Source organism: Aquidulcibacter paucihalophilus (genome assembly GCA_030285985.1).
In the GTDB taxonomy this organism is placed as follows: Bacteria; Pseudomonadota; Alphaproteobacteria; order Caulobacterales; family Caulobacteraceae; genus Brevundimonas.
The window spans coordinates 2,844,117-3,065,851 of the sequence record CP127384.1; the positions used below are offsets into that span (position 1 = coordinate 2,844,117).

The window sequence follows — 221,735 nt, forward strand, 5'->3', positions numbered from 1 at the left end:
TCTTGCGCGCCACGGCGGGCCTCCGGAATTCTGGAAGAGACTGTCGTGGCGTCAGGTTATCGACGGACGCCGGACCGGATTCGCGCCGCTTGGGCAGGCGCGCCAGCCTGACCGGGAAACCCGGCCTGATGTCTGAGGCCTACAATACGCGAGGGGACAGCGGGTTCAACCGCGATCGGCGGTTGCGCCGACGGACCGGAGACCGCATCTGCGCCGGATGCCCGTCTCCCCCGCCCATGCCCCCGATCCCCGCTTCTTCGCTCTGGGAGACGACTATGGCGACGCGGTCCGGGCGGCGGACTTCCCTCAAACCCTCCTGCGGTTCCGCAACGACCGGGCCGCCGGGACCGTGGGTCTGGAGACGCTGACCGACGCGGAATGGATCGCCCATTTCGGCCGGTTCGAGCCCCTGCCCGGCCAGCCCGGCCCGATCGCCATGCGCTATCACGGGCATCAGTTCCGCAACTACAACCCCGACCTCGGCGACGGCCGCGGCTTCCTCGCGGCGCAGATCAGAGAGATCCCCGTCGGCGCTCAAGCAGCGAGCGGCCGCGCCGCGAGCGATAGCGCCACCCCAGGTCGACTTCTCGACCTGGGCACCAAGGGATCCGGCCAGACACCGTGGTCCCGGTCCGGGGACGGACGGCTGACGCTGAAGGGCGGGGTGCGCGAGGTGCTGGCGGCGGAGATGCTGGAGGCGCAGGGCGTGCCGACCAGCCGGGCCTTCTCGCTGATCGAGACCGGCGAGGACCTGGAGCGCGGCGATGAGCCGTCGCCGACGCGGTCGGCGGTCCTGGTGCGGCTGTCGCACAGCCATATCCGGTTCGGCACCTTCCAGCGGGCGGCGTATCTGGGCCGGACCGACATGGTCGAGGCCCTGGTCGAGCATGCGCGGTCGCTCTACCACCCGACGGTCGCAGCGGGCGATACGCCCGGCTTGCTGCGGGCCGTAGTCGAGGCCTCGGCCCGGCTGACGGCGCGATGGATCGCGGCGGGCTTCGTCCACGGCGTGCTGAACACCGACAATCTGAACGTCACCGGCGAGAGCTTCGACTACGGCCCCTGGCGGTTCCTGCCGCACTACGAACCCGGCTTCACCGCCGCCTATTTCGACCAGACCGGCCTCTACGCCTTCGCGCGCCAGCCGGAGGCGGTGTTCTGGGCCCTGACCCAGCTGGGCGGCGCGTTGAAGCTGGTCGCGGACGCCGAGCCCCTGACCGAGGCGTTGAACGGCTTCGGCCCGGCCTATATCCGCGAACTGCGTGCAGCCTTCCTCGCGCGACTGGGCGTCCAGAGCCTCGGCGAGGCCGCGGATCAGCGGCTGCTGGACACGACCCTGGCGCTGCTGCGCGAGGGCGGCGAGGCGCTTCGCTGGGAGCCGCTGTTCTTCGACTGGTTCGGCGGCTTCGCCTCTTCGGCGCGTGCGCTGCAGGGGCCCCGCGGGAAGCTGTACCAGGGCGAGGCCTTCGACGCCTTCCGCTTCGCCCTGTTCGAGCATGCGCCGGACCGGCCCGAGCGGCTGGAAGCGCCGGTCTTCGCTGCCGCGGAACCGGAGGAGATGCTGATCGACGAGGTCGAGACGATCTGGGCGGCCATCGAGGCCGACGACGACTGGGAGCTGTTCGAGGCCAAGGTCGCCCGCGTGCGGGCGGCCGGCGCGGCGTGCGGTCTGGTCGACTGCTGACAACAGGGCGGCAGCAGAACGGCGGTAGATGAAACCAACGGTCCGTGCGGCCCGTAGCTCATCCCGACCCAGGAGCCGCCGTGACCCACGCCCCGATCCCCTCCCGCGCCGCCCGTTCCCGCGAACCGCTTAAGGTCATCGAAACCGAAGCCGCATTACAGAGAGTTATGCATACGGCCACGCTTCGGCCCCGTAGCTCTCGCAGAAGGCGGTCACGGATGGTTACGCTCACGCTTCGCGCTCTTGCGGAACGGGTCATGCGATCCGACATCGCGACTGTTGCAAATAAAGAGAGCGCCCTCCCCGGCGTGCCGAAAATGTCCACCCAGACCCTCACGCCCGCCCGGGCCCGCCTGAACCGGAGCTATCGGAACCTGACCCTCTGGACGCTCCAGGGGTGGATCGCGATGTTCTTCATCGCGGCCGGCTACGCCAAGCTCAGCGAGCCGATGGACAATCTCGTCGACCTGATGCGCTGGCCCGCCCTTGTCGCGCCGAACATGGTCCGCGGCCTGGGCGTCGCCGAGATCATCCTCGCCCTTCTGATGCTGGCCCCGCTGGTCTCCTGGAAACATGGCCGGCCGCTACTGGTCATGGCCGCGAGCGGCCTGCTGGCGCTGGAAGTCGTGATGCTGGGTATCCACGCCACGGGCATGGACCTCGGCCCGGCCCTGACCAACCTGGTCCTGATCGCCATGACCGTCACGGTCCTGTGGAAGCGGGCCCGCGAGGTTCGCTAGGCCCCTGCCGCCCGGCAACGGTCGGAACAGACCTTCACCTGATCCCAGTCGCGCGCCCATTTGCGGCGCCATGAGAACGGCCGGCCGCAGACGACGCAGGTCTTCTGCGGCAGGTCGCGTTTGTCCGGGGCGCTGCCGAGGTTGACGTGTTTGCGGGCCATGAAGACCTAAAGGCTTCCCTTTACGTGCACGTCAAGTTATGACGTGACCATGGCGACCGCCGACGATCACCGTACCTATTCCATCCGTCAGCTCTGCCGGGAGTTCGGGGCGACGGCGCGCGCCCTGAGATTCTATGAGGACAAGGGGCTGCTGACCCCGGCCCGCAAGGGGCAGACGCGCGTCTATGACGCCCGCGACCGGGCCCGGCTGAAGCTGATCCTGCGCGGCCGGCGCATCGGCTTCTCCCTGCTCGAGATCCAGGAGATGCTGGATCTGTACGACCACAACAATCACAACGCCCACCAGATGGCCGTCGCCCTGCGCCGCCATCGCGCCCAGATCGCCGCGCTGAAACAGCAACGCGAAGACCTCGACGCCGCCATCGAGACGGCCGAGGAAGCCTGCGCCGTCATGGAGCGGAAACTGGGCGAGTTCCGCCCTGACCTGCTGCCTGGCGCCGAGGAATACGCCGACCTGTTGAAGGCCCGGCTCAACCCTGACCACACCCTCCAGCCCTTCAAAGCGAGAGCGTAATCCCATGGCCTACAAGGCGCCTGTCCGCGACCTGACGTTTGTCCTGAACGAGGTTCTGGAGATCGATCGCTATTCGAACCAGCCCGGTTTCGCCGACGTCTCGTCGGAGCTTGTGGCCCAGATTCTTGAAGAGGGCGCGAAATTCTCTGAGGAGGTCATCGCCCCCCTGAACCGCATCGGCGATCAGGAAGGCTGCAAGTGGGACAACGGCAAGGTCACCGGCCCGACCGGCTGGAAGGAGGCCTACAAGGCCATGGTCGAGGCCGGCTGGCCCGCCCTGTCGGCCCTGCCCGAGCACGGTGGCCAGGGCATGCCTTCGGTCGTGGCCATGGCGTTCGGCCAGTTCACGGCCGCCGCCAGCGCAGCCTTCTCGATGTATCCGGGCCTGACGGCCGGGGCCTACTGGGGCCTGAACGCCAATGGCTCGGATGAGCAGAAGGCGATGTATCTCCCCAAGATGGCCATCGGCGAATGGGGCGGGACCATGAACCTGACCGAGCCGCAGTGCGGCACGGACCTGGGCCTGATCCGCACCAAGGCCGTTCCAAATGGCGACGGCAGCTACAACATCACCGGCCAGAAGATCTGGATCAGCTCGGGCGAGCACGATTTCACCGACAACATCATCCATCTGGTGCTGGCCCGGATCGAGGGCGCGCCGGAGGGGATCAAGGGCATCAGCCTGTTCGTGGTGCCCAAGGTCTTCGTCAATGAGGACGGATCGCTGGGCGAGCGCAACGTCGGCGCGGCCTGCGCCGGCCTCGAGCACAAGATGGGCATCCACGGCAACGCCACCTGCGTCATGGCCTATGAGAACGCCAGGGGCTGGCTTGTCGGACCCGAGAACAAGGGCATGGCCGGCATGTTCGTGATGATGAACGAGGCCCGCCTCGGCACCGGCCTGCAGGGCCTGTCGATCGGCACGGCCGCCTATCAGGCCGCCGTCGAATTCGCCCATGACCGCCTGCAGGGTCGTTCGCTGACCGGGCCGAAGACCCCGGAACTGCCGGCCGACTCCATCATGGTCCACCCGGACGTGCGCCGCATGCTGCTGGAGGCCAAGGCCTTCATCGAGGGCGGCCAGGCCTTCACCCTGTGGACCGCACTTCAGGCCGACCTGCAGCACTCGAGCGATGCCGCCGAGGCGCAGAAGGCCCATGACTATATGGGTCTGATCACCCCGGTGCTGAAAGCCTATCTGACCGACAAGGGCTTCCACGTCGCCTCGCTGGCCATGCAGGTGCACGGCGGCAGCGGCTACACCGAGCATTTCATGGCGTCGCAGTATCTGCGCGATGCGCGCATCACCATGATCTACGAAGGTGCCAACGGCATCCAGGCGCTGGATCTGGTCGGGCGCAAACTGCCGGCCAATGGCGGCCGGGCGATCATGAGCTGGTTCGCCGACATCGACGCCTTCGTGGCCGAGAATGGCGCCGAGGGTCCGATCAAGCCCTTCGTCGACGGCCTGGCCGACGCCAAGAAGAAGCTGCAGGAAGGCACGATGTGGCTGATGCAGAACGGCATGCAGAACCCGGACAATGCCGGTGCCGCGAGCACCGACTATCTGCACGTCTTCGGCCTGACGGCGCTCGCCTATATGTGGGCGCAGATGGCCAAGGCGGCGCAGGCCCAGGTCGACGCCGGGACCAGCGATCCGTTCTACGCCAACAAGCTGATGACCGGCCGCTATTTCGTGGAGCGGATCCTGCCGGACACGGCGGCGCACCTGGCCAAGCTGAAGACCGGCGCGGACGTGCTCATGGCGATGCCGGCCGAGGCGTTCTAGGGCCGCACTGACTATCTCCCTCCCCCGCCCGGGGGAGGGTCGTCGGCCAGGCCGACGGGGTGGGGAGGGCCAGGCAATCCAGCCGCAGCGCCCTCGTCGCCCAGCCCCTCCCACCCGGCCGCTTCGCGGCCACCCTCCCTCGGAGAGGGAGGGAGAAGCTGAGCGTATGCCATGAACGTCCTCAACGTCCCCGAGCCCGATTTCATGCAGGAAGAGGAGATCGTCCTCTTCTCCGACAGCGTCGGCAAATGGATCGACGAGCATGCCTCGCCCGAGGCGGTGCAGTCGTGGCTGGCGAACTCCAGTGTGCCGCGGGAGCTGTGGAACGCGTCCGGCGACGCTGGCCTGCTGGGCCTGTCGATGCCCGAGGAAGACGGCGGCATGGGCGGGGACTACCGGCATGAGGTGGTGCTGATGCGCCAGCTGGGCTGGAAGGGCGCGGATCACTTCGGCATCTCGCTGCACAATGCGATCGTCATGCCCTACATCTGGCACTACGGGACGGCCGAGCAGAAGGCGCGCTGGCTGCCACGGCTGCAGTCGGGCGAACTGGTCGGCGCCATCGCCATGACCGAGCCGGGTGCCGGCTCCGACCTGCAGGGGGTCAAGACCACCGCCATCAAGACCGGAAACCAGTATGTGGTGAACGGCTCCAAGACCTTCATCACCAACGGACAGCTGGCCAATTTCATCATCGTCGTGGCCAAGACCGATCCGGCCGAAGGGGCCAAGGGCACGTCGCTGATCGTGGTCGAAACCGACGGGGCCGAAGGCTTCGAGCGCGGCCGGAACCTGCACAAGATCGGCATGGAGGGGAATGACACCTCCGAACTGTTCTTCAACGATGTGAAGGTCCCCGGCGAGAACATCATCGGCGGCGGCGAGGGCCAGGGCTTCATCCAGCTGATGCAGCAGCTGCCGCAGGAGCGGCTGAACATCGCCATCCAGGGCGTGGCCGCGGCCGAGCGCGGGCTCCAGGAAACCCTCGCCTACGTCAAGGAGCGCAAGGCCTTCGGCAAGCGGGTGATCGACTTCCAGAACACCCAGTTCAAACTGGCCGAGGTGAAGACCAAGCTGACGGTGGCCAAGGTCTTCGTCGACCACTGCATGGGGCTGCACCTCAAGGGTCAGCTCGACGCCGTCACCGCCTCCATGGCCAAATACTGGGTCACCGACATCCAGGGCGAGGTCATCGACGAGATGCTGCAGCTGCACGGCGGCTACGGCTATATGAACGAATACCCGATCGCCCAGCTGTACAAGGACGCGCGGGTGCAGCGGATCTACGGCGGCACCAACGAAATCATGAAGCTCTTGATCGCGCGTACGCTCTGAGAGTTCAGGTCCGGCCCCTTGTCATCCCCGACGAGCGAAGCGAGATCGGGGACGCTGGCCGCACAACCTTGACCTCACCCGGACAACTCGCAAGAGTTGATCCGGGAGGCAGCCATGGCCAAGCGCTTCTATGTCTATATCCTCGCCAGCGGTCCGTGCGGCTGGCTGTACGTCGGCATGACCAACGACCTGATCCGTCGCGTTGGCGAGCACAAGCAGAGTCTGATCCCAGGCCATACCCGTGAGCGGGCGATTGATCGGCTCGTCTGGTATGAAACCCATCAGTACGTGGATCAGGCCATTCTGCGGGAGAAGCGCATCAAGCGATGGCTACGCGCGTGGAAATTCGCCCTGGTCGAGGACCTGAATCCGCGCTGGGCGGACCTGTACGGCGACCTGCTGGCCAATCAGGCCTAGGCCCGGTTCGGCAAGCCGACCGGGCCGGAGATGGTGTTCACCTTACCGTCCCCGATCTCGCTTCGCTCGTCGGGGATGACAAGCTAAACCTGCCCCATGATCCGCCTCCACGTCTCCACACCCCTGTCCGCCGACGCCGCGGTCCTGCCGACGCTCGACCAGTCGCGTTACCTAACCCAGGTGATGCGGTTGAAGCTCGGGGACAGCCTGCTGGCGTTCAACGGGCGTGACGGGGAGTGGCGCTGCGTCATCGCCGAAATCCTCAAGAAGGGCGTGGTGCTGCGGGCGGAGGAACTGGTGCGTCCGCAGGCCATGGGGCCGGACGTGCAGCTGCTGATCGCGGTGGTGAAGAAGTCCGCGCTGGAGTTCGCCGTCGAGAAGGCCACCGAACTGGGGGCGCGACGGGTCGGGCTGGTCGCCACCCACCGGACGCAGGTCCAGCATGTGCGCATGGACCGGCTGGACGCCATCGCCATCGAGGCCGCCGAACAGACCGGGCGGCTGGACGTGCCGATGATCGACGAGCCGGTGAAGCTGGGCGACCTGCTGGACGGCTGGGAGGCCGGGCGGCGGCTGATGTTCTGCGACGAGACGGGCGGCGCGCCGGCGGGGCCGGCGCTGGCGGAGGCCGGCGGGGGTCCCTGGACCGTGCTGATCGGCCCCGAAGGCGGATTCTCGCCGGAAGAGCGGGAGCGTCTGAGGGCCCTGCCCTTCACCACCGCCGTATCGCTGGGGCCGCGAATTCTGCGGGCCGACACCGCGGCGATCGCTGCCCTGACCCTCTGGCAGGCGACCGTCGGCGACTGGGCCCGCTAGCGGGTCGCCCGGCTTCAGGGCAGGATGGGCCATGTTCAACGAACTCGCCCTGTCGACGCTTCTCGCCCTGCTCACCGTCAGCCTGCACGGCTTCGGCCTGCTCGGCCTCGGCCGGGGGCTGGAATTGTATGAACACCGGGCGGGCCGGTCCTATGTCGAGGGGCCGTTGTGGCAGCATGCTCTGCTGACCATCGCGGTGGTGCTGGGGTTGTTCGTCCTGCACGGGGTTGAGATCTGGATGTATGCCCTCGTGTTCAAGCTGATCGGCGCGGTGCCCGATCTGCGCGAGGCCGTCTATTTCTCCAGCATCAGCTACGGCTCGGTCGGCTACGATGACTCGCTGATGGCCCCCGAGTGGCGGCTGCTGGGGGCGTTCGAGGGGGTCGCGGGGGCGATCCTGCTGGGCTGGTCGATCGCCTTCTTCGTCAGCGTCATGACTCCGTTCAACGCCCGCAAGAAACGCAGCCGGGTTCATCACGACATCCCTTGAGGAATGTTCGGTTTCGCCCCATCTAGCCGCCACAACAGGGCTGAATGCATGACCGACGCTGCGCCGCTTTCCCGGGAAGACCTGATCGGCGCCATGTCGAAGGGCGCCAAGCCGAAGGCGCAGTGGCGCATCGGTGCCGAGCACGAGAAATTCGGCTTCGACCGCACCACCCTGCGGCGCCCGGCCTATGAGGGCGAAGGCGGCATCCTGGCGATGCTGACCGGCCTGCAGCGCTTCGGCTGGAGCCCCGTCGAGGAGGCCGGCTACGTCATCGCCCTGGAGCGCAAGAACGACGAGGGGATGACCGCCTCGATCTCGCTGGAGCCGGGCGGGCAGTTCGAACTGTCCGGCGCGCCGCTGAAGGATGTCCACGACATCTGCAACGAGACCGGCCAGCATCTGATGGAGGTCAAACAGGTCGCCGACCAGATCAACCTCGGCTTCATCGGCGCGGGTTTCGACCCGATGTGGCGGCGCGAGGACGTGCCGGTCATGCCCAAGGGCCGCTACAAGATCATGCGCGCCTATATGCCGAAGAAGGGGTCGCTGGGCCTCGACATGATGCTGCGCACCTGCACCATCCAGTCGAACCTGGACTTTGCGGACGAGGCCGACATGGTCGCGAAATTCCGCACTTCGCTGGCGCTGCAGCCGATCGCCACCGCCCTGTTCGCCTGTTCGCCCTTCATCGAGGGCAAGCCCAGCGGCTTCCTGTCGTCGCGCGCCAATGTCTGGACCGACACCGACCCGGACCGGACGGGGATGCTCGACTTCGTCTTCCGGGACGGCTTCGGCTACGAGCGATACGCCGACTATGCGCTGGATGTGCCGATGTATTTCGCCAAGCGGGGCGAGACCTATGTCGACCTGTCCGGCCAGTCGTTCCGCAGCTTCATGACCGACGGCCTGCCCGCCCTGCCGGGCGAGCGGGCAACGCTCAAGGACTGGAACGACCACCTGACCACCCTCTTCCCCGAGGTGCGGCTGAAATCCTACCTCGAGATGCGCGGCGCCGACGGCGGGCCGTGGAGCCGGATCTGCGCGCTGCAGGCCCTGTGGGCCGGGATCCTGTACGACGGTGCGGCGCTGGCCGCGGCCTGGGACCTGGTCAAGGACTGGGACATCGCCGACCACGAGCGTCTGCGCCGCGATGTGACCCGGCTGGGGCTGAAGGCCGAGGTCGCCGGGCGGTCGGTCCGCGATATCGCCGTCGATCTGGTGGCCATCGCCAAACAGGGACTGAAGAACCGCGCCCGCTTCAGCGGCGGCATGGTCGACGAGCGCGGCTATCTGTCGGAGCTGGAAGACATCGCCGACAGCGGCATCACCCCCGCCGACCGGCTGCTGGCCCTGTACCACGGCGAATGGCAGGGCGACCTGACCCGGATGTACCGGGACTTCGCCTATTGAGGCGATCACGTTAAAGTTATTTTTTGCCACTCCAGATTGTGAAACAGTCTCCCATCCCCACTCGACCTGGAGAAGTGACGATGACTGACCAGCCACCGAGCGAACTTCCGGGCATCACTGTTACTGGTACTCGACTTGTCTTTACCGCCGGTCCCGGAGGCGGAACTCCGGGCGGCCCCAGCCATAATCCGGAAGAGCAGAACGAGGTGGGCGAAGGCAACGAGGGACCTTCCGGCCCGACGCAGGAAGAGGTCGATGCTGAGAATGAGCGGCAGAAACAATGCGCGGCCCAGAAATTCGCGACTGAATTGGGCCAGAAGTCTGAGCGAAACTCAAAGGAGTTTTTCTCATTCACATGGACGGAAAACGGTCAGACTCTCACACATGAAATTAGAGGCGGCGCGGGCGCTACCATCTCCGCCGCAGACAGAAATGCGGCACGCAACGAGTTCGGCATAGCGTTCGCGGACGTGTTGGGCTTCAATCACAATCATCCGAACAACGTCTACTGCGGAAGTGGTGGCCTCCAGGGACAAGAGGAGTTGTATGAGAACCAATTCCCGTCTGACCCCGATTGGAACTGGGCCACCACGGCAGTTGATCAGTTTCACGTTCCTGCCTCGACGTTCACATTGTTTATTACGGACTGCGAAGGAGTGACGCGCGCTTTTCCTTATTCGGAGAAGGATGCATTCAAGGACGCCGTCGAAAGAAAACTTCCGCCTCCGCCGCCCATCAATCCGGACTGCCCGGAAGCCTAGACGGGATGACCGATATGTTGCCGATAGGAATCAGCCTCGCGGTGCTTGGTTTCTCCCTCCCTCAGTCGCCCCAAGAGGTCGGCTCCACTTCGTTTCATCTGGATCGGCCAGACGCAGGCCTCTCTCGGGTGGAGGATGCGGAAGCCTATGTCGCCGCAGGTGCCTCTGCCTCCCTAGCCGGAGCCTCTCCGTTCGCGTCAGTCCTGATAAGTCGGAACAATCGATCGCCTAGCGTCATGAGTTTTCACCGCGTGCAGGTCAAAAGGGCCAGCGAACGCTTCGATTACGTTTGGATGGCGCGGATGCGCACGGCGGATTTTCTGGCGGTGACCACCCGGTATGCTGATGGACGCAGTTGTCCAGCAGTAGACCAGGCTCTCGTATCGATGGAACAGATTGAACGACCGGTACTCGATTTCCCCGGCATCCCAGCTGCAGTGGAGGCCCCGGTCCCAGTCGATAGCATCACACTGGACGACTACACCTTTAGCCTGAACGCCAGAGGTACTTTTCCGCTCAGCCGGACCTATGCAGAACTGACCATGTCTGGCGACAGCGCCTCGCCGATCGGGGCGTGGGCACGAATGGCTGAGGCTGCGTTGATGCCTTGCTGGACCTCCGACCGGCCGGCTTGAGGTCGAAGGCAGACGGAAACCGGGCGACAGGCATCACCCCCGCCGACCGACTGCTGGCGCTGTATCACGGCGAGTGGCAGGGCGATCTGACACGGCTGTACCGGGACTTCGCCTATTGAGGCCTTGATCGCCGGCCCCAAGGGGCAGAGGCTCGGCCGCAACGGGCGGGAGACGGGTCATGAGGGCTTTGGGCATTGTCGCGGTTCTGGCCGCAATGGGGATTGCCGGATGCCGGGAGGCCGCTGCGGTGGGCGAGCCTGAGCCGGCTGCGGCCACCCCGGCCGGCCCGCAGGCCTCCACGGCCCTCGGCGTCGCCTTTGACCATGCCGCCGGCCTCCAGACCCGACCCTGTGACGGGGCCACTCCGCGCTGTGTCGTGCTGTTCGATCCGTCCGCAGAAGAGTTCATGCGCGACCTCCTCACGGTGCAGGTCTTCGCCGGGCCGCTGGAGGCAGTCGCCGCGGCGGAGGGCGGTTTTGAGCGCAACGCCGAAGGCCGGTTGATGACCACCTACGGCCGGTTCGAGCCCGTGGCGGTCGAGGCGTTCGAGGTGAACGGCCAGTCCGGCCTGCGCGCCGTGGTCACCTGCGGGATCAGCGACCCCGAGACCGGCTTCCATGCCGCCGCCGGCGAATGCCTGTGGGCGGTCGTCAGCGACGGCACCCAGTCCGTGGTGATCTCGTCCAGCGGCTTCGGCAACGGGCTGGACGCCGCCGAGGCGGCCGTGCGCTCGATCCGCTTCACGACGGACTGACGCACCGCCCTGCGGTTCGAGGCGACGGCCGAAGTCCGCCGGACCCGCGTTCCAACGGCGACGCCCCCGCGCTAGAACCGCGCCATGCCGACCGAGAACGAGCGCAAATACGTCCTGTCCGATCCGGCAGCGGTGCTGGCCCTCTGGGAGCGGTCGGAGTGGAGCGAGATCCGACAGGGCTACCTTCCGGGTGACGGCCGTATCCGCCGGCAGACGCGGGGCGGGGCGGCGCACGACAGTTTCACATACAAGATCACGGCGGGCGGCCGGCTGATCGAGATCGAGACGGCGCTGGCCGAGCCGCGCGACTTCGATGACCTGTGGCCGCTGACGACGCGGCGCATCCACAAGCTCAGACGCAGCATCAGCGACCGGCACGGCCTGCACTGGGACATCGACCTGCTGCTGGACGCGGACGGCGCCTGCTATTTCGCCATGGCCGAATGCGAAATGCCCGAGGCGATGGACGCGCCGCCGGAGACGCTGCCCGCACTGGCGGCCTTCATCGCCTATGCCGTGCCGCGAGAGCGGCAGGGCGAGTTCCTCAATTCCCGGCTGGCCGACCCCGGCTATGCTGCATCCCTGACCTTCTGACCCGAGCGGAGCTTGTCATGACCGGAACCATTCGCGTCGGCATCGGCGGCTGGACCTATGAGCCGTGGCGCGGCGTCTTCTATCCGGACAGGCTGAGCCAGAAGAAGGAGCTGGAGTACGCCAGCTCGAAGCTGACCTCGATCGAGATCAACGGCACCTACTATTCGACCTTCAAGCCGGACAGCTGGATGAAGTGGCGGGACGAGACGCCCGACGGTTTCGTCTTCGCGGTGAAGGCCAGTCGCTACTGCACCAACCGCAAGATCCTGTCGGAAATGGGCGAGTCGATGGAGCGGTTCCTCGGCCAGGGGCTGAGCGCGCTGGGCGACAAGCTGGGGCCGATCAACTGGCAGTTCATGGGGACCAAGAAATTCGACCCGGTCGATTTCGAGGGCTTCCTGAAGTTGCTGCCGAAGGAGCAGGACGGGGTCCGGCTGCGGCATGCGCTGGAGGTGCGGAACCCGAGCTTCGACACCCAGCAGTTCTATGATCTCGCGGCCAAATACGGGGCTGCTATCGTCTATGCCGTCGACGACGAGGCGCCCGAGTGGCCGCGGATCGACCAGCCCACGGCGGATTTCAGATATGCGCGCCTGATGTCGAGCCGCGAGGACGAGCCGACCGGGATGACCTCCGCCGAACTGGACGGCGTCGTGAAACAGACGCGCGACTGGGCGAAGACCGGCGACGTCTTCGCCTATTTCATCGCCGGGGCGAAGGTGCGCAATCCGGCGGCAGCGCAGGCGCTGATCACCAAACTCGGCTGAGGCGGTTGCGCCGGCGTCCCGGTGCCCTCACTTGAAGCCAGCCATTCAGGAGCCCCCCGATGCCCATCGCCACCCGCGCCTTCGCCGCCACCTCCAGCACGGCACCGCTGTCGCCCTACAGCTTCGACCGGCGCGATCCCGGTCCGGACGATGTGGCCATCGAGATCAAATTCGCGGGGGTCTGCCACTCCGACCTGCACATCGTGAAGAACGACCTGGGCAATACGACCTATCCGATCGTGCCGGGTCACGAGATCGCGGGCGTGGTGACGGCGGTGGGGTCGGGTGTCAGCCGCTTCAAGGTCGGTGACCGGGTCGGCGTCGGCTGCATGGTCGACAGCTGCCGCCAGTGCAAACCCTGCCGCGACGGCGAGGAGCAGTACTGCGTCCCCGGCATGGTCCAGACCTATGGCTCGCCGGATGCCCACGCGGCCGAAACCGGCCAGAAGATCACCCAGGGCGGCTATTCCACCGCCATCGTGGTCGACCAGAACTATGTCGTGACCATCCCCGACAGCATCCCGCTGGACGCAGCCGCCCCCCTGCTCTGCGCCGGGATCACCACCTATTCGCCGCTGAAGCACTGGAAGGTCGGTCCGGGATCGAAGGTCGCGGTGATCGGCCTCGGTGGCCTGGGCCATATGGCGGTCAAACAGGCGGCGGCCATGGGGGCCGAGGTCACCGTCCTGTCGACATCGGACCGCAAGAAGGCCGACGCCGAGCGGATGGGCGCCAGACATTTCCTGATCAACTCCGACAAGGCGGCGATGAAGGCGGCGGGCGAGAGCTTCGACCTGATCATCAACACCGTCTCGGCCACGCACGAGATCGCCAGCCATGTGAACCTGCTGGCCAAGGACGGGACCATGGTCATGCTGGGCCTGACCACCGAGGGCCTGCCGGTCTATGCCATGGGCCTGCTGTGGCGGCGCCGGTCGGTGGCCGGTTCGCTGATCGGCGGCATCCGCGAGACCCAGGAGATGCTCGACTTCTGCGCCGAGCACGGCCTGGCCTGCGACATCGAACTGATCGCGCCCGACCAGATCAACGAAGCCTATGCGCGGCTTGAGAAGTCCGACGTGCGGTACCGGTTCGTGCTGGATATGGCGAAGATCTGAGGGCTTAGGGCTTGGGGGCCCAGGTGCGGCGCGAAGGGTGTCGGCGTCGTAACCGGCCATACTCCCCAAGCCCTAAGGCCTAGCCCCCATCCATTCCTGCCGTTAAACATTTCCCTGAAGGCCCTCCGTCAGAGCGGGCCAACAGGGACAAGGAAACGCACATGGCTCGAGTGGCTCTGGTCACGGGTGGAACCCGCGGCATCGGCAAGGCGATCGTTCAGCGCCTGAAGGAAGACGGCATGCTCGTCGCCGCCGGCTATTCCGGCAATGTCGAGGCCGCCGAGGCCACGGCGAAGGAACTGGGCGTCTCGATCGTCAAGGGCAACGTCGGTTCGTTCGACGACTGCGCCCGCGCCGTGAAGGAGATCGAAGACCAGCTCGGCCCCATCGACATTCTGGTCAACAACGCCGGCATCACCCGCGACGGCTTCTTCCACAAGATGAACTCGGACCAGTGGTCCGACGTGATCCGCGTGAACATGGACAGCGTGTTCAACATGACGCGTCAGGTCATCAACGGCATGCGTGACCGCGGCTTCGGCCGGATCGTCAACATCAGCTCGATCAACGGCCAGAAGGGCCAGATCGGCCAGACCAACTATTCCGCCGCCAAGGCCGGGATGATCGGCTTCACCAAGGCGCTGGCGCTGGAGAACGCGCGCAAGGGCGTGACCGTGAACTGCATCGCGCCCGGCTATATCGACACCGAAATGGTCGGGGCGATGGACGAAAAGGTGCTGGCCGGCATCATTTCCCAGATCCCGGTGGGCAGGCTCGGAAAGGGCGAGGAGATCGCCGACATGGTGTCCTGGCTGGCCGGCGAACGTGCCGGATATGTCACAGGCTGCACCCTGTCGCTGAACGGCGGTCAGTATCTGGTCGGCTGAGCCGGTCCTGCCCAAAATCCGCCGCGTGACGATTCCACCACTGCTGTCATGGAGTTGACGGCAAGGGTCAGATCGGCGCGAACGCCGCTTCCGGCCGCGATGGCGATCGCCCTCGCGGCGGCGGCGCTGTCGCTGGTGTCGATGCCCGCCGAGGCCCAGGCCCAGAACCAGGGCAACGCCCAGGCGGAGCAGGCGCAAGCGCTGCGCAACCGCAACGCCGCCGCCGCGCGGGCCGCGCCGCCGACCGGCCGTTATGTCGCGGAATCGGGCGAGGCCTTCATTCTCGACCGGTCGGGCCAGCGGCCCCTGCTGCGCTTCGACCGACGGGACGAGACCTGGGTGCTGCGGCCGACGGCGGCCCCGCGCGGCGATGTGATCTATCGCAATGACGCCGGTGACCAGCTGCTGCGGGTGACCCCCGGCGGCGGCATGACGGTCTATACGCCCCGGGCCCCGGGCGGCTCTCCGGCCTCCTTCGCCGGCCCCGGCCAGAGCCTGACGCCGCCGACCCTGGGACCCGTTCTTTTGTGGAGCCTGATGGCGCGACGCAGCGAACTGATCAGCCAGGCCCTTGGCCGACTGGTCTTTGTCGATCTAACCGGCGACCGCTCGGAGGCACTTTGCGTCGAGGCCCTGATCGTCACCACCGACGCCGTTCTCCGCATCGCCCGCTCGCCCACAGCGCGGCAGACGCTCAATCAGCTCCGCAGCATCACCATCCTTGAGGGCGACCGTGCGTCGGTCACCTACGCGCGCGGACGGCTGGTAGTGACAGTCGACCCTGACGAAGGGATGGCGGGCCGGCCCTCCTCGGCCCGCGTCATTCAGGTTCTGCTGGCGGAATCGTCGCCGCCGCGGCGCTGACGTCCGCCACGGGAGAGGGCTGACCTAGCCTGCAAACACGTCCTTGGCGGCCCGTACCGCCGCAAAGGCCCCTGCGTCGCCCGCCCGCAGGAAGGGATTGAACGCCTTCTCCGCGCCGACGGTGGTCGGAACGGTCGCCTCGCCCCGCTCGCGCATCGCGAAAATCTCCGCCGCCCGCGCCGCCATTTCCGGCCGGTTATCGACGCTGAGCGCGAAGCGGGCATTGGCCGCCGTGTACTCATGGGCGCACCAGACGACCGTCTCATCGGGCCATGCCGCAAGGGTCTGCAGGCTGTTCCACATCTGCGCCGGCGTGCCCTCGAACAGACGGCCGCAGCCGAGGGTGAACAGCACATCGCCGACGAACGCCTGGGCGTCCGAAGGCGAGCGATAGACGATGTGGCCCAGCGTGTGGCCGGGCGCGTCCGTCACTTCCAGCGCCGTGGCGCCCAGCATGACTGTTTCGCCGCCGGCCACGATCCGGTCGATCGGCGCGGCCTTGCGGACCTCTTCGGGGCCGACGATCTCGCAGCCGGTTTCGGCCTTCAGCCGGGCGTTCCCCTGGGTGTGGTCCGGGTGCCAGTGGGTGTTGAGGATCAGGTCCAGCCGGCCCCAGCCGCTGGCCTCCAGATCGGCCAGGATGGCGTCAGCGTCGGGGGTGTCGACGGTCGCGACCACGCCCGTCTCCCGATCCCGAACCAGAAGGCCATAGTTGTCGTTCAGGCAGGGAAACAGGCGCACATCGAGGGTCATGCGCGCATTCTAGCAGCCGCCCCCGGCGCGGCCTATGGTGGCGGCATGCGGCGCAGTATCGAGGAACTCAGGACCTTCTACGGCGAGCCCACCGGCGCGCTCGCCCGGCGGCTGCTGGCGCGACGGCTGGAGGACGCCTGGGGCGAGGCCGACAACAGTGATGTTCTGGGTATCGGCTATGCCACGCCCTGGCTGGATGCCTTCGTAGGTGCCCGGCGCGTGATCGCGGCCATGCCGGGCGGCCAGGGGGTCGAGGCCTGGCCGTCGGTCGGCAAGAACCGCAGCCTGCTGGTCGACGACCGCCGCCTGCCCTTCGCCGCCGGGTCCTTCGACCGCATCCTGCTGATCCACGCCCTCGAGGAAGCCGAGGACGCCCAGGGGCTGATGAACGAGGCCGTGCGCGCCCTGTCGCCGGCAGGGCGGATCATTCTCGTGGCCGCGGCGCGCGGCGGGATGTGGGCGCGCTCCGAGGCGACCCCCTTCGGCCACGGACGCCCCTTCACGCGCCGCCAGCTGGAGCGGCTGGTGCGCGGCGCAGGCCTTGAGCCGACGGCGTGGTCGCAGACGCTGTATGTCCCGCCCTGGGCACCGCTGCTGCCGCTGGCCGAGGGCTTCGAACAGGTCGGCAAGCGGATCGTGCCGGGCGCCGCCGGCGTCATCCTGCTGGAAGCGACGCGGCAGGCCTATGCCCGTATCCGGCCCGGTGGCGCGGTCGCCACGGCCCCGGTGATGACCCCCGCGATGCAGCCGCAACCGGCCTCGCGATCGTCGCGCAATCTGGCCGGTGATGATCTGGCGGGAAGCGGCGAACGCCCTTAAAGCCCTGCCCATGCAACGACTGATCCTGATGCGTCATGCCGAGGCGGAACGGGCGGCCGGCTCCGGTCGGGACCGCGACCGCATACTCTCGACGAGAGGCCGCAGGGACGCCGCCGCCATGGGCCGGGCGCTGGCCGCGCGCGGCATGCGGCCCGATCTGGCGCTGGTCTCGCCCGCCGCCCGCACCCACCAGACCTGGGACCTGCTGCATGACGCCTTCGGCGATGTGCAGGTGCGCGAGGACGAGGCCCTGTACAACGGCGGCTCCGACATCCTGCGCCGGTTCGTCGAGGCGGCGGAGGACGAGGCCGGTTGCCTGATGGTCGTGGCCCACAATCCGGGAATCCACCTGCTGGCGGTCGAATATCTGGTTGAGGGCGCGGCTTCGCCCGCCGTTCTGGACCGGATGGGCGGCGGCTTTCCGCCGGGGTCGGCGGCCATCTTCACCGTCGACGTCGCCGGGCGCTGCACCTTCGAGGGCTACATCCAGCCCCGCGACCTGGGGGGCGAATGAGCGCGGTCGCCTACAAGCTGGTCGACCGGGCCGAATGGACGGACGCGCTGGCCGCCGGTGCCTATGCGGGTTCGGCGGTCGATCTGGCGGACGGCTATATCCATATGTCGACGGCGGCCCAGCTGGCCGAGACGGCGCGGCGGCACTACGCCGGGAAGACCGACCTCGTGCTCGTTGAAGTCGCCCTGGTGCCGCTGGGCGAGGCGCTGAAATGGGAGGCGTCGCGCGGCGGCGATCTGTTCCCGCACCTGTTCGCGCCCCTGCCCGCCTCGGTCGATGCCCCGCAACGCGGCCTGTCGGTCGATGCGGACGGCGTGATTCGGTTTGACGATGGAGCCGTCGGATGGCCATGACCGATATCGGCGCGGCCCTGCTGCGCACGCTTGATCCCGAGACCGCCCACGGTCTGGCCATCCGGGCCCTGCAGCTGGCACCCCTGCCCCCCGCGCGGGCCGACGACCCCATACTGGCGACCACGGTGGCCGGGCTGGCCCTGCCCAATCCGGTCGGGCTGGCCGCCGGCCTGGACAAGAACGGCGAGGCGCTGCACGGCCTGTCGCGCCTTGGGTTCGGCTTCGTGGAATGCGGCTCGGTCACCCCGCTGGCCCAGCCGGGCAATCCGAAGCCGCGCCTGTTCCGCCTGAGCGAGGACCGGGCGATCATCAACCGGATGGGTTTCAACAACGCCGGTCTGGAGGCCTTCGCCGCCCGACTGGCGGACCGGCCCCGCAACGCCGTCGTCGGCGCCAATCTGGGGGCCAACAAGGATACGGAAGACAAGGCGGCGGACTATGTCGCCGGGCTGATCCGCCTCAAGGGTCTGGCCGACTATGTGACGGTCAACGTCTCCTCGCCCAATACGCCGGGCCTGCGCGCCCTGCAGGGCCGGGCGGCGCTGGATGATCTGCTGGGCCGGCTGGCCGAGGCGCGGGGCGATGATCCGACGCCGGTCTTCCTCAAGATTGCGCCGGACCTGACGCCGGCCGAGATCGCCCTGATCGTCGAGGCCAGTCTGGATCACGGGATCAATGCCCTGATCGTCTCAAACACCACGCTGGACCGGCCCGACAGCCTGCGCGCGCGCGACCGGGCCGAGGCCGGGGGTCTTTCGGGCGCACCGCTGAAGGCGCGGGCCGGTGCCGCCCTGCGCGCCGCAGCCGAAGCCGGAGGCGGCCGCCTGCCCCTGATCGCGGCGGGCGGCATCGACAGCGGGGCCGAGGCCTACGCCCGCATCCGCGCCGGAGCGTCAGCCGTCCAGCTCTATTCCGCCCTCATCTATGAAGGGCCCGGGCTGATCGGACGGATCAAGCGCGACCTCGCCGCCTGCCTGCGTTCCGACGGGTTTTCCAGTGTCGCCGGGGCTGTTTCGACCGCCCGTTGACGGCACGTTAGGGCAAGTCGGTGATGATCCCCGGAAGGGCAGGAACGCTCAATCCGGGGAGCCGCATGGCAAGTGCCAAAGCCGACAGACCTGCTGGTGCCTCCGTGGCCGATCCAGGCGACCGGGCTGGGGACTGGGCGCGCGCGATTCGTCAGCGCCGCAAATCCCTTCTGCAGCGGCTCGGCCTCGCCACAGCGCTTGCCCTGATCTTCAATCCGATCATTGGCTGGTCGCTGAGTCTCAGCTGGATCGTCGGCTATTTCGTCATCCAGCTTGTGGACCTGTGGGTCTTTGCCCCGATTACCGCCGGCAAGGCCGAACAGCTTCTGGGGGCCCGACGTGTCGCCGGCTGGATCTCCCTGGTCGTGAACGCCGCCTATTTCTGCGGCCTGTCCGTGCCCCTCTGGCTCGTCGGCGGACCCTTCGGTGGAATCTGCGCGATCCTGCTGCTTTCGGGCGCCGCCATGTACGCCGTGGTCAATGCCTCAAGTTCCACGCCGGCCATGGCGATGACCGTTTCATCGCCCTTGCTGTATCTGGCGTTGACCCCCGTGTTCATGGCACCGCACGGGGCGGCGTCCGGCCTCCTCACCGTCGCAACCTTCTCCGTCGGCGTCTTTGTTGCCTTCTCCCTCTCGACCTGGAAGCGCATGAACGAGGCGCACCGGTCGGAGCGTGAGGCCCGCATCGAGGCCCAGATCAAAAGGGTGGAGGCCGAGCGTATCATGGCCGGCCGCAGTGCTTTCCTGGCCGCGATCGGCCACGATCTGCGCACCCCGATCAGCGCCATCCTGACCGGCGCTGCAGAGCTGGAACGCGGCGCGACGGACGCTGCCGCCCGGTCGCAGGCGCACCTGATCACCGACGCCGGCGTCATGATGAAGGCCATGCTCGACGACCTGCTGGATCACGCCAAGCTGGACGACGGCCATATGACGGTCGACCAGATCGACTTCAACCTGCGTGACCTGCTCAGCCAGACCACCCTGCTGTGGCGCGGCCCGGCGCGTGCCAAGGGCCTGAAATTGCGGGTCGAGGGTGCCGCGTCGATCCCGGCCGCCGTGCAGGGTGATCCGATGAGGATCCGTCAGGTCCTCAACAACCTGATTTCCAATGCAATGAAATTCACCGAGACGGGGTCGATCACCCTGCGTCTCAATGCCTGGAATGAGGAGCCCGGCGGCCACGCCGTGTTGATCGCCGTCGAGGACACCGGACCGGGCATGACGATCGAACAGGTCGCCCGGCTGTTCACGCCTTTCGACCAGACCCTGCCGGGTGTGAGCGCCGCTCACGGCGGCACCGGCCTCGGCCTGGCCATCAGCCGGCAGATGGCAGAGCTCATGGGGGGACGGGTCACGGTTCGCACCCGTCCGGGCGAGGGCTCCAGCTTTACCCTGTCACTGACGCTGCAGCCGGGACAGGCCCTCGAGGCCGCCTCCCCGGTGCCGGACCAGCAGAGCCGCGACGCCGTCGCCCAGGCCCTGTCCGGCCGCATGACCCATTCCTCCACCCCGGCTCCGGCCGCGCAGTCGCTCAACCCGACCTCACGACAGGTCGCGGTCGGGCCTGTTGCGACCCCGGTTATTGCCGCGCCGGCCGCTGGAGATATGTCCGCCGAAGCCATCGCCGCCCGGATCCTGGGCGCGGCGGCCGCACCGATGGAGGCCGCCGCCGCTTCCCACGTCCAGCCCGAAACCGTCCTGCAGGACAGCGACGCGGGCGAGGACCGGCCGATGCGGGTGCTGGTGGTCGACGACCACGACATCAACCGCCGCGCCATCCAGCTGATCCTGCAGCCGCTGGGCTGCGACATCTCCACGGCCGCAGACGGCATGGCGGCGCTGAAGATCTGCGAGAACACCGGCTTCGACCTGATCTTCATGGATGTGCGGATGCCGGAGCTGGACGGCCGCGAGACCACCCGCCGCATCCGGGCCGGGACCGGTCCGAACGCCGGCGTACCGATCATCGCGGTCACGGCGGACACCTCGCCGGACGACATCGCCGCCTGCACCGAGGCCGGCATGACCTATTTCGTGCCCAAGCCGATCACCCCGCCGATGCTGCTGGGGGCCATCACCCATGTGATGACCATGGGTCAGCCGGACGAAGACGCCGGGGCGGAAACCGTCGCGGCCTGAGGGACGGCCGGTTCGTCACAACGGACACGACGAACCTGACCGCCGCCGTTCCTCAAGCGAGGGCGCGGCGGCGGAGGCCGTAGCGCCCTAGAGTTGCGCGAGCAGGTGCTCGGCCGAGGAGACGCGGAATTCGCCGGGCTGTTCGACGTTCAGCTGGCTGACCACGCCGTCCTTGACGATCATGGAGTAGCGCTGCGAGCGCTCGCCCATGCCGAAGCCCTTGGCGTCCATGGACAGGCCAAGCTGGCGGGTCAGGTCGCCGTTGCCGTCGCCCAGCATGACGATCTCGTCCTTGCCGATGCCCTGGCTGTCAGCCCAGGCGCCCATGACGAAGGCGTCGTTGACCGAGATGCAGGCGATGGTGTCGACGCCCTTGGCGGCCATCTCCTCGCGGTGGTCCTTGAAGCCCGGCAGGTGGCGGGCCGAGCAGGTCGGGGTGAAGGCACCGGGCACGGCGAACAGGGCGACGGTCTTGCCCGCGAAGATGTCGTCGGTGGTGACGGGCTTGGGGCCGTCGTCGGTGGCGCGGGTCAGGTTGGCCGAGGGGATGCGGTCGCCGATCTGGACGGTCATGGGGCAGGCTCCGGTGGGGGTGAGAGGGTAACGCTGCCGACCAGATAGGGGTTGCGGCGCGGGGTGCCAACCGGGTCGTGTCGATCCGCCGCCTTGCGTCCGCGGGCCGGCGTCCCGATGATAGGCGTATGGACCATTTCCAATCCCTGGTCGGACGGCTGCTGGTAGCCATGCCGGGCATCAGCGACAGCCGGTTCGAACACGCCGTCATCCTGATCTGCGCCCACCGGCCGGACCACGCCATGGGCCTGCGGCTGGACCGGCCCGCGCCGGGGGTGAACCTCAAGAAGGTGCTGGCCAAGCTGGCCACCGAGGCCCCCGAGGCCGCGGCGGAGCGGCGGGTGCTGATCGGCGGGCCGGTGGAGCGGGAGCGCGGATTCGTGCTGCACACCGACGACTGGCTGATCGACGACGCCTCGGTGGCCTTCGCCGAGGGTCTGGCCATGACGGGCACGCGCGAGGCCCTGCTGGCCATGGTCGACCCGGCGGCCGGGCCGAACCGGTCGGTGCTGCTGCTCGGCTATGCCGGCTGGGGCGAGGGCCAGCTGGAGGACGAGCTGGGCGAGAACGTCTGGCTCACCGCCGACGCCGATCCGGAACTGATCTTCGACGCCGACTACGACGGCAAATGGGCCAAGGCGCTGGCGGGACTGGGGGTCGATCCGGCGCAGCTGTCAGGGCAGAGCGGGCGGGCCTAGGCTGACCGCGCCTTGATCGGCGCCGTGCCGTCGGCCAGCGATTCGTTCAGATAGACCTCGGCCTCCTGGGCCGGCAGGGCGGGGGCGTAGCCGAAGCCCTGGCCGTAGTGGCACTGGGCGTCGAGCAGGAGTTTGGCGAGGCCGGCGTTCTCGACGCCCTCGGCGACGACTTCCAGCGACAGGTCGCGGCCCAGGTTGACCACCGATTTGACGATCTTGGCCGAGCCCTCGTCCTTGTCCATGGTCAGAACGAAATAGCGGTCGATCTTCAGCGTATCGAACGGCAGTTTGGCCAGCCAGGTCAGGGACGAGAAGCCGGTGCCGAAATCGTCCAGCGCCAGCGAGGCGCCGGCCTCGCGCAGCCGGGTCAGGGTATCGGCGGCGCGCGAGGTGTCGCGCATGATGTCGCCCTCGGTGACCTCCAGTTTCAGCGCGCCCTTGGGCAGGCCGGCCTCGGCGATGATGCGGGTCACGTCCTCGACCAGATTGGCCCGTTCGATCTCGCCGACCGACAGGTTGACGCTGCAGAACAGCTTGCCCGCCGAGGGATGCCGCTTCAGCCATTCGGCCAGCTGGCGCGACGCCGAGGTCATCATCAGCAGGCCGAGGTCGTTCATCAGGCCCATTTCGTCTGCCAGGCCCAGGAATTCGTCGGGCGGCACCAGGCCACGCTTGGGGTGACGCCAGCGCGCCAGGGCCTCGAACCCGGCGACGGCACCGGTCAGCAGGTTGACGATGGGCTGGTAGAAGGGCTCGATCTCGCCCCGCAGGAAGGCGTTGCGCAGGTCGGCCTCCAGCGCCAGCCGGGACAGGCTGTCGCTCTCCAGCGCCCGGCCATAGGCGGCGACGCCACCGCGGCCCGCGGTCTTGGCCTGTTCGACCGCCAGTTCGACCCGGCGCAGCATCTCCGCCGGATCGGGTGCATCGGGGCCGCCCTCGGCCTGGGCCGAACCGATCGAGACCGTCGGATAGATGTCGAAGCCGGCGACGCGCAGCGGCTGTTCCAGCGCCTCGCGCACGCGCTCGGCCACCGTACCGGTCCCGCGCGGGGCCAGGACGGCGAACTCGTCCTCGCCGATGCGGGCGGCGTTGGCGTCATGGGCGAAGGCGGCGTTGAGGCGCGAGCCGAGGGCGGCAAGCACCAGATCGGTGCGCTCATGCCCCAGCGCCTCATTGAGACGGCGCAGGCGATCCACGTCGGCCACCACCAGCTCATAGTCGCCGGGTTGGGTCAGTTGCTCGCCGGCGCGGGCCAGGAAGGTGCGCCGGTCCAGAAGTCCCGTCAGCCGGTCAACGTGGGAGGCGGCGAATTTGGTCTCGAGGGCCACAACGCCGGCCGCCCGCAGTCCGTCCTCCAGCCAGACGCCGCGCCAGATGCAGGTCTCGGAATCGCGCATGCGCAGGCGCACGGCGACCTCGGTCCCCTCGGCCTGCGGTTTGAGAATTTTCTCGGCCAGGGCCCGGTCCTGAGGAATGGCCACGGCGGTGAAGGCGGCACCCGAACACTCCGGCGCCAGCGGGCCGAGGCCCAGCGCCCGGGTCGCACCGGTGAAGCGCATCTGGTCGTCGGACGGCGTCCAGATCCACAGGGCGGTGTCCGCGGCGGCCAGCGCCTCAATGGCGGTCGTCGCGTCCCAGGCCAGACTTCTGGAGCGAGTGTTCAAACGCCTGAAAGGTCCCACTGGACGGCCGGAATCAGCCGCCGCGCCCGGCTCCGTCGTTAACGACGCCGAACAGAAGATGATCTGCCCAAGCGCCGTTAATTTTGAGATAAGCCCGCGCCTGTCCTTCAAGCATAAAGCCGGTCTTTTCGAGCACGCGCCGCGATGCGACGTTCGTCGGCACGCAGGCTGCCTCGATCCGGTGCAGGTTCAGGTCGCTGAAGGCCCAGGCGACCATGGCCCGCACGCCCGCCGTGCCATAGCCCCGGTCCGCGAAATTCCGCCCGATCCAGTAGCCGAGCGTCCCCGTCTCGGCGACACCCCGGCGGACGTTCGACAGGGTGATGGCGCCGACCAGCGACTGGTCGGAGTCGGCGAAAATGAAGAAGGGCCAGGCGTTTCCGGCCTCCATTTCGCGGCTGTAGATCGACAGGCGGCGTTTGAAGGCGGCGCGGGTCAGGTCGTCCTCGGGCCAGAGCGGCTCCCACGGCTGCAGATAGGCGTGGGACGCCAGCCGTTCGGCCGCCCAGGCCTCATGATCGGACAGGCGCGGCGGACGCAGGGTCACGCCCTGGCCCTTCACCACCGGCCCGGTCGCTTCGTTGATCCAGTCCAGCAGGGCCATGGGCGAACGATAGCGGGCCGGAGATCAGCCGAAAAGGGCCTCGCGGAAGGCCGCGCCCGCCGGAGCAGCCGACTTCGGCCCCAACACCGCCGTGGCACAGCGGCCGGCGGCCAGCGCGGCGGCGGCGGCGCTCCGCACCGTATCGACCGTCTGGGCGAGAGTCCGTTCCGACATGGTCTGCGACGGGATCAGGTCCCCGAAGATCAGCACCTGCGCGGCCGTACGCCCGGCGCGGGCGGCGGGGCTTTCGTCCGACATCCACAGGCCGGCGTTGAGCACGGCCTTGGCGCGGGACAGTTCGGCGGCGGTCGGACCCGCGTCGGCCAGGGCCTTCAGCTCGGCCGCACACACCTGCGCCAGTTCGACGGCGCGGTCGGCGGCGGCCCCGGCGTAGATGCCCAGCAGGCCCGCGTCCTCATAGGGCTCGTGATAGGCGTCGATGGCATAGGCCAGGCCGCGCTCCTCGCGGGCGCTCTGGAACAGGCGCGAGGCCATGCCGCCGCCGAGGATCTCGGTCATCAGCCGGGTCGCGGCATAGGCCGGGTCCATGGCCGACGGCGCGGGCAACTGCAAGACGATGTTGGCCTGTTCGATCCGGCGGGTGAGAGCCGCGTCACCGCCGGTGAACCGGGGCGCGGCGGGGGCCTCGGCGGGGGTCGAGGCCTCGCCGCCGAACCAGCGCTCGGCCAGGGCCAGAAGCTCGGTCTCGTCCACCGCGCCGGATACGGCCACGACCATCCGGTCCGGCGAATACAGCCGCGCGCGCCAGTCGCCGATGGAGGCGCGGGTGATGGGCTTCAGGCTCTTCACGGAGCCCAGGATGGGCCGCCCGAGTGGCTGGCCCTCGAAGGCGCGGGTCTGGGCCATTTCGAAGACGTGGTCGTCGGGCGTGTCGAAGGCCTCGGCGATCTCCTGGGCCACAACGTCCTTCTCACGCTCGATCTCTGCGGGGTCGAGCGTGGGCCGGAAGACGAGGTCGGATACCACCTGCATGGCCAGCGGCAGGGAGCCGTGCAGGGCGCGGACCTCGAAACTGGTGCGCTCATAGCCGGTAGCGGCGTTCAGCGAGCCCCCCTCGGCCTCGATCCGCTCAACGATCTCGCGCGCGCCCATCTCCCCCGCGCCCTTGAACACCAGATGTTCGAGGCAGTGGGACCAGCCCGAGGTGTCCTCGGTCTCCCATTTCGCCCCGCCGCGCACGGCGACGGTCAGGGCCAGGGTGCGCAGGCCGGGCATGGGATCGCAGACGACACGGACGCCGTTGGACAGGGTGTGCAGGGTGGCGGTCAGGAGGTGAGCTTCCTACGGAGCAGCACGATGTAGAAACCGACCAGCGCCAGCGCCAGCCCGAACCACGTCAGGGCATAGCCGAGATGATTGTTCGAGAAGGCGGCCGGAGGTGCCGACGGCTGGAGCGTCTCCAACTCCGGATTGGACGAGGTCAGGGCGAACAGGGTGTTCGGATCGGGGTTGGCCACACCGAGGGCCTCGGCCATGCCGGCCATGTCGCGCGCGAAGAAGCGGCCCTTGTCGACGGGCAGGGCCATCGGGCCCGGCGGCGGCGTCTCGCGGACCTCGGCCACCACGGGGAAGGAGGCCGTCGAGGCCGCGACGGGCGGGCGGGCCGAAACGGTTTCGGCGACGAAGCCGCGGTCGATCAGGAAGACCGTGGGGAAGCCGGCGGGGCGGCAGGCCGAGATCAGCCGGACGCCCGGCTCGCCGTCGTGGATGGTCTGCAGTTCGACATAGCGGGCTGTGGCCAGCCCCGGACAGTCGATGGCCACCTTGCGGAAGGCGGGATCGTCGAGGGCCATCACTGAAGCGATCGGCGCGGGCGGGAGGTCGGCGGCAGCCTCCGCCTGGTCGATCAGGCCGTTCTTCCACTGCATCCGCTGCACCTGCCAGACGCCGAGGCCGCACAGCAGGGCGAGAGCCAGAACGGCGACGAGGGTCAGGCCGAACGGAAAGCGGGCGCGTGTCGCCTCAACGGTCATGGCGTGACGGCCCCGACCTGTTGCGCATCTGCAGGGCGATCATGACCCCCTTGCCGGGTCGCATCAGGCCCAATGACAGGCCGGCGACGAGCGGGAGCGACACCAGCAGCATCGCCCAGATGGGCGGATTGTACGCGACCTGAACGAACAGGGCCCCGAAGACCACGATGCCGCCGGCGATCTGCATGATGAAGATAGCGGCTCCGTCGCCGGTGTTCAGGCGAGTGAAGTCGAAGCCGCAGACGGCGCAGCGGTCCACCACCTTGAGAAAGCCCGTGAACAGCGGAGCCTTGCCGCAGTTGGGACAGCGACAAAGAAGACCGGCGCGGATCGGGTCGATCCGCGCCGGCTCAAGATCAAGCCCTGTGGGGCCGTCCGTCACCCGAAGGTGACGTAGACGAAGGCGAAGAGGAACAGCCAGACCACGTCCACGAAATGCCAGTACCAGGCGGCCGCCTCGAAGCCGAAATGCTTCTGCGGGGTCATCTGGCCGGCCATCAGGCGCAGCAGGCAGACCAGCAGGAAGATGGTGCCGAGCAGGACGTGGAAACCGTGGAAGCCGGTCGCCATGAAGAAGATCGAACCATACAGCCCGGAGTTCGCCGCTTCCTCATTGAAGAAGAGGTTCTCGTGGAGAATGTGCTGGTACTCATAGACCTGCACCGCGGTGAACAGGACGCCCAGCAGGACGGTGATGATCAGGCCGGTCCGGGTCGCCTTGCGGTCGCCGACCTGCAGCGCGTGGTGGGCCCAGGTCACCGTCGTGCCGCTGAGCAGCAGGATGACGGTGTTCAGCAGGGGCAGTTGCCAGGCGTCCAGGGTCTCGATGCCCTTGGGCGGCCAGGTCGACCAGGCGGCGGCCGTATCGGCCCAGTTGCTGATCTCGGGGATGTGGGCGCGGGCCTCGTTGAAGACCGCCATTTCGAAGAAGATCCAGAAGAAGGCGGCGAAGAACATCACCTCGGAGGCGATGAACATGATCATGCCGTAGCGCAGGCCGATCGAGACGACCGGGGTGTGGTCTCCGGCCTTGCTTTCCTTGATCACGTCCGCCCACCAGGCGAAGGCGGCGAACAGCACGCCAGCCAGGCCCGCGAAGAACACGGCGGCCTTGCCGTCGGACAGCAGGGCGGTTGCGATCGGGCCGGCGTCAGGGCCGACAATGCCCTTCATCCACACCACGGCCCCGACCATCATGATCGTGGTCGCGATCGAGGCGATCAGCGGCCAAGGGCTGGGATTCACCAGGTGATAGTCGTGATGCGGAGCGGCGTGTGCGTCGGCCATCTGGGTCTCTTGCAACAGTCGAGAGTCGTGTGAGGCAGGCTATAGCGTCGGCTATCCGGCCGCGCCAGTGGGGGAACCCGCGATTGCGGCCTGATCGAACCCCTGGGTGGGGTAGAAGGTGTAGCTGAGCGTGATCTCCTCGACCCCGCGGGCCTCGCGATCGGTCGCCATCTCGGGGGCCACGAAATACTGGACGGGGAATTTCATCGTCTGGCCGGGCTGGATGGTCTGCCCCTCGAAGCAGAAGCACTGCAGCTTCTGGAAATACGGCCCCGCCCGTTCCGGAACCACATTGTAGGCGGCGGTAGCGCGGATGGGCGCGTCCGAGGTGTTGGTCACGTCGAAGAAGGCCATGCCGGTCTCGCCGATTCGCACCCGCTGGGTGACCTGTTCGGCGCGGAAGGTCATGGGCAGGCCGCGCACATTGGTGTCGAAGCGGATCAGCACGGTCTGGTCCAGCTGGACGTCGGGCGCCTTGTCGGCCTTGCGGACGGTGCCGTCGAAGCCGGTGACCTGGCAGAACATGCGATAGAGCGGCACGGCGGCGAAGGCCGCGCCGGTCATGAACATCACCCCGGCCGCGCAGGCGATGGCCGCCATGGCGTTGGCGGTCGGCTTCTTCATCGGGCGTACTCGACCGGCTGGCCGGCCGCGAGGGCCTCCTTGCGGGCGTCGATGTTGCGCTTGAGGTTCAGCACGGTGACCGAGAACACGAGCACGATGAAGACCACCAGCGCCCCCGCAATGGCGAGATTTCGCCGGCTGCGGGCGGAGAGTTCTTCGGGAGTCAGTCGGCGCATGGTCATGACAGTCCAGGCAGGGCGGTGATGCTCTCGACCAGAAGGGCCGCGAACAACGCCATCAGATACAGGATCGAGAAGGCGAACAGGTTGCGCGCCGGTTTGGCCTCGACGCGTACATCATACAATGCGGCCTCTCGTCCCACAGCCTCGGCCTTGTCGGGCTGATCGCCCGCGCGGCTGCGCCAGAGGCGGAAGGCGAGGAACAGGAAGCCGAGGCCGCCGATCGCCGACACCGCAAGATACAGATAGCCCCCGAGGCCCACCAGGCCGGGCGCGACGGCCACAGGAACGAACACAAGGCTGTAGATCAGGATCTGCAGACGGGTGCTCTTCGCCCCACGCGCCACCGGCATCATGGGAATGCCCGCGCGGGCGTAGTCGCCGGCCGAATACAGGGCCAGGGCCCAGCTGTGCGGGGGGGTCCACAGGAAGATGATCAGGAACAGCAGCCAGGCCTGCCAGGGTGCCTGGCCGGTCGCCGCCGCCCAGCCGATCACGGGCGGAAAGGCCCCGGCGGCACCGCCGATGACGATGTTCTGGGGCGTCCGGCGCTTCAGCAGCAGGGTGTAGAAGACGGCGTAGTAGAGAATGGTCATCAACAGCAGGCCGCCGGCCAGCCAGTTGGTGGTCATACCCAGCAGCATGACCGAGAACACCGACAGGATGACGCCGAAGGTCATGGCGTCGTTCTTGTTGACCCGCCCGGCCGCCACGGGCCGCCCGCGGGTGCGGCGCATCAGGGCATCGGTCTCGGCCTCCAGGGCCATGTTCAGCGCGCCCGCCGCGCCGGCGCCGACGGCGATGCACAGGATGGCGATGGCCGACGACAGCCAGTCGAGGTCGCCGCCCGCCACGACCAGACCGGTCACGGCGGTGAAGATGACCAGCGACATCACGCGTGGCTTCAGCAGCTGGAAGAAGTCATCCGGCTGGGCCATCGAGATCGCGGGTTGGGGGGCGGTTTCGGTCATTGAGCTTTCCCGCGCTCAGGTAGCGCGAAGCGCGGTAGCGCGCAAAATGCCAGAGGCCGCCCTTTCGAACTGAAAGAGCGGCCCCCGATTGGTCTGGTCCGGACGGACCGGTCTAGTGCTCGTCGTCCTTGACCACCGGCAGCTCGTTGAACTGGTGGTGGGGCGGGGGCGAGGACAGGGTCCACTCCAGGGTCGTGGCGCCTTCGCCCCACGGGTTGGCGACGCCCGGACGACGCCGGATGGCGGCCTCGGCCAGCATGATCAGGAAGACCCCGACGCCGACCAGGGTGATGACGTAGCCCCACGAGGACACGAGGTTCCAGTAGGCGTAGCCGTCCGAGTAGTCGACGTAGCGGCGCGGCATGCCCTGCAGGCCCAGGAAGTGCTGCGGGAAGAACACCAGGTTCACCCCGACGAACATGATCCAGAAGTGCAGGCAGCCGAGGAACTCGTTGTACTTCACGCCGAACATCTTCTCGAACCAGTAGTAGAAGCCCGCGAAGATGGCGAAGACGGCACCCAAGGACAGCACATAGTGGAAGTGGGCCACGACGTAATAGGTGTCGTGGAGGCTGTAATCGATGCCCGCATTGGACAGGACCACGCCGGTCACGCCGCCGATGGTGAAAAGGAAGATGAAGCCGATCGCCCACAGCATGGGCGTCTTGAAGCTGATCGAACCGCCCCACATGGTCGCGATCCAGCTGAAGATCTTCACGCCCGTGGGCACGGCGATGATCATGGTCGCGGCGATGAAATAGGCGCGCAGGTTCACGCCCATGCCCACCGTGTACATGTGGTGCGCCCAGACGATGAAGCCGACGAAGCCGATGGCGACCATGGCGTAGGCCATGGCGAGGTAGCCGAAGATGGGCTTCTTCGAGAAGGTCGAGACGATGTGGCTGATGATGCCGAAGCCCGGCAGGATCAGGATGTAGACCTCGGGGTGGCCGAAGAACCAGAACAGGTGCTGGAACATGACGGGGTCGCCGCCGCCGGCCGGGTCGAAGAAGCTGGTGCCGAAGTTGCGGTCCGCCAGCAGCATGGTGATGGCGCCGGCCAGGACGGGCAGCGACAGCAGCAGCAGGAAGGCGGTGATCAGCACCGACCAGGCGAAGAGCGGCATGCGGTGGATGGTCATCCCCGGGGCGCGCATGTTGAAGATGGTCGTGATGAAGTTGATCGCGCCGAGGATCGAGCTGGCACCCGCGACGTGCAGCGAGAAGATGGCCAGGTCCATGGCCGGTCCCGGATGGCCCATGGTCGAGAGCGGCGGATAGATCGTCCAGCCGCCGCCGAAGCCGAGGCCGCCGCCGGGCTCGCCCGGGACGAACAGGGAGATGATCAGCAGCACCCAGGCCGCGACCAGCAGCCAGAAGGAGATGTTGTTCATGCGCGGGAAGGCCATGTCGGGCGCGCCGATCATGATCGGCACGAACCAGTTGCCGAAGCCGCCGATCATGGCGGGCATGACCATGAAGAAGATCATGATCAGGGCGTGGCCGGTGACGACGACATTATAGCCGTGCTTCGACTGCTGGACGAGGCCCATCAGGTCGACGACCGAACCGTCGGTGAAGATCTGGATACCCGGCTCGGCCAGTTCCCAGCGGATCAGGCCGGACAGGGCACCGCCGACCAGGCCCGCCATGATGGCGAACAGCAGGTAAAGGGTGCCGATGTCCTTGTGGTTGGTCGACAGGAACCAGCGGGTGAAGAAACCCGGCTTGTGGTCATGATGCCCGTCGTGATCGTGGGCGAGGTTGTCGGCTGCGGTGGCCATAGCTGTGGGGCTCTCGCGGTTCGTTACTGAGCGGCCGGGGCGACGGCGGGAGCCGTGGCGGGCGCTGCGGGTTGAGCGGGGGCGGCAACGGGAACGGCCGCTTCGGAAGCGGTCGGCGCGCCGGTGGCGCCGGCGGCGACCTGGGCGACGGTGCCGCCCGGAGCCTGTTCGGCGGTGCGGGGCGTCATCGAGCCGCCCTTGGAAGCGACCCAGGCGGCGAATTCGGCCTCGGTCACGACGTTGATCTGGATCGGCATGAAGGCGTGGTCGACGCCGCAGAGTTCCGAACACTGGCCGTAGAAGACGCCGGTGCGATCGGCGCGGAACCAGGTTTCATTAACGCGGCCGGGAACGGCGTCAGTCTTCAGACCGAAGGCCGGCAGGGCGAAAGCGTGGATCACGTCCGTGGCGGTGACCAGAACCCGCACCGTCTTGCCGACGGGCACGACGATCGGCTCGTCCGCCGCGAGGCGGTACAGGCTGTGCGGCATGCCGCGGGACGCGATCTCGTCCTCGGGCAGCATGTTGGAGACGTATTCGGCGATGCCCTGGTCCGGATACTCATAGGACCAGTTCCACTGGTTACCCGTGGCCTTCACCGTCAGGTCCGGCGTCGGCATGTCGTGATAGGCGAACAGCAGGCGGAACGAGAACAGGGAGATGCCCACCAGGATCAGGACCGGCAGGACCGTCCAGACGATCTCGATCAGGGTGTTGTGGCTCCACTTGGCCGGAACCGGGTTGGCCTTCTTGTTGTAGCGGATGCAGATCCAGATCAGCAGACCCAGCACCAGCAGGCTGATGAAGGTGATGATCGGCATCAGGATGGCGTCATGGAAGAAATGCGCCTCGACCTTCAGCGGCGAGGCCGCCGGCTGCAGGCCGATGTTGCCGTCAGTCGGTTGTCCGACCAACTCCTGCGCCCACGTCGGCGTAGCGGAGAAAACGGCCAGGCTCAGAGCGGTGATGCCACCGCCGATGAACGCCCGGGCCCGCGTGCCCATCCCCATGCGAGATATCCTCATTAAACCGTTTCGCCGCAAAAGCTTGCGAGTTAATCGCAAACTGTCGCCGGGACCCGGCGGCCCACAGCGGTACTTCGGGCGGTCCATATCGCCCCCTCTGGCGCTTGCCAAGCGATTGCCGGTGGATTGAACGACGCAGGGGCGTCCAGCCGCAGATTAATTCCGCGTCATGTTATGACAGCTACCTTGCGTTGCCAGATACCTTGCGATACGTCTTCGTCATCACAAGGAGGGCCCACAGTGCCTGAAACCATCGAGATACAGCTGAAGAAGGGGGTCCTGACGCTTTGCGTCCTGGCCTTGCTGAACCGGCACGACAGCTACGCCTATGAGATCGCCTCGACGCTTTCGGACGCGATCGACATGGGCGAGGGCACCATCTACCCGCTGATGCGGCGGATGCAGTCCGACGGGCAGGTTGAGACCTATCTGGTCGAATCGCCGTCCGGCCCGTCGCGCAAATACTATCGACTGACCGACGCCGGTCGCCGGGCACTTGAGGCCCAGACGACCGAATGGCGCGCCTTCGCCCGGGCGGTCGAATCTGTCCTGGACGGCGCGGCGCAACCCGCTGCGCCGATCCCGACCACTGACGATGTCACAGCCGAAAGGGGAGCTGAACAATGACCCGCGCCGAATTCATGGGCCGGTTGAGGCGAGGACTGGTCGGCATGCCGACCGCGGCCGCCGCCGACATCGCCTCCGACTACGAGATCCATTTCGAGGACGGCCTCGCCGCCGGCCGTACCGAGGCCGAGGTGGCCGCGGCGCTCGGCGATCCTGACCGACTCGCCCGCGAGCTGCGGGCCGAAGCCGGCGCCCAGCGCTGGCATCAGGAGAAGAACCCCTCGGCCGCGGCCGGCGCCATCTTCGCGGTGCTGGGGCTCGGGGCGATCGACATCCTGATCCTGCTGCCCATCCTGATGAGCGTGGCCATGACCCTGTTCGGCATGTTCATGGCGGCCATCGGCATCTTCATCGGCGGGGGCGCCATCATGGTCGCCGGACCGTTCGCCGGCTTCCCCGGCGGAGCCGCCGCGGCGATCCTGGCCGGGCTCGGCCTCATGGCCGGCGCGACGGCCCTGGCGGCCGTCACGGCGATCTTCACCATCTGGCTGGTCAACGGCGTCGTCTGGTTCGCCCGGCTTCACTACCGGCTGCTCAAGCCGGCCCTCGACCCCCAACCGCAGTATCAGGCGTAGGAGAGACAAGGATGATCAAGACCCTCTTCATCATCGCGGGCGCAGGCCTCGTCCTGTCCGCCGGCTCCCTCGCCGGAGCCGCCGCCCTGGGCGGTGCCGACCTCAGGCACAACGACTGGACCTGGTCCCTCGACGAGAACGACGTGGGCGGCGACAATTTCCGCATGCAGCGCGGGCCGGGCGAGCCTGACGTCACCCGTACCCTGACCTGGGAAGGCGGCGACCGTCTGCAGATCGAGGTTCCCGGCGACGTCGTCTATGTCCAGGGTGCCAACCCTGGCGTGGTAGTCACGGGGCCGAAGGATCTCGCCGACCGCATCCGCATCGCCGGCGACCGCCTGACCCTCGATGACGACGACCGCAGCGAGCACGGCTACATCCGCTGGAGCGGCGACGGCTTCCAGGTCTGGAGCGCCGGCGACCGCCTGAAGATCACGGTCACGGCCCCGTCCGTCACCAGCTTCGATGTGGTCAGCTCCTCGGACCTGACGATCCGCGACTACAACCAGCCCCGGCTGAACCTGATCCTGTCGGGGTCTGGCGACGTCACGGCCGGCGGAACGGCCCGCACGGTACAGATCGATGTCTCCGGCTCGGGCGACGTCGATCTGGCGGCCCTGACCACCGTCGACGCCGATGTGCAGGTTTCGGGCTCCGGCGACGTCCGGGTCGGCCCGACCGGCAAGGCCAGCGTGGACATCTCGGGCTCCGGCGACGTCGATCTGACGCGACGGGCGGCCGAGGTCAGCCGCAAACTCTCCGGCTCCGGCGACATCGAAGAGCGCTGACCCGGTGACGCGGGGACGGTCAGCCCCTACTTAGGCACCATGACCGTCCCCGTATCCCTCCCCGCGATTCTCGATTCCGCCGATGTCGGCTCCGACGAGGCCCTGTCCGTCCTCCAGGAGGCCCTGACCGGTGCCGACGACGGCGAACTGTTCCTCGAACGGTCAGAGCTCGAATCACTGGTCTTCGACGACGGCCGGCTGAAGTCCGCCGCCTATGACGCCTCGGAAGGATTCGGCCTGCGGGTCGTGGCGGGCGAGACCGCCGGCTATGCCCACGCCAATGAGATCAGCGGCCCCGCGATCCGCCGCGCCGCCGACAGCGCCGGCCTCGCCCGCTCCGGTCATGCCGGCATCATCGCCGAGGCACCCCGCGCCACCAACCAGCAACTGTATTCGCCGGTCGATCCCCTCGCCTCCCCCGCCTTCTCTGACAAGATCGCCCTGCTGGCCGAGATCGACGCCTGGGCCCGGGCCCGTGATCCGCGTGTGGTCCAGGTCTCCGCCAGCATGGTCGGGGAGCGCCGCCATATCGAAATCCTGCGTGGCGACGGCCGGCGCGTCACCGACATCCGCCCGCTGGTCCGGCTGAACGTCTCGGTCACGGTCGAAAAGGACGGCCGGCGCGAGAGCGCCTCCTCCGGCGCCGGAGGCCGGGCCGGGTTCGAGACCTGGATCGCGCCGGATCGCTGGCAGTGGCAGGTCGACGAGGCCCTGCGTCAGGCCCTGGTCAATCTCGAGGCGGTCGACTGCCCCGCCGGCGAGATGGACGTGGTCCTCGGCGCCGGCTGGCCCGGTGTGCTGCTGCACGAGGCCATCGGCCACGGCTTCGAGGGCGATTTCCACCGCAAGGGCTCGTCGGTCTTCACCGGCATGATGGGCAAGCGGGTCGCCGCGCCGGGCGTCACCGTCGTCGACGACGGCTCCATCGCGGGCCGTCGCGGCTCCCTGTCGGTCGATGACGAAGGCACCCCGACCTCGCGTACGGTCCTGATCGAGGATGGCATCATGGTCGGGCTGATGCACGACCGGCTGTCGGCGCGTCAGCTGGGCGCGCTGGCCACCGGCAACGGCCGGCGCCAGTCCTTCGCCCACATGCCGATGCCGCGCATGACCAACACCTTCATGGAAGGCGGCAAGGACTCGCAGGCCGACATGATCGCCTCGACGAAGCGCGGCCTCTACGCCGCCAATTTCGGCGGCGGCCAAGTCGACATCACCAACGGCAAATTCGTCTTCCAGTGCACCGAGGCCTACCTCATCGAAGACGGGAAGATCACCGCGCCCGTGCGCGGCGCGACCCTGATCGGCGACGGGGCCACGGCCCTGCAGCACGTCCAGATGATCGGCGACGACTTCGCCTTCGATCCGGGCGTCGGCGTCTGCGGCAAGGGTGGTCAGGGCGTGCCGGTCGGCATCGGCCAGCCGTCGCTCAAGATCGCGGGGCTGACGGTGGGGGGAACGGCGGTCTGAGTGGTTAGGGCTTGGGGGAAGGATACGCGGGCGGCGCGCGCTGGCGCGGGCGGCTTCCGGCTCAATAAGCCCTAAGCCCCAGGCCCTACTTCCACTCCGGCCCCACCACGTCGAACCCGCGCGCCACCAGTCCGTCCAGCACGCCGCCTTCTTCGGCCAGCAGACGGATCGGGGCGACGCCCATGGTCACGCCGGGCGAGATCATCGCGGTCTCGATGGCGGCCGCCCATTGCTGCCTCAGCTGCGGCGCGATCTCGGGGTCGCCCCACGGCCAGCACTGGTTCAGGGCCCGGTCGATCGGCGAGGCGACGACGTCGGCGACGCGCAGGGCGCGCCAGTCCTCGGCCCGGATGCGCGCGGCGTCCGGTCCCTGCTCCGCAGCTACGATGGCCGCCTCGACACAGGGTACATGGGCCGTCTGGGGGGCGGTGATGAGGCTTTCGACCAGTTCATCGCCGCGGACCGTGCCGACCGGCCGGACCGGAACGCGCGCACGGCGGGCAGCCCGGCGGATGACGTCCATCGCGTCATCCCCGGATCGGCCGGCCCGGTAGCCGGCCTTGTCCTGCATCAGCTGGAAGCCGACGAGCAGCAGGCTTTCGGTCCGCCAGTCCTGATTGCGCTCATCGGCCATGATCGACTCCAGCCGCGCCTGGTATCCCGGCGTCAGATAGTCGGCCGTGGTCTGGCCCTGGGGCATCTGGCCGATGGTACGGGCCCGCCAGATTATCCGGAATATGTCACTGACAGAGACCCGCCCTTCCGGCGGGGACAGGATCTGGTTCGAGCGCGCCGCAGCCTCCTCCAGGTCGTCGGGCCGCCAGGCCAGGTCGCGCGGAATGCCGGTGATGGCGCCGACGAGGATCAGGGTGCTGTCGCCCCGGGTCACGGTCCACATGGGTGCGCCCGACCGGCGGGCCTGGATCACGATGTCATCCAGCTGGGCCACCGCCACAGGCTCGGGCGTCTGGGCTGCGGACAGCTCCGGAAGGCCTGCGCCGACGAGCAGAACAAGGGCCGAGACTGCGGCGGCGATTTTTCTCACGTCTATACCTGCTTCACTTCAATAGAGCCGAGTAATGCCACGCCCGTTTCAGGACACAAGCGTGACAACTCCGTAAGATGACTGCGATTTAATCCACCTGTCCGTCTTGTAACTGGAGAGCGGCGCGACAGGACGCCACACCTTCGTCACACGACGAGGGGAATCCTGCAATGACGAAGACCATCCTGCTGGCGACGACGGCCATCCTGTTCGGCGCCGGCGCGGCCTCGGCCCAGACGCCCCCGCCGCCCGCACCCGCACCGCAGGCCGACTCGGCCCAGCAGGGCGTCCTGGTCTTCACCCCCGACTTCTTCGCCGACCAGCGCCCGAACACGGCGCTCGACATGGTCAGCCGGGTTCCGGGCTTCTCGGCCCAGGACGGCGACGGCTCGCGGGGCTTCGAAGGCGCAGTGGGCAACATCCTGATCAACGGCTCCCGACCCGCATCCAAGAACGACACCGGCTCCTCCGTTCTGTCGCGGACCCTCGTCGCCCAGGTCGAGCGCATCGAACTGATCCGGGGCGGGGCACCGGGCATCGACATGCAGGGCTATTCCGTCGTCGTGAACGTCATCACGCGGACCGAGGCCAGCACCGAACAGATCCTGACGGCCAATATGGCCTTCTTCGAAGGCGGCACCGATCGCGGCTTCGGCACCTACCAGTTCACGCGGCGCGACGGCGACCGGGTCTGGGGCTTCACCCTGTCCGACGGCGTGGGCATCGATGACTCCCACGGCGTCGGCCGGGTCGTCCGCCGCGATGCCAACGGCGTCGTCCTGCGCGACGAGGGCTATTACAGCGACCAGACCGGCGGCGGGCAGGCCGTGCGGGTCAATTTCGCCGACGCCTTCATGGGCGGCAAGATCGACCTCACCGCCCGCCTGGGCGTCAACGACTACAGTCAGTACAGCCTGCAGGACGGGCCGACGATCCTGCGCGACAACCGCTTCGCCGAAGAGGGCTCGAGCGGCGAGGTCGGCGCCGTCTTCACCCGCCCGATGGCGGAAGGCCTGACGTCGGAAACCCGGCTCATCCGCGAGTGGAACGACTTCGAGAACGCCTCAACCTCCCTGACGACGACGAATGGCATCGCGGGCCCGGAGCAGCGTTTCTTCTCCGAAGGCAATGCGTCGGAAACGATCCTGCGGTCGCTGCTCCGCTGGGAGCGGTCGCCGGCCCTGACCCTGGAGGCGGGCGGCGAGGTCGCCTACAATATGCTGGAGATCGACCAGGCGCTCACCGACGGCGGGGTCGTCATTCCCCTGCCGTCCGACCAGATCATGGTCGAGGAGACGCGGGGCGAGCTGTTCGGCAAGGCGACCTGGCGCGTGCGGCCGGACCTGAACGTCGAGGGCGGGCTGCGGCTCGAGGCCTCGACCATCACCCAGTCCGGCGACGCCGATCAGGAGAAGAGTTTCTACTATGCCAAGCCGCGCGTGCAGCTGACCTGGACGCCACGCCCGCAGAACCAGGTCCGCTTCCGCTTCGAGCGCGACATCGGCCAGCTGGACTTCGGCGACTTCGCCGCCGGCGCGGACCTCGAGGACGAGCAGGTGTTCGGCGGCAATGTGAACCTCGAGCCCGAGGAACGCTGGATCTCCGAACTCACCTATGAGCGCCGGTTCCTGGGCGATGGCATCCTCTCGGTCGGCTACCGCCACGACGAGATCATCGGCGTCATCGACCGCCTGCCCCTGCCGATGGGCCTGTCGGCCGTCGGCAACATCGGCGACGGGACGCTGGATCAGCTGGCCGTCAACTTCGTCCTGCCGCTGGACTGGACCGGGTTCTCGGGCGGGCAGTTCCTGTTCCGGAACACCTGGAACGACACCGCGGTCACCGACCCCACATCGGGCCAGGAGCGGCCGATCTCGGGTGTGCGGCCGTCCCAGCCGATCTTCGCCATCTCCCAGGACATCACCAGCTGGAAGATCAACTGGGCGGTGACCTACATCGAGAGCCTGCGCCAGTTCAACTATGCCCCGGACCAGGTCTCGGGCTTCAGCGGCAGCGACTATTTCGAGGCCAATATCGAATACAAGCCGACGCCGACCCTCGCCATCCGCGCCCAGGTGAACGTCTGGAACGACTTCCAGGTCGAACGGACGGTCTTCGCCGACCGGACGCTGGCGCGCCCCATCGCCTTCACCGAACTGCGCCCGTCGGACCCGCGCACCTTCTGGCAGATCCGGGTGCGCAAGACGTTCTGAGCAAGCGCCTCCGGATCGCCCGAAGTCTGACGGCGATTTAATCCACCTGTCCCGCTTGTAACTGTATGCGCCGCCGCTCGCCGGGCACCGTTCACCCGACAGGGAGAGGGACGTATGACCAAGGCGATCTGGCTGGCCGGCGCGGCCGCATGTGCGTTGTTGGGCAGCCCGGCCTTCGCCCAGACCGCGGCCGGTGCCGGCACGCCGGTCGCCGACGCCGCAAGGCAGGGCGTGCTGGTCTTCGAGCCCGCCTTCTTCGCCGATGCCCGGCCCGACACGGCGCTGGACATGATCGCCCGCCTGCCGGGCTTCGCCTTCGAGTCCGGCGACAGCGGCACGCGCGGACTGGCCGGCACGGCGGGCAACGTCCTGATCGACGGCCGCCGTCCGTCGACCAAGAGCGACAACCTCGACCAGATCCTGCGCCGCATCTCGGCCGCGGGCGTGGCCCGCGTCGAACTGATCCGCGGCGGCGCGTCCGGCATCGACATGCAGGGCCGGTCCGTGGTCGCGAACGTCGTCCTGATCCGCACCGTCACGACCGAGCGGGTGGTCGAGACGAACACCTATGTCTATCCCGACGGCCACCTCGGCCCGGTGCTGTCGGCGCGATATTCGCGGCGCGAGGGCGACGACCAGATCGAGGGGTCGCTCAGCGGCTTCTCGGACCGCACCGACGGCACCGGCGACGGCTTCCGCCGCCGGTACGATCCAGCCGGAAACCTGATCCAGGACGCCGATCTGGTGCTGTGGGACCGCATCCGGAACCTGCGCGCCACCGGGGCTGTCCAGCGCCGGGCGGGCGGCGGGCTGCTGCGCGTCAACGGTCTGCTGGGCTGGTTCGGCAATGAGAACGCCCAGGACCTGCTGATCCGTTCGGGTGCCGGCGTCGACAGCTTCAACGACGAGGAATCGAACGACGTCAACAGCGAGCTGGGCGTCAACTGGACCCGCGACCTCGGCCCCCGGACGGGCCTCGAACTGACCGGTCTGCAGCGCTACTCGAGCGAGGACTACACCGGCGTCTCGGAAAGCAGCGGCGACAGCTCGACCTTCACCGCCGATTCAACCTCGGGCGAATCCATCGGCCGCGCCATCCTGCGCTTCCGCCCCAATGATCGCTGGTCGTTCGAGACCGGCGGCGAGGTCGCCTACAATTTCCTCGACAGCGCCACCGCCTATTCCGAAAACGGCGTGCCGATCCCGCTGCCGTCGTCCGCGGTCAAGGTCGAGGAACTGCGCGGCGAGGTCTTCGGCCAGGCGACCTGGCGGCCCGCGCCGACCCTGACCATCGAGGGCGGGCTGCGCGTCGAGGTGTCGGAGATCAGCCAGTCGGGTGACAGCGACCTGACCAAGTCCTTCGTCTATCCCAAGCCCCGCATCCAGGCGACCTGGACGCCCTGGACCGGCCACCAGTTCCGTTTCCGCGCCGAGCGCGAGGTGGGCCAGCTCGACTTCGGCGACTTCATCGCCTCGGCCGATATCGACATCGGCCAGGTCGAGGGCGGCAACCCCGATCTGGAGCCCGAGAAGTCGACCGTGATCGAGGCCATCTACGAGCGCCGCTTCTGGGGCGAGGGTGTGTTCGACGTCACCGTAAGCCATGCCGAGATCGAGGATGTGGTCGACGTCATCCCGCTCACGGGCGGTTTCGACGGCGTGGGCAATATCGGCGACGGCACAGCGGACTTCTTCCAGCTGCGCCTGACCCTGCCGACCGACCGGCTGGGCATCCCCAACGGGCGGTTCCAGACGCGCGGCAGCTGGTCCTCGACCTCGGTGCTCGATCCGGTCACGGGCGAGGAGCGGCGGTTCCAGGGCAATCAGGCCTTCGGCTGCGGCGTGTCCTTCAACCAGGATCTGGCGGGCGGACGCTGGTCCTGGGGCTTCGACCACGGCTGCAATGTCGACAAGGGCCGCGGCTTCCGGGTGCGCGAGGTGCGGGCCTTCTACGAAGAGCCGGGCGTCGGCGCCTTCGTGCAGTGGAAGCCGCAGGGCGACCTGACCGTCCGCGTCGACCTCGGCAACGCTACGGACCGGGCCCAGGGCTATGACCGCGAGATCTACTCGGGTCCCCGCGACACCGCCCCCCTGGCCTTCCGCGAGGTGCGCCGCACGCGGATGAGCCCCTGGCTGTTCGTCCAGATAAGAAAGACCTTCTGAAGAAGGCGTCCCCAACCCCCCGAAACTGACGGCGCGCCGACCCTCACGCGCCAAAAAGGGCGGAACCTTCCGGTTCCGCCCTTCCTGTATTCAACCCTTGGCCGGATCAGGCCGCGGGGTGGTTGCTGGCGTCATTGGCCCCGTGGGACCAGCCCTTGATCAGGAAGCTGATCAGGATGAAGAACACGCCGATGGCGATGCCGCCGAGGCCCAGCTTCTCGAAGACGTCGAGCGACGTCCGCAAGGCCAGACCGGGGTCCAGCACCTGACCACCCACGGTCTCCGTGCCGGCCAGGCCGGCGATCCAGCCGCCCACGAACTGGGCGATGGAGCTGGCCAGGAACCAGACGGCCATCATGAAGCTGACGACTGCCGGCATGGACAGTTTGGTGATCTCCGACAGGCCCACCGGCGACAGGAACAGCTCGCCCGTCGTGTGCAGCATGTAGAGCAGGCCCAGCAGGACGATCGGCATCTGGAAGGCCGAGTTGGCCATGCCGGCGCCCCACACCACCACCATGAAGCCGAGGCCGACCTGGAGCAGGCCGAGGCCGAACTTCATGACCGGGTTCGGGTCCATGTTGCGCTTGGCCAGGTACGCCCAGATGGCGGCCATGATCGGCGCGAAGATCAGGATGAAGCCGGCGTTGAACGACTGTGTCTGGGCGGCCGTGATGGTCGCGTCGATCCAGAAGCCGGTGGGCGTGGCGATGCCCGCGGCCTCGAGTTGGGCCGGCGTGCCCACGGTGATTCCGAACAGCTGGAAGGCCGTCGGCGTCAGGCTGAGGTCGACGTTGCGGTCGGCGAACAGGTTCAGCGAGGTGCCGGCCTGTTCGAACAGGGTGAAGAAGACCACCGAGCCGAAGATCAGCACGACGGCCAGCATCATCCGCTCGCGTTGGGCCCGCGTCTGGCAGACCTTGACGATGACGTAGAGGATGAACAGCAGCGACGCGATCGTGGCGGCCGTCAGGACGGTGCCGACCATGGCGTTGCGCTGGACCAGGAACCAGATCAGGCCGACGCCCAGGGTGCCGAGCAGATAGATCGACCATTCGCGGTTCAGCGGGCCGATCATCGGACGCTTGAGCGCCTCGGGGTTCGGCGGCTCGCCCTTGCCCTCGAGCAGGGGCTTGCCGAGCATGAAGACCACCCAGCCCAGCGCCATGCCGACGCCGGCCAGGCCGAAGCCTGCCCACCAGCCGACGGTCTGTCCCAGGTAGCCGCACAGCACCGCGGCCCAGAAGGCACCGAGGTTGATGCCGTAGTAGTAGAGGGTGAAGCCGGAATCCCGCCGCGGGTCACCCTGCGGATAGAGCTGTCCGACGATCGTCGAGATGTTCGGCTTCAGGAAGCCGACGCCCATGATGATCAGCGACACGGCCAGATAGAAGACGTTGACGCCCATCATGTCGCGGGTCTGGGCCATTTCGTAGGACCCTTCCGCCAGGGTGGCGGGCAGGGGCGAATCGGCCGGCATGCCGGCGACGGCGATGCCACCACCCTCGGCCGGGCCGAAGGCGTATTTCTCGCCATTGATGACGATGTTCACGTCGCGCGAGGCACCGCGGCCCTCGGCCGAAATCTCATAGGTCTGACCGCCGTAGGTCAGGGTCTCGGTCGCCGGGCGGCCCTCGAAGGCCATCATCCCGTGACCGGCCACCAGCAGCAGGGCACCGAAGGCGATGGCCTTGCGGGTGCCGATGTAGCGGTCGGCGAGAATGCCGCCGACCAGCGGCAGCAGATAGACCAGCGATGTGTAGGAACCGTAGGTCGACCCCGCCGTGGCGTCGTCGAACAGGAAATGCTGGGTCAGGAAGAAGATCAGGATGCCGCGCATGCCGTAGTAGGAGAAGCGCTCCCACATTTCGGCGAAGAACAGGATGATCAGTCCGCGCGGGTGGTTCTTCAGAATCTGCATCAGCACGGGGATGCCCGTGAGCAGCGTAATGATCAGGCCGGCTATGATGACGATGTTCATACCTGGTCTCCCCGGATGCGTCGGGATTTGAACCCGCCGGGCGTCGAAAGCGCCCCCCCAATGTCCGTTCTACTCAACGGCTCACTCCCATATTGCTGCGCCCCACCTGACGCGCGAGGCCGCATAAGCAGCACGGGGCGCATGACCGGACAAGGGTTAAGGGTAAATTGGCTGTGAGGTGGCGCGCCGACGGGCCAGGCGGCAGGATGGCTGCGAATCAACTCAGGCGCACCAGTATGTTGACGACGCGGCGGTCAGCGCTGATCGGAGCGGGCTCGGCGATGACGCTCGCGGCCTGCAGCCCGACGTCGCCGCGCGCGGCCGGGAATGTGATCGCGGCGGGCCAGCCGGCGGCCCTGCTGATCTGGGCCGTGGCCCGCGACCGGCTGGCGGGGTGGCCGCGCCGGCCGTCGACGGGCGCCTTGGCGGCGCTTCCCGATCTCGCGGCGACCCTGCCCGAACTGGGTGCCCTGGGCGGCGGGGGACAGCCCGCGAATCTCGAGGCCATGGCGGCGCTGCGGGCCCGGCTGGTGATCGACTATGGCGACACCGACGCCGAAGACCACGCGCTCGCCGACCGGATGAAGACCCGGCTGGGCGTCGACTGGCGTCTGATCGACGGCGCCCTGACAAAAATCCCCGAGGCCATCCGCGAAGCGGGCGAACTGCTGGACGTGGGCCGGAGCGCCGCCGGTCTCGCCGACGAGGCCGGCGCGGTGCTCGACCGCTGGCGCCGCGCGCCCGCCGGGTCGACCTTCTATTACGCCCGCGGGGTCGACGGACTGGAGACCGGCTTTCAGGGGTCCCTGGCCACCGAGGCGTTCGAAGGGGCCGGCTGGACCAATGTCGCCGGAGAGTCGCGGGACATCGGTCGGGTGACGCGGGAACAGGTCGCCGCCTGGGACCCCGAGGTCCTCGTCACGATGAGCCCGGCCTTCACGCAGTCGGTCCGCCATGACCCGGTCTGGCGGACCCGCCGCGGCGGTCAGCGTCGACGGCTGTTGCTTCTGCCCGACCATCCCTTCGGCTGGATCGACCGGCCGCCCTCGATCAACCGGCTGCTGGCCTGCGCCTGGCTGGCCGACCCGGAGGGTGCCCCGTTGACGATCGCCGGCCTGACCCGTCGGCTGTACGGCATGGTGCCGGCCGAGGTTCCCATGCCGCAGTGGATCCGGTGAGCCGGCTCCGGGGCTCGCTGCTTCCGGCCCTGCTGGTCCTGCTGACCCTGGCGGGCGCATTTCTGGTGCTCGCGACGGGGCCGCTGGGCGTGGCCCCGGATGCCCTGCTGACCGCCGTGGCCGGACAGGGAGCGCCGGAGGCGGAGCTGGCCCTGGCCCTGCGCGGCCCCCGTCTTCTGGCCGCGCTGACCTGCGGCGCCGCCCTGGCCGGGGCCGGGGCCGGGTTCCAGATCCTGTTCCGCAATCCGCTGGCGGCACCCGACCTGCTGGGTGTGTCGTCGGGGGCCGGGCTGGGTGCAGCCCTGGCCCTGCTGCTCGGCGCGGGCGCGGCGCTGGTGCAGGGCGCGGCCTTTGCGGGCGGCCTCGCCGCCGGTGCCCTCGCGCTCGCCTGCGCCGCCCTGACCCGCAGCGGCGACGCCCGCCTTGCCCTGATCCTGTGCGGCGTCGTCGCCGGCGCCCTCGCCTCGGCCGGGCTCGGTCTCGTCGTGGTCGTGGCGGAGCCCTATTCGCAACTGCCCTCGATCACCTACTGGCTGCTGGGATCATTCACCCGGGCGACCCTGCCGGAGGCGGGCGGTGCCGTCGTACCGGTGGCCCTCGGTGCGGCCGTGCTGATCTGGCTGGGCTTCCGGCTCGACATCCTGTCGCTCGGCGACGAGCAGGCGCGGTCACTGGGCCTGCCCGCGCGGCCCCTGCGCCTGCTGGCCCTCGCCGGCGCCGCCCTGATGACCTCCTCGGCCGTGGCCGTGGCCGGCGTGGTCGGCTGGATCGGCCTGCTGGCACCCCACGCCGCCCGGCTGATCGTCGGCGAGCGGGCCGGGCGGCTGATCCCCGCCGCCATGGCCCTCGGTGCCCTGTTCGCCCTGGTCATAGACCGGCTGTCCACCGCCTTCGGCCCGGCGGAGATCCCGGTCGGCCTGCTGTCCGCCGCCATCGGGGCACCGGCTTTCCTGATCCTGTTCGTCGCCACATCGAGGCGGTCATGAGCGGCCTGCGGCTGGAAGGTGTGGTGGCCGGACGTTTGTCCCGGTCAGGGGGCGGCTTCCGCCTGCCGCCGCTGGACCTGACGATCGAGGCCGGCGAGGTCCTCGCCCTGATCGGCCCCAACGGCGCGGGCAAGACCACCCTGCTGAAGACTCTCGCCGGCCTGCTGCCGCCGCTGGCCGGGGCGATCGTCGACACCGGCGCCCCGGCATATCTGCCGCCGCCGGGTGCCGTGTTCGCCGGCTTCTCCGCCCTGCATCTGACGGCGCTGGGTCGCGCCCGGCTGCGCCGCTGGTCGCCCGGCCTGACCCCGGAGGACCTCGACGCCGCCCGCGGCGCCCTCGACCGGCTGGAGGTGGGCTATCTCGCCGACCGCCCGTTCGACCGCCTGTCCAGCGGCCAGCAGCAGCTGGTCCTGATCGCGCGGCTGTTCGTGCAGGACGCGCCGGTCTGTCTGCTCGACGAGCCGCTGGCCCTGCTCGACCCGGCGCATGCGCAGGCGGTCGAGGCGGCGATCCGCGCCCTGGCCGCGGAGGGCCGGGTGGTCATCGCCTCGACCCACCACCTGCCCTTCGCCGCCCGCGCCGACCGGGTGCTGGCCATCGGACCGGAAGGGATCGACATCGCCGCCCCCGCCGAGGCCCTCGCCCCCGACCGCATCCGCGCCCTGTTCGGGGTGGTGGTCGCCGGCTGCCCCTGCTGCGGTCAGGCCTTGAGTTGAGCCCCCGCTTGCCCGACGCTGGCGCATCGATTTCCGGAAGGCCGACCATGTTCCGTTCCCGCCTCACCCTCGCCGCCGTCGCCCTGGCCCTGTTCGCCCCCCCCGCCGCCGCACAGGAGGCGCCGCGCTGGTCCTTCGCCATCCATGGCGGTGCCGGGGTCATCGAGCGCGCCAGCCTGACGCCCGAACAGGACGCCGCCTACCGCGCCGCCCTGCACCGGGCCCTCGAGGCCGGGTCGGCGGTTCTGGCCGCTGGCGGGTCCTCGCTGGACGCGGTGCAGGCGGCGATCGAGCTGATGGAGGACGACCCGCTGTTCAACGCCGGACGCGGGGCGGTCTTCACCGCCGCCGGGCGCAACGAGCTGGACGCCGCGGTGATGAACGGCTCGGACCTGACCGCCGGGGCCGTCGCCGGCCTGACCACCACCCGCCACCCGATCGCCGCCGCCCGCGCAGTGATGGAGCAGTCGCCGCACGTCATGCTGATCGGCGAGGGCGCGGATACCTTCGCCGCCTCGGTCGGGCTGGAGCAGGTCGACCCGGCCTTCTTCTTCACCGAGCGCCGCTGGCGGGGGCTGGAGGCGGCCCTGCGGGCGCAGAACCTGCCGATCCCGGAACGGCCGGCCGGCGCGCCGGGGCCGATGGCGGAGAGCACCCTGCCCGCCCCGCCGCTCAACGAGCGGAAGTTCGGCACGGTCGGCGCGGTGGCGCTGGACAGCCAGGGCCGGCTCGCGGCGGGCACCTCGACTGGCGGCATGACCGCCAAACGCTGGGGCCGGGTCGGCGACGTGCCGGTGCTGGGTGCCGGGACCTATGCGTCGAACCGCGACGGCTGCGCCGTGTCCGCGACCGGCGACGGGGAGTTCTACATCCGGGCCAGCGTCGCCCGCGACATCTGCGCCCGCATCGCAGGCGGATCGACAACCCAGGCCGCGGCCCAGGCCGAGGTGGACGACGCCCTCTCTTTGGGTGGGTCAGGCGGCGTCATCGTCATGGACAGTCAGGGCCGGCCGAGCTTCGCCATGACCACCTCGGGCATGTACCGGGGCTCGATCTCCAGCGACGTGCAGGCGGGGGTCGCCATCTACGGCGACGAGGCCCTGCGCCCGTGACCCAGGGCGCGACGATCGACCTCGCCGACAAGTTCGCCGCCTTCTCCGACCACTGGCGGCCGCGTGTCGCGGCGCAGCTGAACGGACAGGACGTGCGGCTGGTCAAGGTGCAGGGCGTCTTCCCCTGGCACAGCCATGCCGACGCCGAAGAGATGTTCCTGGTCTGGAAGGGCCGGTTCCGGGTCGAGTTTCGCGACCGCATCGAGACGCTCGAACCCGGCCAGTTCATCGTCGTGCCGCGCGGCGTCGAACACCGTACGGCCGCGGACGCGGAGGCCGAGGTGCTGATCTTCGAGCCATCGGAGGTGATCAACACCGGCGACGCCGCCGTCTCCGACTTCACCGCCCCGCAGGGACAGACGATCTGATGAGCAAGACCGACACGCCCGGCGTCATCGCCCCGCCGCCGCTGATCTATCTCGGCTTCCTGTTCGTCGGCTGGGGTCTGGCGGAACTCGGGGCCCGGCCGGAGGCGGTCGAGGCCGGATACCGCTGGCTGGCGGCTGGTTTCGGGCTGGAGATGGAGGTCCGCCGCGGCCTCGCCCTGGGACTGATCATCGGCGGCCTGTTGCTGGACGGTATGGCGGCGGGCCTGTTCCGTCGCCGAGGCACGGCGGTCGAGCCGTGGAAGCCGTCGACGGTCCTGATCAACGAGGGCCCCTACCGTTTCAGCCGCAACCCGATCTACGTCGGCTTCGCCATCACCTACGCCGGCCTGGCCATCGCCATGGACAGCGCCCTCGCCCTGTTTCTGCTGCTGCCGTGTCTGGCGGTGGTCGACCAGTTCGTGATCCAGCGCGAGGAGCGCTATCTGTCGGCCAAATTCGGGGCGGACTACGACGCCTATCGCCAGAAGGTGCGCCGGTGGCTGTGACGGACGACGAACTCTCGGCCATGGCCATCGAGGAGCTGGACCAGGCCTGCAGCCTGATCTGGCCCGAACTGGTCAAGATCACGCCCTGGGGTGACACCTTCGTGGGCGTCGCCCCGTCCGGCCGCGAGGTCGAGGTCGAGCGCCGCTATCTCTGGGCCCATGAGCCCGAGGGTGCCGTGGCCGTCGAGATCGAGGTCCGCGACATCGGGGCCCGCACCGGGGCCGAGGCCAGGGCGCTGATCACCCCGCCCCGCTGAGCGCCTCAAAAATCACCCCTGACGGGAATCGGTTGCGCCGTTAACCTTTCTCGTTGCCAAGCGGAGCCGTCGGGGCAAGATGCGCCCCGAACGGTTCTGGGTCTTCGAGAGGGAGCAGCATGTCCTACGGCGCAGACTTCGCCAACGCCGACCCGGCCAACGCGCCTCTGGACGGACCGCTGTTCATCGGCGCCGATCCCTTCGTCTGGGGTGCCATCCTGCTGGGACTGGCCGCGGCCCTGCTGCTGGGCTGGTATCTCGGTGCCCGGTCAAACCACAGCCGCGCCGACGCCGCCCAATCGATCTGGAAGGCCATCCATGACGCGACCCGCTCCGCCATGGGGGCCGATGACAACGCCCTGAAGGGGAAGGCCGAAAACCTGTTGAAGGTCGTCGACAGCCGACTCGGCAAGACCCTGGGGCTGGTCGGTGGCATGTCCAAGCAGATCGGCAATCTCAAAAAGGCCGTCAAGGGTGAGGCCCAGGCGGACGCCCACGGCCATGGCGGGGGCCACGGCGGCGGCCATGGCGCGGGACATGGCGGCGGTCACGGCGGCGGCCATGCCCCGGCTCATGACGCCCATGCGTCCCATGAGGTCCATGCCAGCCCTGCGGTCACCATCGTCAACGTCAACGCCGGAGCGACCGCCCTTGCGGCGGCCCAGGCACCGGCCGACCCTCACGCACCGGCCCATGGCGACAAGCCGGAGAAGCGCGACCTGAGCCATCGCGAGCAGACCGACGCCCTGCGTCTGGCCGTCGCCGCCTTCAACCAGCATTGGCGGGAAGAGGCCCTCCGGGTTGGTGAACTCCGCGCCGCCCATGCCGAACTTTCCAATCCCGGCCCGGCGCACAAATCGTCCGGCCACGGCAAGGTCTCTCACGGCGGACACTGAAAACCCGGTTTCGCACATCCGAGAAACCGCCTAAGCCTGAGCCATGAAACTCGCCTCGCTCAAGCACGGCCGTGACGGTCGCCTCGTAATCGTCTCCAGCGACCTCGCCTGGTTCACCGACGCCTTCCTGATCGCCCCGACCCTGCAGGCGGCGCTGGATGACTGGGACCGGCTCGAGCCCGACCTGCGCGCCCTGGCCGAGAGCCTTGAGCACGGCGGCGTGCCGCGCGGCCGCTTCCACGAACGCGAGGCCGCCGCGCCCCTGCCCCGCGCCTATCAGTGGGCCGACGGCTCGGCCTATGTGAACCACGTCGCCCTCGTGCGTCAGGCGCGCGGCGCCGAAATGCCCGACAGCTTCTGGACCGACCCCCTGATGTACCAGGGCGGCTCCGACGGCTTCCTGTCGCCGCGCGATCCGATCCCGCTGGCCGACGAAAGCTGGGGCTGCGACCTCGAGGCCGAGGTGGTGGTCGTCACCGGCGACGTGCCCCAGGGCGTGACCCGCGAAGAGGCCCTGGCCTGCATCCGCCTCGTCGGACTGGTCAATGACGTCTCCCTGCGCAACCTGATCCCGGCCGAGCTCGCCAAGGGCTTCGGCTTCGTCCAGTCCAAGCCCGCCTCGGCCCTGTCGCCGGTCTTCGTCACGCCGCGCGCGCTCGGCGACCGGTGGGTCGACGGCAAGCTGAAGGGCGCATTGAACGTCCAGCTGAACGGCGCCGATTTCGGCAAGGCCGACGCCGGGACCGACATGACCTTCGACTTCGGCACCCTGATCGCCCACCTGGCGAAGACCCGCAGCCTGTGCGCCGGCACCATCATCGGCTCGGGCACGGTCTCGAACCGCGACGCCGACGGCGGCCCGGGCAAGCCGGTCAGCGAGGGCGGCCTCGGCTACTCCTGCATCGCCGAGGTCCGCACCGTCGAGACCATCCTGCGCGGCAAGGCCGAGACGCCCTTCCTCAAGGCCGGCGACACCGTCCGCATCGAGATGCTGGACGACCAGCACCACTCGATCTTCGGGGCCATCGAACAGACGGTCGCAGGGGCATAGGCCTCCCGCGCCAGCACGGCGGCCGGTCCCTGACAGGACAGGACCAGGCCGCTCAGGGCGATCGTCAGCCAACGTCTCATCGCGCGCATCCTCCGGTTTCCCGGACCAGAGGCCGCGCCGCCGCTTTACGGATGCGCGGGACGGATTAAGCTTCGGCCACGTCTGCGGCCCGAGGGGGGCAAGCAGGGCGGTGTCGGGACGTTCAATGCTGGATATGTCGCCTCAGGTTCTCGGACCTCTGATCGGGCTGGCCATCGCCCTGCCCCTGATCTTCCTGCGCAACCGCAAGCCCCGGACCCTGACGCCGCAACGGATGTGGATCATGCCGGCGATCATCGTCCCCATGATGGGCCTCGCCCTCTGGGGAACCAGCATGGACCCGACGATGCCCCACGTGGCCTTCGACGGCCTGGCCTGGGCCATACTGGCGGCCGGTCTGCTCCTCGGCGGCACCTTCGGCTGGTGGCGGGGCAAGATGACCACTATCGAGAAACACGCCGACGGCACGCTGAAGGCGCAGGCCTCGCCCATCGGCCTCATCCTGATCATCGCCGTCATGCTGGGCCGTCGCGCCCTGGGCAGCTTCCTTGAGCCGCACGCCGCGGAATGGGGGCTGAATGCGCTGGCCATCACCGACGCCTTCCTCCTCTTCGTCGTCGGCATGATCGTCATGCAGCGCGTCGAGATGTTCATCCGCGCCCGCCGCATCCAGTCCGGTGCGGGCGACAGCCATGTGGAGATGGTGGCGTGAGGCCCCGTCGCCCGAGCCAACGGCGGGCCGTCCTGAACACCGATCCGCATTGACCTGATCGGACCACGCGAGCTACCAAGCGCGCCTGCCGAAACGAGCAACCGGCCTGTGCGGGCGTGGTGGAACTGGTAGACGCGCCGGACTCAAAATCCGGTTCCGAAAGGAGTGCCGGTTCGACCCCGGCCGCCCGCACCATCTCTTTGTTTGGCCTATCGCGCAGTCGCGCTGCTTGAGGCCGGCTCAGACCACCTGTCCGTCTTCCTTGACGAACCGCTCCGGCGTTCGCTCCAGCAGATCGAACACCTTCTCGGAAGGCCGGCACAGGGCGGTGCCCCTGGGCGTCCGCACGATCGGGCGCTCCACCAGCACCGGATGTTCGACCATGGCCGCAAGGAGGACGGCGTCGGACGCGCCGGGCTCCAGCAGGCCCAGCTCCGCGGCCGGCGTCCCCTTGTCCCGCAGGGCCTCGCGCGGGGTCATCCCGGCATCGGCGAACAGGGCGCCCAGCTGATCCGGGGTCCAGCCGGCTTCCAGATAGTAGACCACCTCGGGCCGGTAGCCGGCGGCCTCGACCATGGCCACGACATTGCGCGAGGTGCCGCAGGCCGGGTTGTGGAAGATGGTGACGGGGAAGTCGGTCATGTCAGCGCTCCTTGTGGGCGTTGCGGCGGACGGCGGTCCCGGCCTCGTACCAGCCCTTCGAACGATTCACGATCCAGACCACCGACAGCATCACCGGCACTTCGATCAGCACGCCGACGACGGTCGCGAGCGCCGCGCCGGAGTTGATCCCGAACAGGCTGATCGCCGCCGCCACGGCCAGTTCGAAGAAGTTGGACGCGCCGATCAGGGCCGACGGCCCGGCCACGCAATGCGCCTCGCCGGTCGCCCGGTTCAGCCAGTAGGCGAGGCCGGAGTTGAAATAGACCTGGATCAGAATCGGCACGGCGAGAATGCCGATGACCAGCGGCTGGGCCAGGATCTGCTCGCCCTGGAAACCGAACAGCAGGATCAGGGTGGCCAGCAGGGCAGTGATCGACATCGGCCCGAGCCTGGCCAGCAACCGCTCCAGCCCCGCCTCGCCCGAGCGTGCCAGCACCATACGCCGCACGATCTGGGCCACGATGACCGGGAGGATGATGTAGAGGCCGACCGAAATCAGCAGGGTCGCCCACGGCACGGTGATGGCCGCCAGCCCCAGCAGCAGGCCCACGATCGGGGCGAAGGCGACGATCATGATGGCGTCGTTGAGCGCCACCTGGCTGAGGGTGAAATTGGGCTCGCCATTCGTCAGCCGGCTCCAGACGAAGACCATGGCCGTGCAGGGCGCGGCGGCGAGGATGATCAGGCCGGCGATATAGCTGTCGATCTGGTCGCCCGGCAGCCAGGGCCGGAACAGGATGGCGATGAACAGCCAGGCCAGCAGGGCCATGGAGAACGGCTTGACCGCCCAGTTGACGAACAGGGTCACGCCGATGCCGCGCCAGAACCGTCCCACCTGCCCGAGGGCGGCGAAGTCGACGCGCAGCAGCATGGGGGTGATCATCAACCAGATCAGGCCGGCGACCGGCAGATTGACCCGGGCGACCTCGGCACGCGCGATCAGGGCGAAGACGTCAGGGAACAGCCAGCCCAGCCCGATGCCGACGACGATGCAGAGAAAGACCCAGAGGCTGAGCCAGCGTTCGAACAGCGACATGGCTCAGGCTCCCGCCGGTGCGCAGCGCGACCGCCCCATGGCGGCCGCGACCGGCGCACAGACCTCCACCGCCCCGCCACAGCAGTCCTCGGCGAGGAAGGTCATCAGCTCGCCCATCCGGTCGAACCGCGCCGAATAGATGATCGATCGGCCGTCGCGACGTGACTGCGCCAGCCCTGCATGGGCCAGAAGCGTGAGATTGGCCGAAAGCGTATTGGGCGGCGTGCCGAGGCGGCGGGCGATCTCACCGGCGGCCAGGCCGTCCGGGCCGGCTGCCACCAGCAGGCGAAAAGCCCTCAGCCGCCCCTCATGGGCGAGGGCGGAGAGGCTCTCGACGGCGGCGGTCATTTCCATATTTCCCGAATATCAGAAATGAATGATCGATCAACCGCCTCCGCCGCACGCCGCGACGACTCACGGCCGCTTGCCCGGTGTGAATTCCCCTTCCCGAGGTTGCGCCTGCCGGCCACGGCCCCATCTGCCCCCGATGACCTCCCCCGCCGCTGATGCCGAGAAGACGACGCTGAAGGGGCCGGGGTTCCCCGAGTTCGTGGCCCTGATCGCCATGATGATGGCGCTGAATGCGCTGGCCATCGATTCCATGCTGCCCGCCCTGCCGGCCATCGGCGACGCGCTGGGCGTCGCGTCGGAGAACAGCCGGCAGTGGATCATCACCGCCTATCTGCTCGGCTTCGGCGTGACCCAGATCATCTACGGTCCGCTGGCCGACCGGTACGGCCGCAAGCCGGTGCTGATGGTCGGCCTCGGTCTCTATGTCCTGTTCAGCGTCCTGGCGGCGTTTTCCCCGACGTTCGAACTGCTGATCGCCGCCCGGGTCGGCACCGGGATCGGCGCGGCGGCCCTGCGGGTGCTGGCCGTGTCGATCGTGCGCGACCGCTACTCAGGACGGACCATGGCACGGGTGATGTCGCTGAGCTTCCTGGTCTTCCTCGGCGTGCCGATCCTCGCGCCGGCGCTGGGCCAGCTGATCCTGACCGTGGCCCCCTGGCCGTGGGTGTTCGGCGTGCTCGCCGTCGGCGGCGCCGCCTTCGCCCTCTGGGCCGCCATCCGCCTGCCCGAGACCCTGCATCCCGAGGACCGGATGCCGATCCAGGTCGGCCGTATCGCCGCCGCCTTCCGCGAGGCCCTGACCAACCGGCGGGCCATGGGCTACACCTTGGCCATCACCGCCATTTCGGGGGCCCTGTTCGGCTTCATCAACTCAAGCCAGCAGATCTTCTTCGACGTCTTCCATGAGCCACAGCTCTTCACCGTGGTGTTCGGCGCGGTCGCCGGCGGCATCGCGGTCGCGTCCCTGCTGAATGCGCGGCTGGTCGAGCGGCTGGGGTCGCGGTTGATCTCCCACACCGCCCTGCTGGGCTTCATCGCCTTCTCGTCCGTCCATGCGGCGGTGGCGATCAGCGGCCATGAGACGATCTGGACCTTCGCCGTCCTGCAAGCCCTGACCATGTTCTGCTTCGGCTTCATCGCCGGCAATTTCGGCGCCATGGCCATGGAGCCGATGGGCCATATCGCGGGCACGGCCTCCTCGGCCCAGGGGTTCATCTCGACCACGGGCGGGGCGTCGCTGGGCTTCCTGATCGGGCAGCAGTTCAACGGATCAACGGTGCCGATGACCGTCGGCTTCGTGGCCCTCGGCCTGACGGCGCTGGGTTCCGTGCTGTTCGCCGAGCGCGGGCGGCTGTTCACGGCGCGGAACCGGCCCGTGGTTCTCGCCACCTCTTGATCTTTTTGCCCCGCCGGGGCGTTGTCCCGGCAGGAAACGCACCCCCCTCGACCGACCGGACAAGGTTGGCGGGACTTTTGGTCAAGGACTCTCGATGATCCGCAAGTTTGGACTGGTCTCCGCGATGGCGCTCGCCACGGCCCTGGGCGGTTGCGCCATGATGCCCGACCTCGGCTTCGGCACTGCGTCGAGCTCCGACATGCCGCCGTTGCCGGCCTCGGCCGCCGCGCCCGCCGTCTATCCGCGCGACACCCACACCTTCGCCCGCCCCGAGATCGCCCATGTGCGCCACGTCGCCCTCGACCTGACCGCTGACTTCGGCGCGCAGACGCTGTCCGGCACGGCGTCGTTGGATATCCAGGGCGCGACCGGCGCGACCGAGGTGGTGCTGGACATCAAGAACCTCGACATCCGCGGCGTCTCCGATGCTTCGGGCGCACCCCTGCAGTATGAGACCGGCGCACTGGATGCCATCAAGGGCCAGCCGCTGACGGTCCGCTTCCCGGCCCTCGCCGCCGGGGAGACGCGCCGCATCGTGGTCGCCTATTCCACCCGCCCGGACGCCGCCGCCCTGCAGTGGCTGACCCCGAGCCAGACGGCCGGCGGCGAACAGCCCTATCTGTTCAGCCAGGGCCAGGCGATCCTGACCCGCACCTGGGTGCCGACCCAGGACAGCCCCGGCATCCGCCAGACCTATGACGCCCGCATCGTCGCCCCCGCCGATCTGCGCGTGGTGATGAGCGCCCAGCAGCTGACGCCCGAGGGCGAGGCCGCCGGTCCCGGCATGAAGGCCTGGCGCTTCCGCATGACCAATCCGGTGCCGCCCTATCTGATCGCCATCGGCGTCGGCGACCTGGCCTTCGCCGCCATCGACGAGCGCACCGGCGTCTTCACCGAGCCCTCGCGTCTGGCCGCCGCCCGCGCGGAACTGATGCCCACGGCCGAGATGGTCGACGCGGCCGAGCGGCTGTACGGCCCCTATCGCTGGGGCCGTTACGACCTGCTGGTCCTGCCGCCCTCCTTCCCGTTCGGCGGGATGGAGAACCCGCGCCTGACCTTCGCCACCCCGACCATCATCGCCGGCGACCAGTCGCTGGTCTCTCTGGTGGCGCACGAGCTGGCGCACAGCTGGTCGGGCAACCTCGTGACCAACGCCACCTGGAACGACATGTGGCTGAACGAGGGGTTCACCGTCTATTTCGAGAGCCGGATCATGGAGGCCCTCTATGGCGAGGACCGGGCCCTGATGCTGCGCGCCCTCGGCTGGGGCGATCTTCAGGCCGGGATGGCGGGCCTGCCGCCGGCCGACACGAAGCTGAAGCTCGACCTGACCGGCCGCGATCCCGACGAGGGCCTGACCGACGTCGCCTATGAGAAGGGCGCTGCCTTCCTGCACACCATCGAGCGGATCGTCGGCCGCGAGCGGTTCGACGCCTGGCTGAAGGGCTATTTCGAGCGCAACGCCTTCCGGCCCATGACCACCGAACTCTTCCTCGAGGACATCCGCACCCATCTGGTCACGACGCGCGCAATGGAAGACCAGCTGATGATGGACGCCTGGATCTACCAGCCGGGCATGCCGTCGAACTGGCGGCCCCCGGTCTCCAATGCCTTCGCCCCCGTCGACGCGGCGGCGGCCGCCTTCGATGCCGGCGGCCCGGCCTCGGCCGTGCCCTGGGCCGGCTGGTCGACCCAGGAGCGGCAGCGCTTCCTCGCCTGGCGCCCGGCCAGCCGCAGCGGCGACGCGGACTGGCTGACCCCGGCCCAGCTGGGCGATCTGGAAGCGACGCTGAAGCTGCGCGAGGAGGGCAATGCCGAGGTGGTCTTCGCCTGGCTGCAGATCGCGGTCCAGCACCGCTACCAGGCCGCCGTGCCGACGCTGGAGCATTTCCTGACCACCATGGGCCGGCGCAAATTCGTGCTGCCGCTGTTCACCAGCCTGTGGGCCGAGGGCGACTGGGGCCGTCCCATCGCCACCCGCATCTACGCCCGCGCCCGCCCCGGCTATCACCCCGTCACCACCGGCTCGGTGGATGCAGTGGTGGGCCGGCCCTGACCGGTGCGCCCTGATCGCCGCAGCCTGATTGCCGCCGCCACGGTCCTGCCCTGGATCGGCGGTGCCGCGCGGGCCGGGACCGGGGCGACGACGCTCGCCGCCCTGGCTGATCCGGCCCGGCCGGACACGGTCATGGGCGTCGGCGTGATCGCCCGCGACGGCACCGGACGGGTGGTGCTGGAAGAGGCGCACGGATCGGGGCGGCTGACGGTCAACGGCGATCTGAGGACCCGCCCCTTCACCCTCGACACACCGATGCGGATCGCCTCGGTCACCAAACTGGTGGCCATGACCGCGCTGATGACCCTGGTCGAAGCCGGCCGCCTGTCGCTCGACGACGACGCCGGAGATCTGGCGGGCTTTCGCCTGCGCCATCCGGACCATCCGGACATCCGCATCACCCCCGCCATGCTGGCCAGCCACACCTCGGGCCTGCGCAACGGCCCCAGCTATCCGGTCCCGCTCGGGCACCATCTGGCCGAGGCCTTCACCACCGGCGGGCGGCATTTCGACGACGCCGGCTGGTTCGCCCCGGCCTCGGAGCCGCCGGGATTCTTCGCCTATGCCGACGTCAATTTCGCCGTCCTCGCCCAGATCGCCGAGCGGGTTTCGGGCGAGCGGTTCGACCGCTTCCTGAAGCGGACGACGCTGGACCCGCTCGGGCTGGACAGCGGGCTGAACTGGAGCGGCGTGCCGGACAACGTCCGTGCCCGCGCCTCCGCCGCCTGCCGGCCGGTCAACGGGGTCTGGGAGCCGCAGGTCGACGCCGAGGTCGCCCCCGCCCCCGCCATTCGCGTCACCACCCCGGCCGAGGCCCCCGGCCTGACCGCCGACGACTATCGGCCCGGCGAGAACGGCTTTGTCTTCTCGCCCCAGGGTGGGCTGCGCGCCTCGGTCCGCGACCTCGACCGTCTGGCGCGGTCGTTTGCCGGTCATGACGGCGTTCCGGGGATGGTCTCGCGCGAGACCATCGAACGCATGGGGTTGCCGCTCTGGACCTGGGATCCCGCAGCCCCGAACGGTGATCCGGACCGGGGCCTGCTCCAGAGCTATGGCCTGTCGGTGCACCTCCTGACCGGGCGGGAGGGCGACACCTTCCTGGGTCCCGATTCGCGGGATTGGCGCGGTCATTTCGGCATCGCCTATGGCCTGCAGTCCGGCCTGTTCTGGAACCGGTGGGACGGCCGCACCCTGACCTATATGATCTCCGGCACGCCCCGCGACGGCGAGGGCCTGTCGGGTGCGCGCTCGGCCGCCGCCCCGTGGGAAGAGGTCATTTTCGACGCAGCCCTGGCCGCCTTTGCCGGGCGCGGGTGACGCTCCCGGTCCTGTGACCACGCCCCGCCTTCCCTTTGGGCACCTCCGCCTCTAGTTTCCGCCCGACAAACGGCGGCCAACGCCGACCCGCGCTTTCAGGAGCCCCCCATGCACGACGCCCCCCAAACCGACGCGGCCGCCCGCCTCGACATGGAAAATCCGCTCGGCGTCGACGGTTTCGAATTCGTCGAATTCACCGGCCCCGATCCGGCGGCCATGGTCGCGCGGCTGGAGCTGATGGGCTTCACCGCCACCCATGTGAACCCGGCCAATGATGTGGTGCGGCTGAAACAGGGCGACATCACCATGCTGGTCCACCGCTCGCCCAAGGGGCAGGCGGCCGCGTTCGCCGGCGAGCATGGCCCCTCGGCCAACGGCATGGCCTTCCGCGTGCGCGACGCCAAGGCGGCCTTCGAGGGCGCCGTGTCGCGCGGTGCCAAGCCGGCCGAAGGTCACGAGGGCGGTGCCCTGGCCGGCGGCTATCCCTATGTGCTGCAGGGCATCGGCGGCTCCCTGCTCTACGTCATCGACGCCTATGGCGAGGCCGGCTCCCTCTATGACAGCTGGGACGAGATCGAGGGCTGGGAGGAGGCCGAGCGCAAGAATTCGGTGAACCTGTTCAGCCTCGACCACCTGACCCACAACGTCCGGCGCGGCCAGATGCGCACCTGGTCCGGCTTCTATGGCGACGTCTTCGCCTTCGAGGAGCAGAAATATTTCAACATCAAGGGCAAGGCGACCGGCCTGCTGTCCCAGGCGATGATCGCCCCCGACCGCGCCATCCGCATCCCCCTGAACGAGAGCCAGGACGAGAACAGCCAGATCGAGGAATTCCTGCGCCGCTACAACGGCGAGGGCATCCAGCACATCGCCCTGGCCACCGACAACATCTTCGAGACGGTGGAAGAGCTGAAGCGTCGCGGCATCCCCTTCCAGGATACGATCGAGACCTATTTCGACCTGATCGACAAACGCCTGCCCAACCATGGCGAGGACGTGGCCCGGATGCGGCTGAACCGCATCCTGATCGACGGCTCGGACGAGGACGGTCTGCTGCTGCAGATCTTCACCCAGGACACCTTCGGTCCGATCTTCTTCGAGATCATCCAGCGCAAGGGCAACCAGGCGTTCGGCGAGGGCAATTTCCAGGCCCTGTTCGACTCCATCGAGCTGGACCAGATCCGGCGCGGCGTCATCAAGGTGGATGCCTAAGCCCCCGTACTGGCTGCCCTGGCTCGGCCCGCTGCTCGCGGCCGGAGTCGGGGCCGCGGTCGGCGAATACGGCCTCGGCGGCGGCTTCTGGACGGTGCTGATCGCGGCGCTGGTCGGCGGTTTCGCGCCGATCGTGGGGTACCGCGTGTGGAAGTGGCGGTTTCAGCGTCGGGGGTAGGCTGAAGTTCAGGGTGCCCCTGTCGGCGTCAGCGGTCCCCAGCATCGCAGTAGCGCCGATACGGCGTCATGCCCCCATCGACTGTAGTCGTTGCCCCCGGCCACTTCGACCGAGGCATAGGAACCGTCAGCGGTCTCGGTTGCGAACGTCAGTCGGGTCGAGAAGCCGTCCTTCCTTGTCGGAGGCATCGGCAGGGCTGCGCCGGGTTCGCCGCCGTGAGCGACGGATGGCATCGGCCGGACCTCTATTGGCGGCAGGGTTGCGAAAGACAGGGCGACCGTGCGCAGCGCGGGGCAGGCGTCGGAATGGATGGTTTCGGTCCCTCTTTCGGAGGTGCGCGTCGCCGTCCATGAGCGACCTTCCAGCTCCGCCCCGGTTCGCGCGTAAACGGGCTGGCCCGCCTCGATGACGATCGAATGTGCGATTGTGTAAGGCCGGTCTTCGGCGACCGTGATGGTCACCAAGCGGTCGAACGGTATCTGGCGATCCTGTGCGCTGGCGATGGCGGGCGTGCTCACAAGGATGGCAATGAGGCCAAGTCGGGCAAAGGTGCGACAGTCCATGATCGGCTCCTCCTCTTGTCCGGGACGATGTCATCATCAGCGTGCGGCCGCCAGTTCTCGTGGAAGGCGATGGAGCCCTTGTCATCCCGGACGCCGCGCAGCGGCGAGCCGGGACGCCCGGACCCACCATCATTTCATCCTCCCGGACGCTGCTTCAGCAGCGAGCCGGGAGACGAGTCAGGCCCGGTGCGACGCCCGGCTTGCTCCCGGCTCAGCCCTGCGGGCTGTCCGGGAGGGACAGATGGAAGGCTGGTCCAGTCCCCGATCTCCGCTTCGCTCCGTCGGGGATGGCAAGGACGCGTCACCCTCAATGAAAATCCCGCGACCCCGGCAGCACCTGCACCTCCCGTGGATGCCGTCCCCGCGCCGGCGCATGGGCTGATCCCGGCGCGCTGTCGGGCGTCAGCTGGCCCAGCATCGGGGTCCAGTCCTCCAGATGGTCGACGACCAGATGGGTCACGCCCTCGGCGGTCTGAACCTTGCCCCGCGCCAGCACCATGCGCGCGCCCATGGCGACCGGCCGGAAGGTCTCGAACACATCCGGCCAGATCACCAGATTGGCCACGCCGGTCTCGTCCTCGATGGTCATGAAACAGACCCCCTTGGCCGTGCCGGGCCGCTGGCGCACCAGCACCACGCCGCCCACCGCAACCCTCCGGCCATTGGGCCGCGCCGGATAGTCTTTCGCCGTCAGGGCCCCGACGCCCGTCAGCCGGTCGCGCAGGAAGCTGACCGGATGGCCCTTCAGCGACAGGCGGAGGGTCTGGTAGTCGCCGACCACCTCCTCCGACGGGGCCAGCAGCGGCAGGGCCTCGGGCGGGCGGCCGTCGGCCTCGTTCAGCCCCATGGCCTCGAACAGGGGCGCGGACGACGCCGGCGCCGCGCCCCTGGCCGCCCACACGCCTTGCCGCCGGGTCAGAGCGAGCGAGCCATAGGCGTCCGCCTCGGCCAGCCGGTCCAGGGCCGGGGGCGTCAGGGCGGCGCGGCGGCGCAGGTCGTCCAGATCGGCGAACGGCCCCTCGGCGCGGGCTTCCATGATCGCCTCCGCCCAGACGCTCTTGAACCCGTCGATGGACCGCATCCCCAGCCGCAGCGCGCGTCGCCGCCGGCGCGGGCGTGGCTCCAGCGTCGCGTCCCAGTCGCTGGCGTTCACATCGGGGTGCCGCACCTCGACCCCGTGCTCGCGCGCATCGCGGACGATCTGGGCCGGAGCGTAGAAGCCCATCGGCTGGCTGTTCAGCAGACAGGCGGCGAACACGTCCGGATACAGCCACTTCACCCAGGCCGAGACATAGACCAGATGGGCGAAGGAGCAGGCGTGGCTCTCCGGGAAGCCGTACTCGCCGAACCCCTTGATCTGGTTGAAACAGTTCTGGGCGAACTCGGCCTCATAGCCGCGCGCGATCATCCGCCCGACCATCTTCTCCTCGAAATTGCCGATGGTGCCATTGTGCCGGAAGGTGGCCATGGCCCGGCGCAGGCCGTTGGCCTCCTCGCCGGTGAACTCGGCCGCGACCATGGCGATCTTCATCGCCTGCTCCTGGAACAGGGGCACGCCCAGGGTCTTGCGCAGCACATTGGCCAGTTCGTCCGGATCGGCGGTCGAACCCGGCATGGAGAAGCGGTAGCTGCCCGCGCCGTGCCGCGCCTCATGGGTCCGCCGCTCCAGCCGCCGCTGCAGATAGGGGTGCACCATCTTGCCCTGGATCGGGCCGGGCCGGACGATGGCGACCTGGACCACCAGATCGTAGAACTCCACCGGCCGCAGGCGGGGCAGCATCGACATCTGCGCCCGGCTCTCGACCTGGAAGACGCCGACGGAATCCGCCTTGCACAGCATGCGATAGACCCCGCGCCGCTCGACGGGCACGGCGGCGGTGTCGGGCAGGGGCCGGCCATAGGTCTCGCCGATCATGCGGAAGGCCCGCTTCATCGCCGTCAGCATGCCCAGCGCCAGCACATCGACCTTCATCAGCTTGAGGAAGTCGATGTCGTCCTTGTCCCATTCGATGAAGGTCCGGTCGGCCATGGCCGCATTGCCGATGGGCACGATCTCGATCAGCGGGGCCTGGCTGAGCACAAAGCCGCCGACGTGCTGGCTGAGATGGCGGGGGAATTGGATCAGCTCGGCCGTCAGTTCGAGCGCCAGCTTCATCCGCACGTCGTCGCGGCTCAGCCCGGCCCGGTCGACATGCTCGTCCTTCACCTCCGAGCCCCAGGACCCCCAGACGGTGTCGGCCATGCGGGCGGTGACGTCCTCGGTCAGGCCCAGCGCCTTGCCCACGTCGCGGATCGCCGAGCGCGGCCGGTAGTGGATGATGGTCGCCACGATCCCCGCCCGGTCGCGGCCGTAGCGCTGATAGACGTACTGCATCACCTGCTCGCGCCGCTCGTGCTCGAAGTCGACGTCGATGTCGGGGGGCTCCGACCGGTTCGAGGAGATGAACCGCTCGATCAGCACCTCCTGCCGGGTGGGGTCGACATTGGTGATGCCCAGACAGAAGCAGATCACCGAATTGGCCGCCGAGCCTCGCCCCTGGCACAGGATCGGATCGGGCCGGGCGCGGGCCCAGGCGACGATGTCGTGGACGGTCAGGAAATAGGGGGCGTATTTCAGCTCCCGGACCAGCCGGAGCTCCTTCAGGATGATCGCCCGGATCGCCTTCGGAACGCCGCCGGGCCAGCGCGATCGGGCCCCCTTCAGCGTCAGCCGGGCCAGCCAGCCCTGGGCGGAATAGCCCGGCGGGACCGGTTCGTCCGGGTACTGATAGCTGAGCTCCCGAAGCGAGAAGGTGCAGGCCCGCGCCACCGCCATGGTCCGCGCCAGCGCCGCCTCATGCCCCCGGAACAGCCGCGCCATCTGGGCCGGCGGCTTCAGATGGCGTTCGGCATTGGCCTGCAGCCGCCGCCCGGCCCCGTCGATGGTCGTCCCCTCGCGAATGCAGGTCAGGACGTCCTGCAGCGTGCGTCGCTCAGGGTGGTGATACAGCACTGCATTGGTCGCGATCATCGGCGCGCCCGTGCGATGCGCCATGGCCGCCAACCGGTTCAGCCGCTTGCGGTCATCCCCACGCCACAGCGGTGCCGCGGCCAGATACAGGTCGTCCGGCCAGCGCCGGCGCCACGCCGCCAGCCGCGTCTCGAACGCCGCATCGGGCCGTTCCGGTGCCGGGGCGAGCGCGATCATGCCTTCGCCCATGGCTGCGGCCTGTTCAAAGGTCAGCCGCGTCTCGGCCTTTTCAATGCGGTCGGCGTCGGGGTCGGCGCCCGCCTGCGGCACCACCTCGCTCTTGCCCAGCGACAGCAGGCGGCACAGCCGCCCATAGGCTGCCCGGTCGCGCGGAAAGACGATCAGCTCCGTCCCGTCGGTGAAGCCCAGCCGCGACCCGACGACCAGGGGCAGGTCGACGTCCTCCGCCCCCATCAGCGCCCGCACCATACCTGCCAGCGTATTGCGGTCGGCCACGCCGACGGCGGCCAGACCCAGGGCCTTCGCCTGCATCATCAGCTCGCCCGGATGCGACGCCCCCTCCAGAAAGCTGAAATTGGTCATGGCCCCGAGCTCGGCATAGTCGCCGTCCCAGCCGTTCACGGCAGCACTCCGTGCATCCACCACGACGGGGCGCGCTCCTCCGGGTCGCCGGAATATTCCCGCCCGTACAGACCCTCGCGGAACAGCCAGTAGCGGCCGCCCGCGTCGTCCTCGACGCGGTAATAGTCGCGGGTGCGCACCTGCCGGTCATCGGGGCGGGGCCGCCACCATTCGGGCGACAGCCGCTCGGGGCCGTCGGCGCGCGTCACCCGCCGCGACAGCCTGCGCCAGGTGAACCGGGCCGGGGCACCGTCGGGCAGTTCGGCGATGGCCACCACCGGCTCGGGCGGGTCCAGCAGCAGGAGGGGCCGGCGTCCCGCATCGCCGCTCGCCGCCGCCGGAGACCGCCCCAGCGCCGGCCGCCACCGCTCGGCCCGTTCCGGAATCCAGCTGTCCACCGGCTCGGGCGTCAGTACCCGGTCCTCGCCCAGCCGCGCCGTCAGCCGGTCGATCAGGGCGGCCAGGCTCTCGGCCTGTTTCGCCTCGGCCTCGCTCTCCAGCACCCCTTGCCGCGCCGTCATGGGCTCGACCGCGTCGGCAGTCAGCATCAGGGCGTCGAGGCCGAAGCCGAGCTCCAGCCGGCCCAGCCCCGCCTCGCGGAACAGCCGCAGCCAGATGCCCGCGTCCCGCCCCGGCCGGCCCATGCGCACAGACAGACCGGTGGTCCCGCCGTCCGAGCGGAAGCCGGTCAGGGTCAGGGCCCTGGCCCCCTGCCCGTCGCGCACCAGGGGCGCGGACAGGTCGGCGGCCAGCTCCGCCAGTCGCGCCGCCACGCCCTCGATATCCTCGACCGGCTCCATCCATGTCCGCCAGGCCCGGTATTTCGGCGGCGGCCGCACCGGCGTCAGGGCTTCGCCGGCGAACCCCAGCGCCTGATCCAGCCGCTGCACCAGACCGACTCCGGCGCCGTCGCGGAAGCGCCGCGCCAGCCCCGCCCGCGGCATGGGATAGAGGTCGCCGATCCGCTTCAGCCCGAACCGCCGCGCCTGCGTCAGGGTCCGGTCGTCGATCCGCAGGGCCTCGACCGGCAGGGGTGCCAGCCGGTCCCGGACGGTGTCCTCGTCCGCGATCACCCCCTCACCCCCCGCCTCGCCCCAGCGGGCCAGCGCCCAGGCCGCACCGGGCGTGGGGGCCACGGCCACGCGCGCCCGTGCGCCGGCCTCGGCCAGCCGGTCGCGGATCTGGGCCAGCAACGCCGCTTCGCCGCCGAACAGATGGGTCGCGCCCGTGACGTCGAGGAACAGGCCCTCCAGCCCCTCCCCCCCAGGACCGTCCCGGCCCGGATCGAGGCTGACCGACGGCGACCAGCGCTCGGCCCAGACGGCCAGCGCCGTCAGGGCGCGGGCGTCCGCCTCGGGGTCGGCGGGCTTGCAGATCAACTGCGGGATCATGGCCCGGGCATCGGCCTGGGTCTGGCCCCGGCGCAGGCCGGCCCGGCGCGCGGCCGGATTGAGGGCGTGCAGGATCGCCGCGCCCCGACTGTTCTTCAGGATCAGGGCGAACGGGTTCTGCGGATCAAGGGCGGAGTCAGGCGGCGAGGCCGGACGGCGCGCCCGCGTGGCCGATCGCCGCCAGACCGTCACCGGCCAGTCGATCAGCCAGACGGAGACGATGCGTCTCATCATCCTGCTCCAGCATCCAGGCACCGGGCCGTTCGCCGCGCCCCCGCACCAGTTCGGCGACCAGACGCGCCGGACCGGGGGCCCGCGGGTCGTCGGGGTCCGTCGCGCTTTCGAAGGTCGAGATGCGCCAGCGCCGCCGCGCCGCGCTCAGCCCGTCCAGCTGGCGGGGCAGGACCAGCCCCACCGCCTCGCCCTGTTTCGCCGCAAAATCCAGCCGCCGCGTCTGGGCCAGGCTCGCGCCATCCACCGCCCCCAGCGCCAGGGCGACCGCCCCGGACCGCAGGGCCTGTTCGAGGGTCCACAGCGCCTCGGCCGCCGTCGTGGTCGGGGCGAGGATCAGCGGAACCCCGGCCGCGCCGGGTCCATACGGCCGTCCATGCTCGGCGAACCAGACCCGCGGCGCGGTTACCAGCACCGGCCGCCGGTCGCCGCCGATCCGCCGCGACAGGGCGAACAGCAGCAGGGCCGCCATGTCACGCGGCCCGGCCGCGCACGCCTCCTCCAGCGGCGCGGGTCGCTCGGGCCAGGGGTCTGAAGAAGGCGGGTGAGCGGGGGTCATGGGAGTCCGGAAAGCAGATTGTTCACTCTTTGTTCCAAAGCGTCCGGGAGTCAAACCTGAATCCTATGGTTACGTCTTTGTGTCTGAATGGCCCGGCTGATGCAGCAGGAGCCTCCATGGGGCGGCGTTCGCTCCATAACGAGACGCCCGCCTGCCATGACCAGCCGTCCAACAACCGAAACGGACTTTCCAGCTCTCCAGGCGTTGCACCGCCATGTGGGCTGGCCCGAACGGTCCCTGGCCGGCTGGCGATGGCTGCACGCCAACCCGGCCCGCCTCAGCGCGGGCGCGCCCGCGGGCTGGGTCGTCGACGGTCCGGACGGCCAGCCGGCCGGACATGTCGGCAATCTGGTCCAGCGGTTCTGGCTGGGCGATCAGCCGCTGCATGGCGCGACGGGCTTTTCGGTCATCGTGACCCCGCCCGTTCGCGGGGCCAGCAAGGCCATGCTCGGCGCCTTCGCCGGCCAGCCCGGCATGTTCGCCGCCTGGGTCTTCAACGCCAACCGCCGGTCCCAGCCCCTCTACGCCCGCCACGGACTGAAGGCCTGGCCGGAGCCGACCCATGCGCTGAAGCTGAGCTGGATCATCAATCCCGTGACCCTGGCCTGCGGCCGGTTTTACCGCCTGGCCCACCGGCTGGCACCGGACCTCGTGTCCCGATGGGGCGAGCGGCTGCTGAACCGCCGCCTGTCGGCAAAGCCCCGGCTGGACCTGCCGCAGGGCGTGACCGTGCTCAGCGATTTCCGTGATCAATCGCGATATGCCGCATTCTGGATGGCCCTGCGCGCCGAAGGCCGGCTGCTGGCCGACCGGAGCCCCGAGGTTCTCCGCTGGCGGCTGGCCGACCCCGACCTGACCGATCCGCCGCTGGTGCTCGCCTTCAACCGGGGAGCCGGGATCACCGGCTACGCCATGGCCATGATGGCCAAGTCCAACATCCTCGAGCCGCCGGTTCTGGAAATCCTCGACCTCGAGGCCCTGGCCGACGACGTCACGGCCATTCCGGCCCTGCTGGACGCCCTGAAGGACAGCGCCCGCCGGATGGGCGCGGCCAAGCTGCGGATCCAGATGGTCAGCCCCCGTCTGCTGGAACGCCTGGGCGACCACGTCCGGGGCACGCGGCGCGAGGGCGGCTGGGGACACTGCCACGCGCGGTTCGCACCCGACGCGCCTGATCCCGCCCTTTGGTCGCCGACCCCCTATGACGGCGACTACGCCATGTGTCTGAGGCCCGTGCCGGCCAGGGCGCAGGCCGCCGTCCGCGCGCCTTCGGAGCCGCACATGGCGGCGACGGCGGCGTGAACAGGCTCTAGGCCCGCGGGCGGGCCTTCAGTTCATCGCGGATCTCGGCCAGAAGGGCCTCGGTCGCGGTCGGGGCCGGCGGTGCCTCAGGCTCGGCCGCCTTCTCGCGGCGCAGCTTGTTGATCGCCTTGACCATCAGGAAGATCACGAAGGCGACGATGGCGAATTGAATCAGGGTGTTGATGAAGGCGCCGTACTGGATGGCCACTTCCTCGACCGCCTCGGTCGCCGGATCCTCGGGCGACAGCACCCATTTCAGGTTCGAGAAATCGACCTTGCCCAGCAACAGACCGATCGGCGGCATGACCACCTGTTCGACCAGGCTGGTGACGATCTTGCCGAAGGACGCGCCGATGATGACGCCGACCGCCAGGTCGATGACATTGCCGCGCGAAATGAAGTCCTTGAATTCGGTGAGCATGCCCATGGTGGAGTCAGGCGTCCCCGGCGTTCAGCCGCTCGCGCAGCTCCTTGCCGCTCTTGAAGAACGGCACGGCCTTGGCGGGCACGTCGACGGTCTCGCCGGTCCGCGGATTGCGCCCGGCCCGCGCCGGACGGCCGCGCACCGAAAAGGCGCCGAAGCCGCGAAGCTCGACACGACCACCATCGCCCAGCGAATCCACCATTCGCCCGAGGACGATATTGACCACCCGCTCGACCTCGGCGTGGGTCAGATGGGTGTTCTCGGCTGCGAGCTTTTCGATCAGCTCTGACTTGATCATATGGTCAGGCCCCCGCCCTGTTTCACGCGTTCGTGCCGCATACGGGCGCATCCGAACGCAGGATGCAACCCCACCCTAGCCTTCACCTGTCGGGGGAAAAAGGCCCTGCGGGGCGATTCAGCCCCGAAATGTCAGTTAACGGGTGCACGGGCCGGGTGCACCCGCATTTTTGCAGGCTCAAACGCACGAAAAAGGCGGCCGGATTGCTCCGGCCGCCTCATCCGTTTCACCAGGGTGAAGGAGACTATTCCTTCGTGCCGGCCTTTTCGCGCAGGGCGGCGCCGAGGATGTCGCCCAGCGAGGCGCCCGAGTCCGACGAACCGAACTGTTCGATCGCCGCGGTCTCGTCCTTCATTTCCAGGGCCTTGATCGACACCGAAACGCGGCGCGAGGCCTTGTCGATGCCGGTGACCATGGCGTCGACGCGGTCGCCGACCGAATAGCGCTCGGTGCGCTGGTCGGCGCGGTCGCGCGACAGGTCGGACTTGCGGATGAAGGCGGTCGCCGGAGCGTCCTCTTCACCGAACTTGACCTCGATGCCGCCGGTTTCGATCGACGTCACGGTGACGGTGACCTGCTGGCCCTTCTTGAAGGTGTCGCCTTCCATCGGATCGCCGCCCAGCTGCTTGATGCCGAGCGAGACGCGTTCCTTCTCGACGTCGACGTCCAGCACCTTGGCCTTGACGGTTTCGCCCTTGCGGTAGCGCTGGATGGCTTCTTCGCCGGAGACGTTCCAGTCCAGGTCGGACAGGTGCACCATGCCGTCGATGTCGTTGTCCAGGCCGATGAACAGGCCGAACTCGGTGGCGTTCTTGACTTCGCCCTCGACGGTCGAGCCGATCGGGTTGGCAGCCACGAAGGCATCCCACGGATTGTCCTGGGCCTGCTTGAGGCCCAGCGAGATGCGGCGCTTGGAGGCGTCGACGTCCAGCACGACCACGTCGACTTCCTGCGAGGTCGAGACGATCTTGCCGGGGTGGACGTTCTTCTTGGTCCAGGACATTTCCGAGACGTGCACCAGGCCTTCAACGCCGGCTTCCAGCTCAACAAACGCGCCGTAGTCGGTGATGTTGGTGATGCGGCCGGTCATCTTGGCGCCGACCGGATACTTGGCTTCAACGCCGTCCCACGGATCGGTCTGCAGCTGCTTCATGCCGAGGCTGATGCGCTGGGTGTCCGGGTTGATCTTGACGATCTGGACCTTGACGGTGTCGCCGACGGCGAGGACCTGCGAGGGGTGCGAGACGCGCTTCCACGACATGTCGGTGACGTGCAGCAGGCCGTCGATGCCGCCCAGGTCCACGAACGCGCCGTAGTCGGTGATGTTCTTGACCACGCCTTCGCGGACTTCACCCTCTTGCAGCTGGCCGACCAGCTCGGTGCGCTGTTCGGCGCGGGCTTCTTCCAGGATGGCACGACGCGAGACGACGATGTTGCCGCGCGGGCGGTCCATTTTCAGGATGGCGAAGGGCTGTTCCTTGCCCATCAGCGGGCCGACGTCGCGCACCGGGCGGATGTCGACCTGCGAGCCCGGCAGGAAGGCCGAGGCACCGCCGAGGTCGACCGTGAAGCCGCCCTTGACGCGGCCGACGATGGCGCCGTTGACCGGGTGGCCTTCGGCGAACACGACTTCCAGACGGGTCCAGGCTTCTTCGCGGCGAGCCTTGTCGCGGCTGATGACGGCTTCACCCAGGGCGTTCTCGACGCGCTCGAGGTAGACTTCGACATTGTCGCCGAGCTTCGGAATGACGGCGCCTTCGCCGATGCCGAACTCGCGGGCCGGGATGCGGCCTTCGGTCTTCAGACCGACGTCGATGATCAGGATGTCCTTTTCGATGCCGACGACGCGGCCGTGAACGACCTGGCCTTCGCCGAGGTCACGGCCCTGAAGGGTTTCGTCGAGCAGCGCGGCGAAATCATCGCGCGAGGGGGAGAAGCTGGTGTCAGTCATGCGGTGGTTGGGTTTCTAACGGTTATGGCGCGCGACCGAATGGCCCCGCGCGAGGTGAGTGAAACGTGAGATCAGGTCGTCGGGATGCGAGGCCGGTAAAGGTCAGAACGCCCGCGGAAGCCGAGGATGACGCGCTGGATTTGCCTTTAGGGTCCCTGGAGATCCTGCCGGACACGCGCCGCCTCGACGATACGGCGGGCCGCATCGAAGGCGGTCTCTATATCCATATCGGTCGTATCCAGCAAGACGGCGTCTTGCGCCTGCACCATCGGGGCGGCGCCCCGGCCGGCGTCGCGCTCGTCCCGGCGGATAATGTCGGCCAGCATGTCCTCATAGGCGATGACGTCGCCGCGGCCGGTCAGCTGCTTCCAGCGGCGCTTGGCCCGGACCTCAGGGATCGCGGTGATGAACAGCTTGGCCATGGCGTCCGGGGCGATGACGGTGCCGATGTCGCGCCCGTCCAGCACCGCCCCGCCCGGCTGGGCGGCAAAGGCGCGCTGGAATTCCAGCAGGGCGGCCCGCACGCCCGGATAGCCCGCGACCCGGCTCGCCGCCTCGCCGGCGTCGCCGCTGGTCAACCGGTCGGTGTCCTGCAGGCTCTCGGCCTTCAGCGCCCGCGCCACGGCCTCGGCCGCCACGGCGTCATCCAGCGAACCGCCCGCATCGAGCACACCGACGCCGACGGCGCGGTACAGCAGGCCGGTATCCAGATGCGGCAGGCCGTATAGCGCGGCCAGGCGGGCGGCGATGGTGCCCTTGCCGGAAGCGGCGGGGCCGTCGACGGCGATGATGAGGAAAGACGTCATTGATCCGTTGATGCCTTCTCGGACCCCTTCACCACAAGGGCACCGATACCCAGGGCGATGGTGCCGATTGTGGCCAGGATGGTCAGCATGCCCCAACGCAGCAGAAGCGCCGCCCGGAACCCCGCCGGGTCCTCGAGAAGTCGGTACGTCTGGGTCCTGACCCTCACCACCCCATCGAAGCCATCAAGGATGATGCAGGCCAACAGAACGACCAGCGCGACCGTGCAGGTGAACGCCCCATCCTCGAACTGCTTCGCGGATGGAACGGATTCACGCACTGACATCCGCCCCGAGGCCTCGCATCAGCTCCACAAACCCCGGGAAGCTCGTCGCGATCATGCCGGGCTCGTCCACCGTGACCGCCTCGTCCGCCGCCAGACCCAGCACCAGATGGCTCATGGCGATGCGGTGGTCGCCGTGGGTGGTGACGGTCGCGCACCCGCGCACCGGCCCGCCGAAGACGGTGAAGCCCTCCGGCTCCTCCTCGACCCGGACGCCGCAAGCCTGCAGGCCCGCCGCCATCAGGGCGATGCGATCGCTCTCCTTGACCCGCATCTCGCCGATGCCACGCATCACCGTCGCCCCCTCGGCGAACGCGGCCGTCGCGGCAAGCACCGGATATTCGTCGATCATCGAGGCGGCGCGCTCCGGCGGCACGACCACGCCCCTGAGCGTCGAATGTCGGGCGGTGACGTCGCCGACCTCCTCGCCCCCGGCCATGCGGCGGTTCGAGACGGTCAGGTCCGCCCCCATCTCACGCCAGGTCTCGAACAGGCCGGTGCGCAGCGGGTTCAGCATCACACCCTCGACCGTCACCTCGGAGCCGGGAACGATCAGTCCGGCCGCCAGCGGGAAGGCGGCAGAAGACGGATCGCCGGGCACGGCGACGACGGTTCCGGCCAGGGCCTGGCCGCCCTGCAGGCTGACGCGCCAGCCGTCACCGACCGGCAGGACGCCGACCTCGACGCCGAAGGCCTTCAGCATCCGTTCGGTGTGGTCGCGGCTAGGCTCGGCCTCGGTCACCGTGGTGACGCCCCGGGCATTGAGCCCGGCCAGCAGGATGGCCGACTTGATCTGGGCCGAGGCGACCGTCTGGACATAGTCGATGGCCGACAGCCCCCCGCCGGCGACCGCGACCGGCAAACGGTCCTCGGCGTCCTGCCAGTCGAACCGCGCGCCCATGTCGGCGAGCGGCCCCGTCACCCGCTTCATCGGCCGTTTGCGCAGCGAGGCGTCGCCGTCGAAGGTCGTGGTGACCGGATAGCCCGCCGCCGCTCCCATAAGCAGGCGCACGCCCGTCCCGGCGTTGCCGCAGTCGATGACACCCGTCGGCTGTGTGAGCCCGCCCTGCCCCGTCACCCGCCAACGGCCGACACCCAGCCGCTCGACGGTCGCGCCGAACGCCTCGACCGCCCGGGCCGTGGCCAGGATGTCGTCACCTTCCAGCAGGCCTTCGATGTCTGTGACGCCGGTCGCCATGCCGCCCAGGATAAGGGCGCGGTGCGAGATGGACTTGTCGCCGGGTGCCCGCACCCGGCCGGACAGCGCGGGGCTGCGGCGGGCGGTCAGATAGTCGGGAATCGACACCCGGTGCTCTCCGGAAAGGGTCAGCGGGCCCGAAGTCCGGGGCGGCCGCGCGGAGATGGCTTTTGACAGCGGCGTCAGGGGGTGGCAAGGGAGCCGCCCCATTTCCCCACTCCCGCCAAAGGTCTTCAACCGTGGCCAAACCCGAACTGGGCCAGAAGCAGGTCTGCCCGAACTGCCAGGCCAAATTCTACGACCTGGGCCGTCGCCCCGCCCACTGCCCCAAATGCGGCACCGACTTCGATCCGGAGGAGGCGCTGAAGCTGCGCAACCGCCGCGGCCGTCCGGCCGGCTACCCGGCCGATGACGCTGATGAGGATCAGGTCAAGGACAAGAAGGTCGACGGCGACGAGGACGACGAAGAAGAAGCGGTCGCAACGCCCGAGATCGACCAGGAAGGCCACGAGCCCATCCTGACGCCGGACGACGACGACGACGCCCCCGTCGATCCGACCGAAGAACCCGGCATGGGTGAAGCGGTCGAGGACGACGACGTCCTGGCCGACGACGACGACGATTCCGTCCCCTTCATCGAGGACGAGGACGACGATGGCTTCGAAGACGAAATCATCACGCCCAAGGAAGACGAGTAAGGATTTTCGCCCTGTTCCCGGACCGGTTTTCGCTGGTTCGGGAACGACGAAAATAAATGGTTGAACCGGGCTTGATCACGATCAGACCCTGACATAGGTTCCGCCGCCTCGCAGCAGGGCCTCCCGGCCCCCAAGCGATCCGACTGAAAGGCCCAGTGCCTGAGGTTCGGGGCTTTAGCTCAGCTGGTAGAGCGCTTGCATGGCATGCAAGAGGTCAGCGGTTCGACTCCGCTAAGCTCCACCATCGAAGGCCCTGCGGGAAACCGCGGGGCCTTCGTCCATTTCGGCTCCCGTTGATCTCTGCGCCATCCCGCCCCATCTAGGGTCCTGGCCGACGCCTTGCCGATCACGGGGGGCGCAGACGGCCTGAGGCCTGCTTCGGGGGCGAGAGACGATGACGACGCGCACCATCCTGTTCGACAGCCCCTTCCTGCTCGGTTTCGACCATACCCGGGCCCTGATCGACCGCGCCGCCCGCGCCGCGGCGGACAGCTATCCCCCCTACAATGTTGAACAGCGCGGCGAGCGGTCGGTGCGCATCTCCCTGGCCGTCGCCGGTTTCGGGCCCGATGACCTGATGATCACCCTGGAAGGCCGCCAGCTGACCATCGCCGGCAAGCGCGAACCGGCCCCCGAACAGGCCGAACAGGCCTTCCTGCACCGCGGCATCGCCGGGCGCGGCTTCGTCCGCAGCTTCGTCCTCGCCGACGGTCTGGACGTCGATGCGGCGCACCTTGAGCACGGCCTGCTGCACGTCGACATGAGCCGGCCCGAGGATCTGCCCGCCGTCCGCCGGATCCCGATCACAACGGGCTGACCGGCGGCGGATGTCCGGTCGCCGCGTCCGGGGCCGGACCCCAAAGCCCGTTCCGGGCGTTAGTTGAGTACAAGGAGGCGGTCCTGATGACGCCAACCACGATCATGACCAAGGAAGATTTCAGGGGGCTCGGCGCGCCGGACCTCGTCTATGTGCGCGAGATCCGCGCCTCGGACGTGATGGCGGACGTCGCCGCGACCGAGGCGAAGGGCCTGTCGATCGATCCCGAAGCCACCCTCTATGCCGTTCACGGCGCCGACGGCGAACGTCTGGCCGTCATGACGGACCGCGAGGCCGCCTTCGCCGCCGCCGTGGCCCACGAACTGGAGCCGGTGTCGGTTCACTGATCGAGTGGCTGTTCGGTTCATCACAACGGGCACAACGGGATCACAACGAACACGACGGGATCGAACTCCGGTCACGGTCGGACCCCTGCCGCGCGCCTCACAAGATCGCGGCGTACGCCGCATTGATCGAGCTCGGTGCCAGCATGACGGACACGGCCCTGTCAGCCAAAACGGACCCGTGGTGTCCGTTGTGAATCCGTTGTGCCCGTTGTGATGAAACGGTCTCGCCCTCAGGCAAGTCCCGGTACGAGGTTCTAGGCCGCCGTGGCCGGAAGGCTGTCGCGGACGAACAGGGCGCGGATCGCGTCGGTCGTACGGGCCTGGCGCAGTTGCTCACGCATCTCTGACGAGCGCAGCGCCCGGGACACCGCGGCCAGGGCGCGCAGGTGGTCCGCGCCGTCGCAGGGCGGGGCGAACAGGGCGAGCAGGAGGTCCACGGGCCGGTCATCGACAGCGCCGTAGGCGACCGGGGTCTCCAGGCGCACGAACACCGCCGTCACCCGCGAAATGCCCTCAAGCCGGGCGTGCGGCACCGCAACGCCCGAGCCAAGGCCGGTCGAGCCGAGAGCCTCCCGCTCGAGCAGGGCCTCCATGATCCGGTTTTCCGGCAGTCCGAGGGCCTGGGCGGCAGCTTCCGCGACCGTGTGCAAGGCCTGACGCTTTGACGAGGCGCCGCTGCGCAGGACGACAGCGCCGTCCGCCAGCAATTCACCGATGTCCATGAGGAGTTCCCGACTCTGCCCATACATCCCGAATGGGCGGGGGCCCTTTAGACCACCCGCCTCGATTGGGGAAGACTATACGCCGCTACCGTTTACCGAACCGTGTCCATTGATGGACTTCACCGTACGCTCGGGATCGATCCAGCCCACATTGCCGTCGGGACGGCGATAGACAACCGAGATGCCGCCGTGCGCCGCATTGCGGAACAGCACGACCGGATAGCCGGTCATATCCAGCTCCAGCACGGCCCGCCCCACGGTGATGGTGCGGATTTCAGCGACGGTCTCTGCGATGACCATGCCGACCGGCGGCGGCTCGTCCGGCGCGCCCGCATCCCCGAAGGCGTCATCCTCGACGGCGTCGGGGCTGCGCAGAACCATGCTGCGCGCCACGTCACGGGCGGCGTTCTCGGTCTTCTCGGGCGACAGGCCGCGCGGTCCGGCGTGGTGGTTCTTGAGCCGGCGCTTGTAGCGACGCACGCGCTTCTCGAGCTTCTCGAGAGAATCGGAGAAAGCACCGTGGGCGTCGCCGCCCAGGCCGCTCGTGACGATGGCCTCACCCGAAGCGAGGCGGACCCAGCAGTCGACCTTGAAGCCGTGCCCGTCCTTGGACACCACGACCTCGGCCTCCTGCGCCCCTCGCTCGAAATATTTGCCGATCCCGTCTTCGAGTTCCTGGGAGATGCGCGAGCCTAACGCGTCGCCGACATCCACGTGCTTGCCACTGACTTGAACTTGCATGGTGATAGAACGCGACCGTTCCCGGATGGTGTCAACGCCGATCACCGAAATGTGGTGAAGCCTGTTTGTTGGGCCGCGGTCACAAGGCTCTGCCTTGTCGACCCGGAGCCTGTCCTTGGGCCGACCGAAGGTCGGACCCGACGCGGCCTGGCGCTTCTCAGTCTTGAGGGGCCGCGGTCACAAGGCTCCGCCTTGTCGACCCGACGCGGCCTGGCGCTTCGCGCAAGCCTCGCGCTCAAGCAGCGAGCGACCGCGTCGCGAGCGTTAGCGCCCGACTAACCGGTCTTCAGCATCCGCTTGCGTTCCACCGACGAAGGGATCCGCAACGCCTCGCGGTATTTCGCCACAGTGCGGCGGGCGATGTCGATGCCCGTCTCCTTGAGGATCTCCACGATCCGGTCGTCGCTGAGCACGTCGCCGTCGCGGCCCTCGCCGTCGATCATGGCCTTGATCCGGTGGCGGACGGCCTCGGCCGAGTGGGTCGCGCCGCCGTCGGAGGACTGGATCGCCGCCGTGAAGAAGAATTTGAGCTCGAACACCCCGCGCGGGGTCGAGACGTATTTGTTCGAGGTCACCCGGCTGACCGTCGATTCATGCATGCCGATGGCGTCGGCCACCGTCTTCAGATTCAGCGGCCGCAGGAACTCGACGCCGAACGCCAGGAAGGCATCCTGCTGGCGCACGATCTCGGACGAGACCTTCAGTATGGTCTTGGCGCGCTGGTCCAGCGACTTGACCAGCCAGCTGGCCTGGGCGGCGCAGTCGGCGACGAAGGTTTTTTCCACATCCGAGCGCGAACCCGCCGCCACCACCCCGTGATAGCGCTTGTCCATGATCAGTCGCGGCAGGGTGTCAGCGTTCAGCTCGACCTTCCAGCCGCCGGCCGGATCGGACCGCACATGCACGTCGGGGATCACCGTCTGGGCCGGCTCGCCGCCGAAGCCGGCACCGGGCCGGGGCGTCAGCGCCTTCAGTTCGGCGATCATCTCGGCCATGTCCTCGGCGTCGACGCCGCAGACCCGGCGCAGCCCCGACAGGTCCCGCTTGGCCAGCAGGTCCAGATTGTCGAGCAGACAGCCCATGGCGGGGTCGAACCGGTTGCGTTCGATCAGCTGCAGCTTCAAGCATTCGGGCACGGACCGGGCCATGACGCCCGTCGGTTCAAACCCGTGGCAAACGGCCAGAACACCCTCGATCCGTTCGAGCGGCACGCCCAGCCGGTCGGCGATCTCGGCCAGTTCGCCGCGCAGATAGCCGCCCTCGTCGACGCTATCGATCAGGGTCAGGGCGATGGCGTGATCGGAGGACGAGAAGGCTGCCTGCGACGCCTGCGCCTGCAGATGCTCCCACAGGGTCATCTCGCGGCTGTCGGGCTGCTCACGGCCCTCGCCGTCGGGCAGACCGCCGCCCGAGCCGGCGCGCGACCAGTCGTTCAGCCCGACCTGGGCCTCGCCGACGCCAACGTCCTCCATCCGGTCCGAGGTGCGTTCGCCAGGGCTGGCATCGCCATAGACATCGTCGGAGCGGGCATCGAGCGTGCGATCCGCATCCGTCACCCGACCCTCGTCAAAACTCATCTCGGCGGCGTCATGGCTCTCCACGGCCACCGGGGCGTCGATCTCGCCACCGGGCTCGGCGTCCTCGCGCTGCAGCAGCGGATTCTTCTCCAGCTCGGCCTCGACGAAGGCCTCCAGCTCGAGGTTGGACAGTTGCAGCAGCTTGATCGCCTGCTGCAGCTGGGGCGTGATGACCAGACCCTGGCCCTGCCGAATCTCCAGCCTTTGTCCGAGCAACGTTCTTTTTCCCCTGCGCCCAGGGCCGACGCAGCGCGTGGCCCGAAACTTGCTGCGGCCACCTTGTGGCCTGACGGGTTAACGGCGTTCTAAACCGCTGGACCTGCCGCGCGCGCTTTGCTCCCCTGTCCGGACCGTCCGTCACGAGCGAGAGCCCCGATGCGCCCCATCCTTGCCGCCCTGCTGCTCATGGCCCTGCCCGGTGCCGCCTTCGCCCAGTCGACCTTCGCGCCGGTCGTCGACCCGTCCGAACAGACGATGATGCAGACGGTGGCCGCCGAGCATGACCGCCACATCGCCCTGCTGGAGCGGATGGTGAACCAGAACAGCGGCACCCTGAACCTGCCCGGCGTGCGGATCGTCGGCGACATGGTCCGGGCCGAGCTGGAGCCGCTGGGCTTCACCGTCCGCTGGGTCGACATGGCTGACACCGGCCGCGCCGGACACCTGATCGCCACGCATGAAGGCCCGGGCCGCAATGTCCTGCTGATCGGCCACCTCGACACCGTCTTCGAAGCCGACAACCCCTTCCAGCGGTTCGAGCGCGACGGGGCCCGCGCGACCGGGCCGGGGATCGGCGACGACAAGGGCGGCATCGCCGTCATCATCGCCGCCCTGCGGGCCATGCAGGCGGCGGGCACTTTGGAAGATGCAAGCATCACCGTCTTCCTGACCGGCGACGAGGAGCGGATCGGCGCGCCGGCGTCGATCGCCCGCCGCGACCTGGTCGAGGCCGGTCGCGCCGCCGCCTTCGCCCTGGAGTTCGAGAACCTGGCCATCGAGGACGGGACCGACTTCGGCACCATCGCGCGGCGCAGCTCTTCCAACTGGACCCTGACCGCGACCGGCCGCACCGGCCATTCCAGCGGGGTGTTCAACGATGCCCTCGGCTACGGCGCCATCTATGAGCTGGCCCGCATCCTCGACGGCTTCCGCCGCGACCTGCCCGAGCCGAACCTGACCTACAATGTCGGCGTCGTCGCCGGCGGCACGCCCGCCGCCATCGATGCGGAGGGCTTCAGCGTCACCGCCTCGGGCAAGACCAATATCGTCGCCTCGACCGCCATCGCCCACGGCGACCTGCGCACCCTGACCCGCGAGCAGGACGAGCGCGTTCGCGGCCGGATGCAGGCCATTGTCGAGGATCACCTGCCCCGCACCGGGGCGGAACTGGTCTTCGCCGAGGGCGGCTATCCGCCCATGGCCCCGAGCGAGGGCAACCGCGCGCTTCTGGCCCGCCTGAACGCGGTCAACCGCGACCTCGGCCTGCCCGAGATGTCCGAATACGACCCCGCCCGCCGCGGCGCCGCCGACAGCGGCTTCGTCGCCGCCGATGTGGATACGCTGGGCGGCCTCGGCATCGCCGGCGGCAATGCGCATGCGGACGGCGAATGGGTCGATCTGGACAGCCTGGTCCGTCAGGCCCAGCGGGCGGCGGTGTTGATCTCGAGGCTGAGCGTGGGCGGGGAGTAAAATCTTGTCATCCCGGAAGCGCCGCAGGCGCTATCCGGGACGGTGATGCGAGAACGGTCACAAGGCCCGGTCGGCGTCTGCCGAACCGGGCCTAGGCTCCCCTCGCCCGCAGGTCCCCGTACAGATCGGCCCAGCGAGGATTGAACGCCTCGACCAGCGAGAATTTCCATTCCCTGCGCCAGCGCTTGATCCGCTTCTCCCGCAAGATGGCCTGATCGATGTATTGGTGGGTCTCATACCAGACCAGCCGATCGATACCTCGCTCGGCCGTATAGCCCGGGATCAGGCCCTGCTTGTGCTCCGCAACTCGTCGTATGAGATCGTTGGTGACGCCGACGTACAGCCAGCCGCACGGCCCGCTTGCAAGCAGATAGACATAGAAGCGGTTCGGCATCGCCCTGTCTCCCGGCTCGACCCTGACGGGTCGACCGGGATGCGTCAAGGTTGCAAAAGCCGTCCCGGATCGCCGCTTCGCGACGTCCGGGATGACAAGGGAAGAGCAAGCCCTCCCGCAAATTACCCGTACATGTCGCCCAGATAGACCCGGCGCACTTCCGGATCGCGGATCACGTCCTCGGCCTTGCCCTCGAACAGCACGGCCCCGCCCGAGATGATCGAGGCGTGGTCGATGATTTCCAGCGTCTCGCGGACATTGTGGTCGGTGATCAGCACGCCGATGCCCTGGCCGGCCAGATAGCGGATGACCTGGCGGATATCAGCGATGGCCAGGGGGTCGATGCCGGCGAAGGGTTCGTCCAGCAGCATGAAGGACGGCTTGCCGGCCAAGGCCCGCGCGATCTCGCAGCGCCGCCGCTCGCCGCCCGAGAGGCCCGAGGCCGGGGCGTGGCGCAGATGGTCGATACGCAGCTCTTCCAGCAGGCGGCTGGTCTCCTCGGCGATGGCGGCGTGACCCGTATGGTGCAGCTCGACCACCGCGCGGACGTTCTGCTCGACCGTCATGCCGCGGAAGATCGAGGCCTCCTGCGCCAGATAACCCAGACCCATGCGGGCGCGCTGGTACATCGGCTGGGCCGTGATGTCCTCGCCGTCCAGCCAGATGGTGCCGCTGTCAGGCGGGATCAGGCCGGTGATCATGTAGAAACAGGTGGTCTTGCCGGCCCCGTTGGGGCCCAGCAGGCCCGCGACCTGGCCCCGCTCGACATGCAGGGAGACGTCGCGCACCACCTGCCGCTGGCCGAAGGAGCGCGCGATGTGATCGACCCGCAGGCCCGTCGGACGCGCCTCTCCGGCGACCTCCGGGGTGGCGGGGGCCTCGATCACATTGAGGGCTGAGAGTTCCTTGCGCGCCAATGTCAGTCAGAGCCGGGGCTCAGTTCCCGCTGCTATCGGGATAGAAGACACCGCGGATGCGGCCGCCGTTCGAACCGGACCCGCCCGCCATGGTGACCGCCCGCGTCGCCGTATTGTAGGTCAGCCGCCCGCCCGTCATCACATTCTCACCCTGGGTGACGATGACATCTCCCGTCACGACCACTTCATTGTCCGACAGTGTAAAGACGGCCCGGTCCCCGCGGATGGTCTGTTCCGGCGTGACGAAATAGACGTTGCCGCTGGCCTCGATGCGGTCGATTTCACTGTTGACGCCCGAGCCGCTGATGACGTCAGCGCGAAGGCGGTTCTGTCCCTGCACGACTTCAGCCCGGCCGCGCAGCGACAGGCTGTTCGGCGTCGCCTCACCGGCATCTGCGCCATAGGAGATGGCTCCCTGGCCCAGCCGGGGCGCGGTCTGTGGCGTCGTCTGGGCGTCACCCATCGTCGGCAGGGCCAGAAGCGCCAGCGCCGTCGCCGCGATGGTCAGGGTTCTGGTCTTGCTCATTGGGTCGGCCCTCCGGCGCTGATCGTGCCGCGTATCTTGTTTTCGCCGGAGCCTCGAAACTCGACGCGCCCGCCCTGTTCCCGGATGACATAGGACGAAGCGCTGATGGTTCCAAGCGGGCCGGAGCCCTCGACGCCCTTGTTCCCGGTCACAATGCCGGTCGCGGTGTCGACCACCGCCTCGGGCGTGACCAGCGTAAAGCCCGAGCCGCCGTCGGAAATCCGCACGTTCGGGCCGATGGTCACGGTCTTGCCGGCCTCGTCGTAGACGCCGCCGTCGGCGGTCAGGGTGGTCACCTTGCGACCCCCGAGGTTCAGACGCAGGGCCGGGCCGATCAGACGATAGCGGCCCGTATCCGGATCGCGCACGGCCCCTTCGGCCCCGATGACAAAGCTGCGACCGGCGGCGTCCTGGCCGTGGAACCGCAGGGCGTCGAGCCGGATCTCGCGGCTGGTTCCGGCCTTGCGCTCGACGTCGGACATGACGCTGCGCAGGACGATCCAGCTGACCGTGCCGCCGGCCAGGACGATGATCGCCACCGGCAGGACCCGGCGCAGCAGCTGGACCCGGCGCGAGCGCGCGCGGAAGGCCTTGGCCGTCGCGACGACGCGGGCCTCGTCTTCATGCGCGTGGGTGTCGGCGGGATCGGTCATCAGGTGTGCGCGAACACGTCCATCTCGTCCCAGCCGGCCAGATCGAGCGCCGACCGGGTGGGCAGGAAGTCGAAACATTTGCGGGCCAGTTCGGACCGGCCCTCGCGCGCCAGCATCTCGTCCAGCCGGACCCTGGCGGCGTGCAGATACAGAACGTCCGACGCGGCGTATTCCAGCTGGGCGGGCGACAGTTCGGCCGCGCCCCAGTCGCTGGACTGCTGGGCCTTGGACAGGTCAACGCCGACCAGTTCGCGCACAACGTCCTTCAAGCCATGACGGTCGGTATAGGTGCGGGCCAGTTTGGAAGCGATCTTGGTGCAATAGACCGGGCGGGTCTCGACCCCCAGGTGCAGCTGGAACATGCCGATGTCGAACCGGCCGAAGTGGAACAGCTTCAGCACGTTCGGATCGGTCAGCAGGCGCTTCAGGTTCGGGCAGTCATAGCCCGGGCGGTTCATGCGCACGACATGGGCGTCCCCGTCTCCGGCCGACAGCTGCACCACGCACAGCGGATCGCGTCGGAAGCGCAGCCCCATGGTCTCGGAATCGATGGCCACCTCGGGCCCCAGATCGAGGCCGTCGGGCAGGTCGCCTTCGTGGAGGAACACCGTCATTCTTGAAACCCTTTCAGGCCCTCAACTAGCGTGTGGCGGCGGGGATGTCTCCCTCCGGCTTCGCAGGTGGTTGGTGGTTGGTGATTGGTGGCTGGTGGGCGTCTTCAGGACGGGGGTCCGGTGCAGTTGCGGCCCGGCTTCGGGCCAATCACCAATCACCAATCACCCCGCCACAGCCCCAAAACACAAACGGCGCCGCACCGAAGTGCGACGCCGTCTGAATAATTGGTGCCCAGGAGAGGACTCGAACCTCCACGACATTTCTATCACTGGCACCTGAAGCCAGCGCGTCTACCAATTCCGCCACCTGGGCCCAGACGCTTCGCGCTTGCACACGTATTCGTCCGGAAGGCGCGGACCCTTAAGGCAGGGTCCGGGGCCGGTCAACAGGGATTTGCGGCCTTTGCGTTGCGAGCGCCGCGGCCATCGTCTAATCCCCGGCGCGTCGAGGCTTTTCCGGCCTCGCGCCGTCGCCCATCGGAGCCTGTCATGAACGAAGTCGCCCCCGGCCTTGTCACCGTCTTCGGCGGTTCGGGTTTCGTCGGCAGCCAGGTCGTCCAGGCGCTGGCCAAGCGCGGCTGGCGGGTGCGTATCGCCTGCCGCCGTCCTGACCGCGCCTACAAGCTCCAGACCTCGGGTTCGGTCGGCCAGTTCCAGTCGGTGCGCTGCGATGTGACCCGGCCCGAGGACGTCGCCGCGGCCCTGCGCGGGGCCACCGCCGCGATCAATCTGGTCGGCATCCTCTACGAATCAGGTCGCCGCACCTTCCACAGCCTGCACGTCGACGCCTCACGCAACATCGCCGAAGCCTGCGCCGCCGGCGGCGTCGGCCGCCTGGTCCAGGTCTCGGCCATCGGCGCCAGCCCGGAAAGCCGCTCCGACTACGCCCTGTCCAAGGGCGCGGCCGAGATGGCCGTGCGCGAGGTCAAGCCGGACGCCGTGGTCATCCGCCCGTCGATCGTCTTCGGCGCCGGAGACGACTTCCTCAACCGCTTCGCCGCCCTGGCCTCCATGGCCCCGGCCCTGCCGCTGATCGGCGGCGGCCAGACGAAATTCCAGCCGGTCTATGTCGCCGACGTGGCCGAGGCCATCGCCCGCGCGACCGTCTCCCCCGAGGCGGCGGGCCGCACCTTCGAGCTGGGCGGGCCGGCGGTGATGACCTTCGAGGACGTGCTGAAACTGATCCGGCGCGAGACCTATCGCAACTTCGGCCTCATCCCCCTGCCCTTCTTCGTGGCCCGCGCCATCGGCTCCATGGCCCAGCTGACCGCCATGGTCGGCATCGCCCCGGTCCTGACCCGCGATCAGGTCGTGCTGCTGGAGAGCGACAATGTCGTCGCCGACGGCGCCGAGGGTCTGGCCGCCCTGGGCATCGAGCCCACCGGCATCGAGGCCATCGCCCCGTCCTATCTGTGGCGCTACCGGCGCGGCGGACAGTTCGCGGAAGCGCCGGCGGCCTGAGGCCTCAGCCGAGCCAGATCGCCAGCAGGCCGACGGTCCCGACAAGGATGCGCCAGGCCGAGAACGGCGCGAAGCCGTAACGGCCGACGAAATCGACGAGGAAGCGGACCACGAACAGGCCGCTGATGAAGGACACCACAAAGCCGATCGCGATCAGGCTCGCGACGTCATTGGTGATCAGCTCGCGGCTCTCCCAGAAATCCAGGCCGAACGCGCCGACCATGGTCGGAATGGCGAGGAAGAACGAGAACTCGGCCGCCGCCTTCTTGTCGACGCCCAGGAGCAGGCCGCCGACGATCGTCGCACCGCTCCGGGACACGCCCGGGATGATCGACAGGCACTGCCACAGGCCGATCCCCAGCGCCGTCTTCCAAGACAGCTTCATGGCGTCTTCGGCGATCTCACGCTGTTCGAGGGTCTCGACGCCGTCCCGAACCACGCGCCGCAGGCCCATGGTACCGGCGTCAGACCAGCGCTCCAGCACGATCAGGGCGATGCCGCCTACGATCAGGGTGACGCAGACGATGGTGGTGTCGAACAGCACGTCCTTGATGAAGTCGTGGAACAGCAGCCCCAGCACCGCAGAGGGGAAGAAGGCCAACAGTACGGAGATGGCGAACCGCCGGGCCGCGGGATCCTTGCCCGGCAGGCCCAGCAACACCTTCCACAGCCGGGCGAAATAGACAGCCACGACCGCCAGGATGGCGCCCAGCTGGATCATCACGATGAAGGTGTCCCAGGGCGTGTTGGACAGGCCGAGGGCTTCCTTGGCCAGCAGCAGGTGGCCTGTGGAGGAGACCGGAATGAACTCGGTCAGCCCTTCGACCAGCCCGAGAATGATCGCTGCAATCCAGTCGGCCACGCACGCACCCCATGACTAAGGGCCGTCAATGCGCGCCCGGTTCAGGTCCCACATAGCGCAGCCGCGCCCGGATAGGCGAGCCATTCGTCGACTGATCCAGCGCATGACCCAGCAGTCCGGCCAGACGGCCCAGCAGCAGCAGGTCGCCCGCGGCGTCGCGCGGCAGCTCCAGCCGCCGGGCAACGAGCGCCAGCGCCAGGCTGAAATTCGCCGGCCGCCCGGTCGCCGCCTCGCCTTCCTGCAAGGCCCGGGAAAGGTCCGCCGGCAGGTCCGCCGCACCCATCAGGGCCGCCGCTCGCGGATCGCCCGCCGGATAGTCCGCGCTGCCGAAGCCCGCCAGGCCGCTCGCGCCATGAGCCCTGCGCGCCGCGTCCGTGGCCTGTCGGCGGACCGCCACGACCCAGTCCGAGGCCCGCGTCAGCTCGGCCATCATCCCGGACCCGGTCAGGGTCAGCAGCCCGGCGAAGGCCGCCGCCGCCGGGGCCGCACCCCCGTCCGCGGCCGCCCGCGTGGCCAGCACCGCCGCATTCATCTCATTGTCCGCCGAAAGCACCAGGGCACGGCGTATCAGGTGGGCGTCGCGGTCGGGTGTCTTCCAGGATCGCGCCAGTCGTTGGTGCAGGAACAGGCGCGGGCCCGATCCGGCGGCGGCATCCACTGCCTCGTCCAGAACCCGCGCGCACTCCAGCCGCAGGGATTCGACCGTGCGCGCCTTGGGGTCGGCATCCTCCTCGGCCCGCCGGGCGAGGGCTGTGAACAGCCGGGCCCGGATGGATCCACCCGGAACGGCACCGACGCGGGGGCGAATCTCGGCGAATGGATTGACCGACCGGGCGTCCCACAGGCGGCGGGCGACGTCTTCCAGCGTCGCCGTCTCGGACAGCTGGGCGGCATCCAGTCCGCGGTAGAAGAGCCGTCCGCCCGCGATCACGGACAGGGACGACGAAACCTCGGCCTCGCCCCGGCTGGCCACGCGCGGGATACGGCGCTGGGCGGCCGTCTCGTCGTCATCGACCGTCTCGCCGCTCAGCCGGGCGATATCCTGAACGGCATAGAGGCTGCGGCGCGGGTCGGACGGGTCCGGACGGGCGGCAATGCGGCCGCGGCTGACATAGGCGTAGAGGGTCTGGGTCTTGACCCCCAGTCGGGCCAGGGCCTCGCCACGTCCGATCCAGCGGACGGCTTCCGGGGTGGGGTCTGCAGGTTCCAGGTCGCAACCTCCGCAGGGAGCAGCAGGCTCCTGCCCCCATCGGGCGCGTACCTTGGGGCGCTTTCATGACGATCCCGCTAACGGACGGATCGGACTGGCCTTGGCAGGGAGCGGGCTTTCCGCGACAAGGCGTCAATGACGTCCGCTGCCGCCGCCACCGATATCCACGCCGACGGCCATGCCGCGACCCGCGCCGTGACCCGACTGTCGGTCGGGGTCGCGGTGGTGCTGATCGCGCTCAAGGCCTTTGCCCTCGGTGCCTCCGGCTCGGTATCGATCCTCGCCTCGCTGGCGGATTCGGCGCTCGATCTGGTGGCGTCGCTGGGCGTCTTCTTCGCTGTGCGCTGGGCAGCTTTGCCGGCCGACGAGGACCACCGTTACGGTCACGGCAAGGGCGAGGCCCTGGCGGCGCTCGTCCAGGCCGGTCTCGTCTTCGCCTCGGCCCTGTTCATCGGCTGGGAAGCCGTTCAGCGCATCTTCGACCCCCGGCCCGTCGCCTCGGGCTACTGGGGCGTGGTGGTCATCCTGATCTCGATCGCCCTGACCGGCTGGCTGGTCTGGATGCAGGGCCGCGCCATGGCCCGGAGCGGTTCCCTCGCCGTCGCAGCCGATCGCGCCCATTACGCCGGCGACCTGGCGGCCAATGGCGTCGTCCTGATCGGGGTGATTTCAGGGAGCTTCCTGGCCGCCCCGGGACTGGACGCCGCGGCCGGCCTGATCGTCGCGGTCTGGCTGTTCTGGGGCGCGGTGGGGGTGCTGAAGGCCGCCGCCGACCACCTGGTCGACAAGGCCGTGCCCGACGCCGAGCGCGTGGCGATCACGACCGCCGTCCTCGCCGATCCGCGCATTTCCGGCGTGCACCAGCTTCGCACCCGCATGGCCGGCAATTCGATGATGATCCAGATGCACGTCGACCTCGATCCGGCCCTGACCCTAGACGCCGCCCACGCCATCGTCGTGGAGGCCGAAAACCGGCTGCTGGCGGCCTTCCCCCGCGCCGACATCCTGATCCACCCCGACCCCCGTGGCCGCGCCGAAGCCCACGGCGGCGCGTTCGGGGAAACGGCACAGCCCGACCTCGGCTAGCGGCCCGGCAGGCCAGGCAAGACAGCTAACGCGGGATTAACGCCCGCTGGTGCATGCAACGGCCATGTCGGACTATGTCCTCTACCATTTCGCCTTCGATCCCGGCTCGCGTGCCGTGCGGCTGGCGCTGGGCGAAGCGCGACTGGAGTTCTCCGAGACCCCCGTCCGTCCCTGGGAGGACGGCTGCCCGGTCGCGACGCTCAACCCGTCGGGCATGCCGCCCGTCCTCCAGGTCACCGAAGGCGGCGGACGGCCGCTGACCCTCTGTGAACCGGCCGCCATTCTCGGCTGGCTGGAAGAGCGGACCAAGGAGCCCTTCCTGCTGCCCGCCGACCCGGCAGAGCGGGCCGAGGTGCGTCGTCTGCTGGCCTGGTTCGACCGGCGCTTCACCGACGAGGTCAACGCCGTCCTGCTCCACGAGCGGATGGAAAAGCCCCTGCTCCGTCTCGGCCCGCCCGAAGCCCGCGCCCTGCGGGCCGGACGCGAGTCGCTGAAGTCCCATCTGGTGATGATGGAAGGCCTGCTGGCCGAACGCGACGCCCTGGCCGGTCGCCGCATCAGCCAGGCCGACTTCGTTGCCGCTGCCCACCTGTCGGTGCTGGACTATTTCGGCGAGGTCTCCTGGGCGGCGTATCCGGGCCTCAAGACCTGGTACATGAAGCTCAAGTCGCGACCCTGCTTCCGCCCGCTGCTGGCCGATCGCTTCCCCGGCGTGCAGGCCTCCGCCTGGTACGCAGATCTGGATTTCTGATTTCGCCGGAAGGAGCGTTGTGGGAGAGAAGGCCATGCTGGCCGACCCCCGCGACACCATCCGTCAGAGCGCCGCGGCCCTCGGCTTCGACGTGTGCCGCTTCGCCTCGGCCTCGGAGCCATGGAGCGCCGGCGAACGGCTGGCGCATTTCGTCGAGGCCGGGCGGCACGGCGAGATGGGCTGGATGGAGACGACGCTTGAGCGCCGCGCCCATCCCACGGCCATGTGGGACGGGGCCCGGACCGCGGTGGTTCTCGGACTCAACTACGGCCCCGAACACGATCCCCTGCCTGAAATGGAAGACCGCTCGGCCGGCTACATCTCGGTCTATGCGCGCGGCGACGACTATCATGAGGTCATCAAGGGCCGGCTGAAGACGCTGGCGGGCCAGATCGCCGCCCGCACCGGCGAGGACGTCAAGGTGTTCGTGGACACCGCCCCGCTGATGGAAAAGCCGCTGGCCCAGCGCGCCGGCCTGGGCTGGCAGGGCAAGCACACCAATCTGCTCAGCCGCACCCACGGCAACTGGCTGTTCCTCGGCGTCATCCTCAGCGCCAAGGAATTCGAGCCCGACCCGCCCGAGGGTGAGCATTGCGGCACCTGCACCGCCTGCCTCGACGTCTGCCCGACCCGGGCCTTTCCGGCTCCGTTCCAGCTCGATGCGCGCCGTTGCCTGTCCTATCTGACCATCGAGTTCGCCGGGCCATGGCCCGAGGAATTCCGCACGGCGACGGGCAGCCGCATCTATGGCTGCGACGACTGTCTGGCCGTCTGTCCCTGGAACAAGTTCGCGGCGGCCTCGCAGGAGGCGCGGGTGCAGGCGCGTGAAGCCCTGGTCTCGCCCCGGCTCGCCGACCTCGTCGCCCTGGACGACGCCGCCTTCCGCGCCCTGTTCTCGAAGAGCCCGGTCAAACGGATCGGCCGCAACCGGTTCATCCGCAACGTCCTGTACGCCATCGGCAACAGCGGCGATGCCGGGCTGCTCCCGTCCGCCGAACGGCTGCTGGGCGACCCGGACGCCGTGGTGCGCGACGCCGCGGAATGGGCGGTGGAACGGCTGAGGAGAGCGTAGGCTGCCCTAACCCTGCGCCACGGCCCCGCCGCGCTCGCCGCCCGGGGCCCGCGCGATGTCCAGCAGCTTCAGCCGGAACACCATCACGGCATTCGGCGGAATGCCCGGCCGGCCCTCTTCGCCATAGCCCAGCGCGGGCGGCAGATAGACCACCCACTCATCCCCGACCCGCATCTGCTGCAGGATCTCGGTCCAGCCGGGCACCACATCGCTGACGGTGAACACGGCCGGCTGGCCGGCCTGGAAGGAGCTGTCGAACACCGTCCCGTCGGTCAGGGTGCCCTCATAGTCGACGCGGACCAGATCGTTGCGGTCCGGATGCTCGCCGCCCGGCGGGCCCGAGCGCACCACCTTGTACTGGACGCCTGACGGCAGGGTCTGCACGCCCTCGACGCGGGCGTTGGAGGTCAGGAAGAACTCGGCCGCGCGCAGGTTCTGCGCCGCCGTCTCGTCGGGCGCCGCCGGTGCGCGATCGCAGGCGGCCAGCGGCCCGGCGAGGACCGCAATCATCGCCAGCGCCGATGCGCCTCTAGCCCATCCGTAAGTCATATCCCGCCTCTTCCAGTCCAAGTCTGATTTCGTTGGCGTGCGCCTCGCCGCGGGTCTCGACCATGATGTCGAACTCCGCGCCCTTGGCCGGCACGTCCAGCGCCAGCCGGTTGTGCACCACGTCGATGATATTGCCGCCCAGTCCGCCGATCACGGCGCTCATCTTGGACAGCATGCCGGGCCGGTCGTCGCCCAGAATCCGGTACACGATCATCTTCTTCTCGCGCACCAGCTCGCGGTTCAACACCACGGCCAGCATGCGGGCGTCGATGTTGCCGCCGCACAGCACCAGCCCGACCTTCATCCCCCTGAACCTGTCCGGATACGCCAGCAGGGCGGCGAGACCGCCCGCGCCGGCGCCCTCGGCCACCGTCTTTTCGAGCGTGGCGTAGTAGGACACGGCGGTTTCGAAGTCGGCTTCCTGGCAGACGAGGATGTCCTCGATCAGCGGGTCGGCGATGGCGAAGGGGATGTCGCCCACGGCCTTGATGGCGATGCCTTCGGCGATGGTCTGGCCACCGCATTTCGGCGTCTCGCCCCGACGTTTTGCGCTGAACGACGGATACATGGCCGCCTCGACGCCGAAGATCCGGATGTCCGGCTTCATCGCCTTCGCCGCCACCGAACAGCCGGCGATCAGGCCGCCGCCGCCGATGGGGATGATCAGGGCGTCCAGATCCGGCGCATCTTCAAGAAACTCTACCGCGCAGACGCCCTGCCCCGTGACGATCCCCTCGTCATCGAAGGCCGAGACGAAGACGAAGCCCTTCTCATCGCGCAGCCGGTGGGCCTCTTCGGTCGAGCCGCTGAAGTCGAGCCCCTTGATGACCACCGTGGCACCGTGCGCCCGGGTGCCGTCGGCCTTCACGAAGGGTGTGCCCTCGGGCATCACAATCGTCACCGGCACGCCCAGCCGGGCACCGTGATAGGCGAGGGCCTGGGCATGGTTGCCGGCGCTGGCCGCGACCACGCCGCGTTTGCGCTCGTCCGGCGTCAGTTGCAGCAGCCGGTTCAGCGCGCCGCGCTCCTTGAAACTGCCGGTGAAATGCAGGTTGTCGAACTTGACCCAGACCTCGGCCCCGGTGAGCTGCGACAGCCGCCGCGAATAGCGCACCGGCGTGCGGTCGACCTGGCCGGCGATGCGGTCGCGGGCTGCCAGAATGTCGTCAAATGTGACTGTCATGGACGCTCCCTATACCCGGTCTGCGCCGGGTTGATGCGCGCTTTTGGCCCACGGCCCGACGCGCCGCAACCTTGACCTTATGCCGGCGTTGAGCGTCTGATCGGGACGTTCGACCCGCACCCCTGACGGAGAGAGCCTGCATGTCCGCCCGCCACCTGATCGCCGTCGTCGCCGTGGCCGCCTCCTTGGCCGCCTGCGAAACCGTCCCCATGGGCGACCCGCGCCCCACGTCCGCCGCCTTCAGCGCCGAAGACTTCGCCTGGTCGGCGGGGACGGGCCGCGGCTCGATCGACGGGCGCGTCGCCTTCAGCCGCGAAGGCCAGACCTTCGCCTGTACCGGCTCGGTCGCCCTGACGCCCGACACCCCCTACACCCGCGCCCGGTTCCAGACCCTGTACGGCTCGATCGACCGTGCGGCCATTCCGGAGGCCGTGGTGCGCGCCCGCACCGTCGAGAACCCCAGCGCCGACTATCGCTCCTTCGTCCGCTCGGCCACCTGCCAGAACGGCCGGTTCGAATTTTCGGGACTTCCGGACGGGGAGTGGTTCATCATCGCCCCGGTCAGCGCCGGTGGCGACCGCATCGTTCTCATGCGGCACATCGGAACCCGCGGCGGGCGCGTGTCCGTCACCCTGTAAGCGTTTCGCCTGCCTGTACCCGTTGTCTTTGGGGCCGCGTATCTGGCCGCTTCGGAGAGTTAACCATGTTCCGTCTCGCCCTGATCGCCGCCGCCGGCCTGAGCCTGTCCGCGCTTCCCGCCGCCGCCCAGTCGTGGAGCGGAACCTATGATGCCGGCTACCGGACCGGCGACGGCTACAGCTCGTATGACGCCGGCTATGGCGAACGGCCTTACCAGGGCGGGTATGAGCCGCGGTCGTACAACGACGGCTACCGGGCGCGCCGCTCCAACGCCGTGCCGTCGAATTTCGACTGGCGCAGCCAGCTGGACCGGCCGGGTGATTTCCGCTGCGACCAGTTCTGGGACGCCAACCGCGACGACTGCGGTGACCGCTGGCGCGACCAGCGCCGCCAGGCCAGTCCGCAGGCCCGCCGCGACTATCGCGAACTGGCCGGTTACGACCGCGACGGTTATGGCCACGGACGGTACGGCTCCGGCTATCGTCGCGGCTACGGCTCGGCCAACAACTATGGCCACGCCCAGGGCTCGACGACCTATCACGGGGCCTATGGCCGTCCCGACCACGTCTATCCGGGCGGCGGCGTCAGCTATGGCGGCGGATACAACGCCGGCTACGGATCGCGCTCCGACTGGTGCCGGGCAACCTACCGCTCCTACGACCCCCGCACCGGCTACTACCGCGCCTACAGCGGCCGGCTGGTCTACTGCGGCTAGGAGCGCGAGGCCCGCGCTCAAGCAGCGAGACGCCGCGCGTCGAGCGATAGCGCCCAACAAACAACGCTCATCCGATCACGGATCAGTGGATAACCGCCGTTCGCCATTGTTTGGCCTTGTCTGACCCGCTTCGGTGCCCGTTACCCGCAAGGGGCGGTGGATCAGGGAGCGCGTACATGTCCCAGCACAATATTTCCGGTTCGGAAGTCTTCGGACCCAAGCCCGGCGTCATGCTGCGGTCGGTCAAGACCAGCGGCCTGCGGCGCCAGCGCGCCGCTCGCACCTGGGCGGCCTTCATCGCCGGCGCGATCGTCGCTGTCGCCGGCGGGGCCATCGCCCTGGCCGCGGTTTTCGGGCCCACCCTCTTCGGCTAGGCAGACCTCGCCCGGTTCCAGCTGACGCCAGGTCCGTCGCGGCCTGCGGATGGACAACGCCGTTCTTCGATGATTGAGTCTTCCGGTGAGCGGGGGCTACATCGAATGATCTCTCTGGAATCTGCGGCTGCGCGCCCGGTGCGCGACAGGGTCTTTTTCACGACCATGGCGGCGGTCATCCTGGTGGTGATCTTCATCGGCTTCGCCCCCAGCTACTATCTGCGCGGCGTCCTGCCGGCCCCCCATCCGTATGAGCCCATCAGCCCTGTGGTCATGCTGCACGGCCTGGTCTTTTCGGCCTGGGTGATCCTGTTCGGCATTCAGGCCAGCCTGGTGGCGACCAACCGGGTCGCCGTGCATCGGCAGCTCGGCAAGGTCGGCATGGTCCTGATCGCGATCATGATTCCCCTGGCGATCCTCACGGCGCTCCAGGGCGTCGACCGGCCATTTTCAAGGCCGCCGGGTATCCCGGGACTGACCTGGCTGGCCGTGCCCCTGCTGGACGTGCCAGTCTTCGGCGGCCTGATCATTGCGGCCCTGGCTTTCCGCAGGACCCCGGCCATCCACAAGCGCCTGATGCTGATCGCCATGATCGACCTGCTGCAGCCCGCGCTCGGACGTATCCCGGACCCCGCGTGGCTGCCGGTGGCGCTCTCGCCCCTTCAGACGCTGGTGTTCCTGCTGCCCCTGTTCGTCTGGGACCTGTTCACCCTGAAACGCATCCACCCCGCGACCCTTGCGGGAAGCGCCGTCCTCGCCGTGGTGATGTTCACGGTGCCGCTGATCTGGACCTCTCCGGGGTGGCTGGCCTTTGCCGGCTGGGCCCACGGACTGATCGGCTGATCAGGCCAGCCACACCATCCGGCGCGTGGCAGCCTCGGCCCCCCGCGCGCGGCTGAAACCCTTGCGGACCTCGCCCGTGTAGAGGAAGCCGGCCTTCTCCAGCACCCGGCCCGACGCCGGATTGTCGCTGAAATGCCCCGCCATCAGGGCGCGGCGCCGCCAGGCCTTCGACGCCCAGGCCGTCGCCCCTTGCAGGGCCTCGGTCGCAAAGCCTCGGCCCCAGAAGGGGCGCGCGATCCAGTAGCCGACCTCGGGTGCGGGATCCGCGTCCTCGAACAGGCCGATGACCCCGACCGGACCGTGGTCCTCGTGTTCGATCAGGAAGGTGCGGGCCCGCGCCGGATCCTGGACCGCCACCGTCAGCACGAAATTCTCGGCGTCCGCGATCCCGTAGGGATGCGGCATGCGCAGCGTCATGCGCGCGATCTCCGGATCATTGGCGAAGGCCGCCAGCCGGGGAATGTCCTGGGCCCCCGGCGAACGCAGGACCAGACGTCGCGTCTCGACGACGGGAGAGGGTTCGATCACGCACATCACGCAGGCCTCGTTCGATCTGCCGCCTCCTTGGAGGGCTCGGGCGGCGTCGAGGCGGGGAAACGCAAACGGGGAGCCTGGTGATCCAGACTCCCCGCGGAAACTTGTCCCTGGTCCGGATCGCGGCTCTCGAGCCTTGCGCGATCCGGGTGTCAGTCGGTCTGCGCTACTCGGCGGCCATGGCCTGTTCGGTGGCCGGAAGAATCGACACGTAACAACGGCCGTTCGCCTTCTTGGTGAACTTCACGGCGCCGTGGGCGGTCGCAAACAGGGTGTGGTCGCGGCCGAGGCCGACGTTGTCGCCCGGGTGGAAGGTGGTGCCGCGCTGGCGCACGAGGATGTTGCCGGCGAGGACGTTCTCGCCGCCGAACTTCTTCACGCCGAGGCGCTTGGAATGAGAGTCGCGACCGTTACGCGACGAACCACCGGATTTCTTGTGAGCCATAGGTCTGCTCCCTGTCTCTAACTGTTCTTACGCTTCGTCGGTGGAGGCGGGCTTGGCCTTGGGCGCAGCCTTCTTGGCCGGAGCCTTCTTGGCGGTGGCTTCAGCCTTCGGAGCGGCGGCGGCCTTGGCGGCCTTGGCCGGCTTGGCTTCGGTCGCCTCGACGCGCGGGGCCAGGCCGCGGGCGCGCAGGTTCATTTCGGCCTTGGTCATCAGCGAGGTTTCGCCGTCCCACTTGGCCTTCTCGCCGGCACCGTCGATGCCGGTGATGCGCAGGACCGATTCCATCTGGCGATGGCCGTTGGTCCGGCGATAGCCCTGACGACGGGTCTTCTTGAAGATCTTGATCTTCTCGCCCTTGCGGGTCTCGACCAGGGTCGCGGCGACCGCGGCACCCGCGATCAGCGGAGCGCCCAGGGTCACGCCCTTTTCGCCGCCCAGCATCAGGACGTCACCGAACGAAACGTTCGAGCCGGCCTCGCCGTCGAGCTTCTCGACCACAATGACGTCGCCCGGTTGAACCCGGTACTGCTTGCCGCCGGTCTTGATCACCGCGTACATGTTGAAGCCTCAGCGAAACGCAAAAAGAATAGCCCGACGGGGGACCCCCTCGGGCGAAGAGCGGCGACATAGACGCAGAGGGGTGTCGGAGTCAACGCGGACGGGCGAAAAAACGGGGGTGGGTTGATCGCGCCGCCGGGACGCTGTGTCGCTCTGGACTGTTATAAGATAACATTCTAAGAGGGCCAACGATGAGCCCCTCCGACCTCCAGCAACCTGTACTGCTGTCCCTGCTGGGCGCGGGCTTCGTCACGGCCTTCCTGCACGCCGCCCTGCCGACCCACTGGCTGCCCTTCGTACTGGTCGGACGCGGCCAGCGCTGGACCCTGCCGCAGGTTCTGACAGCCGTCGCCACGGCCGGCCTTGCCCACATCCTCACCACCGCCGTCGTCGGCGGCCTGATCGTGGCGGCCGGCATCGCCATGGACCAGTGGATCTCCGGCCTGTTGCCCGGCCTCTCCGCCGGCCTCCTGTTCCTCTTCGGCGCCTTCTATCTCGGCAAGGCCCTGCTGCGCCCGGCGATCATGGCCGGCGGGCCGTCGCTGGCCCTGTCCGAGCCGACCGTCTCGCACACCGCCGCCTTCTGGGGCCTGGTCGCGATGATGGCGATCTCGCCCGGCGAGGTGCTGCTGCCCATCTATCTGTCGCAGGCGACGCAAGGGCCCCTGGTGCTGGCCGCCCTGACCCTGGCCTTCGCCGCCGGCACCGTGCTGGGCATGACCCTGTTCACCGTCCTGGCCCGCGCGGGCTGGTCGGTCCTGCGGCTGGAGCGCTGGGCCCGCTATGAAGGCGTCATCCTCGGACTCGCCCTGATCCTGATCGGCCTTCTCGTCTTCCTGCGCCAGCACTAAGGATAGCGGCATGGCGCACGCTCACGGCTCCCACGATCACGACCACAGCCACGCGCACGCCCACGCCCACGATCATGGGCACGACCATGGGCACGCCCACGGTCCCGGCGGTCACCACCACGGCCCGGTCGACACCGGCGACTGGCGCTACGCCGTCGGCCTGATCGTCAATCTCGCCTTCGTCGGCATCGAGTTCGGGGCGGGTATCTTCAGCGGCTCCACCGCCCTGATGGCGGATGCGGGGCACAATCTGTCAGACGTCCTGGGTCTGGCCATGGCCGGTGGTGCCGCCTGGCTGGCGCGGCGGGCCAGCGGATCGCAGAACACCTACGGCTACGGCAAGGCCACCGTGCTGGCGGCCCTCGCCAACGCCCTGCTGCTGATCTTCGCCTGCGGGGCCATCGCCTTCGAAGCCGTCCGCCGTCTGGCCGAGCCCGCGCCGGTGATGAGCAGCCTGATCATGGGCGTCGCGGCCATCGGTTTCGTGATCAACCTCGGCACCGCCCTGCTGTTCATGCGCGACCAGCACAGCGATCTGAACGCCCGCGGCGCCTATCTGCACATGATGGCCGATGCCGCCGTCTCGATCGGCGTGGTCATCGCCGGGGCGGTGATCATGGTCTCCGGCTGGTCGATCATCGATCCGCTGGTCAGCATCGTGATCGTCGTCGTCATCCTTCTGGGGACCTGGGGCCTGCTGAAGGACTCGGTCAATCTGGCGCTGGACGCGGCCCCGCGCGGCGTCGACGTCGAAGCGATCCGCGCCGCCTTCCTGTCCCTGCCCGGCGTCACCGCCGTGCATGACCTCCACGTCTGGGGTCTGTCGACCACCGAGACCGCCCTGACCGCCCACCTCTGCCACGACCGCCCCGACGCCGACGCGCTTCTGGTCGAGGCGCAGGCGCTGGCGCGTGGAAAATTCCGCATCGGCCACACCACCCTGCAGCTGGAAGCTGAGCCGCTGGCCGACTGTCCGACCTGCTGATCTTGCTTTCGTCATTCTCCGGCAAGGAGCGAAGCGACGCCGACCGGGGGACCCAGCGGCGCCGAAGGCGACCTGTTCAGGCAGGCTGTCGCAAACAGCGGCGCTCCCGACAGTGTCGCGCTGACGCGCGCCGCTGGGTCCCCCGGTCTCGCTTCGCTCGCCGGAGGATGACGAAAGCGGGAGTAGTCAGCCTTTCGTTGCCGCCTCTCACCCCCTAGATGAGCGCCATGACCGACAAGATCCCCGTCACCGTCCTCACCGGCTACCTCGGCGCCGGCAAGACCACCCTGCTGAACCGCATCCTCACCGAGGACCACGGCAAGCGTTACGCCGTCATCGTCAATGAGTTCGGCGAGATCGGCATCGATAACGACCTCGTCGTCGGTGCCGACGAGGACGTCTTCGAGATGAACAACGGCTGCGTCTGCTGCACCGTGCGCGGCGACCTGATCCGCGTTGTCGCCGGCCTGATGAAGCGCCAGCGTCCCGGCAAGCCCGCGTTCGACGCCATCATCGTCGAGACCACCGGCCTCGCCGACCCCGGCCCGGTGGCCCAGACCTTCTTCGTGGACGAGGACGTCAAGGCCAAGACCCAGCTCGACAGCGTCACCGCCCTGGTCGACGCCAAACACGTCATGGCCCGGCTGGACGACTCGAAGGAGGCGCGCGAACAGGTCGCCTTCGCCGACCGCATCATCCTCAACAAGACCGACCTGGTGACCGAGGCCGAGCTGGTCGAGGTCGAACAGCGCCTGCGCCGTCTGAACCCGCTCGCACCCATCACCCGCGCCGAGCGCGCCAATGTCCCGCTGGACCAGGTGCTGGGCCTCGGTGGCTTCGACCTCGGCCGCATCCTCGACATCAACCCCGAGTTCGCCAATCCCGCCCATGGCGAGGCCGGCCACGTCCACGACGAACACTGCGGCCACGACCACCACGACCATGGGCACGACCACGAGGGTCACCACCACGCCCATGATCACGACCATCACCACGGCGCGCGCGGCCATGCGCACGAGGACGACATCAAGGGCATTTCCCTGTCGCTTGACCGGCCAATGGACGGGACCAAATTCACCGCCTGGCTCGACCGCCTGCTCGGCGAGCAGGGTCAGAACATCCTGCGCGCCAAGGGCATCATTGACGTCAGCGGCGAGGACCGCCGCCTGGTGTTCCAGGCCGTGCACATGATCCTGGAGGGCGATCTCCAGCGTGAATGGGGCGCCACCGAGCGCCGCTGGTCGCGCGCCGTCTTCATCGGCCGCGAGCTGGACGAGGCCGCGCTGAAGGCCGGGTTCGAGGCCTGCGCCGCGTGAAGACGACGTTCGACGCCCAGATTACCGCCATCGTCTTCGACGCCGAAGGCGCGGTCTTCGCACTCGGCGACGGCTCGGTGCGGTTCGAGGACGGGGCGTTCAGCGCCGCCCATGACGGTGCCATCCTGTGCGCCGTCGTCCACCCCTCCGGCGAAGGCGTGATCACGGGCGGCGACGACGGCCGCCTGATCTGGCACCGCCGCGCCGACGCCGGCGTGCTGGCCACCAGCGCCAGGGGCCAGTGGATCGACGCCGTCGACGCCTCGGCCGAAAGCGGCCTGATCGCCTTCTCCGCCGGCAAGACCCTGACCGTTCTGGATGCGAAGGACGCCGGCTTCCGCCGCGACTTCCAGCACGAGCGCACCGTCTCGGGCGTGGCTTTCGAGCCCAAGGGCCGACGGATCGCGGCCTCGACCTATGGCGGCGCCGCCCTGTGGTTCGCCCGCATCGCCGAACAGAAGCCGACCTTCCTCAAATGGGCGGGCTCGCACACCGCCGTGACCTTCTCGCCCGACGGCGCCTTCGTGGTCACCGCCATGCAGGACTCCCAGCTGCACGGCTGGCGCCTGAAGGATCAGAAGAACATGCGGATGGGCGGCTATCCGTCCAAGGTCCGGGCCTTCAGCTTCCTGTCCAACGGCCAGCTGCTGGCCACCTCGGGTGCGCAGGGTGCCGTGCTCTGGCCCTTCGTCGGGGCCAACGGCCCCATGGGTCGCGAGGCCACCGAGATCGGCTTCGACGAGGGCAGCCTCGTCGCCCTTGTCACCTCGCAACCGAAGCATGGACTGCTCGCCGCCGGTCTCAGTGACGGCCGCGTCTGGCTGGCCGATCCTGCGGGCCAGGGGCTGAATTTCCTGAAGGCCGACCGGGGTGCCCCGATCACCGCCCTGGCCATGAGTGCCGACGCCACCCGGGTCGCCTGGGCCGACGAGGACGGCAATGCGGGCGTGGCCGAAGCGGGCTAGCGCTGTCCCGCGGCAAGCGTCACAGTAAGCGGACAGGGGGAAGTACGATGAACGCAACGCTTGAAAGCCTCTCGAGGCGGTCTCTTGTCCAGTGGGCCATTGCGGCACCGGTCGCCGCCCTGGCGGCTCCGGCCCTCGCCGGCACCGATCCTCACGCCGGCCAAGGCGGTCTGACGCCCGATGAGGCGCTGGAGCGACTGCGCCAGGGCAACCAGGCCTTCGCATCGGATCACCCGCTTCCCGTGAGCCTGGATGAAGCGCGCCGGCACGCGCTCGCCACAGGCCAGGCACCCTTCGCCGTGCTGGTGTCCTGTTCGGACAGCCGCGTTCCCCCCGAGATGGTGTTTGGCCGGGGACTGGGCGAGCTGTTCACGGTCCGCGTCGCCGGCAACACGGTAGACACTACGGCCCTGGGGTCGATCGAGTACGCCGTCGAGCATCTGGGTGTGCCGCTTGTCGTGGTCATGGGCCATGAACGCTGCGGTGCCGTCTCGGCGGCCGCCGATGTGGTGCAACGGAACACCCATTTCTCCGGTGCCGTCGGGGCGATGCTGCAACCGATCATCCCCGCCGTCCTCGCGGCCCGGGCGGCCCATCCCGAGGGCGATCTCGTGGATCAGTCCGTGCGCGAAAATGTCCGCCAGGTGATCCAGCACCTGCGCGAAACCGCCTCGTCCGCCTTGCTGGAGCGGCAGGCCCGCGGTGAGCTGCGCATTGTCGGAGCCCGCTACGACCTGGACGACGGCGTCGTCGACTTCTTCGACACCGACGAGGGCTGACACTTGCCCGCGGCGAACGTCCCCGGCCGCCGGAGACGCCGGCCTCTGCTGACCCTGTTCCTGCTGCTGATCCTGCTGGGGGCCGGTAGCGTGGTCATCCAGCGCTGGATCGCTCCGCCGCCCACCTTCCTGATGATCAGCCGTTCGGTCGAGGGCGAGGGCCTGTCCTACCGCTGGCGGTCGCTGGACGACATCTCGCCGAGGCTGGTCCAGGCCGTCATCGCCTCCGAGGACTCGACCTTCTGTTCCCACAACGGCTTCGACATGAAGGCCATCGAACGCGCGCTCAAGGCCAATGCCCGGGCTGAGAAGCGCGGCTCGGGCCGCATCCGTGGCGGTTCGACCATCAGCCAGCAGACCGCCAAGAACGCCTTCCTCTGGCCGGGCCGGGACTGGATCCGCAAGGGGCTGGAGGCCGGCTACACGGTTGCCATCGAGACCGTCTGGGGCAAGCGGCGGATCATGGAGGTCTATCTCAACATCGCCGAATGGGCACCCGGGGTCTATGGTGCCGAGGCCGCCTCACAGCACTGGTTCGGCAAGTCCGCGGATCAGCTGACCGCGCGCGAGGCCGCCCGGCTGGCCGCCATCCTGCCCTCCCCGCGGCGCTACAACGCCGCCTCGCCCGGCCCCTACATCCGCCGCCGCACCCCGCGCATCCAGGCCGCCATGGGCACGGTACGGGAGCAGGGTCTGGCCGCCTGCGTGGCGGGTTGAACGGCGCCGCTTGACGGAGGCCTCCGGCTCGCTTCACCTGCCCGCCCAGCGACGCGGCGTCAGACCGCGCAAGGAGGATCGCCCCATGAAACGCACCCTGATGACGGCCGCCGCCGCCTGTGCCCTGACCCTCGGCATGGCCGGTTGCGCCAGCCTCGGCATGACCGACGAAGCGATGGTGCCTGCCTCGGTCGATGAAGGCGCGGTCACCGCCGCCATCCCGACCGCCGCGGACGCGACCACCTTCGTCGCCACCGCCGAAACCCGCCTCGCCGCCCTCAGCGAGGAGGCCGCCCGCATCCAGTGGACCCGCGCCACCAATATCACCCACGACACCATGTGGCTGGAGAGCCGCGTCAACGCCGAATACACCGAGCTACAGGTCGAACTGGCCAATGGTGCCGCCCGGTTCAACGACGTGGAGGTGCCCGCCGACGTGCGGCGCAAGCTGAACCTTCTGCGCCTCGGCATCGTGCTGCCGGCCCCCAACCGCCCCGGTGCCGCCGGCGAGCTGGCCGAGATCACGACCCGGCTGGACTCGACATACGCCACCGGAAAGTTCGAATACCAGGGCCGTCAGATCACCCTCGAGGAAGCCTCCGCCCTTCTCGCCACGACCCGCGATCCGGCCGAGGCACGCGCCCTGTATGAAGGCTGGCGCACCATCTCGCCGGTCATGGCACCCGACTACGCCCGCATGGTCGCCATCGCCAACGAGGGCGCCGCAGAACTGGGCTTCGCCGATACCGGTGCCATGTGGCGCGCCGGCTACGACATGGAGCCTGACGCCTTCGCCGCCGAGACCGACCGTCTGTGGGAACAGGTCAAACCCTTCTACGAAAACCTGCACTGCTATGTCCGCAGCCGGCTGAACGAGCGCTACGGAGACGCCGTCCAGCCCGACAATGGCCCGATCCGCGCTGACCTGGTGGGCAATATGTGGTCGCAGCAGTGGGGCAATATCTATGACGTCGTGGCTCCGGCCACGGGCGGTGCCTCCAGCTATGACCTGACCGAGCGGCTGGTCGCCTCGGGCTACGACGCCCGCAAGATGGTCGAGACGGGCGAGGGCTTCTACGTCTCCATGGGCCTGGCCGAGCTGCCGGACACCTTCTGGGAACGCAGCCAGATCACCCGCCCCCGCGACCGCGAAGTGGTCTGCCACGCCTCGGCCTGGGACCTCGACAACCTCGAGGACATCCGCATCAAGATGTGCACCGAGGTGAATGGCGAGGACTTCTATACGGTCCACCACGAGCTCGGGCACAACTACTACCAGCGCGCCTACAAGGATCAGCCCTTCCTGTTCAAGAACGGGGCGAACGACGGTTTCCACGAGGCCATCGGCGACTTTGTCGGCCTGTCCGCCCTGACCCCGACCTATCTGAACCAGATCGGCCTGCTGCAGACCACGCCGGGGGCGGAAGAGGACATTCCCTTCCTGCTCAAGATGGCCCTCGACAAGATCGCCTTCCTGCCGTTCGGCCTGATGGTCGACCGCTGGCGCTGGGGCGTGTTCTCGGGCGAGACCAGCCCGGCCGAATACAATGACGCCTGGTCGGCCAACATGCTGCGCTACCAGGGTCTGGTGCCGCCCGGACCCCGCCCGGCGAACGCCTTCGACGCGGGCGCCAAATACCATATCCCGGGCAACACGCCTTACACCCGCTACTTCCTGGCCCACATCTACCAGTTCCAGTTCCACAAGGCGGCCTGCGCACAGGCCGGCTGGACCGGCCCCCTGCACCGCTGCTCCGTCTACGGAAACGCAGAGGTCGGCGCGCGCTTCAACGCCATGATGGAGATGGGCCAGTCCCGCCCATGGCCCGAGGCGATGGAGGCCTTCACCGGCCAGCGCGAGAATGACGCCTCGGCCGTGGCCGACTATTTCGCCCCGCTGAACACCTGGCTGACGGCCCAGAACCGCGGCAAGGACTGCGGCTGGGAAGCCTGACGCGGTCGCCGAACAGCGATCTCGTTAACCCTTGGCGTTGGGCCTTCTCTTAACCGGGTTGGTTCATTTTCGACCGGATGAGCGTGGGCGGATTGCGCCTGCGGCTGATGGCGGACGCGGCGATGGGGCTGAAAACCTGGATTGATGGCATCGGCAAAGGCCTGCGGGCCTTCACGCGCCGCATGGCCGATGATGCGCGCGGCAATGTGGCCATGCTGTTCGGCCTCAGCCTGCCTGTGCTGATCCTGATGACGGTCGGCGGCGTCGATATCCACCGCGCCTCGACCGTCCGGGTGAACCTGCAGGATGCGCTGGACGCCGCCGCCCTCGCCGCCGCCCGATCGCCCTACACCACCAACGCCGAGCTCCAGACTGTGGGCATGGCCTCGCTGCGGGCCAACCTCAAGGCCTATCCAGAGATCACCCTGCGCGAGGCCGACACCAGCTTCGTCCTGAACAGCGACGACGTCGTGATCGCCAACTCCATGGTCGATGTGAAGACCCTGGTCGCCAACATCTTCCTGCCACCCTACGGCAAGTTCATGGACGACTATCTGCCGGTCGGCGCCCATTCGGAGGTCGACCGGTCGTCGCGCAACATCGAGGTTGCCATGGTTCTCGACCTGTCCGGCTCCATGGGCGGGCAGAAGCTTCAGGACCTGAAAGATGCGGCCAAGGATCTCGTCGACCTGATCGTCCAGCCGGTGCAGACCCCCTACTATTCCAAGGTCGCGCTGGTGCCCTGGTCCTATTCGGTCAATCCGGGCAGCTATCTGAACTCGGTGCGCGGTTCCGTCACCGGATCGACCGCCATCACCGGCGCGGTCATCAACCTGACCGGCACCCAGAGGACCATCACGGCGGCGACCAAGGCCCGGCCGGTCGTGATCACCTCGAACGCGCACGGGTTTTCCAACAACGATGTGGTCTGGGTTTCCGGTGTTTCCGGGATGACCCAGCTCAACAACAAGGCCTACCTGGTCAAGAACAAGACCGCCAACACCTTCGAGCTCTATACGCTGGGGGGCAGCCGAGTGGACGGCCGGAGCTACAGCAATCACTCGGGCAGTTCGGGCCGCGTCCAGAAATGCCAGGACAACGACTGCTCCATCACCATCACATCGGCCAATCACGGACTGGCCAACAATGACTACGTCTACATCACCGGCGTGGGAGGCATGACCCAGATCAACGACCAGACCCATCTGGTCGGAAACGCCACGACCAACACCTTCACCATCGATCTGACGGCATCGTCGCTCTCGCCCTACAGCTCTGGCGGCCTGTCCTGGTGCGCCCGACCGGGCTGCACCTACTACGCCTTCGAGAACGAGGACGGGAATCTGGCGACGCACATGATCAGCGACTGCGTCACCGAACGGACCGGCGACGAGGCCTACACCGATGCGGCCCCGACCAGTGGCGCGCGGGTGGGCCGCCACTATCCGAACATGAGCGGCAGCTGCCTGAGCAGCACGATCGAACCGCTGTCCAGCAGCATCAACGGCATCAAGGCGGACATCGACTCCTTCTCGGTCAGCGGATCGACCGCCGGCCAGATCGGCATCGGCTGGGGCTGGTATATGGTTTCCCCGAACTTCGCCTCCCTGTGGCCGTCATCAGGTGCCGCCGCCTACAACACCGCGGAAACCCTGAAGGCCGTGATCATCATGACCGATGGCGAGTTCAACGCTCCCTACTGCAACGGGGTGACGGCGCGGGGCTATAACGCGGCCAGCGCGGCCAGCAACAACTGCGACCCGGACAATGGCGAGCCCTATGGTCAGAGCCGGGCCCTGTGCGACGCGATGAAGGCGCGGGGGATCATGGTCTATACGGTCGGCTTCCAGATTCCCGCCGGCGGCGGGGCGGAGGACCTTCTGGAATACTGCGCCACGACCGCCAGCGGCTTCTACAACGCCGGCAGTGGCGACGAGCTGTCGGAGGCCTTCAATGCCATCGGCCGGGACATCACCCAGCTAAGAATTTCCCGCTAACCCACCACGCTCAAGCAGCCCGCGACCGCGTCGCGGGCGTTAGCGCCGTCAAATGAGCCGGATTTCCTTCAGCCGTTCGGTCAGGAAATCCTCGGCCATGATCGCCTTGCCGGCGTAGCGGTCGGGGTTTTCCGGCGAGACCATGCTGGGCAGGGTCTCGATCACGAAGTCCGGGTTGAAGTGCAGGAAGAAGGGCGTCGAATAGCGGGCGAAGCTGGCCCGATCCGGTGCCGGATTGATCACCCGGTGGCTGGTCGACGGCAGGACATGGTTGGTCAGTCGTTGCAGCATGTCGCCGATATTGACCACCAGCGCGCCCGGCGGCGGTGCGATGTCCAGCCATTCACCGTCGGCGTCCTTGAGCTGCAGGCCGGCCTCCTCGGCGCCCAGCAGCAGGGTGATGACATTGATGTCCTCGTGCGCCCCGGCCCGCACCCCTGAGGCACCCGCAGGCACCGGCGGATAGTGCAGCATCCGCAGGATCGAGTTGCCCATCTCGACCTTGTCCTCGAAATAGTCGTCCCCGAGCTCCAGATAGCGGGCGATGGCACGCAGGATCTTGGCACCGAGCCCGTCCATGGCGGCGAACATGCCGTAGACATGCTCCCGGAAACCCTCGACCTCGGCCGGCCAGACGTTGTCGCGCATGTATTTCCGGTAGGGGTGGCCTTCCGGCAGTTCCCGCCCGACGTGCCAGAATTCCTTCAGATCGACGGTGGCCGCGCCCTTGGCCGCCTCCACGCCGAACGGCGTCAGGCCGCGCGCGCCGCCGGTGCCCGGCTGGTGGTATTGGCGCTTGGTCTCTTCCGGCAGGGCGAAGAAGGTCTTGGTGTCGGCCACGGCGGCATTGATCACCGCCTCATCAAGGCCGTGGTCCGCGATGACCGCGAAGCCGTAGCGTTTGAACGAGGTTCCCAGCTTGTCGGCGAAGGCCTGGAAGTCCGCATCATGCAGCTTCATCGAGACCGGCTCGATCGACTTGCGGGCGGTGGCGGCGGTCTCGGGGTTCAGGGTCTCGCTCACGTCAGGGCCTCATCGTTCTTCTACTGGCGGTTCCATACGCCCTAAGCCGCGAACTTGGCAAAGACGGGACGGTATCGCGCCGCCGGATTGTTCGTTCAGCCCCGGTACAGGTCGGAACCTTCACCGTAAGCTCGCGTTTCGGCGCCAGACAGGTTTTCACAGACAGGACTCCCCACCATGCGCAGCAAGCTTCTCCTCACCGGCGCCAGCGTCGCCATCCTCCTCGGCGGCGCGGCCTGCACGACCATGGATCCGTACAGCTCTGCACCGCGCCGCAACAACACCGGCACGGGCGTGATCGCCGGTGCCCTGGGCGGGGCTCTGCTGGGCTATCTGACCAACACCTCGAACTCCGAGGAAGGCCGCAAGAACGCGCTGATCGGTGCCGGCATCGGCGCCCTGGGCGGCGCCGCCGTCGGCCAGTACATGGACCGCCAGCAACGTGAGCTGGAAGCCGAGCTCTCGGGCTCGGGCGTCGGTGTGGCCCGTCAGGGCGACAATCTCGTCCTGCGCATGCCGTCGGACGTGACCTTCGCCTCCAACCAGTCGTCGATCAACCCGCGCTTCAACGCGACGCTGGACGACGTGGCCGGCGTGCTGAACCGCTATGACCAGTCGATCGTCGACATCGTCGGCCACGCCGACTCGGACGGCGCGGACGAGTACAACCTCAACCTCTCGCGTCAGCGCGCCTCGTCGGTGGCCCAGTATCTGGTCAGCCGCAATGTACTGGCCGACCGCCTGTACGTCGACGGGCGCGGCGAAAGCGCCCCGATCGCCTCGAACGACACCGCGGCGGGCAAGGCGCAGAACCGCCGGGTCGAGATCCTGATCCGTCCGTTCCGCGGCTAGGCGCTCAAATCACGCGGCCCCATCGCGAGCATTGGCGCACCACTCGCGCTCAAGCAGCGAGCGACCGCGTCGCGAGCGTTAGCGCACACAATGAAGGGCGGAGCTTCGCGGCTCCGCCCTTTTTTGTCGTCGGACACCGTTCCGTGACTTGCGGCGCAACGCTTCCGGTGCTGGATACGGACCGCGCACGTTGCGGGGGAATCGTTTGCGACCGGACCATCAGGAATTCGCCGACGGGGTGAAATTGGCCGCTATCGCCGCGGTCTCGGCCGTGCTGACAGCGACGGTCGTGATCGGTGCCGGCCGGGCGCTTCTGCCCCGGGGCGAGGCCCCGGTCGTCGCCGCCGAGCTGACCCCTGTGGTCCTGCGGCGCTAGGCCCGGCCGATCGAGGCGTAGCGGAAGCCGCGAATCCGCATTTCGTCGGGCCGGTAGACGTTTCTCAGATCGACCATGACGGGCTGCTGCATGAGCAGCTTGATGCGATCGAGATCGAGTGCCCGGAACTGGTCCCATTCGGTCACGATCACCACCACATCGGCACCCGTCACGGCCTCATAGGGACCGTCCTTGAACTGGACGCCTTCGAGCATCCGGGCCGCCTCATGCATCCCTTCCGGATCGAACGCCTGGACGGTCGCGCCCATGGCGATCAGGGCCGGCGCGATATCCAGCGACGGGGCGTCGCGCATGTCGTCGGTATTCGGCTTGAACGTCAGGCCCAGCAAGGCCACCGTCTTGCCTTTCATCTCGCCGTCCAGCGACGCCGCGACCTTGCCGGCCATGGCCTTCTTGCGCGCATCGTTGATGGCCACCGTCGTCTCGATCAGGCGGACCGGTGAGCCCGCGTCAGTCGCGGTACGCACCAGGGCCAGGGTGTCCTTGGGAAAACACGAGCCGCCGTAACCGGGCCCGGCGTGCAGGAATTTGGCGCCGATCCGCTTGTCCAGGCCAATGCCCCGCGCGACCTGCTGCACATCGGCCCCGACGGCCTCACACAGGTCGGCCATCTCGTTGATGAAGGTGATCTTCATCGCCAGGAAGGCGTTGGCGGCATATTTGATCAGTTCCGAGGTGCGCCGGCCGGTGAACAGGATAGGCGTCTCGTTGAGGTTCAGCGGCCGATAGAGTTCGCGCATCACCGCCTGGGCCCGCGCATCGTCAGTGCCCACGACCACCCGGTCGGGTCGTTTGAAGTCCTCGATCGCGGCGCCCTCGCGCAGGAACTCCGGGTTCGAAACCACGGCGAAGTCGGCGTCAGGCCGGCGCTCGCGAATGATCCGCTCGATTTCGTCGCCCGTTCCGACGGGGACGGTGGACTTGGTCACCACGACGGTGAACCCCTCGATCCGGTCGGCGATCTCCGCAGCGGCGGCATGGACGTAGGACAGATCGGCGTGACCATCCCCACGCCGTGACGGCGTGCCCACGGCGATGAACACCGCATCCGCTGCCCGGATCGCCTCGCCCCCGTCCAGGGCGAAGCTCAGCCGGCCGCCGCGCACATTGGCCGCCACCAGATCATCCAGACCCGGTTCAAAGATCGGAATCTCGCCCCGCTCCAGTCGCTCGATCTTGGAGGGGTCCGTGTCCACGCAGGTCACGTCATGGCCGAAGTCGGCGAAACACGCCCCCGAAACCAGGCCCACATAGCCCGTGCCAATCATCGCTACGCGCATTGAAACCTGCCCTTCGTCCGTCGGGCGGAGATAGCGAGCGGCAGGGGTTTTGACCACCCCGCGCACCGCATTCCGATCCGACAAAGCAAAACCGCCGGCCCCCTTTCGGGGACCGGCGGCTCTGTGTTGCTGGCCTTCGGCCTTCCGGGTTTAGCGGAAGTTGATGCCGATGGTGGCGCGACGGTTGAGCGGCTCACGCACGCCGTCGGCGGTTGCGCGGGCCAGGGCGGTTTCGCCCTTGCCGTCCAGCGAGATCACGCCGCCGTTGACGCCCTGGGCGACCAGGGCATCAGCCACGGTGCGCGAACGGCGGTTCGACAGGCCGACGTTGTACGCCGCGGAACCCGAGGTGTCGGCGTGACCGACGACCAGGATGCGCGTCGGACGACCCGACTTGGCGTAGTTGGCGGCTTGCGTCACCACCGACGAGGCTTCGGCCGTCAGGTCCGAACGATCCCAGTCGAAATACACCACGAACTCACGCGCGGCCGGAACCGGAGGCGGCGGGGGCGGGGGAGGCGGCGGGGGCGGCGGGGGCGGGGGCGGCGGGGGCGGCGGGGGCGGGGGAGGCGGCACATAGTCCGGCTCGTCCGCACCGAACGCATAGCGCAGGCCCAGCGTCAGGGTGTGGCTGTTGTCATAACGGCCCGCGAGCGGACCGATAGCCGACGGGGCCGACGACACGAAGGTCGCGGTCTCGAAGTTCGACATCAGATAGCGATAGGTCAGGTCCAGATGGGCCCGGTCGCTGATCGCGAAGGCCAGACCGGCAATGGCTTGCGCCGCCAGTTCGGTCGAGCTGTCGTCAGCGCCGACGCCCACGCCGCGCAGGGTGGTCGAGCCACCCAGCGTGCCGAGGAACTCGGTGTTGACCCGGTTCATGCCGGCGCCCAGACCGATGAACGGACGCAGGGCATCGCCCTCGCTGCCGAAATCATAGATCACATTCATCATCAGCGACGCGGCGCTGATCTCGCCGTCCGGCCCGACGCAGGGGCTGGCAACGGGACCGATGGCGCAGACGCCCGACGGAAGGCCAGCGCTCGGGCTGGTGATCGTCTCGATGTCGTTCGAGCGATAGCCGCCCTCGAGCTCGACACGCCAGTTCTGGTCGAACCGGTAGCCCAGACGGGCGAAGGCCGCCCAATCGTCCTGGGCTTCAAAGTCGAACTGGCGACCCGTGGTCTGCGACCGCGACTCGATGGTGTCGATCGTGTGGTAGCCCGCGTCCACCGCGCCGTACCAGCCGTTCGGCTCGGCGTTGGCGACGCCGGCTGCGAACAGCCCTGCCATCGCGACGCCGGCGAGAAGTTTCACCTTCATCATATCCCTCATATTCAGTTGTTGCCCGAAAGACCCCGTTTATACGGGGCGCTCGCAAGGCCGAACGACAATGTAGGTCGCCGGTTCCTCATTTTGGCTACGAATGCGGCGACTGTGGCGCCGTTTCAACACATTGGGCCGCTTTTTCCCCGATCAGAACGCCTGCTAGGAAGCGGGGACAGAATATGGAGCAGACGAGATGGCGATGAGATTCGACGGACGTGTGGCGATCGTGACGGGCGCGGGAGGCGGCCTTGGCCGGGAACACGCCCTCGCCCTCGCGAAACGCGGCGCAAAGGTGGTCGTCAACGACCTCGGCGGCGCGCGCGATGGCTCCGGCGGATCCGCCACGGCCGCCGAATCGGTCGTGGCCGAGATTGTCGCCGCGGGCGGCGAGGCCATGGCCAACGCCGCCTCCGTCACCGACCATCCTGCCGTCGAGGCCATGGTCGCGGACGCCATGGCGAAATGGGGCCGGGTCGACATCCTCGTCAACAACGCCGGCGTCCTGAGAGACAAGACCTTCGCCAAGATGGAGATGGACGATTTCCGCTTCGTCATGGACGTCCACCTGATGGGTGCCGTCCATTGCACCAAGGCGGTCTGGGACATCATGCGCGAGGCCAACTACGGCCGCATCGTCATGACCACCTCGTCCTCGGGCCTCTACGGCAATTTTGGTCAGTCCAACTACGGCGCCGCCAAGATGGCCCTTGTCGGCCTGATGCAGACCCTGTCGATCGAGGGGGTGAAGAACGACATCCGCGTCAACTGCCTGGCCCCGACCGCCCATACGCGCATGACGGAAGACCTCGGTGCCCGGCTGCCCCTCGAGCTGCTGGGCCCGGACACCGTCTCCCCCGGCCTGCTGCATCTGGTCAGTGAGGACGCGCCCAGTCGCTGTATCCTGACCGCCGGCGCCGGCGGTTTCGAACGGGCCTATGTCACCTTGACCCAGGGCATCCGCGCCGTAGGCGACGACGCTCCCGAGCAGGTGGCGGCCCGCTTTGCCGAAATCTCCGACCGCACCGGCGAGATCGTGCCCGAGATGGGCGCCGCCCAGGGCATGATCGAACTGACCAAGGCGCAGGCCGCCCACAAGGGATGAAGCCTTGCGTTGACGTGACGGCAGGCGGCTAAACCCCAGTTCCAAGAGATGGAGAACTCCCATGCGTGAAGCGGTGATTGTTTCGACGGCCCGGACCCCGATCGGCCGGGCCTATCGCGGGGCGTTCAACGACACCCAGGCCCAGCAGCTGGGCGGTCACGCCATCCGCCATGCCGTCGCCCGCGCCGGCATCGATCCGGCCGAGGTCGAGGATGTGGTCATGGGCGCGGCCCTGCAGCAGGGCTCGACCGGGACCAATGTGGCACGGCAGGCGGCGCTTGCCGCCGGCCTCCCGGTCACAACGGCGGGCATGAGCCTGGACCGCCAGTGCGCCTCGGGCCTGATGGCCATCGCCACGGCGGCGAAGCAGGTGATCTTCGACCAGCAGAAGGTCGTCGTCGGCGGCGGGCTGGAGTCCATCTCCCTGGTCCAGAACCAGAACATGAACTTCCACCGCGCCAGGGACGAGGACCTGCTGAAGCTGGCGCCGCACATCTATATGTCGATGCTGGAAACCGCCGAGATCGTCTCCCGCCGCTACGGCATCAGTCGCGACGTCCAGGACGAATACGCGCTCCGCTCCCAGCAGCGCACCGCCCAGGCCCAGGCCGATGGCCGGCTCGATGCCGAGATCGCGCCCATGACCACCACCATGCTGGTGATGGACAAGGCCACGGGCGAGACCTCCCGGAAAGAGGTCACCCTGTCGAAGGACGAGGGCAATCGCGCGGACACCACGCTCGAAGGTCTGAATTCCCTGAAACCGGTCTTCGGCTCCGGCGAGACGATCGAACAGGGCCAGTTCATCACCGCCGGCAACGCCAGCCAGCTTTCGGACGGGGCCTCGGCCAGCGTCATCATGGAGGCCGGTGAAGCGGTGCGGCACGGGCTTCAGCCGCTCGGCGCCTATCGCGGCATGGCGGTGGTCGGCTGCGAGCCGGACGAGATGGGAATCGGCCCGGTCTTCGCCGTGCCCAAACTGCTCAAGCGCCACGGCCTGACCATCGACGACATCGGCATCTGGGAGCTGAACGAGGCCTTCGCCGTGCAGGTGCTCTACTGCCGCGACCGGCTGGGCATTCCCGAAGACCGGCTCAACGTCTCGGGCGGCGCGATCTCCATCGGCCACCCCTACGGCATGTCGGGTGCCCGGATGACCGGCCACGTCCTGATCGAAGGCAAGCGGCGCGGTGCCAAATACGGCGTGGTCACCATGTGCATCGGCGGTGGCATGGGCGCGGCGGGCCTGTTCGAAATCTACTGAGGCAGTCAGCCGCGCCCATCACCGGGAAGGGCTGAAACCGCTGCGCGGTTTCAGCGGCGCGGCGGGCCTGTTCGAAATCTACTGAGGCATCGGCCGGCCCGCCGCCTCCCAGGCGGCCCGTTCGGCTTCAACCCTGGCATACCAACGGGCCCGCAGGACGGCGGGTCGCCCGGGATACCGGTCGTCCAGAAACTCGGCGTCGACCACGCGGTCGGCGCGGAAGGTGCGGAAGTCGTCGCGGCTTTCGCACCAGCCGACCAGCAGCCGCTTGGTCTCGCGATAACCGACCAGACACGGCCAGATGACCCGCAGGGTCTCGTTCCCCTGCTCGTCCGCATAGTGCAGCCGCAGCTTGCGCCCCGCGTGGATCCAGGCGCGGACCCTGGACATGTCCAGCGTCTCGACCTCGTGCCCCCACGCCGGGGCGCTGGCGACCGCGGGCTCAAGCAGCACGGGCCGCAGCTTTTCCGGCACCGTGGCCGCGATCTTGGCGATCAGGTCGCGGGCGGCGCGGGCGAGGGCCGGATCGCCGCGTCCGGCCACCCATTGCGCGCCCAGCACCGCCGCCTCGACCTCGTCCGAGGTGAGCATCAGCGGCGGCATGTCGAAGCCGCCGTCCAGCACATAGCCGATCCCCGCCTCCCCCCGGATCGGCACCCGCTGGGCCATGAGGGTGGCGACGTCGCGGTAGATGGAACGTTTCGACGTCTCCAGCTCGACCGCCATGGCATCGGCCGTGACCGGTTTCGACGACCGGCGCAGCACCTGGATGATCTGGAAAAGGCGGTCCGCGCGTCTCACTGGCCCACTCTCGATGACGACTGCTGACAGCATGCTGGCAGCAGGGTGGCAGTAGTCAATCCCGGTCGGCGGCAAAGGGTCGCCGGCGCGCTCAGGCAGCGAGGCGCCATGCGCCGGGCGGCAGCGCGACCCTGAAGGAGACTGCCATGCTGACCCTCTTCCACGCGCCCCGGTCGCGTTCGAGCCGCATCGTCTGGCTGCTGGAGGAGATCGGCGTCGACTATGACCTTCGCTACGTCGACATCTTCCGCAACCTGACGGGCACAGGCGCGCGCGATGCCGCAAACCCGCATCCCGACGGCAAGGTCCCTGCCCTTGCTCACAAGGACGCACTGGTGACCGAGTCGGCGGCGGTGGCCCTGTATTTGACAGACCTGTTTCCCGAAGCCGGGTTGGGCGCATCGGTCGGATCGCCTGAACGCGCCGCCTATGTCACCTGGCTGGCCTGGACGGCGGGCGAGATGGAGCCGGCCTACTGGGGCAAGATCACCGGCCAGACCAACGCAGATCCTCTGGTCCAGGCCCGTTACGACGCCGTCATCGCCCGCCTGTTCGGTGCCCTGGAGCGGGGCCCATATCTCATGGGCGAGCGGTTCACCGCAGTCGATGTGATGGTCGGCAGCGCCCTGTCCTGGGGCCGCGAATACTCGCCGGACAGTCCCCTGCTGGACTCCTATCTGGCGCGGATCATGGACAGGCCGGCCAATGCCGCGGCGACCGCGAAGGACGGTGAACTGACCGAACCGCAGGGTGCCTAGGCCGCGCGGACGGGAGCGGCGTCGCTGGTCCCGTCTCCAGGCCGCTCAACGGCTCGCAGCATCGAGACGAAGTCGTCACGCCAGATGCCGACGTCCGTGTCGCGCACCACCTGCATCAGACAGGCCCATTTCCGCTTCCGCTCTTCCAGCGGCATGGTCAGGGCGCGCTGAATGGCGTCGGACAGTTCCTCGCGGCTGAACGGATTGACCAGCAGTGCCTCGCCCATCTGCTCGGCGGCCCCGGCGAAGCGCGACAGCACCAGCACACCGGGATCGTCCGGGTTCTGGGCCGCGACATATTCCTTGGCCACCAGGTTCATGCCGTCGCGCAGCGGCGTCACCAGCCCGACCCGCGCGGCGCGATAGATGCCCGCCAGCTGGTCGCGGCGGTAGGTGCGGTTCAGGTAGCGGATCGGCTGCCAGTCCATCTCGGCATAGGCGCCGTTGATGCGCCCCGCGAGCGCATCCAGCCGCCCCCGGATGTCCTGATAGCTGTCGACCTCATCGCGGGAGATGGGCGTGACCTGCAGCAGCAGGACCTCGGACCGCATGTCCGGATGGGTCTCGAGGAACTGCTCATAGCCGAGCAGCCGTTCCTCCAGTCCCTTGGAATAGTCCAGCCGGTCGACGCCGACCATCAGGGTCCGGAACGCCGCCGAGGCGGCCATCCGGTCATAGGTCCGGTTGCCGAGCGGCGAGTTCCGCGCCGCGATGAAGCCCTCGACGTCTATGCCGATCGGGAAGACGCCGGTCTCAACGGACTTGCCGAAGGCCTCGAGCGCGTCGTTCGGCAGCAGTCTGCCGTTCACGCTCGGCTCGGACGCCACATAGTCGCGGAACAGGTCCAGCCATTCCCGCGTCTGGAAGCCGATCAGGTCATAGTCGAACATCGCCTCCACCAGCCGGCGGTGATGCGGCAGGGTCACGAGCAGCTGTCGCACCGGCCAGGGCGTATGCAGGAAGAAGCCGATGCGGTTCTTCACACCCAGCCGGCGCAGATCCCGGGCCATGGGGATCATGTGGTAGTCATGGATCCAGATGATGTCGTCCGCCTGGATCAGCGGCGCCAGCACCTCGGCGAACCGGGCATTGGTCCGCTCATATCCCTCGCCATAGGACCGCTCATAGGCGGTCAGGTCGACCCGGTGGTGGAACAGCGGCCACAGCGTCTTGTTGGCATAGCCGTTGTAGTATTCGTCGACGTCCTGGGCCTCCAGATCGACGAGGGCGACGGTGACCCCGGCCCGATCCTCGAACTTGGCCTCCCCCGTGAAATGCCCGACCGTCTCCCCGGACCAGCCGAACCACAGGCCGTCGTATTTCCGCAGGGCAGCCGACAGCGCCATGGCCAGACCACCGGCCGAGCCGGCCGCGGGGTCCTTCGGCGCGGATACACGGTTGGATACGACGATCAGGCGGCTCATCGCGCATCCGTCCAGGAACGGCTGAGCAGGACGGCGCAGTTGATGATGCCGACCAGGGAGTAGGTTTGCGGATAGTTGCCCCAGAGCTCCTTGTCCTCCAGGGAAAGATCTTCCGACAACAGGCCCGCATGCGTCCGCCGGCTGAGCATCTCCTCGAAGATTTCACGCGCCTCGGCGTCGCGGCCGTTCTGGTGCAGGGCCTCGATGAACCAGAAGGTGCAGAAGTTGAACGCCGTCTCCGGCTCGCCGAAGTCGTCCGGCTCGACATACCGGAACAGATAGGGGCCCTTCTTCAGGTCCCGTTCGATGGCATCGAACGTCGCGACCTGCCGCGGATCGCGGGCGTCAAGGAAGCCGAGGTCCGTCATCTGCAGCAGGGAAGCGTCCAGCTCCCGATTGCCGAAGCTGGCGGCGAAGCGGCCCTCGTCGGGCAGGAAGGCCTCGCGTTCGATCCGCTCCCGGATGATGGCCGCCCGGTCGGTCCAGAACACCGCCCGCCCGGACAGGCCCATGTGGCCGGCCGCCTTGGCGAGGCGGTCGCAGGCCGCCCAGCACATCACCGAGGAATAGGTATGCACCCGGGCAATGGTGCGGAATTCCCACAGGCCCGCGTCGACCTGGTCGTGCATGGCGAAGGCGCGATCGCCGACCTTCTCGAGGGCATGGAAGTCCTCGATCGTACCGGGCCGCAGCAGGCGCTGGTCATAGAAGGCCTGCACCAGCGGCAGGACGATCTGGCCATAGACATCGTGCTGCAGGTGTTCGCCCGCCTGGTTGCCGATGCGCACCGGCTTCATGCCGCGATAGCCGGCGACGGTTTCAGTGATCCGTTCGTCGATGTTCTCTTCAAGCCCGACGCCATAGACCGGCTGGACGTGACCGCCGGCGGAGGCGTCGACGAGGTTGCGCAGATAGCCGAGGTAGTTTTCCAGCAGGTCGACGGCGCCGAGCCGGTTCAGGGCCCGCACCACATAGTAGGCGTCGCGGATCCAGCAGTAGCGATAGTCCCAGTTCCGCCCGCTCTCCGGAAACTCGGGCACCGAGGTGGTCATGGCCGCGACGATCGCGCCCGTCTCCTCATAGGCGCAGAGCTTGAGCGTGATGGCCGCGCGGATCACCGCCTCCTGCCAGTCCAGCGGCAGGTAGAGGGTGCGGACCCAGTCCTGCCAGTAGGCGACGGTGCGGTCGAGAGCCGCCGAAACGCCCGGCCCGACATCCTGGTCGTAGCCCTCGTCAGGCCCGAAGAAGAAGGCCTGCGGCCGCTCCAGCCGGAAGGTCCGCTCCTTCAATATGTGGGATACGGGGCAGTCGGTCGTCAGCCGGAAGGTCACGTCCGTGCACAGATAGCGGATGTGGTTCGAGCCGTTCGTCGCCTCCGCCCGCCGGGCACCCCAGTCGGCGGAGGGACGCAGGCGCATCCGGATGCGCGGCGAACCACTGAGAGGCCGGACGATCCGGCCGAAGGCGAGTGGACGATAGGTGCGGCTGTGTTTCGGATGGCGCGGGGCGAAATCGATCACTTCGACCGATGCGCCATCCTTCGCCGTCAGAACGGTCCGGAGCACGGGCGTATTGCGGATATAGGCCTGCTCGACCGTCGCCAGCCCCTCCAGTTCGATGTCCCAGAAGCCGTGGTCGGGGTCGGACCCGTCCATCAGGGCCGAGAAGACCGGGTCGCCGTCCACCCTCGGGGCGCAGGCCCAGACGTAGCGACCGTCCCGGTCGATCAGGGCGCTGATCGAACAGTTGCCGATGGGGGCGAGGTCGAGGTTCGGGGTCACGGTTGCGGCTCCATGGCATCAAGCCAGTCGAGCACAGCGTCCACATCGGGCAGGGCGAAGGTCGCGGCGGTCGGACGCGGCGGACCGACCAGCACGCCGAAGCCGCCGAGACCGGCGGCGGCCCGGAAACCGTCCTCATCGGTCAGGTCGTCGCCCAGCATGACGGGAATGGCGCCGGCGAAGGGCGGCTCGGCCATGAAGGCTTTCAGCGCCGTTCCCTTGTCCGTTCCGGGCGTCTTCAACTCCACCACCTGGTTGCCGGCCTGCAGCGCCAGTCCGGTCTCGGCGGCCAGCGAACGGGCGAGGGCCTCGGCGGCGGCGGCCTCGGTCGGAGCCCCCCGAAAATGAAGGCCCGCCGACACGGCCTTGTCCTCGACGATCATGCCGGGACGCAGGCTCGCGAACCGCTCGAAGGCCGCGACCGCGTCGCGGACGCCGGCCGCCGCTGGCGCATGGTCCAGCGAGCCATCCGCGCGCCGGCGCTCCAGTCCGTGCACCCCGGAGGCGGGAGCGGCAGCGCGCTCGGCGATCCGGTCGATCTCGGCGATCGTCCGGCCACTGAGTATGGCGACCCGGCCGTCCAGCCGCTCGGCCAGCCGGCGCAGCACCGCCGTGCGGCGCGGATCGGGCACGACCGCATCCGGCGTGGCGGCCAGCGGCGCGAGCACGCCGTCCATGTCGAGGAACAGGGCGGGCCGCTGCAGGCGGGCGGGCGGTGGCGGCAAATGCGACAGCGCCCCGGCCGGCGCGGGCGCGCGGTCGGTGTTCAGGTTTGAGGTCCGCATGGCTGTTCCAACGCACCCGTGCGGCAAAGGTTGACCCCCGACCTCACTTTTCTCGCATCGCAGCATTCGGCCAGGGCAGGCTGACGATTGTGAAACCGCGCGGGATGGGCCAATTCCGCAGCATGACCGACGCCGCCGCACCCGCCCTCTCCGCCGATCCCGCCGCCATGACCGCGCGGGCCCGGGAGGTGATCCAGCTGAACATCGCCGCGCTTCAGGCGCTGGAGTCCGGCCTCGACGACAGTATCGCCCGCGCCTGCGACATCATCCTGTCCCGCCCCGGCTATCTGGTCGTCACCGGCATGGGCAAGTCGGGCCATATCGGCGGGAAGATCGCCGCCACCCTCGCTTCCACGGGCACCAACGCCTTCTTCGTCCACCCGGCCGAGATGAGCCACGGCGACCTCGGCATGCTGCGCAAGGACGTCACCCTGCTGGCCATCTCCAACTCGGGCGAGAGCCGCGAATTGCGCGATCCGCTGATCTACTGCCAGCGCGAGGGCATTCCGGTGATCGGCCTGACCCAGCGCCCGGGCAGCTTCCTCGGTCGCTCATCCGCCGTCTGCCTGACCATGCCGCAGGTCGCCGAGGCCTGCCCGAACGGACTGGCCCCCACGACCTCGACCCTGATGACCCTCGCCCTCGGCGACGCCCTGGCCATGGTGCTGATGGACCGCCGCGGCTTCACCGCCGAGGCGTTCGGACTACATCATCCGGGCGGCAAGCTGGGCATGAGCCTGCAGAGTGTGCGCGACTGGATGGGCGACCGTCCGCCCGCTCCGGCGACCGTTCCCCTGACCGCGACCTTCGCCGAGGTTGTTTCCGCGATCACGGAAGGCCGGAAGGGTGCCGTCGCCGTGCTGGACGGCGACGGACGTCTGGCCGGGATCGTCACCGACGGCGACGTGCGCCGGGCCTTCTCCCGCGACCTCAACGGCCTGACCGCCGCCGAGGTCATGAGCCCTTCGCCCAAGGTCATCGCCCCGGATGCGCGCATGAGCGACGCCGTCGACCTGATGACCCAAAACCGGATCGCCACCCTGCTGGTGGTCGAGGACGGGCGGCCCGTCGCCATCGTCCACATCGCCGAACTGATGCAGGCCGGCTACGTCGGCTAGGCTTGGTCAGAACGCCCGGCGCCCATCGACATTACCGGGCGGCGAATAGCGGCAGGCCAGCACCGACCGGTCGCCGCGTGTGGCAATGGCGCAGCCGACATGGGTCGTGCCGCGCCAGACCATCTGGGTGTAGTGGCCGACGGCGGTCCAGTCGCCGGTCCGGCTGACATTCGGAAAGACGCCGCGGACGTAGTCCCGTTTCTCGGCCGTCCACTCGCCGACCATTTCCTCAGGCGTCCAGGAGCGGCCGCCCCAGCCGGTCCACAGATTCTCGCCGTGTCCGTGACCGCTGAGATCGTGCTCGAACCGCCCACTGGCCAGCAGTTGCCGCGCCCAAGCATCGGCCTCCGCCGCAAGGGAGTCGTCCCATGTGAGGGCCGGTGTCCCGACCCGCGCGCGCTCCACGTTGTGAGCGGCGAGCAGCCGGGCCTCGACGGCACTGGATGGCCGTGAGTCCTGCGCCAGCGGAATCGGTACGATCGGCTGGGCCTGACGCGGCGCGGGCTCCACCCTCGGCGGGCCCGCCTGGAGCGGACCGGCCGGCATCGGAAAGTCGGTCGCGCAGGCCGCGCTGGCGACGGTCAGACCGGCCAGGGCGGCGAGCAAGAGGGAACGGCGCATTAAGCCTCCTTGGGAGCGCGCTCAATAGCGTACCCGCAGCCGGACTGTTCCCTCAAACCGCCCGATCCGGTTGCTTCTTCGCGACGAAATACTTGACGTTGACGTAAACGTAGGGTTTGTGGCCCGCAAGTTTCGATTCCGCACTCGCCCTCAAGCCGCGAGCCACTGCGTGGCGAGCGTAGGGCGCTCAAATGTGAGACGCACACCCATGGCCGAAGCCTATATCTACGACGCGGTCCGCACCCCGCGCGGCAAGGGCAAGAAGGACGGCTCCCTTCACGAGATCACCGGCCTCAGCCTCGCCACCCAGGTTCTGGAGGCGCTGCGCGACCGCAACGACCTCGACACCTCGAAAGTCGATGACGTCATCCTCGGCTGCGTGTCGCCGGTGGGCGAACAGGGCGCGGACATCGCCCGCACCGCCGTCCTCTCGGCCGGCTGGGCCCAGACCGTGGCCGGCGTCCAGATCAACCGCTTCTGCGCCTCCGGCCTCGAGGCGGTGAACATGGCCGCGGCCAAGGTGAAATCCGGCGAGGCCGATTTCGCCGTCGGCGGCGGCGTCGAGGCCATGAGCCGGGTGCCGATGGGCTCGGACGGCGGTGCCTGGCCCGTCGATCCGTCCAGCGCCTTCCCGACCTATTTCGTGCCCCAGGGCGTCTCGGCCGACATGATCGCCACGAAATACGGCTTCAGCCGCGATGACGTCGACGCCTACTCCATGGAAAGCCACAAGCGCGCCGCCGCCGCCTGGGCCGACGGCCGGTTCTCGAAATCGGTCATCGCCGTGAAGAACCAGCTCGGCCTGGTCCAGCTGGACCGCGACGAGACCATACGCCCCAACACCGACATGCAGTCGCTGGGCGGCCTGAACCCGTCCTTCGCCATGATGGGCGAAATGGCCTTCGACGCCGTGATCAACCAGCGCTACCCCGAGGTCGAGCGCGTCAATCACGTCCACACCCCCGGCAACTCCTCGGGCATCGTCGACGGCTCCGCCGGCGTCCTGATCGGCACCCTTGAAGCCGGCCAGGCCCTCGGCCTCAAGCCCCGCGCCCGCATCGTCGGTGCCGCCTCGATCGGCTCCGAGCCCTCGATCATGCTGACCGGCCCCGAGTTCGTGACGAAGAAGCTGCTCGCCAAACTCGGCATGACCACCGCCGACATCGACGTCTGGGAGCTGAACGAAGCCTTCGCCGCCGTGGTGCTCCGCTACATGCAGGCGCTCGACATCCCGCACGACAAGATGAACGTGAACGGCGGCGGCATCTCCATGGGCCACCCGCTGGGCGCCACCGGCGCCATGATCACCGGCATCGCGCTCGACGAGCTGGAGCGCTCCGACAAGTCGACCGCCCTGATCACCCTGTGCATCGGCGGCGGCATGGGCACCGCCACCGTCATCGAACGCGTCTGAGGATTTTGACCATGGAAAACTTCAAGATCGACGTCGACGCCGACGGCATCGCCCTGATCACCTTCGACGTCCCCGGACGGTCGATGAACACCCTGACCTCCGGCGTCATGGCCGAGATCCCGCAGTGGGTCGAACGGGTAAAGACCGACGACGCCATCAAGGGCGCGGTCCTGACCTCGGGCAAGGCGAGCGGCTTCTGCGCCGGTGCCGACCTCGGCGACATGGCCGGCGGCATGCTGGCCGGCGGTTCGCTGCAGGACGCCTATGATGCGGGCTGGAAGCTGAACGGTGCCCTGCGGGCGCTGGAGACCTGCGGCAAGCCGGTGGCGGCCGCGATCAACGGCCTGGCCCTCGGCGGCGGTCTCGAGCTGACGCTGGCCTGCCACTACCGCGTCGTCGCCGACGACTCGAAGATCCAGCTCGGCCTGCCCGAGATCAAGGTCGGCCTGTTCCCCGGCGGCGGCGGCACCCAGCGGCTGACCCGCCTGATCGGCGTGCAGGCGGCGATGACGGCGATGAGCGCCGGCTCGTCCTGGCGTCCGAAGGATGCCAAGGGCGCGGGTGTGGTCCATGAGGTCGTGGCCCGGGGCTCGGAAGTCGAGGCCGCGAAGGCCTGGATCAAGGGCGGCGGCAAGGCCGTGCAGCCGTGGGACGACAAGGGCTTCAAACAGCCCGGCGGCGGCCCCTACCACCCGGCCGGCATCCAGAGCTTCCTCGTCGGCAACGCCATGCTGCGCAAGCAGTCCTACGGCAACTATCCGGCCGTTCTGAACCTGATGAAGGCCGTCTACGAAGGCATCCAGGTCCCGATGGACGCGGCCCTGCGCATCGAGACCCGCTACTTCATCAAGACCCTGATGACGCCGCAGGCCCAGGCCATGATCCGCTCGCTGTTCCTGTCCAAGCAGGAGCTCGACAAGGGCGCTGTCCGCCCGGCGGGCGTGCCGAAGTCGGATCCGAAGAAGGTCACCGTCATCGGTGCCGGCATGATGGGCGCGGGTATCGCCTATGTGCAGGCGCTGGCCGGCATCGAGACCATCCTGATCGACCGCACCCAGGAGGACGCCGACAAGGGCAAGGCCCACGTCGCCGACCTGCTGAAGAAGCGCCTCTCGCGCGGCCAGATCACGCAGGAGAAGTTTGACGCCCTGCTCGGCTCGGTCACCGCGACGACCGACTACGACCTGATCAAGGGCTCGGACCTGGTCATCGAGGCCGTGTTCGAGAACCGCGAGATCAAGGCCGATGTGACGAAGCGCGCCGAGGCCCAGCTGGCCCCGGGTGCCGTGTTCGGCTCCAACACCTCGACCCTGCCGATCACCGGCCTGGCCGAAGCGTCCGTCCGGCCCGAGGACTTCATCGGCATCCACTTCTTCTCGCCCGTCGACAAGATGATGCTGGTCGAGGTCATTCTCGGCGAGAAGACCGGCGAGGCGGCGATCGCGAAGTCGCTGGACTACATCATGAAGATCAAGAAGACCCCGATCGTCGTCAACGACGGCCGCGGCTTCTACACCTCGCGCTGCTTCGGCACCTATGTGGCCGAAGGCATGGCCATGCTGGAAGAGGGCTATGCCCCCGCCCTGATCGACAACATCGGCCGCATGACCGGCATGCCCCGTGGCCCGCTGGAAATGCACGACGACGTGGCCCTCGACCTGTCGGTCAAGATCGCCAAACAGACGGCGCTCGACCTCGGCGACAAATACCAGCCCCTGCCCGGCTCCCACATCGTCCAGAAGATGGTCGAGGAGCTCGGCCGCTACGGCCGCAAGAACGGCATGGGCTTCTATGACTACGACCAGAAGCCCAAGAAGATCTGGGCCGGTCTGGCCGGCCTGGCACCGGTGAAGATCAACGACTCCACGCCGGAGCTGGTCGAGGACCAGAAGCAGCGCCTGCTGTATCGCCAGGCCGTCGAGGTCGCGCGTTGCTGGGAAGAGGGCGTCATCGACGACCCGCGCGAGGCCGATGTCGGCGCCATCCTGGCCTGGGGCTTCGCGCCCTGGACCGGCGGCCCGATCACCATGATCGACCAGACGGGCCTCAAGGCCTTTGTGGCCCAGGCGGACGATTACGCCGACCGCTACGGCGACCGCTTCAAGGTCCCGCAGCTGCTGCGCGACATGGCCGCCAAGGGCGAAACCTTCTACGGAAACTTCGCCGGGAAGCAGAAGGCCGCGGCCTGATTTTGGCACCTCCCTCCCCGTCACGGGGAGGGAGGGCCGCTCACCACCCGCTTGACGTTCGCGGCTTTCGGCTCCACCGGTCGCTCCTGAAACCGGGAGCCTCCGCATGATCCGCACCCTCGCTCTTGCCCTGCTGCTCGGCGGTGTCGCCTCGACGGCCGAGGCCCAGAATCTGATCATCCACGGCGGTCCGATCTACACCGGCGTCGACGGCGCACCGCCCGCCCAACAGGTGACCGTGGTCGACGGACGCATCACCTATGTCGGGCCGATGCGGCTCGAGCAGTCTCCGCCCGACGAGTACATCGACCTCAAGGGCGCCGCCCTGTTCCCCGGCTTCACCGACGGCCACGCCCACCTCGACGGTGTCGGCTGGCGCGAGTTGACGCTGAACCTCGAGGGCTCGACCTCGGTCGCCGAGGCGATGGCGCGCCTGACCGCCTGGGCCGAGGCTCATCCGGAGGGCCCCATTGTCGGACGGGGCTGGATCGAGACCCGTTGGCCGGAAGCCCGCTTCCTGACCGCCGCTGATCTGGACGTGGCCGCGCCGGGGCGGATCGTCCTGCTGAGCCGGGCCGACGGCCACGCTGTGGCCGCCTCCTCCGCCGCCCTCGCCGCGGCGGGCATTGACGTGTCGACCGTGGCCCCATCGGGCGGGGAAATCCTCAAGGGCCCGGACGGCCGGCCGACCGGTCTGCTGGTGGACGCGGCCGAACAGCTGGTCGCCGGGCTGATGCCGCAAGCTGATCCGGAAGCCCTGCGTGATGCCTATCGCGCCGGCTTCCGCGTCGAGGCCGCCTATGGCTGGACCGGGGTCCATTTCATGAGCGCGCCGTGGCGGGACATTCCCCTGCTGGAGGCCATGGCCGAAGCGGGCGAGGCACCCCTGCGCATCTACAACAGCGTCACCCCGGACGGTGCCGCTGCCCTGATCGCGGGCGGCCCGCGCAGCGTCGCCGACGGCCGCATCATCACCCGGGCGATCAAATACTATGCCGACGGTGCCCTTGGTTCGCGTGGCGCGGCCCTGTTCGAACCCTATGCCGATCGTCCCGACACCACCGGTCTGATGCAGATCACCGGCGAGGAGATCGTCCCCCTGTACGAGGCGGCGCTGCGCGGCGGCATACAGATCGCCACCCATGCCATCGGCGATCGCGGCAATGCTTCGGTAGCGGAGTGGTACAAGCAGGCGCTCGGTGCCGTGCCCGCCGCCGACCGGCCCCACGGTGCCGACGTGCGCTGGCGCATCGAGCACGCCCAGATTCTGCGCCCGTCGGACTATCACTGGTTCAGGGACCTGCCGATCATCGCCTCGATGCAGCCCAGTCACGCCATCGGCGACTTCCACTTCGCCCCTGCCCGCCTCGGCGACGTCCGGCTGGACGGGGCCTATGCCTGGCACAGCCTGGTCGACATGGGCGTGGTCGTGGTCGGGGGGTCCGACGCCCCGGTGGAGCGCGGCGACCCCCTGATCGAATTCTACGCCGCCGTCGCCCGCGCCGATCTGGAAGGATTCCAGGGCCCCGACTGGCGACCCGGCGAGGCCGTCGACCGGACCACGGCCCTGAAGATGTTCACTCTCTGGCCGGCGTACGCCAGCTTCCGCGAGGCCGAGCTGGGCACGATCGAGGTCGGCAAGCGGGCGGACTTCACCGCCTTTTCGGTTGATCTGATGACGGCACCCGTCGCCGACATTCTCAATGGCCGGGCGGTCCTGACGGTGGTGGACGGCGTGGTGGTCCACCGGGCGGAGAGCCCCGTGCGCATCGCGCCTTGATGCGCCGCGGCGTTCCGCCTAAGGCTGCGTCCGGCTCCGCGGGCGTGATGTAGTGGTAGCCTGAAAGCTTCCCAAGCTTTTCGTGCGGGTTCGATTCCCGCCGCCCGCTCCAGCCGTCAGGCCACAGATCGCCGCCGGTTGCCGTCCCAGCCATTGACCAGCAGGGCCGCCATCCCGACCCAGAACAGGATGTCCTGGACGCCCTCCTGAGGGGCGCGGGCGACGAACTCCAGCCAGGCCCACAGCAGGAAGGCGACGACGAAGACGATCGTGCTCACCTGTCTCATGCCTTCCTCCGGCGACTGAGGTCGATCCCCAGATCGACCGCGGAAAGGCAGAGGGTGGAGATCAGGGCCGTGAACCCGGCCTCGACCCATGACTCACCCCTGACGATGGCGATGACTGCGGCCAGCCAGACGAGGCCGATCAGGGCGATGACCGTGATCCTGACCCAGCGCGGATTGGTCGGGGCGGCCGGGGGCGCGGATCCGACCGTCACGGCGCGACCTCGACGTTGACGCCGCGGTCCTCAAGAATGTCCTGCACGCTGTCGTCTCCGGCCAGGTGGGCGGCACCCACGGCGATAAACGTCGTGCCCGAGCCTGCCAGCAGGGTCTGGATCTGGCCCGCCCAGTTGGCGTTCCGCTGCACCAGCAGGGCTTCGTACATGGCCTGGCTCTGGCCCTGCATCTCCGTGACCGCGAGGCGCTCGACGCTCGCGACATCGCCCGCGGCCCAGGCGTTGACCAGGGCATCCAGTTCGGTGGTCGCTTCGTCGAACGAGTCGAGGGTGGAGCGCAGGAAGGCCAGTTGCTCATCCTCCGGCATGCTGGCCAGAATGCGGATCTGTTCGTCCAGGGTCTCGAGCCCCTTGACCGGCTTTCCGGCGGCCTGGGCGCGGGCGCGCAGGGTCAGTTCAACGCCAGAGTTCGGGTCGTAGCCGGCCTTGGCCAGCGGAGCGAGGGCCAGGCTGAGCCCGGCGAACCAAGGACGGAAAATGTCGATCTGGGCCCCGGAGGCGCCGATGGTTTGGGCGGCGGCGTCGAGTTTGGCGAACTCCTCCGCGGTCAGCAGGCTGGACAGGGGCCGGGCCGGCGAGATGCCGTATTGCTGAACGAGCGGCATGACGGCGGCCTGATCGTCTGGGTTGGTGATCTCGAACCAGATTTCGGACGCGCTGTCGAAGGCGGCGTCGACGCGGGGCGAGCCCCATGCGGTTGTCGGGCGCAGGACGTGAACCGTGCCGAACAGATAGATGGTCGAATCCGCGTCCCGGACCACCCAGAGAGCGGGGCCGGCCCCCTCGGCCCGGGGCACGGCACGGGTGGCGGCCGGAGCGGGGGCGGCCTCGACGGCCTGGGCGAAGGCCCGGGCGGGCTGGAAGGCGACCGCGCCCGCCAGACCAAGGCCGAGCACGACGCCGAGGGCGGTGCGGGAGACGGATTTCAGGCGTGTGTTCAGGGTCATGAGATCAATCCTGGGGAGGGTTGGAAGTCGGGGAACGGCGGCCTAGTGCAGGCCGCGTCGGGCCGCCGCCACGGCGGAGGCGATGAAATAGACGCCCATCAGGATGCCCATCAGGCCCCAGGCGGTGATGGTCCCGACCAGCCCCAGCCGCTCGGCGGCGGCGTAGATGAACAGGGCCAGCTGGAGGGACCAGAAGGCGAGCGCGCTGGTCTCGAGCATGACCCGGCGGAGCATTTCGTCAGCCGTCCGCCAGAGCATCAGATTGGCGGCGCTCTGGACCACGACCAGCAGGAGCACGGCCGCGAACACCATTTCGGGCGACGCCAGGGCGGGGCCGAAAACCGGCAGCAGGAACATCGCGGCGGCCAGCAGCATGACAATCACCTGCAGGATGCCGCAGCCCTTCGGGATATCGGCCGGGCGCCGTGCCACCATGAAGGCGGTGATCAGGCCGACGCCGGTCATGGCGGCCGCCATGACCACGGCGAGTTCGTCCTCCCAGCTCGACAGGGAGCCGTCGGTCAGGGTGGCGGCGCCGTAGCCGAAGACTCCGCCGAGGCCGGCAAGGACGACGAGCAGGCCCGCCTTGCGCAGGAACGAGGGCCGGGGGGCATCGAGACTGGCGTTCATGATCAGTCCTCCGTGAAGATGGCTTCGATGGGCTGCCCGAAGACCCGGGCGATCTTGAAGGCGAGCGGCAGGGAGGGGTCGTAGCGACCGGTCTCCAGCGCATTGACGGTCTGGCGCGAGACTCCGAGGGCGAGGGCGAGGTCGGCCTGGCTCCAGTCGCGTTCCGCGCGCAGCACCTTGAGGCGGTTGTTCATGCGGTCGCTCCTAGCGGTGCTTGAGCCACCAGCCGGCCCAGGCCAGGGTATAGCCGGCCAGCTGGAACAGCAGGATGCACATCATGCCCGACACGAAGATGTCGGCCGGGTTAGAGCCGAATTTGGCGGGTAGCGCCTGTTCCTCGGCCCGCAGCATCAGGGTCAGCAACAGCACCGAGCCGACGGCCATGCCGCCCGAACCACCCCACCACCAGGCCCATTTGTGGGCCTCGCGCGCGGCCTCGTCGATGCCCCGCCACCACCAGACGCAGACGGTGAAGCCCACGGCCATCGCAGCCGTTACCAGCGCCGCGGTCACGGCGGTGCCGACCGGCCCCGGCTGATCGCCGAGGAAGGCGCTGGCCGCGCCCGCCAGGCCACCGAGGACCAGGGAGACACCCAGCACCAGCATATATGCACCCGGTCCGTGCGGACGCCTGGGCCTGGATTGGTCGTTCATGACAAGCCTCCCTGTCGATTTGACAAGGGTGTTTTACATCATACAGCCGCGCTGTCAAGCGTCCTTGTCCAAAGCCCGATCAGGCCTTGGGAAGGGCCGCCGGCCGGGTTTCAACGGCGACCAGTTCCGGCCGGCTCAGGGCGCGTGGCGCGGATTCGATCGGGGTCAGTTCCCCCAGATCCTTGCCCTCATGGTCGACCTGCAGGTCCTCGAACCGGCGGGCCGAGACCATGACCTGGCTCTCCAGCGAGCCGACAAACTGGTTGTATTTGCCGACGGCCGTCTCCAGCGCGCGGCCGACGGCTCCGGCATGCGTCCCCATGACCGAGAGGCGTTTGTAGAGCTCCTTGCCCAGCTTCGCGACGTCCTCGGCATTCTTGGCCTGCTCTTCCGCGCGCCAGCCGTAGGCCACCGCCTTGCACAGGGCGAACAGGGTCGTCGGGGTGACGATGACGACGCGCGAGGCCATGGCCGTGGTCATCAGATCGGGCTCGTGGTCGAGGGCCGCGGCGAGGAAGGCGTCGCCGGGCACGAACATGGCCACGAAGTCGGGGCTGGGCTTGAACTGGTCCTGATAGGCTTTGGACGACAGCTGGCGTACGTGGGTCTTCATACTGGTCGCGGTGCGCAGGGAAGCCGCCCTGGCCTGGGCCTCCTCGTCGCCATCGGCCTCGTCGCCGAAGGCCAGCGAGACCTTGGCGTCGATCACGAACATGCCGCCGCCCGGCAGGCGGACGACGAAGTCGGGGCGCTGCTGACGGCCGGCGTCGTCGGCGGTCGAGGACTGCTCCTCGAAGTCGAACCGCCCGGCCATACCCGCGGCCTCGAGCACATTGCGGCAGGTCTGTTCGCCCCAGCGGCCGCGGCGGCCGGTGTTGCCGCGCAGGGCCTCTGTCAGACGCCGGGCCTCGTCGCGGGTGGCGGTCGAGGCGGTCATCAGCAGGGCCAGCTGTTCCTTCAGACCGCCAGTCTCCTCGTTGCGGGCTTTCTCAAGCGCGGCGACATGCTCCTGGAAGAGTTTGAGCGTGTCGGCCACCGGCTTGAGCTGGGCCTCCATCCGCTGTTGCGACATCAGCTCACGGTTACGGAAGGTCTCGTCGGTGCGTTTGAGCAGTTCCTCGGCGACAGTCCCGGCGGACTGTGCAGCCTGGACGCGCAGGAATTCGGCGTTAGCCGCCGCCTGGTCCTCGAACAGGCGCATCCGGGCCTCGGTCTCGGCGTAGCGCTCGCGCAGCTCCCACGCCCGCGTATCGGCGGCGGAGGCGCGGCGGCGCTCCATCAGGGCCCAGACGAGGGCGATGACGGCGACCACCGAGGCGGCGAAAAAGGCAACGAGTGAAGGGGACATGACCCGTCTCTATCGCGAGTCTGCCCAGGCCGTAACCGGTCAGCCCGGGGCCTGCGACCGTTCCTGACGCATCAGGTCGGGCGGCGCTGCCTCATCGCCTGGATAATCGTTCCGTCATCCAGCCAGTCGAGCTCACCGCCGACCGGGACGCCGCGGGCCAGGGAGGTGATCTCGACGCCCGTGCCGGCGAGGCGTTCGGCGATGTAGTGGGCGGTGGTCTGGCCGTCGACGGTGGCCGGCAGGGCCAGGACGACCTCCTTGGCCTCGCCGCCGCGCACGCGCCCGACCAGTTCGGCGACGCGCAACGCATCGGGGCCGACGCCATCCAGCGCCGAGAGCAGCCCGCCCAGCACATGGTATTTGCCCCGGAAGGCCCCGGAGCGTTCCATCGCCCACAGGGCACCGGCCTCCTCGACCACGCAGATCAGGGCGTTGTCGCGGGCGCTGTTGGAACAGATCGAACAGGGATCGCGGGTGTCCGGCGCGCCGCAGACGCTGCAGGAGGTGACCTTGGCCGCCGTCTCGGCCAGCGAGGCCGCCAGCGGGACCAGCAACTGTTCGCGCTTCTTCAGCAGGGCCAGGGCCGCGCGGCGGGCCGAGCGGGGACCGAGGCCGGGCAGCTTGGCGAGGAGGCTGATCAGCCGTTCGATTTCGGGTCCGGCGGAGGCAGCCATACGGGTCCCGGCCTCAGAACAGCTTGGGCATGCCGGGGATGTTCATTCCGGCCATCGGGCCGGCGGCCTCGCGCATCAGGGCGCCGTTGGCCTCGTCCAGCTTGCGCTTGGCGTCGGCGTGGGCGGCGACGATCAGGTCGGCGAGGATCTCGCCTTCGCCGGAGACCAGCAGGCTGTCGTCGATGGTCACGCCGGTGATTTCGCCGGCACCCCGCAGGGCCACGGTCACGAGGCCGCCGCCGGAGGTACCGGACGCCGTGGTTTCGGCCATTTTCGCCTGGGCGTCCTGCAGCTTCTGCTGCATCGCCTGGGCCTGTTTCATGAGGGCATTGAGGTCTGTCATGGCCTCAAGATAGGCGCTGACCCCGGCTTCGGACAGGGCTGAAAAACAGCAACAGAATTTGTTCCCGTTCCCCTTGAACCAATCCCGGGCAACGCCATTTAGCAGCCATCACTGTTGCTAATCAGGACATCCGTCATGGCCTTCGATTCCGTTCCCGCCCGCGACCTGCCCCTGCCGGAGACGGCGCTGAACCAGCTGTTCACTGACGCCCGCACGCGCAACGCCTGGAGCGACCGGCCGGTGTCGGACGACCTGCTGCGCAAGCTGTACGACCTGACCAAATTCGGCCCGACGGCGGTGAACGCCACGCCGGCACGGTTCGTCTTCATCACCTCGCCCGAGGCCAAGGCGCGGCTTTCGCCCCTGATGTCCGAGGCCAACCGCGCCAAGACGCTGCAGGCGCCGGTCAATGTGATCATCGCCCAGGACCTGGCCTTCGCCGAGACCCTGCCCGTGCTCTTCCCCCATGCGCCGGGCGCGAAGGACTGGTTCGCCGATCCGGCCGCGGCGCGTGAAACCGCCTTCCGCAACGCATCGCTGCAGGGTGGCTATTTCCTGCTGGCGGCGCGGGCGCTGGGCCTCGACGTCGGGCCGATGTCGGGCTTCGACGCCGCAGGGGTGAAGGCCGAGTTCTTCGCCGGCACGACGGTCGAGCCGAATTTCATCGTCAACCTGGGCTACGGCACGGACGAGAACCTGTTCCCCCGCTCGCCCCGCCTGTCGTTCGAGGAAGCGGCGTCGATCCTCTAGTCCGTGCCGCCCGGTACGGCCCTGACGGCGGACTCCACCGCGAGATCGGCCAGCTCGACGGCCAGGCCGATATTGGTGTCGACCACCGGTTCGAACAGGGCGCGGGCGGCGTCCGGATCATTCTCCACCGAGGCCGCCGCAGCGTAGCTGGCGGACATATGGCGGTCGGTGCCTTCGGCATAGGTCTCCGAGATCAGGATTCCCATGGAGCCGTCATAGGTGCGCATGATGCACTGGTGCCCGACGAGGCCGTCCCGGTGGATGCGGCGGAAATGCACGACCGGGCCGGCCAGCGGATAAAGGGCGGCGCAGGCCTGGGCGTCCGTGAGGACGGTCTGGCGGCCCTCGGTCGGGGATCCGCTGTCAGTGACCGAATTGTCGTTCTGGAACTGGAAGCTGTAGGCCCAGTGCGCATCCCCTTCCGGCGGGGTCGGGAAGGCCGCGCGCATCATCGGCTCCATCTCGCGCATCAGGTCGGAAATATCGACGCCGACCGACTCGGCCAGCGGCCGGAGTTTGTCTGTCATCTGGGCGATCAGCGCCGGCATGCTTTCGAGGGCCTCGCGGACCTCCCCGGCAGCGTCCTGCGCCCTCGCCTGTGAGGCGGCCGACAGGGCCAGGACCGCGCAGGCGGCGGCGAGCGTGGTGTGGATCTTGATCATGACGTTCCCCCGAAGGACGCCATCAGTCCCCAACCGGGTCGTGAAGGCGAGAGCCGGGCCCCGCCGTGACAGGTTCCGTCAGGATCAGTCGTCGAGGTCCGGGGACTCGTCCGGGATGGCCGGCAGTTCGACCGCCGGTGCCAGGGTCTTGATCTCGCCAATGACGGCACCGGGGAAGGCCTGCATCACCGCGACGACGAAGGGGTCGGCCTCGATTTCGGCCCTTTGCTCGGAGCGTTTGCGCCGGTCGACCTCGATCATGGTCTCGCCGCCACCCTGGCCGTTGGCGGCGATCAGCCAGGTGCGGCCGGTCCAGTCCTTGAGCCGCGCCGCCAGCTTGCGCGCCAGATCGATCGGCGCACCGTCGAGGCTTTCATAGGTGATGGCGCCGGGCTTGAAGGCGACGGGGCGGACGAAGCGCTGCACATCCATCTGCAGGCCCACCTCGCGCTTCTCTCCGATCAGGGCCACCACCTGTTCGAACGACTGGGGGTCGGGAAGCGAAGGCGCGGCGACTGGAAGCGCAGCCAGCTGGGCAGAGGCCCCGCCGCCGCCCCCGCCACCGGAAGGACCGCGTGAGCCGCCACCGCCGGGCATGGGCTCGCCGTCGCGCAGGGCCTTGAGCGCCTCTTCCGGACCCGGCAGGTCAGCGGCGTAGGCGAGGCGGACGATGGCCATTTCGACGGCGTCGGCGGGGTTGGGCGCGCGCCGGACCTCGTCCAGCGCCCGCAGCAGCATTTGCCAGACCCGGGCCAGGGTGCCGGCCGAGATCACCGCGCCCAGCGCGGTCAGCTTCTGGGCCTGGTCATTGGGCAGGCGGGTCGCCTGTGGCCCCAGCATCTTGGCCACCGAGGCGGCGTGGCAGTGTTCCAGCAGGTCGTTGGTCACCTGCACCGGATCGGCACCATAGCCGTAGAGGGTGCGGAACAGCTCCAGCGCTTCGGGCGTGCGGCCGGCCATGATCGATTCGAACAGGGCGATGGTCTGGCTGCGGTCGGCGAGGCCGAGCATGTCGCGCACGACCTCGGTCTTCACCGTCTCGCCGCGGTCGCCCTGGACCAGCGCCTGATCCAGCAGGGACAAGCCGTCGCGGACCGATCCCTCGGCGGCACGAGCGATCAGGGCCAGGGCGTCCTGCTCGATCTTCATCCCCTCGCGGTCGGCGATGCGGGCGAGGTGTTCGACGAGGATTTCCGGCTCGACGCGGCGCAGGTCGAAACGCTGGCAGCGGCTCAGGATGGTCACCGGCACCTTGCGGATCTCGGTGGTGGCGAAGATGAATTTGGCGTGGGGCGGGGGCTCTTCCAGCGTCTTCAGCAGGGCGTTGAAGGCCTGGTTCGACAGCATGTGGACTTCGTCGAGAACGTAGACCTTGTAGCGGGCCTCGACCGGGGCGTAGCGGACGCTCTCGATGATGTCGCGGATGCCGTCGATGCCCGTGTGGGAGGCGGCATCCATCTCGACCACGTCCATATGCTGGCCGGCCATGATGGAGGCGTCGTGGCGGCCCTGGTCGGTCAGGGCGAGCGACGGGCGGTCGATGACGTCGGTCTCGTTATTCAGCGCGCGGGCCAGCAGGCGGGCGGTGGTCGTCTTGCCGACCCCCCGGACGCCGGTGAGCATGAAGGCGTGGGCGATGCGGCCGGTGGCGAAGGCATTGGTCAGGGTGCGGACCATGGCCTCCTGGCCGATCAGGTCCTCGAAGGTGTGCGGCCGGTATTTGCGGGCCAGGACGGTATAGGCCGCGCCGTCGTCGGCATGGGCGGCGGGACCGGTGTCCGCGGACGGGGCGGCCTTGGCTTTCGGCTTCGGGGCGGGCTCCGGCGCGGCGGCGGCCTCGGCCTCGCGCATGCCGGCGGGTTCCGGCGAGCCGAACATGTCGTCGGTGTCGGGATCGCGCTCGACGACGTCCGCGTCGGGGGCGTCATCGTCCCACGGAGGGCCGTCGGGATTCGGGTCGGCATCGCTCATGCCACAGTCTTAGCGCGGGGCGTCCCTTGGGCGAAGGGGTTGCCGGAAGGGAGCTGTGGGTGGTCCGTCGGATCGGGTGCGATCCTCTCTTGCCCCTCCACCGCCGGCTTCGCCGGCGGTCCCCCTCCCCCTTGGGGGAGGAATGCGCCCAGGCAGCGAGCGACCGCAGAGCCTGTCCTCGGGCCGATCGAAGATCGGACCCGGGGCGAGCGTTAGCGCACCAAAGGGGAAGGTGGAGACCGCGACCCGAAGGGGAATTCGTTGTGGCTGCTGCCTTCCGGCCCTGACCAGGTTGGCGAAGCCTTCGCCCGCGATCTCCGAGGCCTATATCGCGGTTCCAGGCGGCGAGATCAAGGTCAGGGATTGTCCAGACGCCAGCGACGGCGAGGCGCTCGCAGGTCGTCGCCAAACCCATGCTTGTGAAAGTCTAGCCCGCAGCGATTGCATCGACCTGGATTTGCGAAAGGCGCGAAGAAATAAATCGAGAAAAAGCCCTCGCCGCTAATCCACCATCCCGCAGTAAAGGTCCGACAGACCGGGCATCTGAGGTACCAAAGATTGAACGCCGCATAAGCGGCGAACGCGACCGGCAACTGAATAGCCATCGGGACGCCAAAAGGCTCCCAAAGGCTGCTGACAAAGAGGGCGAACAGGCCGTTGCTGAGCACGAAGGTCGTGAGCCAGATTGAAACCCGCATAGCCGCACCTCCGGTAGCGACAATGCAGCCATGTCTGGTTTAGGGAAAGGGCTATGCCTCTCCCCGTCCTGAACACCTTCGCCGGCAATCCGCTCGATCGGGCGGGGGATCGGAGGGACGACGCCGACTGGCTGGCCGAACAGGGCGCGAGCCCGGATGCCATGGCCATGGTGCTGTGGGAGGGGCGGCCGCTGATCGAGGCGGGGGCCGAGCCGCGGCTGGCCTGGCTGGCGCTGTCCCATGCGCGGGCGGTGGTTCCCGATCGCGAACTGTTCCTCGGATTGTGGAAGGGTGCGCCCTGTTTCGCGGTGGAGGTCGAGGGGTCGGCCGATCCGGCGGCGGGGCCGCTGGCAGGTCTCGGGGCGTTTCACGAGATGCGCGAGGCAGCCGCGCTGCTGCCCGGTCCCGACGCGGCCATGGCCGGAACGGCCAAGTCGCTGTTCGACTGGCGGCGGCGGCACGGGTTCTGCGCCGCCTGCGGGGTGGAGAGCGAGAACGGGTCCGGCGGCTGGAAGCGGATCTGCCCGGCCTGCGGCGTCGAGCATTTCCCGCGCGTGGACCCGGTAACCATCATGCTGGCGATCTACAAGGGTGGGGCAGAGCCGGTCTGTCTGCTGGGCCGACAGGCGGCCTGGCCCGAGGGCCGGATGTCGGCGCTGGCGGGCTTCCTCGAGCCCGGCGAGACCATCGAGGCGGCCTGCGCGCGCGAGATCGAGGAAGAGGCGGGGCTGACGGTGACGGCGGTCCGCTATCACTCCAGCCAGCCCTGGCCATTCCCGTCCCAGCTGATGATCGGCCTGGTCTGCGAGGTCGATTCCGGCGAGGCGACGCCTGACCAGACGGAGCTGGAAGCGGTGGCCTGGCTGACGCGGGAAGAGGCACGGGCGTGTCTGGAGGGAACGCATCCGACGATCAAGGCACCGCCGAAGATCGCCATCGCGCGGACCTTGTTGCAGGCCTGGGTGGACGGGTTCGACGTTTGAGGCCCTCCTTTGCTTTCGTCATTCCGGGCGAAGGCGAGCGCAGCGAGCCGGAGACCCGGAACCCAGCGGCGCCGTAGCCTAGCGAAGGCGATGGCTTGACGAGCCGTGCTCCCGACAGGTTCGCGCTCACGCGCGCCGCTGGGTTCCGGGGTGCGCTACGCGCCCCCGGAATGACGAAAGCAAATGAGCGTCTAGCGAGCGAGCGCCCGCGCCGCCGCCAGATCGTCCGGGTTGTCGACGGACAGCGGCGCCGCGTCGATGACCGCCGCCCAGATCTGCAGACCCATCTCCAGCGCCCGCAGTTGTTCCAGCTTTTCCCGGCGCTCCAGCGGCGACGGCGGGGCGGCGCAGAAGCGTTCGAGGGCGGCGCGGCGGTAGCCGTAAAGGCCGATGTGCCGCCAGACGGGGGCGTCGCCGTAGAGCGTCGAGCGGGTGAAATAGAGGGCGCGGCCATGGCGTTCGCCCTCGCCCATCGCCACCACGGCCTTGACCACATCGGGGTTGGAGCGATCGGAAGCGTCCGCCTCGGGCGCGATCAGGGTGGCGATGTCGCAGGCCGGCTCGCCATGCAGCAGGGCGGCGCAGGCCAGGGCCAGCCCGGGATCGGCGAAGGGCATGTCGCCCTGCAGATTGATGACGGCGTCATGGCGGCCGTCCGGGTCGATGGCGTCCAGGGCGGCGCGGATGCGGTCGGAGCCCGACGGCAGGTCCGGATCGGTCAGGACAGCGACGCCGCCGGCCGACTCAATCGCCTCGACGATCGCCTGATCGCCCGCAGCCACGGCGACGGGCAGGCCGGACAGCACGGCCTGACGCCAGGCCCGCACGATCATCGGGGTCCCGCCGATATCGGCGAGCGGCTTGTCCGGAAGGCGGGTTGCGGCCATCCGGGCCGGAATCAGGATCAGCGGGTTCACATTCAAATCCCAAAGTTAGGCGCCTGCGACGCTCAGACCGTCCTGATCTGGTTGCGAAGGCCGCGCTAGCGTGTAAGAGACGGCCACGCAAGAATTCGCCCTGCCGCCCATGCGGCCGGGCCTCAGAAACGGGATGAGACGACGCGCATGAGCGGCGATCTGAAGTGGAACAAGATCATGGGCGCCGGCTTGGCGACCGTTTTCGTAATCCTGATGGTGAAAGAGGGCACTGCCTTCATCTACCACAACGAAGCCCCTGAAAAGATGGGCTATTTCGTTGACGCGCCGGAAGAGGCCGCCGGCGGCGCTGCTGAAGAAGCCGTGCTGCCGCCTGACTGGGGCACGATCCTGCCGACGGCGGATCTGGCCGCCGGCGAGGCTGCCTTCGCCCGTTGCAAGTCCTGCCACACCGTCGCGGCCGGCGGTGCCAACGGCATCGGCCCGAATCTGTTCGGCGTTGTCGGCGGACCGGTGACGCACAGCGCCGGTTTCGCCTATTCCGAAGCCATGATCGCCCACAAGGGCGAGGCTCCGGCCTGGGGCCTGGACGAGCTGGATCAGTTCCTGACCGCCCCGGGCCGTTACGTGCCCGGCACCAAGATGTCGTTCGCCGGCATCCGCGACACCCAGACGCGCGTGAATCTGATCGCCTGGCTGCGTTCGCAGGGTTCGGGCGGCATGGCCATCCCGGCGCCCGATCCGGCCCGCCAGCCCGGCGCCGCTCCGGCGGCTCCCGTTGAGGGTGCAGCTCCCGTCGCCGGCGCTGAAACCGCGGCCGCCGACGCAGCCGCCCCGGCAGCCACCCCGGCAGCGCCGCCGGCGGCAACCAGCGCCGCGCGCTAGGGTCTGAAGGTTTGAGACGATGAAAGGGCGGTCTTCGGGCCGCCCTTTTTCGTTGCGGTCAGAGCCGGCGGATGGCCGGCCCATCAGAGCCCGCGACGCGATGCCGGGCATCGGCCTCGGCAAAGGACTCGATCGCCACCCCGCCCAGCCGTCCGACGGCGTGCAGCACCCGGTCGCCGTCCAGCATAAAGCCGGCGTGGCCGTTCCAGGGCCCCTCGTCCGGATCCAGCCAGATCACCAGGTCGCCGCGCCGGGCCTCACCAGCCACCACGGCCTGACCGAGTTCCGCCAATTGATCGGCGTAGCGCGGTCCCGCGCGGCCGCAGGCGTAGAGCGCCTGCTGAACCAGCCCGCAGCAGTCGGTGCCCTTGGATGAGCGACCGCCCAGCTTGTACGGCGTCCCCAGCAGCCGTTCGGCCACCTCGACCGGTTCGGCGGCGAAACTTCCGATGGGGGCCAGGCCGGCCGGGTCGCCTGCTTCGACCACCAGGGCGTTGAGGGGCAGGCGGCCGTCCGTCGAGCCGATGCGGTGCGTGGCCAGCGGCGCACCGTCCTTGAGCGAGGCCCGCGCCACCCAGCCCACGACGCCGTCGCGGCGGGCGCGGCCCCAGACCTGGTCCTCACGCGTGTCGAGCACATCGAAGACCTCGCCGAAGATCAGCTGGTCGACCGGATGCTCAGCCGCCACGGCGTCCTGATGAATGTCGGCGACCGGAACCGCGCAATGCATCGGCCGCACCGCCCGGAAGGCGGAGGCGCGCACGATCCCTTCCAGCGCCTGCTCGGCCAGGTCGGGCCGGGCGAGGGTGGTTCGGGGATCAAGGCTGGCGGCGGCTGCGGTCAAACGTGGGCTCGTCCGATTGAGCCGTTGTCGTAGCGGAAGAAGCCGAAAGGGCCGTTAACGGGAGGAGGGCCTAGGTCGTAGGGCTTAGGTCGAAAATGACCGGAGCTGATCCCAACCTTTAAGCCCCAAGCCCCAAGCCCTAAGCCCTAAGACCTAAGACCTAAGCGAACCGCCGCTTCAGCATCTCGAAACACGCCCTCAGCGCCTGCGCCTCGCCGCCCTCTGGCCAGCCGGGGCGGGCGCGGGGGTTCCAGGCGAAGATGTCCATATGGGCCCAGGCGCCGGTCGTCGGAGCGAATTTCTGCAGGAACAGGGCGGCGGTGACCGAACCGGCCTGGGCCCAGCCGGCGGAGTCGTTGCGGACATCGGCCAGTTCGCTGTCGATGGAGGCGCGATAGCCGGGCCAGAGCGGCATGCGCCACAGCGGGTCGGCGACGGCACGGGCCGCCTCGAGCAGGTCGGCGGCGAGGGTCTCGTCATCGGTATAGAGCGGCGGCAGTTCGGGACCGAGGGCGACGCGCGCCGCACCGGTCAGGGTAGCGAAGTCCAGCGTCAGGTCCGGCGAATGCTCCCCGGCGCGCGTCAGGATGTCGGCGAGTATCAGGCGCCCTTCCGCGTCTGTGTTGCCGATCTCGATGGTCAGGCCCTTGCGGCTGTTCAGAATGTCGCCGGGCCGGAAGGCGTCGGCGGAGATGGCGTTCTCGACGGCGGCGACCAGCACCACCAGCCGGACGGGCAAGTCCGCCTGCATGACGAGGCGTCCGAGGGCCAATGCATGGGCCGAGCCACCCATGTCCTTCTTCATGTTGCGCATGCCGGCGGCCGGCTTGATGTCCAGTCCGCCGGAATCGAACACCACCCCCTTGCCGACGAGGGCGACCAGCGGGAGGTCGGCGCGGTCGAGGTTCCAGCCGATCTCGACGACCCGCGGCGCGCGGTGCGGGGCGGCGGCGCGGCCGACGGCGTGGACGGCGGGGTAGTTCTCCTCCAGCAGGGCGTCGCCGGTGATGACCGAGAGGCTTGCGCCCGATGCGGTGGCGATCTCGCGGGCAATGGTCTCGATCTGCAGCGGCCCCATGTCGGCGGCCGGGGTGTCGATCATCTCGCGGGCAAGGGCGCAGGCCGAGGCGATGCGTTGCGTCGCCGCGATATCCAGCCCCTCGGGCGCGACCAGCCGCACCCGGTCCCGGTCGGGTCGGGCCTTGTAGCGGTCGAAGACATAGGCCCCGAGCAGGAAGGCCAGGGCCGCGGCGCGCGCCTCCTCCGGCCCGGCCTCAAGGCGATAGAGGCCCGGCGGGAGCCTGGCCGGGAGAGCGCGGGCCGACATCGGATCGAACCGATCGCCGACACCGACCAGAACGGCGGCGATTCCTCCCTGCCCGTCCGGCGCGACCAGCATCTGGCCGGACCTGCCCTTGAAGCCGTTGGCCTCGGCCCAGCCGCCAAACGCCGCCTCGGCCGCGCTGTCCGGACCAACGAACCGCACCGGGATCGCGCCTTCGGTCTCGGGGGTCAGCAGGTCGGGATGAAGGGCGGACATGGGCGACGGCCTTTCCGGCCGGAGACGGCCGATCTTAACCAAGGATTGACGAGAAAGGCCGAGTCTCGGGTCGAACCTTCCGGAGCGCCTTCCATGTCGCGCACGACCGCCCGTATCGCAACCGTCGCCCTTCTGCTGACCGGCATTGCCGCGCCTGTGATGGCGGATCCCGTGGTCGCGCCGCCCGCCCAGACGCCGGTGGGACGCCAGCCCGCCACGGCCGAGGTCCGCGCCGCCTATGAGCGCACCGACGCGCTGAGCCGCCAGATCTTCTGGGCCGACCAGGCTGACATCGACCCGATGGACCCCGTCGCGGGCGTGAGGGCGGCCCAGGCGCTGCGCGAACTCGGCCGGTTCGACCAGGCCGCCGAGATGGCCAGCCGGGTACTGGTCGTCCAGCCCGCCAATATCGACGCCATGCTGGAGCTCGGGCGGGCCCATATCGCCCGCGGTCAGGCCTTCTACGGCATCGCGGCGCTGGAAGGCGCGCGCGACGCCCGCCCCTCGGACTGGCGGTCCTGGTCCCTGCTGGGCGCAGCCTATGAGCAGGTGCGGCGTCCCGACGACGCCCGCGCGGCCTGGGCCCAGGCGCTGACCCTGTCACCCGACAATCCCGACGTCCTGTCCAATATGGCGATGTCCGCAATGACGCGCGGGGATGCTGCCGGGGCCGAGCCCCTGCTGCGCCGCGCCGTGGCCCAGCCGGGTGCCTCGCTGAAGGTGCGGCTCAACCTGGCCATGGTGCTGGGGCTGACGGGCAAGCTGGCCGAAGCGGAGCAGATGCTGCGCCGCGACCTGCCGCCCGAGGCCGCCGACCGCAACCTGGCCTGGCTGCGCGAACGCGCCGGCGGGACCGGCGTGGACCAGGCCCGCACCTGGGGGTCGCTCCAGGGCGGCTGATCGCCTATATTCCGCCCATGATCGATGAGCTCTACAGCGCGCGCATCCTCAAGCTGGCGGCCAATCTGCCGCACAGCGGACGGCTGGCCGCGCCCGAGGGCACGGGCGAGCGGGTTGCCAGACTGTGCGGCTCGAAAGCGATCGTCGATGTGACACTGGATGATGCCGGTCGGGTCGAGACCTTCGCCCAGGACGTCAAGGCCTGCGCGCTCGGCCAGGCGGCGGCGGGCGTGCTCGGCGAGGTCGTCATCGGGGCGACGCTGGAGGAGATCACCGCCGCGCGCGACGCCATGTCGGCCATGCTCAAGGCCGGCGGCGAGGGTCCGACGGGCCGGTTTGAAGGCCTGCGCGCCCTGAAACAGGTCGCCGACTACCCGGCGCGCCACGCCTCGACCATGGTCGCCATTGAGGCGACGCTGGACGCTGTGCGGCAGGCGATGGCGCGGGACCGGGCGGATACGCGAACTAGCCTCGCCGGCGCGGCCTGAAGCCCCGTTGCCCCCGCGGCCTTCGCGAGGGATAAGCGCGGCGACATGGCATCCGGCGGAACTCTCTATGAACGCGGCGTACGGCTGGCCCATCGGGGCTACAAGCTGACGCTGTCGCCCCTGATCGGGCAGTCGTGCCGGTTCCGGCCGACCTGCTCGGACTACGGGCGGGACGCGCTGATCCAGCACGGACCGCTCAAGGGGGGATGGCTCACGGCCAAACGCCTCTGCAAATGCCAACCCTTCGGCGAAGGCTGGAAATACGATCCGGTACCGCCCGCAAAGACGAAGACATGATCGACCTCAAATTCCCCGACGGCGCCGCGCGCCAGTATCCCGACGACGCCACGGGCCGTGACGTCGCCGCCTCCATCTCGCCGTCGCTGGCCAAGCGCGCGGCCCTGGTCGCCCTGAACGGCGAGCAGCGCGATCTCGACCGCCCGCTGGGCGGCTCCGGCGACTTCAAGCTGATCATGCGCGACGATCCGGAGGCGCTTGAGACCATCCGCCACGACGCCGCCCACGTGCTGGCCCAGGCCGTGCAGGAGCTGTTCCCCGGCACCCAGGTGACCATCGGCCCGGCGATCGAGGACGGCTTCTATTACGACTTCCACCGCGAGGAGCCGTTCTCGACGGACGACTTCGCCGCCATCGAAAAGAAGATGGCCGAGATCGTCGACCGCGACGAAAAGCTGGTCCGTCAGGTCTGGGACCGGGACGAGGCGATCAGGCTGTTCGAGGCCAAGGGCGAGACGTTCAAGGCCGAGCTGATCCGCGACCTGCCGGGGACGGAGACGATCACCACCTATGCCACGGGCAACTGGGTCGACCTGTGCCGCGGGCCGCATTTCCCCTCGACGAAGTTCGTCGGCAAGGCCTTCAAACTGACCAAGCTGGCGGGCGCCTACTGGCGCGGCGACCATCGCAATCCGCAGCTGCAGCGCATCTATGCGACGGCCTGGGCCTCGAAAGAGGACCTCGACGCCTATCTGCTGCGCGTCGAGGAGGCGGAGAAGCGCGACCACCGCCGCATAGGCAAGGCCATGGGCCTGTTCCACATGCAGGAGGAAGGCCGCGGCATGGTCTTCTGGCACCCCAAGGGCTGGATCCTGTGGCGCGTGCTGGAGGCCTATATGCGCCGCCGGCTGGACGCCGCCGGCTATGTCGAGGTCAAGACGCCCCAGGTGCTGGACCGGACCTTCTGGGAGAAGTCGGGCCACTGGGAGAAATACCGCCCCAACATGTTCGTCTGCGAGACGGTCGAGGGCGAGACCCTGTCCCTCAAGCCGATGAACTGCCCGGGCCACGTGCAGATCTTCGACCAGGGCCAGCGGTCCTATCGCGAACTGCCGCTGCGCATGGCCGAGTTCGGGGCCTGCCACCGCTATGAGCCGTCGGGGGCCCTGCACGGCCTGATGCGGGTGCGCGGCTTCACCCAGGACGACGCCCACATCTTCTGCCGCGAGGACCAGATCGTCGAGGAGACGGAACGGTTCATCCGCCTGACCCAGATCATCCACGCCGACCTCGGCATGACGACGCACGAGATCGCCCTGGCTACCCGGCCCGAGGTCCGCGCCGGCACGGACGAGTTCTGGGACAAGGCCGAGGCCATGCTGGGCGAGGCCGCGCGTCTGGCCGGGGTCGACCCGGTCATCGCCGAGGGCGACGGTGCCTTCTACGCGCCCAAGCTGGACTTCATCGTCAAGGACGCCATCGGCCGGACCTGGACCTGCGGCACGCTGCAGCTCGACTATGTCCTGCCGGAACGTCTGAACGCCGAATACATCGGTGAGGACGGCCAGAAGCACCGGCCCGTCATGCTGCACCGGGCGATCCTCGGCTCGTTCGAGCGGTTCATCGGCATCATGATCGAGAACTACGCCGGGGCCTTCCCGCTGTGGCTGGCACCGACGCAGGTCGTGGTGGCGACCATCGTCTCGGAGGCCGACGACTACGCCCGTGACGTGGTCGAGAAGCTGAAGGCCGCGGGCCTGCGCGCCGAGACCGACCTGCGCAACGAGAAGGTCGGCTACAAGGTCCGCGAACACTCCGTCGGCAAGGTCCCGGTCATTGCCGTGGTCGGCAAGAACGAGGCCGAAGCGGGCACGGTGGCCATCCGCCGTCTGGGCTCCCAGGCGCAGGAAGTGGTGTCGCTGGACGAGGCGATCCGCATCCTCACCGAAGAGGCCACACCGCCGGATCTACGCCCGGCCTGATCGGGTCCGGAAAGAAAGAAGCCCGCCCCCGCGATCGCGGAGGCGGGCTTTTCAATGGGCGGTGCAGCCCCTGTTACAGCAGGCGTTTGCGCATGGCCTGGGACAGCATGTCGATCAGGGTCACGGCGATGACGACCACGACGACGATGGCCGAGACGTCCTGGAACTTGAAGGCGTTCATGGCGTCGAACAGCACTGCGCCGATACCGCCGGCGCCGATCAGGCCCAGCACGGTCGCCGAGCGGCTGTTGGATTCGAACCGATAGAGGGCGAACGAGGTCCAGAGCGGTGCGACCTGCGGGATCACGCCCCAGACGATCTCGTGCAGCTTGGAGGCGCCGGTAGCGCGCACGCCCTCGACCGGACCCTTGTCGATGGATTCGACCGCCTCGGAGAACAGTTTGGCCAGCACCCCGGCGGTGTTCAGGGCAATGGCGAGCACCCCCGCCAGCGGCCCGAGGCCGACGGCAACGACGAACAGCAGGCCGATGACCAGATCGGGGATCGAGCGCAGCAGGTTCATGACCCAGCGCATGGGCGTGACGACCCAGAACGGGGCGATATTGCGGGCCGCTGCCAAACCCATCGGGACGGCGGCGAAGACGGCGATGAAGGTGCCCCAGAGGGCGATCTGCACCGTCTCCCACATCTTGGCGACGAAGAGCTTCCAGTTGGTGAAGTCCGGACGAAGCAGCTCGCGGGCGAAATTCTGGGTGTTCTCGTTGTTGCTGAACAGCTTGGTGACATTGGCCAGTTCGACCGGCGCGAAGCTGTAGATCAGCAGGGCAGCGACGCCTCCCCAGATCAGGATGTCGAGCACCCATGCCCCCGCCGATTTTGTCGGCGGATTGGGAATGGCCGTTGCGGCAGGCTTGGCGGCGGCGTCGGTCAAGGCTGGACCTCGCGCAGGGTGCGCAACCGCTGCAGCTCACGCTCGGCGGTCGCGACTGCGGCGGCATCGCCCTTGGCGCGCGCTTCGTTCAGCTTCTGGTCGGCAACCATTTCGCGGATCGGGTTGAGATAGCTGTCATCGGCCGCGTTGAAGCGGGAGTATTCCAGCCCGGCCAGAACCTGGCGCTGGCGCTCAGCCTCGACGGTGTCGCCCTGGCCGTAGGTCAGGAAGAAGCTGCGGATCTTCTCCTTCAGAACCGGATCGAGATCCTCGCGCACCAGAATTCCGCTCTCCGGGATCGGCGGCGACTGCCAGATTTCCTGAATCTGGGCGGCGATCCGGGGATTCTGCTTGGTCATGAAGACGGTATTGACCGTGTTCGAGGTGGCCACGTCCAGCTGTCCGGAAGCGACGCCGAACGCGTTCGACTGGTGGTTGGCCGAGCGGACGTTTCTGAAGCACCGGGCCGGGACGATGTTGCGCGGATTGAACAGGAAGGCCATCGGGGCGAGCGTGCCCGAGGTGGACTGCGCATCGCCGATGCCGAAGTCGTAGCGCTGGCCGCAGGCCATGACCTGATCGAGCGTAATGCCCGAGCCCGCGCGCACGATCAGGGTCGAGCGATAGCTGTCCATGCCTTCACGATTGACCGTGCGGGCGATGACTTCGGCGTCGGCCCGGTCAATGGCCTCCACCGCCGGCTTGGCCGAGAACCAGGCAACCTGGGTCTGGTTGCCGCGCATGGCCTCGACCAGCACGGTGTAGTTCGAGCCGAAATAGGGCTTCACCTCGACGCCGATGGCCTTTGACATGTCGTCCAGCAGCGGCTGCCACAGGGGGCCGGCCGAGGCCTGGCCTTCAGCCGACAGGATCGAGAAGGTGATTTCGGTCGGCGCGGCGCCGGCCTTTTCATCGCCACCGCCGCACGAGGCGACGCCGAGGACGAGAGCGGCGGCGAGGGCCAGCCGGCGGGTGAACAGGGGCAGGGTCATGCCTTGGTTTCCCAGAACGCGTCCTCGAACTCGGGACCGTAGATGTCGATCAATTGCTTCGTATCCAGGCCTGTCGCCGGGCCGTCATAGACGATCTGGCCGGCCTTCAGGGCGATGACGCGGTCGCAGTAGCGGATGGCGTAGTCGACCTGGTGCAGGGTGACGATGACGCCGAAACCGTCACGCTTGTTCAGCTCGACCAGCAGTTCCATGACCTTCCGGGCCGAGACGGGGTCGAGCGAGGCGACGGGCTCGTCGGCGAGGATGGCCTTGGCGCCCTGGACCATGGCGCGGGCGATGGCGCCGCGCTGCTGCTGGCCGCCGGACAGGGTGTTGGCGCGCTGGGCGGCGTAGTCCGAGACGCCGACGCGGTGCAGGGCCGCCATGGCGCGCTGCTTGTCCTCGGTGGGCCAGACGCCGAGCAGGCCCTTCCAGCCGGGGATCCGGCCGAGCGCGCCCAGCATGACGTTGGAGAACAGCGACAGCCGGCCGACCAGATTGAACTGCTGGAAGATCATGCCCAGCTTCTGGCGCGCCGCGCGGGTCGCCCCGGTGGTGCGGCCGTTCTTCTGCACGACCTCGCCGAAGACGCTGATCGTGCCCTTGCCGGAATCAATGGTCTGCAGGCCCGTGATCGAACGCAGGAGCGTCGACTTGCCCGACCCCGAGGGGCCGATGAGGGCGACCATTTCTCCGGCCCCGACCTCGACGGACACGCCGTTCAGGGCCTTTCGGGCGCCGAAAGTCTTGGACACATCCTTCACGGACGCGACGGCGGCGGCAGCTGAGGTCATGGACACGCTGGAGGCGGTTGAAGGGGCGCGCCGCATCGCCTGATCAGGCCCGCGAGGCAAGTCTTAATGGCACGTCCACGAGGTTTTCGTCCAGCGGAACGGCAGGCGGCGATGTCCTGCGGACGGCGGCAGCCCACAGCGCGGGCCTCGTCGGGACGAGGCGCGGTGCGTACCGGCGCAGTCTGTCAGTCCGGACCCTGACGAATCCCCCGCAAACTCAAGGCCCGCCTGCAAAAAACCGCTTTACATGACAGTCCGGTGACCCTACATCGCGGCTTCCGGCGGACCCCGTAGGTCTTCACGTTGCGCTGCTAACGCCGGCTGGGTTTAACAATTACAGGGGTTTACGTGAATTGCGCACGTATCATTTTCCCCTGGACCTGGTCCGCGAGCGGTCCCCTGAACGTCCTGTCGCACTCGTGCGGCCGCGTTCGGTTTCCGTAGCGGCGCGCTGGTTCCAGGACAATCTGAAAGCCGACGTCTTCTATGCGGTGAAGGCCAATCCCTCGCGGTGGGTCATCGAGACCCTCGTGGAGGCTGGTGTCACCGGCTTTGACGTCGCCTCGCTGGGCGAGATCGAACTGGTCCGTTCGGTCAGCCCCGACGCGCGTCTGGCGTTCATGCACCCGGTCAAGAGCCGCGGCGCGATCACCAAGGCCTATTTCGAGCACGGCGTCCGCACCTTCTCGCTGGACAGCCATGACGAGCTGGCCAAGATCCTCGACTCCACCGGCAATGCGACCGATCTGAACCTGCTGGTCCGGATGACGGTCTCGGCGGACGGCGCAGCCTATTCCCTGTCGGGCAAGTTCGGCGTCTCGGTCGACCAGGCGCCGTCCCTGCTGCTGGCCACCCGCCAGGCGGTCAAGGACGGCCTGATGGGCGTCTGCTTCCATGTCGGTTCGCAATGCATGCGTCCGTCCGCCTATGAGGCCGCCATGGCCCAGGTCGGTCGCGCCATCAGCCGTGCCGGCGTGTTCGTGGACATCGTCGATGTCGGCGGCGGCTTCCCCTCGGTCTATCCGGGCATGGTCCCGCCGGACATGCAGGAATACGCCGACGCCATCCATCGCGGCTTCAACGAGATGCCGGTGTCGGAAACGACCGAGCTGTGGTGCGAACCCGGCCGGGCGCTGGTCGCCGAGGCCTCCTCGGTCCTGTGCCGGGTCGATCTGCGCAAGGGCGACGCCCTGTATCTGAACGACGGCTCCTACGGCTCGCTGTTCGACGCGACCCATTCGCGCTGGCCCTTCCCGACCAAGCTGGTCCGGGACGGTGCCTCGTCCAATGAGCTCAAGCCGTTCCGCTTCTACGGCCCGACCTGCGACTCCATCGACCACATGCCGGGACCGTTCTGGCTGCCGGCCGATGTGCAGGAAGGCGACTTCATCGAGATCGGCATGCTCGGTGCCTATGGCGTCGCCATGTCGACCGGCTTCAACGGCTATGGCGAGCACGATATCGCCGGCGTCGAGGATGCTCCGATGGCCTCGCTCTACGGCCTGGCACCCCGCTCCATCCCGACGGTTCGCACCTCGGCGGAAGAGCAGGCCCGCAAGGTCGTTCGCCTGTCGCGTCCCAAGGGCAAGGCCGGCCAGCGGAAGAAGTCGCGGCGCTAAACCGTCGCTATTGCGTTGTAATCAGCAGCGGCCCGTCGCTCCGTCCGGGCCGCTGTTTCTTTTGACGACGGGCGCTCAAATCAAAGGGAAACCCTTGCAATGAACGCTCCCGTTCAGACCAACCAGAAGGCCCAGCTGCTCCAGAACACGGTGGAGCACGTCGACATCACCTCGTTCGACGCCCGTCCGATCATCGACAGCATGCGCAAGATGTCGTTCTCGAGCCGCGACACGGCCCGGGCCGCCGACATCTTCAACATGGCCATCGAGGACAAGGACTGCTCGCCGTGGCTGATCCTGGCCGGTTCGACCTCGGCCGGCGGCTGCATGCATGTGTACCGCGACATGGTGAAGTTCGGCATGATCGACGCCGTGGTCGCCACCGGCGCCTCGATCGTCGACATGGATTTCTTCGAGGCCCTCGGTTTCAAACACTACCAGGCCGCCGGCGAGGTGGACGACAACGTCCTGCGCGACAACTACATCGACCGGATCTACGACACCTATATCGACGAGGAAGAGCTCCAGGCCTGCGACCACACCATCCTGGAGATCTGCAACCAGCTGGAGCCGCGCGGCTATTCCTCGCGCGAGTTCATCTGGGAGATGGGCAAGTGGCTGTCGGAAGGGAATGCCAAGAAGCCCGGTTCGCTGATCCAGACCGCCTATGAAGAGGGCGTGCCGATCTTCTGCCCGGCCTTCGTCGACAGCTCGGCCGGCTTCGGCCTGGTCAAGCACCAGAAGGAGCGGATGGCCGCGGGCAAGCCCTATCTGATGATCGACGCGGTCGCCGACTTCCGCGAACTGACCGACATCAAGATCGCCGCGGGCGTCACCGGCCTGTTCATGGTCGGCGGCGGCGTGCCGAAGAATTTTGCCCAGGACACGGTCGTCTGCGCCGAGATCCTCGGCGTCGAGGCCGAGATGCACCGCTATGCGGTCCAGATCACGGTCGCCGACGTGCGCGACGGCGCCTGCTCGTCATCGACGCTCAAGGAAGCCGCCTCCTGGGGCAAGGTCCAGACCACGCACGAGCAGATGGTCTTCGCCGAAGCCACCACGGTCGTGCCGCTGATCGGCTCGGACGCCTATCACCGCGGGACCTGGAAGAACCGCGACAAGCGCCGCTGGAACAAGCTGTTCGGCAAGTAAGCCGATACGGACGTACGAGACGGAGGGCCGGGATCGCATCCCGGCCCTTTTCGTATGCGGAACCCGGCTGCGTCCCACCCGCTTCTTCACTGAAGGAGCTTGACCATGACCGACCCCAACCAGACCGCCGACGCGCGCGAGGCCGAGGACCTGGGCGAAAAGCCCGATACGGGCCGGACGCCGGACGCCCTGACCGAGGCCCTGTCGGGTAGCGACATGGGGTCTGACACCCGCGCCGGCTCGCTGCAGGGCGGGGCCGCGACCGGGTCGGAGATCGATCCTGACCAGGACACGGTCAATGAGGCGCTCGCCAGCGAGGGCAAGGCCTCCAGCGCATCGGCCGCCGCCACGAAGGCCGATCCGGACCCGGTCAAGAACACCGGCGAGGACGCGACCGGGAACGAGGGCGAGTCCGCCGACAGCGGCGGAGGCGAGGCCGACGCAGCGACCGGGTGACCCCTGCGTCATCCGCGCCTTGGCGAAGGCGCGAACCCGCCTTGCCGCCGCCGCAGGCTTGGGCCACGGTGCCGCCACCAACGACAGTCTCTTCAAGGACGATACGGGATGAAGCGCACGCTCGCGGCCGCCGCACTGATGGCGGCCCTGGCCCTGGCCGGTTGCAGCCAGGCCCCCGCGGATGAGGCTCCGGCCGTCGCTGAGGCCGCTCCGGCGGCAGACGCCGCAGCCCCGGCCGCGGCCGCGCCGGCGGCACCCGCAAGCGCAGCGGCCCCGGCGGCCCCCGGCGCCCCCGCCTTCGCCGTCGTCTATCCGGGCGGCGCGGCCCAAGGCCCCGCCACCGTCGCACGCGGTCCGGACGGGCCAGGCGGCATTCTGAGCTTCACCACGGACGCCACGCCCGACGCCGTGATCGACTTCTATCGCCAACGCGCCGAGGCCGCCGGCCTGGCATCGGTCATGGCCATGAACACGGGTGACGCCCGCGCCTACGGCGCCGCGGCCAGCGACGGCAGCGGCAAGCTGCTGCGCGTCGTCGCCACCCCGGTCGAAGACGGCCCGACCAGCGTCCAGCTGGACTGGACCGCCGGCCGGTGAAATCCGCCGCCGTCCTGGCCGCCTGCCTCCTGATGGGCGGGTGCGCCACGGCCGGTCGGCCCGTCGTCGCGCTCGCGCCGGTCGAAGGCTATCTCGACCGTGCCGCCGTCACAGCCGTCGCGGCGCAATTCTCCCCCTCCCCCATGGATCCCCGGGCCGGGCAGGCCGCGTTCGCTTCGGTCGAACCGGGCACGGACCGCTGGTGGCTGGCGACCGCCCAGGCCGAGCTGCGGCCGCCCGAGGCCGCCCAGCATTTCGACTGCGTCCTAGGTACGCGTCTGGCAGAGTCGCCGCGCCCCGCCCTGACGCGGCTGATGAACCGGCTGCTGATCGATTCAGCGAGCGTGGCCAGTGCGCTGGCCGAGCGCGCGCCGCGACGGCGGCCCGTCGCCGATCAGCCGGACCTGCAGACCTGCGTGCGTATGGACGAGTCGGTACGCAACAGCCCCTCATGGCCGGCGGGCGGAGCGGTCGCCGGGGCCGCCTATGGCGAGATGTTTGCGGCGCTGGCGCCCGATCAGGCGGAGGCGGCGCGACGGCGCGGGCGCGACATCGGCGAGAGCCGGGCCCTGTGCCGCGTCAACTGGCAGGCCGATGTGACCGACGGCCTGCAGATCGGCCGGACCGTCTATGAACGCGCCGCCGTCACCCCGGAATTCGCCGCCGATCTGGACGCCGCACGGGCGGAAGTCGCGGCCGCGCGCGCCGAGGGCCTGACCAATCCCGGCTGCGCGGCGGAGCGCCGGGCGCTGGGTCCTACGCCGGTCGGGGGCTGACCAGCGAGCCGTAGAGATCGGTGCGCCGGTCGCGGAAGAAGCCCCAGGCGGCGCGGTGGCGGTCGATGTAGTCGAGGTCGAAGGTATGGACCAGGGCCCCCTCCTCCGCGCGGCCGAAGCTCTCGACCAGATCGCCGCGGTGATCGGCGATGAAGGATGAGCCGTAGAAGACCTGTCCGGCCTCATTGACCTGTTCATGGCCGATGCGGTTGGCGCCGATGACCGGCACGACGTTCGAGACGGCATGGCCCTGCATGGCGCGACGCCAGGGCTCGGCGGTGTCCAGTTCCTTGTCGTGCGGCTCGGAGCCAATGGCGGTCGGGTACATCAGCACCTCGGCCCCCTGCAGCATCATCGCCCGCGCCGTCTCCGGGTACCACTGGTCCCAGCAGATGCCGACGCCGATGCGGCCGTGGCGGGTGTTCCAGACCTTGAAGCCGGTGTCGCCGGGCCGGAAATAGTATTTCTCCTGATAGCCGGGGCCGTCGGGGATGTGGCTCTTGCGGTAGACGCCCAGGGCTGCGCCGTCGGCGTCGAGCATGACCATCGAGTTGAAATAGTGCGGCCCCTCGCGCTCGAAGATCGAGACGGGGATGGCAACGCCCAGTTCCGCCGCAACGGGCTGCAGCGCCGTGACGCAGGGGTGCTCGCGCCACGGATAGGCGGTCCCGAACCAGCGCTCCTCCTGCGAGACGCAGAAATACGGCCCCTGGAAGAGCTCGCTGGGCAGGATGACCTGGGCGCCGCGGCCGGCGGCATCGCGGATCAGGGCGATCGTCTTGTCGATATTGGCCTGAAGGTCCTCGCCGTATGAGGTCTGCAAGGCGGCGACGGAGATCGTGCGGGACATCAGGCAGGCTCCTGCTGGGAGATGCAGTGGAAGGATCCGCCGCCGGACAGGATGGCGATGGAGGACAGGGGGATGATCTCGCGGTCCGGGAAGACCGTCTTCAGGCCCTGGCAAACCAGGTCGACGGCGCGCGCATTGCCGTAGTCCGGCACGATCACGGCGCCGTTGGCGATGAGGAAATTCATGTGGCTGGCCGGAATGGGCTTTTCGTCCTCGTCGCCGATGAAGCCGGGCGACGGCAGGCGCAGCAGTTTGAGCGGCGCACCGGTCGCATCCGTCATCTCCGACAGCGCCTTTGCCACGGCGTCATAGACCTCATCATTCGGATCGCCGCGGCCCCAGGCGATCGGGCAGGCGACGACGCCCGGCGCGACGAAGCGGGCGAGGTTGTCGACGTGGCCGTCGGTGTGGTCGTTCAGCAGGCCGTCACCGAGCCACAGCACCTGCCGCGCGCCAAGGGACGCCGTCAGCGCCGCCTCGGCCGCGGCCTCGGTCCAGCCGGGGTTGCGGTTGGGGTTCAGCAGGCACTGACGGGTGGTGACGATGGTCCCCTGCCCGTCGTGATCCAGCGCCCCGCCCTCGAGAATGAAGTCGCGACGGTCCAGCGCCACGCCGGACGCAGCACCGATCTGGTCGGCCACCGTGTCGTCGTGCTTGAGCTCATACTTCCCGCCCCAGCCGTTGAAGCGGAAGGCGGCGGCGCTCCCAGACCCGGCACCGAAGATCGGACCGGTGTCGCGCAGCCAGATGTCGCCGAACCGGCCGTCGATGATCTCGACATTGGCAACCCCGGCGAAGCGGGCCCGGGCGTCGTCGAGGGCCTCAGGCTTTCCGACCATCAGCTTGACCGTCTCGCGGCCCGGCCCGGCGAGGGCGCGAACGAGGGCCTCGACCTCGGCCTGGGCCGGTTCAAGGTTTTCCTCCCACAGCTCACCGTGGCTGGGCCAGCCGACCCACATCGCGCGATGCGGCGACCATTCGGCGGGGATGGGAGTCGCAGTCATGAGCGGGGAAACATCCTCGGTGTGAACGGGCTGGCTGCGCCAGATAGACACCCCGGTCCGCGACTTCAACGGAGCAGGTCAAAAGCAGCCACGCACAAAAGAAAGGGGCGGCCCGTTTCCGGACCGCCCCGATCATTTCAGTTCAGGCCGAAGCCTGGGTCTTAGAAGGCCACCCGAAGGGTCGCCGAGATCGTGCGCGGAGCGCCGACCGAGGCGAAGGGCTGGCTGAAGCCAGGGGCGCCGGGGGTCGCCGACGCGCGGGTGCCGAGGTTGGCGTAGTACTGCTCGTCGAAGATGTTGTCGGCGTTCACCTGGATGAAGGTGCCTTCGTAGCCGAAGGCAGCCATGTCGAGGCGGATGTTGGCGTCAACCGTGGTGAAGGCGTCAGCGGACATGTCATTGACGTCGGTCACCCAGCGCTCGCCGGTGTATTTCGCCTGGAGGCCAGCCTCCAGATACTCGGTGAACTGGTAGTTGATGCGAGCCGAGGCCATCCATTCCGGCGTCTCGACCAGCTCCTTGCCCTTGGTGAGCACGATCTGCGGAATGCCACCGACGGTGTTGTTCACGTAGTCGTCCTGCACTTCCGAGTTCAGCCAGGTCGCCGAGGCGTACAGGCTGAGGGCTTCGATCGGCGACCAGCCGATGGAGCCTTCAGCGCCGATGCGCTCGACCGAACCAACGTTACGGTCAACGAACTGACCCAGGTCGTCATCGAAGGAGCTGACGATGCGGTTCTCTTCGTTGTTGGCGAACACCGAGACGGTGCCGACCAGGTTCGGGACCGAGTAGCGGTAGCCGAGGTCGAAGTTCTGGGCCGATTCAGGCTGGACGGTCGGGTTGCCGACCGTGCCATCGGCGAACCGGCGGACGCCGTAGAGGCTGTCCGTGCGCGGGGCCGAGAGCGTTTCCGCATAGTTGGCATAGACCGAGTGGCCTTCGCCCCAGCGATAGGTGGCACCGACGTTCGGGAGGATGTCCTCATACTCCACCGTCCGCGAGTACGGAGCGATGTACTGCGTGGTGCTGCCGGCGAACACGACGTTGCCGCCGGTGCCCGGAACGACGGTCGGGGTTTCGGTGGTGCAGCGGACGTTCGACGAGGCGTTCTGGGTGAAGCAGAACTGGTTCAGTTCACGGGTGAAGAACGGTGCACGGACGCCGATGTTCAGGGTCAGGGCGTCGTCCATGAACTGGCCGCGGTATTCGAGCGAGAACTGGTTCAGCTCGGCGATCGACAGGCGGTTACGCGAGGTCAGGTCGTAACCATCCAGGTTGACGACGCGGTTGGCTTCGTCATTGCGGCCGCCGAACCAGTCGACGAAGCGCGGGTCGGACGGGTTCGAGAAGTTGACGCGGCCGTACAGGCCCGTCTGGCGGTGACGACCGTAGTCGAACGCATAGGCGGCGCGAATGCGGTTGTTGTCGTCCAGATCCCAGATCAGCGAGGTGTTCAGACCATAGCGATGGGTGTTGGTGTTGGACGGCGTCATGACACGGACGCGGTCCAGGGTGTCGCCGTCGCCGTTCAGGTCGACGCCGCCGGTGGCCGAGGTGCCGCGGATCAGGCGATCCGTTTCCGACAGGACTGCCTGCTGCGTGCCGCCGTTGGCCAGGGTGTACTGGAACGACGGGTCAACCGTCAGCACCAGGCTGTCCGACAGGGTCAAACGCGATTGGCCGCGGATGCTGCCCGTGTTGGACGGGTTGACGCGCAGACCCCAGTAGTTGGTGCCGTTCGCGTCGTTGTCAGCCACGCCGTTGCGGAAGGTCGGGGCGATGTAGGTCGTGTCGAAATCGACGTCCCAGCCACGCGGGTCGGTTTCGACCTGCGGCAGGATCGAGCCGGTCGAGGTGCCGAGGTTCGGGCCGAGGTAGTTGTTGTTGCGGTTCTCGTTCCAGTTACCCGACAGCGACAGGAAGTCGCCGTTGTCGCCGAGCGGCTGATAGATGCGGGCGTTGAACTGCGTCTTCTGCAGGTCGCCGAAGCCCTTGAACTTGTCATAGTCCGTCTTCGAGACGGCGAACCAGGCCGAGGTGCCCAGCGGGCCGAACGTGCCGGTGTCCATCAGGAACATGTAGCGGCGATAGTTGAAGTCGCCGTACGAGAACTGGCCCCAGCCGCCGAAGTCGGCAGCGGGGCGGCGCGTGATGTAGTTGATGGTACCGCCGGTGGCTGCGGCGGTCGGGCTGTCGACGTCGGTCGAACCGGTGTTGACCGAGGCGCGCTCGATCAGCTCCGGGTCCAGCTGCTGGTTGGTGTAGGTGGCGTAGTTGCCGGTGTCGTTCAGCGGAATGCCGTCGAACGTCAGCGAGACGCGGTTACCGTCGAAGCCGCGGAGACGGATGTTACCGCCCGACGAGCCGTAGGAGTCGGTGTTGGTGAAGCTGAGGCCGGGCGTCAGGTTCAGGGTCTGCAGGATCGTCTGACCCGGGGTCTGGGTCGCGATGAACTCTTGCGTGATGGTGTTGCGGGTCTTGGCGACCGTCTCGGAGACGGCCAGGCCATCGACGTTACGCGGGCCGGTTGCGCCCGTGACCACGACTTCGTCGAGTTCGGTGGCTTCCGTGCCCGAAGACTGGGCCGAAGCGGCGCCGGCGACCAGAAGGCCGCTGAAGAGGGCGGTCGTCGCCCAGAACACGCGTTTGCGGTTCGTCATTGTCATCTATCCCCGATGAAGAAGGGCGCGTGCGCCCGGCAACCGGCGGCAGCCGGCTAATCTCCCGCCCCCTCTAGGCGTGCCATCAGAAAGTGGGACGACATTCGTGTGACAGTGATATGACAGCCGCCGTCGGTGGCGTCAGAGACACACCCGGGCAAACCGGAAGCTGTGGATGATTCCGGGGGCGGTCTCACTCACGTCGGACCGGTCGCTATTTCGTCCGGGGCCGGACGGAGCTGGGCCCGGCGTGGACTATTCGCCCCAGACCGCGCGCAGGCGCGCTGCCCGGCCGCAGAAACGGCTGTAGCCGGCGTACCGCACCGGGTTCAGGCGGGCGAAATCCTGGTGGTAAGCCTCCGCGGGCCAGAAGCGCGCCGCATCACGGACCGGAGTCACGAATCGGGCGGCCCCTATCCGGGCAGCCGCCGCACGACGCGACGCCTCGGCGGCGGGCTTCTGGGCCGCGCTGGCGAACACGGCGGTCGCATAGGATGCCCCCTGGTCGCAGAACTGGCCATCGGGGTCGGTGGGATCGATGGTCAGCCAGAACCGGTCGACAAGCTGGCGATAGGTGATCCGGGTCGGATCAAAGGTGACCTGGACCGCCTCAAGGTGGCCGGTGCCGCCCTGGACGACCTGCTCATAGGTGGGATTGGCGGCGCGGCCGCCGGCAAAGCCGGACACTGCCGTCACCACACCCGGAATCCGCTCGAAATTGGCCTCGACGGACCAGAAGCAGCCGCCCGCGAAAACGGCGACCTCGCGCCGGCCGCTGTCCCGCGCCTGCGGGCTGGACGGCGCGCTCTCGGCGGGAGCACCCGGCGAGCAGGCGGCGAGGGCAAGAATAACGAGGCTGCAGATGGCGCGGCGGGACATGGGGCGGGACATGAGGGCGGCAACTCCGGCGGCGCGACGGGGTCCGCGCCATGACCGACATACGATGGTCGCGCCCCAACGGTTTCAGATCAAGCGGACAAAGCAAAACCGCCGCCCCCCTTTCGGGAGGCGGCGGCTCTGTGTTGCTGGCCTTCGGCCTTCCGGGTTTAGCGGAAGTTGATGCCGATGGTGGCGCGACGGTTGAGCGGCTCACGCACGCCGTCGGCGGTGGCGCGGGCCAGGGCGGTTTCGCCCTTGCCGTCCAGCGAGATCACGCCGCCGTTGACGCCCTGGGCGACCAGGGCATCAGCCACGGTGCGCGAACGGCGGTTCGACAGGCCGACGTTGTACGCCGCGGAACCCGAGGTGTCGGCGTGACCGACGACCAGGATGCGCGTCGGACGACCCGACTTGGCGTAGTTGGCGGCTTGCGTCACCACCGACGAGGCTTCGGCCGTCAGGTCCGAACGATCCCAGTCGAAATACACCACGAACTCACGCGCGGCCGGAACCGGAGGCGGCGGGGGCGGGGGAGGCGGCGGGGGCGGCGGGGGCGGGGGCGGCGGGGGCGGCGGGGGCGGGGGAGGCGGCACATAGTCCGGCTCGTCCGCACCGAACGCATAGCGCAGGCCCAGCGTCAGGGTGTGGCTGTTGTCATAACGGCCCGCGAGCGGACCGATAGCCGACGGGGCCGACGACACGAAGGTCGCGGTCTCGAAGTTCGACATCAGATAGCGATAGGTCAGGTCCAGATGGGCCCGGTCGCTGATCGCGAAGGCCAGACCGGCAATGGCTTGCGCCGCCAGTTCGGTCGAGCTGTCGTCAGCGCCGACGCCCACGCCGCGCAGGGTGGTCGAGCCACCCAGCGTGCCGAGGAACTCGGTGTTGACCCGGTTCATGCCGGCGCCCAGACCGATGAACGGACGCAGGGCATCGCCCTCGCTGCCGAAATCATAGATCACATTCATCATCAGCGACGCGGCGCTGATCTCGCCGTCCGGCCCGACGCAGGGGCTGGCAACGGGACCGATGGCGCAGACGCCCGACGGAAGGCCAGCGCTCGGGCTGGTGATCGTCTCGATGTCGTTCGAGCGATAGCCGCCCTCGAGCTCGACACGCCAGTTCTGGTCGAACCGGTAGCCCAGACGGGCGAAGGCCGCCCAATCGTCCTGGGCTTCAAAGTCGAACTGGCGACCCGTGGTCTGCGACCGCGACTCGATGGTGTCGATCGTGTGGTAGCCCGCATCAATCGCGCCGTACCAGCCGTTCGGCTCGGCGTTGGCAACGCCGGCGGACAGGGCGAGAGCCCCGACAGCGCTGGTGGCCAGAATGAAAGTCTTAACGCGCATGGGTGGATGCCCTCCGCAGCCCAAGTGAATCTGTGACGGCGTAGTAGCCGCCGCTAAGGTGTCATAACAGCCCAGCTGGCCCAGGTCGAGACGGGCGAATGCGAAGGATGGCGAGCGTGGCTGATGGGCTACAGGAGCCCGCCGCAAGCCCCGTTTTGCGCGAATTCCTGGCCAACGCATCTCCTTGCGGGAGAGGAAGTCGCCAGAACGGGTCTGGTGAGCCCGCTAGCCGCCGCCGGTTCGTCCCGTCGCCTTGCCCGTTCCCTCGCATACCGGGCAGGTTTCGCCGGTGGTCGTCGTACCTCCGCCCTGGCATTCCGGGCACAGGACCGCGTCGAGGCCCTGCAGCTGGGCCGGATCCGTGGGGCGGGACCGGGTCAGGTCGCGATCATCGATCTCATGCTCTTTCATACCGGGACCAACGGTCAGGGCGCGCGCAGGTTTCACGGCGGCTGGTTTCAGGTGACAGCGACCGGGCCTCGCTTTAGGAGCCTGCTCATCATGGACGAGACCGAACGGCAATCCGAGGATCGCGGCTGGGACACGGCGAAGACGCTCGCCGAGGCCCTGCCCTATATCCAGATCTATGACCGCAAGACGGTGGTCATCAAATACGGCGGCCACGCCATGGGCGAGAGCGCCGTGGCCAAACAGTTCGCCGCCGATGTGGTGCTGTTGAAGCTGATGGGCGTCAATCCGGTCGTGGTCCACGGCGGCGGACCGCAGATCAGCGCCATGCTGGACAAGGCCGGGGTGAAGTCCGCCTTCGTCGACGGACTGAGGGTCACGGACGCGGACACCATGCAGGTGGCCGAAATGGTCCTGTCCGGCGCGGTCAACAAGGAGATCGCCCACTGGATCACCATGGCCGGCCGCGAGGCGGACGTCCGGGGCGTCGGCCTGTCGGGCAAGGACGCGGGCCTGCTGACCGTCGAGAAAACCAAACGCACCAAGCGCGACCCCGACAGCATGATCGAGCATGAGGTCGACCTCGGCTTCGTCGGCGAGCCGACCCGGGTCGATCCCAAACTGATCAAGCGGCTGCTGGAATCGGACGCCGACTGGGTGCCGGTCATCGCCCCCATCGGCGTGACCGAGGAGGGCCAGACCTTCAACGTCAATGCCGACACCGTGGCCGGGGCCGTCGCCGGGTCCCTGGGCGCCAAACGCATGCTGCTGCTGACCGACGTGCCCGGCGTCAAGGGCGCGGACGGCGAGATCATCCGTCAGATGACCGTCGACGAGGCATCGAGGCTGATCGCGGACGGCGTCGCCACCGGCGGCATGATTCCCAAGCTGCAGACCGCCATCGCGGCGGTGCGTGACGGGGTCGAGGCCGTTGTCATTCTCGATGGCCGCCGCCCCCACGCCATGCTGGTCGAGCTGTTCACCGAACACGGCGCCGGCACCCTGGTGAAGGCGTCTTGATCGACCTGTCGCACGTCTCCGCCTGGGTGTTCGACATGGACGACACCCTTTACCCGCGCGAGCAGGGGCTGATGCAGCTGGTCCAGGCGCGGATCAACGCCTACGTCGTCGAGGCGGTCGGTCTGGATTCCGCCTCCGCGCGGGTGCTGCAGCGCCAGTTTCTGGATGAGCACGGCACCACCCTGGCGGGCCTGATGGCCAACTACACCATCGATCCCGAGCATTTCCTGCACGATGTCCACGACGTGCCGATGGACGGACTGGAGCCGAACCCGCGCCTGGCCGAACAGCTGATGCGCCTGCCCGGCCGCCGCTTCGTCTTCACCAACGGCGCGCGGGAGTATGCCGGTCGGGTTCTGGACCGCCTCGGGGTCGCCGGCTGTTTCGACGGCGTCTTTGCCATCGAGGACGCTGACCTGACGCCCAAGCCGGCCCCGTCGACCTTCCGCCATGTCATTGAACGCTTCGGCTTCGAGCCGCGGCTGGCCGCCTTCTTCGAGGATACGCCGCGCAATCTGGAGCCGGCCAAGGCCCTCGGCATGACCACCGTCCTGATCGGCGACGGCCACGGCAAGCCGCTCGGCGACCACATCGACCACATCGCCCCCGATCTTCTGGATTTCCTGACCGACCTGACCTTCAAGGACGCCGCCGCATGACCGACCTCGCTCATCTGGAAGCCATCGTCGAAGCCGCCTGGGAAGACCGCGCCAATGTCTCGGCCGCCACCCACGGCGAGGTCCGCAAGGCCGTCGACCAGGCACTGGCGCTGCTCGATTCGGGCCAGGCGCGAGTGGCCTCGCGCGGGACCGACGGCGTCTGGACCACGCATCAGTGGCTGAAGAAGGCGGTCCTGCTGTCCTTCCGGCTCAACGACAATGAGATCATGCGCGGCGGCGACCGTGGCCCCGCCAGCCACGCGCCCGGGGTCGGCCCCTGGTGGGACAAGGTCCCCAACAAATTCGGCGACTGGACCGCGGCCCATTATCAGGAGGCGGGCTTCCGCTCCGTGCCCGGCTCGATCGTGCGGCGCGGGGCCTTCATCGGCCGCAACGTCGTGCTGATGCCCAGCTTCGTGAACATCGGCGCCTTCGTGGACGAAGGCTCCATGGTCGACGCCTGGGCCACGGTCGGCTCCTGCGCCCAGATCGGCAAGAACGTCCACCTGTCCGGCGGGGCCGGCATCGGCGGGGTGCTCGAGCCGCTGCAGGCCAATCCGACCATCATCGAGGACGGCTGTTTCATCGGTGCCCGCGCCGAGGTGGCCGAGGGCGTCATCGTCCGCGAGGGCGCCGTCCTGGCCATGGGCGTCTATCTGTCCGGCTCGACCAAGATCATCGACCGCGCCACCGGCGAGGTCTTCCGCGGCGAGGTGCCCGCGTACTCCGTCGTCGTACCCGGCAGCCTGCCCGACCCGAACGGCGGGCCGTCGCTGTACTGCGCGGTGATCGTCAAACGGGTGGACGCCCAGACCCGGGCCAAGACGGGTGTGAACGAGTTGCTGCGGGACTAGGCAACCATTTCAACCGGCGGCAAGGTGCGATCATGTCTGATCGTCTCGCCAATGCCTTCGACTTTCGCGGTCGTCTGAGCTTCGTCGGTCGTCAGCGGCTGGAACGCAAGCTGTTGCTCATCGCCATGCCCGGCGTTGTCGGCCCGATATTTCTGCTCATGATCGGCGCGCCCCGTGCGGTTGCGGCAGCGGCCGCCTTGCTCCTTGTCCCGGCCCTTATCGGCCTCGTCGCGGCCAATGTGCGCCGACTGCATGACGTCGGACGCCACGCGCATCGCGTTCATCTGAAGCGATGGTTCTGGCTCCTGATCATCAGCACGCCGGTCGGGGTCGCACTCACATTTCCCGATCTGCCCGAGCCGGCCCGGTGGGACCTCGCGGGAGTCTCGGGCGTCGCGTTGCTCGCAAGCCTCTTTATTCGCGACCTGACCTGGACGGAGTGGCACCGGGGGGACCCCGGCCCCAATCGCTTCGGCCCCGCGCCCGAATAGGCGTCAGTTCGCCGCCGACAGCCGCACCAGTTTCCCGTTCGTCTCGTCGGTGACGACCCAGACCGCGCCGTCGGCCGCAACCGCCACGTCGCGGACCCGTTCGCCCAGGTCGGTCAGCAGCCGCTCCTCGCCGACGATGCGGCCGCCCTCGACCACCAGCCGGGCGATGTGCTTGTCCTTCAGGATGGCGACCAGCAGATTGCCGCGCCAGCCGGGGAACATGGTCCCGTCGTAGACGGTCATGCCGCCGGGGGCGATCGACGGGTCCCAGTAGTAGGCGGGCTGTTCGGTGCCCTCGCGGGCCGTGATCCCCGCATTGATCGGGGCACCGCGATACTCGATCCCATAGGCCACGTCGGGCCAGCCGTAGTTCAGACCGGCCCGGTCCAGATTGATCTCGTCGCCACCGCGCGTGCCGTGCTCGACGGTCCAGACGTCGCCGTTCGCAGCGATGGCCACCCCCTGCACATTGCGGTGACCCGACGACCAGATCTCCGGCAGGGCGCCGGCGCGGCCGACGAACGGGTTGTCGGACGGGATCGAGCCGTCGGCATTGATGCGAATGGTCTTGCCCATGTGCGAGGCAAGATCCTGGGCCTGGGGCCGCATCGGCGCGTCGGACCGTTCGCCGAGGGTGATGAACAGCTTGCCGTCGGACGCGAACGCCAGGGACGAGCCATAGTGCAGCCGGCCCGCATAGGTCGGGGTGGCGCGGAAGATCACCGCAACGCTCTCGACCCGCGTCCCGTCGTCCGACAGGCGACCGCGCGCCACGGCGGTGCCGTTGCCGCCTTCACGCGGTTCGGCATAGCTCCAGTAGATCATCCGGTCCTGGCCGAAGCTCGGGCCGGTCACGACGTCCAGCAGGCCGCCCTGCCCCTGGGGGTCCACGGCGGGCAGGCCGGCGACCGGCTCGCTGATCGCGCCCTCGGCGGTGATGATGCGCAGCCGGCCGGGCCGCTCGGTGACCAGCCAGCGGCCGTCGGGCAGAAGCGCGAGACCCCACGGCTCCTCCAGCCCCGAGGCCACCACCGTATGGGCCAGGGTGATTTCGGTGCGCACGCCCGGGGCACGGGTCTGGCCGGCAAAGGCGGGCTGCTGGTCCGGCGCATTGGCCGCACGGGTCTCGACCGGATCCCCGGGCCGGGCCGCGTCCTGTCCGTTGGCACCACAGGCGGCGGCCAGGGTCACGGCGGAGACAGTGGCGGCGAGGGCGAGCAGGCGCATGGGAAACCCCTTGAATCGGACGGGCCGGAAACGGTCGCCGCAGCCTAGCCGTTCCGTCCCGGCCGCGTCACCTGTGTGCGACGCATGGCCCCGGCCCGACACTCGCATGAAGGCGGCTTGAATCCGCCACCGCCTCCCTCTATAGGCACCGCTCTTCCGGCGGACAGACCAGTTCCCGCCGGGACTCGAGTGATCGGGGCTGGGTAGCTCAGCTGGTTAGAGCGGTGGATTCATAACCCACAGGTCGGCGGTTCGAGCCCGCCTCCAGCCACCATCGCCGCAACCCGTCACCCTCCCCCGCGTTAACCGCCAAGGTTCAACGCTGATCGGGGATATCCCATGCGCATCCAGTCCATCACCCTCGCCGCCCTCGCCGCCCTGGCCCTGGGCGCCGCCGCCTGCACGCCCGCCGAACAGCAGGAAGTCGAGACGAACGCCGAGGTGGCGGGCGACCGGGCCGGAGAAGTCGCGGCCCAGGCCGGCGAAGTGATCGAGTCCGGCGCCATGAAGGCCGCGCGGGCGGTCGAGGGCGGCGCGGGCGACGTCGCCGCGCGGCTCGAGGAAAATCAGGCCGAGGCTGCTGCCGAGGGCCGGCCCGGCGCGGTCGATCCGGACACGGACGAGCGCGTACCCGCCAACTAGGCCATCAGCGCATCAGGCAGCCGGCTCCGCCAGCAGCGCGTCAATCAGGGCGCGCGCCTCGGGGCTGGCCCAGTCGGCCTCGCCGGAGAAGGACGCGCGGATGCGGCCCTTGCGGTCCAGCAGCACGGTCTGGGGCATCTTGCCCTCGCCCGGCAGTTCGAACGGCAGCTGGAATTTCATGTCGCTGTAGAGCGGCAGGGGTTCGTGCACGTCGATGAAGCTGCGCGCGTCGGCCAGGCCGTCGGGCGTGGCGTCGACATTGATCGGCAGGACCATCAGCTCGCTGTCGGGATAGGCTTCGTCCAGACGGGCGAGGGTGGGCATCTCGGTGCGGCAGGGCGCGCACCACATGGCCCAGAGGTTCACCACCACCACCTTGCCGCGGAATTGGGCGAAGGTGACGTCGGCGCCGTCGCGGTTCTTGAAGACATAGGCCGGGGCCATCGGCGTGGCCTTGGGCGTCTCCAGCCGGGTCAGGGAGCCGGTGGCGAAACGGGCCAGTTCGCTCTTCGCCGCGGGTTCCGGCGTTGCGGCTTTGAAGAAGGCGTCGCGATTGGCGTATAGCAGGCCCGCGCCCACGATCATGCCGACCGCCAGCGCGCCCGCGATCGCTATCCCCGCCGTCTTCGAGCCCTTCATGACCAAGCCTTCCCCCACGCCAGCGCCAGTTAAGCCTTCTCCGAACGCGGAAGGTCAAGACATGTGGGGCGGGCGGTTCTCGGCGCGACCGGCCGACATCATGCAGGCGATCAACGTCTCGATCGGCGTGGACCGGCGTCTGTGGGCCCAGGACCTGGCCGGCTCGCGGGCCCATTGCCGCATGCTGGCGACGCAGAAAATCATCACCGCCGCCGACGCCGACGCCATTCTGGGCGGGCTGGACGCGATCGAGGCCGAGATCCGCGACGGGACCTTCCCGTTCCGCGACCAGTTCGAGGACATCCACATGAATGTGGAAGCCCGGCTGGCTGAGCTCATCGGCGAGCCCTCGGGCCGGCTGCACACGGCGCGCAGCCGCAACGATCAGGTCGCCACCGATTTCCGCCTCTGGGTCCGCGCCGCCTGCGACGCCGCCGTCGAACAGCTGAAGGGGCTGCAAGGCGCCCTGCTGGTCCGCGCCGATCAGCACGCCGGCGATCTGATGCCCGGCTTCACGCATCTGCAGCCGGCCCAGCCGGTGACCTTCGGCCACCATCTGATGGCCTATGTCGAGATGTTCGGCCGCGACGCCGCCCGGTTCGCCGATGCCCGGGCACGGATGAACGAGAATCCGCTGGGTGCCGCCGCCCTGGCCGGATCGCCCTTCCCCATCGACCGCCACATGACGGCGGCCGAGCTGGGCTTCGACCGGCCGATGGGCAATTCGCTGGATGCCGTCTCGGACCGCGACTTTGCGCTGGAAAGCCTCGCCGCCGCCTCGATCTGCGCCGGCCACCTGTCGCGGCTGGCCGAGGAGATCGTCATCTGGATGACGCCGCAGTTCGGCTTCGTCACCCTGCCCGACGACCTGACCACCGGCAGCTCGATCATGCCGCAGAAGCGCAATCCCGACGCCGCCGAACTGGTCCGGGCCAAGACGGGCCGGATCATGGGCTCGCTGGTGGCCCTGTCGACGGTGATGAAGGGGCTGCCGCTGGCCTATTCCAAGGATATGCAGGAGGACAAGCCGCCGGTATTCGAGGCCTTCGACGCCCTGACCCTCGCCCTGGGGGCCATGACGGCCATGGTCTCGGCCCTGCAGCCGAACACGGAGCGGATGCGCGCCGCCGCCGGTTCGGGCTTCTCGACCGCCACCGACCTGGCCGACTGGCTGGTGCGCGAGCTGAACCTGCCGTTCCGCAAGGCGCACCATGTCACGGGGGCGGCGGTGAAGCGGGCCGAGGCCCTGGGCGTGGATTTGTCGCAACTGCCGCTGGCTGAACTGCAATCGCTTGAGGCGGGCGTGACGGAAGCGGTTTACAAGGTGCTCACCCCTGAGGCCTCTTGCGCCAGCCGCCAGAGCTTCGGGGGCACGGCGCCGGAACAGGTCCGCGCGCGCATTGCCGAGTGGAAGACGCGTCTCGCGTAAGGGGATTGGGATGAAGAAGATCGTTGTCGCGGGCATCGCCGCCCTGATCGCCGTCTCCGCCGCCGGTTGCGGCCGGATGGCCGACCTCGACGCCCCGCCGGCCAGGCAGACCGAGCGCGGCATGCGCGACGAGCGGGCCCGCAGCCTGCCCGAGCCCGCGACCGTCAATCGTCCGGCCAGCCAGGTTCCGATCGACGGCGGCCCCAGCTCGAGCCCCTATGGCGGCTCGGGCGCCAACCCCGGCTAGGGTTTCCTTGCACCATTTCGACCGGATCGACGGCGCGCTTCAGGCCGAAGGCGTGCCGCTGGAAGCGCTCGCCGACGCCGTCGGCACGCCCGCCTATGTCTATTCGACCGCGACCCTGACGCGGCATTACGGCCTGCTGGCCGACGCCATCGCGACCCATCGGGCGGCGCTGGGCAACGCCCTGATCGCCTTCGCGGTGAAGGCCAATTCCAATCTGTCGGTGCTGGCCACGCTCGCCCGGCTCGGCTGCGGTGCCGATACGGTGTCCGAGGGCGAGATCCGGCGGGCGCTGAAGGCCGGCATTCCGGCGGACCGCATCGTCTTCTCCGGCGTGGGCAAGACCGACGCCGAACTGGCCTTCGCCATCGAGACCGGTGTGCGCCAGATCAATGTCGAGAGCGCGGTCGAGCTGGACCGGCTGATCGCGGCGGCGGCGTCGAAGGGCGCGCGGCCGGAGATCGCCATCCGTGTGAACCCGTCCGTGGGCGCCGGCGGCCATGCGCGGATCACCACCGGCGGGGCGACGGACAAATTCGGCGTGCCGGCGGACGAGGCCCACGCCCTCTACGCCCGCGCCAGCCTGTCGCCCCATGTCACGCCGGTCGGCCTCGCCTGCCACATCGGCAGCCAGATCACCTCGCTGAAGCCGCTGGAAGCCGCCTTCCGGGCGCTGCGGACCATGACGCTGGAGCTTCGCGCGGCCGGACGGTCAGTGTCGCGGCTCGACCTCGGCGGCGGATTGGGCGTGCCCTATCACGGCCAGTCGGACCTGCCCTCGATCGAGGCCTATGTCACCATGGCCGCCCGCGTGCTGGACGGTCTGGAGGTCGAGGCGGCGTTCGAGCCCGGCCGTCTGCTGGCCGCCAACGCCGGGGTCCTGCTGAGCCGGGTGATCCAGGTCAACGAACGCGGCGACGGGCGGCGGTTCCTGGTGCTGGACGCCGGCATGAACGACCTGATGCGCCCCGCCCTCTACGACGCCTTCCACGATCTGGTCCCGGTCCGCCCGCGCGCGGGCGAACCGCGCCTCTACGACCTCGTCGGCCCGATCTGCGAATCCACCGACATTTTCGCCCGCGACCGCCTTCTGCCGCCGATGCAGGCCGGCGATCTGGTCGCCTTCATGGGGGCGGGAGCCTACGGAGCGGTGCTGGCCAGCGAGTACAACAGCCGGCCTCTGGTGCCGGAGGTGCTGGTGGACGGTGAGCGGTGGGCCGTGGTCAGGGCGCGGCCGACGTATGACGAGATGCTGGCGCGGGAGCCGCGGGCGGAGTGGCTGGTGGGGTGATTGGTGGTTGGTGATTGGTGATTGCGGCTTCACTGGCTGAAAAAGGGCGGCTCAGGCCGCGCCCCGGCTCGACGGGCAGCCAGCCACCAATCACCAACCACCAATCACCTAGTCCAGCGCACACACATCCGGCAGGCCGCGCAGCGCCCCGGCGTGATCCAGCCCGTAGCCCACCAGGAACCGGTTCGGGGCCTCCCAGCCGACGAAGTCGGGCTCAGGCGCGCGCGGCAGGGGCCAGGGCTTTTTGGCGAAGACCACAGTCAGGACCTCCGCGGCCCCCTTCGACTTCGCGATCCGCACGGCCTCGGCCAGCGACAGCCCCGTGTCGAAGACATCGTCGACGATCAGCACCCGGCGGCCCTCGATCGAGCGCTGGAAATCCGCATAGACGTCGATCCGGCCCCGGCTGGTCTGTTCATCGCCATACGACGCGAGCCACAGGGCGTCGAAGCGGACGTTACGGCCGATCCGTGACAGGGCGCGGGTCAGGTCGGCGGCGAACCACAGGCCGCCGGTCAGCAGCACAGCCGCCACGGTTTCGTCGTCGATCACCGGGGCGATCTGGGCCGCGAGGTCGGCGACGATGCGCTGAACCTCGGCTTCGGAAAGCAGGACGGTGGGTTTGACGACGTCTTGGGGGGGAGTGTCAGCCATGCGAGGCGGATACCGCCTCTTACCCGTGGGTGTCCACCACCGGCACGGCGTCGATCGGATGCATGTCCATCGGCACCGGCGCACCCGGCGACAGGGCGGGGCGCAGGCCGCCGTCAGCGGGCGCGGCCGGGGCAGGGCCATGCGGGGCTTCCGCATGAGCCGGCGCGGGCGCGGCGGGGGGCCGGCGGGTATCGGCATGGGGCGCGGGTGCGTGCGGCGCGGCGGCGCGGCTCGGGGCCTCATCCAGCACGAAGGCGACGCCGACGCCCTGACCACGGGCACCCGGATCGGGAATCACGGCGGCGAAGCCCTGGACCTTGCCGGGCAGGACCGGCGCGGCGTCGATGCGAATGACGGCATGGCCGATCTCGGCACCGTGGGCGTCCAGCAGGGCGACACGCACAGGCGGGGCGATACGTTCGTTGTCGCGGACATTCCTCAGCGCGCCGGAGACGATCACCTTGCCGGGGTCATTGGGCAGGGGTTTGGCGCTGACGGCCTCGAAATCCAGTCCGGTCGGGTTCACGGTCAGGCCGATGGCGGCATAGGCGGCGGCGGCGCGGGGGGCGATCTCGACCACCTCCACGCGGAACAACCAGGCCGAGGCCAGCAGGGCGGCGAAGCCGGACGCGATTCCGGCCCACACCACCCCGTGCGCCGCGGCGCGGCGCAGGCGGCGCTGCTGTTCGGCGCGGGCGCGGAAGGCCTTGGGCAGTTCGGGTGCCGGCGTCTCGGCCAGTGATTCGGATTCAGGCTCGTCACGAGGGGCGAAGCTGGCCGCCTCCGCCGGTGGCGAGGACTGGGACAGCTCCAGCGGCTCGTCCAGGGTCGCGCGCCAGGTGTGGCGGCACGACTTGCAGCGCACGGTCCGGCCGGCGACCCCGATCGCTTCATCAGGGGTGAAATAGCTGGTGGCGCAGGACGGGCAGGTCAGTATCATGTGCGCTGACTGCGAGGCTCTTCGCCCCCTCCCGTCGCGGCCTGGCCGCGTCCTGACCCGAAATTCATGCCCGTCCAGCCCCGCCGCGCTTACCAATCCGACGCCGCATCCGAGACCGTCCGCCTCTCTGGCGTGGGTTTCGGCTATGCAGCGACGCACCGCGCGCTGCGGGACGTTAATCTCACCTTGCCAGCCGGCTCTTTCCACTTCCTTACCGGCGCGTCCGGGGCGGGGAAGTCGACCTTGCTGAAATTGCTGACCCTGGCCGAGCAACCGACCGTGGGAACCCTGCATCTGTTCGGCGAGGACGCCACCGCGGCACCGCGCCACGCCCTGCCCGCCTTCCGTCGCCGCATGGGGGTGGTGTTCCAGGACTTCCGGCTGCTGGACCACCTGTCCGCCTTCGACAATGTCGCCCTGCCCCTGCGGCTGACCGGCCGGAAGCAGGCCGACTACGCGGGCGATGTCGAGGAGATGCTGGACTGGGTCGGGCTCGGGGACCGGATGGATGACGCCCCGCCCGCCTTCTCGGGTGGCGAGAAACAGCGGCTGGCCATCGCCCGCGCCGTGGTCACCAAACCCGACCTGATCCTCGCCGACGAACCGACCGGCAGTGTCGATGCGAAGATGGCCGAGCGGCTGCTCAAACTGTTCCAGTCGCTGAACCGGCTGGGCACCACGGTGCTGATCGCCAGCCATGATGAGGCGCTGGCCAAACGCTCGGGCGCGACCGTGCTGCGGCTCGAAGGCGGCCGGCTGACCGGAGGCGCAGCATGATCCGCCGCCTGTTCAACACCCGCCCGTCGCTGCTGTCGCGCGACGCGGGCGGTGAGGCCTGGCTGGCCGGCCTGATTGCCGTGCTCTGTTTCCTCGCCTGTCTGTCGGCGGTCGGGGCCGTCTCGGCCGACCGGGCCGCCCACGGCTGGGCGCGCCAGCTTCGGGCCGAGGCCACGGTCCAGGTGCGGCCGCGCGTGGGTGAAACCGGGGCCGAGGCCGCCGCCCGCGCCGCCCAGACCCTCGCCGGGGTCGAGGGTGTCGAAGAGGCCGCGGCCATGGACCGCGAGACCGCCGAGGCCCTGCTGCGCCCCTGGATCGGCGACGCCGTCCTGCCCGACCTGCCCATCCCCTATCTGGTCACCGTCCGGCTCGACCCGGCCGCCCCCGCCAGCGCCGTCACCCTCGGCCGGGCCATGGCGGAGGCCGGGATCGACGCCACCGTCGACGACCACAGCCTGTGGCGCGGCGAGGTCGAGCGATCGGCGGGACTGATCACGCTTCTGGCCGCCGCCGCCTTCCTGCTGACCGCGGGCGCGGCCGGCGCCGCCGTCGCCTATGCCACGCGGGCAGGCATGGCAGCCCAGTCCGGCGTGATCAGCACCCTGAGCCTGAACGGCGCCTCCGACAGCACGGTCGCCGGCCTGTTCCAGGTTCGCTACGGCCTGCTGGCCGCCGGCGCCGGCGCGATCGGTGCCGTCGTCGCCATGCTGCTGGTCGCGGGCCTGCGTTTTCTGGGCGGTGCCGAGGGCGTGACCCCCGCCCTGCCGCTGGCCTGGAGCGACCTGCTGATTCTCTCGCCATGTCCGCTGCTCGCGGCTACGGTGGCGCTTGTGGCGGCGCGATTCACCGCTCTGGCGCGGCTGAAGCGGGGTCACTAGGTTAAGCGCATGAAGTTTCTGACCTTCATCGCCATTCTGGTGCTGATCTGGACGATCGGCCTGTTCGCCTTCGCCGAGCGCGTGCGCGGCTTCACGCCTGCGCCCGAGCCGGCGCGCGCCGACGCCATCGTGGCCCTGACCGGCCCCTCGGCCGAGCGGGTCAACGCCGCGATCCGCCTGCTGGAGCAGGACAAGGGCCAGCGAGTGCTGATCTCCGGCGTCAACCGCGAGGTCCGCCGCCAGGAGTTGCGCGCCCTGACCCCCGGCTCCAACCGCCTGTTCAACTGCTGCGTCGACCTGGGCTTCGAGGCCGAGGACACCATCGGCAATGCCCAGGAGATCGCGGCCTGGGCTCACGCCAAGGGCTATGACAGCCTGATCGTGGTGACCTCGGACTATCACATGCCGCGGGCCCTGACCGAGATCCGCGCCGCCGCGCCTGGGATCGAACTGACTCCCTATGCGGTCGAGACGCCGTCGCTGGACAATTCCCGCTGGTGGAAGGCCGCCGTCACGGCCCGGCGGATGACGCTGGAATACATGAAATATCTCGCCGCCCTGGCCCGGGCCACGGTCGGCGGCGGTCGCGCCGACACCGCTGACGCCCCCGCAGAACAGGCCGCCTGACGTGACCACGATCCGGTCGCTTCTGTTCGTCGCCTGGCTCTATCTGTCGATGGTGCTGTTCGCCGTCGGCCTGTCGCCGGCCCTGCTCATGCCCTACCGCCCGGCCATGTGGGTGATCCGCAGCTGGTCGAAATTCTGCCTGTTCGGCCTGCGCTGGATCGCCGGGGTCAAGGTCGAGTTCCGCGGGCTGGAACACCGCCCGACCGGCGCCGCCCTGATCGCCGGCAAACACCAGTCGATGCTGGACGTGATCGCACCCTTCGCGGTCCTGCCTGACAACTGCTTCATCATGAAGCAGGAGCTGGCACCCCTGCCCTTCTTCGGCTGGTTCGCCACCAAGACAAAGATGATCGCCGTCGACCGCTCGGCCCATTCCAAGGCCCTGAAGGACATGGTCCGCCAGGCGCGGGCCCGGTTCGCCGAGGGCCGTCAGATGCTGATCTTCCCCGAAGGCACCCGCGCGCCCGTCGGCGCCCCCGCCGACTACAAGCCCGGCATCGCCGCCCTCTACCGCGACCTCGACTGCCCCTGCACCCCGATGGCCACCAACTCGGGCGTCTACTGGCCGGCGCATGGCTTCCGCCGTTATCCGGGGACGATCGTCTATGAGTTCCTGCCGTCGATCCCGGCGGGCCTGAAGCGGGATGCGTTCATGGCGACGCTGGAGGAGCGGCTCGAGGGGGCGTCGAACGCGCTGCTGGGACGAGAGCCTATCTCAGGCTCTCCCATGCCAGCGCATGCACCCGGTCCCGTCCCAACGCCGCAGCCATAGGCGGCTCTCCGAATAGCCCCGCGATCGCAGGATCCCGTACATCCAGCCCGCCCGTGAACGCCCCGAACGCCGGCAGCACCGCGCGCCGTCCGTCCGTTACGAAGGCCGGCCGCCTCACGCCACGCCCATGCGCCGCAACCCGCGCCGCCGGGTGCAGGTGGCCGGCGATCTCGCCCGGTTGCTCACCCGCCTGAGGCTCGTGGATCAGGCGCAACGAACCTAACGCCAGGGTCTCCACCACCTCGCCGACGAGATCATCCATGGCCCCGGCCAGGGCGGCGATGTCGTGGTTGCCCTCCAGCCAGATCCAGTCGCGGCCAGCCGCCAGCCGGTCCAGCCGCGCCTTGTCGTCCGCCGCCATCCGGCCCACCGACTTCGCATCGTGGAAGCTGTCGCCCAGCAGCACCACCGCCGCCGGCGACAGCGCCTCGATCTCGGCTTCCAGCCGGTCCAGCGTGGCGCGGCTGTCGTAGGGCGGCAGCATCTGGCCGCGGGCGGCGAAGGCCGAGCCCTTCTCCAGATGCAGGTCGGCGGCGATCAGGGTGCGGTGGTTCAGCACCCACAGGGCGCCCGAGCAACGCAGCACACAGGGCTCGCCCTCGATATGGACGCGCAGGCCGCCGCTGGGGCAGCGGGCGGGGGACAGGGCCTGTCTGAGAGCGGCGTTCATTCCGCCCCCGCCAGCTCGGGCGGCGCGTCCGCCATCACCTCGGCGATCAGCGTCTCCTCGTCGAATCCATAGGCGCTGGCGTCGAGGATCATCTCCGCCGCCTGCCCGCCGCCGACCCGCTCGCGCCCGATCTGGACCAGCACCGGCACGCAGAAAGGCGAAGGCCGCTCCAGCGGCACATGTTTGATCTGGCCCCGGATCCGCTCCAGCAGCTGGCCCAGACGCGCCACGTCCAGCAGGCCCGCGGCCGCATCGGCGCGGGCGGTCTTGAGCAGCAGGTGGTCGGGCTGGTGGCGGCGCAGCACGTCGTAGATCAGGTCCGTCGAGAAGGTCACCTGCCGGCCGGTCTTCTCATTGCCCGGCTGGCGCTTCTCGATCAGCCCCGAGATCAGGGCGCAATTGCGGAACGTCCGCTTCATCATGAAGCTCTCGGCCAGCCAGCTTTCCAGATCGTCGCCCAGCATGTCGGGCTCGAACAGGGCACCGAGATCCAGCCCGTCCATCGGCTTGATCGACCAGATGGCCAGGGAATAGTCGGTGCAGACGAAGCCCAGCGGTCCGACGCCCAGCCGGTCCAGCCGCCGCGTCAGCAGCATGCACAGGGTCGCATGCGCCAGTCCGCCCTCGAACGGATAGGCCACGAGGAAATGCCGCGAACCCCGCGGGAAGGTCTCGACCAGCAGGGTTTCCGCATCCGGGATGACCGACCGCGCCTCCTGCAGCTCCAGCCATTCCTGCACATCGGGCGGCAGGATGCGCCAGTGATCGCGGTCCTGGATCATGGCCCGCACCCGGCTGGCCAGGGAGGTCGACATCGGAAACTTGTTGCCGCCCCAGGACGGGATCTTGGGATCCTTGTCCTGGGCATGGGTGACCAGGGCGTCCATGCCGTTGATGCCCTGGAAGGCCCAGACCTGACCGGCGAAGACGAAAGTGTCGCCGGGCGACATCTGTTCGAAATAGTTCTCCTCAGCCTCGCCGACCTTGCGGCCGCCGATCAGCTGTTTCGAGGCCCCGCCGCGCCGCGAGGCGATGCGCACGTTCAGGGTCGCGGCGGCCACGATGGTCCCGACATTCATCCGGTGGCGCTGGGCCGTCTGGGCGTTGCGGACGGTCCATCTGCCGTCCTGCGTCCGCACGATCCGCGCGAACCGCTCATAGGTGCGCAGGGCATAGCCGCCGGTCGCGACCAGATCGACCACCTCCTCGAACTGCTCGTACGACAGCCCGCGATAGGGGCCGCAGCCGGTTATTTCCGCATACAGATCATCCAGCGCGAAGGGTTCGGAGCAGGCGCAGCCCATGACGTGCTGGGCCAGGGTGTCGAGCGTACCCGTATGCACCGGCTCCCAGTCGAAGGCGTTCTCGGCCACCGCCTCGCGCGCGGCCTGGCATTCCAGCATCTCGAACCGGCTGGCGGGAACCATCAGGGCGCGCGACGGCTCGTCCAGCCGGTGATTGGCCCGGCCGATCCGCTGCACCAGCCGCGAGGCGCCCTTGGGCGCGGCCAGCTGGATCACCAGATCGACGTCGCCCCAGTCGATGCCGAGGTCGAGCGTCGAGGTGCAGACCACGGCCCTGAGCTCGCCACGCGCCATCGCCGCCTCGACCTTGCGCCGCTGCTCGGCCGCCAGCGAGCCGTGGTGCAGGGCGATCGGCAGGTCGTCCTCATTGATCGCCCACAGCGACTGGAAGACGAACTCCGCCTGCCAGCGCGTGTTGACGAAGATCAGGGTCATCCCCGAGCGCTTCAGCGCCTCATAGACCTCGGGGATGGCGTGCTGGCCGGTGTGGCCGGCCCACGGCACCCTGCCCTCGCTGACCAGCACATCGACCACCGGCGGCGCGCCGGGGTCGCCGCGGACGATGGTGACGGGGGCATCCACACCGGGCCTCAGCCAGTCCGCGATCATCTCCGGATCGTCCACGGTCGCGCTCAGCGCCACCCGCCGCATATCCGGCGCGAACTGTTGCAGCCGCCCCAGTCCCAGCGACAGCAGGTCCCCCCGCTTGCCGCTCCAGATCGCATGAACCTCGTCCAGCACGACGCATTTCAGGTCGGCGAAATAGTCGCGCGCGCCGTCCCAGGCGCAGAAGAGGGCCAGCTGTTCGGGGGTGGTCAGCAGAATGTCCGGCGGGTTTTCCCGCTGCCGCTGCTTCTTGGACTGTTTGGTGTCGCCGGTGCGGCTCTCGACATGGATGTTCAGCCCGATCTCGCGGATCGGCGTCATCAGGTTGCGCTCGACGTCGGTGGTCAGGGCCTTCAGCGGCGACAGATAGAGGGTGTGCACCCCGGACCCCGGCCCGAACGCCGGCCGCGGCCCGCGTTCCGCCAGCTCCACCAGCGACGGCAGAAACCCCGCCAGCGTCTTGCCGCCCCCGGTCGGCGCTACGAGCAGCGCATGCGACCCGGCCTCCGCCGCCGCGATCATCTCCAGCTGATGCCGTCGCGGCGACCAGCCGCGCCGCGCGAACCAGTCGGCGAAGAGGGGCGCCAATCCTGGCGTCGAAAGCGTTGCGGGGGCGGGCGGCGGCGTCACGTCGTGCCTATAGCATGTTCCCGTTCCGTTTCACGTCCCGAACGGCTATCTATCGACCGTGTCCGTCGACTCCCTCACCTCCGCCTCCGCCCTGACCGGCGCCGAGCCATGGCTCGCGCTGCCGCCGGCGCTCGCCGTCCCGCCGGGCGCGGGGGCGATCTGCGACGGTGACGGCCCGCGCAAGATCGGGCGTGGGGCGGCCGAGGGAGCCTTCACCACCGCCCCGGTCATGGTCGCCCATGCCAGTCTGACCGCGCGTCGCCTCGGAATCGCCCCGCCGCCGCGTTCGGCCGAGTTGCTGGACGTTCTGGAGCTGTTTGCCTTCGTTCGCCCCGCCCGCTTCTGCGCCCCCTCGCCCAGCGGACTCGCCCTCGCCATGGGGATGACCGAGCCCGGTGGGGCGGAGGCCCAGGCCGAGGCTTTGCGCCGCGCCGCCGACGGCCTGCTGCGCGAACTGGCCGCGCCGGCCTATCCTGACCGCGAGGCCGCCTTTACCCTGGCCGAAACCCTGGGCCGCGCTGGCTGGTCCTGGGCCTGGCGCGTCTCGGCCGCCCTGCAGAGCCAGCCGCTCCGCGACCGCCAGCATCGCGGCAGCGGGCTCGACGTCTGGTCGCGCCTGCCCGAGTGGGAGGATGAGGCCCCGCGCGGCGAGGCCGGTTCCGCCCCCGTCGACAGCGAGAGCGCCCGCATCCGGCTGGAGAAACTGCTCCAGGCCTCGGGCCTCGACGAGACCCGGCCCACCCAGTCCGACTATGCCGCCGAGGCCGCCTACGCCTTCTCGCCGCGCAATGAGGAGGGCCGGCCGCGCTTCCTGCTGGCCGAGGCGGGGACCGGCACAGGCAAGACGCTCGGCTATCTCGCCCCCGCCAGTCTGTGGGCCGAACGCAATCAGGGGGCCGCCTGGGTCTCGACCTACACCCGCGCCCTCCAGCGTCAGATCGACCGCGAGAGCGCCGCCCTGTGGCCCGATCCGGTCGAGCGCAAGAAGAAGACCGTCGTCCGCAAGGGGCGGGAGAACTACCTCTGCCTGCTGAACCTGCAGGACATGGTCCAGGCGGCGCAGCTGGGGAACGGCGATCTGGTCGGCATGGCGCTGGCCAGCCGCTGGGCCATGCATACGCGGGATGGCGACATGACCGGCGGCGACTATCCCGGCTGGCTGCCCGGCCTGTTCGCCACGGGACCCAGCCATCAGGCCAGCGCCGCCAATCTGGTCGACCGGCGCGGCGAATGCGTCCACGCCGCCTGCCCGCACTACCGCACCTGTTTCGTCGAGAAGACCATCCGCGCCAGCCGTCGGGCGGACCTCGTCGTCGCCAACCATGCGCTGGTCATGACCCAGGCCGCCTTTGACGGCGCGCGGTCGGCGCGCGGGCTGAAACAGGACGGCGAGACGGCGGCCCTGAAGCGGATCGTGTTCGACGAGGGTCACCATCTGTTCGACGCCGCCGACAGCGCCTTCTCCGCCTGCCTTTCGGGTCAGGAGGCCGCCGAGCTGCGCCGCTGGCTGCGCGGACCCGAGGGTCGCGGGCGGCGCGGGCGCGGTCTGGAACAGCGGCTCGGCGACCTCTGCGCCGACAACGAGGCGGCTACGAAAGCACTGCAGGACGCCGTCCGCGCCGCCGCCCAGCTGCCCGGCGAAGGCGTCTCCGGCCGCATCGCCCCGGCCTCGGGCGAGGTCAATCCGGTCGGGCCGATCGAACGCTTCCTGCTGGCCGCCCTCGAACAGCTCCGGGCACGGACCAGTGAGAATGCGTCCGGCAGCGGGGTCGAATTCGGCATGGAATGCTCCCTGCGCCCCGTCACCGAGCCGGTGCTCGAGGCCGCGCGCGAGGCCGCCCAGGCGCTCGCCGCCGTCGAGGCCCCGCTGCTCGCTCTGTCGCGGCATCTGGAAGACATCCTCGACGACGAGGCCGCCGATCTGGACGGGGCGTCGCGAGCCCGCATCGAAGGGGCACTGCGCGGCCTTGACCGCCGGGCCCGCATGACCCTGCCCGGCTGGCGTTCGATGCTGGCGGCGCTGGAGGTCTCGTCGGACGAGCCGGACCCCGACTTCCTCGACTGGCTGTCGGCCGAGGCCGCCTTCGGCCGCATCATGGACGTGGCCCTGCGCCGCCACTGGATCGACCCGACCGTGCCGCTCGAAGCGGCGGTCATCATGCCCGCCCACGGGGTGCTGGTGACCTCAGCCACCCTGTCCGATCCGAATGCGGACGATCCGTTCGACATGGCCCGGCTGCGGACCGGCTCGGCGCGACTGATCGAACCGGCCCGGACCCTCAAGGTCGAGAGTCCGTTCGACTATGCCGCCAATGCCCGGGTCATCGTCGTCAACGATCTGGTCAAGGACGACACGCGCCAGACGGCGGCGGCCATGCGCGAGCTGTTCCTCGCGGCGGGCGGCGGCGGGCTCGGCCTGTTCACCGCCATCCGCCGGCTCAAGGCCGTCTATGAGCGGCTGGGCCCCGACCTGGCCAAGGCCGGCCTCCCCCTCTACGCCCAGCACGTCGATCCGCTGGAAGTCGGGGCGCTGGTCGATGTCTTCCGCGCCGAGCAGGACTCCTGCCTGCTGGGCACCGATGCCGTCCGCGACGGGGTCGATGTGCCGGGCCGGTCCCTGCGCATCCTCGCCTTCGACCGCGTGCCCTGGCCGCGCCCCGACCTGCTGCACAAGGCGCGGCGCCTGCGCTTCGGCGGCGAGGGTGCCGGCGGGCGCAATTTCGACGACGCCCTGGCCCGCGCGAAGATGGCCCAGGCCTTCGGCCGGCTGATCCGCCGCGCCGACGACAAGGGCGTCTTCGTCATGCTCGACGCCGCCGCCCCGACCCGCCTTTTCGCCAGCCTGCCGCCCGGAACCGAGGTCCAGCGCATGGGGCTGGCCGAGGCGGTTGAACTGGTTGGCGCCTTCCTCAAGCCGGACTAGACGGTGCCCCGATGACCGACACCGCCCCCCGCCATTCCCGCCGCGGCCTCGCCGTGCCCTTCATCATCGTCGGCCTGCTGCTGGCCGCCTGGACCGGCTGGTGGTTCTGGCTGACCGACCAGGTCGAGACGCGTCTGGCAGTCCAGGTCGAGGTGCTGCGACAGGACGGCTGGACCATCACCCATGCTCCGGTGACCACCACGGGCTGGCCCTTCCGGACGCGGGTGTCGATACCCCAGGCCGACATCCTCGCCCCCTCTGGCCACGGCGTCGCCGCGCCCGAACTGGTGGCCGAGGCCAGCAGCTGGAACCCCGACCACTGGGTGGTCGTCATTCCCGACGGCCTGACCCTGACGCGGGCCGACAAGGGCCGGATCGCCATCGCCGGCGACGGCCTGCGGTTCAGTATCAGCCATCTGCGCGATCGCTTCCCGGACCTGCGGGCCGAGCTGATCCGCCCGACCTTCACCCCGCTGGAAGGTGCCGAGCCGTTCCCGATCGTCTCGGCCGAGCGCATCCAGCTGGAGACCCGGCCGCATCTGACCGACGGCGCGGCCTCGACCGACGAGCTGGATGTTCTTTTCCGCCTGATCGACGCGCGCGGGCGTCCCGGCGGCCCGGTCGAGGGGGCGACGCGTCAGGGCAGGCTCAGCGCCGATGTCGAGGGCACGATCGTCGGGGCCAGCCGCCTGCAGGGCATGGACGCCGCCGGGGTCTTCGCCGCCTGGACCGGGGCGGGCGGACGGTTCACCGCCATCCGGGGCCGGTTGAAGGCCGGCGACAGCACCGCCCTGATTTCCAGCGACAGCCTCTCGGCCCGGGCCGACGGCCGGCTGCAGGGATCGCTGGCCCTGACCGCTGAACAGCCGATGGCCGCCATCGCCGGACTGGCCCGGTCGCAGTCGGGGGCGGTCAACCGGATGGGCGCGGCCGGCGCCGCGGCGGCCACGGCGGGTTCGGGCGCGCGGCCGGTCGATCTGGTCGTCGAGTTCCGCGACGGCCGCACCTGGCTGGGGCCCTTCGCCCTGGCGCCGGCGCCGCGGCTGTTCTGATGTTGCCCAGGGCCCTCGTCGAACCCGAGGCCGACACGGAACGGCTGGCGCTGGACCGGGGCGTGGCCGAGGCGGTGCGGCTGCGGATCGCCGCCGGCCCGCGTCCGTCGCCCGACGCCGACGCCATCGCTCTGCGCGATCTGCTGAACGACCTGTCGCCCGCCGCCCGCGCCGCCGCGCGCGCGGTTCTGGGGCGGATTGACGCGGCGAGCGGCGCGCCGCTGGTCGTCTGGGGTGCCGCCAGCCAGACCCTGGCCGCCGACCGTTTCGGCCTGACCGCCAGCCTCGCCGCCGAACCCGAGCAGGCGCTGGCCGCCGTCCGCGACGGATCGCGCGCCCTGCTGGACCTGACGCCGGGCCGGGCCTGGTGGGGCCGACTGCTGGCCGAGCCCGCCCTGCGCGTGATCGCCGCCCTGCCCGACGACCGCCACGGCCTGCCCCGCGCCCTGCTGGTGCAGCGGGCAGAGCCTGGTCCGACCGGCGACGACCGCACCTTCTGGGCCACCGACAGCCAGGCCCCCGACGCCCGGATCGTCGAAACCCTGGGTGCCGCCGGCCTGGCCGCCAGCCAGCTGATCGCGGCGGGCGGCTTGAAGCTGTTCATGCTCGCGGGCTATGTGCAGGCCGAAGACGGTCGGCTTGCATCCGCGCCCGGCAGCCTGTCCGGCGTCATCGGCGCCGCCCCCCTGTTCTGAAAGCGCCTATGACCGACGCCCCGCAAAACGCTCCCGTGGCCAAGCCCGGCATCCTCGACATCGCCCCCTATGTCGGCGGCAAGTCGCGCATCGAGGGCGTGGCCGAGCCGATGAAGCTGTCGTCCAACGAGAATGCGCTCGGTGCCGGCGGCAAGGCGCGCGAGGCCTATGCCGCCGCGGTCGGCAACATCCACATGTACCCGGACGGCCGGGCGATGAAGCTGCGTGACGCCGTGGCGGACCATCACGGACTGGAGCCCGAGCGGCTGATCTTCGGCAATGGCTCGGACGAGGTCTTCGCCCTGCTGAACCAGACCTATCTGACCGCCGGCGACAATATCGTCAGCGGCAAATACGGCTTCCTCGCCTATCGCATCAGCGCCCTGGCCAACCAGGCTTCGGTCAAGCTGGCCCCCGAGCCCGACTTCCGCCTGACGCCCGAGGCCATCCTGGCCGAGGTCGATGAGCGCACCCGCATCGTCTATGTCTCCAGCCCGTCCAACCCGACCGGCAGCTACAATACGGCCGAGGAGATCCGGCGCCTGCACGAGGCCCTGCCGCCGCACATCCTGCTGGTCATCGACGAGGCCTATGCCGAATTCGTCGCCGAACCGGACTGGGAGACCAGCTTCCCGCTGGCGCGCGACAGCGACAACGTCATCGTCACCCGCACCTTCTCCAAGATTCACGGCCTCGGCGGCCTGCGCATCGGCTTCGGCTATGCGCCGCTGAAGGTCTGCGAGGCGGTCGACCGCATCCGCCTGCCGTTCAATGTCTCGGTCCCCGGCATCGAGGCGGCCGTAGCCGCCTTGGCCGACGAGGCTCACCAGAAGGCCTCGCGCGATCTGGTCCACGCCTGGCGCCCGCGCCTGACCCAGGCCATCAAGGGCTTCGGCTTCGACGTCTTCCCCTCGGCCGGAAACTTCGTCCTCGTGCGTTTCCCCGACGCGACGCGCAACGCCGCAGCGGCGAACGAGTATCTGAACTCGAAGGGCATCATCGTCCGCCCCGTCGGCGGCTACGGCCTGCCCGACTGCCTGCGGATCACCGTCGGCACCGAGGACCAGAACCGCGCCGTGATCGATGCGCTGAGCGAGTTCGCGGCGGGCGCATAGGCCCCCTTTATCGTGATGTTTGGCGAAGTTTCGCCTCCGCCCAGGCCGGGGCAGCCTTCTATCGCCTCCGGCGCTGTTACCCGGCAGACACGCAAGGCGTGTTGCAAAGCCGAAGCGGATTCGCTAAGCGGGAACGACGCTTACTCAGGGGACCTCAAGATGAAGAAAATTATTGCTGCTGCCACGGTTGGCCTTCTGCTGGTCGCCGGCCAAGCCGCCGCCACCACCCAGGCTTCCGCCCGCGTGGGTGACCGCGTCGGTGCCATGGCTGGTGAGTCGAGCGAGCTCGCCGCCATCCCGCTGCCGCTGATCGCCGTTGCCGCCATCGTCGCCGGCGCCCTGATCATCAATGAAGTCACGGACAGCAGCGAAAGCGACTGAGATTTCGGCATCGCCATTTGAAGGGGCCCTCCGCACATGCGGGGGGCCTTTTTCTTTGCGCACCGACTGACCCGCGATCGCTGTCAGCTGCGTCGGAACAACCGGCTCGCCCCCCAGCCCATCAGGGCCGCCAGCAGAACGGTCAGCACGCCGTAGCTCCACGGCCGCCGGTGGGCGAACTCATAGATGTCCCGTTCCAGACCGACCTTTTCGACCGTCAAGGTCAGGTTGGAGACCGAGACTGGCTCGCCGTCCTGGAACAGCCAGACCTCGGCGAAATACTGGCCGGTGGGTGCAACCGCGGGCAGGTCCAGTTCGGCGCGGAACAGGCCCGTATCGACGAACTCCACCCCGTCAGGATCGGTGTTGTACAGCGCCGCCGCCTCGCGCAGCCGGATCACGGCGCGGCGGTAGTCCAGATAGTCCTCGCCCAGCCGGCTGACGACCACATCTCGCACGCCGTAGCGGGTGACGGCACGGCTTTCCTGCGGCGCGTTGATCCTCAGGTGATCGACGCCGACACCCAGCCGCCGCAGCTGGCCGAAGTCGGCGATGTCGGACAGGGGCCGGGTCGAGGCCGTCTTGTAGAAGCCCGGCGCACCCTCGAACAGCACGGGCCGGCTGTTGAGCCAGAAGCCCATGTTGCGGGTCTTCTTGACCAGACGCACCGGACCGTCCGGCCCGCGCACCACGACCACCACATCGGCCGGCCGGTCGGTGGGGTTGAAGACAGCCCCGTAGACCACGATGGACGCCCCGCGGAAGCTGGAGTCGATCATGACCCGGGCGTCGGTCATGGCGGAGGCGACGCGGACCTGGCCGACCGTGCCGACGGAGCGTTCCGGCGCGGGGGCGACGATGGCGGGCGGCGGCGGAGGGAGGGCCTGCATCACTCGGGCACTCCCGGCGCAAAGGCGAACAGGTCGGACGGCCGCACGAACAGCTCCAGCCCCATCTGGATGCCGACCAGCAGGACGATCAGCCCCAGCACCGCCCGCAGCACATCCGGCCGGAAGCGGCCCGACAGCCGGGCCCCGTACTGGGCACCGACGACCCCGCCGACCAGCAGCAGGGTGGACAGGACGATGTCGACCGTCTGGTTGCGCCCGGCCTGCAGGATGGTGGTCATGGCCGTGACGATGATGATCTGGAACAGGCTGGTGCCGACCACCACCCCCGCCCTCATGCGCAGCACATAGAGCATGGCCGGGACCAGGATGAAGCCGCCGCCCACGCCCATGATGGCCGACAGCACCCCGGCGAACGCGCCCAGAACGAACGGGGGAATGGCGCTGATGTAGAGCCCCGACCGGGGGAAGCGCATCTTCAGCGGCAGGCCGTAGAGCCAGAGCGGGCGGCGGCGCTCCTTGTGTGGCAGGACCTCGCCGCGCACCCGACGCAGGATCTGGCCCAGGCTCTCGTAGAGCATCAGGGTGCCGATGGCGCCGAGGAACAACAGATAGGACACCGCCACCGCCATATCGGCCTGGCCGAGCAGGCGCAGATAGCGGAACAGCTCCACGCCCAGCAGCGCGCCGACGACCCCGCCGAAGGCCATGACCCCGCCGATGCGATAGTCGACCGCCTTCTGGCTGGTGTAGCTGATCACGCCGGAGGTCGAGGAGGCCACGACGTGGCTGGCCTGGCTGGCCACGGCCACCGCTGGCGGGATGCCCAGGAAGATCAGGATCGGGGCCATGAGGAAGCCGCCGCCGATGCCGAACAGCCCGGACACGAATCCGACCGTCGCGCCCAGCAGAACCAGGAGCGGCCAGTTCACCGAAACCTCGGCGATCGGCAGATAGATATCCAAAGGACGCGCCTTCGGCTGGAACTGAGGCTAGGCGCCGGAAAGGCGACGACGGAACTGACGGTGTCCTAGACCCACCGGACGGTCCCCGCCACCCGATGCGCCAGAAAAGCTCGTCCCTCCCGCGTCAGGCGAATGGTTCGACCGCGAAAGCTTCTGCCTCTGTTCCGGCCTTGTCGCGGATCGAGGCCGGGAGCGAGGCGCGCAGACGCTCGACCGCCGCCCGGGCGTCGATGTCACCGGCGCGCGCCGCGATCAGATACCATTTGTAGGCTTCGCTGAGGTCGGGCCGGATGCCCTGGTCGCCGGTCTCATACAGTTTGGCGACGTTGTACTGGCTGTCGACCAGACCCAGTTCCGCGGCACGCTTCAGCCAATTCAGCGCCTCGGCGCGGTTCTGTTCCCCGCCGATACCGTCGAACAGATACATGCCGTAGGCGTGCATGCCGCGGGCGTCGCCCCCGTCCGCCGCGCGGCGCGCCCAGGTCCGGGCCTCCGACGGGTTCTCTGCCAGACCCTTGTCGCCGTCCTGATAGAGACCTGCCAGATGCAGCTGGGCCGGCGTATAGCCGGTTCCGGCGGCCTGTTTCAGCGTCTCGACCCCGGCCGACTCGCCCGCATCAAGCTGGGTCATGGCCTGCTCGTACAGCGTTTCTCCGCGCGCGAGGTCCTCAGCTGAAGCCGCAGCCGGCACGACGGCGAGCGCCGCAATCGGCGCGACGGGCTCGGCGCCCGCGAAGCCGGGAATGCTCAGGCCCGAGCCGGTGAGCTGGCCGGTGGCATAGGCACCGCCCGCGGTCAGCAGGACCGCGATGGCCGAGGCCCCCAGCGCCTTGCGGACCGTGCCGCTGTCCTTGGCGGCCTGTCTGTCGAGCCGTTCCTGCAGCCGGGACTTGCCGCCGCGCTTCAGGCCGAAGCCAGAGCGGGCCGGGGCTTCCGCGGCGATCGGCACGGTCATGGCGGCGCGGGCTGCGTCGATGGTCTGGCGGGTGGAGGAAGCACGCCCCTGTGCCGCCGCCGCGCGCAGGGCGCGCGGATCGACGAAGTCGGTTTCGCCGTCGAAATCGTCGTGGCCGCCGTCGAAAGCGCCGGGCGCGGTCGCCTCGAGCGCATCCAGGACATCAGCGCCGCCGAAGCCCTGGCCGAAGGCGGTCGGCGCGGCCGGAGCCTGAACCGGCTCGTCCTCGGGCGCGGCGTTGAACGAAGGCGGGGTGAAGGCGGGAATCTGCGGAGCCGGGTCGACCTCGACGGCAAATGTCCCGGCGGGACGGCTGCCGAACGGCGCGGATACGGCCATCGGCGCTTCGACAGCGGCCTCATCGACGCGTGGGCCGCGCATGACGGCGTCGAAGATGGCGTCGGCGGTCAGGACCTCGTCGGCCTCAGGCTCGGGACGGAAGGCGGCAGGCGTCGGCTCGGGTGGTGCGAGGTCTGCGGACCAGGCCTGCTGCTCGGCATAGACCGGATCATCAAACACTGTGTCCGAGAAGGCCGTGCCGGGGAAGGCGGAGTCCGGGAAGGCGGCGGCGCGCCAGTCTGCGTCCGGTGCCGGAGCGACCGCGGCCGCTGCGACGGGGGCTTCCGCCCGGCGCTCGATATTGTCGCGGGCCTCGGCGATCAGGGCCGCGGTGCGCTCTTCCGACATCCGCATGCGCTCGGCCAGTTCGCCGGACGCACGGTCATAGCCCTGCTCGATGCGGCTGGAGCTGTCGGCCAGGCGGCGGCCGATATCGTCCAGCGCCTGTTGCGAGCGCCGCTCGGACTGGGCGATGCGTTCGCTCAGCCGGTCGGAAATTCGGGTGATCTCGCCGCCCAGCTTCTCGAGGGCCAGGGCGTGGCGGTCGTCCGTCGCGGTCAGCCGTTGCTCGATGCCCTGGGCCAACCGGCCCATGTCGGTCTCGACCTTGCGGCTCAGTTGTTCGAACCGGACCGGCGTTTCGGCCTCGATCGACTGGACCCGACCGTTCAGGTTCTGGGCGATGCGCAGGACCTCATGGCCCATGCTTTCGACGGCCTTGGCCGAGCGTTCCTCGGAGGCCTTGACCTGATCGCCGATGGCCAGCACCGCGCGCTCGATGCGGTCCATCCGGCCTTCGCTCTCGGCGGTGTCGAACCGCCGCATCATCTCGGCGCGGTTGCCCTCGACCTGACGGCTCAGCGTCTCGGCCAGCTTTTCGAAACGGGCAGCCTCGCGCGCACCCTCGGGCTCGGCGCGTGACTCGGCGGCGCGCAGCCGCTGATCCAGCCCGGCGAACGAAGCCTGCAGATTGCGCAGCGCCTCGGCGGTGCGACTCTGGGCCTGGTCCAGCCGTTGCCCGACCTCGGCCAGCAGCTCCGACCCGACGCCCGGTCCTGCGACCTTTTCCACCGTGTCCATGCGGTGGCGCAGCTCGTTGACGCTGGAGCGCTGACGCTCCTCAATGTCGTAGAGGCGGCTCGCGAGCGCGCCCATGGTGGTCTCGACCTTGCCGAAGGTCTCTGCCGTCTGCGGCCCCACCTCCTGCTCGAACCGGCGCAGGCGCTTGTGTCCCTCGCGCAGCTCTTCGGCGATGTCGTCGATGCGGCGGCCGTAGGCCTTGCCGGTCTGGTCCTGCCCTTCCAGTCGACGGACGAGTCCGGAGACAGCCTGGTCGACGCCCTGGATGGCGATGGTGGAGCGGCGCTCGGCGGCTTCCAGCCGGGCGGCGATAGCGTCGATCGAGGCACCGAGACGGTGCAGCTGGTCGTCGCTCGCACCCGCCCCGTAGGCGTCATCCATGCGGCGGCTGCGGCCACGGCGGTCGATACTGTCGGCGGCATGGGGGCGGCGGGACAGGGGCGTGAAGCCGCCCTCGTCATCGTCGCCGTCTTCCATGATGATGGTGTTCAGCCACTCGCCCAGCGTCATGCCCGAACGACGGGCAAGGTCCTTGGCGATCTCGCGCGCCTTGGGCTCAATGCCCTTTACGCTCCAAGGCGCCGCGGCTGCGCTCACTGATTCGACTCCCGACCCACCTGAAGGACGCTAGACGTCCAGATCGTGGGTGTAAACGCGTGGTTAACCCCAAGATATAGCGGCATCCCCATCTTCCTGTGGAAAGCGCCGCGACCCGATGAATATTTCGCGCCAACGTGGTTAACGACCTGTGAAGATTAACCTCCCAGCAAGGATTTCGCCCTTGCGCCTGCCCCCTCCACGGACCACCTCGCGCGGATGAGTCTGACCGTCACTCTCGCCCTGCTCGTCGCCGCCCTGGCCCTGGCGGTCTTCGCCGGCTGGCGGGGTTCCCGGCCCTGGGACCCCCGGCGCGGCGTCCGCATGGTGCCGTGGCGCTTCATCATGCTGCTTTCGGGCGCCGCGATCATGGTGCTGGCCATCCACATCGGAACCCTGATGGGCGTGCCCCGGCGGCCCTACTAGGCGAGACCCGGCCGGAACCCCTCCGCCGCCCGGCCATTCCTGATCCACCCCCGCGATCAGGAACCCTCCCCATGAACGACAAGACCCTCACCGCCGCCGAGGCCGAGAAGGAATTCTGGGACCACCTCAAGACGTCCAACACCGGCATGCTGGGCCTCGACCAGCCCGGCTATCACAGCCAGCCGATGACCGCCTTCCGCGAGGAAGAGACCGGGACGATCTGGTTCTTCACCCGCGACGACACCGACCTGGCGAAGGACGCGGCCATTCCCGACCAGTCGGCCATGTTCACCTACGGCTCCAAGGATCAGGAAGTCTGGGCCTGCATCCACGGCACCCTGTCGGTGGCACCGCGCAATCCGGCGCTGATCGACAAACACTGGAACCCGATCCTCGCCGCCTGGTACCCCGGGGGCAAGGACGACCCCCACCTGACCCTGCTGCGCTTCGACGCCGACGACGGCCGGATCTGGGTGTCGAAGAAGGGCCCGGTGCGGTTCATGTTCGAGGTCGCCAGGGCCAGTCTGACGAAGACCCTGCCGGACGCGGGCGGCGTGGCGGACGTGAACCTGCAGTGAAGCCCTGGGGCTTGGACTTGAGGCTTGGGGCTGGGGACGGCGCTGCGCTTTCCAGGCCCTGAGCCCTGCTCACCAGGACCTACCCCGCGAAACACCAGGCCAGTACGGCCTTCTGGGCGTGGATGCGGTTCTCGGCTTCATCCCAGACCAGCGACTTCGGTCCGTCGATGACGGCGTCGGTCACCTCCTCGCCACGGTGGGCGGGGAGGCAGTGCAGGAAGACGGCGTCGCTGGCGGCGGCGTCCATCAGGGCGGCGTCGACGCCATAGCCCTCGAAGGCCTCGAGCCGGGCCTCATAGTCACCGTCGCCCATCGACACCCAGGTATCGGTGACCACGACATCCGCGCCGGCCACGGCCTCGCGCGGGTCGCTGGTCAGGGTGACATGATTGCCGCCCCGGGCCAGGTCATGGAGGTCGGGGTGGTAGTCCGCCGGGCAGGCGACGTTCAGGTGGAAGCCCAGCTTCGGCGCCGCATGCATGAAGCTGTGGCAGACGTTGTTGCCGTCCCCGACCCAGGCGATCGTCTTGCCGGCGATCGGGCCGCGGGCCTCCTCGATGGTCATGATATCGGCCAGGATCTGGCACGGGTGCGAGCGGTCGGTCAGGCCGTTGATCACCGGCACGGTGGCGACCCGCGCGAAGCGTTCGACGTCCTCATGGCTGTTGGCGCGGATCATCACCGCATCGACCATGCGCGACAGGACCCGGGCCGTATCCTCGACGGGCTCGCCGCGGCCCAGCTGCATGTCGCCGGCGTTGGCGATGATCGAGGCCCCGCCCAACTGGCGGATCGCGGCGTCGAAGCTGAAGCGCGTGCGGGTCGAATTCTTCTCGAAGATCATCGCCAGCACGCGATCCTTCGCCGGCGCGTCGGCATCGGCGCGGCCCTTCGGCCAGCCCTGGCGGGCCGCCTTGCGGGCATGGGCGTCATCGAGGATGGCGCGCAGCTCCGCGGCTTCGAGCCGGTGGATGTCGAGGAAGTGGCGGACCATCTTCAGGTCTCCGGTCAGGCCGCGGCCAGCTTCGTGCGGGCGAACTCACAGGTCTTCTCGAGGCGTTCGATCGCCTCGCGCGCCTCGTCCAGCGTGAAATTCAGGGGCGGCAGGATGCGGACCAGATTGTCGCCGCCGCCGGCGACCAGCAGATGCGCCTCGTCGCGGGCCCAGCCCATGAATTCGCGGTTGTTCGGGACCAGCTTCATGCCCATCAGCAGGCCCTTGCCGCGCACCTCGACGATCACATCGGGGAAGCGTTCCTTCAGCCCGTGCAGCTGCTGCTTCAGATAGCCGGCGATCTCGTTGACGTGGGCCAGGGTCTCGGGCTTCGAGATCTCGGCGAAGGCGGCGGCGCCGACGGCCATGGCCAGCGGGTTGCCGCCGAAGGTCGAGCCGTGCACGCCGACGACCATGCCCGTGGCCGCCCTGGCCGTGGCCAGGCAGGCGCCGATCGGGAAGCCACCACCCAGGGCCTTGGCGATGGCCATGATGTCGGGGGCCATGCCGCCCCACTCATGGGCCCACAGCTTGCCGGTCCGGCCCATGCCGCACTGGACTTCGTCGAAGATGATCAGGACGCCGTATTCGTCGCACATCTCGCGCAGGCCGCGCAGGCAGACCTCGGGAATGGCGCGGCAGCCGCCCTCGCCCTGCACCGGTTCGACGATGATGGCGGCGGTGTTCGGGTTGGCGATCGCGGCCTTGAGGGCCTCATGATCGCCAAAGACCAGCTGGTGGAAGCCTTCCATCGGCGGGCCGAAGCCGTTGGTGTAGCTGGGGTTGGCGGCGGCGTTGATGGCACCGTAGGTCCGACCGTGGAACGAGCCGTCGAAGCCGTAGATGTCGATCCGCTCGGCCTGGCCGTTGGCGAAATGATACCGGCGCGCCGTCTTGATCGCGCACTCGACCGCCTCGGTGCCCGAGTTGGTGAAGAAGACCACGTCGGCGAACGACTTTTCGCACAGCGCGTCGGCCAGAGCTTCCTGCCCCGGGATCTTGAAGATGTTGGAGACGTGCCAGAGCTTTTCGGCCTGGTCCTTCACCGCCTGGACGAGGATCGGATTGGCGTGGCCGAGGGCGTTGGTCGAAATGCCCATGACGCAGTCGAGGTATTCGGTCCCGTCCTTGCCCCACAGACGCGCGCCCTGGCCACGATCCACTTCCAGGGGCGCGCGGTTGTAGACACCCATCAGATGTTCAGTGGACACGGGACAAGCCTCCAAAAGCGAGACGGCCCCGCCGCTGGAGAGCGCCGGGACCGCTGGAATAAGGGTCAGGCCTTGTCGGCCGGAGGACGGTGTTAGTCAACACCGGCGAGTTGCGCGTCCAGTCGCTCGACCACCGCCGCATAGGTCGCGCCGGCGAGGGCAGCCGTGGCCGGATCGATCTTGTCCATCGTATCCTCGGCCGAGTGGATCAGCCGGAAGACCTGCGGGACGAAGCCCTCGGCCAGACCGTTGGCCTCGCCACCGTTGAAGGCCAGCCACATCTGGTGGGCGCCGATCTCGTCCTGGAAGCCGAGCGACACCACCGGCGCGCCGGCCGCGGAGAAGGCGCGGTCGTCGGACGGCGGATAGACCGGGAAGCCGACGCACTGCATCGCCCGTTCGGCGCACAGCTCCTGCACCACGCGGGTGACGAAGGCCGACTGCGGGCCGTTGTTCTGGCCGTACATCATGGTGTCGCCGTATCCGGCGACGTCCGAGTTCACGACGGCGGCGACGTTCGCCAGCCCGTGCGCCTCGATCCATTTGCGCGCACCGATCAGACCCAGCTCCTCCTGGTCGAACAGGATGATGCGGATGCGATGGTTCAGCGCCTTGCCGCGCAGGGTCTTCGCCGCCTCGATCACACCGACCACCGACGCCGCGTTGTCGACCACCCCGTGCGACATCGTCCCGTCGCGCAGCTTCACCGCGTCATAGTGGGCGGTCAGCAGGATTTCGCGCGGGCCGTCGCCGATGGTCACGACCACATTGCGGCCCTCCATCTCCCCGGTCCGGCCATTGCCGCCAGTGAAGGTCTCGACCGTCGGCTCGAACCCGGCGGCGCGCAGCTGGGCCACAACGACGGCCGTGCGCGCTTCGTTGGACGGCTGGACGAAAGCGGCGACCTGGGCGCGCAGGTCGAGGTCCTGGGCGGCGACCGGCGTGGACGCGACGAGCAGGGCCGCGGCGGCGGCAAGCGAACGGAACAGCATGGGACCCCCTTGAGACAGGGCACCATGGCTAGCGCGGCGCGGCGCGCGGCGCACCTTACAACTGCTTCAGGTCTTCAGCCGCCAGCCCGAGCGGAACACCAGCCAGCAGGTCACGGCCATGACCAGCGTCAGCACGCCGCTCAGAACCATGCCGATCATCAGGTTTCCCTCGGCGTTGCCGGTCCCGATGAAGCCGGCGCGGAATCCGTCGATCAGATAGAAGAACGGGTTGAAATGGCTGATCGTCGCGAACGGCTCGGGCAGGTTCTCGACGAGGTAGAAGGTGCCGCTCAGGAAGGTCATCGGCATGATGACGAAATTCTGCACCGCGGCGAGCTGGTCGAATTTCTGCGCCCAGAGGCCAGCGAAAACGCCCAGCATCCCCATGATCAGACAGGCCAGCAGGCCGAACCACAGGATCAGGCCGAGGTTGGCCACTTCCAGCCGCGCGAAGGGCATGACGCACAGCGCCGTCACGATCCCGACCACCAGGCCGCGCGTCGCGGCACCGAGCGAAAAGCCGATGGTCAGCTCCAGCGGGCTGAGCGGCGGGGTCAGGAAGTCGGTCGCCGTATTCATCACCTTGGCCTGGATCAGGCTGGAGGAGGCGTTGGCGAAGGCGTTGTTGAGCATGGCCATCATGATCAGGCCGGGCCCCACGAACTCTGCGAAGGGCGTGCCGTGCAGCGGCGGGCGGGCGCCCTGGAGGGCCACCACAAAGACCAGCATATACAGCAGGGTGGTCACCACCGGTCCGGCCACGGTCTGGGCCCCGACCTTCCAGAACCGCCGCACCTCGCGCAGGTACAGGGTCTGGACGCCGATCCAGTTGATCCCGGGATAGCTACGCGGCTGGGGCGTGGTGGAGACGGTGCTCAGGTCGGTCATGGAGGCCAGATGCGGCGGGCGGCGGCGGGATGCAAGTGGTTGGTGGTTGGTGGTTGGTGGTTGGGCAGCGCCAGTGCAGCGGCGCCGCCTGCGCCGCCCTTCCGCTGGCGAACAAGCTGCAATCACCAATCACCAACCACCAATCACCCGGCGGCGCAGCCGCCGCCGTTAACCATCCCTACATCTGGTTCCTGTGGACGGACTGATTCGCACATCTTGCGTCTGTTAGGACCTCGTTTACGATTAGTGGTAGGTCGAGGCCCCGGGAGGGCAGCCTGGACCCCATATATTGAATCCGAGACCCGGAGGGTTGGCTATGACCGCAGGCTGGACTGAAGACCGCGTCGGGGCGCTGAAGAAGCTCTGGCTGGAAGGCCAGTCGGCCAGCCAGATCGCCAAACAGCTCGGCGGCGGCGTCACCCGCAACGCCGTCATCGGCAAGGTGCACCGTCTCGGCCTGTCGGGCCGGGCCGCCCCGTCGCAGCCCGCCCGCGCCACCTTCCGCCCGTCGCGTCCGCGCCCCGCCGCCCAGCCGACCCAGGCGCCCTCGGCACCGCGCCGCATCGAAGCCGTCCAGCCGCGCGCCGTCTCGGCCCCGTCGGTTCCGGCCCCCATGCCCGACCTGCCCGGCACCGCCACGGTGATGACCCTGGGTGCCCACATGTGCAAATGGCCGATCGGCGACCCGTCCTCAAACGAGTTCAGCTTCTGCGGCCGGCGCTCGTCGGAAGGCGTCTATTGCGTCGAACACGCCCGCGTCGCCTACCAGCCCCAGGTCAAGCGCGGCGCCACCGACCTGGCCCGCTCGCTGCGGCGGTATATCTGACCCCTTTCAGCCATACGGCTGTCATGAACGGCTCCTAGAGAGCCGCCCTCCGCCTCGAGGCCCCACCCGCACGGGGCCTTGAGTGCTGGGGCGGGGCTGCGCTTTTCCGGGTTGACGCAGCCCCTCACCCACTCAGTTCAGAACGCGCCGCTCTCCCGGCACATCCAGGCTGAACGCCGGGATGGCCGCCTCGAACTCGCGCCCGGTGGCGTCCGTCATCGCATAGCCCCCGACCATCGACCCCGAGGCCGTGCCCAGCGGACAGCCCGAGGCATAGGCATAGCTTTCGCCCGGCAGGATCGTGGGCTGTTCGCCGATCACGCCCGGCCCGCGCACCTCCTCGACATGGCCGCGCGCGTCGGTGATCACCCAGCGTCGCGCCATCAGCTGGACGGACACCCCGGTCAGATTCACAATCTCGACCTGATAGGCCCAGACCCAGCGGCCGGCGTCCGGATCGGACTGGCCGGCCAGATAGCTGGGCCGGACGCGGACCACGATCCCGTCGGTTTCGGCTTCATAGGCGCGCGTATCGTGCATCCGCCCATGGTCCCGGAACGGGGACGCAGGTCAAGCGGCGCGGCGACGTCTCGGGACAAGAGACAGGCGGCGGAATCGTGTAAGCCGTATCCATGCAGTCCATCGAATTCCCCACCCCCGGCATCCTGCCCTGCCAGTCCATCGAGGCCCTGATCGCCGGCGGCGCGATCGCCTCCGACACCCCCTTCGACACCGATCAGGTGCAGCCGGCCAGTCTGGACCTGCGCCTGTCCGATCAGGCCTGGCGCGTGCGCGCCTCCTTCCTGCCCGGCCGCAGGACCGTCGAGGAGCGGATCGCCGACGTCTCCATGCACCGGATCGACCTTTCGGGCGGCGTCGTGCTGGAGCGCGGCTGCGTCTATATCGTGCGGCTTCAGGAACGGCTGAGCCTGCCCAAGGGGCTGATCGCCCGCGCCAATCCCAAGAGTTCGACCGGCCGGGTCGATGTCTTCGTCCGTCTGCTGACCGATCGCGGCGCCCGTTTCGATGACGTGGCCGAAGGCTATGAGGGGGCGCTGTATCTGGAGATCTCGCCCCAGACCTTCCCCATCCTGGTTCGTCCGGGCACCCGGCTGAACCAGCTGCGGCTCAAGGCCGGCGCACCGCCCAAACTGGAAACCCGCAGCGTCGGGGTGGAACTGCAGGGGGGCGAGGGCTCAATCGTCGGCTTCCGCGGCCGCCGCCACGCCGGCGTCGTCGACCTCGACAACATCGACGGCCACGACCCGCGCGACTTCTGGGAGCCCCTGACCCTGCGCCGCGGCGAACTGCTGCTCGATCCGGGCGAGTTCTACATCCTGGCCTCCAGCGACGACGTCGAAATCCCGGTCGACCAGGCCGCCGAGATGACCCCGATCGATCCGTCTGTCGGCGAGTTCCGCGTCCACTACGCCGGCTTCTTCGATCCCGGCTTCGGCACCGACGAGGCCCACGGGGCCGGCTCCAAGGGCGTGCTCGAGGTCCGCACCCACGACACCCCCTTCCTGCTGGAGCACGGCCAGATCGTCGCCCGGCTGGTCTATGAACCCCTCACCGAACGCCCCACCCGCCTCTACGGCGAGGGCGGCAGCCACTACCAGCGGCAGGGGCTGAAGCTGAGCAAACACTTCAGGCCGTGGTGAGCTGAGGGTCCGATGACGGCAACAGCCGCCCAGTATCTGTCCATCGTCGTGGGGCTATGGCTGATCGGCGTCAGCGCTTTCATGTTGGTCGCTCCACGCCGGGCGCTAAAGGCACTCGGGGCGATGGGTGGAAGCCCGACGATTCACTTCGGCGAAATGTTACTGCGCATCGCGGCTGGAAGCGCTTTGGTGCTGGCCGCCGCCGCATCCCGGTTTCCGCAAGCGATCGCGCTCATCGGCGGATTGCTGATCGTATCCGCCGCCGTCCTGATGCTGCTTCCGCGCCGATGGCATGCGGCATACTCCACTTGGTGGGCACAGCGAATTCCGGTGACGGCCGTTCGTCTGATCGCGCCGGTCTCGATCGCCGCTGGCGGGGCTTTGATCTGGTCTCTGATCTGAGGCCCCGGCGCGCCGGAGCACCATTACTCCAGCCGATCCGCCTTCCTCAGCGCGGGGAACCACCGCGCCCAGAGACCGGTCGCGGCCAGCGCGCCTATGCCGCCGTACACCGCCGCGCCGATGGGGCCGAGGAAACGGACCGCCACGCCGGAATAGGCCTCGCCCAGTTCGTTCGAGGCACCGATGAACAGCATGGACACGGAACTGACCCGGCCGCGCATGTGATCGGGCGTGGCCAGCTGGATCAGGGTCTGGCGGATGTTGACGCTGATCATGTCCGCCGCCCCGCCGAGGAACAGGACCGCGCCCGACAGCCAGACACTGGTCGAGAGGCCGAAGGTCAGGGTGCAGACGCCGAACACGGCCACCGAGGCGAACATCCAGCGGCCCGCGTGCTTCACGATCGGGAAACGGCTCAGATACAGGGCCACCAGCAGGGCCCCGGCCCCGAACGATGCCCGCAGCAGGCCGAAGCCGACGGCCCCGACATGCAGGATGTCGCGCGCGAAGATCGGCGTCAGCAGGGCCACACCGGCCAGCAGCACTACGATCAGGTCCAGCGAAATGGCGCCGAGCACGATCTTGGTATTCCAGACATAGGCCAGTCCCTCCTTCACCTGGTCCACCGGCGAGACGCGGGTCGGCGACGCGGCCGGCTTGCCGCTGGTGCGGATCAGAACAAGGCTGGCGAAGCCGATGGCGAACATGGCCAGGGCCACACCATAGGCCCCGGGCACCGAGAAGCCGACGATGACGCCGCCCAGCGCCGGGCCGGCGATGGCCCCCGTCTGGAAGGCGATGGACTGGGCTGCGATGGCCGGCGGCAGGGCGCGGCGGCCGACCACCATGGGCAGGAAGGCCTGGCTGGCCGGGGCGAGGAAGGCCCGCGCCGCGCCGAACACGGCGGCGACCGCCAGCAGCCCCCACAGCGGCGGCGAACCGTGCAGCGCCATAAACAGGAAGGCGAGCGCGCAGCCGCCCTCGACCATGACCGACAGGGTGACGGTATTCTTGCGGTCGCGCCGGTCGGCCAGGGCGCCGGCGGGCAGGGTCAGGGCCAGCAGCGGCAGGAACTGGCACAGCCCGACCAGCCCCAGATACAGGCTGGCCTCGGCCACCGGATGGTCCCGGCGCGCGATCTCATAGACCTGCCACAGCAGGGCCGAGGACTGGATCTGGATGCCCAGCACCGCCGCCACCCGCCCGACCCAGAGCAGGCGGAAGTCGCGGATGGCCCAGGGGCTGGCGGGCCCCTCAGGCGGCGGCGGGACCGGTTCGGTCGTCTCGATGGTCCCGGTCACGTGCGGCGGTCGACTTTCGGATAAGGGGTTCCGTCGCGGTGGAAGAAGCCGCCCTGCCGGAACTGCATGTCGATGTCCGGATAGTGGCCGGTATCTCCGCCCGGGGTGCGCGTGCCCACCTCCAGCAGGACCGCTTCGGCGCCTGAGCGGTTCTGCAGCACATGGCCGTTGGGCACGCCCGCCTTCCAGCCCGCGCAGTCGCCGGCGCGCAGGACGGTTTCGCCCTCATCCTCCACCAGCACCACCTCGCCTTCCAGCACCCAGATGAACTCGTCCTCGCCCTCATGCCAGTGCCTCTGGCTCGACCAGGCGCCGGCCGGCAGGCGCAGCAGATTGACCCCGAACTGGTCCAGCCCGACGGCATCGCCCAGCCGCCAGCGGCGGCGCGGCTTGCACGGTCCGGCGAATTCCTCGGGATAGCCCGTGCCGTGTCCGGTCGGGGCTGCGGCAATGTCGATCTTCGGCATGGGGAGGAGCGCCCTTCTCGCAGTCGTCCGAACCCCGTAAAGCACAGCCTTATGAGCGTCGCATCAACTCCCGTTATCGATCCTGTCGCCCTGACCCGCGACCTGATCCGCAGGCCCTCCGTCACCCCCGCCGACGAAGGCGCGATGGATGTGCTGGAGCGCGCCCTGACCGGGCTCGGCTTCCACTGCCGGCGCATGAAGTTCGAGGATATCGAGAACCTCTACGCGCGGCGCGGCACAGCCTCGCCGAACCTCTGTTTCGCCGGCCACACCGACGTGGTGCCGACCGGCTCGACCGAGGCCTGGTCCTCCGGCCCGTTCGAAGCCGAGGTGAAGGACGGGATCCTCTACGGCCGCGGCGCGGTTGACATGAAGGGCGGCATCGCGGCCTGGGTCGCGGCGGTGTCCCAGGTTCTGGCTGAAGGCGAGGTTCCGGGCAGCCTGTCCTTCCTGATCACCGGCGACGAGGAAGGCCCCGCCCTGCACGGCACCAAACGGGTGGTCCAGGCCCTGATGGCCGAGGGCGAGGTCATCGACGCCTGCGTCGTCGGCGAGCCGTCCTCGCAGCATGCGCTGGGCGACATGATCAAGATCGGGCGGCGCGGCTCGCTCAACACCTGGATCACCGTCCACGGCAAACAGGGCCACGTCGCCTATCCGGACCGGGCGGCCAATCCGGTCCCGGTGCTCGCCCGGCTGGTCGCCCGTCTCGCGGATCACAAACTGGACGCCGGCTATGAGGCCTTCCAGCCGTCCAACCTCGAGCTGACCACGCTCGACGTCGGCAATACGGCGACCAATCTGATCCCGGCCGAGGCACGGGGGCGGCTGAACATCCGCTTCAACCCGAACCATACGGGCGAGAGCCTGATGGCCTGGCTCAATGCGGAAGCGGGCAAGGCCCAGGCCGAAAGCGGTCTGCGCATCGAGCTCGAGCACCTGCATTCGGGCGACGCCTTCCTGACCCAGACCGGGCCCTTCGTCACCGGCGTGCAGGACGCGGTCGAGGCCGCGGTCGGCCGCCGGCCCGAGGCCTCCACCACCGGCGGCACCTCCGACGCCCGCTTCATCCGCGCCATGTGTCCGGTGCTGGAGCTGGGCCTCGTCGGCCAGACCATGCACCAGATCGACGAGCGTGCGCCCGTGGCCGAGATCGAGGCGCTGGCGGAGGTCTATCGCGCGGTGATCGGGACGTATTTCGCCCGCTGCTAGGACAGCAGGTCCAGGCCCAGCAGGGCGGCCCCGAACATCGCGCCGAAGGCCACGAGAAACCAGAACAGCTCACGCAGCTTTCCGCCCCGGCGTTCCAGCGTCATCGGCGGCAGTTGAACGGGCAGATTCCTCATGGCCCCCTCCTGTACGACCGTAGAAGGATGCGCCGGGTTTCTTGCCGGGGTGTTGAGAAACGTGGTTGCCGCCCTCAGTGCAGCGTCGCCTCCAGCCGCGCGATCCGGCGGTCCAGATCGGCGACCATCTCCTCCAGCCGCGCCTGCTCGGATTTCATGTCTACCGGCGTGCCGTCCTCATAGGTCAGCTGCGCGCCCTTGCCGATCAGGTCGAGACGATAGAGGGCGGTCACCCGCCGCGCCTTCAGCGGTTCCAGTTCGTCGGCCACGGGTCAGTCGCGCTCCAGGAACCGGATCGCGCTCAGCACATGGGTGCGGACGCCCAGCGGCAGGATCGCTTCATTGACGTCGAAGCCCGGCGAGTGGTTCGGCGGCGAGGTGGCGGGATCGACCCCGTCCTTCGATCCGCCAAGGTGGTAGAAGACCCCGGGGACTTCCTGCGACAGATAGCTGAAGTCCTCGGCCACGGTCGTCGGCGGAGTGGCCGGATTGACGTTCCCCGCCCCCGCCGCCTCGGTCAGCACCGGGGCCAGCCAGGCCGACAATTCTTCGTTGTTGAACACCAGGGCCGCGTTCTGGCGCACGGTGAACTCGGCCGTCGCGCCAAAGGTCTCGGCGACATTGTCGATGGCGACCCGGGTGCGGGCGACGAGGTCGTCACGCTGGGCGATGTCGAAGGTGCGCAGGGTGCCGGACAGAACGGCCTGGTCCGGAATGATGTTGTAGCGGACACCGGCGTCGAGCGTGGCGATGGTGAACACCGTCGGCGTCGTGGTCGGGTCGATGGTGCGCGCGGTCAGGGTGTTGATGGTCTGGACGATCTGGGCCGCCGTGGCGATGACGTCGACGCCCTTCCACGGCCAGGCCCCGTGCGTCTGACGACCATGCAGGGTGATGTCGACCCGGTCCGAGGCCGCCATGAAACCGCGCGGGCGGTAGAAGACCGTCCCCGGTCGGCCCGGCACGACATGCAGGCCGAAGATGGCGTCGGGCCGCGGATTGGCCAGCGCACCCTCCTGGATCATCAGCCGCGCCCCGCCGAGCGGCTCACCCGGAGGCGCCCCTTCCTCGGCGGGCTGGAAGATGAAGACGATGGTCCCGGGAATATCCTCGCGCATGCCGGCCAGCACCTCGGCGGCACCCATCAGCATGGCGACGTGGGCGTCGTGACCGCAGGCGTGAGCCACCGGCACAGTGGCGCCCATATAGGTTCCGGTCGCGGTCGAGGCGAAGGGCAGGCCCGTCGCCTCCAGCACCGGAAGGGCGTCCATGTCCGCCCGCAGCGCCACCGTCCCGCCCGGCCGTCCGCCGCGCAGCACGCCCACGACGCCGGTCTTGCCGACCTCCGTGCGGACCTCCATGCCGAGCGCCCGCAGATGCTCCGCCACGAGGGCGGCGGTGCGGGTCTCGGCGAAGCCCAGTTCGGGGTTGGCGTGCAGGTCGCGGCGCCAGTTGATGACCTTCGGCATTTCCGCCGTCACCGCAGCCTCGATCCGATCGAGCGCGACCGGGCCCGTCTGGGCATGAGCGAAGCCGGCGGACAGGGCCAGTGAAAGCGTGGAGACGGCGAGCAGGCGGCGGATGGTCATGGCGGTCCCCAGTGTCCGAGAGCCGCTACCGTGCGCGGACCGTGCGGCCGGCGCAAGAAATGAAACGAACAGGTAATTATGCGTTGGATGACGGCGGGCACCGGCAGCCCTAGAGTGCACCCGTGAACCTTCGCTCCCCCGCCTTCGCCATCCTGTTCGCCGTCAGCCTGATCGCGGCGGCGGGAAACATGGCGCTTCAGTCGGTCCTGCCGGCCATCGGGCGCGAGTTCCAGCTTTCGGACACCCTGGTCGCCGGTGCCTTCGCCATCTCGGCCCTGATGTGGACGGTCGCCTCACCCTTCTGGGCCCGCCTGTCCGACACCCTGGGCCGCAAGCGGGTCATGATGATCGGCCTGGCCGGCTTCGTCGTCTCCATGTCCGGCTTCGGCCTGGCCGCCACCTCCGGGCTTGAACAATGGCTGGGTGCCATTCTGGCCTTTGTCCTGATGGGGGTGGCGCGCACCATCTACGGCGTCTTCGGCTCGGCGGCCCCGATCGCCTCCCAGGCCTATGTCGCCGACCGAACCACGCCGGAGCAGCGCACCCAGGCCATGTCGCTGCTGGCCTCCGCCCAGGGCCTGGGCACGGTGATCGGTCCGGCGCTGGCACCCTTCTTCGTCCTGCCCGCAATCATGGTCGGGCTGGGCGGCACCGGGTTCGTCATTCCCATGATCGGACTGGCGGGGCCGATGTACGCCTTCGCCCTGTTCGGTCTGGTGGTCCTGGTCATCGTCTGGCGCAAGCTGCCGAGCGGCGAGGTGGTGCGCATCCCCTCGCCCAGCGGCCATCGCGGCGACGCCGGCAAGGGGCTCTGGAAAGACCCGCGCGTGCGCGGCTATCTGCTCTACGGCCTGTTCGTCACCGGGGCGCAGGCGGCCAATATCTCGGTGTTGGGCTTCCACATCATCGATGAGCTGTCGGCCACCGGCATCGCCGTGCGCGACGCCCAGCCCTTCATCGGCATCGCCATGCTGGCGGGTGCCGCCGCCACCCTGATGGCCCAGTGGGGGTTGATCCCCTTGCTGAAGCTTCAGCCCGCCCACCTCATGCGCTGGGGCGCGGCCCTGGCGCTGGCCGGAAACCTGATGAGTATCGCCGCCCCCGGCTACTACGGCGTGGTCATCGGCTATGCCGTGGTTTCCATGGGCATCGGCTTTGCCCGGCCGGGCTTCACCGCCGGGTCTTCCCTGTCGGTGGAGGCGCACGAACAGGGCGCGATCGCGGGCCTGATGATGTCGCTGGCCGGCCTCAGCTTCCTCGCCCCGCCCGTGATCGGCGTCGCCCTCTACGAACTGGCCGAGCCCGCGCCCTTCATCGCCAACGCTGTCCTGCTCGCCGCCGCAACCGCCCTGTGTTTCATCAATCCGCGACTGCGCACGGGCCCGCCGGACCTGCCCGACCGCGACGAAACGCCCTCGCCCGAGACGCCACCCGCCTCGCAGCCGGGCCCCGAAGGCAACCGCTGACGCTCGAGGCCTTTTCCCGGTCCCAAAGGCGTGGCAGATCGGACCCATGGACATCGCCCGTATCGAGCGCCGCATCGGCGTGCGCGCCACCCCCGACCAGATCTGGGACCTGATCGCGGACCTGCCGGGCTGGGACCGCTGGAATCCGGTCGAGACCGGGCTGGAGGGCACGATCGCCTTTGGCGCGGACATCACCCTGACCGAACAGATCGGGGACCTGCCCGAGCGCCGCGCCACGACCCGCGTCGGCGACTGGCAGCCCTATTCGCAGCTGGTCTGGGCCGAGAACCGCGGCCTCTGGTTCCGGTCGATGCGCTATTTCGAGATCGAGCCGCTCGACGAGCCGAACAGCTGCATCGTCGCCAACGGCTTCATCTTCTCGGGCCTGCGCGGCGAGATGTATTTCGACAGGCACCGCAGGCATCTGCGCCATGCGGTCGACGCGGTCGCCGACGCCTGGAAGGCCGCGGCCGAAGCCTGAGTCAGCCGCCCGCTGCGCCGGCGGCCATCGTGTCCTGGATGCTGATGATGGCCGGCGTCAGAATGACGATGAACAGCACCGGCAGGAAGAACAGGATCATCGGCACGGTCAGTTTGGCCGGCAGGGCCGCCGCCTTCTTCTCGGCCGCCGACAGCCGCATCTCGCGGTTTTCCTTGGCCATGGTGCGCAGGGCCGTGCCCAGCGGCGTGCCATAGGTCTCGGCCTGGGTCATGGCCGTGGCCACCGACTTCACGCCCGGATGGTTGGTCCGTTTGGCCAGGCCCTCATAGGCCATGCGGCGGTCGGGCAGATAATTGAGCTCGGCCGACAGAAGGGTCAATTCCTCAGCCAGGTCGATGGACGAACCCCCGATCTCCTGGCTGACCTTCTGGATCGCCGCCTCGATCGACATCCCCGCCTCGACGCAGATCAGCAGCAGGTCCAGCGCGTCCGGGAACGCCTGCATGATGGACGTCCGGCGTTGTGAAATTCGGTTCGAGAGGAAGATGTTCGGCGCATAGAAGCCGATCACCGCCGCGAACATACAGGCCGTCAGCCGGGTCATGACCGGCAGACCGAAGTCGTTGAAGACGAACAGGTAAAACACCGCCACGCCGAGGAAGACGAACGGCATCGAGAAGCGGAAGAAGTAGAAGGTCGTCAACGGCCGGGGTCCGCGATAGCCGGCCTGGGCCATCTGGTCCGCGACCTTGGGGTCTTCCAGCAGCTTGGTCAGGTTCAGCTGCTCGACGACGCGCTTCTTGAAGCCCTCGTCCGAGTGGCGAAGGTTCTGGGTTCCGGAGTTCTGCGCGGCGATGGCCTGACGCGAACGGCGCTTCAGTTCCTCGCGCCGCACCGCCACGGCCTTCAACCGGCCTTCCAGCTTCGCCCCGCCGCCGAACGAGCCGAGCAGCGTCACCAGGGTGGCGAACACCAGCAGGCCCACGCCGAGGCTCAGCAGGTTCTGGACGTTGGTGAAGAACTCGATCATCGGGGCCGGGCGTTTCCTAGAACTTGAACGAAATCATCTTCTTCATGACGAAGACGCCGAACGACATCATCGCCACCGCGATCAGCAGCATGAACTGGCCCCGCGGGTCGGTGAACAGGCGGGCCATGTAGGCGGGCGTGGTGATGCTGACGAGGATCATCACCGCCGGCGGCAGCGAGCCGATGATGCCGGCCGAGGCGGTGGCCTCGGACGACAGGGCCTTGATCTTCTCGCCCATCATCTTGCGGGCGCGCAGGACGACCGAAAGGTTGTTCAGCGCCTCAGCCAGGTTGCCGCCGGTCTTCTGCTGGATGGCGATGACGATGGAGAAGAATTTCAGCTCCGGCGTCGGCATCCGCTCGTACATCTTGTCCAGTGACTGGGCCAGGGTCAGGCCGACGCCGAGGCCCTCGACCAGCTTCTGGAACTCCGCGCCGAGCGGCTGGGGGCTCTCGCGGGCGATGATCTTGAAACAGTCGTGGACGGGCAGGCCGGACTTGATGCCGCGCACAATGACGTCGACGGCGTCGGCGAAATGGCTGGAGAATTTCTTCATCCGCCGCTTGCCGAGGAAGCCGACAACCCAGCGCGGCAGGCCGAGGCCAAGAACGACGCCCGCCCCCAGGCAGATCAGGATGTTCAGGCCGAACAGCAGCGGCAGCAGGAAGGCGATCGCGCCGAGAACGCCGCTGATGATCCAGAAGGTCGAGACCTTGGTGGCCAGACCCGCCTGCTTCAGCTTGGCGGAAAGGCTGACCCGCGCCTTGCGCTCGGCCCGCTCCGATTCCTGGAGCTGCTGCATGATCTGTTTGCGGCGCGCCTCGGGCGTATTGGCCGCGGCCGCCTTCTTGGCGGCGGCGTTGTTCTGCTTGGGCCCGCCGAAGGTCTGGGCGCGCTTGACCGCGGCCTCGCTGGAATCGCCGCCGCCGACGAAGGCCCAGCCCAGCCCGCCGATGGTGATGAAGGCCAGAACCGCGGCAAGGATCGGGAGCATCCGCCCTACTCCGCCGCGTCGAGGGCTTCAGCCAGCTCGCGCTCCAGCCCGTAATAGCGGGCACGGTCCCAGAACCGGGGACGGGCGATCCCGGTCGAACGGTGACGGCCGATGATCTTGCCGTTCTCGTCCTCGCCGGTGATTTCGTAGACGAACAGGTCCTGGGTGACGATCACATCGCCCTCCAGCCCGACCACCTCGGTGATGTGGGTGATGCGGCGCGAGCCGTCGCGAAGGCGGGCGGCCTGGATGATGACGTCGACCGAGCCGACGATCATCTCGCGGATGGTCTTCGAGGGCAGGCCGTAGCCGCCCATGGTGATCATCGACTCCATCCGGCTGATGGCTTCGCGCGGGCTGTTGGCGTGCAGCGTGCCCATGGAGCCGTCGTGGCCGGTGTTCATGGCCTGCAGCAGGTCGAAGGCCTCCGGGCCACGGACCTCGCCGACGATGATCCGCTCGGGACGCATCCGCAGGCAGTTCTTCACCAGATCCCGCATGGTGATCATGCCCTGCCCCTCGAGGTTGGGCGGGCGGGTTTCGAGCCGGACGACGTGCGGCTGCTGCAGCTGAAGTTCAGCCGCGTCCTCGCAGGTGATGACGCGTTCGGTCGGATCGATGAAGGCCGTCAGGGTGTTCAGCAGGGTCGTCTTGCCGGAACCCGTACCGCCCGAGATGACCAGGTTGCATCGCGAGGCACCGATGACGCCGAGCACGCGCGCGCCCTCGGGACTGATGGAGGCATACTCCACCAGGTTCTTCATCGTCAGCTTGTCTTTTTTGAACTTCCGGATCGTCAGCGTCGGGCCGTCGATGGCCAGCGGCGGGGCGATGACGTTCACGCGCGAACCGTCAGGCAGGCGGGCGTCGCAGATCGGGCTGCTCTCGTCCACGCGGCGGCCGACCTGCGACACGATCCGCTGGCAGATGTTCATCAGCTGGTTGTTGTCGCGGAAGCGGACGTTGGTCAGCTGGACCTTGCCCCCGACCTCGATGAACACCCGGCCGGCGCCGTTGACCATAATGTCGGCGATGTCATCGCGCGCCAGCAGCGGCTCCAGCGGACCGTAGCCGAGGACGTCATTGACGATGTCCTGGACCAGATGCTCCTGCTCGGCGACCGACATGGAGACGTTCTTGATCGCCACCAGTTCGGCGACGATGTCCCGGATCTCCTCCGACGCCGCCTTGGTATCGAGCTGGGCCAGCTGGGCCAGGTCGATGGTGTTCATCAGGGCGTTGAAGATCGTGGTCTTGGTGGCGTGGTAATAGTCCGACTGCTCGCGGACGATCTCGGCGACGGCCTGGGCCTTCTTCAGCTGTTCGAAGCCGGGGGTGGCCTTGGGGCCGGGCGCGTTCCTGGCAGGAGCGGGCGCCGCTTCCGGCCGGGGCCGCGCCGCCAGGGCATCCAGTCGGTCGGCCGCGGGAGACGCAGGCTTGGCGGCGTAGGATTCAGCCTTGCGCGCCGCGGCCTGCAGCTCGGCGGCGTCCGGCTCTCCGCCAAAGGCGAAGGCCTCGACCTGGACCCCGGGCGAAGGCTGCGCGACCGGCGCGGCTGCGGGCGCGGGCCGCGGAGCGGCGGCGCTGCTGCCGGGCTGACCTGTGCGCTTGCCGAACACGCGTCAGGACTTCTTCTTGAACAGGCCGGAGAACATCGACTTGCCTTCCGCCTTGCCGGCCTTGCCCTTGGGCCCGGCGAGCAGCGGCAGTTCACGCCGCGAGACGATCTGGGCGAGGGTCTGGAAGGCCTCGCCGGCCTTGGACTTGCCGCCGGCGTCGAGGATCATCTGGCCGTTGTTGGCCGCGGCACCGAAGACCTTGGGTTCGAACGGAATGATCAGGCTGGGGTGAACGCCCAGGGCCGCGCCGAAATCCTTGGCCGGAATCTCGGGACGTCCGGGAACCCCGACCTGGTTGAGCACCAGCCGCGGCGGCGCGTCGTTCGGCCGGCCCTGTTTGATCAGATCGATCATGTTCTTGGCGTTGCGCAGGCTGGCCAGATCGGGCGTCGCCACGATCACCACCTCGTCGGCGGCGATCAGGGTGCGGCGCATCCAGCCGGACCAGAGATGCGGCAGGTCCAGCACCACGAAGGGCGCGGTCGAACGGATCTGGGTCGTCACTTCCTCGAACGCTTCCGGGGAGATGTCCCAGTCGACGTCGAGGGTCGCCGGCGCGGCAAACAGGCTGAGCTTGTCGGTGCAGCGAACCATCATCCGGTCCAGCAGCACAGGGTCGAGCCGATCCGGCTGGCTCAGGGCGTCGGCGACACCGCTGAGCGGATCCTGGTTGAAGTCCAGACCCGCAGTGCCGAACGGCAGGTCGTAGTCGACGATGACCGTATTGGCGCCGATCCGCTCGCTCATCGCCCAGGCGGTGTTGTGTGCCACGGAGCTGGAGCCCGTGCCGCCGCGGGCGCCGACGAAGGCGATCGAGCGGCCGACGAAGGGCTGGGCCGGATCGGCGAACAGGCCACCGATGGCCGAGATCAGCTGCAGCGGCTGCAACGGCACCACGAGATATTCACTGACCCCGCGCCGCATCAGCTCGCGGAACAGGAGGATGTCGTTGGTGGCTCCGACCACGACCACCTTGGTGCCGGCGTCGCAGACCTCGGCCAGCTGGTCGACTTCCCACAGCAGGGTCTGCGGGTCCTTCATGCATTCGACGACGATCAGCGGCGGGGTCGGCTCGTGCCGATAGGCCTCGACTGCCGCGGCGACACCGCCGACGCGGATCTGCGTCGTGGCGCGGGACAGGCGACGGTCCTGGCCGGCACGCTCGGCGGCGGCGAGCGTGTCCTGCCGTTCCGCGAAGACGTGGATGGCGATACGCGGGACCGACACCTCGGCCGTATGGCCGCCGAGGCTGATGGGCGAGAAGGCCGCCGTGGCACCGGCGACCAGATCGCCGACGGGATTGAACCCGGCACCCTGCGGGGGCGCATCGTCCGGCCGGTGTTCGGGCACGGACTGCACAGCCGGAAGCGGCACGACAGCCACCGTCGGAGCGGTGAACTGCAGCGCCTGACGTTGATCGACGACGACCTCCTCGAAGGTCTCGATGTCGGAAGCGGCTTCGTCAGGCATGACGGCGCCCGGCGCGGTGTAACCCGCGTCGAGATCGAACTCGTCGTCCAACTCGTCAAATGGCCGGGGCGCGAAGGCGTTGCTCATGTCACGCTATTCCACAGCCCCGGAGATGCGGCCGTTCACCAGGGGTTCCTGCGGCGTCGAACTGACCTCGCCGCGTCGATAGTTGTCGAACACCACCGCCGCCCGGCCGGAATCGGCCGGCGTCATGGGGCGAGCACCGAGAATGTCGCGGGGATAGGCGATCTGGGCCGCCATATTGGCCGTGATGGCGCAGCCGAAGCCGCCGGAGCTCTGGTTTGAAAACCGGGCCCCCATGTTGCGGGTCTCAAGCGAGCAGTCCGGAACGGAGGCCCGGATGGACTCGAAACCGGCCAGCACCGGCGCGCGCGGATCGGGGGCGGCGTAGGCAGCCATCTGGATGCGGTCCTCGGGGACCCCGGCAGCCTGCAGGACGGTGCGGACGGCGTAGGCCTGCTCGACCGCGACCGGGTCGTCGCCCGAGGGGGATTCAATCCGGACATGGCCGGAGCCCGACGCGCCGTACCGGGCCGCCAGCCCGCGCAGGGCCGCGTGCTGGTTCGCCGACAGGCCCTGATCGTGGACGGCCAGGGCGATGCGATCCAGGCCGGGCTCGACCTGCAGCGAATAGCGCGACAGAGGCGTCGTCGGCGCATCGACGGAGCCGGAAACCGAAGCGCAGCCTGAGACAGCGAGGACGAAGACGGCGGATGCGAGGGCGCGTTTCACGGGGATCCTCATTCGATGACATAGCCCACAGGGCCGCTCCAGCCGGCGTCGGCCGCGGCCGCGGCACCGGGACGGCGGAACTGCTGGTTCAACTGGCCGAACAGCAGCGTCTGGGCATCGCTGGCGATCAACAGGCCGTCGGCCGGTGTCTGCAGGCGGCCGGGCGAGGTCGGCGAGACGATGTAGGCCTCGATGATGATGACCAGTTCAGTCTCGCCCGACAGATAGTCCCGCGAGCGGAACAGGGCGCCGAGGACCGGCAGGCTGCCGATGCCCGGCAGCTGGTCGATATTCTGGCGGGTGTCCTCACGCAGCAGGCCGGCGATCATCATCGACCCGCCCGAGGGCAGTTCCACGGTGGAGGAGGCGCGGCGCACGTTCAGGGCCGGGATGACCAGGGCGTCATCGGCCGTGCCGCCGAGGGTGAAGGCACCGGCGGTCGTCAGCTCGGAAACCTCGGTGGAGAGCTGCAGAGAGATGCGACCCTCCGAGAGCACGATCGGCCGGAAGGCCAGCCGCACGCCGAACGGCTTGAACTCGACGCCGACGGTGACCTGGCCCGTCGTGGAATCGACGCTGCGGCCGACCGGAACCGGGAACTCGCCGCCGGCGAGGAATTCGGCGTTCTCGCCATTGACCGAGGTCACATTCGGCTCGGCCAGGATGCGGACCAGACCGGCCCGCTCGAAAGCGCGGATATTGGTGCTCAGCCGGCTGCCGTCTCCGGCCTGGTCAATATAGTTGAGGACGCCGCCGCCCAGCTGGCTGCCGGACACGCCGAAAGTGGCCCCCTGGGTCAGGGAAAGACCATCGCCGACGCTGTTCAGGACGCCGTTGACGTCCAGACCCAGCTGTTTGATCGCGGTGCGCTGGACCTCGATGACGCGGGCCCGGACCATGACCTGGTCGGAGCCGGCGATGGTCATCATGTTGATGACCTTCTCGGGGGCGGTGACAAAGGCGCGGGCCACCTGGGCGGCGCGGTCGGCTTCGCCGGGGCTGCTGACGGGGCCCGTCAGGATGATGCTGTCATTGACCGCCTCGGCCCGGACCTGCGAACCCGGCATGACCCGGCTCAGGGTGTCCTGCAGGGCCGAGACGCCGGCGTCGACGCGGACGCGGAGCGAAAGGATGGTGCGGCCGGCCGAGTCCAGGACCACGGCATCGGTTTCACCGGGCTGGAGGCCGATGATGGTGATGCGGCGCGGCGAGTGCAGCATGGCCTCGGCCACCAGCGGGTTCGGCACGATGACGTCGCGGGCGTCGGACGGCAGGTCGATGGCCATCGACGAGCCGCGCGGCAAATTGATCAGTTGCGCCCCGGCCCCCATGGGAACGGCGGCGCGGGACTGGGCAAGGGCCGCCGACGGCCCGACGGGCGCGACAGCGGCGACCGTCAGACCGACGAGTGCGATCGCGATCAGATGCTTCATTGGACCACCACCACTTCGGGTGCGCCGCCGCGATAGACGCGAACGGCGGAGGATTGGCGGACAGCCGGCGCAACCCGCCCGGACGGGCCGCCGGTATCGGCGTAGGAGCGGAGCACAAGACTCAGCTCGCCTTCGGACTTGGCCAGGGCCAGGGCCTCCGCGTCGCGGGGGCCGACCTCCAGGGTCGCGGTGGCACCCACAACGGCCTGTTCGTCGTCGCCGGCCCGCGTCGACTGGTCGATGGCCAGAACCTTGATGTTCTGCATGACGGTTGAGGAGGCGAATTTGGACCGGTCGCCCTCCTGGGCCCCCATGTTGCTCAGGTTGGTCTCGCGGGTCAGCAGGACGTCGACGCGGTCGCCCGGCAGAATGAAGCCGCCGGCGGCGGTCTCGACCGTGACCCGGATCGCCATGGCCCGCATGCCCGGCTCAAGGTAGGCGGCCATATAGCCGCTGTCGCCGGCGCGGACGATCTTGCGGCTGACGATCGGTTCGCCCGCCAGGATGGGTTCGCGCACTACCGAGCCGACATAGTCGGCCTTGGCGCCGCCCGTGGTCAGATTGTTCGCGGCGCGGGTGACGGAGGCCACGGCGCCCTGGGGCCGGGCGGCGGCCGGAGCCGCGCCCTCAGCCGCTTCGGCAGCGGGCAGCGGCGTCGTGCCGTCGGTGATGAAGGCCGGATTGACCTCATCGACGGGCCACTCCTTCCAGGCCAGATCGGACTCCGTCAGCCGCTGTCCGGGCTGAAGGTCCTTGGCCGCGACCAGCACCTTGGCCATCGGCCGCGCCGGAACGGCGGCGGCCGCGGCGACGGCGGTCGGTGAATTCGAGGGCGATCCCATGGCGCGCACGACCAGGGCCAGGCCGATGGCGGCCACGGCGGCGACGCAGATCACGATGATACGGGCGGGCTTCATCGACGGTCTCCGGCAGGCCGGACCGGACCGATGAATCGGTCCTTCGGCCCCCTGCCGTTAACGACCATGCCGGGCGCAGGTTAACGCGGGCCTAAGTGACGGCCGAACCTCACTATCCCGCGATGAAGGCAGCGAGCAGCGGCGAGGCGGGATAGGCCATCAGCGCGCCCGCGGCGATGGCCACGCCATAGGGGATGTCGCCCCGGGGCTCCATCAGCTGGACCACCCATCCGGGCGCGCCCAGCAGATAGGGACGCGAATGAAACCGCGCGAACAGCAGGACCAGGCAGAACAGCCCACCCATCACGCCCGTCCACAACAGGAACATCCCCGAGCCGCTGAGACCCAGCCACAGACAGGTCGCGGCCATCAGCTTGGCGTCGCCGCCGCCGATCCAGCGCAGGGCGAACATGCCGGCTCCGACCACCAGCGCCAGGGCTGCGACGCCGACGTTGACGGCCACCGTCATCGGGTCGAGTCCGACGGCCAGGGCGGCTGGGAAAAAGGCGAGGACCAGAAGTCCGGAGATCCAGTTCGGAATCTTCATCGACGTCAGGTCCTTGAGACCCGCGACGATGGCGAGCGCGGGCATGATGCCGAGGAAGAGCAGGGTGACGGTGTCCATGCCCCCCTTGTGCCTGATCGACGGTTAAAACCCGGTTGCCATACAGCCCGTCGCGCAAACGAAAGAGGCCGGAGCGTCTCCGCTCCGGCCTCCCGTCGGTTTCAGGACTGTCGTCGGCGCTTAGGCGCCGGCGGTGCCGCCCATGCCGGTGACTACGTCGTTGAACTTGCCCTTGATGGTCGTGCCCAGGGCCGTCACGGCAGAGATGATCACGACGGCGATCAGGGCGGCGATCAGGCCGTACTCAATGGCGGTGGCGCCCGACTCGTCGGACATGAATTTCGAAACAAACTTGGTCATTGGAATATCCCTCCCGATGGGGTTGCAGGTGACTGGCGGGGGGAGCCGGTCACCCGTCTGACCCCCTGAACATCTTCACCATGCCGTCCTCCGGTTAAGCTGACGCGTACGATCGTCCTTACCGGCAGCTTCACCATAAGGACCTTGGGAAGGCCGGCCTCGCAGCCCGCCGGGACGGCAAAAGGGCCGGAGCGTTTCCGCTCCGGCCCTTCGCCAGTTTCAGGACTGTCGTCGGCGCTTAGGCGCCGGCGGTGCCGCCCATGCCGGTGACGACGGCGTTGAACTTGGTCTTGATGGTCGAGCCCAGGGCCGTCACGGCCGAGATGATCACGACGGCGATCAGGGCGGCGATCAGGCCGTACTCAATGGCGGTGGCGCCCGACTCGTCGGACATGAACTTCGAAACAAACTTGGTCATCGGTTTTTCCTTTGAACGGAGTGAAGCGAGCTACTGATACGGGGGAGGGGTCGGTAGCCCGCCTGTCCCCCAAACGCAGGACCGTTTTCGCCGATAACGGTTAAAGTCACGTGGCGGCTCATGGTTACTTCGAGATTTACTCTAAAAAGTTTTCATGTTGGCCTCGCCGCCGGATAGGCGGCCAAAGCAAAGGGGCCGGAGCGTTTCCACTCCGGCCCCTCGCCCGTTTCAGGACTGTAGTCCGCGCTTAGGCACCGCCCATGCCGGTCACGACTGCCTTGAACTTGGTCATGATGGTCGTGCCCAGGGCCGAGACAGAAGAGATGATCACGACGGCGATGAGCGCGGCGATGAGGCCGTACTCGATGGCGGTAGCACCCGACTCGTCGGACATGAACTTCGAAACGAACTTGGACATAACTGAACTTTCTCTGGGTTTAACCGAGCGGTCAGTGACGCCAACAGGCCTGTCGACCTGCGCCCCCTTGCCCCCCGGCTGGACGATCAACAGGCGTCTCAAGGATTAAGGACGAGTAAAACGAGAAAACATCAGTGCGATTTCTTTATTGACGTTACGTTTACTATGATTTCAGGCGCGGCTGCATGATTTCAGACTTTCTTGAGGATTGCGGAGCAGTGTCGCGAAACGCTCACGCGCGCGCCCTGTTCACTGGAAGTCGACGCCATGACCCGATCCATATCCCCCGCCCGCCTCGTCGCCGGCCTGGCCGCGGCCGCGGTCGTGTTCGCACCGGCCATCGGGACGGCGCAGTCAGGCAGCCTGAACGTCGAGATCGATCAGACCCAGCGGGTCCAGCTGCGCGGCCCGGCCGGGTCGGTGATCATCGGCAATCCCGCGATCGCCGATGTCACGGTGGTGGACGCCAACACCCTCTACATCACCGGAAAGGGCAACGGCGTGACCGAGATCGTTGCGGTCGACACCATCGGCCGCACCGTGTTCCAGAGCCAGATCGTCGTGACCGACGGCGCGGGTGCGGGCCGGGTCCGGGTCTGGCGCGGCGGCCAGGCCACCGAAATGGCCTGCGCATCGTCCTGCTCGCCGTCCGTCCGCGGGACCAGCGGCCCGATACCGACGCCCTGAGGGACCCGACGGTGTCCCCCTGCTCCGTGAATTCCCGGCGAAAGCGGTTCCGCGGACCGTTTGCCCGCAGCCTGATCCGTTCGACTGACGGCTCGGCAGCGGTGGAGTTCGGCATGGTCGCCCTGCCCTTCATCCTTATGGTGTTCGCCATCCTTGAGCTCGGGATCGTCTTCGTGACGGACTCCATTCTGGAAAACGCCACCATCGAAACCGGACGCCTGGTTCGCACCGGCCAGGCCAGCGCACAGTCCTTGACCGCGACCACCTTCAAAACCTCGCTGTGCGGGCGGATGAGCATCTTCTCGACCGACTGCGCCACCCGGGCCACCGTCGACGTCCGGGTGATCCCGCAGTTCGCCACCGTCCCGCCCGATCCCATGGCCGGCGGCACCTTCGACAATGGCGTCCTGACCTACAGCAACGGCGCACCCGGCGACCTGGTCCTGGTGCGGGTCTGGTACCGCCAGCCCCTGCTGACGACCTTCCTCGGCCAGGGGCTGTCGCGCATGAACGACGGTGCCGCCATGCTGACCGCCACCACCGCCTTCCGGAACGAGCCGGCATGATGCGGCGCGGCCTGTTCTTTCGTCTCGGTCGCGACGAGCGGGGTGTCTCGGCGGTCGAATTCGCCCTGCTCGCGCCGGTCCTGATCGCCTTCTATTTCGGCATGGCGGAGTTCTGCCAGGGTTTCATGGCCCAGAAGCGCATGGGGCACGTCTCGGCCATGGTCGCCGACCTGGTCGCCCAGGAAGAGGCGGTTTCGACCGCCAATCTTGAAGACATCTTCGACATCGGCGGCCTGATCATGAAGCCGTTCGCCACCAGCGGCCTGAAGCAGCGGGTCAGCAGCGTCACGCGCACCGCGGGCGCCGCCAAGGTAGACTGGAGCCGGGGCGACGGCATGACCGCCCGGGTGGTCGGCTCCGCCATCACCCTGCCGGCCGACCTGATCGCCAACGGCGAGAGCATCATCGTGTCGGAAGCGACCTATGACTACGACTCGCCCGTCGACTATTTCATGCCCGGCATCACCCGCTTCTCGCACACCTACTATCTGCGTCCGCGGACCGTCGACAAAACCCTTTGCTCGAACTGCTAGGAGCCCGTCAGGGCTTCTCTCAGCGCCCTGATCTTGGCGTCCGTCTCGGCCAGTTCGGCGGCCGGGTCGCTGTCCGCCACGATGCCGGCGCCGGCCAGGGTGCGGAACCGCCATCGGCCGTCCATGCGCTCGAACGCCGCGGTCCGGATCAGGACGGAAGCCGTCAGCCGCCCGTCATCCTCAATGTGGAACAGACTGCCGCACCAGGGCCCACGCGGGGGCTCATGGCCCGCGATGACCTTCATCGCCTCATGCTTGGGCGCGCCGGTTATGGAGCCCGGCGGGAAGGTCGCCTCGAGCAGGTCCGCCGCGCCGACGCCGGCGCGGGCCAGCCCCGAGACCGTCGAGACCAGATGATGAACCGTCGGGTGGCACTCGACCTCGAACAGCGTCGAAACCGAGACCGACCCCGGCACGGCGACGCGCGACAGGTCGTTGCGCATCAGATCGACGATCATCAGGTTTTCCGCCCGGTCCTTCAGGCTGGCGCTGAGCTCGGCCGCGAGAGCCGCGTCCCGGACCGGGTCCGGATCGCGGGGCCGCGTGCCCTTGATCGGCCGGCTCTCGACCCGCCGGCTGGCCGGATCGAAGGTCAGGAACAGCTCCGGCGAGTTTGAGACCACCGCCCGGTCGCCCAGCCGCCAGAAGGCGCCATAGGCGGCGGCCCGGTCCGCCAGCCGCAACATGACGTCGAACGGATCGGCCCCATCCTTCAGGTCACCGGTCCAGGCGCGCGCGATATTGGCCTGGTACAGCTGGCCCGACGCGATCCGGTCGACGACATCGGCGACCGCGTCCAGATAGGCCTCCGGCGGCGCTTCGGCGTTGAAGCCGGCGGCGGGCGCGGCCGGACAGGCCGGCTCCACCGCGTCGGACAGCCATCGTTCAGCACGGTCCGCGGCGGCGCGCGCGGCCTCAGGGCTGTCGCCCCGGCCCAGAACCCGCACCGTGCCGCCCTGGTGGTCGAAGGCGAGCATGGCCGGATAGCGGGCCAGCATCAGATCGGGCCAGACCGGCTCGCGCGGCCCGGTCGCGACACGGGCACCCGCGTCATAGGCGAGCAGGCCGACGACGCCGGCGGCGAGGTCAGGGCGGCGGAGGATGTCCAGCGTCGCGCTCGGCCCGGACGGTCCGACATGGATCAGGTCCGGTTCTGCGGCGACGAAAGACCAGCGGCCCAGCGCCCCTCCGTCCGAGAGCAGGGCCAGCGGCCCCTCCAGATCTCTCAGACCGGCGGCGACCGCCAGCGGATCCTTCCAGGGCCGATTGCGGGCGTCCACGGAACAGGCCTCGACCGGGCGCACTGCCACGGTCACCGCGCCAGACGCGCGCCGATCCGGTCGCGCAGGGCCGCATCGACCCCGAGCGCCTGCTCCAGATAGGCGTCGGTCGAGCCGTGACGGTCTGCGATCCCGGCCAGGGCCGTGTCCAGATAGACCGGCTCGACCCCGAGGAAGGCGACAACGGCGTCGTGGGACGCGACCCGTCCGGTCTGGGCCTCGAGCTGGCGGGCGATGCCGGGTGCCCGGCCTTCCAGGTCAACGGCGGTGTTGGTCAGCAGATAGTCGGCGACCATGTCGTCGTGATGGACCCCCAGCAGATGGTGGGTCAGGGCGGCCAGCAGGCCGGTGCGATCCTTGCCGGCCGCGCAATGGATCAGGACCGGGCCGTCCGTCTCTCCGAGGGCGCGGAAATAGCGGGTGAACAGGTCGAGATGGGACGGTTCGAACGCAAGTTTCCGGTAGGTTTCGGTCATGAACCGCCGGCCCGAGTCAGGGGTCAGGTCGGCGGTTCGCAGGAAGGTCATGTGCGGCGCCTCGCCCCCATCGTCATGGTCGCTCTCGATCACCGTGGCGCGGAAGCCGGCCGGCCGCTTCGAGGGCTGGGCGCGGCGCTCGGACGGGCGGCGCAGATCGACGACGGTGCCGAGACCCAGGGCACCAAGCCGCTCCAGATCGGCCTCGCTGGCGCGGGCCTGGTGTGCCGAGCGGTACAACTGACCGGGCGCGATATGTCGGCCCGCCGCCGTGGCGTAGTCGCCGTAGTCGCGGAAATTGTCGAGGGCGTCGAAACGATGGATGCGGCCGGTCATTCGCCCTGTCTAGACGACCCTGTCGGCGCGAACCACCGCCCAGCTGTCACGGCTTGCTGACAAGGCCCTGCATGGCGTCGAGATAGGCGACGAAAGCCGTGCGGCCGAGCGGCGTCATCGTCGCCTCGGTCAGGGGCTTGCGGCCCTCGAACCGTTTGCTCACGGCGACGAAGCCGGCGTCCTCGAGCTTGCGGAGGTGAACCGACAGATTGCCGTCGGTCGCCTGCAGCCGCGCCTTCAGGGTGTTGAAGTCCGCAGACTCGACGCCGGACAGGACGGCCATGATCCCCAGGCGCACCCGTCCATGGATGACATCGTCGATGCGGTTGATATCGAACGCGTCGGTCATGGGTCAGGCCCGCGCCTGCCGCATCAGCATCCAGCCGGGCAGGGCCATCAGCAGGAACAGGGCTGCCGCATAGGCCAGATACTGTTCGGCCTGACCCGTAAAGAGCGCCATGAGGGGTGCCGCCACAAAGGACGCAGCCGCCAGCAGCCAGAGCGGTCGCGATCTCAGCATCGCGCTCGTGACCGCCCAGCCCAGCCCGTAGAACACCATGACGATGGAGGGGACCAGCCAGAAGCCGGTAAAGCCCTGCGATGCGCCCATGCGATAGTCATTGATGATCAGGGCGACGAAGAGGGCGAAGATGCCCATGCCGACGGCCGCCCAGACCGTGCCGATGGCGCGGTTCGCTGCGGTCAGCACCCCCGTGCGACGCCGGCTCCCGGTCAGGTTGAAGGTCAGGATGGCCAGGAACAGGGCCGTGGCCGCCAGCCAGCTCACGCCCATAATTCCGGGGACTTCGAACATCCCGTTGAGCTCGGCCCAGAAGGCCAGGCTGCCGGTGCCAAAGGTCAGGCCGGCCGCCATAAGGATGGGCGCGCCCTGCATGGGGGCCTGGGCGCCTTCTTCCGCCAGACGACGCATCCAGGCGATGTCGGCGACGGGGTCTTCGTTGTGCTCGGTCATGGGTTCAACGTCCTTTCAGAGTCGGCGGCCGAAGGCCAGCCAGAGGCCTGGCAGAAGGGCGGCAAGCGCCAGGGTACAGGCCTGGACCAGGTACTGGTCCGGCGTTCCGAACAGCAGGGCACCCGCCGCAGCACCAGCGAGGGCCACGAGGCAGAGCGCGCCCATATTGGGCGTCCCGGTGCGGACGGCCGCAATCCCCCAGCCCGTGGCGTACAGCAGAAGGCCGGCCGCTGAATTCCAGCGCATCAGTCCCCAGTCACCCGCCGCGTAGGACACCACGGCCAGCGCCAGGGCGACCCCCACAATGGCCAGGACGAAGGCGCGCGACCAGCCGGCGACGCCGCGGGCCGCTTCACCGCCGATGCGGCGGAGACGGATGAGCCCGCTCATGAAGACGGCGACGGCGACGGCCCAGTTGAGGCCCAGAAACGCCGGATGCAGGTCCAGCGCGCCGCTCAATACGCCCCATTGAAACAGGTTGGCGACACCGAAGACGGATCCCGCCAGCAACAGCAGGCGTCCCGCGCAGACCGTCACGCCCGGCTCGGCGCGCGGCGTATCAAGGGTGAAGGCGGCGGCGGTCATCGGGGCGTCTCCATTTGTCTCCTCTTTATGTCACAAGCACTTTAATATGTAAAGTACTTGTTTGAACGTTATCCGACCTGCCCCCCGGAGCGCTTGCCCGCTGCCTCGTGACGCGAGACAAACGGCGCATGTCCTCCCGCCTCCCCATGAGTTTCCAGCGCATCGCCTATGAGGTGCGAGAGGTCTGCAACGGCGTCGAACTGTCCGTGCTCGAGGCGGCGGTCGCCCGCACCGGTCTGGGCGAGGGCGCGACGGCGATCGACATCGGCACGGGCAATGCGACCGTCGCCATCCGGCTCGCGCAGCGCTTCGGCCTGGCGATCGCGGCGGTAGAACTGGATCCGGTCATGGCGGATCTCGCCCGAAGCCGGATCGAGGCGGCGAACGCGGGGCACCAGGTCTCCCTGACCATTGCCTGCGCGGCGCAGCTGCTGGCGCGCACGGAACCGGTCGACCTGATCGTCGCGCTCGGGACCACCGATGTCAGCGGCGAGGGCCGGCCGACGCCCGAGGCCGGCTTCATCGCCCTGCGCCGCAGCCTCAAGCCCGGCGGCTGGCTGCTGTGGGGCGACGTCGTCTGGCTGGCCGACCCGCCGGCCCCGCTGCGCCAGATCACCGAGGTCACCAACCAGTATACGGACGACGCCGGCTGGCGGGCGGCGGCGGCGGCGGCGGGTTTCGAGGTCGTCGAAGGCCGGATTTCGCCGCACGCTGTGTACGACGCCTATGTCTGCGACTCCCTCGCCGCGGCCAGGGCCTGGGTGGAAGTCCATCCCGAGGCACCCGAGGCCGCCTCGATCGTGTTCAACGCTGACAGGGTCCAGGCCATCATGGAGTTCGGCCGCGACTACATCGGGTTCGGCCTCTATTTGCTGCGCAATCCGGACTGACCGGATCAGGCGGTGCGGATGATCCCGCCCGCCGCCTCGACCGGCCAGGGCGTCAGCCGGGCACCCGCGCAGGGCCCACCGACACAGGCCCCCGACAGGGGCTCGAACACCGCCCCGTGCCAGCCGCACAGGATCAGCGACCCGTCCGGCACCAGATACTGGTCCAGCTCGAGCGCCAGCGGAAAACCCTGATGCGGACAGCGGTCGACATAGCCGGCCACCTGACCGTCCCGTCGCACGACAAAGCCATGGAAGAAGGCCTCGCCGATCTGCAGCACGAAACCGCGCGCGCCGGGGTCGGCGATGTCGGCCTCAACGCACAGGGCCACGCCCGGCGGCGTGGTCCAGACGCGTTTGCGATCAGCCGGGGCGGTCTCGCTCAATGACGCTCGACCTTGAGCGGGCGGGACAGAAGGGCGTCGATCATGCCCTGGACGGTGGTCTCGCCGGCCAGAAGCGCCGCGACGGCGAGGGAGATGGGCATGTCCACACCCATCTTCCGGGCCAGTTCGCGCACAGCCGGAGCGGATTCATAGCCCTCGGCCACCGAGCGTTTTCCGGCCAGGGCCTGTTCCACCGTCTGGCCCTGACCGAGGGCCAGACCCAGGCTCATATTGCGCGACTGCGGGCTGGAGCAGGTCAGCACCAGATCGCCGAGGCCGCACAGGCCCGCCACGGTCTCGGCCTGCCCTCCCAGGGCGACGCCCATCCGTGTCATCTCGGCGAAGCCGCGGGTGATCAGGGCGGCGTGGGCGCTGCGCCCGAGGCCGCGGCCCTCGCTGATGCCGCAGGCAATGGCCAGCACATTCTTGATCGCGCCGCCGACCTCGGCCCCGATCAGGTCCGTGGCCAGATAGGGCCGGAAGGCCGGTGCCGACAGCGTCTCCATCAGGGCCTCGCCAAGGGCTTCATCGGCGCAGGCGAGGGTGACGGCGCTGGGCAGACCACGCGCCACCTCGCCCGCGAAACTGGGCCCGGACAGGACCGCCGCGGGTGCCGCGGGCAGGGTCTCGGCCAGCACATCCGTCATCAGCTTCAACGAGCCGCGCTCGATCCCCTTGGAGCAGAGGATCACCGGCACGCCCGCCCGGTGGTATGCCGCAAAGGCGGTCAGCGTCGACCGCATATGCTGCGCCGGGGGGACGGCGAGGATCAGGTCGCAGGCGCCGAGATCGGCCAGGTCGCTCGTCACCGAGACATGGTCGTCGAGCTCGATGCCGGGCAGGAAGGCCTCATTGATGCGCCGCGCGCGGATGCTCTCGACCACCTCGGGCTCGCGCGCCTGCAACAGGACCTCGAGGCCGGCCGAGCCGGCGACCTGGGCCAGGGCGGTGCCCCAGGCACCGGCACCGATCACGCCCGCGGTCTTGAACTGCATGGTCACTCCCTCAAGCCTTGGCACCCTTGCGGCCCGGCGCATGCGTCGGATCGTTGAGCGCGCTGTATTCGTCGAGCGGCCAGCGCGGCCGGGCCGCGGTGTCGATGTCCGACACGAGACCCTTCCGCAACCGCTCCGCCCCCGCCAGTGCGATCATGGCGGCATTGTCGGTGCAATAAGCCATGGGCGGGGCCAGAAAGGCGAATCCGTTTTTCTCCGCCGTCTTCTGCAACGTCGCGCGAACCGTCCGGTTCGCCGCCACCCCGCCCGCCACGACAAAAAGACGGTGGGGATGCGCTTCGGCATAGGCCTTCAGCGCCCGGTCCGAGCGTTCGGCGAGCTGGCGGGCGATCGCCGTCTGGACCGCATCGGCAAGGTCGGCGCGCTGCTGGTCGGTCTCGCAGGTCTGGGCCAGTCGGGCCGCCGCGGTCTTCAGTCCCGAGAACGAGAAGTCGCAATCCTTGCGGCCCAGCAGCGCCCGCGGCAGGTCGAAGCGCGCGCCGTCGCCGCCCTCGGCCAGCTTCTCGAGCGCCGGACCGCCCGGATAGCCAAGCCCCAGGGCCTTGGCGATCTTGTCGAAGGCCTCGCCGGCGGCGTCGTCGATGGTCGTGCCCAGCCGCGTCATCTCGCCGACGCCGCGCACCTCCAGAAGCTGGCAATGCCCCCCGGAGACCAGCAGCAGCAGGAAGGGATAGTCGACCGGCTGGCCCAGCCGCGCCGAGACCGCATGGCCCTCCAGATGATTGACCGCGATCAGGGGCAGGCCGCGCGCCAGCGCCACCGCCTTGCCGAAGCTCAGGCCGACCATGACGCCGCCGACCAGACCGGGTCCGGCGGTGGCGGCGACGCCGTCCAGATCCGCCCAGGCCAGGCCGGACTCGTCCATGGCCCGGCGCACGACGCCGTCGATCATCTCGACATGGCTGCGGGCCGCGATCTCGGGCACGACGCCGCCATAGGCCGCGTGGTCGTCGATCTGGCTGTGCACCACCGAGGACAGGACCGTCGCCTCGCCCTCCGGCGACAGACGCACCACCGAGGCCGCGGTCTCGTCGCAACTGGTCTCGAGGCCGAGCACGGTGAGCGGGCCGGTTGCCCGGCTCTCCTCGCTGCTATAGTCGGCGGACCTCTCCATCGGGTCGAGGTAGCGACCCTGTTCTCCCGGCGCAACGACTCATGGCCCCTCTCGTCCGCATCGGCACGCGCCGCTCGAAACTGGCCCTGACCCAGTCGGGCATGATGCAGCGCGCCATCGGCCGGGCCCTCGGCGTCGCCGACGCCGATCTGCTCGATGCCGTGCCCCTGGTCGAGATCGTCACCACCGGCGACCGGGTGCAGGACCGCCGGCTGATGGAGATCGGCGGCAAGGCACTGTTCACGAAAGAGATCGAGGAAGCCCTGCTGGAAGGCCGCGTCGATGTGGCCGTCCACTCCATGAAGGATGTCCCGGCCGACCAGCCCGACGGCCTGTGCATCGCCGCCGTCCCGCCGCGCGAGGATGCCCGCGACGCGTTCGTCAGCGAGGCCTTCGCCACCTTCGCCGACCTGCCGCAGGGCGCGCGGCTCGGCACGGCCTCGCTGCGGCGACAGGCCCAGGCCCTGGCCCTGCGGCCGGACCTCCGGATCGAAATGTTGCGGGGCAATGTCGACACCCGGCTGCGCAAACTGGCCGAGGGCGAGTTCGACGCCATCCTGCTGGCCGTGTCCGGTCTGAACCGGCTGGGGTTCGAGGCGGTGATCCGCGAGCGGCTCTCGCTGGACGACTTCCTGCCCGCCCCCGGACAGGGTGCCCTGGCCCTGCAGACCCGGACGGAAGATCTCGGTGCCGCCTGGGTCGCGGCACTGAACGATCCGATGACGGCGCTCGCCGTGGCGGCCGAGCGCGGCGCGATGACCGCGCTCGAGGGCTCCTGCCGCACCGCCGTCGGGGCGCATGCGATGATTGCCGACGGCCAGCTGCGCCTGACCACCGAAATGCTCGCGCCGGACGGCTCCGCCCGCTGGCGGCGCGCCGGCGAGCTCGGCGACCTGTCCGCCGGAGACGTCATGGATCAGGCCCGCGCCCTCGGCCTGCGGCTCGGGGCCGAGGTCCACGCCGCCGCCGGCGACCAGCGGGTCGAACCCTGACGGCGATCCGCCGCGTCTGGGTCACGCGCGCCGAACCGGGCGCCGCGCGCACCGCCGACCGCCTGACCGCCCTCGGCTTCAAGCCCCTCGTCGCCCCCCTGCTGGCCATCCGGCCGATCCCGCAGCCCGCGCCCGACCTGACCGGCGCCGCCACCCTCGCCTTCACCAGCGCCAACGGCGTCACGGCCTTCGCCGCCCTGACCCCGGACCGCAGCCGCCCGGTTTTCACGGTCGGTGACGCCACGGCCCGGGCTGCCCGCGCGGCAGGGTTCGCCCGGGTGGAATCCGCAGACGGAGATCTGGACCGACTGGCCGCCCTGATCACCGCGCAGGGATCCGGCGCCGGCCCGTTGCTGGTCCCCGGCGCCCGGGAGCCGTCGGGTGATTTGCCCGCCCTGCTGCGGCAACACCTCGAGGCCCGCGCCCTGCCGGTCTATGAGGCCGTCGAAACCGCCGCCGCCGCGCCCGACGCCTTCGATGCGGTCCTCATCCATTCTGCCCGCGCCGGCCGCGCCCTCGCCGCCCGGGGCCCCTTCGCCGGACAGACCGCCGTGGCCCTGTCCGCGGCCGCGGCCGCGGCCCTCGCGGACCGTTCCGACCTCGAAATCCGCCTCGCCCGCACACCCGATGAATCGGCCCTGCTCGCGGCGCTTGGCAATCCCGCGCGCCGCGTATAAAGAGCCCCTCTCGCGCGGGCCAACCCACCCGCCGCGCCAAGGCCGCTTTAGCTCAGCTGGTAGAGCATCGCATTCGTAATGCGGGGGTCAGGTGTTCGAGTCACCTAAGCGGCACCACTTCCTTCCCGACCCATCATCGACCATCGGTTGATCTGGACGGCCCGTCCCGAACGCCCTAGCTAGATCGCAGTACTCGGAGCGGTCGATGGCACAGCGGCTCAGCGCGCGTCAGGAAGAATGTCTGAGGCTGACCGCCTTCCTGACCGACAAGGAAATCGCGGCGCGGCTCGGCCTGTCAGAGACCACGGTCAAGAAGCATGTGCACGAGGCCTGCCGCCGGCTGGGCGTCAACCGGCGCAAGGCGGCGCTCGCGATCCTGGAACGAAACGTACCAGACCCCACGAAAGACCCCATAGCCGCGCCGGATGCCCTCGCCTCTTCTGGTGCCGTCGTAACGGAGTCAGACCATGGGACATCAGTCGAGCCCGCTTCCCCACTGGACGTGGGAAGATCTGGAAGCCGCGCTGGACGGGTTCAGCCCGCTGGGCGCGGACGATCCGCTGCGGGCCCATCTGATGCGGGGACTGGCGGACGACGCGGAGCGGTCGAGTCCGCGCGAACTGCTGCAGCAGGTTCTGAGCGCGGGCTGGGTGATGGCCCAGGTGGGCGCCCAGACCGCCGCCTCGGCTACCGCCCCCCACCAGCAAGCTGGGGCGTCCGCCTCCTGATCATCGCGGGCCTGGTCGTCCTCTGCGCTGTCATGTTGAAGGCCGTCGCCGACATGGTGCTGGCCTATGCCTCGCAGGCCCAGGCGATCGGCGACGTGGTTCTGCCGGCATCCGACCGGCCCTGAACCCTCGACAGCGCGGGGAGCGCGACCATGACGCCCTTTGTCCTTCTGTATCTGGTCGCCGGCCTGTCCGCCCTGGCGACAGCCTGGCTCAAGGGCGGGCATCCGGAGCGGCTGGGAGCGGTGTTCTGGCTGGCCGGCTGGATGGCGGCCCTGCCGTTGAACGATGTCCGGTTCGGCGACCTCCGGTGGGCGATCGCAATCGTCGACGTCATTTCCTTCGCCGCCTTCCTTTGGCTGGCCCTGCGGCGGGAACGCTGGTGGCCTCTGGGGGTGTGCGCCTGCTTTGTGCTGATCGCGGGCGTGCATCTGTCGGCGCTGCTGATTCCGGAGATCACGCCACTTGGGGAGGCGAGCGCCCAGCTGGGACTCGGCATGTTGACGGTGCTGATGCTGGCCAGCGGTGCCTTCGAACGCTGGCTGGCGGGCGAGGCGCCGGCCAGCGCCTCGGCTGTCTGGCACCTCGCCCGCCAGCGGCGAGCGGCTTGAACATATAAAGATATCCTTATATGTCTTTCGGCCTTCCCACCCGCCGGAGCTCCGCCTTGTCCCGTTCGTCGTTCCTGTTCACCTCGGAAAGCGTTTCCGAAGGCCATCCCGACAAGGTCGCGGACCGCATCTCCGACACCGTCGTGGACCTGTTCCTTTCGAAGGATCCGGAGGCCCGGGTGGCGTGCGAGACGCTGACGACGACGAATTTGGTGGTTCTGGCCGGGGAGATCCGCGGCCAAGGGATCATGGACACCAGCGGAAACTGGGCCGCCGGCATCGAGGCCGAGATCGAGGCCGCAGTGCGGGCCGCGGTGCGCGACATCGGTTACGAGCAGACCGGTTTCCACTGGGACAGGTTCGAGTTCATCAACCGCCTGCACGGCCAGTCGGCCGACATCGCCGTCGGCGTCGACGCCTCGGGCAACAAGGACGAGGGCGCGGGCGACCAGGGCATCATGTTCGGCTACGCCTCGAACGAGACGCCCGAGCTGATGCCGGCGACCCTGCAGTACAGCCACAACATCCTGAAGCGTCTCGCCGAGGTCCGCCACGGCGGCGACAGGCGGCTTGAGCCCGACGCCAAGAGCCAGGTCACCATCCAGTACGAGGACGGCGTGCCGGTGCGCGCCACCTCGATAGTCCTGTCGACCCAGCACGCCGCCGGCCTGTCCTCGGCCGACGTCGCGGACATCGTCAAACCCTATATCCTCGAAGTGCTGCCCGAGGGCTTCACCGACGAGAACACCGTCTGGCACATCAATCCGACCGGCATTTTCGAGATCGGCGGGCCGGACGGCGATGCCGGCGTTACCGGCCGCAAGATCATCGTCGACACCTACGGCGGCGCGGCCCCGCACGGCGGTGGTGCCTTCTCGGGCAAGGATCCGACCAAGGTCGACCGCTCGGCCGCCTATGCCTGCCGCTACCTGGCCAAGAACGTCGTCGCCGCCGGCCTCGCCGATCGCTGCACGATCCAGATCAGCTACGCCATCGGCGTGGCCAAGCCGCAGTCGATCCACGTCGACCTGCACGGCACCGGCAAGGGCGCGATCACCGAAGCGGTGCTGGAGGCCAACATCCTCGGCCTGATCGGCGGGGCCACGCCGCGCGCCATCCGCGAGCACCTCGGTCTGAACAAGCCGATCTATGCCCGCACCGCCGCCTACGGCCATTTCGGCCGCGCGCCGGACGCCGACGGCGGCTTCAGCTGGGAGAAGACCGATCTGGTCGACCAGCTGAAGGCTCTGGCCTAGTCGTCCAGCCCGGGCTCGCCGGTCTCCGGCGAGCCCCTGGGCGTTTCGTCCTTGGCCTCGGCCACATGGCGTTGCGGCGGGTCGAGGGCAGCGCCGAAGCCCAGCAGCATGGCCGCCATCATCTGCACGCCGCCCCCACGCCGTTTCGAGGCTCTCCGCCCGCCGCCGCCCGCCATGGCCAGCGTGGCCCATACGATCAGTCCGATCAGGGCGAGGCCCACGCCCCAGCCGATGATGTCCGCCATGCCCTGCTCCCTGCGCCCTCAGAACATGGGAAGACAGCGCGCGCTGTGAAGGACTCGCTCTGCCAGCACGACCGCCTATAAGGCCGCCCATGTCCACTTCCGACGACCCCGCCCACCGCCCGCTCCGCTCGTTCGGCCGCATCAAGTCGCGCGCCATCAAGCCGCGGCAGGCGGCCCTGTTCGACACCCTGCTGCCCGGCATCGCCCTGCCCGATCCGAAGGCGGGGCCGATCGATCCGCACGCCCTGATGCCGGGAGCGAAGGCCGTCTGGCTCGAGATCGGCTTCGGCGGCGGCGAGCATCTGGCGGCCCAGGCGGCGCGCCGTCCCGACACGCTGATGATCGGCTGCGAGCCCTTCCTGAACGGCGTCGCCTCGGCCCTGCGCCATATCGAGGAGGGCGGGCTGAAGAATGTGCGCC

At 68.8% G+C, this 221,735-nt stretch carries 238 protein-coding genes, 6 tRNA genes and 1 other RNA gene (2 of these 245 cut by a window edge); 127 read left to right on the forward strand and 118 right to left on the reverse strand.

Annotated elements, in window-relative coordinates:
• On the reverse strand, positions 1-13 hold the 5' end (the start) of the coding sequence (nhaA, locus tag KB221_13995) for a Na+/H+ antiporter NhaA (protein WIY69170.1). The gene continues 1,202 nt to the left of window position 1, outside the view; only the first 13 of its 1,215 coding nucleotides appear in the window; the start codon lies at positions 11-13; its stop codon lies beyond the left edge, outside the window.
• Positions 14-217: 204 nt separating this feature from the next.
• On the opposite strand from nhaA, the gene KB221_14000 reads away from it, so the two are divergent.
• On the forward strand, positions 218-1,684 hold the full coding sequence (locus KB221_14000; protein ID WIY69171.1) for a YdiU family protein: 1,467 nt from the start codon (positions 218-220) through the stop codon (positions 1,682-1,684).
• Positions 1,685-2,001: 317 nt separating this feature from the next.
• On the forward strand, positions 2,002-2,424 hold the full coding sequence (locus KB221_14005) for a DoxX family protein (GenBank protein ID WIY69172.1): 423 nt from the start codon (positions 2,002-2,004) through the stop codon (positions 2,422-2,424).
• Here the strand turns inward: KB221_14005 and KB221_14010 are convergent.
• Positions 2,421-2,585 (reverse strand): DUF2256 domain-containing protein, encoded by a 165-nt coding sequence (locus tag KB221_14010; GenBank protein ID WIY69173.1) that lies wholly within the window; start codon positions 2,583-2,585, stop codon positions 2,421-2,423. The two genes, KB221_14005 and KB221_14010, sit on opposite strands and share 4 nt — an antisense overlap.
• 49 nt (positions 2,586-2,634) lie before the next feature.
• Here KB221_14010 and KB221_14015 point away from each other — a divergent pair, with 49 nt between their 5' ends.
• The 16 genes from KB221_14015 (at position 2,635) to KB221_14090 (ending at position 15,757) form a co-directional block, all read left to right on the forward strand.
• Positions 2,635-3,120, forward strand: a complete 486-nt coding sequence (locus KB221_14015; GenBank protein ID WIY69174.1) for a MerR family DNA-binding transcriptional regulator — start codon at positions 2,635-2,637, stop codon at positions 3,118-3,120.
• Positions 3,121-3,124: 4 nt separating this feature from the next.
• Positions 3,125-4,909 carry an acyl-CoA dehydrogenase C-terminal domain-containing protein gene (locus KB221_14020; protein WIY69175.1) on the forward strand — a complete coding sequence of 595 codons (1,785 nt, stop codon included), beginning with the start codon at positions 3,125-3,127 and terminating at the stop codon, positions 4,907-4,909.
• Between the two features lie 171 nt (positions 4,910-5,080).
• Positions 5,081-6,244 (forward strand): acyl-CoA dehydrogenase family protein, encoded by a 1,164-nt coding sequence (locus KB221_14025; GenBank protein WIY69176.1) that lies wholly within the window; start codon positions 5,081-5,083, stop codon positions 6,242-6,244.
• 114 nt (positions 6,245-6,358) lie between these two features.
• Positions 6,359-6,661 carry a GIY-YIG nuclease family protein gene (locus tag KB221_14030; GenBank protein WIY69177.1) on the forward strand — a complete coding sequence of 101 codons (303 nt, stop codon included), beginning with the start codon at positions 6,359-6,361 and terminating at the stop codon, positions 6,659-6,661.
• Between the two features lie 96 nt (positions 6,662-6,757).
• A complete protein-coding gene (locus tag KB221_14035; protein WIY69178.1) occupies positions 6,758-7,477 on the forward strand; it encodes a 16S rRNA (uracil(1498)-N(3))-methyltransferase in 720 nt (239 codons plus the stop codon).
• A gap of 31 nt (positions 7,478-7,508) precedes the next feature.
• Positions 7,509-7,967, forward strand: coding sequence for an ion channel (locus KB221_14040; GenBank protein ID WIY69179.1), 459 nt, complete (start codon positions 7,509-7,511; stop codon positions 7,965-7,967).
• A gap of 48 nt (positions 7,968-8,015) precedes the next feature.
• Positions 8,016-9,377 carry a glutamate--cysteine ligase gene (locus KB221_14045; GenBank protein ID WIY69180.1) on the forward strand — a complete coding sequence of 454 codons (1,362 nt, stop codon included), beginning with the start codon at positions 8,016-8,018 and terminating at the stop codon, positions 9,375-9,377.
• Positions 9,378-9,457: 80 nt separating this feature from the next.
• A complete protein-coding gene (locus KB221_14050) occupies positions 9,458-10,138 on the forward strand; it encodes a hypothetical protein (GenBank protein ID WIY69181.1) in 681 nt (226 codons plus the stop codon).
• 236 nt (positions 10,139-10,374) lie between these two features.
• Complete coding sequence (locus tag KB221_14055; protein ID WIY69182.1) at positions 10,375-10,773, forward strand: hypothetical protein; 399 nt, start codon at positions 10,375-10,377, stop codon at positions 10,771-10,773.
• Positions 10,770-10,892, forward strand: coding sequence for a hypothetical protein (locus tag KB221_14060; GenBank protein ID WIY69183.1), 123 nt, complete (start codon positions 10,770-10,772; stop codon positions 10,890-10,892). Before KB221_14055 ends, KB221_14060 begins: the two co-directional genes overlap by 4 nt.
• Before the next feature lie 59 nt (positions 10,893-10,951).
• On the forward strand, positions 10,952-11,527 hold the full coding sequence (locus KB221_14065) for a hypothetical protein (protein WIY69184.1): 576 nt from the start codon (positions 10,952-10,954) through the stop codon (positions 11,525-11,527).
• Positions 11,528-11,611: 84 nt separating this feature from the next.
• The gene (locus KB221_14070; GenBank protein WIY69185.1) at positions 11,612-12,121 is read left to right on the forward strand and encodes a hypothetical protein; all 510 of its coding nucleotides are present in this window, start codon (positions 11,612-11,614) and stop codon (positions 12,119-12,121) included.
• Positions 12,122-12,138: 17 nt separating this feature from the next.
• The gene (locus tag KB221_14075; protein ID WIY69186.1) at positions 12,139-12,888 is read left to right on the forward strand and encodes a DUF72 domain-containing protein; all 750 of its coding nucleotides are present in this window, start codon (positions 12,139-12,141) and stop codon (positions 12,886-12,888) included.
• Positions 12,889-12,947: 59 nt separating this feature from the next.
• Positions 12,948-14,006, forward strand: a complete 1,059-nt coding sequence (locus tag KB221_14080) for an NAD(P)-dependent alcohol dehydrogenase (GenBank protein WIY69187.1) — start codon at positions 12,948-12,950, stop codon at positions 14,004-14,006.
• A gap of 161 nt (positions 14,007-14,167) precedes the next feature.
• The gene (gene phbB, locus KB221_14085) at positions 14,168-14,893 is read left to right on the forward strand and encodes an acetoacetyl-CoA reductase (GenBank protein ID WIY69188.1); all 726 of its coding nucleotides are present in this window, start codon (positions 14,168-14,170) and stop codon (positions 14,891-14,893) included.
• Between the two features lie 99 nt (positions 14,894-14,992).
• Complete coding sequence (locus KB221_14090; GenBank protein WIY69189.1) at positions 14,993-15,757, forward strand: DUF4908 domain-containing protein; 765 nt, start codon at positions 14,993-14,995, stop codon at positions 15,755-15,757.
• A 24-nt stretch (positions 15,758-15,781) separates the two neighbouring features.
• Here the strand turns inward: KB221_14090 and gloB are convergent, their stop codons facing one another.
• Complete coding sequence (gloB, locus tag KB221_14095; GenBank protein ID WIY69190.1) at positions 15,782-16,510, reverse strand: hydroxyacylglutathione hydrolase; 729 nt, start codon at positions 16,508-16,510, stop codon at positions 15,782-15,784.
• A 45-nt stretch (positions 16,511-16,555) separates the two neighbouring features.
• Here gloB and KB221_14100 point away from each other — a divergent pair, with 45 nt between their 5' ends.
• From KB221_14100 to KB221_14120, 5 genes are all read left to right on the forward strand, one after another.
• Complete coding sequence (locus KB221_14100; GenBank protein WIY69191.1) at positions 16,556-17,329, forward strand: methyltransferase domain-containing protein; 774 nt, start codon at positions 16,556-16,558, stop codon at positions 17,327-17,329.
• 10 nt (positions 17,330-17,339) lie between these two features.
• The gene (locus KB221_14105) at positions 17,340-17,843 is read left to right on the forward strand and encodes a histidine phosphatase family protein (GenBank protein WIY69192.1); all 504 of its coding nucleotides are present in this window, start codon (positions 17,340-17,342) and stop codon (positions 17,841-17,843) included.
• Positions 17,840-18,196: a DUF952 domain-containing protein gene (locus KB221_14110; GenBank protein ID WIY69193.1), complete on the forward strand. Its 357-nt coding sequence runs from the start codon at positions 17,840-17,842 to the stop codon at positions 18,194-18,196. The genes KB221_14105 and KB221_14110 overlap by 4 nt, the downstream gene beginning before the upstream one ends.
• Entirely contained in the window at positions 18,187-19,224 is a 1,038-nt protein-coding gene (locus KB221_14115) for a quinone-dependent dihydroorotate dehydrogenase (GenBank protein ID WIY69194.1), read from the forward strand. The genes KB221_14110 and KB221_14115 overlap by 10 nt, the downstream gene beginning before the upstream one ends.
• 104 nt (positions 19,225-19,328) lie before the next feature.
• On the forward strand, positions 19,329-21,368 hold the full coding sequence (locus KB221_14120) for an ATP-binding protein (protein WIY69195.1): 2,040 nt from the start codon (positions 19,329-19,331) through the stop codon (positions 21,366-21,368).
• An 87-nt stretch (positions 21,369-21,455) separates the two neighbouring features.
• On the opposite strand, the gene KB221_14125 is transcribed toward KB221_14120, so the two are convergent.
• Positions 21,456-21,941, reverse strand: a complete 486-nt coding sequence (locus KB221_14125; GenBank protein ID WIY69196.1) for a peroxiredoxin — start codon at positions 21,939-21,941, stop codon at positions 21,456-21,458.
• Between the two features lie 128 nt (positions 21,942-22,069).
• Between KB221_14125 and KB221_14130 the strand changes: the two genes are divergently transcribed.
• Entirely contained in the window at positions 22,070-22,639 is a 570-nt protein-coding gene (locus KB221_14130; GenBank protein ID WIY69197.1) for a YqgE/AlgH family protein, read from the forward strand.
• Here KB221_14130 and KB221_14135 read toward each other — a convergent pair.
• The 11 genes from KB221_14135 to coxB all read right to left on the reverse strand — a co-directional run bounded on the left by KB221_14135 (position 22,636) and on the right by coxB (position 32,773).
• The gene (locus KB221_14135) at positions 22,636-24,303 is read right to left on the reverse strand and encodes a bifunctional diguanylate cyclase/phosphodiesterase (GenBank protein WIY69198.1); all 1,668 of its coding nucleotides are present in this window, start codon (positions 24,301-24,303) and stop codon (positions 22,636-22,638) included. The two genes, KB221_14130 and KB221_14135, sit on opposite strands and share 4 nt — an antisense overlap.
• 31 nt (positions 24,304-24,334) lie before the next feature.
• Positions 24,335-24,925 (reverse strand): GNAT family protein, encoded by a 591-nt coding sequence (locus KB221_14140; GenBank protein WIY69199.1) that lies wholly within the window; start codon positions 24,923-24,925, stop codon positions 24,335-24,337.
• Between the two features lie 24 nt (positions 24,926-24,949).
• A complete protein-coding gene (locus KB221_14145; GenBank protein ID WIY69200.1) occupies positions 24,950-26,161 on the reverse strand; it encodes a pitrilysin family protein in 1,212 nt (403 codons plus the stop codon).
• A gap of 50 nt (positions 26,162-26,211) precedes the next feature.
• Positions 26,212-26,919, reverse strand: coding sequence for an SURF1 family protein (locus tag KB221_14150; GenBank protein WIY69201.1), 708 nt, complete (start codon positions 26,917-26,919; stop codon positions 26,212-26,214).
• A complete protein-coding gene (locus KB221_14155; GenBank protein ID WIY69202.1) occupies positions 26,909-27,301 on the reverse strand; it encodes a DUF983 domain-containing protein in 393 nt (130 codons plus the stop codon). Before KB221_14155 ends, KB221_14150 begins: the two co-directional genes overlap by 11 nt.
• Positions 27,298-28,206, reverse strand: coding sequence for a cytochrome c oxidase subunit 3 (locus KB221_14160; protein WIY69203.1), 909 nt, complete (start codon positions 28,204-28,206; stop codon positions 27,298-27,300). The genes KB221_14155 and KB221_14160 overlap by 4 nt, the downstream gene beginning before the upstream one ends.
• Before the next feature lie 51 nt (positions 28,207-28,257).
• Positions 28,258-28,830: a cytochrome c oxidase assembly protein gene (locus KB221_14165; protein ID WIY69204.1), complete on the reverse strand. Its 573-nt coding sequence runs from the start codon at positions 28,828-28,830 to the stop codon at positions 28,258-28,260.
• Complete coding sequence (locus tag KB221_14170) at positions 28,827-29,006, reverse strand: hypothetical protein (GenBank protein ID WIY69205.1); 180 nt, start codon at positions 29,004-29,006, stop codon at positions 28,827-28,829. Before KB221_14170 ends, KB221_14165 begins: the two co-directional genes overlap by 4 nt.
• 2 nt (positions 29,007-29,008) lie before the next feature.
• Positions 29,009-29,980 (reverse strand): heme o synthase, encoded by a 972-nt coding sequence (gene cyoE / locus KB221_14175; protein ID WIY69206.1) that lies wholly within the window; start codon positions 29,978-29,980, stop codon positions 29,009-29,011.
• Between the two features lie 112 nt (positions 29,981-30,092).
• Positions 30,093-31,763, reverse strand: coding sequence for a cytochrome c oxidase subunit I (gene ctaD, locus KB221_14180; protein WIY69207.1), 1,671 nt, complete (start codon positions 31,761-31,763; stop codon positions 30,093-30,095).
• A 23-nt stretch (positions 31,764-31,786) separates the two neighbouring features.
• On the reverse strand, positions 31,787-32,773 hold the full coding sequence (gene coxB, locus KB221_14185) for a cytochrome c oxidase subunit II (protein ID WIY69208.1): 987 nt from the start codon (positions 32,771-32,773) through the stop codon (positions 31,787-31,789).
• A 255-nt stretch (positions 32,774-33,028) separates the two neighbouring features.
• Here coxB and KB221_14190 point away from each other — a divergent pair, with 255 nt between their 5' ends.
• Genes KB221_14190 through tldD form a run of 4 tightly spaced genes read left to right on the forward strand, consistent with a single transcriptional unit; the run spans position 33,029 to position 36,248 of the window.
• A complete protein-coding gene (locus KB221_14190; protein ID WIY69209.1) occupies positions 33,029-33,415 on the forward strand; it encodes a PadR family transcriptional regulator in 387 nt (128 codons plus the stop codon).
• On the forward strand, positions 33,412-33,990 hold the full coding sequence (locus tag KB221_14195; protein ID WIY69210.1) for a DUF1700 domain-containing protein: 579 nt from the start codon (positions 33,412-33,414) through the stop codon (positions 33,988-33,990). The genes KB221_14190 and KB221_14195 overlap by 4 nt, the downstream gene beginning before the upstream one ends.
• A gap of 11 nt (positions 33,991-34,001) precedes the next feature.
• Positions 34,002-34,778, forward strand: coding sequence for a DUF2807 domain-containing protein (locus KB221_14200; protein WIY69211.1), 777 nt, complete (start codon positions 34,002-34,004; stop codon positions 34,776-34,778).
• Between the two features lie 39 nt (positions 34,779-34,817).
• Positions 34,818-36,248: a metalloprotease TldD gene (gene tldD / locus KB221_14205; protein ID WIY69212.1), complete on the forward strand. Its 1,431-nt coding sequence runs from the start codon at positions 34,818-34,820 to the stop codon at positions 36,246-36,248.
• 85 nt (positions 36,249-36,333) lie between these two features.
• Here tldD and KB221_14210 read toward each other — a convergent pair whose 3' ends face one another.
• A complete protein-coding gene (locus KB221_14210; protein ID WIY69213.1) occupies positions 36,334-37,293 on the reverse strand; it encodes a TraB/GumN family protein in 960 nt (319 codons plus the stop codon).
• A 170-nt stretch (positions 37,294-37,463) separates the two neighbouring features.
• Between KB221_14210 and KB221_14215 the strand changes: the two genes are divergently transcribed.
• Positions 37,464-39,506 (forward strand): TonB-dependent receptor, encoded by a 2,043-nt coding sequence (locus KB221_14215; GenBank protein ID WIY69214.1) that lies wholly within the window; start codon positions 37,464-37,466, stop codon positions 39,504-39,506.
• 114 nt (positions 39,507-39,620) lie between these two features.
• Positions 39,621-41,669: a TonB-dependent receptor gene (locus KB221_14220; protein WIY69215.1), complete on the forward strand. Its 2,049-nt coding sequence runs from the start codon at positions 39,621-39,623 to the stop codon at positions 41,667-41,669.
• 106 nt (positions 41,670-41,775) lie between these two features.
• On the opposite strand, the gene KB221_14225 is transcribed toward KB221_14220, so the two are convergent.
• The gene (locus tag KB221_14225; protein ID WIY69216.1) at positions 41,776-43,650 is read right to left on the reverse strand and encodes an oligopeptide:H+ symporter; all 1,875 of its coding nucleotides are present in this window, start codon (positions 43,648-43,650) and stop codon (positions 41,776-41,778) included.
• A gap of 236 nt (positions 43,651-43,886) precedes the next feature.
• Here KB221_14225 and KB221_14230 point away from each other — a divergent pair, with 236 nt between their 5' ends.
• The 11 genes from KB221_14230 (at position 43,887) to KB221_14280 (ending at position 51,669) form a co-directional block, all read left to right on the forward strand.
• The gene (locus KB221_14230) at positions 43,887-44,828 is read left to right on the forward strand and encodes a hypothetical protein (protein WIY69217.1); all 942 of its coding nucleotides are present in this window, start codon (positions 43,887-43,889) and stop codon (positions 44,826-44,828) included.
• A complete protein-coding gene (locus KB221_14235) occupies positions 44,825-45,814 on the forward strand; it encodes an iron ABC transporter permease (GenBank protein ID WIY69218.1) in 990 nt (329 codons plus the stop codon). Before KB221_14230 ends, KB221_14235 begins: the two co-directional genes overlap by 4 nt.
• Entirely contained in the window at positions 45,811-46,533 is a 723-nt protein-coding gene (locus tag KB221_14240; protein ID WIY69219.1) for an ABC transporter ATP-binding protein, read from the forward strand. The genes KB221_14235 and KB221_14240 overlap by 4 nt, the downstream gene beginning before the upstream one ends.
• Before the next feature lie 47 nt (positions 46,534-46,580).
• A complete protein-coding gene (locus KB221_14245) occupies positions 46,581-47,645 on the forward strand; it encodes an isoaspartyl peptidase/L-asparaginase (protein WIY69220.1) in 1,065 nt (354 codons plus the stop codon).
• On the forward strand, positions 47,642-48,013 hold the full coding sequence (locus tag KB221_14250) for a cupin domain-containing protein (protein ID WIY69221.1): 372 nt from the start codon (positions 47,642-47,644) through the stop codon (positions 48,011-48,013). The genes KB221_14245 and KB221_14250 overlap by 4 nt, the downstream gene beginning before the upstream one ends.
• Positions 48,013-48,519: an isoprenylcysteine carboxylmethyltransferase family protein gene (locus tag KB221_14255; GenBank protein ID WIY69222.1), complete on the forward strand. Its 507-nt coding sequence runs from the start codon at positions 48,013-48,015 to the stop codon at positions 48,517-48,519. The genes KB221_14250 and KB221_14255 overlap by 1 nt, the downstream gene beginning before the upstream one ends.
• Positions 48,510-48,776, forward strand: a complete 267-nt coding sequence (locus KB221_14260) for a hypothetical protein (protein WIY69223.1) — start codon at positions 48,510-48,512, stop codon at positions 48,774-48,776. Before KB221_14255 ends, KB221_14260 begins: the two co-directional genes overlap by 10 nt.
• A 119-nt stretch (positions 48,777-48,895) precedes the next feature.
• Complete coding sequence (locus tag KB221_14265) at positions 48,896-49,672, forward strand: hypothetical protein (protein WIY69224.1); 777 nt, start codon at positions 48,896-48,898, stop codon at positions 49,670-49,672.
• 43 nt (positions 49,673-49,715) lie between these two features.
• Complete coding sequence (locus KB221_14270; GenBank protein WIY69225.1) at positions 49,716-50,723, forward strand: fumarylacetoacetate hydrolase family protein; 1,008 nt, start codon at positions 49,716-49,718, stop codon at positions 50,721-50,723.
• A 214-nt stretch (positions 50,724-50,937) separates the two neighbouring features.
• Entirely contained in the window at positions 50,938-51,474 is a 537-nt protein-coding gene (locus KB221_14275; protein WIY69226.1) for a DUF1453 family protein, read from the forward strand.
• Between the two features lie 110 nt (positions 51,475-51,584).
• Positions 51,585-51,669 (forward strand) — tRNA-Leu (locus KB221_14280).
• Positions 51,670-51,714: 45 nt separating this feature from the next.
• Here KB221_14280 and arsC read toward each other — a convergent pair.
• Genes arsC through KB221_14295 form a run of 3 tightly spaced genes read right to left on the reverse strand, consistent with a single transcriptional unit; the run spans position 51,715 to position 53,527 of the window.
• On the reverse strand, positions 51,715-52,116 hold the full coding sequence (arsC, locus tag KB221_14285; protein ID WIY69227.1) for an arsenate reductase (glutaredoxin): 402 nt from the start codon (positions 52,114-52,116) through the stop codon (positions 51,715-51,717).
• 1 nt (position 52,117) lies between these two features.
• Entirely contained in the window at positions 52,118-53,173 is a 1,056-nt protein-coding gene (arsB, locus tag KB221_14290) for an ACR3 family arsenite efflux transporter (GenBank protein WIY69228.1), read from the reverse strand.
• Between the two features lie 3 nt (positions 53,174-53,176).
• Positions 53,177-53,527 carry a metalloregulator ArsR/SmtB family transcription factor gene (locus KB221_14295; GenBank protein ID WIY69229.1) on the reverse strand — a complete coding sequence of 117 codons (351 nt, stop codon included), beginning with the start codon at positions 53,525-53,527 and terminating at the stop codon, positions 53,177-53,179.
• A gap of 133 nt (positions 53,528-53,660) precedes the next feature.
• Between KB221_14295 and KB221_14300 the strand changes: the two genes are divergently transcribed.
• From KB221_14300 to KB221_14320, 5 genes are all read left to right on the forward strand, one after another.
• A complete protein-coding gene (locus KB221_14300; GenBank protein WIY69230.1) occupies positions 53,661-54,920 on the forward strand; it encodes a multidrug effflux MFS transporter in 1,260 nt (419 codons plus the stop codon).
• 94 nt (positions 54,921-55,014) lie between these two features.
• Positions 55,015-56,976, forward strand: a complete 1,962-nt coding sequence (locus KB221_14305) for a M1 family metallopeptidase (protein ID WIY69231.1) — start codon at positions 55,015-55,017, stop codon at positions 56,974-56,976.
• A gap of 3 nt (positions 56,977-56,979) precedes the next feature.
• Positions 56,980-58,293, forward strand: a complete 1,314-nt coding sequence (locus tag KB221_14310) for a serine hydrolase domain-containing protein (protein ID WIY69232.1) — start codon at positions 56,980-56,982, stop codon at positions 58,291-58,293.
• A gap of 108 nt (positions 58,294-58,401) precedes the next feature.
• On the forward strand, positions 58,402-59,505 hold the full coding sequence (hppD, locus tag KB221_14315) for a 4-hydroxyphenylpyruvate dioxygenase (GenBank protein WIY69233.1): 1,104 nt from the start codon (positions 58,402-58,404) through the stop codon (positions 59,503-59,505).
• Positions 59,498-59,683, forward strand: coding sequence for a hypothetical protein (locus KB221_14320; GenBank protein WIY69234.1), 186 nt, complete (start codon positions 59,498-59,500; stop codon positions 59,681-59,683). The genes hppD and KB221_14320 overlap by 8 nt, the downstream gene beginning before the upstream one ends.
• A gap of 8 nt (positions 59,684-59,691) precedes the next feature.
• Here the strand turns inward: KB221_14320 and KB221_14325 are convergent, their stop codons facing one another.
• From KB221_14325 to KB221_14340, 4 genes are all read right to left on the reverse strand, one after another.
• On the reverse strand, positions 59,692-60,246 hold the full coding sequence (locus tag KB221_14325; protein WIY69235.1) for a hypothetical protein: 555 nt from the start codon (positions 60,244-60,246) through the stop codon (positions 59,692-59,694).
• Between the two features lie 307 nt (positions 60,247-60,553).
• Entirely contained in the window at positions 60,554-63,838 is a 3,285-nt protein-coding gene (locus KB221_14330) for an error-prone DNA polymerase (protein ID WIY69236.1), read from the reverse strand.
• A complete protein-coding gene (locus KB221_14335; protein WIY69237.1) occupies positions 63,835-65,460 on the reverse strand; it encodes a DNA polymerase Y family protein in 1,626 nt (541 codons plus the stop codon). Before KB221_14335 ends, KB221_14330 begins: the two co-directional genes overlap by 4 nt.
• The gene (locus tag KB221_14340) at positions 65,366-66,019 is read right to left on the reverse strand and encodes a hypothetical protein (protein WIY69238.1); all 654 of its coding nucleotides are present in this window, start codon (positions 66,017-66,019) and stop codon (positions 65,366-65,368) included. The genes KB221_14335 and KB221_14340 overlap by 95 nt, the downstream gene beginning before the upstream one ends.
• Before the next feature lie 156 nt (positions 66,020-66,175).
• On the opposite strand from KB221_14340, the gene KB221_14345 reads away from it, so the two are divergent.
• Positions 66,176-67,321, forward strand: a complete 1,146-nt coding sequence (locus KB221_14345) for an N-acetyltransferase (GenBank protein WIY69239.1) — start codon at positions 66,176-66,178, stop codon at positions 67,319-67,321.
• Positions 67,322-67,328: 7 nt separating this feature from the next.
• Here KB221_14345 and mscL read toward each other — a convergent pair whose 3' ends face one another.
• The 6 genes from mscL to aroA form a co-directional block, all read right to left on the reverse strand.
• Positions 67,329-67,748: a large-conductance mechanosensitive channel protein MscL gene (gene mscL / locus KB221_14350; protein WIY69240.1), complete on the reverse strand. Its 420-nt coding sequence runs from the start codon at positions 67,746-67,748 to the stop codon at positions 67,329-67,331.
• A 7-nt stretch (positions 67,749-67,755) separates the two neighbouring features.
• Positions 67,756-68,043 (reverse strand): integration host factor subunit beta, encoded by a 288-nt coding sequence (locus tag KB221_14355; GenBank protein ID WIY69241.1) that lies wholly within the window; start codon positions 68,041-68,043, stop codon positions 67,756-67,758.
• A gap of 244 nt (positions 68,044-68,287) precedes the next feature.
• Complete coding sequence (gene rpsA / locus KB221_14360) at positions 68,288-69,994, reverse strand: 30S ribosomal protein S1 (protein WIY69242.1); 1,707 nt, start codon at positions 69,992-69,994, stop codon at positions 68,288-68,290.
• 146 nt (positions 69,995-70,140) lie between these two features.
• Positions 70,141-70,800, reverse strand: coding sequence for a (d)CMP kinase (gene cmk, locus KB221_14365; GenBank protein ID WIY69243.1), 660 nt, complete (start codon positions 70,798-70,800; stop codon positions 70,141-70,143).
• Positions 70,797-71,078, reverse strand: coding sequence for a hypothetical protein (locus KB221_14370; protein WIY69244.1), 282 nt, complete (start codon positions 71,076-71,078; stop codon positions 70,797-70,799). The genes cmk and KB221_14370 overlap by 4 nt, the downstream gene beginning before the upstream one ends.
• A complete protein-coding gene (aroA, locus tag KB221_14375; protein WIY70941.1) occupies positions 71,071-72,381 on the reverse strand; it encodes a 3-phosphoshikimate 1-carboxyvinyltransferase in 1,311 nt (436 codons plus the stop codon). The genes KB221_14370 and aroA overlap by 8 nt, the downstream gene beginning before the upstream one ends.
• A gap of 137 nt (positions 72,382-72,518) precedes the next feature.
• Here aroA and KB221_14380 point away from each other — a divergent pair, with 137 nt between their 5' ends.
• From KB221_14380 to KB221_14395, 4 genes are all read left to right on the forward strand, one after another.
• Positions 72,519-72,977: a TIGR02300 family protein gene (locus KB221_14380; GenBank protein WIY69245.1), complete on the forward strand. Its 459-nt coding sequence runs from the start codon at positions 72,519-72,521 to the stop codon at positions 72,975-72,977.
• Between the two features lie 168 nt (positions 72,978-73,145).
• Positions 73,146-73,221, forward strand: a tRNA-Ala gene (locus KB221_14385).
• A gap of 150 nt (positions 73,222-73,371) precedes the next feature.
• Positions 73,372-73,794: an Hsp20 family protein gene (locus tag KB221_14390; GenBank protein WIY69246.1), complete on the forward strand. Its 423-nt coding sequence runs from the start codon at positions 73,372-73,374 to the stop codon at positions 73,792-73,794.
• 86 nt (positions 73,795-73,880) lie between these two features.
• Entirely contained in the window at positions 73,881-74,141 is a 261-nt protein-coding gene (locus tag KB221_14395) for a DUF1150 family protein (GenBank protein WIY69247.1), read from the forward strand.
• Between the two features lie 254 nt (positions 74,142-74,395).
• Here KB221_14395 and KB221_14400 read toward each other — a convergent pair whose 3' ends face one another.
• The 3 genes from KB221_14400 to rpoN all read right to left on the reverse strand — a co-directional run bounded on the left by KB221_14400 (position 74,396) and on the right by rpoN (position 77,397).
• The gene (locus tag KB221_14400) at positions 74,396-74,863 is read right to left on the reverse strand and encodes a PTS sugar transporter subunit IIA (protein ID WIY69248.1); all 468 of its coding nucleotides are present in this window, start codon (positions 74,861-74,863) and stop codon (positions 74,396-74,398) included.
• A 75-nt stretch (positions 74,864-74,938) separates the two neighbouring features.
• Positions 74,939-75,604 carry a ribosome-associated translation inhibitor RaiA gene (gene raiA / locus KB221_14405; protein WIY69249.1) on the reverse strand — a complete coding sequence of 222 codons (666 nt, stop codon included), beginning with the start codon at positions 75,602-75,604 and terminating at the stop codon, positions 74,939-74,941.
• 275 nt (positions 75,605-75,879) lie between these two features.
• Positions 75,880-77,397 (reverse strand): RNA polymerase factor sigma-54, encoded by a 1,518-nt coding sequence (gene rpoN / locus KB221_14410; GenBank protein WIY69250.1) that lies wholly within the window; start codon positions 77,395-77,397, stop codon positions 75,880-75,882.
• Between the two features lie 159 nt (positions 77,398-77,556).
• Between rpoN and KB221_14415 the strand changes: the two genes are divergently transcribed.
• A complete protein-coding gene (locus tag KB221_14415; GenBank protein ID WIY69251.1) occupies positions 77,557-78,870 on the forward strand; it encodes a M20/M25/M40 family metallo-hydrolase in 1,314 nt (437 codons plus the stop codon).
• Positions 78,871-78,961: 91 nt separating this feature from the next.
• On the opposite strand, the gene KB221_14420 is transcribed toward KB221_14415, so the two are convergent.
• The 6 genes from KB221_14420 to KB221_14445 all read right to left on the reverse strand — a co-directional run bounded on the left by KB221_14420 (position 78,962) and on the right by KB221_14445 (position 82,287).
• On the reverse strand, positions 78,962-79,264 hold the full coding sequence (locus KB221_14420) for a GIY-YIG nuclease family protein (protein WIY69252.1): 303 nt from the start codon (positions 79,262-79,264) through the stop codon (positions 78,962-78,964).
• A gap of 122 nt (positions 79,265-79,386) precedes the next feature.
• Positions 79,387-80,148: an LPS export ABC transporter ATP-binding protein gene (gene lptB, locus KB221_14425; protein ID WIY70942.1), complete on the reverse strand. Its 762-nt coding sequence runs from the start codon at positions 80,146-80,148 to the stop codon at positions 79,387-79,389.
• Between the two features lie 52 nt (positions 80,149-80,200).
• Entirely contained in the window at positions 80,201-80,707 is a 507-nt protein-coding gene (locus KB221_14430) for an LptA/OstA family protein (protein WIY69253.1), read from the reverse strand.
• Positions 80,704-81,360: an LPS export ABC transporter periplasmic protein LptC gene (gene lptC / locus KB221_14435; GenBank protein ID WIY69254.1), complete on the reverse strand. Its 657-nt coding sequence runs from the start codon at positions 81,358-81,360 to the stop codon at positions 80,704-80,706. Before lptC ends, KB221_14430 begins: the two co-directional genes overlap by 4 nt.
• Entirely contained in the window at positions 81,360-81,974 is a 615-nt protein-coding gene (locus KB221_14440) for a ribonuclease D (protein WIY69255.1), read from the reverse strand. Before KB221_14440 ends, lptC begins: the two co-directional genes overlap by 1 nt.
• Positions 81,975-82,200: 226 nt before the next feature.
• Positions 82,201-82,287 (reverse strand) — tRNA-Leu (locus tag KB221_14445).
• A gap of 176 nt (positions 82,288-82,463) precedes the next feature.
• On the opposite strand from KB221_14445, the gene KB221_14450 reads away from it, so the two are divergent.
• The gene (locus KB221_14450) at positions 82,464-83,435 is read left to right on the forward strand and encodes a complex I NDUFA9 subunit family protein (GenBank protein ID WIY69256.1); all 972 of its coding nucleotides are present in this window, start codon (positions 82,464-82,466) and stop codon (positions 83,433-83,435) included.
• A gap of 4 nt (positions 83,436-83,439) precedes the next feature.
• Here KB221_14450 and KB221_14455 read toward each other — a convergent pair whose 3' ends face one another.
• Both KB221_14455 and KB221_14460 read right to left on the reverse strand, forming a co-directional pair.
• Positions 83,440-84,297, reverse strand: a complete 858-nt coding sequence (locus tag KB221_14455; GenBank protein WIY69257.1) for an undecaprenyl-diphosphate phosphatase — start codon at positions 84,295-84,297, stop codon at positions 83,440-83,442.
• A 25-nt stretch (positions 84,298-84,322) separates the two neighbouring features.
• Complete coding sequence (locus KB221_14460; GenBank protein ID WIY69258.1) at positions 84,323-85,270, reverse strand: citrate/2-methylcitrate synthase; 948 nt, start codon at positions 85,268-85,270, stop codon at positions 84,323-84,325.
• A 372-nt stretch (positions 85,271-85,642) separates the two neighbouring features.
• On the opposite strand from KB221_14460, the gene KB221_14465 reads away from it, so the two are divergent.
• From KB221_14465 to queG, 3 genes are all read left to right on the forward strand, one after another.
• Positions 85,643-86,593 (forward strand): cation diffusion facilitator family transporter, encoded by a 951-nt coding sequence (locus KB221_14465; protein WIY69259.1) that lies wholly within the window; start codon positions 85,643-85,645, stop codon positions 86,591-86,593.
• 64 nt (positions 86,594-86,657) lie between these two features.
• Positions 86,658-87,344 (forward strand): glutathione S-transferase family protein, encoded by a 687-nt coding sequence (locus tag KB221_14470; GenBank protein WIY70943.1) that lies wholly within the window; start codon positions 86,658-86,660, stop codon positions 87,342-87,344.
• 34 nt (positions 87,345-87,378) lie between these two features.
• Positions 87,379-88,416: a tRNA epoxyqueuosine(34) reductase QueG gene (queG, locus tag KB221_14475; GenBank protein WIY69260.1), complete on the forward strand. Its 1,038-nt coding sequence runs from the start codon at positions 87,379-87,381 to the stop codon at positions 88,414-88,416.
• 6 nt (positions 88,417-88,422) lie between these two features.
• On the opposite strand, the gene KB221_14480 is transcribed toward queG, so the two are convergent.
• Together KB221_14480 and KB221_14485 are read right to left on the reverse strand one after the other, a co-directional pair.
• Positions 88,423-88,926 carry an FKBP-type peptidyl-prolyl cis-trans isomerase gene (locus tag KB221_14480; GenBank protein ID WIY69261.1) on the reverse strand — a complete coding sequence of 168 codons (504 nt, stop codon included), beginning with the start codon at positions 88,924-88,926 and terminating at the stop codon, positions 88,423-88,425.
• 19 nt (positions 88,927-88,945) lie between these two features.
• Positions 88,946-90,148 carry a threonine ammonia-lyase gene (locus KB221_14485; GenBank protein WIY69262.1) on the reverse strand — a complete coding sequence of 401 codons (1,203 nt, stop codon included), beginning with the start codon at positions 90,146-90,148 and terminating at the stop codon, positions 88,946-88,948.
• Between the two features lie 140 nt (positions 90,149-90,288).
• On the opposite strand from KB221_14485, the gene KB221_14490 reads away from it, so the two are divergent.
• The 4 genes from KB221_14490 to KB221_14505 all read left to right on the forward strand — a co-directional run bounded on the left by KB221_14490 (position 90,289) and on the right by KB221_14505 (position 92,719).
• Positions 90,289-90,786 (forward strand): hypothetical protein, encoded by a 498-nt coding sequence (locus KB221_14490; protein WIY69263.1) that lies wholly within the window; start codon positions 90,289-90,291, stop codon positions 90,784-90,786.
• A gap of 65 nt (positions 90,787-90,851) precedes the next feature.
• A complete protein-coding gene (locus KB221_14495; GenBank protein ID WIY69264.1) occupies positions 90,852-91,502 on the forward strand; it encodes a BA14K family protein in 651 nt (216 codons plus the stop codon).
• A gap of 176 nt (positions 91,503-91,678) precedes the next feature.
• The gene (locus KB221_14500; GenBank protein WIY69265.1) at positions 91,679-91,876 is read left to right on the forward strand and encodes a hypothetical protein; all 198 of its coding nucleotides are present in this window, start codon (positions 91,679-91,681) and stop codon (positions 91,874-91,876) included.
• Between the two features lie 165 nt (positions 91,877-92,041).
• Positions 92,042-92,719 carry a hypothetical protein gene (locus KB221_14505; GenBank protein ID WIY69266.1) on the forward strand — a complete coding sequence of 226 codons (678 nt, stop codon included), beginning with the start codon at positions 92,042-92,044 and terminating at the stop codon, positions 92,717-92,719.
• Here KB221_14505 and KB221_14510 read toward each other — a convergent pair whose 3' ends face one another.
• The 3 genes from KB221_14510 to rplU all read right to left on the reverse strand — a co-directional run bounded on the left by KB221_14510 (position 92,720) and on the right by rplU (position 94,256).
• Positions 92,720-93,253, reverse strand: a complete 534-nt coding sequence (locus tag KB221_14510; protein ID WIY69267.1) for a GNAT family N-acetyltransferase — start codon at positions 93,251-93,253, stop codon at positions 92,720-92,722.
• 166 nt (positions 93,254-93,419) lie between these two features.
• Positions 93,420-93,698 (reverse strand): 50S ribosomal protein L27, encoded by a 279-nt coding sequence (gene rpmA, locus KB221_14515; protein WIY69268.1) that lies wholly within the window; start codon positions 93,696-93,698, stop codon positions 93,420-93,422.
• 27 nt (positions 93,699-93,725) lie between these two features.
• A complete protein-coding gene (rplU, locus tag KB221_14520; GenBank protein WIY69269.1) occupies positions 93,726-94,256 on the reverse strand; it encodes a 50S ribosomal protein L21 in 531 nt (176 codons plus the stop codon).
• Between the two features lie 191 nt (positions 94,257-94,447).
• On the opposite strand from rplU, the gene KB221_14525 reads away from it, so the two are divergent.
• The 8 genes from KB221_14525 to KB221_14560 all read left to right on the forward strand — a co-directional run bounded on the left by KB221_14525 (position 94,448) and on the right by KB221_14560 (position 103,820).
• Positions 94,448-95,107, forward strand: coding sequence for a hypothetical protein (locus tag KB221_14525; protein WIY69270.1), 660 nt, complete (start codon positions 94,448-94,450; stop codon positions 95,105-95,107).
• A gap of 10 nt (positions 95,108-95,117) precedes the next feature.
• The gene (locus KB221_14530; GenBank protein WIY69271.1) at positions 95,118-96,092 is read left to right on the forward strand and encodes a cation diffusion facilitator family transporter; all 975 of its coding nucleotides are present in this window, start codon (positions 95,118-95,120) and stop codon (positions 96,090-96,092) included.
• 227 nt (positions 96,093-96,319) lie between these two features.
• The gene (locus KB221_14535; protein ID WIY69272.1) at positions 96,320-97,408 is read left to right on the forward strand and encodes a GTP-binding protein; all 1,089 of its coding nucleotides are present in this window, start codon (positions 96,320-96,322) and stop codon (positions 97,406-97,408) included.
• Positions 97,405-98,373: a WD40 repeat domain-containing protein gene (locus KB221_14540; GenBank protein WIY69273.1), complete on the forward strand. Its 969-nt coding sequence runs from the start codon at positions 97,405-97,407 to the stop codon at positions 98,371-98,373. The genes KB221_14535 and KB221_14540 overlap by 4 nt, the downstream gene beginning before the upstream one ends.
• A 47-nt stretch (positions 98,374-98,420) precedes the next feature.
• Positions 98,421-99,152 carry a carbonic anhydrase gene (locus KB221_14545; GenBank protein ID WIY69274.1) on the forward strand — a complete coding sequence of 244 codons (732 nt, stop codon included), beginning with the start codon at positions 98,421-98,423 and terminating at the stop codon, positions 99,150-99,152.
• A 3-nt stretch (positions 99,153-99,155) separates the two neighbouring features.
• On the forward strand, positions 99,156-99,869 hold the full coding sequence (gene mtgA / locus KB221_14550) for a monofunctional biosynthetic peptidoglycan transglycosylase (protein WIY69275.1): 714 nt from the start codon (positions 99,156-99,158) through the stop codon (positions 99,867-99,869).
• A gap of 85 nt (positions 99,870-99,954) precedes the next feature.
• Positions 99,955-101,823: a M2 family metallopeptidase gene (locus KB221_14555; protein WIY69276.1), complete on the forward strand. Its 1,869-nt coding sequence runs from the start codon at positions 99,955-99,957 to the stop codon at positions 101,821-101,823.
• An 83-nt stretch (positions 101,824-101,906) separates the two neighbouring features.
• Positions 101,907-103,820, forward strand: a complete 1,914-nt coding sequence (locus KB221_14560) for a ubiquitin-activating E1 FCCH domain-containing protein (protein WIY69277.1) — start codon at positions 101,907-101,909, stop codon at positions 103,818-103,820.
• 48 nt (positions 103,821-103,868) lie between these two features.
• On the opposite strand, the gene KB221_14565 is transcribed toward KB221_14560, so the two are convergent.
• Positions 103,869-104,780, reverse strand: a complete 912-nt coding sequence (locus tag KB221_14565) for a 2-oxoglutarate and iron-dependent oxygenase domain-containing protein (protein WIY70944.1) — start codon at positions 104,778-104,780, stop codon at positions 103,869-103,871.
• A 240-nt stretch (positions 104,781-105,020) separates the two neighbouring features.
• Here KB221_14565 and KB221_14570 point away from each other — a divergent pair, with 240 nt between their 5' ends.
• Both KB221_14570 and KB221_14575 read left to right on the forward strand, forming a co-directional pair.
• Positions 105,021-105,695, forward strand: coding sequence for an OmpA family protein (locus KB221_14570; GenBank protein WIY69278.1), 675 nt, complete (start codon positions 105,021-105,023; stop codon positions 105,693-105,695).
• 238 nt (positions 105,696-105,933) lie between these two features.
• Positions 105,934-106,071 (forward strand): hypothetical protein, encoded by a 138-nt coding sequence (locus tag KB221_14575; GenBank protein ID WIY69279.1) that lies wholly within the window; start codon positions 105,934-105,936, stop codon positions 106,069-106,071.
• Here the strand turns inward: KB221_14575 and KB221_14580 are convergent.
• On the reverse strand, positions 106,068-107,372 hold the full coding sequence (locus tag KB221_14580; GenBank protein WIY69280.1) for a UDP-glucose/GDP-mannose dehydrogenase family protein: 1,305 nt from the start codon (positions 107,370-107,372) through the stop codon (positions 106,068-106,070). The genes KB221_14575 and KB221_14580 overlap by 4 nt on opposite strands.
• 150 nt (positions 107,373-107,522) lie before the next feature.
• A complete protein-coding gene (locus KB221_14585) occupies positions 107,523-108,695 on the reverse strand; it encodes an outer membrane beta-barrel protein (GenBank protein WIY69281.1) in 1,173 nt (390 codons plus the stop codon).
• 199 nt (positions 108,696-108,894) lie between these two features.
• Here KB221_14585 and KB221_14590 point away from each other — a divergent pair, with 199 nt between their 5' ends.
• Together KB221_14590 and KB221_14595 are read left to right on the forward strand one after the other, a co-directional pair.
• Entirely contained in the window at positions 108,895-109,803 is a 909-nt protein-coding gene (locus KB221_14590; protein WIY69282.1) for an SDR family NAD(P)-dependent oxidoreductase, read from the forward strand.
• Positions 109,804-109,864: 61 nt separating this feature from the next.
• Positions 109,865-111,067 (forward strand): acetyl-CoA C-acyltransferase, encoded by a 1,203-nt coding sequence (locus KB221_14595; protein WIY69283.1) that lies wholly within the window; start codon positions 109,865-109,867, stop codon positions 111,065-111,067.
• A 78-nt stretch (positions 111,068-111,145) separates the two neighbouring features.
• Here the strand turns inward: KB221_14595 and KB221_14600 are convergent, their stop codons facing one another.
• Positions 111,146-111,868: a YafY family protein gene (locus tag KB221_14600; GenBank protein ID WIY69284.1), complete on the reverse strand. Its 723-nt coding sequence runs from the start codon at positions 111,866-111,868 to the stop codon at positions 111,146-111,148.
• A gap of 146 nt (positions 111,869-112,014) precedes the next feature.
• On the opposite strand from KB221_14600, the gene KB221_14605 reads away from it, so the two are divergent.
• Positions 112,015-112,626 carry a glutathione S-transferase family protein gene (locus KB221_14605; GenBank protein WIY69285.1) on the forward strand — a complete coding sequence of 204 codons (612 nt, stop codon included), beginning with the start codon at positions 112,015-112,017 and terminating at the stop codon, positions 112,624-112,626.
• Here KB221_14605 and KB221_14610 read toward each other — a convergent pair.
• Genes KB221_14610 through otsB form a run of 3 tightly spaced genes read right to left on the reverse strand, consistent with a single transcriptional unit; the run spans position 112,623 to position 116,616 of the window.
• Entirely contained in the window at positions 112,623-114,050 is a 1,428-nt protein-coding gene (locus tag KB221_14610; GenBank protein WIY69286.1) for a trehalose-6-phosphate synthase, read from the reverse strand. The genes KB221_14605 and KB221_14610 overlap by 4 nt on opposite strands.
• Positions 114,047-115,831: a glycoside hydrolase family 15 protein gene (locus tag KB221_14615; protein WIY69287.1), complete on the reverse strand. Its 1,785-nt coding sequence runs from the start codon at positions 115,829-115,831 to the stop codon at positions 114,047-114,049. Before KB221_14615 ends, KB221_14610 begins: the two co-directional genes overlap by 4 nt.
• Positions 115,828-116,616 carry a trehalose-phosphatase gene (gene otsB, locus KB221_14620; protein ID WIY69288.1) on the reverse strand — a complete coding sequence of 263 codons (789 nt, stop codon included), beginning with the start codon at positions 116,614-116,616 and terminating at the stop codon, positions 115,828-115,830. The genes KB221_14615 and otsB overlap by 4 nt, the downstream gene beginning before the upstream one ends.
• A gap of 122 nt (positions 116,617-116,738) precedes the next feature.
• Here otsB and KB221_14625 point away from each other — a divergent pair, with 122 nt between their 5' ends.
• Positions 116,739-117,734 carry a KpsF/GutQ family sugar-phosphate isomerase gene (locus KB221_14625; protein ID WIY69289.1) on the forward strand — a complete coding sequence of 332 codons (996 nt, stop codon included), beginning with the start codon at positions 116,739-116,741 and terminating at the stop codon, positions 117,732-117,734.
• Positions 117,735-117,740: 6 nt separating this feature from the next.
• Here KB221_14625 and KB221_14630 read toward each other — a convergent pair whose 3' ends face one another.
• Positions 117,741-118,355 carry a CAP domain-containing protein gene (locus tag KB221_14630; GenBank protein ID WIY69290.1) on the reverse strand — a complete coding sequence of 205 codons (615 nt, stop codon included), beginning with the start codon at positions 118,353-118,355 and terminating at the stop codon, positions 117,741-117,743.
• A 208-nt stretch (positions 118,356-118,563) separates the two neighbouring features.
• On the opposite strand from KB221_14630, the gene KB221_14635 reads away from it, so the two are divergent.
• From KB221_14635 to KB221_14650, 4 genes are all read left to right on the forward strand, one after another.
• The gene (locus KB221_14635) at positions 118,564-119,769 is read left to right on the forward strand and encodes an acetyl-CoA C-acetyltransferase (protein ID WIY69291.1); all 1,206 of its coding nucleotides are present in this window, start codon (positions 118,564-118,566) and stop codon (positions 119,767-119,769) included.
• A gap of 11 nt (positions 119,770-119,780) precedes the next feature.
• Positions 119,781-121,958, forward strand: a complete 2,178-nt coding sequence (locus tag KB221_14640; protein WIY69292.1) for a 3-hydroxyacyl-CoA dehydrogenase NAD-binding domain-containing protein — start codon at positions 119,781-119,783, stop codon at positions 121,956-121,958.
• A 106-nt stretch (positions 121,959-122,064) separates the two neighbouring features.
• Entirely contained in the window at positions 122,065-123,738 is a 1,674-nt protein-coding gene (locus KB221_14645; protein WIY69293.1) for an amidohydrolase, read from the forward strand.
• A 38-nt stretch (positions 123,739-123,776) separates the two neighbouring features.
• A tRNA-Gly gene (locus KB221_14650) sits at positions 123,777-123,850 on the forward strand.
• Between the two features lie 4 nt (positions 123,851-123,854).
• Here KB221_14650 and KB221_14655 read toward each other — a convergent pair.
• The 9 genes from KB221_14655 to KB221_14695 all read right to left on the reverse strand — a co-directional run bounded on the left by KB221_14655 (position 123,855) and on the right by KB221_14695 (position 128,854).
• Positions 123,855-124,025 (reverse strand): hypothetical protein, encoded by a 171-nt coding sequence (locus tag KB221_14655; GenBank protein WIY69294.1) that lies wholly within the window; start codon positions 124,023-124,025, stop codon positions 123,855-123,857.
• Positions 124,022-124,237 carry a hypothetical protein gene (locus KB221_14660; GenBank protein ID WIY69295.1) on the reverse strand — a complete coding sequence of 72 codons (216 nt, stop codon included), beginning with the start codon at positions 124,235-124,237 and terminating at the stop codon, positions 124,022-124,024. The genes KB221_14655 and KB221_14660 overlap by 4 nt, the downstream gene beginning before the upstream one ends.
• Positions 124,234-125,205 carry a TraB/GumN family protein gene (locus tag KB221_14665; GenBank protein WIY69296.1) on the reverse strand — a complete coding sequence of 324 codons (972 nt, stop codon included), beginning with the start codon at positions 125,203-125,205 and terminating at the stop codon, positions 124,234-124,236. Before KB221_14665 ends, KB221_14660 begins: the two co-directional genes overlap by 4 nt.
• A 42-nt stretch (positions 125,206-125,247) precedes the next feature.
• The gene (locus KB221_14670; GenBank protein ID WIY69297.1) at positions 125,248-125,835 is read right to left on the reverse strand and encodes a hypothetical protein; all 588 of its coding nucleotides are present in this window, start codon (positions 125,833-125,835) and stop codon (positions 125,248-125,250) included.
• A gap of 2 nt (positions 125,836-125,837) precedes the next feature.
• A complete protein-coding gene (locus KB221_14675) occupies positions 125,838-126,029 on the reverse strand; it encodes a helix-turn-helix transcriptional regulator (protein WIY69298.1) in 192 nt (63 codons plus the stop codon).
• Positions 126,030-126,039: 10 nt separating this feature from the next.
• Positions 126,040-126,489: a hypothetical protein gene (locus KB221_14680; protein WIY69299.1), complete on the reverse strand. Its 450-nt coding sequence runs from the start codon at positions 126,487-126,489 to the stop codon at positions 126,040-126,042.
• A gap of 79 nt (positions 126,490-126,568) precedes the next feature.
• The gene (locus tag KB221_14685) at positions 126,569-127,837 is read right to left on the reverse strand and encodes a DNA recombination protein RmuC (protein ID WIY69300.1); all 1,269 of its coding nucleotides are present in this window, start codon (positions 127,835-127,837) and stop codon (positions 126,569-126,571) included.
• A 71-nt stretch (positions 127,838-127,908) separates the two neighbouring features.
• Positions 127,909-128,511, reverse strand: coding sequence for a recombination mediator RecR (gene recR, locus KB221_14690; protein WIY69301.1), 603 nt, complete (start codon positions 128,509-128,511; stop codon positions 127,909-127,911).
• A gap of 13 nt (positions 128,512-128,524) precedes the next feature.
• Positions 128,525-128,854: a YbaB/EbfC family nucleoid-associated protein gene (locus tag KB221_14695; GenBank protein WIY69302.1), complete on the reverse strand. Its 330-nt coding sequence runs from the start codon at positions 128,852-128,854 to the stop codon at positions 128,525-128,527.
• Positions 128,855-128,989: 135 nt separating this feature from the next.
• Here KB221_14695 and KB221_14700 point away from each other — a divergent pair, with 135 nt between their 5' ends.
• Positions 128,990-129,604 carry a malonic semialdehyde reductase gene (locus KB221_14700; protein WIY69303.1) on the forward strand — a complete coding sequence of 205 codons (615 nt, stop codon included), beginning with the start codon at positions 128,990-128,992 and terminating at the stop codon, positions 129,602-129,604.
• Here KB221_14700 and KB221_14705 read toward each other — a convergent pair.
• The 4 genes from KB221_14705 to KB221_14720 all read right to left on the reverse strand — a co-directional run bounded on the left by KB221_14705 (position 129,601) and on the right by KB221_14720 (position 132,935).
• Positions 129,601-130,266, reverse strand: a complete 666-nt coding sequence (locus KB221_14705; GenBank protein WIY69304.1) for a hypothetical protein — start codon at positions 130,264-130,266, stop codon at positions 129,601-129,603. The genes KB221_14700 and KB221_14705 overlap by 4 nt on opposite strands.
• A gap of 84 nt (positions 130,267-130,350) precedes the next feature.
• On the reverse strand, positions 130,351-132,237 hold the full coding sequence (locus KB221_14710) for a DNA polymerase III subunit gamma/tau (protein ID WIY69305.1): 1,887 nt from the start codon (positions 132,235-132,237) through the stop codon (positions 130,351-130,353).
• A 228-nt stretch (positions 132,238-132,465) separates the two neighbouring features.
• An RNA gene (ffs, locus tag KB221_14715) (signal recognition particle sRNA small type) lies at positions 132,466-132,559 on the reverse strand.
• Positions 132,560-132,593: 34 nt separating this feature from the next.
• On the reverse strand, positions 132,594-132,935 hold the full coding sequence (locus KB221_14720; GenBank protein ID WIY69306.1) for a hypothetical protein: 342 nt from the start codon (positions 132,933-132,935) through the stop codon (positions 132,594-132,596).
• A gap of 53 nt (positions 132,936-132,988) precedes the next feature.
• On the opposite strand from KB221_14720, the gene nudC reads away from it, so the two are divergent.
• On the forward strand, positions 132,989-133,918 hold the full coding sequence (gene nudC / locus KB221_14725; protein WIY69307.1) for an NAD(+) diphosphatase: 930 nt from the start codon (positions 132,989-132,991) through the stop codon (positions 133,916-133,918).
• 191 nt (positions 133,919-134,109) lie between these two features.
• Here nudC and KB221_14730 read toward each other — a convergent pair whose 3' ends face one another.
• Positions 134,110-134,835: a 3-deoxy-manno-octulosonate cytidylyltransferase gene (locus KB221_14730; protein ID WIY69308.1), complete on the reverse strand. Its 726-nt coding sequence runs from the start codon at positions 134,833-134,835 to the stop codon at positions 134,110-134,112.
• Positions 134,836-134,982: 147 nt separating this feature from the next.
• Between KB221_14730 and KB221_14735 the strand changes: the two genes are divergently transcribed.
• A complete protein-coding gene (locus KB221_14735) occupies positions 134,983-135,678 on the forward strand; it encodes a cytochrome c family protein (protein ID WIY69309.1) in 696 nt (231 codons plus the stop codon).
• A gap of 58 nt (positions 135,679-135,736) precedes the next feature.
• Here KB221_14735 and KB221_14740 read toward each other — a convergent pair whose 3' ends face one another.
• Complete coding sequence (locus tag KB221_14740) at positions 135,737-136,522, reverse strand: NlpC/P60 family protein (GenBank protein WIY69310.1); 786 nt, start codon at positions 136,520-136,522, stop codon at positions 135,737-135,739.
• 160 nt (positions 136,523-136,682) lie between these two features.
• The gene (locus KB221_14745) at positions 136,683-138,062 is read right to left on the reverse strand and encodes a leucyl aminopeptidase family protein (GenBank protein ID WIY69311.1); all 1,380 of its coding nucleotides are present in this window, start codon (positions 138,060-138,062) and stop codon (positions 136,683-136,685) included.
• Positions 138,063-138,155: 93 nt separating this feature from the next.
• On the opposite strand from KB221_14745, the gene KB221_14750 reads away from it, so the two are divergent.
• From KB221_14750 to thrS, 4 genes are read left to right on the forward strand one after another with little or no spacing between them, the layout of a single operon-like run.
• Positions 138,156-138,962, forward strand: coding sequence for a tetratricopeptide repeat protein (locus tag KB221_14750; protein WIY69312.1), 807 nt, complete (start codon positions 138,156-138,158; stop codon positions 138,960-138,962).
• A gap of 17 nt (positions 138,963-138,979) precedes the next feature.
• The gene (locus KB221_14755; GenBank protein WIY69313.1) at positions 138,980-139,450 is read left to right on the forward strand and encodes an iron-sulfur cluster assembly scaffold protein; all 471 of its coding nucleotides are present in this window, start codon (positions 138,980-138,982) and stop codon (positions 139,448-139,450) included.
• 45 nt (positions 139,451-139,495) lie between these two features.
• Positions 139,496-139,747 carry a membrane protein insertion efficiency factor YidD gene (gene yidD, locus KB221_14760; GenBank protein WIY69314.1) on the forward strand — a complete coding sequence of 84 codons (252 nt, stop codon included), beginning with the start codon at positions 139,496-139,498 and terminating at the stop codon, positions 139,745-139,747.
• Entirely contained in the window at positions 139,744-141,669 is a 1,926-nt protein-coding gene (gene thrS, locus KB221_14765) for a threonine--tRNA ligase (protein ID WIY69315.1), read from the forward strand. Before yidD ends, thrS begins: the two co-directional genes overlap by 4 nt.
• A gap of 73 nt (positions 141,670-141,742) precedes the next feature.
• Here thrS and phnE read toward each other — a convergent pair whose 3' ends face one another.
• The 3 genes from phnE to phnC are packed head-to-tail and all read right to left on the reverse strand — an operon-like array spanning position 141,743 to position 144,347.
• The gene (gene phnE / locus KB221_14770; GenBank protein WIY69316.1) at positions 141,743-142,561 is read right to left on the reverse strand and encodes a phosphonate ABC transporter, permease protein PhnE; all 819 of its coding nucleotides are present in this window, start codon (positions 142,559-142,561) and stop codon (positions 141,743-141,745) included.
• Positions 142,558-143,553, reverse strand: coding sequence for a phosphate/phosphite/phosphonate ABC transporter substrate-binding protein (phnD, locus tag KB221_14775; GenBank protein WIY69317.1), 996 nt, complete (start codon positions 143,551-143,553; stop codon positions 142,558-142,560). Before phnD ends, phnE begins: the two co-directional genes overlap by 4 nt.
• A complete protein-coding gene (phnC, locus tag KB221_14780) occupies positions 143,550-144,347 on the reverse strand; it encodes a phosphonate ABC transporter ATP-binding protein (protein WIY69318.1) in 798 nt (265 codons plus the stop codon). Before phnC ends, phnD begins: the two co-directional genes overlap by 4 nt.
• 353 nt (positions 144,348-144,700) lie before the next feature.
• Between phnC and KB221_14785 the strand changes: the two genes are divergently transcribed.
• The 5 genes from KB221_14785 (at position 144,701) to KB221_14805 (ending at position 148,947) form a co-directional block, all read left to right on the forward strand.
• Complete coding sequence (locus KB221_14785; GenBank protein WIY69319.1) at positions 144,701-145,966, forward strand: type III PLP-dependent enzyme; 1,266 nt, start codon at positions 144,701-144,703, stop codon at positions 145,964-145,966.
• Between the two features lie 99 nt (positions 145,967-146,065).
• A complete protein-coding gene (locus KB221_14790; GenBank protein WIY69320.1) occupies positions 146,066-147,118 on the forward strand; it encodes a deoxyhypusine synthase in 1,053 nt (350 codons plus the stop codon).
• A 105-nt stretch (positions 147,119-147,223) separates the two neighbouring features.
• Positions 147,224-147,574 (forward strand): ribonuclease, encoded by a 351-nt coding sequence (locus KB221_14795; GenBank protein WIY69321.1) that lies wholly within the window; start codon positions 147,224-147,226, stop codon positions 147,572-147,574.
• 108 nt (positions 147,575-147,682) lie between these two features.
• On the forward strand, positions 147,683-148,171 hold the full coding sequence (locus KB221_14800; protein WIY69322.1) for a hypothetical protein: 489 nt from the start codon (positions 147,683-147,685) through the stop codon (positions 148,169-148,171).
• Positions 148,168-148,947, forward strand: coding sequence for a PA-phosphatase (locus KB221_14805; GenBank protein ID WIY69323.1), 780 nt, complete (start codon positions 148,168-148,170; stop codon positions 148,945-148,947). Before KB221_14800 ends, KB221_14805 begins: the two co-directional genes overlap by 4 nt.
• On the opposite strand, the gene aguB is transcribed toward KB221_14805, so the two are convergent.
• The 6 genes from aguB to KB221_14835 all read right to left on the reverse strand — a co-directional run bounded on the left by aguB (position 148,928) and on the right by KB221_14835 (position 156,136).
• A complete protein-coding gene (gene aguB, locus KB221_14810) occupies positions 148,928-149,797 on the reverse strand; it encodes an N-carbamoylputrescine amidase (protein ID WIY69324.1) in 870 nt (289 codons plus the stop codon). The genes KB221_14805 and aguB overlap by 20 nt on opposite strands.
• Entirely contained in the window at positions 149,797-150,801 is a 1,005-nt protein-coding gene (locus KB221_14815) for an agmatine deiminase family protein (GenBank protein WIY69325.1), read from the reverse strand. Before KB221_14815 ends, aguB begins: the two co-directional genes overlap by 1 nt.
• Positions 150,802-150,962: 161 nt before the next feature.
• Positions 150,963-153,461 (reverse strand): TonB-dependent receptor, encoded by a 2,499-nt coding sequence (locus KB221_14820; GenBank protein WIY69326.1) that lies wholly within the window; start codon positions 153,459-153,461, stop codon positions 150,963-150,965.
• A gap of 255 nt (positions 153,462-153,716) precedes the next feature.
• Entirely contained in the window at positions 153,717-154,352 is a 636-nt protein-coding gene (gene msrA / locus KB221_14825; GenBank protein ID WIY69327.1) for a peptide-methionine (S)-S-oxide reductase MsrA, read from the reverse strand.
• Between the two features lie 155 nt (positions 154,353-154,507).
• Complete coding sequence (locus KB221_14830; GenBank protein ID WIY69328.1) at positions 154,508-155,689, reverse strand: outer membrane beta-barrel protein; 1,182 nt, start codon at positions 155,687-155,689, stop codon at positions 154,508-154,510.
• A 225-nt stretch (positions 155,690-155,914) separates the two neighbouring features.
• Entirely contained in the window at positions 155,915-156,136 is a 222-nt protein-coding gene (locus KB221_14835) for a hypothetical protein (GenBank protein WIY69329.1), read from the reverse strand.
• Between the two features lie 54 nt (positions 156,137-156,190).
• Between KB221_14835 and argB the strand changes: the two genes are divergently transcribed.
• The 4 genes from argB to KB221_14855 are packed head-to-tail and all read left to right on the forward strand — an operon-like array spanning position 156,191 to position 159,121.
• Positions 156,191-157,117 carry an acetylglutamate kinase gene (gene argB / locus KB221_14840; protein WIY69330.1) on the forward strand — a complete coding sequence of 309 codons (927 nt, stop codon included), beginning with the start codon at positions 156,191-156,193 and terminating at the stop codon, positions 157,115-157,117.
• Complete coding sequence (locus KB221_14845; protein ID WIY69331.1) at positions 157,114-157,776, forward strand: pyrimidine 5'-nucleotidase; 663 nt, start codon at positions 157,114-157,116, stop codon at positions 157,774-157,776. Before argB ends, KB221_14845 begins: the two co-directional genes overlap by 4 nt.
• Positions 157,773-158,630, forward strand: coding sequence for a 2,3,4,5-tetrahydropyridine-2,6-dicarboxylate N-succinyltransferase (dapD, locus tag KB221_14850; GenBank protein ID WIY69332.1), 858 nt, complete (start codon positions 157,773-157,775; stop codon positions 158,628-158,630). The genes KB221_14845 and dapD overlap by 4 nt, the downstream gene beginning before the upstream one ends.
• Before the next feature lie 32 nt (positions 158,631-158,662).
• Complete coding sequence (locus KB221_14855) at positions 158,663-159,121, forward strand: DUF805 domain-containing protein (protein WIY69333.1); 459 nt, start codon at positions 158,663-158,665, stop codon at positions 159,119-159,121.
• 3 nt (positions 159,122-159,124) lie between these two features.
• Here the strand turns inward: KB221_14855 and KB221_14860 are convergent, their stop codons facing one another.
• A complete protein-coding gene (locus KB221_14860; GenBank protein ID WIY69334.1) occupies positions 159,125-160,348 on the reverse strand; it encodes a PQQ-dependent sugar dehydrogenase in 1,224 nt (407 codons plus the stop codon).
• Positions 160,349-160,545: 197 nt separating this feature from the next.
• Here KB221_14860 and KB221_14865 point away from each other — a divergent pair.
• Both KB221_14865 and KB221_14870 read left to right on the forward strand, forming a co-directional pair.
• Positions 160,546-160,622: transfer RNA gene (locus KB221_14865), tRNA-Met, on the forward strand.
• 65 nt (positions 160,623-160,687) lie between these two features.
• Positions 160,688-160,990, forward strand: coding sequence for a hypothetical protein (locus tag KB221_14870; GenBank protein WIY69335.1), 303 nt, complete (start codon positions 160,688-160,690; stop codon positions 160,988-160,990).
• A 12-nt stretch (positions 160,991-161,002) separates the two neighbouring features.
• On the opposite strand, the gene KB221_14875 is transcribed toward KB221_14870, so the two are convergent.
• Positions 161,003-161,629, reverse strand: coding sequence for a TlpA disulfide reductase family protein (locus tag KB221_14875; protein ID WIY69336.1), 627 nt, complete (start codon positions 161,627-161,629; stop codon positions 161,003-161,005).
• A 61-nt stretch (positions 161,630-161,690) separates the two neighbouring features.
• Here KB221_14875 and argH point away from each other — a divergent pair, with 61 nt between their 5' ends.
• The 3 genes from argH to lysA are packed head-to-tail and all read left to right on the forward strand — an operon-like array spanning position 161,691 to position 164,593.
• Complete coding sequence (gene argH, locus KB221_14880) at positions 161,691-163,058, forward strand: argininosuccinate lyase (protein WIY69337.1); 1,368 nt, start codon at positions 161,691-161,693, stop codon at positions 163,056-163,058.
• A gap of 10 nt (positions 163,059-163,068) precedes the next feature.
• Positions 163,069-163,305 carry a hypothetical protein gene (locus KB221_14885; protein ID WIY69338.1) on the forward strand — a complete coding sequence of 79 codons (237 nt, stop codon included), beginning with the start codon at positions 163,069-163,071 and terminating at the stop codon, positions 163,303-163,305.
• 7 nt (positions 163,306-163,312) lie between these two features.
• Entirely contained in the window at positions 163,313-164,593 is a 1,281-nt protein-coding gene (gene lysA, locus KB221_14890; GenBank protein WIY69339.1) for a diaminopimelate decarboxylase, read from the forward strand.
• A gap of 108 nt (positions 164,594-164,701) precedes the next feature.
• Here lysA and KB221_14895 read toward each other — a convergent pair whose 3' ends face one another.
• Both KB221_14895 and KB221_14900 read right to left on the reverse strand, forming a co-directional pair.
• Entirely contained in the window at positions 164,702-165,247 is a 546-nt protein-coding gene (locus KB221_14895; GenBank protein WIY69340.1) for a phosphoribosyltransferase family protein, read from the reverse strand.
• Between the two features lie 19 nt (positions 165,248-165,266).
• Positions 165,267-166,187, reverse strand: a complete 921-nt coding sequence (locus tag KB221_14900; GenBank protein WIY69341.1) for a zinc-ribbon domain-containing protein — start codon at positions 166,185-166,187, stop codon at positions 165,267-165,269.
• 66 nt (positions 166,188-166,253) lie between these two features.
• Here KB221_14900 and KB221_14905 point away from each other — a divergent pair, with 66 nt between their 5' ends.
• The 4 genes from KB221_14905 to KB221_14920 are packed head-to-tail and all read left to right on the forward strand — an operon-like array spanning position 166,254 to position 169,241.
• The gene (locus tag KB221_14905; protein WIY69342.1) at positions 166,254-166,964 is read left to right on the forward strand and encodes an ATP-binding cassette domain-containing protein; all 711 of its coding nucleotides are present in this window, start codon (positions 166,254-166,256) and stop codon (positions 166,962-166,964) included.
• A complete protein-coding gene (locus tag KB221_14910) occupies positions 166,961-167,842 on the forward strand; it encodes an ABC transporter permease (protein ID WIY69343.1) in 882 nt (293 codons plus the stop codon). Before KB221_14905 ends, KB221_14910 begins: the two co-directional genes overlap by 4 nt.
• A gap of 9 nt (positions 167,843-167,851) precedes the next feature.
• Entirely contained in the window at positions 167,852-168,469 is a 618-nt protein-coding gene (locus KB221_14915; GenBank protein WIY69344.1) for a YdcF family protein, read from the forward strand.
• Between the two features lies 1 nt (position 168,470).
• Positions 168,471-169,241, forward strand: a complete 771-nt coding sequence (locus KB221_14920; protein ID WIY69345.1) for a lysophospholipid acyltransferase family protein — start codon at positions 168,471-168,473, stop codon at positions 169,239-169,241.
• Here KB221_14920 and pdeM read toward each other — a convergent pair.
• Both pdeM and KB221_14930 read right to left on the reverse strand, forming a co-directional pair.
• On the reverse strand, positions 169,180-169,911 hold the full coding sequence (pdeM, locus tag KB221_14925; protein WIY69346.1) for a ligase-associated DNA damage response endonuclease PdeM: 732 nt from the start codon (positions 169,909-169,911) through the stop codon (positions 169,180-169,182). The genes KB221_14920 and pdeM overlap by 62 nt on opposite strands.
• Positions 169,908-172,343 carry a ligase-associated DNA damage response DEXH box helicase gene (locus KB221_14930; GenBank protein WIY70945.1) on the reverse strand — a complete coding sequence of 812 codons (2,436 nt, stop codon included), beginning with the start codon at positions 172,341-172,343 and terminating at the stop codon, positions 169,908-169,910. Before KB221_14930 ends, pdeM begins: the two co-directional genes overlap by 4 nt.
• Before the next feature lie 166 nt (positions 172,344-172,509).
• On the opposite strand from KB221_14930, the gene KB221_14935 reads away from it, so the two are divergent.
• From KB221_14935 to KB221_14955, 5 genes are all read left to right on the forward strand, one after another.
• Complete coding sequence (locus tag KB221_14935) at positions 172,510-175,374, forward strand: ATP-dependent DNA helicase (GenBank protein WIY69347.1); 2,865 nt, start codon at positions 172,510-172,512, stop codon at positions 175,372-175,374.
• Between the two features lie 11 nt (positions 175,375-175,385).
• Positions 175,386-176,426: a DUF2125 domain-containing protein gene (locus KB221_14940; protein ID WIY69348.1), complete on the forward strand. Its 1,041-nt coding sequence runs from the start codon at positions 175,386-175,388 to the stop codon at positions 176,424-176,426.
• On the forward strand, positions 176,426-177,121 hold the full coding sequence (locus tag KB221_14945) for a hypothetical protein (protein ID WIY69349.1): 696 nt from the start codon (positions 176,426-176,428) through the stop codon (positions 177,119-177,121). The genes KB221_14940 and KB221_14945 overlap by 1 nt, the downstream gene beginning before the upstream one ends.
• 8 nt (positions 177,122-177,129) lie before the next feature.
• Positions 177,130-178,236 (forward strand): histidinol-phosphate transaminase, encoded by a 1,107-nt coding sequence (gene hisC, locus KB221_14950; GenBank protein WIY69350.1) that lies wholly within the window; start codon positions 177,130-177,132, stop codon positions 178,234-178,236.
• Positions 178,237-178,395: 159 nt separating this feature from the next.
• Complete coding sequence (locus KB221_14955) at positions 178,396-178,617, forward strand: hypothetical protein (protein ID WIY69351.1); 222 nt, start codon at positions 178,396-178,398, stop codon at positions 178,615-178,617.
• An 83-nt stretch (positions 178,618-178,700) separates the two neighbouring features.
• On the opposite strand, the gene KB221_14960 is transcribed toward KB221_14955, so the two are convergent.
• The 3 genes from KB221_14960 to KB221_14970 form a co-directional block, all read right to left on the reverse strand.
• Positions 178,701-179,507, reverse strand: a complete 807-nt coding sequence (locus tag KB221_14960) for a TIGR02186 family protein (GenBank protein ID WIY70946.1) — start codon at positions 179,505-179,507, stop codon at positions 178,701-178,703.
• Entirely contained in the window at positions 179,507-180,430 is a 924-nt protein-coding gene (locus tag KB221_14965; protein ID WIY69352.1) for a sulfite exporter TauE/SafE family protein, read from the reverse strand. The genes KB221_14960 and KB221_14965 overlap by 1 nt, the downstream gene beginning before the upstream one ends.
• A gap of 124 nt (positions 180,431-180,554) precedes the next feature.
• On the reverse strand, positions 180,555-183,401 hold the full coding sequence (locus tag KB221_14970) for a hypothetical protein (protein ID WIY69353.1): 2,847 nt from the start codon (positions 183,399-183,401) through the stop codon (positions 180,555-180,557).
• Between the two features lie 219 nt (positions 183,402-183,620).
• On the opposite strand from KB221_14970, the gene KB221_14975 reads away from it, so the two are divergent.
• Both KB221_14975 and KB221_14980 read left to right on the forward strand, forming a co-directional pair.
• Positions 183,621-183,827, forward strand: a complete 207-nt coding sequence (locus KB221_14975; protein ID WIY69354.1) for a hypothetical protein — start codon at positions 183,621-183,623, stop codon at positions 183,825-183,827.
• A gap of 71 nt (positions 183,828-183,898) precedes the next feature.
• Positions 183,899-184,405: a pyridoxamine 5'-phosphate oxidase family protein gene (locus tag KB221_14980; protein WIY69355.1), complete on the forward strand. Its 507-nt coding sequence runs from the start codon at positions 183,899-183,901 to the stop codon at positions 184,403-184,405.
• A gap of 79 nt (positions 184,406-184,484) precedes the next feature.
• On the opposite strand, the gene argF is transcribed toward KB221_14980, so the two are convergent.
• The 4 genes from argF to KB221_15000 all read right to left on the reverse strand — a co-directional run bounded on the left by argF (position 184,485) and on the right by KB221_15000 (position 188,490).
• Positions 184,485-185,405 carry an ornithine carbamoyltransferase gene (argF, locus tag KB221_14985; GenBank protein ID WIY70947.1) on the reverse strand — a complete coding sequence of 307 codons (921 nt, stop codon included), beginning with the start codon at positions 185,403-185,405 and terminating at the stop codon, positions 184,485-184,487.
• Between the two features lie 8 nt (positions 185,406-185,413).
• Positions 185,414-186,610 (reverse strand): aspartate aminotransferase family protein, encoded by a 1,197-nt coding sequence (locus KB221_14990; protein ID WIY69356.1) that lies wholly within the window; start codon positions 186,608-186,610, stop codon positions 185,414-185,416.
• Between the two features lie 92 nt (positions 186,611-186,702).
• Positions 186,703-187,602 carry a M20/M25/M40 family metallo-hydrolase gene (locus tag KB221_14995; protein ID WIY69357.1) on the reverse strand — a complete coding sequence of 300 codons (900 nt, stop codon included), beginning with the start codon at positions 187,600-187,602 and terminating at the stop codon, positions 186,703-186,705.
• Positions 187,603-187,668: 66 nt separating this feature from the next.
• Positions 187,669-188,490, reverse strand: a complete 822-nt coding sequence (locus tag KB221_15000; GenBank protein WIY69358.1) for an ABC transporter permease — start codon at positions 188,488-188,490, stop codon at positions 187,669-187,671.
• Positions 188,491-188,806: 316 nt separating this feature from the next.
• On the opposite strand from KB221_15000, the gene KB221_15005 reads away from it, so the two are divergent.
• Complete coding sequence (locus KB221_15005) at positions 188,807-189,316, forward strand: GcrA family cell cycle regulator (protein ID WIY69359.1); 510 nt, start codon at positions 188,807-188,809, stop codon at positions 189,314-189,316.
• Positions 189,317-189,448: 132 nt separating this feature from the next.
• Here the strand turns inward: KB221_15005 and apaG are convergent, their stop codons facing one another.
• On the reverse strand, positions 189,449-189,856 hold the full coding sequence (gene apaG, locus KB221_15010; protein WIY69360.1) for a Co2+/Mg2+ efflux protein ApaG: 408 nt from the start codon (positions 189,854-189,856) through the stop codon (positions 189,449-189,451).
• Positions 189,857-189,948: 92 nt separating this feature from the next.
• On the opposite strand from apaG, the gene KB221_15015 reads away from it, so the two are divergent.
• A complete protein-coding gene (locus tag KB221_15015; protein WIY69361.1) occupies positions 189,949-190,977 on the forward strand; it encodes a 2'-deoxycytidine 5'-triphosphate deaminase in 1,029 nt (342 codons plus the stop codon).
• Positions 190,978-190,989: 12 nt separating this feature from the next.
• Positions 190,990-191,379, forward strand: a complete 390-nt coding sequence (locus KB221_15020; GenBank protein WIY69362.1) for a hypothetical protein — start codon at positions 190,990-190,992, stop codon at positions 191,377-191,379.
• Positions 191,380-191,402: 23 nt separating this feature from the next.
• On the opposite strand, the gene KB221_15025 is transcribed toward KB221_15020, so the two are convergent.
• Positions 191,403-192,680: an MFS transporter gene (locus KB221_15025; protein ID WIY69363.1), complete on the reverse strand. Its 1,278-nt coding sequence runs from the start codon at positions 192,678-192,680 to the stop codon at positions 191,403-191,405.
• Entirely contained in the window at positions 192,677-193,147 is a 471-nt protein-coding gene (locus KB221_15030) for a cupin domain-containing protein (protein ID WIY69364.1), read from the reverse strand. Before KB221_15030 ends, KB221_15025 begins: the two co-directional genes overlap by 4 nt.
• 51 nt (positions 193,148-193,198) lie before the next feature.
• On the opposite strand from KB221_15030, the gene dapE reads away from it, so the two are divergent.
• Positions 193,199-194,359, forward strand: coding sequence for a succinyl-diaminopimelate desuccinylase (gene dapE / locus KB221_15035; protein ID WIY69365.1), 1,161 nt, complete (start codon positions 193,199-193,201; stop codon positions 194,357-194,359).
• Here dapE and KB221_15040 read toward each other — a convergent pair.
• From KB221_15040 to KB221_15050, 3 genes are all read right to left on the reverse strand, one after another.
• A complete protein-coding gene (locus KB221_15040; protein WIY69366.1) occupies positions 194,356-194,493 on the reverse strand; it encodes a hypothetical protein in 138 nt (45 codons plus the stop codon). The genes dapE and KB221_15040 overlap by 4 nt on opposite strands.
• A gap of 74 nt (positions 194,494-194,567) precedes the next feature.
• Entirely contained in the window at positions 194,568-194,762 is a 195-nt protein-coding gene (locus KB221_15045; protein WIY69367.1) for a hypothetical protein, read from the reverse strand.
• 3 nt (positions 194,763-194,765) lie between these two features.
• Positions 194,766-196,082, reverse strand: coding sequence for an amidohydrolase (locus tag KB221_15050; GenBank protein WIY69368.1), 1,317 nt, complete (start codon positions 196,080-196,082; stop codon positions 194,766-194,768).
• Between the two features lie 122 nt (positions 196,083-196,204).
• On the opposite strand from KB221_15050, the gene KB221_15055 reads away from it, so the two are divergent.
• Both KB221_15055 and KB221_15060 read left to right on the forward strand, forming a co-directional pair.
• Positions 196,205-197,548 carry an MFS transporter gene (locus KB221_15055; protein WIY69369.1) on the forward strand — a complete coding sequence of 448 codons (1,344 nt, stop codon included), beginning with the start codon at positions 196,205-196,207 and terminating at the stop codon, positions 197,546-197,548.
• Between the two features lie 46 nt (positions 197,549-197,594).
• Positions 197,595-198,029, forward strand: coding sequence for an SRPBCC domain-containing protein (locus tag KB221_15060; GenBank protein WIY69370.1), 435 nt, complete (start codon positions 197,595-197,597; stop codon positions 198,027-198,029).
• Between the two features lies 1 nt (position 198,030).
• On the opposite strand, the gene KB221_15065 is transcribed toward KB221_15060, so the two are convergent.
• The 11 genes from KB221_15065 to KB221_15115 all read right to left on the reverse strand — a co-directional run bounded on the left by KB221_15065 (position 198,031) and on the right by KB221_15115 (position 207,967).
• On the reverse strand, positions 198,031-199,020 hold the full coding sequence (locus KB221_15065; protein WIY69371.1) for a type II secretion system F family protein: 990 nt from the start codon (positions 199,018-199,020) through the stop codon (positions 198,031-198,033).
• A gap of 16 nt (positions 199,021-199,036) precedes the next feature.
• Positions 199,037-200,014 (reverse strand): type II secretion system F family protein, encoded by a 978-nt coding sequence (locus KB221_15070; GenBank protein ID WIY69372.1) that lies wholly within the window; start codon positions 200,012-200,014, stop codon positions 199,037-199,039.
• Positions 200,015-200,019: 5 nt separating this feature from the next.
• Positions 200,020-201,633 carry a CpaF family protein gene (locus tag KB221_15075; GenBank protein ID WIY69373.1) on the reverse strand — a complete coding sequence of 538 codons (1,614 nt, stop codon included), beginning with the start codon at positions 201,631-201,633 and terminating at the stop codon, positions 200,020-200,022.
• 3 nt (positions 201,634-201,636) lie between these two features.
• A complete protein-coding gene (locus tag KB221_15080) occupies positions 201,637-203,190 on the reverse strand; it encodes a CpaE family protein (GenBank protein ID WIY69374.1) in 1,554 nt (517 codons plus the stop codon).
• A 6-nt stretch (positions 203,191-203,196) separates the two neighbouring features.
• Positions 203,197-203,856 carry a CpaD family pilus assembly protein gene (locus KB221_15085; GenBank protein WIY69375.1) on the reverse strand — a complete coding sequence of 220 codons (660 nt, stop codon included), beginning with the start codon at positions 203,854-203,856 and terminating at the stop codon, positions 203,197-203,199.
• 8 nt (positions 203,857-203,864) lie between these two features.
• Positions 203,865-205,289, reverse strand: coding sequence for a type II and III secretion system protein family protein (locus tag KB221_15090; protein WIY69376.1), 1,425 nt, complete (start codon positions 205,287-205,289; stop codon positions 203,865-203,867).
• Positions 205,286-206,206, reverse strand: coding sequence for a Flp pilus assembly protein CpaB (cpaB, locus tag KB221_15095; GenBank protein WIY69377.1), 921 nt, complete (start codon positions 206,204-206,206; stop codon positions 205,286-205,288). Before cpaB ends, KB221_15090 begins: the two co-directional genes overlap by 4 nt.
• 112 nt (positions 206,207-206,318) lie before the next feature.
• On the reverse strand, positions 206,319-206,831 hold the full coding sequence (locus KB221_15100) for a prepilin peptidase (protein WIY69378.1): 513 nt from the start codon (positions 206,829-206,831) through the stop codon (positions 206,319-206,321).
• A gap of 120 nt (positions 206,832-206,951) precedes the next feature.
• Positions 206,952-207,131, reverse strand: coding sequence for a Flp family type IVb pilin (locus KB221_15105; GenBank protein WIY69379.1), 180 nt, complete (start codon positions 207,129-207,131; stop codon positions 206,952-206,954).
• Positions 207,132-207,369: 238 nt separating this feature from the next.
• Positions 207,370-207,549 carry a Flp family type IVb pilin gene (locus tag KB221_15110; protein ID WIY69380.1) on the reverse strand — a complete coding sequence of 60 codons (180 nt, stop codon included), beginning with the start codon at positions 207,547-207,549 and terminating at the stop codon, positions 207,370-207,372.
• Between the two features lie 247 nt (positions 207,550-207,796).
• Positions 207,797-207,967: a Flp family type IVb pilin gene (locus KB221_15115; GenBank protein WIY69381.1), complete on the reverse strand. Its 171-nt coding sequence runs from the start codon at positions 207,965-207,967 to the stop codon at positions 207,797-207,799.
• Between the two features lie 267 nt (positions 207,968-208,234).
• On the opposite strand from KB221_15115, the gene KB221_15120 reads away from it, so the two are divergent.
• Genes KB221_15120 through KB221_15130 form a run of 3 tightly spaced genes read left to right on the forward strand, consistent with a single transcriptional unit; the run spans position 208,235 to position 209,753 of the window.
• Positions 208,235-208,654, forward strand: a complete 420-nt coding sequence (locus tag KB221_15120; GenBank protein WIY69382.1) for a pilus assembly protein N-terminal domain-containing protein — start codon at positions 208,235-208,237, stop codon at positions 208,652-208,654.
• A 26-nt stretch (positions 208,655-208,680) separates the two neighbouring features.
• Positions 208,681-209,220, forward strand: coding sequence for a pilus assembly protein (locus KB221_15125; GenBank protein WIY69383.1), 540 nt, complete (start codon positions 208,681-208,683; stop codon positions 209,218-209,220).
• Positions 209,217-209,753, forward strand: coding sequence for a pilus assembly protein (locus KB221_15130; GenBank protein ID WIY69384.1), 537 nt, complete (start codon positions 209,217-209,219; stop codon positions 209,751-209,753). Before KB221_15125 ends, KB221_15130 begins: the two co-directional genes overlap by 4 nt.
• Here KB221_15130 and KB221_15135 read toward each other — a convergent pair.
• From KB221_15135 to KB221_15155, 5 genes are read right to left on the reverse strand one after another with little or no spacing between them, the layout of a single operon-like run.
• Positions 209,750-211,063, reverse strand: a complete 1,314-nt coding sequence (locus KB221_15135) for a chorismate-binding protein (protein WIY69385.1) — start codon at positions 211,061-211,063, stop codon at positions 209,750-209,752. The genes KB221_15130 and KB221_15135 overlap by 4 nt on opposite strands.
• 2 nt (positions 211,064-211,065) lie before the next feature.
• Positions 211,066-211,845 carry a tyrosine-protein phosphatase gene (locus tag KB221_15140; GenBank protein WIY69386.1) on the reverse strand — a complete coding sequence of 260 codons (780 nt, stop codon included), beginning with the start codon at positions 211,843-211,845 and terminating at the stop codon, positions 211,066-211,068.
• Between the two features lie 46 nt (positions 211,846-211,891).
• Complete coding sequence (locus KB221_15145; GenBank protein ID WIY69387.1) at positions 211,892-212,194, reverse strand: transcriptional regulator; 303 nt, start codon at positions 212,192-212,194, stop codon at positions 211,892-211,894.
• Between the two features lie 3 nt (positions 212,195-212,197).
• Positions 212,198-212,818, reverse strand: a complete 621-nt coding sequence (locus KB221_15150) for a hypothetical protein (GenBank protein WIY69388.1) — start codon at positions 212,816-212,818, stop codon at positions 212,198-212,200.
• A gap of 15 nt (positions 212,819-212,833) precedes the next feature.
• Positions 212,834-213,403, reverse strand: a complete 570-nt coding sequence (locus tag KB221_15155; protein WIY69389.1) for a hypothetical protein — start codon at positions 213,401-213,403, stop codon at positions 212,834-212,836.
• A gap of 128 nt (positions 213,404-213,531) precedes the next feature.
• On the opposite strand from KB221_15155, the gene KB221_15160 reads away from it, so the two are divergent.
• Entirely contained in the window at positions 213,532-214,293 is a 762-nt protein-coding gene (locus KB221_15160) for a class I SAM-dependent methyltransferase (GenBank protein ID WIY69390.1), read from the forward strand.
• Between the two features lie 5 nt (positions 214,294-214,298).
• Here KB221_15160 and KB221_15165 read toward each other — a convergent pair whose 3' ends face one another.
• Genes KB221_15165 through tsaD form a run of 3 tightly spaced genes read right to left on the reverse strand, consistent with a single transcriptional unit; the run spans position 214,299 to position 216,806 of the window.
• Positions 214,299-214,676: a Rieske (2Fe-2S) protein gene (locus tag KB221_15165; protein ID WIY69391.1), complete on the reverse strand. Its 378-nt coding sequence runs from the start codon at positions 214,674-214,676 to the stop codon at positions 214,299-214,301.
• The gene (locus KB221_15170) at positions 214,673-215,671 is read right to left on the reverse strand and encodes an NAD(P)H-dependent glycerol-3-phosphate dehydrogenase (GenBank protein ID WIY69392.1); all 999 of its coding nucleotides are present in this window, start codon (positions 215,669-215,671) and stop codon (positions 214,673-214,675) included. The genes KB221_15165 and KB221_15170 overlap by 4 nt, the downstream gene beginning before the upstream one ends.
• Positions 215,672-215,681: 10 nt before the next feature.
• Positions 215,682-216,806, reverse strand: a complete 1,125-nt coding sequence (gene tsaD / locus KB221_15175; GenBank protein WIY69393.1) for a tRNA (adenosine(37)-N6)-threonylcarbamoyltransferase complex transferase subunit TsaD — start codon at positions 216,804-216,806, stop codon at positions 215,682-215,684.
• A 41-nt stretch (positions 216,807-216,847) separates the two neighbouring features.
• Between tsaD and hemC the strand changes: the two genes are divergently transcribed.
• The 6 genes from hemC to metK all read left to right on the forward strand — a co-directional run bounded on the left by hemC (position 216,848) and on the right by metK (position 221,070).
• Positions 216,848-217,798, forward strand: coding sequence for a hydroxymethylbilane synthase (hemC, locus tag KB221_15180; GenBank protein WIY69394.1), 951 nt, complete (start codon positions 216,848-216,850; stop codon positions 217,796-217,798).
• A 107-nt stretch (positions 217,799-217,905) separates the two neighbouring features.
• Positions 217,906-218,475, forward strand: coding sequence for a uroporphyrinogen-III synthase (locus KB221_15185; protein WIY70948.1), 570 nt, complete (start codon positions 217,906-217,908; stop codon positions 218,473-218,475).
• A gap of 41 nt (positions 218,476-218,516) precedes the next feature.
• Positions 218,517-218,592, forward strand: a tRNA-Thr gene (locus KB221_15190).
• Positions 218,593-218,942: 350 nt separating this feature from the next.
• Positions 218,943-219,203 carry a hypothetical protein gene (locus tag KB221_15195; GenBank protein ID WIY69395.1) on the forward strand — a complete coding sequence of 87 codons (261 nt, stop codon included), beginning with the start codon at positions 218,943-218,945 and terminating at the stop codon, positions 219,201-219,203.
• Between the two features lie 152 nt (positions 219,204-219,355).
• Positions 219,356-219,814 (forward strand): hypothetical protein, encoded by a 459-nt coding sequence (locus KB221_15200; GenBank protein ID WIY69396.1) that lies wholly within the window; start codon positions 219,356-219,358, stop codon positions 219,812-219,814.
• A gap of 56 nt (positions 219,815-219,870) precedes the next feature.
• Positions 219,871-221,070, forward strand: a complete 1,200-nt coding sequence (metK, locus tag KB221_15205) for a methionine adenosyltransferase (protein WIY69397.1) — start codon at positions 219,871-219,873, stop codon at positions 221,068-221,070.
• Here metK and KB221_15210 read toward each other — a convergent pair.
• On the reverse strand, positions 221,067-221,315 hold the full coding sequence (locus KB221_15210; GenBank protein WIY69398.1) for a hypothetical protein: 249 nt from the start codon (positions 221,313-221,315) through the stop codon (positions 221,067-221,069). The genes metK and KB221_15210 overlap by 4 nt on opposite strands.
• A gap of 89 nt (positions 221,316-221,404) precedes the next feature.
• Between KB221_15210 and trmB the strand changes: the two genes are divergently transcribed.
• Positions 221,405-221,735, forward strand: partial view of a tRNA (guanosine(46)-N7)-methyltransferase TrmB gene (gene trmB, locus KB221_15215; protein WIY69399.1) — the 5' portion only. The gene runs 365 nt beyond the window's last position; 331 of the gene's 696 nt are visible here — the first part of the coding sequence; the start codon lies at positions 221,405-221,407; its stop codon lies beyond the right edge, outside the window.

What these genes read in the sequence shown, in the direction of transcription:
- KB221_14640 (WIY69292.1), top strand. Translation starts at nt 119,781, where the DNA reads ATGGAAAACTTCAAGATCGACGTCGACGCCGACGGCATCGCCCTGATC.
- KB221_14390 (WIY69246.1), top strand. Translation starts at nt 73,372, where the DNA reads ATGACGACGCGCACCATCCTGTTCGACAGCCCCTTCCTGCTCGGTTTC.
- KB221_14010 (WIY69173.1), bottom strand. Translation starts at nt 2,585, where the DNA reads ATGGCCCGCAAACACGTCAACCTCGGCAGCGCCCCGGACAAACGCGAC.
- KB221_14830 (WIY69328.1), bottom strand. Translation starts at nt 155,689, where the DNA reads ATGCGCGTTAAGACTTTCATTCTGGCCACCAGCGCTGTCGGGGCTCTC.
- KB221_14130 (WIY69197.1), top strand. Translation starts at nt 22,070, where the DNA reads ATGGACCATTTCCAATCCCTGGTCGGACGGCTGCTGGTAGCCATGCCG.
- cmk (WIY69243.1), bottom strand. Translation starts at nt 70,800, where the DNA reads ATGACGTCTTTCCTCATCATCGCCGTCGACGGCCCCGCCGCTTCCGGC.
- KB221_14270 (WIY69225.1), top strand. Translation starts at nt 49,716, where the DNA reads ATGAAACTCGCCTCGCTCAAGCACGGCCGTGACGGTCGCCTCGTAATC.
- KB221_14595 (WIY69283.1), top strand. Translation starts at nt 109,865, where the DNA reads ATGCGTGAAGCGGTGATTGTTTCGACGGCCCGGACCCCGATCGGCCGG.
- KB221_14075 (WIY69186.1), top strand. Translation starts at nt 12,139, where the DNA reads ATGACCGGAACCATTCGCGTCGGCATCGGCGGCTGGACCTATGAGCCG.
- KB221_14875 (WIY69336.1), bottom strand. Translation starts at nt 161,629, where the DNA reads ATGAAGGGCTCGAAGACGGCGGGGATAGCGATCGCGGGCGCGCTGGCG.
- KB221_14070 (WIY69185.1), top strand. Translation starts at nt 11,612, where the DNA reads ATGCCGACCGAGAACGAGCGCAAATACGTCCTGTCCGATCCGGCAGCG.
- KB221_14335 (WIY69237.1), bottom strand. Translation starts at nt 65,460, where the DNA reads ATGAGACGCATCGTCTCCGTCTGGCTGATCGACTGGCCGGTGACGGTC.
- KB221_14605 (WIY69285.1), top strand. Translation starts at nt 112,015, where the DNA reads ATGCTGACCCTCTTCCACGCGCCCCGGTCGCGTTCGAGCCGCATCGTC.
- KB221_15065 (WIY69371.1), bottom strand. Translation starts at nt 199,020, where the DNA reads ATGATCGAGTTCTTCACCAACGTCCAGAACCTGCTGAGCCTCGGCGTG.
- KB221_14700 (WIY69303.1), top strand. Translation starts at nt 128,990, where the DNA reads ATGGCCTTCGATTCCGTTCCCGCCCGCGACCTGCCCCTGCCGGAGACG.
- KB221_14525 (WIY69270.1), top strand. Translation starts at nt 94,448, where the DNA reads ATGAGCCCCTCCGACCTCCAGCAACCTGTACTGCTGTCCCTGCTGGGC.
- KB221_15100 (WIY69378.1), bottom strand. Translation starts at nt 206,831, where the DNA reads ATGGACACCGTCACCCTGCTCTTCCTCGGCATCATGCCCGCGCTCGCC.
- KB221_14635 (WIY69291.1), top strand. Translation starts at nt 118,564, where the DNA reads ATGGCCGAAGCCTATATCTACGACGCGGTCCGCACCCCGCGCGGCAAG.
- KB221_14720 (WIY69306.1), bottom strand. Translation starts at nt 132,935, where the DNA reads ATGCGGGTTTCAATCTGGCTCACGACCTTCGTGCTCAGCAACGGCCTG.
- KB221_14610 (WIY69286.1), bottom strand. Translation starts at nt 114,050, where the DNA reads ATGAGCCGCCTGATCGTCGTATCCAACCGTGTATCCGCGCCGAAGGAC.
- KB221_14895 (WIY69340.1), bottom strand. Translation starts at nt 165,247, where the DNA reads ATGGCTGACACTCCCCCCCAAGACGTCGTCAAACCCACCGTCCTGCTT.
- coxB (WIY69208.1), bottom strand. Translation starts at nt 32,773, where the DNA reads ATGGGGATGGGCACGCGGGCCCGGGCGTTCATCGGCGGTGGCATCACC.
- KB221_14750 (WIY69312.1), top strand. Translation starts at nt 138,156, where the DNA reads ATGTCGCGCACGACCGCCCGTATCGCAACCGTCGCCCTTCTGCTGACC.
- arsC (WIY69227.1), bottom strand. Translation starts at nt 52,116, where the DNA reads ATGACCGACTTCCCCGTCACCATCTTCCACAACCCGGCCTGCGGCACC.
- KB221_14165 (WIY69204.1), bottom strand. Translation starts at nt 28,830, where the DNA reads ATGAAGAAGCCGACCGCCAACGCCATGGCGGCCATCGCCTGCGCGGCC.
- KB221_14200 (WIY69211.1), top strand. Translation starts at nt 34,002, where the DNA reads ATGATCAAGACCCTCTTCATCATCGCGGGCGCAGGCCTCGTCCTGTCC.
- dapD (WIY69332.1), top strand. Translation starts at nt 157,773, where the DNA reads ATGACCGACCTCGCTCATCTGGAAGCCATCGTCGAAGCCGCCTGGGAA.
- hemC (WIY69394.1), top strand. Translation starts at nt 216,848, where the DNA reads ATGGCCCCTCTCGTCCGCATCGGCACGCGCCGCTCGAAACTGGCCCTG.
- KB221_15050 (WIY69368.1), bottom strand. Translation starts at nt 196,082, where the DNA reads ATGACCATCCGCCGCCTGCTCGCCGTCTCCACGCTTTCACTGGCCCTG.
- KB221_14450 (WIY69256.1), top strand. Translation starts at nt 82,464, where the DNA reads ATGAACGAAGTCGCCCCCGGCCTTGTCACCGTCTTCGGCGGTTCGGGT.
- KB221_14655 (WIY69294.1), bottom strand. Translation starts at nt 124,025, where the DNA reads ATGAGACAGGTGAGCACGATCGTCTTCGTCGTCGCCTTCCTGCTGTGG.
- KB221_14555 (WIY69276.1), top strand. Translation starts at nt 99,955, where the DNA reads ATGAAACGCACCCTGATGACGGCCGCCGCCGCCTGTGCCCTGACCCTC.
- KB221_15115 (WIY69381.1), bottom strand. Translation starts at nt 207,967, where the DNA reads ATGTCCAAGTTCGTTTCGAAGTTCATGTCCGACGAGTCGGGTGCTACC.
- KB221_14510 (WIY69267.1), bottom strand. Translation starts at nt 93,253, where the DNA reads ATGTGCGTGATCGAACCCTCTCCCGTCGTCGAGACGCGACGTCTGGTC.
- KB221_14160 (WIY69203.1), bottom strand. Translation starts at nt 28,206, where the DNA reads ATGGCCGACGCACACGCCGCTCCGCATCACGACTATCACCTGGTGAAT.
- KB221_15210 (WIY69398.1), bottom strand. Translation starts at nt 221,315, where the DNA reads ATGGCGGACATCATCGGCTGGGGCGTGGGCCTCGCCCTGATCGGACTG.
- KB221_14465 (WIY69259.1), top strand. Translation starts at nt 85,643, where the DNA reads ATGACGTCCGCTGCCGCCGCCACCGATATCCACGCCGACGGCCATGCC.
- KB221_14295 (WIY69229.1), bottom strand. Translation starts at nt 53,527, where the DNA reads ATGGAAATGACCGCCGCCGTCGAGAGCCTCTCCGCCCTCGCCCATGAG.
- KB221_14490 (WIY69263.1), top strand. Translation starts at nt 90,289, where the DNA reads ATGTCCGCCCGCCACCTGATCGCCGTCGTCGCCGTGGCCGCCTCCTTG.
- KB221_14240 (WIY69219.1), top strand. Translation starts at nt 45,811, where the DNA reads ATGAGCGGCCTGCGGCTGGAAGGTGTGGTGGCCGGACGTTTGTCCCGG.
- KB221_14500 (WIY69265.1), top strand. Translation starts at nt 91,679, where the DNA reads ATGTCCCAGCACAATATTTCCGGTTCGGAAGTCTTCGGACCCAAGCCC.
- KB221_14145 (WIY69200.1), bottom strand. Translation starts at nt 26,161, where the DNA reads ATGCCCGGCCTGCGCACCCTGGCCCTGACCGTCGCCGTGCGCGGCGGG.
- KB221_14355 (WIY69241.1), bottom strand. Translation starts at nt 68,043, where the DNA reads ATGATCAAGTCAGAGCTGATCGAAAAGCTCGCAGCCGAGAACACCCAT.
- KB221_14645 (WIY69293.1), top strand. Translation starts at nt 122,065, where the DNA reads ATGATCCGCACCCTCGCTCTTGCCCTGCTGCTCGGCGGTGTCGCCTCG.
- KB221_14245 (WIY69220.1), top strand. Translation starts at nt 46,581, where the DNA reads ATGTTCCGTTCCCGCCTCACCCTCGCCGCCGTCGCCCTGGCCCTGTTC.
- mscL (WIY69240.1), bottom strand. Translation starts at nt 67,748, where the DNA reads ATGGGCATGCTCACCGAATTCAAGGACTTCATTTCGCGCGGCAATGTC.
- KB221_14530 (WIY69271.1), top strand. Translation starts at nt 95,118, where the DNA reads ATGGCGCACGCTCACGGCTCCCACGATCACGACCACAGCCACGCGCAC.
- KB221_14580 (WIY69280.1), bottom strand. Translation starts at nt 107,372, where the DNA reads ATGCGCGTAGCGATGATTGGCACGGGCTATGTGGGCCTGGTTTCGGGG.
- KB221_14275 (WIY69226.1), top strand. Translation starts at nt 50,938, where the DNA reads ATGTCGCCTCAGGTTCTCGGACCTCTGATCGGGCTGGCCATCGCCCTG.
- dapE (WIY69365.1), top strand. Translation starts at nt 193,199, where the DNA reads ATGAGCGTCGCATCAACTCCCGTTATCGATCCTGTCGCCCTGACCCGC.
- KB221_15150 (WIY69388.1), bottom strand. Translation starts at nt 212,818, where the DNA reads ATGACCGAGCACAACGAAGACCCCGTCGCCGACATCGCCTGGATGCGT.
- KB221_14800 (WIY69322.1), top strand. Translation starts at nt 147,683, where the DNA reads ATGAAGCGCACGCTCGCGGCCGCCGCACTGATGGCGGCCCTGGCCCTG.
- arsB (WIY69228.1), bottom strand. Translation starts at nt 53,173, where the DNA reads ATGTCGCTGTTCGAACGCTGGCTCAGCCTCTGGGTCTTTCTCTGCATC.
- phnD (WIY69317.1), bottom strand. Translation starts at nt 143,553, where the DNA reads ATGACCCTGCCCCTGTTCACCCGCCGGCTGGCCCTCGCCGCCGCTCTC.
- KB221_14585 (WIY69281.1), bottom strand. Translation starts at nt 108,695, where the DNA reads ATGAAGGTGAAACTTCTCGCCGGCGTCGCGATGGCAGGGCTGTTCGCA.
- KB221_14100 (WIY69191.1), top strand. Translation starts at nt 16,556, where the DNA reads ATGCGGCGCAGTATCGAGGAACTCAGGACCTTCTACGGCGAGCCCACC.
- KB221_14535 (WIY69272.1), top strand. Translation starts at nt 96,320, where the DNA reads ATGACCGACAAGATCCCCGTCACCGTCCTCACCGGCTACCTCGGCGCC.
- KB221_14265 (WIY69224.1), top strand. Translation starts at nt 48,896, where the DNA reads ATGTCCTACGGCGCAGACTTCGCCAACGCCGACCCGGCCAACGCGCCT.
- phnC (WIY69318.1), bottom strand. Translation starts at nt 144,347, where the DNA reads ATGACCTCAGCTGCCGCCGCCGTCGCGTCCGTGAAGGATGTGTCCAAG.
- KB221_14910 (WIY69343.1), top strand. Translation starts at nt 166,961, where the DNA reads ATGATCCGCCGCCTGTTCAACACCCGCCCGTCGCTGCTGTCGCGCGAC.
- KB221_14395 (WIY69247.1), top strand. Translation starts at nt 73,881, where the DNA reads ATGACGCCAACCACGATCATGACCAAGGAAGATTTCAGGGGGCTCGGC.
- KB221_14230 (WIY69217.1), top strand. Translation starts at nt 43,887, where the DNA reads ATGTTGACGACGCGGCGGTCAGCGCTGATCGGAGCGGGCTCGGCGATG.
- KB221_14685 (WIY69300.1), bottom strand. Translation starts at nt 127,837, where the DNA reads ATGTCCCCTTCACTCGTTGCCTTTTTCGCCGCCTCGGTGGTCGCCGTC.
- pdeM (WIY69346.1), bottom strand. Translation starts at nt 169,911, where the DNA reads ATGAACGCCGCTCTCAGACAGGCCCTGTCCCCCGCCCGCTGCCCCAGC.
- KB221_15200 (WIY69396.1), top strand. Translation starts at nt 219,356, where the DNA reads ATGACGCCCTTTGTCCTTCTGTATCTGGTCGCCGGCCTGTCCGCCCTG.
- queG (WIY69260.1), top strand. Translation starts at nt 87,379, where the DNA reads ATGCTGGCCGACCCCCGCGACACCATCCGTCAGAGCGCCGCGGCCCTC.
- KB221_14625 (WIY69289.1), top strand. Translation starts at nt 116,739, where the DNA reads ATGACCGACGCCGCCGCACCCGCCCTCTCCGCCGATCCCGCCGCCATG.
- tldD (WIY69212.1), top strand. Translation starts at nt 34,818, where the DNA reads ATGACCGTCCCCGTATCCCTCCCCGCGATTCTCGATTCCGCCGATGTC.
- KB221_14225 (WIY69216.1), bottom strand. Translation starts at nt 43,650, where the DNA reads ATGAACATCGTCATCATAGCCGGCCTGATCATTACGCTGCTCACGGGC.
- KB221_14710 (WIY69305.1), bottom strand. Translation starts at nt 132,237, where the DNA reads ATGAGCGATGCCGACCCGAATCCCGACGGCCCTCCGTGGGACGATGAC.
- KB221_14040 (WIY69179.1), top strand. Translation starts at nt 7,509, where the DNA reads ATGTTCAACGAACTCGCCCTGTCGACGCTTCTCGCCCTGCTCACCGTC.
- KB221_14000 (WIY69171.1), top strand. Translation starts at nt 218, where the DNA reads ATGCCCGTCTCCCCCGCCCATGCCCCCGATCCCCGCTTCTTCGCTCTG.
- KB221_14745 (WIY69311.1), bottom strand. Translation starts at nt 138,062, where the DNA reads ATGTCCGCCCTTCATCCCGACCTGCTGACCCCCGAGACCGAAGGCGCG.
- KB221_14320 (WIY69234.1), top strand. Translation starts at nt 59,498, where the DNA reads ATGCCTAAGCCCCCGTACTGGCTGCCCTGGCTCGGCCCGCTGCTCGCG.
- argB (WIY69330.1), top strand. Translation starts at nt 156,191, where the DNA reads ATGGACGAGACCGAACGGCAATCCGAGGATCGCGGCTGGGACACGGCG.
- KB221_14630 (WIY69290.1), bottom strand. Translation starts at nt 118,355, where the DNA reads ATGCGCCGTTCCCTCTTGCTCGCCGCCCTGGCCGGTCTGACCGTCGCC.
- KB221_14885 (WIY69338.1), top strand. Translation starts at nt 163,069, where the DNA reads ATGAAGAAGATCGTTGTCGCGGGCATCGCCGCCCTGATCGCCGTCTCC.
- KB221_14795 (WIY69321.1), top strand. Translation starts at nt 147,224, where the DNA reads ATGACCGACCCCAACCAGACCGCCGACGCGCGCGAGGCCGAGGACCTG.
- KB221_15155 (WIY69389.1), bottom strand. Translation starts at nt 213,403, where the DNA reads ATGACCGCCGCCGCCTTCACCCTTGATACGCCGCGCGCCGAGCCGGGC.
- KB221_14570 (WIY69278.1), top strand. Translation starts at nt 105,021, where the DNA reads ATGCGCAGCAAGCTTCTCCTCACCGGCGCCAGCGTCGCCATCCTCCTC.
- KB221_14545 (WIY69274.1), top strand. Translation starts at nt 98,421, where the DNA reads ATGAACGCAACGCTTGAAAGCCTCTCGAGGCGGTCTCTTGTCCAGTGG.
- KB221_15000 (WIY69358.1), bottom strand. Translation starts at nt 188,490, where the DNA reads ATGACCGACCTGAGCACCGTCTCCACCACGCCCCAGCCGCGTAGCTAT.
- thrS (WIY69315.1), top strand. Translation starts at nt 139,744, where the DNA reads ATGATCGACCTCAAATTCCCCGACGGCGCCGCGCGCCAGTATCCCGAC.
- KB221_15005 (WIY69359.1), top strand. Translation starts at nt 188,807, where the DNA reads ATGACCGCAGGCTGGACTGAAGACCGCGTCGGGGCGCTGAAGAAGCTC.
- KB221_14680 (WIY69299.1), bottom strand. Translation starts at nt 126,489, where the DNA reads ATGAACGACCAATCCAGGCCCAGGCGTCCGCACGGACCGGGTGCATAT.
- KB221_14900 (WIY69341.1), bottom strand. Translation starts at nt 166,187, where the DNA reads ATGATACTGACCTGCCCGTCCTGCGCCACCAGCTATTTCACCCCTGAT.
- KB221_14090 (WIY69189.1), top strand. Translation starts at nt 14,993, where the DNA reads ATGGCGATCGCCCTCGCGGCGGCGGCGCTGTCGCTGGTGTCGATGCCC.
- KB221_14755 (WIY69313.1), top strand. Translation starts at nt 138,980, where the DNA reads ATGATCGATGAGCTCTACAGCGCGCGCATCCTCAAGCTGGCGGCCAAT.
- KB221_14430 (WIY69253.1), bottom strand. Translation starts at nt 80,707, where the DNA reads ATGAGCAAGACCAGAACCCTGACCATCGCGGCGACGGCGCTGGCGCTT.
- KB221_14470 (WIY70943.1), top strand. Translation starts at nt 86,658, where the DNA reads ATGTCGGACTATGTCCTCTACCATTTCGCCTTCGATCCCGGCTCGCGT.
- KB221_14045 (WIY69180.1), top strand. Translation starts at nt 8,016, where the DNA reads ATGACCGACGCTGCGCCGCTTTCCCGGGAAGACCTGATCGGCGCCATG.
- KB221_14015 (WIY69174.1), top strand. Translation starts at nt 2,635, where the DNA reads ATGGCGACCGCCGACGATCACCGTACCTATTCCATCCGTCAGCTCTGC.
- otsB (WIY69288.1), bottom strand. Translation starts at nt 116,616, where the DNA reads ATGCGGACCTCAAACCTGAACACCGACCGCGCGCCCGCGCCGGCCGGG.
- KB221_14790 (WIY69320.1), top strand. Translation starts at nt 146,066, where the DNA reads ATGAACGCTCCCGTTCAGACCAACCAGAAGGCCCAGCTGCTCCAGAAC.
- tsaD (WIY69393.1), bottom strand. Translation starts at nt 216,806, where the DNA reads ATGGAGAGGTCCGCCGACTATAGCAGCGAGGAGAGCCGGGCAACCGGC.
- KB221_14705 (WIY69304.1), bottom strand. Translation starts at nt 130,266, where the DNA reads ATGATCAAGATCCACACCACGCTCGCCGCCGCCTGCGCGGTCCTGGCC.
- KB221_15030 (WIY69364.1), bottom strand. Translation starts at nt 193,147, where the DNA reads ATGCCGAAGATCGACATTGCCGCAGCCCCGACCGGACACGGCACGGGC.
- KB221_14815 (WIY69325.1), bottom strand. Translation starts at nt 150,801, where the DNA reads ATGACTGCGACTCCCATCCCCGCCGAATGGTCGCCGCATCGCGCGATG.
- KB221_14220 (WIY69215.1), top strand. Translation starts at nt 39,621, where the DNA reads ATGACCAAGGCGATCTGGCTGGCCGGCGCGGCCGCATGTGCGTTGTTG.
- KB221_14255 (WIY69222.1), top strand. Translation starts at nt 48,013, where the DNA reads ATGAGCAAGACCGACACGCCCGGCGTCATCGCCCCGCCGCCGCTGATC.
- KB221_15170 (WIY69392.1), bottom strand. Translation starts at nt 215,671, where the DNA reads ATGCAGTTCAAGACCGCGGGCGTGATCGGTGCCGGTGCCTGGGGCACC.
- KB221_14505 (WIY69266.1), top strand. Translation starts at nt 92,042, where the DNA reads ATGGCGGCGGTCATCCTGGTGGTGATCTTCATCGGCTTCGCCCCCAGC.
- KB221_14020 (WIY69175.1), top strand. Translation starts at nt 3,125, where the DNA reads ATGGCCTACAAGGCGCCTGTCCGCGACCTGACGTTTGTCCTGAACGAG.
- KB221_14025 (WIY69176.1), top strand. Translation starts at nt 5,081, where the DNA reads ATGAACGTCCTCAACGTCCCCGAGCCCGATTTCATGCAGGAAGAGGAG.
- apaG (WIY69360.1), bottom strand. Translation starts at nt 189,856, where the DNA reads ATGCACGATACGCGCGCCTATGAAGCCGAAACCGACGGGATCGTGGTC.
- KB221_14820 (WIY69326.1), bottom strand. Translation starts at nt 153,461, where the DNA reads ATGACGAACCGCAAACGCGTGTTCTGGGCGACGACCGCCCTCTTCAGC.
- KB221_14065 (WIY69184.1), top strand. Translation starts at nt 10,952, where the DNA reads ATGAGGGCTTTGGGCATTGTCGCGGTTCTGGCCGCAATGGGGATTGCC.
- KB221_14325 (WIY69235.1), bottom strand. Translation starts at nt 60,246, where the DNA reads ATGGACTGTCGCACCTTTGCCCGACTTGGCCTCATTGCCATCCTTGTG.
- argH (WIY69337.1), top strand. Translation starts at nt 161,691, where the DNA reads ATGTGGGGCGGGCGGTTCTCGGCGCGACCGGCCGACATCATGCAGGCG.
- rpsA (WIY69242.1), bottom strand. Translation starts at nt 69,994, where the DNA reads ATGACTGACACCAGCTTCTCCCCCTCGCGCGATGATTTCGCCGCGCTG.
- KB221_14195 (WIY69210.1), top strand. Translation starts at nt 33,412, where the DNA reads ATGACCCGCGCCGAATTCATGGGCCGGTTGAGGCGAGGACTGGTCGGC.
- KB221_14305 (WIY69231.1), top strand. Translation starts at nt 55,015, where the DNA reads ATGATCCGCAAGTTTGGACTGGTCTCCGCGATGGCGCTCGCCACGGCC.
- KB221_15160 (WIY69390.1), top strand. Translation starts at nt 213,532, where the DNA reads ATGTCCTCCCGCCTCCCCATGAGTTTCCAGCGCATCGCCTATGAGGTG.
- KB221_14170 (WIY69205.1), bottom strand. Translation starts at nt 29,006, where the DNA reads ATGCGCCGACTGACTCCCGAAGAACTCTCCGCCCGCAGCCGGCGAAAT.
- KB221_14480 (WIY69261.1), bottom strand. Translation starts at nt 88,926, where the DNA reads ATGATTGCGGTCCTCGCCGGGCCGCTGGCCGCCTGCGATCGCGCACCG.
- KB221_15130 (WIY69384.1), top strand. Translation starts at nt 209,217, where the DNA reads ATGATGCGGCGCGGCCTGTTCTTTCGTCTCGGTCGCGACGAGCGGGGT.
- KB221_14930 (WIY70945.1), bottom strand. Translation starts at nt 172,343, where the DNA reads ATGATCGCGGCGGCGGAGGCCGGGTCGCATGCGCTGCTCGTAGCGCCG.
- gloB (WIY69190.1), bottom strand. Translation starts at nt 16,510, where the DNA reads ATGACCCTCGATGTGCGCCTGTTTCCCTGCCTGAACGACAACTATGGC.
- cyoE (WIY69206.1), bottom strand. Translation starts at nt 29,980, where the DNA reads ATGACCGAAACCGCCCCCCAACCCGCGATCTCGATGGCCCAGCCGGAT.
- KB221_14665 (WIY69296.1), bottom strand. Translation starts at nt 125,205, where the DNA reads ATGACCCTGAACACACGCCTGAAATCCGTCTCCCGCACCGCCCTCGGC.
- KB221_14695 (WIY69302.1), bottom strand. Translation starts at nt 128,854, where the DNA reads ATGACAGACCTCAATGCCCTCATGAAACAGGCCCAGGCGATGCAGCAG.
- KB221_14105 (WIY69192.1), top strand. Translation starts at nt 17,340, where the DNA reads ATGCAACGACTGATCCTGATGCGTCATGCCGAGGCGGAACGGGCGGCC.
- KB221_15015 (WIY69361.1), top strand. Translation starts at nt 189,949, where the DNA reads ATGCAGTCCATCGAATTCCCCACCCCCGGCATCCTGCCCTGCCAGTCC.
- KB221_14905 (WIY69342.1), top strand. Translation starts at nt 166,254, where the DNA reads ATGCCCGTCCAGCCCCGCCGCGCTTACCAATCCGACGCCGCATCCGAG.
- aguB (WIY69324.1), bottom strand. Translation starts at nt 149,797, where the DNA reads ATGTCCCGCACGATCTCCGTCGCCGCCTTGCAGACCTCATACGGCGAG.
- KB221_14110 (WIY69193.1), top strand. Translation starts at nt 17,840, where the DNA reads ATGAGCGCGGTCGCCTACAAGCTGGTCGACCGGGCCGAATGGACGGAC.
- KB221_14340 (WIY69238.1), bottom strand. Translation starts at nt 66,019, where the DNA reads ATGACCCCCGCTCACCCGCCTTCTTCAGACCCCTGGCCCGAGCGACCC.
- KB221_15080 (WIY69374.1), bottom strand. Translation starts at nt 203,190, where the DNA reads ATGAGCAACGCCTTCGCGCCCCGGCCATTTGACGAGTTGGACGACGAG.
- KB221_14940 (WIY69348.1), top strand. Translation starts at nt 175,386, where the DNA reads ATGACCGACACCGCCCCCCGCCATTCCCGCCGCGGCCTCGCCGTGCCC.
- nudC (WIY69307.1), top strand. Translation starts at nt 132,989, where the DNA reads ATGCCTCTCCCCGTCCTGAACACCTTCGCCGGCAATCCGCTCGATCGG.
- hisC (WIY69350.1), top strand. Translation starts at nt 177,130, where the DNA reads ATGACCGACGCCCCGCAAAACGCTCCCGTGGCCAAGCCCGGCATCCTC.
- KB221_14960 (WIY70946.1), bottom strand. Translation starts at nt 179,507, where the DNA reads ATGCAGGCCCTCCCTCCGCCGCCGCCCGCCATCGTCGCCCCCGCGCCG.
- KB221_14735 (WIY69309.1), top strand. Translation starts at nt 134,983, where the DNA reads ATGAGCGGCGATCTGAAGTGGAACAAGATCATGGGCGCCGGCTTGGCG.
- KB221_14945 (WIY69349.1), top strand. Translation starts at nt 176,426, where the DNA reads ATGTTGCCCAGGGCCCTCGTCGAACCCGAGGCCGACACGGAACGGCTG.
- hppD (WIY69233.1), top strand. Translation starts at nt 58,402, where the DNA reads ATGCACGACGCCCCCCAAACCGACGCGGCCGCCCGCCTCGACATGGAA.
- phbB (WIY69188.1), top strand. Translation starts at nt 14,168, where the DNA reads ATGGCTCGAGTGGCTCTGGTCACGGGTGGAACCCGCGGCATCGGCAAG.
- recR (WIY69301.1), bottom strand. Translation starts at nt 128,511, where the DNA reads ATGGCTGCCTCCGCCGGACCCGAAATCGAACGGCTGATCAGCCTCCTC.
- KB221_14915 (WIY69344.1), top strand. Translation starts at nt 167,852, where the DNA reads ATGAAGTTTCTGACCTTCATCGCCATTCTGGTGCTGATCTGGACGATC.
- KB221_14005 (WIY69172.1), top strand. Translation starts at nt 2,002, where the DNA reads ATGTCCACCCAGACCCTCACGCCCGCCCGGGCCCGCCTGAACCGGAGC.
- KB221_14675 (WIY69298.1), bottom strand. Translation starts at nt 126,029, where the DNA reads ATGAACAACCGCCTCAAGGTGCTGCGCGCGGAACGCGACTGGAGCCAG.
- KB221_14035 (WIY69178.1), top strand. Translation starts at nt 6,758, where the DNA reads ATGATCCGCCTCCACGTCTCCACACCCCTGTCCGCCGACGCCGCGGTC.
- KB221_14440 (WIY69255.1), bottom strand. Translation starts at nt 81,974, where the DNA reads ATGACGGTGTTCCTCCACGAAGGCGACCTGCCCGACGGCCTCGATCTG.
- KB221_14870 (WIY69335.1), top strand. Translation starts at nt 160,688, where the DNA reads ATGCGCATCCAGTCCATCACCCTCGCCGCCCTCGCCGCCCTGGCCCTG.
- KB221_14140 (WIY69199.1), bottom strand. Translation starts at nt 24,925, where the DNA reads ATGGCCCTGCTGGACTGGATCAACGAAGCGACCGGGCCGGTGGTGAAG.
- KB221_14050 (WIY69181.1), top strand. Translation starts at nt 9,458, where the DNA reads ATGACTGACCAGCCACCGAGCGAACTTCCGGGCATCACTGTTACTGGT.
- KB221_14300 (WIY69230.1), top strand. Translation starts at nt 53,661, where the DNA reads ATGACCTCCCCCGCCGCTGATGCCGAGAAGACGACGCTGAAGGGGCCG.
- yidD (WIY69314.1), top strand. Translation starts at nt 139,496, where the DNA reads ATGGCATCCGGCGGAACTCTCTATGAACGCGGCGTACGGCTGGCCCAT.
- KB221_15090 (WIY69376.1), bottom strand. Translation starts at nt 205,289, where the DNA reads ATGAAGCATCTGATCGCGATCGCACTCGTCGGTCTGACGGTCGCCGCT.
- KB221_14055 (WIY69182.1), top strand. Translation starts at nt 10,375, where the DNA reads ATGAGTTTTCACCGCGTGCAGGTCAAAAGGGCCAGCGAACGCTTCGAT.
- KB221_14980 (WIY69355.1), top strand. Translation starts at nt 183,899, where the DNA reads ATGAACGACAAGACCCTCACCGCCGCCGAGGCCGAGAAGGAATTCTGG.
- KB221_14995 (WIY69357.1), bottom strand. Translation starts at nt 187,602, where the DNA reads ATGCTGTTCCGTTCGCTTGCCGCCGCCGCGGCCCTGCTCGTCGCGTCC.
- KB221_15145 (WIY69387.1), bottom strand. Translation starts at nt 212,194, where the DNA reads ATGACCGACGCGTTCGATATCAACCGCATCGACGATGTCATCCATGGA.
- rplU (WIY69269.1), bottom strand. Translation starts at nt 94,256, where the DNA reads ATGTACGCGGTGATCAAGACCGGCGGCAAGCAGTACCGGGTTCAACCG.
- KB221_14590 (WIY69282.1), top strand. Translation starts at nt 108,895, where the DNA reads ATGGCGATGAGATTCGACGGACGTGTGGCGATCGTGACGGGCGCGGGA.
- KB221_14860 (WIY69334.1), bottom strand. Translation starts at nt 160,348, where the DNA reads ATGCGCCTGCTCGCCCTCGCCGCCACTGTCTCCGCCGTGACCCTGGCC.
- ctaD (WIY69207.1), bottom strand. Translation starts at nt 31,763, where the DNA reads ATGGCCACCGCAGCCGACAACCTCGCCCACGATCACGACGGGCATCAT.
- KB221_14855 (WIY69333.1), top strand. Translation starts at nt 158,663, where the DNA reads ATGTCTGATCGTCTCGCCAATGCCTTCGACTTTCGCGGTCGTCTGAGC.
- KB221_14345 (WIY69239.1), top strand. Translation starts at nt 66,176, where the DNA reads ATGACCAGCCGTCCAACAACCGAAACGGACTTTCCAGCTCTCCAGGCG.
- KB221_14565 (WIY70944.1), bottom strand. Translation starts at nt 104,780, where the DNA reads ATGAAGCTGCATGATGCGGACTTCCAGGCCTTCGCCGACAAGCTGGGA.
- KB221_14150 (WIY69201.1), bottom strand. Translation starts at nt 26,919, where the DNA reads ATGACCGTTGAGGCGACACGCGCCCGCTTTCCGTTCGGCCTGACCCTC.
- KB221_14670 (WIY69297.1), bottom strand. Translation starts at nt 125,835, where the DNA reads ATGAACGCCAGTCTCGATGCCCCCCGGCCCTCGTTCCTGCGCAAGGCG.
- rpmA (WIY69268.1), bottom strand. Translation starts at nt 93,698, where the DNA reads ATGGCTCACAAGAAATCCGGTGGTTCGTCGCGTAACGGTCGCGACTCT.
- KB221_14415 (WIY69251.1), top strand. Translation starts at nt 77,557, where the DNA reads ATGCGCCCCATCCTTGCCGCCCTGCTGCTCATGGCCCTGCCCGGTGCC.
- KB221_15040 (WIY69366.1), bottom strand. Translation starts at nt 194,493, where the DNA reads ATGAGGAATCTGCCCGTTCAACTGCCGCCGATGACGCTGGAACGCCGG.
- KB221_14420 (WIY69252.1), bottom strand. Translation starts at nt 79,264, where the DNA reads ATGCCGAACCGCTTCTATGTCTATCTGCTTGCAAGCGGGCCGTGCGGC.
- KB221_14485 (WIY69262.1), bottom strand. Translation starts at nt 90,148, where the DNA reads ATGACAGTCACATTTGACGACATTCTGGCAGCCCGCGACCGCATCGCC.
- KB221_15120 (WIY69382.1), top strand. Translation starts at nt 208,235, where the DNA reads ATGACCCGATCCATATCCCCCGCCCGCCTCGTCGCCGGCCTGGCCGCG.
- KB221_15060 (WIY69370.1), top strand. Translation starts at nt 197,595, where the DNA reads ATGGACATCGCCCGTATCGAGCGCCGCATCGGCGTGCGCGCCACCCCC.
- lptC (WIY69254.1), bottom strand. Translation starts at nt 81,360, where the DNA reads ATGACCGATCCCGCCGACACCCACGCGCATGAAGACGAGGCCCGCGTC.
- KB221_14400 (WIY69248.1), bottom strand. Translation starts at nt 74,863, where the DNA reads ATGGACATCGGTGAATTGCTGGCGGACGGCGCTGTCGTCCTGCGCAGC.
- KB221_15020 (WIY69362.1), top strand. Translation starts at nt 190,990, where the DNA reads ATGACGGCAACAGCCGCCCAGTATCTGTCCATCGTCGTGGGGCTATGG.
- KB221_14125 (WIY69196.1), bottom strand. Translation starts at nt 21,941, where the DNA reads ATGACCGTCCAGATCGGCGACCGCATCCCCTCGGCCAACCTGACCCGC.
- KB221_15195 (WIY69395.1), top strand. Translation starts at nt 218,943, where the DNA reads ATGGGACATCAGTCGAGCCCGCTTCCCCACTGGACGTGGGAAGATCTG.
- raiA (WIY69249.1), bottom strand. Translation starts at nt 75,604, where the DNA reads ATGCAAGTTCAAGTCAGTGGCAAGCACGTGGATGTCGGCGACGCGTTA.
- KB221_14215 (WIY69214.1), top strand. Translation starts at nt 37,464, where the DNA reads ATGACGAAGACCATCCTGCTGGCGACGACGGCCATCCTGTTCGGCGCC.
- cpaB (WIY69377.1), bottom strand. Translation starts at nt 206,206, where the DNA reads ATGAAGCCCGCCCGTATCATCGTGATCTGCGTCGCCGCCGTGGCCGCC.
- KB221_15105 (WIY69379.1), bottom strand. Translation starts at nt 207,131, where the DNA reads ATGACCAAGTTTGTTTCGAAATTCATGTCCGACGAGTCGGGCGCCACC.
- KB221_14030 (WIY69177.1), top strand. Translation starts at nt 6,359, where the DNA reads ATGGCCAAGCGCTTCTATGTCTATATCCTCGCCAGCGGTCCGTGCGGC.
- KB221_14115 (WIY69194.1), top strand. Translation starts at nt 18,187, where the DNA reads ATGGCCATGACCGATATCGGCGCGGCCCTGCTGCGCACGCTTGATCCC.
- KB221_14975 (WIY69354.1), top strand. Translation starts at nt 183,621, where the DNA reads ATGAGTCTGACCGTCACTCTCGCCCTGCTCGTCGCCGCCCTGGCCCTG.
- KB221_14495 (WIY69264.1), top strand. Translation starts at nt 90,852, where the DNA reads ATGTTCCGTCTCGCCCTGATCGCCGCCGCCGGCCTGAGCCTGTCCGCG.
- KB221_15140 (WIY69386.1), bottom strand. Translation starts at nt 211,845, where the DNA reads ATGACCGGCCGCATCCATCGTTTCGACGCCCTCGACAATTTCCGCGAC.
- KB221_15110 (WIY69380.1), bottom strand. Translation starts at nt 207,549, where the DNA reads ATGACCAAGTTTGTTTCGAAGTTCATGTCCGACGAGTCGGGCGCCACC.
- KB221_14080 (WIY69187.1), top strand. Translation starts at nt 12,948, where the DNA reads ATGCCCATCGCCACCCGCGCCTTCGCCGCCACCTCCAGCACGGCACCG.
- KB221_15070 (WIY69372.1), bottom strand. Translation starts at nt 200,014, where the DNA reads ATGCTCCCGATCCTTGCCGCGGTTCTGGCCTTCATCACCATCGGCGGG.
- msrA (WIY69327.1), bottom strand. Translation starts at nt 154,352, where the DNA reads ATGTCCCGCCCCATGTCCCGCCGCGCCATCTGCAGCCTCGTTATTCTT.
- KB221_14955 (WIY69351.1), top strand. Translation starts at nt 178,396, where the DNA reads ATGAAGAAAATTATTGCTGCTGCCACGGTTGGCCTTCTGCTGGTCGCC.